The 230686-nt window shown below is 46.3% G+C and carries 176 protein-coding genes, 5 tRNA genes and 1 pseudogene (2 of these 182 running past the window's edge); 124 read left to right on the top strand and 58 right to left on the bottom strand.

What is annotated here, in order from left to right; translation table 11 throughout:
• The 11 genes from B5Z18_RS09740 to B5Z18_RS09690 all read left to right on the top strand — a co-directional run.
• On the top strand, window positions 1-233 hold the end of the coding sequence (locus B5Z18_RS09740) for a RagB/SusD family nutrient uptake outer membrane protein (protein ID WP_079469164.1). Its footprint begins 1360 nt before the window's first position; 233 of the gene's 1593 nt are visible here — the last part of the coding sequence; the start codon falls outside the window, past its left edge; it ends in the stop codon at window positions 231-233.
• 557 nt (window positions 234-790) lie between these two features.
• Complete coding sequence (locus B5Z18_RS09735; RefSeq protein WP_200817224.1) at window positions 791-3946, top strand: SusC/RagA family TonB-linked outer membrane protein; 3156 nt, start codon at window positions 791-793, stop codon at window positions 3944-3946.
• A 27-nt stretch (window positions 3947-3973) separates the two neighbouring features.
• Window positions 3974-5551, top strand: a complete 1578-nt coding sequence (locus B5Z18_RS09730; RefSeq protein ID WP_079469162.1) for a RagB/SusD family nutrient uptake outer membrane protein — start codon at window positions 3974-3976, stop codon at window positions 5549-5551.
• 22 nt (window positions 5552-5573) lie between these two features.
• On the top strand, window positions 5574-6788 hold the full coding sequence (locus B5Z18_RS09725; RefSeq protein ID WP_143313536.1) for a glycan-binding surface protein: 1215 nt from the start codon (window positions 5574-5576) through the stop codon (window positions 6786-6788).
• 31 nt (window positions 6789-6819) lie between these two features.
• A complete protein-coding gene (locus B5Z18_RS09720; RefSeq protein WP_079470027.1) occupies window positions 6820-8271 on the top strand; it encodes a cellulase family glycosylhydrolase in 1452 nt (483 codons plus the stop codon).
• A 125-nt stretch (window positions 8272-8396) separates the two neighbouring features.
• On the top strand, window positions 8397-10580 hold the full coding sequence (locus B5Z18_RS09715; protein ID WP_079469160.1) for a glycoside hydrolase family 3 C-terminal domain-containing protein: 2184 nt from the start codon (window positions 8397-8399) through the stop codon (window positions 10578-10580).
• A gap of 90 nt (window positions 10581-10670) precedes the next feature.
• A complete protein-coding gene (locus B5Z18_RS09710) occupies window positions 10671-12710 on the top strand; it encodes a beta-galactosidase (RefSeq protein ID WP_200817223.1) in 2040 nt (679 codons plus the stop codon).
• 10 nt (window positions 12711-12720) lie between these two features.
• Window positions 12721-13629, top strand: coding sequence for an alpha/beta hydrolase (locus B5Z18_RS09705; RefSeq protein ID WP_200817222.1), 909 nt, complete (start codon window positions 12721-12723; stop codon window positions 13627-13629).
• A gap of 30 nt (window positions 13630-13659) precedes the next feature.
• Window positions 13660-15252, top strand: coding sequence for a GH39 family glycosyl hydrolase (locus tag B5Z18_RS09700; protein ID WP_079469158.1), 1593 nt, complete (start codon window positions 13660-13662; stop codon window positions 15250-15252).
• 31 nt (window positions 15253-15283) lie between these two features.
• Window positions 15284-17605, top strand: a complete 2322-nt coding sequence (locus tag B5Z18_RS09695) for an RICIN domain-containing protein (protein ID WP_079469157.1) — start codon at window positions 15284-15286, stop codon at window positions 17603-17605.
• A 33-nt stretch (window positions 17606-17638) separates the two neighbouring features.
• Window positions 17639-19729 (top strand): alpha-L-fucosidase, encoded by a 2091-nt coding sequence (locus B5Z18_RS09690; protein WP_079469156.1) that lies wholly within the window; start codon window positions 17639-17641, stop codon window positions 19727-19729.
• A 195-nt stretch (window positions 19730-19924) separates the two neighbouring features.
• Here the strand turns inward: B5Z18_RS09690 and B5Z18_RS09685 are convergent, their stop codons facing one another.
• The 4 genes from B5Z18_RS09685 to B5Z18_RS09670 form a co-directional block, all read right to left on the bottom strand.
• Window positions 19925-21109 carry an epoxide hydrolase family protein gene (locus tag B5Z18_RS09685; protein ID WP_235015891.1) on the bottom strand — a complete coding sequence of 395 codons (1185 nt, stop codon included), beginning with the start codon at window positions 21107-21109 and terminating at the stop codon, window positions 19925-19927.
• A gap of 212 nt (window positions 21110-21321) precedes the next feature.
• On the bottom strand, window positions 21322-23247 hold the full coding sequence (locus B5Z18_RS09680) for a glycoside hydrolase family 97 protein (RefSeq protein ID WP_079469155.1): 1926 nt from the start codon (window positions 23245-23247) through the stop codon (window positions 21322-21324).
• Between the two features lie 227 nt (window positions 23248-23474).
• Window positions 23475-24197, bottom strand: a complete 723-nt coding sequence (locus B5Z18_RS09675) for a LytR/AlgR family response regulator transcription factor (RefSeq protein ID WP_079469154.1) — start codon at window positions 24195-24197, stop codon at window positions 23475-23477.
• A gap of 3 nt (window positions 24198-24200) precedes the next feature.
• Complete coding sequence (locus B5Z18_RS09670) at window positions 24201-25229, bottom strand: sensor histidine kinase (RefSeq protein WP_159454246.1); 1029 nt, start codon at window positions 25227-25229, stop codon at window positions 24201-24203.
• 183 nt (window positions 25230-25412) lie between these two features.
• Here B5Z18_RS09670 and B5Z18_RS09665 point away from each other — a divergent pair, with 183 nt between their 5' ends.
• The 4 genes from B5Z18_RS09665 to B5Z18_RS09650 all read left to right on the top strand — a co-directional run bounded on the left by B5Z18_RS09665 (window position 25413) and on the right by B5Z18_RS09650 (window position 30097).
• Entirely contained in the window at window positions 25413-27857 is a 2445-nt protein-coding gene (locus B5Z18_RS09665; RefSeq protein WP_079469152.1) for a TonB-dependent receptor, read from the top strand.
• Between the two features lie 183 nt (window positions 27858-28040).
• Complete coding sequence (locus tag B5Z18_RS09660; RefSeq protein WP_079469151.1) at window positions 28041-28832, top strand: SDR family oxidoreductase; 792 nt, start codon at window positions 28041-28043, stop codon at window positions 28830-28832.
• A gap of 43 nt (window positions 28833-28875) precedes the next feature.
• Entirely contained in the window at window positions 28876-29277 is a 402-nt protein-coding gene (locus B5Z18_RS09655) for a GlcG/HbpS family heme-binding protein (protein WP_079469150.1), read from the top strand.
• Window positions 29278-29296: 19 nt separating this feature from the next.
• Complete coding sequence (locus tag B5Z18_RS09650) at window positions 29297-30097, top strand: helix-turn-helix domain-containing protein (protein WP_079469149.1); 801 nt, start codon at window positions 29297-29299, stop codon at window positions 30095-30097.
• A 193-nt stretch (window positions 30098-30290) separates the two neighbouring features.
• On the opposite strand, the gene B5Z18_RS09645 is transcribed toward B5Z18_RS09650, so the two are convergent.
• Window positions 30291-33575 (bottom strand): T9SS type A sorting domain-containing protein, encoded by a 3285-nt coding sequence (locus B5Z18_RS09645; protein WP_079469148.1) that lies wholly within the window; start codon window positions 33573-33575, stop codon window positions 30291-30293.
• 848 nt (window positions 33576-34423) lie between these two features.
• On the opposite strand from B5Z18_RS09645, the gene B5Z18_RS09640 reads away from it, so the two are divergent.
• The 9 genes from B5Z18_RS09640 (at window position 34424) to B5Z18_RS09600 (ending at window position 47649) form a co-directional block, all read left to right on the top strand.
• Window positions 34424-35014, top strand: a complete 591-nt coding sequence (locus tag B5Z18_RS09640; RefSeq protein WP_079469147.1) for an RNA polymerase sigma factor — start codon at window positions 34424-34426, stop codon at window positions 35012-35014.
• Window positions 35015-35091: 77 nt separating this feature from the next.
• On the top strand, window positions 35092-36252 hold the full coding sequence (locus B5Z18_RS09635; protein ID WP_079469146.1) for a FecR family protein: 1161 nt from the start codon (window positions 35092-35094) through the stop codon (window positions 36250-36252).
• A gap of 108 nt (window positions 36253-36360) precedes the next feature.
• Window positions 36361-40035 (top strand): SusC/RagA family TonB-linked outer membrane protein, encoded by a 3675-nt coding sequence (locus B5Z18_RS09630; protein WP_079469145.1) that lies wholly within the window; start codon window positions 36361-36363, stop codon window positions 40033-40035.
• Window positions 40036-40047: 12 nt separating this feature from the next.
• Entirely contained in the window at window positions 40048-41631 is a 1584-nt protein-coding gene (locus B5Z18_RS09625; protein WP_079469144.1) for a RagB/SusD family nutrient uptake outer membrane protein, read from the top strand.
• Window positions 41632-41641: 10 nt separating this feature from the next.
• Window positions 41642-42565 carry a hypothetical protein gene (locus B5Z18_RS09620; protein WP_079469143.1) on the top strand — a complete coding sequence of 308 codons (924 nt, stop codon included), beginning with the start codon at window positions 41642-41644 and terminating at the stop codon, window positions 42563-42565.
• Window positions 42566-42622: 57 nt separating this feature from the next.
• Window positions 42623-43969 (top strand): TlpA family protein disulfide reductase, encoded by a 1347-nt coding sequence (locus B5Z18_RS09615; RefSeq protein WP_079469142.1) that lies wholly within the window; start codon window positions 42623-42625, stop codon window positions 43967-43969.
• Window positions 43970-43982: 13 nt separating this feature from the next.
• A complete protein-coding gene (locus B5Z18_RS09610; RefSeq protein ID WP_079469141.1) occupies window positions 43983-45077 on the top strand; it encodes a thioredoxin family protein in 1095 nt (364 codons plus the stop codon).
• 41 nt (window positions 45078-45118) lie between these two features.
• A complete protein-coding gene (locus B5Z18_RS09605; protein WP_079469140.1) occupies window positions 45119-46018 on the top strand; it encodes a S1 family peptidase in 900 nt (299 codons plus the stop codon).
• A gap of 236 nt (window positions 46019-46254) precedes the next feature.
• Window positions 46255-47649, top strand: coding sequence for a sialate O-acetylesterase (locus B5Z18_RS09600; protein WP_079469139.1), 1395 nt, complete (start codon window positions 46255-46257; stop codon window positions 47647-47649).
• A gap of 345 nt (window positions 47650-47994) precedes the next feature.
• Here the strand turns inward: B5Z18_RS09600 and B5Z18_RS09590 are convergent, their stop codons facing one another.
• On the bottom strand, window positions 47995-48861 hold the full coding sequence (locus tag B5Z18_RS09590) for an SDR family oxidoreductase (protein ID WP_079469137.1): 867 nt from the start codon (window positions 48859-48861) through the stop codon (window positions 47995-47997).
• A gap of 31 nt (window positions 48862-48892) precedes the next feature.
• Here B5Z18_RS09590 and B5Z18_RS09585 point away from each other — a divergent pair, with 31 nt between their 5' ends.
• Window positions 48893-49324, top strand: a complete 432-nt coding sequence (locus tag B5Z18_RS09585; protein ID WP_235015890.1) for a winged helix-turn-helix transcriptional regulator — start codon at window positions 48893-48895, stop codon at window positions 49322-49324.
• Window positions 49325-49831: 507 nt separating this feature from the next.
• Here the strand turns inward: B5Z18_RS09585 and B5Z18_RS09580 are convergent.
• A tRNA-Asp gene (locus tag B5Z18_RS09580) sits at window positions 49832-49905 on the bottom strand.
• A gap of 279 nt (window positions 49906-50184) precedes the next feature.
• Between B5Z18_RS09580 and B5Z18_RS09575 the strand changes: the two genes are divergently transcribed.
• The 6 genes from B5Z18_RS09575 to B5Z18_RS09550 all read left to right on the top strand — a co-directional run bounded on the left by B5Z18_RS09575 (window position 50185) and on the right by B5Z18_RS09550 (window position 59535).
• Entirely contained in the window at window positions 50185-51027 is an 843-nt protein-coding gene (locus B5Z18_RS09575) for a rhomboid family protein (protein WP_079469136.1), read from the top strand.
• 150 nt (window positions 51028-51177) lie between these two features.
• The gene (locus B5Z18_RS09570) at window positions 51178-51765 is read left to right on the top strand and encodes an RNA polymerase sigma factor (RefSeq protein ID WP_079469135.1); all 588 of its coding nucleotides are present in this window, start codon (window positions 51178-51180) and stop codon (window positions 51763-51765) included.
• Between the two features lie 89 nt (window positions 51766-51854).
• On the top strand, window positions 51855-53042 hold the full coding sequence (locus B5Z18_RS09565) for a FecR family protein (protein ID WP_079469134.1): 1188 nt from the start codon (window positions 51855-51857) through the stop codon (window positions 53040-53042).
• Between the two features lie 341 nt (window positions 53043-53383).
• Window positions 53384-56845, top strand: coding sequence for a SusC/RagA family TonB-linked outer membrane protein (locus B5Z18_RS09560; protein ID WP_159454245.1), 3462 nt, complete (start codon window positions 53384-53386; stop codon window positions 56843-56845).
• Window positions 56846-56863: 18 nt separating this feature from the next.
• Entirely contained in the window at window positions 56864-58378 is a 1515-nt protein-coding gene (locus tag B5Z18_RS09555; RefSeq protein WP_079469132.1) for a RagB/SusD family nutrient uptake outer membrane protein, read from the top strand.
• A 20-nt stretch (window positions 58379-58398) separates the two neighbouring features.
• Entirely contained in the window at window positions 58399-59535 is a 1137-nt protein-coding gene (locus B5Z18_RS09550; protein WP_079470023.1) for a TlpA disulfide reductase family protein, read from the top strand.
• 31 nt (window positions 59536-59566) lie between these two features.
• On the opposite strand, the gene B5Z18_RS09545 is transcribed toward B5Z18_RS09550, so the two are convergent.
• Window positions 59567-60535 (bottom strand): NADP-dependent oxidoreductase, encoded by a 969-nt coding sequence (locus B5Z18_RS09545; RefSeq protein WP_079469131.1) that lies wholly within the window; start codon window positions 60533-60535, stop codon window positions 59567-59569.
• 130 nt (window positions 60536-60665) lie between these two features.
• Here B5Z18_RS09545 and B5Z18_RS09540 point away from each other — a divergent pair, with 130 nt between their 5' ends.
• Complete coding sequence (locus B5Z18_RS09540) at window positions 60666-61517, top strand: AraC family transcriptional regulator (protein WP_079469130.1); 852 nt, start codon at window positions 60666-60668, stop codon at window positions 61515-61517.
• A gap of 3 nt (window positions 61518-61520) precedes the next feature.
• On the opposite strand, the gene B5Z18_RS09535 is transcribed toward B5Z18_RS09540, so the two are convergent.
• The gene (locus B5Z18_RS09535; protein ID WP_079469129.1) at window positions 61521-61718 is read right to left on the bottom strand and encodes a KTSC domain-containing protein; all 198 of its coding nucleotides are present in this window, start codon (window positions 61716-61718) and stop codon (window positions 61521-61523) included.
• 315 nt (window positions 61719-62033) lie between these two features.
• Between B5Z18_RS09535 and B5Z18_RS09530 the strand changes: the two genes are divergently transcribed.
• The 4 genes from B5Z18_RS09530 (at window position 62034) to B5Z18_RS09515 (ending at window position 68730) form a co-directional block, all read left to right on the top strand.
• Complete coding sequence (locus tag B5Z18_RS09530; protein ID WP_079469128.1) at window positions 62034-63218, top strand: ROK family protein; 1185 nt, start codon at window positions 62034-62036, stop codon at window positions 63216-63218.
• A 123-nt stretch (window positions 63219-63341) separates the two neighbouring features.
• Window positions 63342-66458 carry a SusC/RagA family TonB-linked outer membrane protein gene (locus B5Z18_RS09525; protein ID WP_079469127.1) on the top strand — a complete coding sequence of 1039 codons (3117 nt, stop codon included), beginning with the start codon at window positions 63342-63344 and terminating at the stop codon, window positions 66456-66458.
• An 18-nt stretch (window positions 66459-66476) separates the two neighbouring features.
• Window positions 66477-68393, top strand: coding sequence for a SusD/RagB family nutrient-binding outer membrane lipoprotein (locus tag B5Z18_RS09520; RefSeq protein ID WP_079469126.1), 1917 nt, complete (start codon window positions 66477-66479; stop codon window positions 68391-68393).
• A 145-nt stretch (window positions 68394-68538) separates the two neighbouring features.
• The gene (locus B5Z18_RS09515; protein ID WP_079469125.1) at window positions 68539-68730 is read left to right on the top strand and encodes a cold-shock protein; all 192 of its coding nucleotides are present in this window, start codon (window positions 68539-68541) and stop codon (window positions 68728-68730) included.
• A gap of 63 nt (window positions 68731-68793) precedes the next feature.
• On the opposite strand, the gene B5Z18_RS09510 is transcribed toward B5Z18_RS09515, so the two are convergent.
• Window positions 68794-71559 carry a hybrid sensor histidine kinase/response regulator transcription factor gene (locus B5Z18_RS09510; protein WP_143313534.1) on the bottom strand — a complete coding sequence of 922 codons (2766 nt, stop codon included), beginning with the start codon at window positions 71557-71559 and terminating at the stop codon, window positions 68794-68796.
• A gap of 220 nt (window positions 71560-71779) precedes the next feature.
• On the opposite strand from B5Z18_RS09510, the gene B5Z18_RS09505 reads away from it, so the two are divergent.
• The 25 genes from B5Z18_RS09505 to B5Z18_RS09385 all read left to right on the top strand — a co-directional run bounded on the left by B5Z18_RS09505 (window position 71780) and on the right by B5Z18_RS09385 (window position 103865).
• Entirely contained in the window at window positions 71780-73108 is a 1329-nt protein-coding gene (locus tag B5Z18_RS09505; protein ID WP_079469123.1) for a sugar porter family MFS transporter, read from the top strand.
• 11 nt (window positions 73109-73119) lie between these two features.
• The gene (locus B5Z18_RS09500; protein WP_079469122.1) at window positions 73120-74022 is read left to right on the top strand and encodes a carbohydrate kinase family protein; all 903 of its coding nucleotides are present in this window, start codon (window positions 73120-73122) and stop codon (window positions 74020-74022) included.
• Window positions 74023-74064: 42 nt separating this feature from the next.
• Complete coding sequence (locus tag B5Z18_RS09495; protein WP_079469121.1) at window positions 74065-77139, top strand: SusC/RagA family TonB-linked outer membrane protein; 3075 nt, start codon at window positions 74065-74067, stop codon at window positions 77137-77139.
• Between the two features lie 18 nt (window positions 77140-77157).
• Complete coding sequence (locus tag B5Z18_RS09490; protein ID WP_079469120.1) at window positions 77158-78876, top strand: RagB/SusD family nutrient uptake outer membrane protein; 1719 nt, start codon at window positions 77158-77160, stop codon at window positions 78874-78876.
• Window positions 78877-78893: 17 nt separating this feature from the next.
• Entirely contained in the window at window positions 78894-80369 is a 1476-nt protein-coding gene (locus B5Z18_RS09485; protein WP_079469119.1) for a glycoside hydrolase family 32 protein, read from the top strand.
• Window positions 80370-80453: 84 nt separating this feature from the next.
• Window positions 80454-80834, top strand: a complete 381-nt coding sequence (locus B5Z18_RS09480) for a DoxX-like family protein (protein ID WP_079469118.1) — start codon at window positions 80454-80456, stop codon at window positions 80832-80834.
• A complete protein-coding gene (locus B5Z18_RS09475; RefSeq protein ID WP_079469117.1) occupies window positions 80818-81558 on the top strand; it encodes a DUF2071 domain-containing protein in 741 nt (246 codons plus the stop codon). Before B5Z18_RS09480 ends, B5Z18_RS09475 begins: the two co-directional genes overlap by 17 nt.
• Complete coding sequence (locus tag B5Z18_RS09470) at window positions 81546-82295, top strand: class I SAM-dependent methyltransferase (protein ID WP_079469116.1); 750 nt, start codon at window positions 81546-81548, stop codon at window positions 82293-82295. Before B5Z18_RS09475 ends, B5Z18_RS09470 begins: the two co-directional genes overlap by 13 nt.
• Window positions 82279-82683 carry a hypothetical protein gene (locus B5Z18_RS09465; protein ID WP_079469115.1) on the top strand — a complete coding sequence of 135 codons (405 nt, stop codon included), beginning with the start codon at window positions 82279-82281 and terminating at the stop codon, window positions 82681-82683. Before B5Z18_RS09470 ends, B5Z18_RS09465 begins: the two co-directional genes overlap by 17 nt.
• A gap of 464 nt (window positions 82684-83147) precedes the next feature.
• Window positions 83148-83753 (top strand): hypothetical protein, encoded by a 606-nt coding sequence (locus tag B5Z18_RS09460; protein ID WP_079469114.1) that lies wholly within the window; start codon window positions 83148-83150, stop codon window positions 83751-83753.
• Between the two features lie 111 nt (window positions 83754-83864).
• A complete protein-coding gene (locus B5Z18_RS09455) occupies window positions 83865-84332 on the top strand; it encodes a hypothetical protein (RefSeq protein WP_079469113.1) in 468 nt (155 codons plus the stop codon).
• A gap of 58 nt (window positions 84333-84390) precedes the next feature.
• A complete protein-coding gene (locus B5Z18_RS09450) occupies window positions 84391-84858 on the top strand; it encodes a hypothetical protein (RefSeq protein WP_143313533.1) in 468 nt (155 codons plus the stop codon).
• A 224-nt stretch (window positions 84859-85082) separates the two neighbouring features.
• A complete protein-coding gene (locus B5Z18_RS09445; protein WP_079469111.1) occupies window positions 85083-85652 on the top strand; it encodes an RNA polymerase sigma-70 factor in 570 nt (189 codons plus the stop codon).
• Between the two features lie 50 nt (window positions 85653-85702).
• Window positions 85703-86818: a FecR family protein gene (locus B5Z18_RS09440; RefSeq protein WP_079469110.1), complete on the top strand. Its 1116-nt coding sequence runs from the start codon at window positions 85703-85705 to the stop codon at window positions 86816-86818.
• Between the two features lie 223 nt (window positions 86819-87041).
• Window positions 87042-90308, top strand: coding sequence for a TonB-dependent receptor (locus B5Z18_RS09435; protein WP_200817221.1), 3267 nt, complete (start codon window positions 87042-87044; stop codon window positions 90306-90308).
• 18 nt (window positions 90309-90326) lie between these two features.
• Entirely contained in the window at window positions 90327-91811 is a 1485-nt protein-coding gene (locus tag B5Z18_RS09430; RefSeq protein WP_079469109.1) for a RagB/SusD family nutrient uptake outer membrane protein, read from the top strand.
• Window positions 91812-91828: 17 nt separating this feature from the next.
• Entirely contained in the window at window positions 91829-92656 is an 828-nt protein-coding gene (locus tag B5Z18_RS09425; protein ID WP_079469108.1) for a LamG-like jellyroll fold domain-containing protein, read from the top strand.
• 6 nt (window positions 92657-92662) lie between these two features.
• Window positions 92663-94321 carry a glucoamylase family protein gene (locus tag B5Z18_RS09420; protein ID WP_079469107.1) on the top strand — a complete coding sequence of 553 codons (1659 nt, stop codon included), beginning with the start codon at window positions 92663-92665 and terminating at the stop codon, window positions 94319-94321.
• 13 nt (window positions 94322-94334) lie between these two features.
• Window positions 94335-95651: a glucoamylase family protein gene (locus B5Z18_RS09415; protein WP_079469106.1), complete on the top strand. Its 1317-nt coding sequence runs from the start codon at window positions 94335-94337 to the stop codon at window positions 95649-95651.
• Window positions 95652-95656: 5 nt separating this feature from the next.
• Window positions 95657-97396, top strand: coding sequence for a family 43 glycosylhydrolase (locus B5Z18_RS09410; protein WP_079470021.1), 1740 nt, complete (start codon window positions 95657-95659; stop codon window positions 97394-97396).
• A 10-nt stretch (window positions 97397-97406) separates the two neighbouring features.
• Entirely contained in the window at window positions 97407-99704 is a 2298-nt protein-coding gene (gene bglX, locus B5Z18_RS09405; RefSeq protein WP_079469105.1) for a beta-glucosidase BglX, read from the top strand.
• 113 nt (window positions 99705-99817) lie between these two features.
• Window positions 99818-101218: an ATP-binding protein gene (locus B5Z18_RS09400; RefSeq protein WP_079469104.1), complete on the top strand. Its 1401-nt coding sequence runs from the start codon at window positions 99818-99820 to the stop codon at window positions 101216-101218.
• Between the two features lie 10 nt (window positions 101219-101228).
• On the top strand, window positions 101229-102887 hold the full coding sequence (locus B5Z18_RS09395) for an NAD(P)/FAD-dependent oxidoreductase (RefSeq protein ID WP_079469103.1): 1659 nt from the start codon (window positions 101229-101231) through the stop codon (window positions 102885-102887).
• A 10-nt stretch (window positions 102888-102897) separates the two neighbouring features.
• The gene (locus tag B5Z18_RS09390; RefSeq protein WP_079469102.1) at window positions 102898-103161 is read left to right on the top strand and encodes a UBP-type zinc finger domain-containing protein; all 264 of its coding nucleotides are present in this window, start codon (window positions 102898-102900) and stop codon (window positions 103159-103161) included.
• A gap of 20 nt (window positions 103162-103181) precedes the next feature.
• On the top strand, window positions 103182-103865 hold the full coding sequence (locus tag B5Z18_RS09385; RefSeq protein WP_079469101.1) for a hypothetical protein: 684 nt from the start codon (window positions 103182-103184) through the stop codon (window positions 103863-103865).
• A gap of 13 nt (window positions 103866-103878) precedes the next feature.
• Here B5Z18_RS09385 and B5Z18_RS09380 read toward each other — a convergent pair whose 3' ends face one another.
• Window positions 103879-104649, bottom strand: coding sequence for a DeoR/GlpR family DNA-binding transcription regulator (locus B5Z18_RS09380; protein ID WP_310009836.1), 771 nt, complete (start codon window positions 104647-104649; stop codon window positions 103879-103881).
• A gap of 368 nt (window positions 104650-105017) precedes the next feature.
• Here B5Z18_RS09380 and B5Z18_RS09375 point away from each other — a divergent pair, with 368 nt between their 5' ends.
• The 6 genes from B5Z18_RS09375 to B5Z18_RS09350 are packed head-to-tail and all read left to right on the top strand — an operon-like array spanning window position 105018 to window position 114610.
• The gene (locus B5Z18_RS09375; RefSeq protein ID WP_079469099.1) at window positions 105018-106622 is read left to right on the top strand and encodes a glycerol-3-phosphate dehydrogenase/oxidase; all 1605 of its coding nucleotides are present in this window, start codon (window positions 105018-105020) and stop codon (window positions 106620-106622) included.
• A 53-nt stretch (window positions 106623-106675) separates the two neighbouring features.
• On the top strand, window positions 106676-108169 hold the full coding sequence (gene glpK, locus B5Z18_RS09370; RefSeq protein ID WP_079469098.1) for a glycerol kinase GlpK: 1494 nt from the start codon (window positions 106676-106678) through the stop codon (window positions 108167-108169).
• Window positions 108170-108180: 11 nt separating this feature from the next.
• On the top strand, window positions 108181-108909 hold the full coding sequence (locus B5Z18_RS09365) for an MIP/aquaporin family protein (protein ID WP_079469097.1): 729 nt from the start codon (window positions 108181-108183) through the stop codon (window positions 108907-108909).
• A gap of 49 nt (window positions 108910-108958) precedes the next feature.
• Window positions 108959-109897 carry a glycerophosphodiester phosphodiesterase family protein gene (locus tag B5Z18_RS09360; protein ID WP_079469096.1) on the top strand — a complete coding sequence of 313 codons (939 nt, stop codon included), beginning with the start codon at window positions 108959-108961 and terminating at the stop codon, window positions 109895-109897.
• A gap of 46 nt (window positions 109898-109943) precedes the next feature.
• Window positions 109944-113012 carry a SusC/RagA family TonB-linked outer membrane protein gene (locus tag B5Z18_RS09355; RefSeq protein WP_079469095.1) on the top strand — a complete coding sequence of 1023 codons (3069 nt, stop codon included), beginning with the start codon at window positions 109944-109946 and terminating at the stop codon, window positions 113010-113012.
• A 20-nt stretch (window positions 113013-113032) separates the two neighbouring features.
• Entirely contained in the window at window positions 113033-114610 is a 1578-nt protein-coding gene (locus B5Z18_RS09350; RefSeq protein ID WP_159454244.1) for a RagB/SusD family nutrient uptake outer membrane protein, read from the top strand.
• 59 nt (window positions 114611-114669) lie between these two features.
• On the opposite strand, the gene B5Z18_RS09345 is transcribed toward B5Z18_RS09350, so the two are convergent.
• Window positions 114670-115116 (bottom strand): hypothetical protein, encoded by a 447-nt coding sequence (locus tag B5Z18_RS09345; RefSeq protein ID WP_079469093.1) that lies wholly within the window; start codon window positions 115114-115116, stop codon window positions 114670-114672.
• A gap of 174 nt (window positions 115117-115290) precedes the next feature.
• Here B5Z18_RS09345 and B5Z18_RS09340 point away from each other — a divergent pair, with 174 nt between their 5' ends.
• The 8 genes from B5Z18_RS09340 to B5Z18_RS09305 all read left to right on the top strand — a co-directional run bounded on the left by B5Z18_RS09340 (window position 115291) and on the right by B5Z18_RS09305 (window position 127170).
• On the top strand, window positions 115291-116307 hold the full coding sequence (locus B5Z18_RS09340) for a GntR family transcriptional regulator (RefSeq protein ID WP_079469092.1): 1017 nt from the start codon (window positions 115291-115293) through the stop codon (window positions 116305-116307).
• A gap of 449 nt (window positions 116308-116756) precedes the next feature.
• Window positions 116757-119981 (top strand): SusC/RagA family TonB-linked outer membrane protein, encoded by a 3225-nt coding sequence (locus B5Z18_RS09335; RefSeq protein WP_079469091.1) that lies wholly within the window; start codon window positions 116757-116759, stop codon window positions 119979-119981.
• 19 nt (window positions 119982-120000) lie between these two features.
• On the top strand, window positions 120001-121911 hold the full coding sequence (locus B5Z18_RS09330) for a RagB/SusD family nutrient uptake outer membrane protein (RefSeq protein ID WP_079469090.1): 1911 nt from the start codon (window positions 120001-120003) through the stop codon (window positions 121909-121911).
• Window positions 121912-121961: 50 nt separating this feature from the next.
• A complete protein-coding gene (locus tag B5Z18_RS09325; RefSeq protein WP_133256242.1) occupies window positions 121962-123215 on the top strand; it encodes a DUF4959 domain-containing protein in 1254 nt (417 codons plus the stop codon).
• Window positions 123216-123280: 65 nt separating this feature from the next.
• Window positions 123281-124510, top strand: a complete 1230-nt coding sequence (locus B5Z18_RS09320; RefSeq protein ID WP_079469088.1) for a DUF4998 domain-containing protein — start codon at window positions 123281-123283, stop codon at window positions 124508-124510.
• A gap of 137 nt (window positions 124511-124647) precedes the next feature.
• On the top strand, window positions 124648-125103 hold the full coding sequence (locus tag B5Z18_RS09315) for a hypothetical protein (protein WP_079469087.1): 456 nt from the start codon (window positions 124648-124650) through the stop codon (window positions 125101-125103).
• 44 nt (window positions 125104-125147) lie between these two features.
• On the top strand, window positions 125148-125990 hold the full coding sequence (locus tag B5Z18_RS09310) for a helix-turn-helix domain-containing protein (protein ID WP_079469086.1): 843 nt from the start codon (window positions 125148-125150) through the stop codon (window positions 125988-125990).
• A gap of 91 nt (window positions 125991-126081) precedes the next feature.
• Window positions 126082-127170, top strand: coding sequence for a quinone oxidoreductase family protein (locus B5Z18_RS09305; RefSeq protein ID WP_079469085.1), 1089 nt, complete (start codon window positions 126082-126084; stop codon window positions 127168-127170).
• Window positions 127171-127226: 56 nt separating this feature from the next.
• On the opposite strand, the gene B5Z18_RS09300 is transcribed toward B5Z18_RS09305, so the two are convergent.
• Window positions 127227-127709, bottom strand: a complete 483-nt coding sequence (locus tag B5Z18_RS09300) for a nuclear transport factor 2 family protein (protein WP_079469084.1) — start codon at window positions 127707-127709, stop codon at window positions 127227-127229.
• A gap of 83 nt (window positions 127710-127792) precedes the next feature.
• Between B5Z18_RS09300 and B5Z18_RS09295 the strand changes: the two genes are divergently transcribed.
• Entirely contained in the window at window positions 127793-128161 is a 369-nt protein-coding gene (locus tag B5Z18_RS09295) for a winged helix-turn-helix transcriptional regulator (protein WP_079469083.1), read from the top strand.
• A 168-nt stretch (window positions 128162-128329) separates the two neighbouring features.
• Here B5Z18_RS09295 and B5Z18_RS09290 read toward each other — a convergent pair whose 3' ends face one another.
• The 6 genes from B5Z18_RS09290 to B5Z18_RS09260 all read right to left on the bottom strand — a co-directional run bounded on the left by B5Z18_RS09290 (window position 128330) and on the right by B5Z18_RS09260 (window position 133473).
• Window positions 128330-129064, bottom strand: a complete 735-nt coding sequence (locus B5Z18_RS09290) for a DJ-1/PfpI/YhbO family deglycase/protease (protein ID WP_200817220.1) — start codon at window positions 129062-129064, stop codon at window positions 128330-128332.
• 115 nt (window positions 129065-129179) lie between these two features.
• Window positions 129180-130334, bottom strand: coding sequence for an antibiotic biosynthesis monooxygenase (locus B5Z18_RS09285; protein ID WP_143313532.1), 1155 nt, complete (start codon window positions 130332-130334; stop codon window positions 129180-129182).
• 540 nt (window positions 130335-130874) lie between these two features.
• The gene (locus B5Z18_RS09275) at window positions 130875-131210 is read right to left on the bottom strand and encodes a ubiquitination-like system serine protease family protein (RefSeq protein ID WP_079469079.1); all 336 of its coding nucleotides are present in this window, start codon (window positions 131208-131210) and stop codon (window positions 130875-130877) included.
• Window positions 131211-131214: 4 nt separating this feature from the next.
• A complete protein-coding gene (locus tag B5Z18_RS09270; protein WP_159454243.1) occupies window positions 131215-132624 on the bottom strand; it encodes a HesA/MoeB/ThiF family protein in 1410 nt (469 codons plus the stop codon).
• Window positions 132624-133016, bottom strand: coding sequence for an E2/UBC family protein (locus B5Z18_RS09265; RefSeq protein ID WP_079470020.1), 393 nt, complete (start codon window positions 133014-133016; stop codon window positions 132624-132626). The genes B5Z18_RS09270 and B5Z18_RS09265 overlap by 1 nt, the downstream gene beginning before the upstream one ends.
• Window positions 133009-133473: a multiubiquitin domain-containing protein gene (locus tag B5Z18_RS09260; RefSeq protein WP_079469077.1), complete on the bottom strand. Its 465-nt coding sequence runs from the start codon at window positions 133471-133473 to the stop codon at window positions 133009-133011. The genes B5Z18_RS09265 and B5Z18_RS09260 overlap by 8 nt, the downstream gene beginning before the upstream one ends.
• Window positions 133474-133836: 363 nt before the next feature.
• Here B5Z18_RS09260 and B5Z18_RS09255 point away from each other — a divergent pair, with 363 nt between their 5' ends.
• The 4 genes from B5Z18_RS09255 (at window position 133837) to B5Z18_RS09240 (ending at window position 136856) form a co-directional block, all read left to right on the top strand.
• Window positions 133837-134196, top strand: a complete 360-nt coding sequence (locus B5Z18_RS09255; protein ID WP_079469076.1) for a helix-turn-helix domain-containing protein — start codon at window positions 133837-133839, stop codon at window positions 134194-134196.
• A complete protein-coding gene (locus B5Z18_RS09250) occupies window positions 134189-135067 on the top strand; it encodes an ImmA/IrrE family metallo-endopeptidase (protein WP_079469075.1) in 879 nt (292 codons plus the stop codon). Before B5Z18_RS09255 ends, B5Z18_RS09250 begins: the two co-directional genes overlap by 8 nt.
• 170 nt (window positions 135068-135237) lie before the next feature.
• Window positions 135238-136170: a hypothetical protein gene (locus tag B5Z18_RS09245; RefSeq protein ID WP_079469074.1), complete on the top strand. Its 933-nt coding sequence runs from the start codon at window positions 135238-135240 to the stop codon at window positions 136168-136170.
• 8 nt (window positions 136171-136178) lie between these two features.
• The gene (locus B5Z18_RS09240; RefSeq protein WP_079469073.1) at window positions 136179-136856 is read left to right on the top strand and encodes a hypothetical protein; all 678 of its coding nucleotides are present in this window, start codon (window positions 136179-136181) and stop codon (window positions 136854-136856) included.
• Between the two features lie 292 nt (window positions 136857-137148).
• Here B5Z18_RS09240 and B5Z18_RS09235 read toward each other — a convergent pair.
• A tRNA-Asp gene (locus tag B5Z18_RS09235) sits at window positions 137149-137222 on the bottom strand.
• 158 nt (window positions 137223-137380) lie between these two features.
• Between B5Z18_RS09235 and B5Z18_RS09230 the strand changes: the two genes are divergently transcribed.
• Both B5Z18_RS09230 and dapA read left to right on the top strand, forming a co-directional pair.
• Window positions 137381-138334: an acetyl-CoA carboxylase carboxyltransferase subunit alpha gene (locus tag B5Z18_RS09230; protein WP_079469072.1), complete on the top strand. Its 954-nt coding sequence runs from the start codon at window positions 137381-137383 to the stop codon at window positions 138332-138334.
• Window positions 138335-138413: 79 nt separating this feature from the next.
• Window positions 138414-139289: a 4-hydroxy-tetrahydrodipicolinate synthase gene (gene dapA / locus B5Z18_RS09225; RefSeq protein WP_111579419.1), complete on the top strand. Its 876-nt coding sequence runs from the start codon at window positions 138414-138416 to the stop codon at window positions 139287-139289.
• A gap of 66 nt (window positions 139290-139355) precedes the next feature.
• Here the strand turns inward: dapA and B5Z18_RS09220 are convergent, their stop codons facing one another.
• Window positions 139356-140264, bottom strand: coding sequence for a ribonuclease Z (locus tag B5Z18_RS09220; RefSeq protein ID WP_079469071.1), 909 nt, complete (start codon window positions 140262-140264; stop codon window positions 139356-139358).
• A gap of 78 nt (window positions 140265-140342) precedes the next feature.
• Window positions 140343-140717: an STAS domain-containing protein gene (locus B5Z18_RS09215; RefSeq protein ID WP_079469070.1), complete on the bottom strand. Its 375-nt coding sequence runs from the start codon at window positions 140715-140717 to the stop codon at window positions 140343-140345.
• 297 nt (window positions 140718-141014) lie between these two features.
• Here B5Z18_RS09215 and B5Z18_RS09210 point away from each other — a divergent pair, with 297 nt between their 5' ends.
• The 7 genes from B5Z18_RS09210 to B5Z18_RS09180 all read left to right on the top strand — a co-directional run bounded on the left by B5Z18_RS09210 (window position 141015) and on the right by B5Z18_RS09180 (window position 153821).
• The gene (locus B5Z18_RS09210) at window positions 141015-143549 is read left to right on the top strand and encodes an ATP-dependent Clp protease ATP-binding subunit (protein WP_079469069.1); all 2535 of its coding nucleotides are present in this window, start codon (window positions 141015-141017) and stop codon (window positions 143547-143549) included.
• A gap of 482 nt (window positions 143550-144031) precedes the next feature.
• Entirely contained in the window at window positions 144032-145897 is a 1866-nt protein-coding gene (locus B5Z18_RS09205; protein WP_079469068.1) for a hypothetical protein, read from the top strand.
• Between the two features lie 79 nt (window positions 145898-145976).
• The gene (locus B5Z18_RS09200) at window positions 145977-148028 is read left to right on the top strand and encodes a hypothetical protein (RefSeq protein ID WP_079469067.1); all 2052 of its coding nucleotides are present in this window, start codon (window positions 145977-145979) and stop codon (window positions 148026-148028) included.
• Window positions 148029-148037: 9 nt separating this feature from the next.
• On the top strand, window positions 148038-149603 hold the full coding sequence (locus B5Z18_RS09195) for a T9SS type A sorting domain-containing protein (protein WP_143313530.1): 1566 nt from the start codon (window positions 148038-148040) through the stop codon (window positions 149601-149603).
• A 113-nt stretch (window positions 149604-149716) separates the two neighbouring features.
• A complete protein-coding gene (gene cmk, locus B5Z18_RS09190; protein ID WP_079469065.1) occupies window positions 149717-150406 on the top strand; it encodes a (d)CMP kinase in 690 nt (229 codons plus the stop codon).
• Between the two features lie 668 nt (window positions 150407-151074).
• On the top strand, window positions 151075-152997 hold the full coding sequence (locus B5Z18_RS09185) for a tetratricopeptide repeat-containing sensor histidine kinase (protein WP_159454242.1): 1923 nt from the start codon (window positions 151075-151077) through the stop codon (window positions 152995-152997).
• 59 nt (window positions 152998-153056) lie between these two features.
• Entirely contained in the window at window positions 153057-153821 is a 765-nt protein-coding gene (locus B5Z18_RS09180) for a LytR/AlgR family response regulator transcription factor (protein ID WP_079469063.1), read from the top strand.
• 268 nt (window positions 153822-154089) lie between these two features.
• On the opposite strand, the gene B5Z18_RS09175 is transcribed toward B5Z18_RS09180, so the two are convergent.
• Together B5Z18_RS09175 and B5Z18_RS09170 are read right to left on the bottom strand one after the other, a co-directional pair.
• Window positions 154090-155313, bottom strand: a complete 1224-nt coding sequence (locus tag B5Z18_RS09175; protein ID WP_079469062.1) for a 4-hydroxy-3-methylbut-2-enyl diphosphate reductase — start codon at window positions 155311-155313, stop codon at window positions 154090-154092.
• A gap of 35 nt (window positions 155314-155348) precedes the next feature.
• Window positions 155349-156227, bottom strand: coding sequence for a rhomboid family intramembrane serine protease (locus B5Z18_RS09170; RefSeq protein ID WP_079469061.1), 879 nt, complete (start codon window positions 156225-156227; stop codon window positions 155349-155351).
• Between the two features lie 354 nt (window positions 156228-156581).
• Between B5Z18_RS09170 and rpsA the strand changes: the two genes are divergently transcribed.
• Complete coding sequence (gene rpsA / locus B5Z18_RS09165; protein ID WP_079469060.1) at window positions 156582-158486, top strand: 30S ribosomal protein S1; 1905 nt, start codon at window positions 156582-156584, stop codon at window positions 158484-158486.
• A 77-nt stretch (window positions 158487-158563) separates the two neighbouring features.
• Here the strand turns inward: rpsA and hxpB are convergent, their stop codons facing one another.
• Entirely contained in the window at window positions 158564-159223 is a 660-nt protein-coding gene (hxpB, locus tag B5Z18_RS09160; protein ID WP_079469059.1) for a hexitol phosphatase HxpB, read from the bottom strand.
• A 630-nt stretch (window positions 159224-159853) separates the two neighbouring features.
• Between hxpB and B5Z18_RS09155 the strand changes: the two genes are divergently transcribed.
• Genes B5Z18_RS09155 through B5Z18_RS09145 form a run of 3 tightly spaced genes read left to right on the top strand, consistent with a single transcriptional unit; the run spans window position 159854 to window position 163364 of the window.
• Window positions 159854-161965, top strand: coding sequence for a nitrite/sulfite reductase (locus tag B5Z18_RS09155; protein ID WP_079469058.1), 2112 nt, complete (start codon window positions 159854-159856; stop codon window positions 161963-161965).
• A gap of 29 nt (window positions 161966-161994) precedes the next feature.
• Window positions 161995-162771, top strand: a complete 777-nt coding sequence (gene cobA, locus B5Z18_RS09150; RefSeq protein WP_079469057.1) for a uroporphyrinogen-III C-methyltransferase — start codon at window positions 161995-161997, stop codon at window positions 162769-162771.
• Window positions 162771-163364: a precorrin-2 dehydrogenase/sirohydrochlorin ferrochelatase family protein gene (locus B5Z18_RS09145; protein WP_079469056.1), complete on the top strand. Its 594-nt coding sequence runs from the start codon at window positions 162771-162773 to the stop codon at window positions 163362-163364. The genes cobA and B5Z18_RS09145 overlap by 1 nt, the downstream gene beginning before the upstream one ends.
• On the opposite strand, the gene B5Z18_RS09140 is transcribed toward B5Z18_RS09145, so the two are convergent.
• A complete protein-coding gene (locus tag B5Z18_RS09140; RefSeq protein WP_354032537.1) occupies window positions 163365-163772 on the bottom strand; it encodes a DUF488 domain-containing protein in 408 nt (135 codons plus the stop codon). It abuts the gene before it with no gap.
• A 7-nt stretch (window positions 163773-163779) separates the two neighbouring features.
• Between B5Z18_RS09140 and B5Z18_RS09135 the strand changes: the two genes are divergently transcribed.
• The gene (locus B5Z18_RS09135; protein ID WP_079469055.1) at window positions 163780-164436 is read left to right on the top strand and encodes an HD domain-containing protein; all 657 of its coding nucleotides are present in this window, start codon (window positions 163780-163782) and stop codon (window positions 164434-164436) included.
• A 51-nt stretch (window positions 164437-164487) separates the two neighbouring features.
• Here B5Z18_RS09135 and B5Z18_RS09130 read toward each other — a convergent pair whose 3' ends face one another.
• Window positions 164488-165012 (bottom strand): acyl-CoA thioesterase, encoded by a 525-nt coding sequence (locus B5Z18_RS09130; protein WP_079469054.1) that lies wholly within the window; start codon window positions 165010-165012, stop codon window positions 164488-164490.
• Window positions 165013-165345: 333 nt separating this feature from the next.
• On the opposite strand from B5Z18_RS09130, the gene B5Z18_RS09125 reads away from it, so the two are divergent.
• From B5Z18_RS09125 to B5Z18_RS09115, 3 genes are all read left to right on the top strand, one after another.
• Window positions 165346-166992, top strand: a complete 1647-nt coding sequence (locus B5Z18_RS09125; RefSeq protein WP_079469053.1) for a CTP synthase — start codon at window positions 165346-165348, stop codon at window positions 166990-166992.
• A gap of 385 nt (window positions 166993-167377) precedes the next feature.
• Window positions 167378-169228, top strand: coding sequence for a membrane protein insertase YidC (gene yidC, locus B5Z18_RS09120; protein WP_079469052.1), 1851 nt, complete (start codon window positions 167378-167380; stop codon window positions 169226-169228).
• Window positions 169229-169311: 83 nt separating this feature from the next.
• The gene (locus tag B5Z18_RS09115) at window positions 169312-170244 is read left to right on the top strand and encodes a M20/M25/M40 family metallo-hydrolase (protein ID WP_079469051.1); all 933 of its coding nucleotides are present in this window, start codon (window positions 169312-169314) and stop codon (window positions 170242-170244) included.
• Here the strand turns inward: B5Z18_RS09115 and B5Z18_RS09110 are convergent.
• From B5Z18_RS09110 to B5Z18_RS09090, 5 genes are all read right to left on the bottom strand, one after another.
• Window positions 170241-170861, bottom strand: coding sequence for a SprT-like domain-containing protein (locus B5Z18_RS09110; RefSeq protein ID WP_079469050.1), 621 nt, complete (start codon window positions 170859-170861; stop codon window positions 170241-170243). The genes B5Z18_RS09115 and B5Z18_RS09110 overlap by 4 nt on opposite strands.
• Before the next feature lie 5 nt (window positions 170862-170866).
• Window positions 170867-171253 carry a hypothetical protein gene (locus tag B5Z18_RS09105; protein ID WP_079469049.1) on the bottom strand — a complete coding sequence of 129 codons (387 nt, stop codon included), beginning with the start codon at window positions 171251-171253 and terminating at the stop codon, window positions 170867-170869.
• Entirely contained in the window at window positions 171246-171470 is a 225-nt protein-coding gene (locus tag B5Z18_RS33035) for an AtpZ/AtpI family protein (RefSeq protein WP_079469048.1), read from the bottom strand. Before B5Z18_RS33035 ends, B5Z18_RS09105 begins: the two co-directional genes overlap by 8 nt.
• A complete protein-coding gene (locus B5Z18_RS09095) occupies window positions 171439-171861 on the bottom strand; it encodes a bactofilin family protein (RefSeq protein WP_079469047.1) in 423 nt (140 codons plus the stop codon). Before B5Z18_RS09095 ends, B5Z18_RS33035 begins: the two co-directional genes overlap by 32 nt.
• Before the next feature lie 69 nt (window positions 171862-171930).
• A complete protein-coding gene (locus B5Z18_RS09090; RefSeq protein WP_079469046.1) occupies window positions 171931-172335 on the bottom strand; it encodes a hypothetical protein in 405 nt (134 codons plus the stop codon).
• A gap of 333 nt (window positions 172336-172668) precedes the next feature.
• Here B5Z18_RS09090 and porW point away from each other — a divergent pair, with 333 nt between their 5' ends.
• Both porW and B5Z18_RS09075 read left to right on the top strand, forming a co-directional pair.
• On the top strand, window positions 172669-175695 hold the full coding sequence (porW, locus tag B5Z18_RS09080) for a type IX secretion system periplasmic lipoprotein PorW/SprE (RefSeq protein WP_079469044.1): 3027 nt from the start codon (window positions 172669-172671) through the stop codon (window positions 175693-175695).
• A gap of 172 nt (window positions 175696-175867) precedes the next feature.
• Entirely contained in the window at window positions 175868-178249 is a 2382-nt protein-coding gene (locus tag B5Z18_RS09075; RefSeq protein WP_079469043.1) for a penicillin-binding protein 1A, read from the top strand.
• Between the two features lie 220 nt (window positions 178250-178469).
• On the opposite strand, the gene sucC is transcribed toward B5Z18_RS09075, so the two are convergent.
• Entirely contained in the window at window positions 178470-179681 is a 1212-nt protein-coding gene (sucC, locus tag B5Z18_RS09070; protein ID WP_079469042.1) for an ADP-forming succinate--CoA ligase subunit beta, read from the bottom strand.
• Window positions 179682-179809: 128 nt separating this feature from the next.
• Here sucC and B5Z18_RS09065 point away from each other — a divergent pair, with 128 nt between their 5' ends.
• The 7 genes from B5Z18_RS09065 (at window position 179810) to B5Z18_RS09035 (ending at window position 187603) form a co-directional block, all read left to right on the top strand.
• Complete coding sequence (locus B5Z18_RS09065; RefSeq protein ID WP_079470018.1) at window positions 179810-180631, top strand: purine-nucleoside phosphorylase; 822 nt, start codon at window positions 179810-179812, stop codon at window positions 180629-180631.
• 19 nt (window positions 180632-180650) lie between these two features.
• Entirely contained in the window at window positions 180651-182624 is a 1974-nt protein-coding gene (locus B5Z18_RS09060) for a putative porin (RefSeq protein WP_079469041.1), read from the top strand.
• An 80-nt stretch (window positions 182625-182704) separates the two neighbouring features.
• A complete protein-coding gene (locus tag B5Z18_RS09055; protein WP_079469040.1) occupies window positions 182705-183094 on the top strand; it encodes an HYC_CC_PP family protein in 390 nt (129 codons plus the stop codon).
• 94 nt (window positions 183095-183188) lie between these two features.
• Complete coding sequence (locus tag B5Z18_RS09050; RefSeq protein WP_079469039.1) at window positions 183189-183734, top strand: heavy-metal-associated domain-containing protein; 546 nt, start codon at window positions 183189-183191, stop codon at window positions 183732-183734.
• A 14-nt stretch (window positions 183735-183748) separates the two neighbouring features.
• Window positions 183749-184612 (top strand): hypothetical protein, encoded by an 864-nt coding sequence (locus tag B5Z18_RS09045; RefSeq protein WP_079469038.1) that lies wholly within the window; start codon window positions 183749-183751, stop codon window positions 184610-184612.
• Window positions 184613-184615: 3 nt separating this feature from the next.
• On the top strand, window positions 184616-185188 hold the full coding sequence (locus B5Z18_RS09040; RefSeq protein WP_079469037.1) for a helix-turn-helix domain-containing protein: 573 nt from the start codon (window positions 184616-184618) through the stop codon (window positions 185186-185188).
• Between the two features lie 879 nt (window positions 185189-186067).
• Window positions 186068-187603, top strand: a complete 1536-nt coding sequence (locus tag B5Z18_RS09035; protein ID WP_159454241.1) for a L,D-transpeptidase family protein — start codon at window positions 186068-186070, stop codon at window positions 187601-187603.
• Window positions 187604-187674: 71 nt separating this feature from the next.
• Here the strand turns inward: B5Z18_RS09035 and B5Z18_RS09030 are convergent, their stop codons facing one another.
• On the bottom strand, window positions 187675-188904 hold the full coding sequence (locus tag B5Z18_RS09030) for an NADP-dependent isocitrate dehydrogenase (protein ID WP_079469035.1): 1230 nt from the start codon (window positions 188902-188904) through the stop codon (window positions 187675-187677).
• Between the two features lie 194 nt (window positions 188905-189098).
• A complete protein-coding gene (gene icd / locus B5Z18_RS09025; protein WP_079469034.1) occupies window positions 189099-190370 on the bottom strand; it encodes an NADP-dependent isocitrate dehydrogenase in 1272 nt (423 codons plus the stop codon).
• Window positions 190371-190561: 191 nt separating this feature from the next.
• On the opposite strand from icd, the gene B5Z18_RS09020 reads away from it, so the two are divergent.
• From B5Z18_RS09020 to B5Z18_RS08995, 6 genes are all read left to right on the top strand, one after another.
• Window positions 190562-191167: an SGNH/GDSL hydrolase family protein gene (locus B5Z18_RS09020; RefSeq protein WP_079469033.1), complete on the top strand. Its 606-nt coding sequence runs from the start codon at window positions 190562-190564 to the stop codon at window positions 191165-191167.
• A 43-nt stretch (window positions 191168-191210) separates the two neighbouring features.
• The gene (locus tag B5Z18_RS09015; RefSeq protein ID WP_079469032.1) at window positions 191211-191879 is read left to right on the top strand and encodes an FAD-binding oxidoreductase; all 669 of its coding nucleotides are present in this window, start codon (window positions 191211-191213) and stop codon (window positions 191877-191879) included.
• Between the two features lie 117 nt (window positions 191880-191996).
• The gene (locus B5Z18_RS09010) at window positions 191997-192731 is read left to right on the top strand and encodes a LiaF transmembrane domain-containing protein (RefSeq protein ID WP_079469031.1); all 735 of its coding nucleotides are present in this window, start codon (window positions 191997-191999) and stop codon (window positions 192729-192731) included.
• A gap of 61 nt (window positions 192732-192792) precedes the next feature.
• On the top strand, window positions 192793-193146 hold the full coding sequence (locus B5Z18_RS09005) for a DUF4288 domain-containing protein (protein WP_079469030.1): 354 nt from the start codon (window positions 192793-192795) through the stop codon (window positions 193144-193146).
• Between the two features lie 17 nt (window positions 193147-193163).
• On the top strand, window positions 193164-194228 hold the full coding sequence (locus B5Z18_RS09000) for a sensor histidine kinase (RefSeq protein ID WP_200817219.1): 1065 nt from the start codon (window positions 193164-193166) through the stop codon (window positions 194226-194228).
• Window positions 194206-194946, top strand: a complete 741-nt coding sequence (locus tag B5Z18_RS08995; protein ID WP_079469029.1) for a LytR/AlgR family response regulator transcription factor — start codon at window positions 194206-194208, stop codon at window positions 194944-194946. Before B5Z18_RS09000 ends, B5Z18_RS08995 begins: the two co-directional genes overlap by 23 nt.
• Window positions 194947-195174: 228 nt before the next feature.
• On the opposite strand, the gene B5Z18_RS08990 is transcribed toward B5Z18_RS08995, so the two are convergent.
• Genes B5Z18_RS08990 through B5Z18_RS08980 form a run of 3 tightly spaced genes read right to left on the bottom strand, consistent with a single transcriptional unit; the run spans window position 195175 to window position 198130 of the window.
• The gene (locus B5Z18_RS08990) at window positions 195175-195561 is read right to left on the bottom strand and encodes a thioesterase family protein (protein ID WP_079469028.1); all 387 of its coding nucleotides are present in this window, start codon (window positions 195559-195561) and stop codon (window positions 195175-195177) included.
• 12 nt (window positions 195562-195573) lie between these two features.
• The gene (locus B5Z18_RS08985) at window positions 195574-197454 is read right to left on the bottom strand and encodes an Nramp family divalent metal transporter (RefSeq protein WP_079469027.1); all 1881 of its coding nucleotides are present in this window, start codon (window positions 197452-197454) and stop codon (window positions 195574-195576) included.
• Between the two features lie 16 nt (window positions 197455-197470).
• On the bottom strand, window positions 197471-198130 hold the full coding sequence (locus B5Z18_RS08980; protein WP_079469026.1) for a metal-dependent transcriptional regulator: 660 nt from the start codon (window positions 198128-198130) through the stop codon (window positions 197471-197473).
• Window positions 198131-198261: 131 nt separating this feature from the next.
• Here B5Z18_RS08980 and B5Z18_RS08975 point away from each other — a divergent pair, with 131 nt between their 5' ends.
• The 4 genes from B5Z18_RS08975 (at window position 198262) to B5Z18_RS08960 (ending at window position 199837) form a co-directional block, all read left to right on the top strand.
• Complete coding sequence (locus B5Z18_RS08975) at window positions 198262-199203, top strand: hypothetical protein (RefSeq protein WP_079469025.1); 942 nt, start codon at window positions 198262-198264, stop codon at window positions 199201-199203.
• A 335-nt stretch (window positions 199204-199538) separates the two neighbouring features.
• Window positions 199539-199613: transfer RNA gene (locus B5Z18_RS08970), tRNA-Val, on the top strand.
• A 41-nt stretch (window positions 199614-199654) separates the two neighbouring features.
• A tRNA-Val gene (locus B5Z18_RS08965) sits at window positions 199655-199729 on the top strand.
• Between the two features lie 33 nt (window positions 199730-199762).
• Window positions 199763-199837, top strand: a tRNA-Val gene (locus B5Z18_RS08960).
• 72 nt (window positions 199838-199909) lie between these two features.
• Here the strand turns inward: B5Z18_RS08960 and B5Z18_RS08955 are convergent.
• A complete protein-coding gene (locus tag B5Z18_RS08955; RefSeq protein ID WP_235015889.1) occupies window positions 199910-202054 on the bottom strand; it encodes a cation:proton antiporter in 2145 nt (714 codons plus the stop codon).
• A 105-nt stretch (window positions 202055-202159) separates the two neighbouring features.
• Between B5Z18_RS08955 and B5Z18_RS08950 the strand changes: the two genes are divergently transcribed.
• The 3 genes from B5Z18_RS08950 (at window position 202160) to B5Z18_RS08940 (ending at window position 203793) form a co-directional block, all read left to right on the top strand.
• The gene (locus B5Z18_RS08950; protein ID WP_079469023.1) at window positions 202160-202468 is read left to right on the top strand and encodes an ATP-dependent Clp protease adaptor ClpS; all 309 of its coding nucleotides are present in this window, start codon (window positions 202160-202162) and stop codon (window positions 202466-202468) included.
• Between the two features lie 8 nt (window positions 202469-202476).
• On the top strand, window positions 202477-203115 hold the full coding sequence (gene aat / locus B5Z18_RS08945; protein WP_079469022.1) for a leucyl/phenylalanyl-tRNA--protein transferase: 639 nt from the start codon (window positions 202477-202479) through the stop codon (window positions 203113-203115).
• A 69-nt stretch (window positions 203116-203184) separates the two neighbouring features.
• Window positions 203185-203793, top strand: a complete 609-nt coding sequence (locus tag B5Z18_RS08940; RefSeq protein WP_079469021.1) for a DinB family protein — start codon at window positions 203185-203187, stop codon at window positions 203791-203793.
• Here B5Z18_RS08940 and mtaB read toward each other — a convergent pair whose 3' ends face one another.
• Window positions 203794-205071 carry a tRNA (N(6)-L-threonylcarbamoyladenosine(37)-C(2))-methylthiotransferase MtaB gene (gene mtaB, locus B5Z18_RS08935; RefSeq protein WP_079469020.1) on the bottom strand — a complete coding sequence of 426 codons (1278 nt, stop codon included), beginning with the start codon at window positions 205069-205071 and terminating at the stop codon, window positions 203794-203796.
• Window positions 205072-205163: 92 nt separating this feature from the next.
• Here mtaB and B5Z18_RS08930 point away from each other — a divergent pair, with 92 nt between their 5' ends.
• The 3 genes from B5Z18_RS08930 (at window position 205164) to priA (ending at window position 208874) form a co-directional block, all read left to right on the top strand.
• A complete protein-coding gene (locus B5Z18_RS08930) occupies window positions 205164-205598 on the top strand; it encodes a DUF4258 domain-containing protein (RefSeq protein WP_159454240.1) in 435 nt (144 codons plus the stop codon).
• Between the two features lie 73 nt (window positions 205599-205671).
• Window positions 205672-206439: a lysophospholipid acyltransferase family protein gene (locus B5Z18_RS08925; RefSeq protein ID WP_079469018.1), complete on the top strand. Its 768-nt coding sequence runs from the start codon at window positions 205672-205674 to the stop codon at window positions 206437-206439.
• Entirely contained in the window at window positions 206436-208874 is a 2439-nt protein-coding gene (priA, locus tag B5Z18_RS08920) for a replication restart helicase PriA (RefSeq protein ID WP_079469017.1), read from the top strand. The genes B5Z18_RS08925 and priA overlap by 4 nt, the downstream gene beginning before the upstream one ends.
• Window positions 208875-208877: 3 nt before the next feature.
• On the opposite strand, the gene B5Z18_RS08915 is transcribed toward priA, so the two are convergent.
• Window positions 208878-210848, bottom strand: a complete 1971-nt coding sequence (locus B5Z18_RS08915) for a hypothetical protein (protein ID WP_079469016.1) — start codon at window positions 210846-210848, stop codon at window positions 208878-208880.
• 33 nt (window positions 210849-210881) lie between these two features.
• Window positions 210882-211544, bottom strand: a complete 663-nt coding sequence (locus tag B5Z18_RS08910) for an oxidoreductase (RefSeq protein WP_079469015.1) — start codon at window positions 211542-211544, stop codon at window positions 210882-210884.
• Between the two features lie 73 nt (window positions 211545-211617).
• On the opposite strand from B5Z18_RS08910, the gene murB reads away from it, so the two are divergent.
• Complete coding sequence (murB, locus tag B5Z18_RS08905) at window positions 211618-212634, top strand: UDP-N-acetylmuramate dehydrogenase (protein ID WP_079469014.1); 1017 nt, start codon at window positions 211618-211620, stop codon at window positions 212632-212634.
• 219 nt (window positions 212635-212853) lie between these two features.
• On the opposite strand, the gene B5Z18_RS08900 is transcribed toward murB, so the two are convergent.
• The 16 genes and pseudogenes from B5Z18_RS08900 to B5Z18_RS08825 form a co-directional block, all read right to left on the bottom strand.
• Window positions 212854-213822 (bottom strand): YpdA family putative bacillithiol disulfide reductase, encoded by a 969-nt coding sequence (locus B5Z18_RS08900; protein ID WP_079469013.1) that lies wholly within the window; start codon window positions 213820-213822, stop codon window positions 212854-212856.
• A gap of 15 nt (window positions 213823-213837) precedes the next feature.
• Entirely contained in the window at window positions 213838-214533 is a 696-nt protein-coding gene (locus B5Z18_RS08895) for a type 1 glutamine amidotransferase (protein WP_079469012.1), read from the bottom strand.
• 38 nt (window positions 214534-214571) lie between these two features.
• Window positions 214572-215453, bottom strand: coding sequence for a class I SAM-dependent methyltransferase (locus tag B5Z18_RS08890; RefSeq protein ID WP_079469011.1), 882 nt, complete (start codon window positions 215451-215453; stop codon window positions 214572-214574).
• A gap of 114 nt (window positions 215454-215567) precedes the next feature.
• A complete protein-coding gene (locus B5Z18_RS08885; protein WP_079469010.1) occupies window positions 215568-216524 on the bottom strand; it encodes a YeiH family protein in 957 nt (318 codons plus the stop codon).
• A 95-nt stretch (window positions 216525-216619) separates the two neighbouring features.
• Window positions 216620-217459, bottom strand: a complete 840-nt coding sequence (locus B5Z18_RS08880; RefSeq protein ID WP_079469009.1) for a hypothetical protein — start codon at window positions 217457-217459, stop codon at window positions 216620-216622.
• Between the two features lie 74 nt (window positions 217460-217533).
• Window positions 217534-217911, bottom strand: a complete 378-nt coding sequence (locus tag B5Z18_RS08875) for a hypothetical protein (RefSeq protein WP_079469008.1) — start codon at window positions 217909-217911, stop codon at window positions 217534-217536.
• A 96-nt stretch (window positions 217912-218007) separates the two neighbouring features.
• A complete protein-coding gene (locus B5Z18_RS08870) occupies window positions 218008-218586 on the bottom strand; it encodes a hypothetical protein (RefSeq protein ID WP_079469007.1) in 579 nt (192 codons plus the stop codon).
• Window positions 218587-218649: 63 nt separating this feature from the next.
• Window positions 218650-219081: a phosphohydrolase gene (locus tag B5Z18_RS08865; protein ID WP_079469006.1), complete on the bottom strand. Its 432-nt coding sequence runs from the start codon at window positions 219079-219081 to the stop codon at window positions 218650-218652.
• Window positions 219082-219137: 56 nt separating this feature from the next.
• Window positions 219138-221069, bottom strand: a pseudogene (gene nagB, locus B5Z18_RS08860) (glucosamine-6-phosphate deaminase); the annotation flags it as partial.
• Between the two features lie 235 nt (window positions 221070-221304).
• Complete coding sequence (locus tag B5Z18_RS08855) at window positions 221305-223599, bottom strand: beta-N-acetylhexosaminidase (protein ID WP_200817218.1); 2295 nt, start codon at window positions 223597-223599, stop codon at window positions 221305-221307.
• A 20-nt stretch (window positions 223600-223619) separates the two neighbouring features.
• The gene (locus B5Z18_RS08850) at window positions 223620-224387 is read right to left on the bottom strand and encodes an endonuclease/exonuclease/phosphatase family protein (RefSeq protein ID WP_079469004.1); all 768 of its coding nucleotides are present in this window, start codon (window positions 224385-224387) and stop codon (window positions 223620-223622) included.
• A gap of 7 nt (window positions 224388-224394) precedes the next feature.
• The gene (locus B5Z18_RS08845; RefSeq protein ID WP_079469003.1) at window positions 224395-225279 is read right to left on the bottom strand and encodes an alkaline phosphatase family protein; all 885 of its coding nucleotides are present in this window, start codon (window positions 225277-225279) and stop codon (window positions 224395-224397) included.
• A gap of 85 nt (window positions 225280-225364) precedes the next feature.
• Entirely contained in the window at window positions 225365-226120 is a 756-nt protein-coding gene (locus B5Z18_RS08840) for a copper homeostasis protein CutC (protein WP_079469002.1), read from the bottom strand.
• A gap of 64 nt (window positions 226121-226184) precedes the next feature.
• The gene (locus B5Z18_RS08835; RefSeq protein ID WP_079469001.1) at window positions 226185-227240 is read right to left on the bottom strand and encodes a glycosylasparaginase; all 1056 of its coding nucleotides are present in this window, start codon (window positions 227238-227240) and stop codon (window positions 226185-226187) included.
• Between the two features lie 36 nt (window positions 227241-227276).
• Complete coding sequence (locus B5Z18_RS08830) at window positions 227277-228242, bottom strand: ROK family protein (protein WP_079469000.1); 966 nt, start codon at window positions 228240-228242, stop codon at window positions 227277-227279.
• A complete protein-coding gene (locus B5Z18_RS08825; protein ID WP_200817217.1) occupies window positions 228214-230130 on the bottom strand; it encodes an MFS transporter in 1917 nt (638 codons plus the stop codon). The genes B5Z18_RS08830 and B5Z18_RS08825 overlap by 29 nt, the downstream gene beginning before the upstream one ends.
• Window positions 230131-230327: 197 nt before the next feature.
• On the opposite strand from B5Z18_RS08825, the gene B5Z18_RS08820 reads away from it, so the two are divergent.
• Window positions 230328-230686: the start of a sugar MFS transporter gene (locus B5Z18_RS08820; RefSeq protein ID WP_079468999.1), read on the top strand. 964 nt of this gene lie beyond the right edge of the window; only the first 359 of its 1323 coding nucleotides appear in the window; its start codon is at window positions 230328-230330; the stop codon falls past the right edge of the window.

Genomic DNA, 230686 nt, shown 5'->3' with positions numbered 1-230686 from the left:
AAAGAAGGCTGGAATTTGCGGGAGAAGGGATCCGTTACTGGGATCTTCTTCGCCAGGGGCTGAATGTTGCGGCATCAGCTATTGCCGAGTCGGTGACCCTTCAAAATGGCGGTGTGAATACCACCAAAACCATTTTGGCATCGAAGGTAATAGAAACAAAGGGCTTCGTGCAGATCCCTTATTCACAAATTACATTATCGAATAACGTATTAAAGCAAAATGCAGGATGGTAATAAGCTAAACCATTCTATAATATTATCAGGAAGACCGGGTAGGTAGAAAATGTGGTTGTTGGATGAATGCAAGATGGTGGCCCCGGTTTTCCTGGTTTTAAATTCAAGCGCTGTCAAATCATTGGCAGTGATATTCACCGAATTGTAACATTCGGGTCTTATGGTTGAATCAAATGACCCCCTTGATTCAGGCAACATAGCAATAGCTTTACAATATTCAATCCACGTATATGAAACTACAATTGCTGCTACCTTGCTTGCCGGCCTATGTCTCGTATGGAGACTTATTGGCAAGTCCTTCTGCTCATAGTGCAGATCCTGACCACCTGTTTACTTTTTCAATCCCTCTACTTAGTCATTCACCTCAGGCTGTTAAACCTGAGGTCGTCACCAATTACATTAAAAAAGTGACTAATAGGAACTATAGAAGTTGCTGAAAAAGAATTGGCGCTTAACAATTGCCTGGTTCCTGTTACGAATATTCTGGCCTTATGAAATATCATCCTCGCTGAAAATGCCGCTGAGGATCATCATCCGCACACGTTAAAATGAAAAAAATGAAGTCAACCAAAATGATTCGCTTGCGAATACTACCGCTATTGGGTATCCTTTTGGGATTCCTTTCCAGCACAAACCTCTCCGCACAAACAACAAAAATAAGTGGTAGAATCATCAATAAAAGTAATTCCTCCCCGGTTCCGGGTGCAACTGTTACCTTAAAAAACACCAGCCGCTTCACTATTACCAATGGAGAAGGAAAGTTTACGATCGACGCTCCCACCGGAAGCGTATTGGTAATTACCATGATAGGTTTTCAGAAAAAAGAAGTGGTGGCCAAAACACCTTCCCTTGAAATAGAAATGAGTGAGAATATTTCACAACTGGAAGATGTGGTAGTGATTGGTTATGGTAAAGCAAAACGGAAGGACGTTACCGGCGCCATATCTTCTGTTTCCGGTGATGAGCTCCGTAAAACACAGCCTGTAACCTTTGACCAGGCTTTGCAGGGAAAGGTTCCCGGGTTAGTGGTGCAACAAATATCAGGTCAACCAGGTGGAGCTGTATCGATACAGATCCGTGGCTTGTCTTCTTTTGGGGGAGGTTCGCCTATGTATGTAATAGATGGAATCATTATTGGCGGCACCGCCACATTGGGCTCAGGCGTGAATCCATTGGCAGGTATCAATCCTTCTGAAATTGAAACCATTGATGTATTGAAAGACGCATCAGCCACGGCCATCTATGGTTCGCAGGCAACAAATGGCGTAATAGTAATAACCACCAAGAGGGGGCAGGTCGCTCCGCCAAGCATTTCCTATGATATGTATACAGGCTACCAGCAAATACCTAAAAGGTTGCCTGTAATGAATTTAAGGGAATACGCCACTTTTATAAATGAAAGAAATACCGGATTAGGATGGGGATTTGATACCCGCCCGGAATTTGTAAATCCAAAGTACCTGGGCGAGGGCACCAACTGGCAGAAAGAACTTTTCAGAAATGCCCCGATGACCAACCATACATTATCCATTAATGGAGGAGACACAAGAACACAATACCTCCTGTCAGGCTCCTATTTCAACCAGGAAGGTATTGCGCTCGGTTCCAATTTCCGCAGGCTTTCATTAAGACTCAATCTCGATAATAAAACAACCAACTGGTTAAAGATCGGTACCAGCCTGCAATTGGTTAATATCAAAGAGAACGTAAATTCAACCAGCTCGAATGTAATTAATACCGCATTAAGCCAAACGCCGGATATAGCCGTAAAGAATGAGGATGGCAGCTGGGGAGGAGCCTATAACCCGAATGGATGGGTGAACAGCACCGTGAACCCATATGCGATCGCCCTTATTAATAAAGACGAAGCAAAAAGAAACCAGCTCTTTGGTAACTTATATGCAGAAATTGCTTTTACCAAAGACCTGACCCTCCGGAATGAAGCAACAGGAAGTTTTTCAATGGCAACGCAGGACAGGTTTAATCCTTCCTATACATTTGGCCTTGTAAAAAACAATACCAACAGCGGGTCTTATGAATTTTCGCAAAATTTATTTACAACTTTAAGAAACTTCCTTACCTATTCACATCTGTTTAAAGAGAGATACAATGTAAACGTATTACTGGGGCATGAGGCACAGCTAGGCACCAGTGAAAGTTCCAGCGCGTCCAGGTCAAATTTCCCTTCAAATAGTGTGCAGGTAATCAGCAGTGGTGATCCTACCACCGCCACCAATAGCGGCAGTAAAGGACAAAGTGCCCAGGAATCGTACTTTGGCCGTATTAATTTCGGCATCAACGACAAGTACCTGTTTACCGTTAATCTCAGGGCAGATGGTTCTTCAAAGTTTGCTCCTGAAAACCGCTGGGTGAATACTTACTCAGGTGCATTTGCCTGGAAATTGAATAACGAAGAATTCCTGAAAACGGTAAAGGAGGTTAATGAGTTAAAGCTGCGCCTGGGTTATGGATTAACCAATAATCAGAATATCCGGGATTATGCCTATACCTCCACATTGGCTACTGTGGCTACCGGGTTAACGGGTATCGCACAACTTACCCAGAATGTGGGCAACCCTTACGTACAGTGGGAAAAAACAAAATACGCCAACATCGGACTGGAAGGAACGCTTTTTAACTGGAGATTGAATTTCTCTGTTGATTTTTATAACCGCAAAACTGATGGTCTTGTCCTGCAGATCCCTTTACCTATGTATTCCGGAACGGCGATTGGTTATTCGCCAGGCGCGATGGAAGCCCCATATGTCAATGTTGGTACTGTTAATAACAAGGGCTTTGATTTCAGAATCAGTTCCACCAATATTAAAACCAAAAATTTCAGCTGGAAAACTGATGTGACGGTTTCCCGCAATATTAATGAAGTGCTTAAGCTCAATACCGATGGCGCTTCACTGAACAGGCAGTATAGTAAAACAGTTGTAGGCAGATCTATCGGCGAGTTTTATGGCTATGTCATTGACGGTGGCGTATTTGCAACGAAAAAAGATTTTGAAACCCACGCATTACCCACTAAAAATGGTGTGCCATTGCCAGTAGGAGCTGCAGGTGGAAGTATCTGGTATGGTGATCTGAAGTTTAAAGATTTTAATGGCGACGGCGTTATTAATGAATCCGATCAAACCTTTCTCGGTTCACCCATACCTAAATACCAGATTGGTTTCAATAACACTTTCTCCTATAGAAATTTTGATGTGAATATATTTTTCGCAGCAAACATTGGCAATAAAGTATTTAACCAACTTCGCGTAAATGGGGAATACCCAGGTACCAGCTTTGGTTATTTCAAGTCATTAAATGACTATGCGAAACTAACCCTGATTGATCCGAAAGGAAGTGCCACTGATATTAATAATATACAGGTCACTAACCCGGAAACAAGGATAGTCGGCATTAGGAATGATAACACTAATGATAATAACAGGAATTCTGACAAGTTCGTAGAAGACGGAAGCTTTTTGAGATGTAAGAATATTTCCTTAGGATATACCCTCCCCGAAAAGCTGCTTGCTAAAGCCAGCATTAAATATCTGAGAGTTTATTTCAATGTTTCAAATGCATTCATTATTACAAACTATAAGGGAATGGACCCGGAGATTGGATCATGGGACCCGCTGAGTGCTGGTGTTGACGGCGGTTTTTATCCGCAACCCCGTGTGTTTACCATTGGGGCGAACATTAAACTGACTAAATAAAATATTCATCTGTTAATATAAATAGTTATGAGATTAATATTGGATAAAATAATTGCCTTCCTGCTGGTTACGATAGCTATAACAGGATGCTCCAAAAGTTTTTTGGATCGTCCGCCCCTGTCGCAGATAAGTGCTGATAATTTTTATCAAACTACGGGTGATCTCAGGTTGGCAACAGCTGCATTGTATGCTGGTACACCCTGGGCCGACTGGAACTATACTTGTTATTTACCTGTTGGCGAAGTGCTGAGTGGAAATATGGCGGTTGGTTATTGGGGAGATGCTGTGCAGCTGAATACTTTTACAGTTACCGGTTTAAATGGTATCATGATTTCCAATTGGAAAGGAATGTATAATATCATTGCACACTGTAATGTTACCATCAATGCCATCGCGCAAAAAGCGCCGGCTTCCATCACTGATAAGGACAAAAATGCTGCTATCGCTGAAGCCCGCTTCATACGTGGATTTGCTTATTATAACCTGGCGGTATTATGGGGGGCTGTACCCGTTATTGAAGATAACAGCCAGCTGATTGTATCTCCATTGATTAACCGTATAAAAACGGAGGATGTATATAAATTCGCCATTAACGACCTGGCTTTTGCAGCTGCAAATCTCCCGCCTACTGATGCCGCCGGAAGGGTAACTACCTGGTCGGCACAAGGCATGTTAAGCAAGGTTTATTTGACAGTAGCCGGATTAAATCAGCAGGGAGGTACCAGAAACCAGGCTTACCTGGATAGTGCAAAAAAATACGCCGGGAATGTGTGTAAAAACAGTGGCCGGGCACTGGTAAATAATTATGCCGACCTCTTTAAAACCCAGTTTAACGACAATCCAGAGTCATTGTTTGCATTGCAGTGGGCCCCGGGTGGAGGTTGGTTGGAAGGAAATATGCTGCAGATCTATTCTCCGGGAGGTGTAGAAATATCTGCCAATGGCTCGGCTGGCTGGTTTGCTATTAGCCCAACCATAGATATGTACCAACTTTACAAAGCAAAGGATTCTGTAAGGCGTAAAGCCACTTTTATGATTAACGGGGATTATTACCCGGAGTTGAACGCAGCAGGCGGAGGATTTAAGTATACAGGTAGTTCTGGATTGAAGAAGCATATTATCGGCACGAACAAGGATAATAGTGCCCCAACTATGACGCTGACTTCCTCCACAGAGCATAATGCATTATTAAGACTGGCGGATGTTTACCTCATTTACGCTGAAGCCATACTCGGTAACAGTGGTTCTACTGCGGATGGCGAGGCGCTTCACTACTTTAACGAAGTTCGTACAAGGGCCGGGATGGCTCCTGCTCCCAGAATAGATATTGACTCCGTAATTATTGAGAGAAGAATTGAACTGGCGGGAGAAGGACAATATTGGATAGACCTGGTTAGATTATCTTATTATAATCCAGTCAAGGCAATCAGCAAATTAAATGGAGAAAGGCGTGCACCATTTACCATTTCGAATGGTGTTATAACGCCAGGAGATCCATATGGTATTGTTACGCCTGCAACTATTCAAAGTTTCACTTTTCCAATACCTTCTTCTGAGGTTACGGCCAATCCAAAATTGTTGGAAGCTCCGGTGTCATATTATTAAGAACTACTAAAAACATTATACCGTGAATAAAATACTATTCAACCAACGCTATTGGAGGTTGCCGTTTTTGGCGCTTGCTGCTGTTTTTGCACTGATGCAATCAGCCTGTAAGAAAGATGTAACTGAAGCAGCTCCAGTTATAACCAGCGTTAGAAATTATGCAGCTTCTCCTGCCGATACGCTTGTTAATTCAATCATTACCGGGCAATGGGTGGTGCTCGTCGGGCATAACTTAAAGGATGCGGTACAGATCTCTTTCAACGGCGTACCCGCTACTATCAACAGCATCATGTTTTCAGATACCAGTGCTACCGTATTGGTACCGGCTGTGATACCATTTCCGTCGGTACCTGCAGAAAGTCTGAATACCATCCGTTATGTTACCCGGCATGGGGCTACTACTTTTACATTCGGCATCGTGGCTCCACCACCTACTATTACCAGCATTTCCAATGAAAATGCCAAAGCGGGCGATTCCGTTTATATCTATGGGTTAAATTTATTTTTTATAAACGAATTGACTTTTGCCGGCACGCCAATAACCGATTATGCTGCCGCCGGCGATGGTACGTCCATCGGATTTAAACTGCCAACGCTTACACAAAGCGGCCCCGTAGTGATCAACACAAAATCCGGCACAGTTTCCACCGCCTTTAATGTAAACGATCCTACAACCGGTGTTCTCTGTAATTTTGATGATATCAATACTTTCAGTTGGGGTACCGGCACTGATAACAGCAGCGTCAATTTCCCCGGCAACAAGGGCTATTATGCAGTGTTAAATAATGACGTGCTGCCTGCAGGCGATGGTAACTGGTGGAACTGGCAGCGGAGTATAAATACCAACGACGTGCAGTGGATTCCGGTTGATAGTTTAAACGTTCCTATTGATCAATATGCCATTAAGTTCGAGATCAGTGTTCCCGCTGCATGGACCGGCACTTCTATTTATGTACTAAAAGGCAACTCATTTGATTATATGGCCCGTTATGAGCCGTGGCAAAGCGCCGATGGCGTTATTCCCTTTGTCACAAAGGGTTGGCATACAGTAACCCTTCCGTTATCAGAGTTCAGGGGCAGTGACGGTAAAGGTACGGCAGCGGCAAGTTTGACCACTTTACTGGGTAGCTCAGCTAAAGGATCTGTAAATATTCATACTAAAAACTTTTCTGCCTCTCCCTCGGCTTCCGGTTTAAAAGCCGCTATAGATAATATCAGGGTGGTAAAAATTAAATAGCAGGAAAAATTTTTAACCAAATATCATGATTATGAAAACCAGAAACTTGTATGGACTTATCGGACTTGTGGTGTCCGCCGTAATGTTTGCTTATTGTAGTAAGAAGAGCGTCGTCACGCCTGAATTGTCAGTTTCTTCATCTGAAATTGCTTTTCAGGCAGATGGCGGCGCTTCCGATGTAACCATTGCCAGTAACGTGGAATGGAATATTAATAACCCCGCTTCTTCCTGGTTGCAGGTAAGCCAGTCGACCGGTAGCGGCAGCAAGGCTTCTATCCGGTTGACCACCGTTCCCAATACCACAGGCGCAGCGCGGTCCGTTGTGCTGGAGGTGAATGCCGGCACCAGCCAGCTGCGCAGGGTTAAAGTAACGCAGGCCGCCAGTATATACCCGGGCTACAATACATCGCCGGCACCGGCCAATTCAACCGGCATGGGAAGTAACGCGGTGCAGTTGGCCGCTAAATTTAAACTGGGCTGGAACATTGGCAACACCCTGGAAGCTATTGGCGGAGAAACCGCCTGGGGAAATCCTTTGATCAGTGAAAGTTATATACAGTCTGTAAAACAGCAGGGATTTACTGCCATCCGTCTTCCATGTGCATGGAACCAGTACTCCGACAAAACTACCGCTAAGATCCAGGATACCTGGCTCAACAGGGTAAAACAGGTAGTTCAGTATTGTGTGAATAACGATATGTATGTTTTACTCAATATCCACTGGGATGGTGGTTGGCTGGATGCCAATATCAACAGCGCAAAGAAAGATTCCGTTAATGCCAAACAAAAAGCATTCTGGGAACAAATTGCTACTACCATGCGTGATTTTGATGAGCATGTGATGTTCGCCAGCGCCAATGAACCTCCCGCCGAAAATGCGGAGCAGATGGATATCCTCAACAGTTATCATCAAACTTTTATCAACGCAGTCCGTTCCACCGGCGGACGTAACAGCTACCGTGTACTGGTGGTGCAGGGGCCGTCAACCGATATTGATAAAACCAATAACCTGATGAATACGCTCCCCACAGATGCAGTGAGTGGTCGCATGATGGTAGAAGTACACTATTACACGCCATACCAGTTCTGTTTAATGGATGCTGATGCTTCCTGGGGTAAAATATTTTACTACTGGGGCGCCGGCCATCATTCTACCATTGAACCTGACAGGAACGCCACATGGGGAGAAGAAGGTGATGTAAATACCGCCTTTGGCAAAATGAAAACCAAATTCACAGACAAACAGATTCCTGTTATAATGGGTGAATACGGCGCTTACAGACGTGGCGGCAGCAATTATGTGCCCAAAGATCTGGCCACCCACAACGATGCCGTGGATTATTGGTTGACCTATGTAACCAGGCAGGCAATCGCCAATGGTATTAAACCCTTTTTCTGGGATACAGGTGGCGCTTTGGACAGACGAAATAATACCGTGCGTGATCAACGCACCATTGATGCGCTTGTAGCTGGTGGCAGATAATTCACCGGCAGATAAATTGTTTCCGGAATGTATAAGGGATGAAGTTTAACGAATCCCTTATACATTTCTTTCGTAAAAACAGGTATGGTTGCGATTGAACGTATTGAAACAGGAAATTAACATAAATGAAAAAAATAGTAAGGCAGTTAGCACTCGGTTTTACCGGCATAATGATGACAGGTATAGCCAGTGCGCAGCTGGTGGTAAACGACAAAATGCAGGAGGAGAAGATCCACTCATTAATCAGCCGGATGACCCTGGAGGAGAAAGTTAGTCTCCTGCACGGGAATTCAAAGTTTTATGTATCGGGAGTAAAAAGATTGGGTATCCCTGAATGGGCATTGAGCGACGGGCCTCATGGCGTGCGGGCAGAAATAAACCGGCACGACTGGGCTTATGCAGGATGGACCAATGATTCGGCCACCTGCTTTCCTCCGGGCACAGCGCTGGCTGCCACCTGGAATCCCAGGCTGGCTTATGAGCGGGGAATTGTATTGGGTGAGGAAGCGCGCTTCCGGAAAAAAGATATTTTACTCGGACCGGGTATCAACATTATCCGTTCGCCGCTTTGCGGAAGAAATTTCGAGTATATGAGTGAAGATCCGTTTCTTATCTCAAGAATGTCGGTTGCTTATATCAAAGCGTTACAGTCAAAAGATGTGGCGGTAAGCGTAAAACACTGGCTGGCCAATAACCAGGAGGAGCACAGGGATTCTATCGATGTATACATGAGCGAAAGAGCATTGCGTGAAATTTATTTACCAGGATTTAAGGCATCCGTAACGGAAGGCGGCGCCTACACGGTAATGGCGGCGTATAATAAATTCAGGGGCGACTGGTGTTCTGAAAATAAATACCTGGACAGGGAAATCCTTCGTAAAGAATTTGACTTTAAAGGGGTGTTAATGACGGATTGGGCGGCTGCACATTCCACCATAAAGGCTGCTTTAGCCGGGCTTGACCTGGAAATGGGCACGGATAAAAAAGATTACAACGAATGGTATTTTGCGAATCCGCTGATCAGGGCAGTAGAAGAGGGAAAAGTGCCTGTTGCTGTTGTTGACGAAAAGGTTGCCAATGTGTTGCGGGTAATGATAAAAACAAAAATGTTTGATGAAGGAAACCGGGAGAAAGGGAAAATGAATACGCCGGAACATCAGCAGGCGGCATATAACGATGCAGCGGAAGCAGCTGTATTGTTACAAAACAACGGAAACATACTTCCACTTAATTTCAGTAAAATAAAATCAGTGGCGGTTATTGGCGATAACGCCACCCGCAGGCATTGTAACGGAGGGCTTAGTTCCGAAATAAAATCGTTGTACGAAATTACCCCGCTTGAAGCCATCCGGAAAAAGTTTGGGGCTACCGTGAAAGTGAATTTTGCACAAGGATACGCCAGACAATCCACTTTCAAAGAAGGCAGTAATGCCGGCCAAACAAGCGCAGATAAGATTGATTGGAAATTGATTGAGGAAGCTGTTGAAGTTGCAAAACAGTCGGAAGTAGTGATCGTTTTCGGAGGATTAAATCATGATTTTGATACAGAATCTTTCGACAAGCAGAATATGGATTTACCTTATGGGCAAGATGTTTTGATTCGTGAGGTTGCCAAAGCCAATCCTAATACAGTGGTGGTTATTATTGCCGGATCGCCGGTAAAATTATCGGGCATTGTTCAGCGGGTGCCTGCTATATTGTGGTCGTGGTTCGGCGGCATGGAAGGCGGCAACGCAGTAGCTGATCTGTTGAGTGGTAAAATAAATCCCTCCGGTAAACTCCCTTTCACATTACCGGTATCGCTGGATCAGTCACCTGCACACGCATTGGGTAATTTCCCTGGTAGAAATCTTATTGTAAATTATGAAGAAGATATCCTGGTAGGATATCGTTGGTTTGATACAAAGAAAATCGTTCCCCAGTTCCCATTTGGGTTTGGTCTTTCTTATGCAGGTTTCTCGATCAATAATTTTTCTACAGACAAAAGTAGTTACGGGAAAGGAGAAACTATTCACGCAAAATGCACGGTGAAAAATACGGGTTCCCGCGCGGGAGCAGAAGTAGTACAGCTGTATGTGAGTGATCCGGTTTGTTCTGTTTTGCGTCCTGAAAAAGAATTGAAGGGGTTTGAGAAGATTTTCCTGCAGCCTGGCGAATCAAAAACGGTGGAGCTGACAGTGAAAATTTCAGATCTGGCATTTTATGACGAAACAAAAAAAGCCTGGAATGTAGAAGCGGGCGATTTTGTATTACACATCGGGAATTCATCACGTGATATTTCAAAATCGGTGAAAGTTTCGGTTAAGTAGTTAAATGCAATGGCCCTAAATAAAAAAACAATGAATCTTCCGATGAATAAACGTGCAATACTTGTTATTATAACCATTTTAATCTCAGGATTGAATGCAACCTCGCAGGTGGCCAATCGATTTTTTCCTGAGAAGGATCTCACCACTACCGGCATCTATTATTATCCTGAACACTGGAACGAAAACCAGTGGGAACGGGATATAAAGAGAATTGCAGATATGGGCTATGAGTTTGTACATCTGGCCGAATTTGCCTGGTTTAAAATGGAACCCGAAGAAGGGAAATTTGAATTTGCCTGGCTCGACAAAGTGATAAGCCTCTGCGCTAAATACAATCTGAAAGTGCTGATGTGTACTCCTTCCGCAACTACACCGGCCTGGATGAGAGCGAAGTATCCTGAAACTTTTGTGATGGATGGCCATTACATTCGCGGTGAGCACGGCACACGCGGATTAGGATCTATCGTTAATCCGGCCTATCGAAAATTTGTAGAAATAGTGGTGGCTGAAATGGCCCGCCGTTATGGTCAGAACAAAAATGTAATTGGCTGGCAACTCGATAACGAGCCTGATGCCAAACCCGATTACAGTCCGTCTTCGCAGGAGGCATTCAGGCAGTGGCTGCAAAACAAATACAAAACGGTAGATGCGTTAAATGCTGCCTGGGGAACCGCTTTCTGGAGCCAGTGGTATAATAATTTTAGTGAGGTTATTATTCCCAATACCAACCTGGTAGGCTGGTGGGGCAATAATCCGCATGCCTTGCTTGATTTTAAAAGATACTCGGCAGATGTACAGGCGGAGTTCCTCGATTTTCAGGCAGCCACATTACGGCGCTCCATTTCGAAGGACCAGTTTGTAACGACCAATTATACGGCCGTTTCCACAGGTGCTGATCCGCGGCGGACAAAACAGCTTGACTTTGCAACCTATACGGCCTATCCCAACGGAGGTACCAACAATATCGGTGATCTCGGATTCAGGCTGGGAAACAGCAGGGTTATCCTGTTTGCTGCCGAATATTATAAAGCAGTTGGCGGCGTATCCGGCGTCATGGAAATCCAGCCGGGCCCGGTAAACTGGGGCAATTACAACCCCTTGCTTTTACCAGGTACCGTACGTATGTGGCTGTACCACACATTTGCAGCAGGCGGAAAGCTTGCCAGTTCCTACCGGTTCCGTCAGATCAATTATAGTTCGGAGCAATATCATGCCGGCGTAATGCAAACAGATGGTGTAAGTCCTTCGCAGGGAGGTGTGGAGTATATGCAATACATGAAAGAAATAAAAGAGCTGCGGAAACAATACAAACCCGGCGCTTCAATGCCTGAAAAACTGGCTGCACGGTCAACGGCTATTCTTTGGAACCTGGAAAATTACTGGACCATCGACCGGCAGAAACAGACCTGGCAATGGGATACCTGGAATTACCCGATTAAATTCCTGGAGATAGCAAAGTCATTTGGTGCGCCCGTAGATCTGGTCGCGGAAACGGCTGATTTGTCGAAATACAAATTTGTGATTGTCCCGGCATATGAAATGGTTGATAGTGCTTTGGTGAAGAAGTGGAAGGAATATGCCGCAAACGGAGGACACCTGATTATTACCTGCCGCACAGCCACCAAAAACCGCATGGGACATTTCTGGGAGGCAGAATGTGCCGCTCCCATATCCACGCTGATAGGAGCGCAGGTGAAAGCAACCGATATGCTTTCAGGCAGCGCCAAAGGAGATATCCTTATGGGATCTACCCATTACAGCTGGAACAACTGGGCCGATTTACTGGCGCCGGATAAAAACACGGAAACCCTTGCTGTATTTGATAACCAGTTTTATAAAGGAAAAACAGCAGTGGTAAAACATAAGGTTGGCAAAGGTGCTGTTACCTATATCGGTGTGGATACAGATGATGCCAGACTGGAAGCGGACATACTGAAACAGGTTTATACCGGCGCAGGTGTTACCACTGAAAATTATCCTCCCGGCGTATTTGTTTACTGGCGGGATGGGTTTTATGTGGCTGTAAATTATTCCTCGGATAATTATGAAATGAAAATACCCGCCGGAGCCAAAATACTGATCGGGAGCAAAGTACTGGAACCAGCGGGCGTATTGGTTTGGAAAGAATAAAAGTAACATTATGAAAAATAAAATGAGTAACAGGTATTTATTTATTTTGATTGTATTTATTGTGGCCGGTCATATCTGCCTGGCACAAACAGGTAAGGGTTCTTTTAAAACGGACTCTGTTCCCACGTTTCCTGATCCGCCGGCCGGATTTAATGTGCAGCGTAGTGATGTGCCTCACGGAAAATTAACCATCGTTCAATACGATTCAAAAACGCTTGGGAAACGCCGGGAAATGAATGTATATACGCCTCCGGGATATTCTGCTGACAAGAAATATCCTGTGCTGTACCTGTTGCATGGTTTGGGGGCAGACTATCGTCAATGGACGGAATGGTGCCAGGCAGATAACATTATGGATAACCTGATTGGAGATGGTAAAATTCAGCCTGTAATAATGGTTTTCCCAAACTGCGATTCAAAGCTGACAGTGACAGATACATCAACAGCAAACCGTTCCGGGAGGGCGGATGGTTTTGAAGGGTACAGGAAACCATTTGAAGAGGATTTATTGAAAGATATAATTCCTTACATCGATGCACATTATTCCACTATTAGTGACGCTGAACATCGTGCTATAGCAGGTTTGTCGATGGGTGGAGGACAGTCGTTGAATATAGGTTTGTATCACCTGGGAACTTTTGCCTACATCGGCGGATTTTCTTCTGCACCCAATACGAACATGTTCGGTGGCATGTATACCGATGTCAGATTTGTGCCGGATACTAAAGTGGCCCGGGAAAAGTTGAAACTGCTATGGATAGCATGTGGCAACAAAGATGGTCTTTTTGGGATTAGTGAAAAGGCCCATCAATATCTTAGCGAAATAGGTGTCACCCATGTTTGGAATGTGGATACTAACGGGCATGACAACACGGAGTGGGATCGTAACCTGTATCTATTTTCTCAGCGCATTTTTTAAACGGTTATAGAAAGGTAAATATACTTAAAGATGAAAAGAATTTTATTACTGTTAATGCCGCTGCTTTTATCCATTTCAGGAATACTGGTAGCTCAAACCACAAAACAAAAGAAGCCGGCCACACAGGAAAGGGTTATCAATATTGACTTCAACAAAACATCCGGAAAGCTGAACAGGATGTTTAATGATTGTGTTGGCGCTGGCCGTGCCAATGAAGGGCTCCGGGCAGATTGGCAACAGCAGCTTGCATATGTAAGAAAAGAATGCGGTTTCAGATACATCCGTATGCACGGTCTTTTAACAGATGATATGGCTGTATATACGGAAGATAGTAAAGGCAACCCGGTGTACAGCTATATGTACATTGATGCTTTATTCGACTATTTACAAAGTATAGGCATGAAACCCTTTGTTGAACTAGGCTTTATGCCTTCCGCACTGGCCAGTGGTTCTAAAACAATCTTCTGGTGGCGCGGTAATGTAACTCCACCAAAGGATTACGAAAAGTGGGCAGCATTGGTGCGGGATCTTACCAGGCATTTTACGGAACGTTACGGCGCAGAGGAAGTGAAAACCTGGTATTTCGAAGTTTGGAATGAGCCAAACCTGGGTGGTTTCTGGGCCGGTACGCAGGAAGACTATTTCAAGTTATACTCCTATAGTGCAAAGGCTATTAAAAGCGTTAATTCATCTTATCGCGTTGGAGGTCCAGGAACAGCCGGGGCTGCCTGGGAACCTGAAATGATTGCCTACTGCAATAAAAATAGTGTACCGATAGATTTTATAAGCACGCACGCCTATGGCGTAAAGCAGGGATATCTGGATGAATTTGGCAACTCGGGCACAGTACTCGACAAAAATCCCATGAGCGTTAGCGGTGATGTGCTTCAATCACGTAAGGAAATTGCCGGTTCTGCTATGCCAAACCTGGAATTGCACTATACCGAATGGAGTGCCTCTTATACCCCAGCAGATCCTATCCACGACAGCTATCACGAAGCTGCGTATGTTTTGCAAAAATTAAAACAGGTGGGTAAGGCCGCCAACTCAATGTCGTATTGGGTTTTTACGGATATTTTTGAAGAACCCGGTCCCCGTTTTACACCGTTCCACGGAGGCTTTGGCATGCTGACTACGCAGGGTATTAACAAACCTGTATTCTACGCTTACCAGTTTTTGAACAGGCTGGGAGATATGGAATTGGTAAATAGCGATTCCACTTCATGGGTATGCAGGGATGCTGCAGGAAATATCCAGGCACTCGCCTGGGATTTTACCCATACTCACCCGGGAGATTCCGTACATAATCAGCAATACTATATCCGTGATCTTCCTTCAAAATCAAAAGGAAAGTTGAAGGTCAATATTGCAAATGTACCGGATGGTACCTATACCCTGGAAGTATACAAAGTAGGTTACCATAGCAACGATGCTTATTCCACTTATCTCTCTATAGGAAAACCGGCACAGCTTAACAGGCAGGAAGTTGAACAAATTAAGAAGCTAAATGATGGTTCGCCCGTTACCAGGGAAATTATTACCGTAAAAGCCGGGGTCCCTTTCACAAAGGAGCTGGAGATTCGGGAGAACGATGTTTTCTTCTTGAATATTATCAAACTGTAATGATTGCAAACAACTACTAAAAACAAAACCAATGATCAGGAAAACCCTTTTGTTTTTGTTGTGCCACATCATCCTTTATACAGCCGTTGCACAAAACGTTACTATTTCAGTTAATCCTGCTCAAAACAAACGCCTGATTTCCCCATACATATATGGCCGGAATGAAGGCTTTGATAAGCCTGCACAATTTTACAAGGATGCAGGTTTACGTTTCGCCCGTATGAATGGAGGTAATAACGCAACATGTTATAACTGGCGCAAAAAAATTACGGTCCATCCCGACTGGTACAATAATGTTTATGGCACCGATTGGGATGCTTACGCACAAAATATTGCGACCAATTATCCTGGTATGCAGGGAATGTTTGCCTTTCAATTACTGGGCAGGGCTGCATCCAACACCAGTAACAACTTCGATGATTGGGCTTTCAACCAGGCCCAGTATTGGGCCGGGGTTGGTCAGAATTTAGCTGGTGGCGGCGTACCCAATACTGCCAATCCTTCCGGTAAGGCGTTGGTGGAGGGGAATACTGATTTGTTTACGCAGACATGGCCTGGCGACTCCTCAGTGGGCATTCTTAATCATTGGTTTGGAGCCAATGGTTTAGGGCTAAACAGAAATCAATTTTTATACTGGAATATGGACAATGAAGTAGATATATGGAATGGCACACATGACTATGCTATGCCAACACAAATATCGGCTTCTGTTTTTATGGATCATTACATAGAATTAGCAAAGAAAGCAAAAGCTTTATATCCCGGCATCAAGCTCTGCGGGCCTGTTACAACCTCGGAATGGCAATGGTATAAATGGTCAAATGAGAGTTTATACATTAATGGCCGGTATTATTCCTGGATTGAGTATTTTATAAAACGTCTTGGAGATGAATACAAAGCAACCGGTATCAAGCTGGTAGATGTTGTAGATATTCACAACTACCCCTGGTATAATAATGATGACGCTGCGGCATTACAAGGACACCGGATTTATTATGATACGACGTATGATTACCCGGGTTCAAACGGTATCAAAACAAGTACCGGCGGATGGGATGCGTCACTTACCAAACAATATATTTTCAAACGTATCGAGGGTTGGTTAACTGAACATTTTGGCGCCAACCACGGCATAACATGTGGTATAAGCGAATGGGGTACCATGTCAAGCAGCAACCCTAGCCTTGAATCTGTTATATATGCTTCGCATCTTGGCACATTTGCCAACAATGGGGTTGAATTCTTTTCGCCATGGAACTGGTCTGTTGGCATGTGGGAAACATTGCACCTTTTTAGCAGGAATGCAAAAAAGTATAGTGTTTCAAGTACTTCTTCTCTCGAAAACACGGTATCAGCTTACTCTTCAGTAAATGAAAATGCCGACTCGTTAACGGTGATGCTGGTAAACCGGGATAGAACTGCTTCCCGCACTGTTACCATCAATCTAAGTAATTTTACTGTTGCTGATGGGAATTATCAAACATTGCAGTTGTCGTCGTTACCGGCACAGGAAACTTTTGTGTCGCACACGCAGAATGCGCTGAGTCAAAATACAGTGGCGGTAAATTCAAATTCACTTACTATAACTGTACCGGCTCTTTCTACAACGGCAATTCTGCTGGTGAAAGCCGGAGGTGTTGCCACTTACATTACGCTGACCAACCGTGCTACTGGCTTACTGCTTGATGGTATGTACCGGTACTCCGATGGCGCCAATGCGGGGCAATGGAGTAGCAGTGGCAGTGATGCACAGCAATGGGCGCTGGAAACAAACGAAAGTTATGTAAAGTTGAAAAACCGCGCTTCAGGTTTGTATCTTGATGGTATGGGAAGAACCACCAATGGTGGCCTGGCTGGTCAATGGAGCAATAGCAGCAGTTATAACCAGCAATGGCAACAGGAAACAGCCGGCAGCTATGTGAAACTAAAGAACCGTGCCACCGGGTTGTACCTGGATGGTTTGGGTCAGATTACCAACGGCGCCGATGCCGGTCAGTGGCCGGAAAGCAGTAGTTATAACCAGCAATGGACAACAGGGACTGTTGCACTGGCACGAAGATCAACGGTCATAGATACTTTATCATCATCACTGAAAATGCCTGAGCCTACCAGTAACAATGTGTCAGTATATCCAAATCCTTTCTCATCAACATTCAATATAACGATTGACAAACCTGCTGAGGTAGAACGGATTGTTATATTTGACGTTATGGGCAAGCAGGTTGAAATGGCGAAACGTCTCTCAGTTTCAAGCTTAATGTCAATGGGAGGAGCCCTGAAAGCCGGTACGTATATAGTCCGGGTAGAAGCAGCAACATGGTTGAAGACATTTAAAATTGTTAAGGTAAATTAGCAGGAAATAGGTTCTCAAAATAATATTAACAATATGGTTCTTAGTACGATGAGGTATTTGCTGTGTGGAATCGTTTCTTTCCTGTGTTCAATCAGTATTAGCTATTCCCAGGTGAAGGCTCCCGGTCCATTTGGCCCGGTACCAACGGAAAATCAGATGAGATGGCAGGAAATGGAATACTATGCTTTTGTCCATTTTTCTTTAAATACTTATACAGATCAGTCGTGGGGATTTGGCAATGAAGATGTCAAATTATTTAACCCGCTAAAGCTGGACTGCCGTCAGTGGGCCCGTATATGCAAAGAAGCGGGTATGAAAGGAATAATACTTACGGTAAAACACCACTGCGGTTTTTGCGTCTGGCCGTCTAAATACACGGAGTATTCTGTAAAAAATGCTCCCTGGAAAAATGGGCATGGAGATGTGGTGAGGGAAATGGCGGACGCCTGTAAAGAATACGGCTTAAAACTGGGAATATATTTGTCGCCCTGGGATAGAAACCACCCGGATTATGGAAAGCCTGAGTATATCACCTACTTCAGGAATCAGCTTACAGAACTGCTCACCAACTACGGACCAATTTTCGAAGTGTGGTTTGACGGGGCTAACGGCGGTTCCGGATATTACGGCGGCGCTAATGAAACCCGTACTATTGACCGCACTACTTACTACGACTGGCAAAATACATATAAACTGATCCGCAGGCTGCAACCGGATTGCGTGATATGGAACGATGGCGGCGACAGGGCAGACCTGCGCTGGGTAGGTACCGAAGGTGGTTTAGTGGGTGAAACGAACTGGAGTTTACTAAATGGCAAAGGCGAGGTGGAATGGAATATGTTGCATCATGGCCTGGAGAACGGGGATTCCTGGGTGCCGGCCGAAGTAAATACTTCTATCAGACCGGAATGGTTCTATCATCCACATGAAGATAACCACGTAAAAACAGTGCCGCAATTAATGGAAACGTACTATAATTCTATAGGTCGCAACGGCACCTTGCTGCTAAATTTCCCGATTATGCCAAATGGGCTGATTCATCCAAATGATGAAAAAGCTGCGCTTGGATTGGCCAAAGCCGTAAAGGAAGCATTTGCCGTGAATCTTGCCACCAATAAGAAGGCGGAAGCCTCCAATGTTCGCGGAAATGCGAGGCAGTTTGGAGCAGATATGTCCATTGATAACAATAAGAATACCTACTGGACAACTGATGATGAGGTGACTAATGCGTCGCTAACGATAGATTTGGGTAAACCAACCACGTTCAACCGTTTCCTGGTTCAGGAATACATCCGGTTAGGACAACGTGTGAAAGCCTTCACGGTGGAGGCTTTTGTTGATGGGAACTGGAAACAGCTGGCAACAGCCACCACAATCGGATATAAGCGAATCCTCCGTTTCCCGGCTGTAAAGGCAACGCAGGTTCGTCTTAATATTACCGGTTCGAAAAGTAGCCCTTTAATTTCCAATATCGGCATTTATAATGCACCACAGATTCTCGCCGCTCCTTCCATTATCAGAAATCAGTCCGGTGAAATAACTATCACTCCTGCGGATATGGAGTCGGTGGTTTACTACACGTTAGGTAGCGCGCAGCCTACTTCTAAATCAAAAAAATACACTGGTCCCTTTCAATCAGAAGGGAAACTGGAAGTAAGCGCTATTGCTTACGAACCAGCTACTGGTAAAAGCAGCCCTGTGTCCCGGGAGAAATTTGATATTTCCCGGAAGAACTGGAAAGTTATAGCACAAAATGATGAAAAGGCCAACCTGATCCTGGATGGAAATCCATTTACTGCATGGCATCAAAACAAAAACAAAGAAATGCCTATTGATCTGGTGCTCGATCTGGGAAGCGAGCAAAAGCTATGCGGTTTCAAATATCTGCCAGACCAGGGAAATGCCTCCGGTGCAATTGCAAAGTATCAGTTTTTTGTTTCGCAGGATAATAAGGAGTGGAAGCTCGTAGATGAAGGCGAATTTGCCAATATAAAAAACAATCCATTATGGCAAACGAAGAGCTTTACAGCCGTAAAGGCCCGTTATATAAAGCTTCGCGCGGTGCGTGAAGTGAATGGTAACAATGATGCAGGGTATGCGGAAGTAGATGTGATCACTCAATAGCTGATGTCTGCCCATATACCTTATATGCCGATTTAAATAAAATTTACAAGGATTGTAACGAATGAAAAAGATCAAAGCACGTTAATATTTTTTCTGAGAATCCCTGTTTATATTAAAGAGGATGTATCAAAAGTAATTTAACAGGTTTGAGAAACCGGGTAAATTACTTTTGATACATCCTTTTTATATATTCACTTATTTTGCCTGGATACTTTTAAAAAACGTATCTACTTCTTTCACCCACAATTCCGGCGCTTCCAACGCTGCAAAGTGGCCGCCTTTTTCCATGATGGTGAACCGTTTTAGGTTTGTTTTTCTTTCCGCCCATTCCCGTGGTGTTGGGGCATCACCGGGGAATATTGCAACGCCGGTGGGGGTATTAACCTTTTGGCCTGAGGCCAGTTGCTGAAAAGAGCCTACGGCATAAGTGCGCATGGAGGAGTTAATCGTTTGGCTTACCCAATAGATCATAATGTTGGTGAGTAGTTCGTCTTTTGTGAAATGATCCTCGATAGTGCCACCCGGAGTACCCCAGGTATTGAACTTCTCAACGATCCAGGACGCCAGGCCTACAGGGGAATCATTCAGGCCATAGGCCTGCGTTTGCGGTTTGGTGGCGTGCAGCATGGCATATGCACCTTCCCGGTACCACCATTGCTGTATAACCTGTCCGAATTCCTGCTCAGCTTTGGACATGGTACTCCAGTCTTCCGAACCGTTGGGATATCCCACGTCCGTCAGGTGGATGGCTGTTACGTTTTCAGGATACAGATTGGCGATTGATTTGGCGATGCCGCTGCCTACGTCGCCTCCGGCCACCAGGAAAGTCTGATAGTTGAGTACATCTTTCATCAGCGTAGCAAAAATTTTTGCAGAACCGTCGTCTGTCATGGCTACATGACCGGAGAAACCGAAGCCGGGAATGGAAGGCACTATCAGGTCGTAGTCGTCTGTTAACAGGGGAATGACTTTGTAAAAGCGATAAAAACAGTCAGGCCATCCGTGTAAAAGCAGCAGTGGTCTGGCATTGGGATTTTTACTTTTGATGTGCAGGAAATGAATGGGGAGGCCATCTATTTCCACTGTGAACTGTGGAAATTGGTTAAGGGTGGCTTCCTGCCTGCGCCAGTCGTACCCGTTTTGCCAATAGGCTACGAGGCTTTTGAGAAATTCAGGGTCAGTACCGTATTGCCAGCCAATGTTTTCAGGCGCATCGGGCCAGCGGGTTTGGCGGAGACGGTTTTGGAGGTCGTCCAGTACAGTTTGTTGTACATCGATTTTGAAGGGCTTTACAATGAACATATTGTTATTTTTTTTGGTTTGCGCGTGGGAGGTTACTGTTATCGTTGCGATGACCAGTAAAATAATGAATTGTTTCATATCTGTGTGTTTGTTGAAACAAAATTATATACGGGTTGTGACAACAGTATGTCAGTTGCAAACCGGCAATTTCATTAATTTTTTTTGACTGCTTTTTAATGATTTTAGAAGATTTGACCCGGTTTGCTCCCTTAGCCCTGATAACATTGGTATCGGGCTTAAGGGAGACGTCAAATTCCCGGGATTTTAGGGGTTGAATATCTTATGGTTTATTATTCTGCTGCTATAACAAATCCTCCATTTGCATTTATGGAAACGGAGAGCATGCCGTTATCCGGGATAGTTGTTTTTTCCTGTTTCAACAGGTTTTTATCATCATCAGAGATCAGTATTGCTTTTTTCTTTTTAAGGAAGGATAAATTAAGAGGAAGGGTCTTTGCCGTGGGTTCTCCATTCATTCCGGCAATAAACCATTTCGTGCCTTTCCGTCTGGCAATCACAACCAGTTTACCGGGGTAACCGTCTATAAAGCGGGTTTCGTCCCAGGTATCAGGCAAGGTGCGCAGATAGTTTTTAGCAAAATCAGGTACATGCTCTATTCCTTCGGGAGACTCCGCCAGGTGTTGAATGCCGGATAGGAAAACAATGGTAGTGGCCAGCTCAAAAGCTGCGGTGGTTTTACGGACACTGGTTGATGGGATTTTGTACAGATTCATCGGAGTGAAGTCCATCGGATCAAATACATTCCGGGTAAAAGGCAGCATGGTGGCATGGTTTGCCTCCAGGTCCGCATCCTCCTGGCTGAATGTAATGTACTCAAAACCCCTTACTGCTTCGGCAGTCAGCAAATTCGGATACGTGCGTGCCCATCCTCTTGGCAGTGTTGCTCCATGAAAGTTTACCATCAGGTTATAGCGGGCTGCATCCTGCAGAATATCGTGGTAATACTTTATCATTGACTGGCCATCGCCTCCAAAAAAATCGATCTTAACTCCTTTGATTCCCATGGACTGTATAGTGGAAAATTCCTTTTCCCTTGCTTCTTTGGTAAGGAGTATATTGCGGGGAGTATATTTTACCGTGTTCCAGTCGCCGGCAGAATTGTACCAAAGTATCAACCCAACATTTTTTTGCCTGGCATAATCCGCCAACTCCTTTATCTTTTCATAACCGATTTTCTGGTCCCAGTTTACGTCTATCAGGCAATACTGCCAATGCATATAGGAAGCAAAATCAATATATTTCTTCTGCTCATCGTAAACGATAAAATCATCTTTACTATTAATCCAGCTCCAGCTTGATTTTCCGGGCTTTATAAACGAAGTATTTGTAATAACGGAGGGAGTGGCAACGTCAGTACCCAATGTTGATTCCACGATGGTTTTTAATGAGCCAATGGTAACAATGCGCCAGGGAGAAAAGCCATTCATTTGCTGCTGCGGCAATAAACCATCGTGATACATCACTTCCCGGGGATCGGGGAATTTTACCTGGTAGAGAGGGCTTCCTGCTTCACAATTGAGACGGGTAGCGCACCAGTCGGCTCCTACTGCGGCTTCCGTGATCAGCAGCCAGGTATTGTCCACCTTAAATAGTGCAGGATATACAAAGCCGGCGCCGAGTTTTGATGTTGTACCTACGGGAACATCCTGGTAATAGTGTTCTTCATAAGATGGGTTTGCCTTTTCCCAGCCGGATTGAGCAACGGCTATTGGTTGTATGAAGGCTTTGGCAGAGGAAGGAAATTTAAAAGAAGTGCTTTCGGAGCGGACAATCTTAATTTCCGGACCGTCTGAAAACTGGTACCTGAACGCAAGGCCATCATTTGAGACCTGGAATATAATGGTAAACTTCTTACCATCTTTATTCTGAAAGGTGAAACTGGTTTTTCTTGCCTCATATTGAATGGATGATTTTTTACCACTCAACATGTTGTAATGATCGTGTACTGTACTGGTAGCCGATACAGTAGTTAATTGTAAGCCATTGGAGAAATTGATTCCGTCAAGTTCAATTCCCAACGGAGAGGGCTCCAATACCGTTGTCTTATTATATGTGACGGAGTACCGGGGAACACCGGTGTTGTCTACAAACACGGTCACTGCAATCTTTCCATCGGGACTGGATATTTGATTCGTTGCGAATATCTGCAGGCAAAGCAATATTGGCAATGCCATCAGTATTATGGTTTTTTTCATCAATTGATTAATTTAATATTAATATCTAAAGAAGCAGGATGTTAGTAACAGGTAACGGTTCTTTCATGACGAAGAATCATTTGTATGGAACAATGCATCAAAATTATGCAGTTCCATTGAAAAGAAGGAGTGCAGATGTTTAGAATTAGGGTATGAAATGTTACAATTGTGCGACGAGTGCCAAATAATGGGGCGATACCCGGTTTTATAAAGAATATGGTTTGTTCTTAATTTTTACTCATAAAATGCTCCTGCAATTCCCGCTTGTAGGTTTTACCAACCGGCAATATCAAGCCATTTTCAAGATGCACCTGTGTTCCTTCCAACTGTTGTATTCTTGCCAGCGCAACGATATACGACCGGTGTATCCGTTTAAAGTACCGCTTATCTAACTGTTGTTCTATTTCGATGGTAGTTGATGCACTCAGGTACATTTTCTCATCTGTAAATACCTTGACATAGTTACCATAGCTTTGTATATGTGAAATAGAGCCGGTTATTATCCTGATTATCCCGCCATCAACTTTCAGCATTAAGGAGTTGTTTGCCATCTGTCCTATTGTTGACGCAGTATTGCTGGCAACCGGCGGCTTATAACGGGCAAACACTTTATCTATTGCGGCCATAAATTTGGCAAACTCAAAAGGTTTAACAAGATAGTCTACCACCTGATATTTGTATCCTTCCAGTGCATACTGGGTGTAAGCAGTGGTTAACACAATTAATGGCGGATTGGACATTGCCTCCAGCATTTCCATCCCTGATAAACCTGGCATGTTTATATCCAGGAAAAGCACGTCGACGGGATTTTTAAAGATGAAATCCATAGCGTCAACGGCGTTATAAAAATTCCCCGTTAATGCGAGGCTGCTTGTTCCTTTTATATAATGACCAAGAACCAGGTGCGCTCCTTCTTCGTCATCGACGATAATACAACGTAGTGATTCCATAAACTACCGGTGATTTAATAGTATTTTTAAAACGACCCTGAATTCGCTTTCATGCTGAAAAGTATCGAGTTGATAATTTCCTGCGTATAGCAACTCCAGTCGCTCCCGGATGGTTGCCAGCCCAATTCCTGTAGAATCTCTTTTCAGTGCTTCATCTCCTAAAGAATTTACAATATCAACGATTAATGTCCGTTGTTCCAGTTGTATGTTAATATGTACATACCATTTCCGGGTGATGGTAATACTGTGTTTAAATGCGTTCTCAATTAACGTGATGAGGATTAATGGCGCAATGGAAAGCTTATCCGGTTCCAGATCTCCTTGTTGTACAGCATAAGAAATTTCACAACGTTTTCCAATCCGTTCCTTTTCTATGGCTATATAATTTTCGATGAAAGCTATTTCTGCCTGCAGCGCAACGAGGGGCCTGCGCCCATCTTCAAGCTGATACCGTATCAGGTTGGATAGTTTCAGAATTAAATCAGGCACCCGTTCAGGCTCTGCCAAACTCACACCATAAAGATTATTGAACATATTGAAAAGAAAATGCGGGTTCAGCTGAGCATGCAGCAGCCTTATATTCATTTCAGCGAGCAGCAGCTTGTCTTCGGTTCTCTTTCGGATTTGCGACGCATGTTGCCTGATTAAAAACAGGAACATGATGGTACTTATGCTGGCGATACTGATAACAAAATGATAGAGTAAAACAGACATGACACTCTCTTGCTGTAAAATACCCGGTTCAATCCAGAAACAATCTACCGGAAAAAGTACCAGTGTTCCTATGAGCAAGGCACCGAATGTTACGATGGCATATGTTCCATATTTCCTGTTCCAGAATAATGGCAGGATGAAATGCCAGTGGAACTTTGCCTGTGCATATAGAATTACAAAGAAAACCAACCCCTTTATAATGGCATTGAATGAATCCAACCGGAACCACTGATTCACCATAGTCAAAATGAACATGGCTGCAAAAATTCCGATTTCCTGCAGGTAACGCTTATTAAACCAATTTATCGTATATGCCATCTTCTGTGTTTTTCCGGGATACCCAAAGGTCATTCTTTCACGTAAACAGGAAAAATTCAAATGACGAACGTCGTTCGTCATTTGAATGGCGGTTTTGCTCATTCTCTTTTCCCGCTGAAAAATTAAACTTTTTCCTTTGCCTGTGGTAAGATAAAACTTCATTATTTAAAACTAACAATTCCGATGGCTGGAAAATTTCTTGCTTTATTATTGCTGACACTCGCTTCAGTGGCAGTTAAAGCCCAATCTATACTCTCCGGCGGAAAAGCCATCTTTCAAATCAAAGGTATTGTGATGGACACCGCAGAGAACAAGCCCCTGGACCTGGCCACAATCATCCTGCGATACAAAGATAGTGCTGTAGCTAAAACTGCTGTAACCGGCAATGGTGGCCGGTTTATTTTGACGGCGCCCGTACGCGGGACTTATGTCCTGAGTATTTCACATACCGGTTATGAATCATATTCAGGAATTGTAGAGATAAATGTGCCGGACCTTGACCTCGGTAAATTTATCCTGATGAGGCAAAGCAAACAATTAAATGAGATAGTGGTGCAGAGCCGTAAAGCTTTGCTTCAGAACAAGGGAGATAAGCTGGTGTACAATGCTTCCGCCGATATCGGAAATAAGAGCGGGTCGGCAGCGGATGTTTTGCGCAAGGCGCCGATGGTAACTGTTGGCTCAGATGGCGTTGTAAAACTTCGGGGAGATGCCAATGTCAAAGTTTTGCTCAATGGCATTCCATCCGGGATTCTCGCTAAAAATCTTAAAGAAGCCCTGAAAGTAATCCCGGCCAGTTCCATACAGTCTATTGAGGTGATCACCGCGCCTTCTGCCAGGTATGAAGCAGAGGGTGCAGCCGGCGTCATTAATATCGTTACGCGGAAAAAAGTACAGCACACATCCGGCAGCCTTAACCTGGGTGCCGGCAACCTGGAACAGTCTGCGAACCTCGGTTTGAACATCTCCCGGAATAAATTTGATGTTAGTCTCATGGCGGGTGGCAATGTTGAAAAGGAACGGAGAAAAACTGACTTAAGCAGGGGGTTACTATACAACGGACTAAATACCGGCAACCTTGTTCAGCGTTCCGACGCGACACAGAAAACCAAAGGGGCAAGTATAGAACTGGGAGCGGAGTACCGTCCTGATTCATCACAAAAGATAGGCGCTACACTTTCTTACTGGCGTGAACAATGGCCCGTGAAGAGCAGCTTATATAATTATTATAAGGATGCCAAAGGCATTACCGAGTATAATCAAAACGCTGATCAGCAAGGAAGTTATCACTACTATGATCTTGCACTCAATTATCAGAAGCGTTTTAAACGTAAAAAACAGGAGTTGCAGTTATTGGGAAATCTGAGCCGTTCCACAGATCGCTCTGACTACAGCACAGATCAGTTCAGTCCTGATGGCAGGCATTTCTTTCGTGAGCTGAGTCCTAATAAAGGACGCAGCAGGGATTATAGCTTCCAGTTGGACTATACCCATCCACTCAGCAAAAGCGGCAAGAATTTCCTGGAAACCGGTATGCGTTGGAGTAAAAATAATGCTGCCAGTAACTATACGGTGTTCAATAACCGTAATAACCCCGGTAGCAGTGATCTGCAGCAGGACCTGGAGCGTAGTGATTCGATGACTTATTTCCAGGATATTATGGCGGCTTACCTAAGCACGGCATTTGAAACCCAAAGCGGGTGGCGCTTCCGGCTGGGCGCCCGTTATGAATATACCCGGCTTGGTGCCCGCTTCAGAGGAACAACCCCTTCTTTTGAAACTGGTTTTAGTAACCTGGTGCCCAACATCCTGGTTGCGAAGAAAGTAAGTGAGGAACAGGAATTTAAATTCAATTATACAGAACGCATTCGCCGGCCTTTTATCTGGGACCTTAATCCCTATGTAGATGCAAGTGATCCCCGTAACCTCATGCAGGGGAATCCCCGTTTGCGTCCGGAAATTACGCGTATGCTGGAAGTTTCTCACGCTTACAATATGCCATCTGGTTTTACCCTGATCAGCAGTGTCTACTTCAGTTTTAACTCAAATTCAATAGAGTCTCTTGCAACAGTTGACAGCAACGGTATATCAAGGACCATTCCCCGGAATATTGCCTCCAACAGGCGTTTGGGCGCAAATGTCAATGCCTACACTGTAGTGAACGACAACTGGACCATCAACGGTGGCCTGGAATTTTACCAGGTATGGTTTAAAAGCCAGGCTTTACAGGTTGGTAATAACGGCTTCTTTCACTCTTTTAATATCAACACTTCTTATACCGCTCCCGGTGGTTACATATTCGAACTATCCGGTGATTATAGTAATGGTTTTATCACGCTGCAAGGCAAAAACACTGCTGACTATACCTACCGCCTGGCCATTCAAAAGGAGATCTTGCAAAAGAAGGGAAGTATTACCCTTTCATTCAACAACCCTTTTCAGCATTACGTAAAACAGCGAAGTATGGCTACCGCCCCTTCTTTTCAAAGTGAGGCCACTACGCGGTATTATAACCGCTCCCTGTCGGTAGCCTTTAACTGGCAATTCGGAAGGGTTCATAAAAGTGATGAAGAGAAGACGCCAATTGAGCAGGCAGAGTATCCTGGTCGCCGGAGAAGGAACAGGTAGTGGTTAATCAGAATGGAGGCGGATCCGTTTTTCCGTGCATGAAATCTCAGGGTATATATTCGGGCTAATTTAAATCCGAAATTAATCAGCTGGTCTTTCTAGCAACAAATATTTGAACCTTTCAGCAATAAATAGCAATTGTAATTGGTAGAACTTTGCTCTGTACTTCTAAATGAATATAAAATGAGCAAAACAATTTTGATTACAGGTGCGGCAAGCGGTTTTGGAAAAATCGCAGCATTTGATTTGGCGAAAAAAGGACACAAAGTCATTGCAACAGCAGAAGTTTATCCTCAAATGAGTGATTTGATCCGCGAAGCAAAAGAAGCGGGTATCGAATTAATCGCGGATAAATTAGATGTAACCAATTCCCGTGATATTGAATACATCGTAAACAAATACAACATTGATATCCTTATCAGCAATGCCGGTATCATGGAAGGTGGACCCATCGCGGAGCAGCCTTTGGATTTAATCCGCTATATGTTTGATGTGAATGTTTTCGGTGGATTGCAGTTAGCACAAGGATTTATAAGAAAATGGATAGATCAGAAAAAAGCTGCTAAAATCGTTTTCACTACGTCCATGGGTGGTCTTTGGACGGTTCCCTATGTTGCGGCGTATTGTTCTTCCAAACACGCCATGGAAGCCATTGCAGAAGGTTTGAGAACTGAATTGAAAGAATTTAATATCAAAATCGCTACCTGCAACCCGGGCGTCTTTGGTACAGGATTTAACGACCGTGGTGTGGATTCCATTTTCCGTTGGTACAATCCGGAGAAAAACTTTACACCGCCAGCAGCGTTTGACGGCGCGGCAGCATCACTGAAAGACCAGTTAGACCCCCAATCCATGGCAGAAACGATTGTGAATGTGGCATTGGACGATAACTCTTATTTCAGAAATGTACATCCAAAAGAAACGGAAGATTATGTGAAACAATTGCAAACGGAAGCCTGGACCGCAAAAAGCTAAATGAAACTTGAAGCACTCTACTAAAAATTACAATTCAAACAAGATGAGTATAACTTATAGCGAGGCAATACAAGTGTTGAATGCTTCGATTGAGAAAGCCAAAGAATTGAATATTCCTGTGAGTATCGCGGTGGTAGATACAGGTGGTCATTTGGCGTCTTTTGCACGATTGGACAGTGTTTATGGTGTAATTGATTTCGCCGTAAAAAAAGCAAAAACAGCTGTGATGTTTGGTGTTGACAGTGATATTATGGGCGCTATAATTGCAGGCGCAGAACTTCACAGCTATGGAATGATTAATTCAAACGACGGACTTTTGACTATTGCCGGCGGTATTGTGATAAAAGATAGAAACGGAAATATCATTGGCGCAGTCGGTTCTTCAGGAGGAACCCCCCAGCAGGATAAAGAAATTGCTGAAGCAGGCGCAAAAATGTTTGCTTAATTTTTTAGACATTTGCTTAATGGGAGAAAGTAGCGAAATCATATTTGATAAATTGGTGTATTCCTGTGCATTTGAAAAACACAGAGGGGATGAAGAGTTTATACCGGAACATTTTTTGGGATTCCAGTTGTCGGGAGAAACCCACGCTTTTTATGCGGGCGGCAATACGATTATTTCCGAAAATAAAATTGTCCTGGTTAGGAGAAACCAGCTCATCCGTACTGTGAAGTATCCCGGAAAGTCAGGCAAATATCAATTCCTTTCGATTTCATTGGATAGTGAAACCCTTCGCCAGTATGCATTGGAGTTCAAAATAACAGTGGGAAGCAGTAATAACAAACAAAAACTGTTTTTTGAACCTGATGAGTTTCTAAATGCTTATTTTCTTTCACTCAGTCCGTATATCAACAAAACGAAGGAAGCTACACCCAAGCTGGCAAACTTAAAAATCAGGGAAGCCATTGAGCTGATCCTTCAAAGCAACCCTGATTTGAAAAACATTTTATTTGATTTTTCCGACCCTTATAAAATAGATTTGGAAGAATTTATGAGCCAAAATTATATGTTCAACGTTTCGGTGGAAGCCTTTGCAAAATTGACAGGAAGAAGCATTTCAGGCTTTAAACGTGACTTTGCAAAAGTATTCAACACCACACCTAAGCAATGGTTGAAAGAAAAACGACTGGACGAAGCGATGTATCGCATCAAACAAAAAAGGGAAAAGCCTGCGGATTTTTATCTCGACTTAGGATTTGAAAACTTGTCTCATTTTTATTTTACGTTCAAACAAAAATTTGGACTCACTACCACCGAAGTATAATGGATTTTAGCCTTAATGAGGTAACATAAAAACGGGAGAAATTTAACCGGACCCCGGCTAATACCCGACTTAAAATATAAAACCCGCGACCAGCGCGGGTTTATTCGTGTTTCTGCGGACCGGATGGCCCCCAGTTATGAAAGAAACCGGGAATGCTTCGCTGGAGCATTCCCGGTCATTGGCGAAAAAATTGTCAATTAATGACGAGTTTCTTAGTGGAACTAAATCTTTTCGATTCTATCGTGATAATGTAGAACCCTGGATTGAGCCGTGAATCAATCTCTATCTTTTTATTCCCGTGAGTTTTCTTTTCATAGAGCATTCTGCCCTGGTTATCATAAATTCTTACGAACGCATTTTCCGGAATTTCCGGAAGAAGAATCGTAAACCTTCCTGTACTGGAGGGATTCGGATACAGGCTAACAGCATCGTCATTAATATTTACGTTCGATGATAATTTGGCTGCCAAAGTACCGCCTGTTCCCGGAATGAAGGGGGAAAGGTAGTTTCCGGCGATTACCTGTTGTGAGATACCAGGACCCTGCCAGGCTACAGATATATTATCTCCACCACTACTTTCTTTATGAAGGACCTCAATGTAGTATTTCTGACCGGCAACCAGGTTAATGGAAGTGGATTGCTGTGTGTTGTATTTATTCCATTCTCTGGAATTCGTCCACCCATTCACATAAGCTATCCTTGAGCTATTGGCTGCGTTGTCGCCGGAGCTCAGGTATAAATCGGCGTTGTCATCTCCCGCTACCCAGAAGGTATAGCTGCCGCTTGCAGGAGGATGGATATATCCACGGATCCTGGTTCCATAGTTATCCGACGAGTTTGTGGGGCCTTCCAGGCTGGTGATCTGATCTCTGCCTGTAGGGTTGTTTGGATAATTGGTAGTAGAGGTCAGGCTATTGACAGCAGTTCCGCTAATTCCGGTCCAGGATTCCCTCAGTATGGAGCCGGTCAGGGTAATGCTGAAGGTTTGGGTGCTCTGGCATCCTCCGCTATTGGTATAGGTGGCTACATAGTTCCCTGCCTGGTTAGCCTGGATATTTGAAATGAATACTTCACGGGTAGCAGCACTAAAATTATTTGGCCCGCTCCAACTCCATGATCCTCCCTGCGTAGGCTGAGGACCCAACTGAATGGTGCCGCCTGCAGTTAAAGAGGCACTGGCTGTTTGCTGCCAGGTTCCGCCATTAATCTGTAAGTACGGGGTAATGGCAGTAGGTGTACAGGCGGATGGATCTCCATAAACGATACCTCTGCCTGCTGTACTCATATATACTCTTCCGAAGATGTTCATATCTCCCTGTACGAATTGCCCGTTACCGGGACCTCCGTATTCATGCGTATCATCATTTACACGAACCCATGAAGCACCCTGGTCTGTGGAGCGATAAACGCCTCTGACATTATTGACGGTACCCCAAATGTAAATCGCAGGATAATTTGCCCCGGGTGCAGCCACCCCAAAACCAACGGCTCCGCAATTACTGACACCGCTTATGGTGGAAAATGATTGCCCTGAATTAGTTGAACGTGCCAGTCCTCCATTGTTCAAAGCTATCCAGACATGACCTTCCCTTCCAGGCGCCAGGCGAATGACTTTGGAGCCACCGCCCGCAACTGAACCAGCCTGGGAAAAAGAAGATCCACCGTTGGTACTCACCATTACCGCTCCATTTCCGGGATTATAGGCATAAAATTTATCGGAATTGACCGGATCGCCAACCGGCCGTGCTTCATTAAAACTCAAACCACTTACCGCAGACCAGGAGGATCCATTATTAGTTGACCGGTATGTAGCAGAAGATTCCTTCGGGGAGTGCAGCACAGTATTACCATTAGCTGATAATGCCACCTGTCCGTGAGAGCCATTCATACTATTTTGCGTCCAGGTTAACCCCATATCGTTGGAATAATACATAGCGTTTCCTACCCGGACGATTTTGTTTGTATTTTGAGCTGCTACTGCCAATCCGCTTGTGGTCCCCATTTGCGGATTATGAATTGGTGCATATTGGCTAACATTGGTGGTGTGTCTGAACCCATCATAGTCGCCAATAACAGACATTACAGGACCATTGGGGATACTCTCCAGGCCAAGCGGTACCGTTTCTTCCAGCCCTCTTACTGCAAACCGCCAGGTGCCGCTGGAGCTGATATTATCATTTCTAAAAACACCATTACCTGAAGTGACCCAAACCTTTTCAGTATTGAAGGGGTCGAATTCTATTGAGCCTGCCCAATGGATGGCATGACCGCTAACCCAGGTGATACCATCCGGGTCCATGGTAAAGCCCCTGTCTACCACATCCACCCAGTTTGAACCACCGTTTGTACTCAGTAACATCCTGTCGCCCCAGGCGCCATTTTGGTTCATATAGGTGTTGATGGTACTAGCCACAATCCTGTTGGGATTATTGGGATCAACGCTGATGCCTCCGAATGCCTTGTTGAAACCGGAAGGTGTAATGTTTGTCCATGCGCCTGTGGAAATGCTGTACTTCCAGATCTGTCCGTTATCCATAGGTTCCGGTAGCGACCAATGCCCGCTTGGCCCCGCACCATTGGCATAAGTGAGATACAGGTTTCCGTTACTTGCTAAAACAGCCCGGTGTGGCATATAAGTGGTGGTAGCGCCGGAAATAGCAGAAAAAGATTGTCCGCCATTATCACTTCTGTACAGGTTGGTACTCCCGCTGCGTGAAACTCCGACAATGATCCTTTGGGTAGCTCCTCCTGAAACACTGCTTCCGTCTAAAACCACAAAGCTTATCCCGTTTTCATTAGGGGTTGTGGTTACATCCAGTGAGTTCAGCCTGCTCCATGTAGCACCAGCGTCGGTACTTCTGAATAATCCATTCCAACGGGTACCACAATATAGAATATTGCTGTTGTTAGGGTCTACTACAAGCTTTTCTCCGGTTTGCCGGCCCATACCATTGCCATGTGCCTTGAATTGTGTAGTAACGTTTGTAACGGCAAAGGTATTGCCGTAATCGGTAGACCGGAGTATGGCTGTTTTCCCGCCGTTGAAATAAGAGATACCTACCAGCATATAGACCCTGCCGGGCGATTGGGGATCTATCGCTAAAGACTCGACACCAAGATACCCGACTTCATCGTCCGACACCCAATCTAACAACGGCACCCAACTTGAAGTGGATGCATTCCAGCGGTAGGCTCCTCCCACATCTGTCCTGGCATAAACCAGGTTTTGCTCAGTTTTACTCGGAATTATAGCGGAAACAAATCCGCCACCACCAATAGCTACATTCTTCCAGGTATAGCTGGCTGTGGATTGGGCCTTCAGTTCATAGGCATGAAACATAATAACAACGGGAAGTAAATGGAGGATGGCAAGTGATTTTTGCCTGACCTTCGAAAATGTTCCGATGGATTTAAAAAATCCGAAATCCAAAAGAAGCATAATCGTTTGTTTAAAAGGTGTCTGTGATTTTGTTTTCATAAAGGTTAATGGTTTAAGTAAATTAAGCCCGGAGAAGGCAAAATTGAAAAGATAGTGTTACCCTTTGCCTGCCGCTTTTTATCCTCGTCTAAAGTGCCATTTACCAACCCTGGATTGAGTAAAAGTATCATCGCCAGTGATGAAAAGTAATAAAGTACCGATAACAGCAATAGTCGAAAGCGGGTGGTTTGGTTGACTCATATTTACAGATTAATTGAGTGCATAATGGCTACAGAAACACAGCATCCCATCGGTTTAGAGTGAGGCTGCAATTTGGAATGGAAAAGAGAAATTGACTTTGTGCGGAGAAAAATTGGTAAAACGATTAGCGCTAACCTTTGTTTGGGTGTATGACGATGGTGCTGACAACATGTCAATACACAAGGGCGTGCCCTGAAGGATTAGTCGCAACAGACATATTTTCATAACTGGAATCTTTCTCTTAATCGAATACTATAAAACTACAGAGATTATCTTTGGGGCAGGGTACTCAAATGTCGCAAATTAGGGGTGGAAATGATACAGATGCGGATTACATGCTGATAGTCATACTCTGGGCAGCAACAATCATTTCTCTGACTGTCATACCCATATTCATGTACCATCCAACAATCTTTCCGCTGGCGAGTCCATGATCGTAATCAGATAAAGCCAGTCGCTTTTTATGATTACGGATACTTAAGTGTCAAAGTGACATGTGTTTCGCCTGTTACATGTGAGGCCGATGGGATGCCGGACATCGTAGGGCATTTCCCTGATAGTTATGACATCATTTTATATATTTTTCAGAAATATTGGCTATTCTTTTTTTCTTTTTATAATTTCAGCAGAAATTAATAATAAGGGAAGTGGATATCATACAAACCACCGATGAGAAGGAGCTGTTACGCAGGTTGCAGGAAGGGAATGAGTTTGCTTTTAAAGCCCTTTATGAAATCTATGCCCCCCGCCTGACTATGAAGTTACTTCAATTGCTGCGGTCTGAAGAATTAGCAGAGGATATTCTCCAGGATCTGTTTATTAAGATCTGGGAGGTCCGTCATAGTATCAATCCGGAACTTAGTTTTGGTGCTTTGGTATTTAAAATGGCAGCCAATCTTTCAAAAAACGTATATAGAAGAAGTGTATATGATCAGTTAATGCGCAAGCAAATTAATGCGGATGGTAGTCATAATCCCATAGAAGAATCCCTTAATCAATCTGAAGCCAAAGAGTTACTGTATGCTGCGTTAAATAAACTTACACCAAGGCAGCGGGAGGTATATACCATGCATAAGATAGATGGCCTCAGCTATCAAGAAATAAGCAGCCGGTTAAATATTAGTGCCTCTGCTATCAATCATCACATACAAGAGGCTAATAAGCAGCTAAGAAATATATTAAGATCCAACTACATTTATTTGTTCGCGGTACTGGTTCCGGTTTTTTTTGAAAAATAATTTTTTCCAGGGGTGCTATTTTTTATTTCCCGTGTGTATTTATCTGTAATCATGCATTAACAGGGCTGTTTGCTAAGATGGAAAACATTAATATAGAAGAACTTTTCAAAAAATATATTGAAGAAACAATTACCGATGAGGAATTATCCCACCTGTATGATTTTTTCCAGCGTAAAGAAAATCAGGCAGAACAGGATGCCCTGCTCATATCCCATTTTTTAGGGGAGAACAGCATGTCATCATTACCGGATACAAGAGCCAGGATAGTTAAAGATCAGGCGTGGAATGGTATCCGGGAACAACTAGGTATAACACATGCGCCAAAATATAAGCAAATATCATGGTGGAAGGGGGTAGCCGCCGCCGCAGGCTTACTACTCGTATTGTCGTCCGGATTTTATTTCTATAAAGAGTTTGCAAATAACCGATATGCCACCTCGCAGTTGGCCAGCCGTGATATTCCACCTGGTACAAATCGTGCAACCCTTATCGCATCAGATGGAACGGTATATCCATTGAATGGTGAGAAGCAGGAAATTGTGGTAGACAGGGAAAGTATTCATTACAAAGATGGTGATACCCTGTCTGTAAAAGAATCTATCCAACGGGTCACCTTAAGTACGCCAAGGGGGGGACAATACCGTGTTACCTTAAGTGATGGCACACGGGTTTGGCTGAATGCAGCGTCTTCGCTTTCATATCCAACGGTATTTAATGGAAAAGACCGGCGGGTAATCCTGAATGGGGAGGCATATTTCGAAGTAGCGCATAATGCCTCCCAGCCATTTATCGTGCATACATCTAACCAGGATGTAACAGTATTGGGCACTGGTTTTAATATCAACTGTTATAAAGATGAGAACAATACAGTGACCACACTTGTAAGCGGCAGCGTAAAATTAGACGGCAGAGAAGGAGCAGCGTCGGTACAATTGCATCCGGGGGAGCAGGCTATACTGGATAAAGCAAATTTCGATGTAGCAGTTGTTGATGTATCATTGTACACTGCATGGAAAGATGGTGACTTCCGGTTTAAAGCTACGCCATTGGCTGAGGTGTTGCGCCAGGTAGCACGATGGTATGACCTGAAGGTGGATTACACCGGAGTTCCGGAAGATATTAAAGTTCATGCGTCTATCAGGAGAGATAAAAAATTGTCAACTGTGCTGCACGCACTTGAAAAAATAGGAGATATAAAATTCGAAGTAAAGGAAAGGAATATTAGCGTAGTGCATTAGTAAATTACCAAAATCATTTATTGGCTGTCATTTGGAGTTGCATGTTGATAACATGCCAGCTGGTGGGAATCTTATATTTATAATCAACCAAAAACCAACTATTCACTTATGGGCGCTTCCCTTTTTCGCAAAGGCAAAGGAAGGTATGTACTTTACCGTAAGCATTCGGCAAAGAACAAAGATGGTAGCACATTATCCTTTCCGCACAAATTTTTTTCTATCCTTTTTCCTGTTCTGTTCTTACAACTGTTCACGTCTGTATGGGCGCAAACAGTTACGTTGAATGTGAAGAATGCTCCCTTTGTGAAGGTGGCAGAAGAAATCAGTAAACAAACGAAGTATGATTTTTCTTACAATGACCGCATTCTGAAAAAGGCCAGGCCCGTTACACTGAAGCTGGTAAAAGAGCCGCTTACCGGCGCGTTGCAAAAACTTTTGTCAGAACAACCGTTGAGCTATGAAGTCAGAGACGGTTTGATCATCATTACGGAGAAAAATCAAACCGTTGCAGACCAGAATGCCGGTTTATTATCTGACGTTAACGGCCGTGTTACCAACGACGCCGGAGTACCACTGGAGGCAGCTACCATAAAAGTCAAAAATACCAACTTCGGTACCAGAACGAATAAAAACGGTGAATTTATTATTCCGGGCAAGTATGCCAATGATATCCTTCAGATACATCTGCTCGGATATGCAGATTTGGAGATAGGCGCCCAGAGAGCCCGGATAGTAACCCTTGCACTGACTACCGCAGACCTTAACGAGGTAAACGTAGTGGTTAATACAGGTTATCTGAAAATAGACAGACGTCATCTTACCAGTGCTGTCACTACTATCAGGATGGACGATATCAGAACCCCTGGAGTGAATACTATTGACAAATTGCTGGAGGGTAGGGTACCTGGAATGATATTCATGCAGAACTCCGGCCAGGTAGGCGCAGCTCCCAAACTAAGAATACGAGGAACATCCACCATTCTTGGCAACCGTGAACCTCTCTGGGTGCTCGATGGTATTGTACTGACAGATCCTGTGAATGTAGATCCGCAGCAGATCAATGACCTCGATTTTGTGAACCTGCTGGGTAATGCAATTGCAGGCTTGAATCCTGACGATATTGAGCAGATCGATGTGCTGAAGGATGCTTCTGCAACTGCGCTATACGGGGCAAAAGCCGGCAATGGTGTGATAGTGATCACTACCAAAAAAGGGAAGCCCGGAAAGCCTATGATATCTTACTCCTTGTCATCCGGGTATACACGACGCCCGAGATATGCTGATAGAGGCATGTATATGATGACTTCCAGGGAGCGCATGGACGTATCCAAAGAAATGGTGGAACGTGGCATGCATTATAACAATATAACACAATGGTCAGGATATGAAAGGGCCTTGCAGGATTACTACGAAGGGAAGATTCCCTATGATGAGTTCAAACGCTTAAGTGATTATTATGCGAATGTGAACACAGACTGGCTGGGACTCATTACACGAGACGCTTTTACCCAAAATCATACGCTAAACCTCTCAGGTGGATCAAATGATATCAAGTATTATTCCTCGATCGGTTATCTCAACGAAAATGGCGTGATCAATGGAGAAAATAACAAACGTTACTCCTCCATGCTGAATGTCACCGCTGACTATAAGAAGTTCATGGCCCAGATCGCATTCAACGGTAGCTACCAGGTGAGGAATTATACGCCATCGGATCTGGGTATCATGAACTATGCCTATAATACCAGCCGTACGATCCCGGCTTATAACCCGGATGGAAGTCTCTTTTATTACCCGCAAACCAATGGGTTGCTCAATTATAATTACAATATCCTGAACGAGCGTGATAACAGTAATGATCATACTGACCTCATTTCTGCCAACATCAAGGCCCTGTTAAAATGGCGGATAACAAAGGGATTAGATGTGGAAGGCACTTTCGCCTTTGGCATCAGCAACAACAACAGGGAATTGTACTATACCAAAGATTCCTATTATATATTTAAGCTGCGCGCTGATCAGACAACCAGGTGGGACCTGGCCCCGGTCGGAGGTGAACTGCAGAAGTATGAAACGCGGAATAAAAGTTATACCGGCCGTTTGCAGGTAAATTACATAACAACATTGGATAAATCCGGCAGACACTCTTTAACAGCTACTGGTGGTGTGGAAGTAAAATCTAATGGATACGATGGGTTCAATATTACCAGGAGAGGTTATTTCAGAGAGATGGGTGGGTACTTTGATATTGTACCTACCACCTACACAGGATATTATCAGCAATGGATGTCGACAAAACCTGCCTTGGGCTATTTTAACCGCCAGCTCACCAATGATTTTGCCTGGTTTGGTACAGCGGGTTATTCGTATGATAACCGCTATCTGCTGAATGTCCATATCAGGGGGGAACAATCCAACCTTTTTGGATCCAGGACCAACAATCGCTTTCTGCCTATCTGGGCGGTTTCAGGCCGGTGGAACATGAAGAACGATGTACTTAGTGATGTCGCCTGGATCAATGACCTTGCGCTCAAAGGATCCTGGGGCTGGCAGGGGAATATGTTGCCTGGCCAGTCTGCCAACATGGTGATCCGCCAGAACCTGAATACAAATCCCTACTATAATGAAACATCTTCCAATATTATAAACTACCCTAACCCGGATCTTAAATGGGAAAAGACGTCATCGTTTAATGCCGGCCTGGAATTTTCGATCTTAAAAGGAAAACTCAGCGGATCGCTTGCCTATTTCTATAAGAGAACCAAAGATGCATTTCTTGACAAAACAGTATCTGAGATCAATGGGGTAGAAAAGTATGTTATCAATAGCGGGACCCTTGAAAATAAAGGTATAGAGGTAGCATTGTCGATAAAGGCTATTGATAACGCCTCTTTAAGTAGTTCCCGCCGCGGATTTGTATGGCGTATAGATCCGCAATTGGGACAGGTATTGAACAAAGTTTTGAACAGGGCCATCAATAACAGGAACAATGTGCTGGTAGACAACATTACCTATGATGATTTCCTGAATGGTTCTGTACAATTGTCCGGGAAGCCGATCAATACTTTTTACTCCTATAAATTTAAAGGTCTGAGCCCTGTTGATGGTTCTCCCATTTTTTATGGTGCAGAACCAGGACTGGCAGATGAATACAACAAGAAATACTCCCAGATGAAAAGGGAGGATGTATATCTGTCCGTGATGAGTGAGTCCGGTCGCAGAGAGCCTTTTATACAAGGTGGTATCTCCAACTATTTCGGCTGGCGTAATTTTGGTCTGTCCTGCAATATTACCTATTCTCTTGGCAACAAGATCAGGATGCTGAAAATAGCGTCCGGATATGCTTCTGCTATTACTTATCCACAGCAAAACCTGCGGAAAGAATTTGTAGACAGATGGCGCCGGCCGGGTGACGAGAACTATACCAATATTCCCGGTTTACAGGCCACTAACGCTCTTAACATTCCCTGGTGGAATATTTATCCGGCAAGTGCTTATTCTTTTGCAGGCAGCGTATACGACATGTATGACAACTCGGATGTAAGGCTGGTAAGCGCTGATTATGTGAAACTTCAGTCTGCCTCGTTCAGGTACAACTTCAATGAAAAAATGATGCGGAAGTTAGGATTTGCTTCAGCCTATGTCAGCATTACCGGAACAAACCTGTTCACCATCACCAACAGGCTGTTAAAAGGTCAGGACCCGGAACAGTCAGGCGGCTCTCCCAATATCAACCTTTCGATAAGACCTACCTATACCGGTAGTATTAACGTTTCATTTTAAAATATAAGCACCATGAAAAATGTATTTGTTCTGCTTACGTGCTTACTGTTGTTGTCGTCATGCCGCAAATTCCTGGAGGAATATACTACAGATCAAAAGTATGCCTCCACCACGGCAGATCTCGAGAGTCTGATGATCGGCGAAGCTTTTATAAATAATATACAACTATCTATCTACAGCCAGTCCACCCTGTCGGATATATCATCAGAATTAAGTGTCTTTGCTCCATGGCTGCATGTAATGGATGACGACAGTGAAGCATTTGTGGCGGACGTCGTGGAAACAAGTCAGGCCACCCCACTTTACAAACTGTCCGGTTTTCATAACTGGGGCCAGGTGCCTGCGGTTGATATTCTGAACGCCACGTGGGAAGAAACTGCCTGGCGTAGATTGTACAAACGTATTGGAGCTTTGAATGCAATTCTTTTCCAGGCGGCTAAAATGGCCGACGGTTCAGCCCAAAATCTGCAGTTAAAGCATTTACGCGGCGAAGCTTATTTTCTCAGGGGATATTATTATTTTATGCTGCAAAATATTTATGGAGCTCCCTACCGGAAAAGTACTGCTACAACAGACCAGGGTGTACCTGTAAAAGTTTCTGAAAAGATAGACGACCAATATTTTACCCGTGATAATAATGAGAAGGTCTACAATCAGATCATAGCAGATCTTAATGAAGCGGCCACCTACCTGGAAGGGTATAATCCAGACAACAGGATAAGGGTGGGCATTGCAGCTGTTAAGGCTTTGCAAAGCCGGGTATACCTGTATACAGAGCAATATGATAAAGTTGTTGCAACTGTGAAGGATTTTGAAACAATGGGCTACAACCTTACTGACCTCAATCAGTATGTAGCGGGCAACAGCTTCACCTACCGGGGCGCTGGTGAGTCTATTTTCACCATGGGCTCATATGTTATTCCTGCCGTTTTTATGAACGATTCACTTTCTCAGTGGAGCGGCAATGATAACCGGGTTTCTGCCTTCAAAGCTTCTAATGATTTAGTGAGTATTTATGATACGGCGGATCTGAGACGTGTTGCTTTCTTCAGCAGGGCTGCTAAAAGTAAGTCCTGGTTACCGGCCAAATACCGCGCCTGGAGCACGTATAATGATCCTGACCAGGTATCCTGCATTTTTTCTTTCCGCTACGCAGAAGTAATATTGAATCGCGCAGAAGCATTGGCTATGACGGGGGCGGACGGCGAGGCACGGGCTGAATTACAGCTTCTGCGCATGAAACGCTTCAGGAATGCCGGTACAGACCAGCTCCCTTCATCCAATGAGGCGCTTGTTAATTTTATCCGTGCTGAACGGCGTCGTGAACTGTGTTTTGAGGGACATCGCTGGTTTGATCTCAGACGTTATGCGGTGAATTCAAAATATCCATTACCATCTTCCTTTGTTATCAAACATCCTGTCTACAGTTATGATGCGCCATCTAACACGCATACGCTGGTGGGTAATTATGTACTTAAATCCGTTGCGGAGGACGGGGCTGGCTGGCAGGTGCCGATTCCTAACTATGCCATAGAGTTCAATCGTGGCGCTCTTACTAATCCAATTCGTCCTGTTCGTCAGATTCAACCACTATAATCCAGTGCACATGAAAAATAAAATATCTCTGATCGCCTTTTCTTTATTGACTTTGGCGGCATCATGCAGAAAGGAGGAAGAAACAGTTTTTCCTGACTATGATAAAAACTGGCTTGTGGTGGCGGATGATCCAAATGATGCAACGATTCATGCCAATTACCTTTTCTACAAGGAAACCGGGATACCTATATACATCAATGATACCATTGGTTCCCAGCAGCGGCGGGATGTGTTTGGACATGATTATACTTATTATGAAGTTTTGTCGATGAGCTACTCATTGGGTGGCCTGCAATCCGGAGCGCCACCAATAGTGCAGTCATTTACTTATTGTTCAAAAGCAGATGCGCCTGCTGCATTGGATTTTCTGAGGACAGAGATCATACCGGCACTGCCGAAGGGAGTGCATATACCCAGTATCCTGCTTGTAGATACACTGAACAGCAATGCATTTGGTAAATATGCCTTTAAGGGATTCAATACAATTGTTATAGGCGCTGTGCCACAAATCCCTGGTATGAACGAAGCCACCAGGGCTGCTTATAAAGGAGCTATCCTGCGTGCTTTTCTTACCAATGCAGTACTCAGTGATAAATACAGCGCTACCCTGGAAAAATTTTACAATGCCTCCAGAAAATTTGTGACCTCGCGCGATGTATATGGTGTGTATCAATTCCAGCTTGCCAGCCTGGTAACAGGTCTGCCACCAGGGGTGGCGGCTACACCACAGGCCATTGGATTCCTGGGTACCGATCCAAGAAATACGTATTACACGCCGATTTCAACATGGATGGATGTGTGTATGTACCTGGAGGCCGCGCTGGGCAATTCAGAGGCGCAGTTTAAACAGCTTTATGGAAACCAGGATAATATCATGATTAAATACAGTTATATCAAACAGATACTTACTGATATGGGGGTGCCTCTTAAGTAGCCGGTAAGGAAGCAGATCCCGGCAAAAACATACTATAAATAATAATTAAAATCAAATATGAAAAAGACAGTTTTATCTATCCTGCTGCTGGGTATTTCAGCGGCGGCCTGGGCGCAGCATGCCGTGATCAAAGGTAAGTTTGTGAAAGAAAATACCATTACAATGGGTACCAGCCAGATGTACCTTTTCAAGGCAGCTGATGGTGGTATGGTACCTGTGTCTATGATCCCGGTAGCCAGGCAAGACCATTCCTTTCAGGCGCAGCTGGCAGACAGTGATCTGAATGTGATCCGCTATATCGGATTCGCTGATGAAGTATATCCGGTATATATGCGGAAAGGCGATTCACTGACGATCGATGCAGGCTTAGGGAAGATCACCTACTCCGGCAAAGTAAATGCGGAGAATAAGGTGTTTGCTGATTGGAATAAAATAGTAGCGCCACTTAGAAATTTTAACTATGCCAAAGATGGCTGGAAACGGGCAGCGGACGATTATGCCCCTACACTTGATTCCCTGGTAAAACCGGCAGAAGCATTTGTGAACAATATCAAAACAGGCAACACAAAATTTGACCACTATCTAAAAATGATGCTGCCATACAGTTTCAGATACGATGCCTTAGGTCCGTTTTTACAAGGGTTGGGATATGCCCGGCATGATCAATACCCGGCTTTTATTTCCAACATGTTTAAGACCGAGAATTATTCAGATCAGCAGATATGGACACTCCCTTTTGGTTATAGTTATATTCAGAATTCAGCATTTGTAAAACACTTCGTTTATAATTTAGAGAATGGATACCTGGAGAACGTCATTGTTCCTGAGATCACTAACCCAAAGATGAGAGCTGACTATGTGCTTACAGTATTAGCTCGCAGGGAATATCAGAAAATGGCTGCTTTTGTAAGTAAGAACAAACAATATATGGTCACAGATCAGCAGAAGAGCAGGATGAAAGTTTTTGAGAAAAGAGCCATTTTGAAGGAACCCGGCGGCGAGTCAATTGATTTTGCATATCCTGATAGAAATGGTAAAGTACATCATCTCAAAGATTTCCGGGGCAAGGTAGTATTGGTTGATGTTTGGGCTACCTGGTGTAAACCTTGTCTTGCAGAACAGCCGGCGCTGGAAGCACTCGAGAAATCATTCGAGGGGAAAGAGGTTGTTTTCCTCAGTATTTCAATAGACACCGAGAAGGATAAATGGACGAATATGGTAGAGACAAAGAACTTATCGGGCATCCATTTATACTCTAACAACCAGGGAAGTTTGATCCAGGATTACGAAATAACAGAAGTGCCACGGTTCATCCTGTTTGACAAAAACGGTAAAATGGTGAGTTATGATGCCATCAGGCCCTCTGATCCGAAATTAAAAGAGTTAATCGAGTCAAAAATTTAATACTTAACAGCATATGAAATTTTTTTTCATTTCCATTCTGTTAACAATAGGCGTTTTGGGTAAACAGCATACTATTGCACAGGGAATAATATTCCAGGAGCTGACGCTTCAACAGGCCATGTCGAAAGCTGCTGATCCGGCAACGCCAAAACTGATCTTTGTTGATTGCTATACCAGCTGGTGTGGACCTTGTATTGAAATGGCCAAACAAGAATTTCCTAAAAAAGTATCAGGAGACTTCTTCAATCCTAAGTTTATTCCTGTCAAATTCGATATGGAAAAAGGAGAGGGCATTGATATCGCTAAGAAATATGATGTCAAAATGTTCCCGACATTTCTGATCCTCGATGCAAAAGGGGAGGAAATTAACAGGGTAGTAGGAAAAGCGGGTGCAGAGGAGTTTATTGAAAAGGTGAAGGTGGCTTTAAACCCTGATAATTCAATGGCAAAGTTGAAGGCAGCTTACGAGAAGGATAAGAATTTTCGTACAGGATTGCCTTATGCAAAGGCGCTATACGAAAATGCAAAGGATCCGTCTGTTGTGCTGAGTGAGATTTTTGACAATGCGATGGATTATGAGCGATTCAGTGTTGACTATTTAGAATTGACGCTGGGAGCGGTGGAATTTGGCAGCCCTTTCTTCAGAAAGCTGATGTTAGATAAAAGCAGCATTGACAAGGCATTGGGTACAGAAGTTACCAACAGGATGATATTTGACAAAGTCCGTAAGCATATGTATCTGATCGCAAATGAAAATGGCGCCAGGTATAATGTGTTTTACACGCCCCGGCAGGTGGAGGATATAGCATATACCATTGCATTGCTGAAGCTGGATCCGATGAAGCAGGAGGCCCACCTCTGCAGGGTTGCGTTGTATGTTGTTAACAAGGACCTGGATGGGATGATTGATTACTATAAGCGGTATATAGTGTATTTACCGGATAATGATGTCTTTAAAGGTATACTGGATGGTATCCTGGCGGGTAAAGTATCTAAGGCTACAGATGCCCAGAAAACTGCTATCAGGGAGTATTTTCAGATGGGAAGCAGGAATGCTGAAAGGCAGGCAAAGCATTATAAGTCCCAGTTAGAGAGCATCAGTAAATAAGGGGAAGCATTGAGGTACCCGGAACTTTAAAAAGAAGTCAAATGAGTTTTTTTTCGAAAGGATATGCAATCAAATGGACCGTTTTATTGGTAGTGAATATTTTATTTATAGCTGGTATAGCGGTCGGACAGACGTTTACGGACGATGCAAAGATAGCTGCCGGCTTCCTGAAATCTTTCGATTCCTTATCTGCAAAAGAAAGGAGTATTAGTGCAGAAGACGTACAAAAGGCACTTATTGCAGAACGGAGTGGGGTAACGGTGGACCTGGTGAAGCCGGTTTCAAAAGAGCTGTCAGCCCATACCCTGTATGAAAAGGCAAAAAACGCAACCGTTATTACCGGGGTGGCCTATCTGTGTCCCAGGTGTGAAAACGTGCATCTGAGCGAATCAACGGGATATATCATTGATCGCAAAGGAATCATGGTTACCAATTACCATGTTGCGGCTTCCTATGCCTTTATGAAAGACGGCAATAAACCAAAGGGGTTTGTAGCGCGTATGGCTGATGGACGTACCTATGCAGTAAAGGCCGTCCTTGCATCGTCTAAAAAGAATGATCTTGCCGTCCTTCAATTGGATACCCATGGTGACGTCTTACCCGCTCTTTCGCTGGCTGATTCAGTTGAAGTTGGCGACAAGATCTATATACTTGGTCATCCCAAAGGAATACATTATTTCTTTTCCCAGGGGAATGTGAATAATAGGTATTTGGAAGAAGTTGGTGAGGGCGACCAAAAATTCTTCCGCGAGATGATATCTGTATCAGCTGACTATGCCACCGGTTCCAGCGGCGGACCTGTAATGGATATTTACGGTAATGTGGTTGGCACGGTAGCCAACACACGTATGTTTTTGCATAGTGATATAAATGCAGGTGTACAAATGGTGCTGAAGAATACGGTGCCTGTTGAATCACTGTGGAAGCTGATACGGGAATAGTTTTTACGCGTGGGATTTTTATTGGCCCCTCTGATTTATTGGAGGATCGTTTTTTAAAAACGATCCTCCAATTTTGTTAAGAAGTATCGTTCAATACTCGGAGCAGGACGAGGTGCTTCCTGGGAATTTGAGAAGGCTTTTAATTTTCTGAATGAAATTGAAACAACTTCTGCAGAGCAATTTTCAATTATCAGGTATGGGTGTTATATTTACCCCCCAAAGTATTAAGCGCGATTATGAAAAAACTCCTTCTTTACGGTATTGTGTTGCTGTTGCCTGCGGTACTTCATGCCGCCATCAGGTTACCGGCACTCGTTGGCAGCAATATGGTGCTGCAGCAAAACGACAGCATAACCATCTGGGGATGGGCAAGCCCTTCAGAAAAGATTACGGTATTTACGGGCTGGGATAACAAAACGGCGACTGTTACCACCAGCGGAGATGCGAAGTGGGCTTTAAAAGTACATACTCCGGCAGCAGGAGGACCTTATGAAATAAGACTGAAAGGATCCAATGAGATTGTACTGAAAAATGTCCTGATCGGCGAGGTATGGCTATGTTCAGGGCAATCCAACATGGAATACAGTTACTATAACGGTATCCGGCAGATAGCTGCCGAATTGCCTGTTTGCAGTAACAATAACATCAGGTTCTTTAACATACCCAAAACTACCGCGCCATATCCACAGGACGATTGTCCGGGAAGCTGGGAAGTATGCGACAGCAATAGCCTGAAGCCTTTCAGTGCAGTGGGATACTTTTTCGGAGTACGCCTTCAGAAATCGTTGGGAGTACCTGTTGGCCTGATCAATGCCAGCTGGGGAGGAACACCAGCAGAAGTATGGGCACCGGAGCATCTTGTAGCCGATCAGCAACAACTTTCTGCAGCCGCTGCCAAGCTGGCCCCGGCCGCATGGTGGCCACATAAACCAGGTTATGCTTACAATGCGATGATAGCTCCTCTTATCAATTTTAACATAAAGGGAGTTATCTGGTACCAGGGAGAAGCCAATGTGAACACCGCCGATACTTACATGCCATTGTTCACCGGCATGATACAGGCATGGCGTGAGGCGTGGCATAAGCCACTGCCCTTTTACTATGTTCAGATAGCACCATTTACCTACGAAAAGGAGTATCAGGCTGCATTCCTTCGGGAGGCACAGGCACGCAGCAGCGTCCTTCCCGGAACCGGTATGGTTGTAGTATCTGACGTTACAGAAAATGTGAAAGATATTCACCCACAGGATAAGAGATCAGTTGGTAACAGGCTGGCCGCCTGGGCCCTGGGGGAGAACTATGGCAAAACAGGGTTTACCTGGAAAAGCCCTGTATTCAAAGAAATGAGCATCAGCAAAAACAAAGCAGTACTTCGTTTCACCAACGTTCCCACTTCTCTCCGGATCAATGGCAAAGCACCGGTTGCCCTGTATATAGCAGGAGTGGACCATATTTTCTATGAAGCATCCGCAAAGGTGGAGAAAGATGCACTGATCGTTTGGAGTAAAAAAGTAGAGAAGCCAGCATCGGTGAGATACGCTTTCTCCAATGCTGCTATCGGTAATGTTTTTTCTTCTGAAGGTTTACCTGTTGGTCCTTTCCGTACTGATAGCTGGCCAGTTGCACAGTAGATGAAAATAGGAATTGGGAAAAGCTGAAAGCTTGTTTTTCAAAGCCGGAGTGAAGAAGTCGTTGATGCCGATTATTGATGCCATGAACCAATGGGGTAATGCTAATCGCAGCTTTTGGGAGATTGTTATTAAGAATGATCCTAAGATTGGCGAGACTTCAGAAGCGACGTACCAGAATTATAGGAGCATGAATATAGAGCGTAAGATCGGATGAGGGTTTCTCAAATTCTTCAGAAAAAAAAGTCTCCAAATCTTTCGACTTGAAGGCTTTAAAGCTTGCGGCCCCAGGTATCGTAACCTCGAACAAATTATGCAGGATTCGGTGGATTTGGGAGGTGTTGTAGTTTAGCCATGCTGATATGCTTCCTGCAAAAACGTTGTTATCGGAGTTAGTTTTCTGCCGATAAGTTTTTCCATATCATCACTTACCATCTCTGCATCGCCCTGCGCTTGTGCCAAAATAATACTAATGTATTCTTCAGGAATGCTTACGCCTTGTTGCTGCAATGTTTTCCTGAATTCTTCTTCCGTCGGGGAGATATAATTAATGGTCTTTCCTGTGAACTCAGAAATATATCTTGCAATATCTTCATATCCGTAGGCTTCCGTATTCACAAAATGATAGGACTTATTTTCATGTCCTTCCATAGCAAGAATGGTTGCGGTTGCCTCCGCCATTTCTGAACGTAACGCCACACTTATTTTCCCGTTACCTGCGGGCAGATAAATTATTCCAGTTTCCAGCACATTACCAATAAAGTAAGGTATATACTCCATATACAAACCGTTTTTCAGAATGGTATAGGTTAACCCGCTTTCTTTTAACCACTTTTCAGTTTTAATGTGCGCTTCAACGAAGTTCCATAGTGGAGAATCCTGACCTTCTATCCTAAACTCGCCGCTAGTGTAAATGATATGTTTAACACCTGCATCCATCGCTGCTTTTAGAACCTGTTCATGTTGGGAAGTGCGATTGGGTATGTCAGTTCCAGAAACAAATAGTAACTTATCGATACCTCTGAAGGCTCTCACCAAAGATGAGTAATCATTATAATCTCCCACACGGATGTTTATGCCTTTCTCATTTAGATCTGTCGCTTTTTCTGTATTACGCACTAGTACGGCTATCTGACTGGTTTCAATTCCTTTCTTCAACAAAAAATCAATGGTTAATTTTCCGAAATGTCCTGTTGCTCCTGTTATTAAAATCATCTTTTTGAATTTTTACTTTTAAAAAATACATTTGTTACCTAAAGGAACTATAATAGTTTCAGATGTTAACCTGTTACAAGAAGGTAACAGGCAAAATAGTGGTAACGATATGGTAACTAAAGAACGCAGTTGTAATGACTTTAATAATTGCCCAATAACGACGGCAATGGAGATAATCGGTGGAAAATGGAAACCGGTAATTTTGTATAATCTTCTTTCTGGTACGAGACGGTTTGGTGAAATCGCAATTCGTATTCCGACCATTTCAAGAAAAATACTTACTGAACAATTGAAGGAATTGGAAAGAGACGGATTGGTCATACGCAAACAGTACCAGGAAAACCCACCCCGCGTTGAGTATTCTCTTACTGATAAAAGCAAAAGTCTTATATCCGTGTTTGAGAGGATTGCTGATTGGAGCAATGAACACCTATTGACGAAGTCCCCTCCGGATAGTAAATGATAAACAACCTGAAATCGAACATGGTTTCAATGGCATACTATCTATAATATCCCCCATGCGCTCTGAGCAAACATTTTGAATAAGCAAAAAAATTACGGGTAGTGGTGAGCAGGCTTATGATTTTGAAGAAGTGACTCAGCTCATTTCTGAGGCAAGCGGCATTAAGATCAATTACGTTTCTCCATCGGAGGCCGAATTGAAAAAACACTAAAAGATTACGGCTTTCCTCCAACTTTAATCGAACTGAGTTCATTATCTGCTAAGGTAATAGTTGAAGGTGAATTTGATAAAACTCAGATCCATTTGAACTGATCATTAGCCGCAAGCCGATCAGTTTAGCAAACTTTCCAGGCCAACAATATGGTGATGAAAACAATTAAGTAATATTCTATAATTCAAATCAGCTGCGGGGGGCCCCGCCCCGTCAAACATGGGATCTTTATTTGAAGGCAAACATCCACCAAAGAAAAAAGGACAAACTATCTTTCGATAATTTGTCCTTTCTTGCGGACCGGACGGGACTCGAACCCGCGACCTCCGCCGTGACAGGGCGGCATTCTAACCAACTGAACTACCGATCCTTAATACAGACGGGCCTTTCAGCCGATCTATATCCCCCTTTGGGGAGTGCAAATGTAGCAACATTATTTTCAAACAACCAAATTTTTTTGAAGAAAATCAGAAATTTATTTCCCTGCGGGAGAAATGCAGATCGCTGTTACCCGCTACTGTAGGATATTTTGGACGTAAGCATCTAACGGGAACGGTTATATCACCGGAAAAGAACTATCACCCGGATTTTGATATATTTAAAGTATTTCACATATTGCAGAGGTGTTTGTAAACGACCCGTAAATAAAATGAGTTATACCGGTATCATCACCCTGGCAATTATTCTTACTAATGTGGTTATTTCCTGGAAAGGATTTAAAAGCCGCGCCTTTTTCAATAAGTATGAATTTGAAGTGGAGAGGATCCGGCTATACAGGGAATACCGGCGTTTAATCACCAGCGGATTCCTGCACGTCAGCTGGAAACACCTGATCTTTAACATGATCTCCCTCCTGCTTTTCAGCGGGATGCTGGAAGCGGATATGGGGCCTGCAGCTTACGTTTGTATTTACCTGGGAAGTCTTATCGGGGGGAACCTGCTTTCCCTGTACATTCATCGGCGTGAAAGCGACTATAGCGCAGTAGGCGCATCCGGGGCGATCTGTGGAATCATTTTCGCTTCCATCGTCCTGTATCCGGGTATGATGGTGAGCTTCTTCGGACTGTTTCCCGTGCCGGGATGGGGGTATGGCATCGTGTATATATTGTATTCTATTTACGGCATTAAGTCGCGCCGCGATAATATAGGCCACGACGCCCACCTGGGAGGCGCTATGGCGGGTATGCTCATCGGACTGATGATAGAACCGGCGGTGATCATGCAGCACATCGCTGTTATCATTGCGCTTACGGTACCCTGTGTATTCTTCATGTATGTAATTATCCACAAACCTCATATTATCCTGGTTGATAACTACTATTATAATCAACACCATGTGCTGGCGGATATCGATGATGTATATAATGTGGAAAAAGCCAACCGCCAGAAAGAACTGGATGCTATTCTCGACAAAATTCATCACAAAGGGATCAACAGCTTAACCAAAACAGAAAAGGAAAAGCTGGAACGATACTCCCGCCAGATAAGTTAATAACGGAGCAGCCGACGGCCGGTTTCCTGGATGAAACCTGATCCATCCGGACAGGTAGATAGGTAGGGGGCATGTGTATCCGCCCAATTTTCATTACTTTAGTGGCGATACCACCAACCTTATCAACCATCAGCGTATTCTGCAACGATAATGCACGATAATATCTATATTGACAAATCACTGTTTCAGCGCATTTCTGAGGGCGATGAAGCGGCGTTTGGTATCCTCTTCAATACTTCCCTGACAACGCTGGAGCCATTTATCCGGAAAATGGTGAAGTCGCCCGAAAACGCCAAAGAAGTGATCCAGGCTACTTTCCTGCGGGTATGGCTTAGCCGCGACAAGCTTGCGGACATCGATCATCCGAAAGCGTGGCTTTATAAAGTAGCCGCCAACGAATGCTACACTTACCTGAAGAAAGAAGCTACTGAATACCGGTTGCGCGGAACAGTAGCGGCAACAGCCGACGAAACCGACACCGCTACCAGGCGGCTTACCTTAAAAGAATTGCATACTATTATTGAGGAAGCCGTGATGTTACTGTCGCCGCAACGCCGGCGTATTTACCAGATGAGCCGAAACCGGGGCATGAAGATCCCGGAAATAGCCACTGAGCTGGATTTGTCGCCCAGCTCCGTAAAAAATGCACTGGTATTTTCCCTGAAAGCCATAAGGGAACACCTGCGCCGCAACGGGCATGCCATCCCGCTTGTTTACCTGATCTTTATCTGTAAGTAAAAAAATATTTTTAAACAGATAGGTCCTTTATGTCGTCAGCCTATTCTTAATACCGGGGAGCCGTTTAAATCCCGGTTTTCTTTTTACGCATGCAGGAGCAAAGGGTTATATATTTATTGCAGCAGCGGCTTTCCGGGAACGAAACCGCCGCAGAGCAGGAAGAGTTGTACACATTGCTGGAAGATGACGGCAATATGGAAATACTCATGGCCGCGCTCACGGATCTGATGTGGCAGGCCCCTGCTGATACAGCAACGCCGGATACAGCCGCCCGCACCGCTTTACTGCAAAGTATTACCGGCGCCGATCTTACCACTCCTTTTGTGGAAACCGCACAACCCATGAAAACGGTGTACCGCTTCTGGTGGGCTGCCGCCGTTGTGGCCGGCCTGCTGTTCGCCACCGGTTTATATTTCCTGTTCCGGCCGGTAGCATCTGTAAAACCCACTCCTGCACTCGCACAGCGTTATAAGAACGATATCGCCCCCGGCGGCAATAAAGCCATGCTTACCCTGGCAGATGGCTCCCGCATTGTACTCGACGAAGCCAAAAATGATACGCTCGGCAAACAAGGCAGTACCAGCATCATCAAACTGCAAAACGGACAGGTGCTGTACCATGCCACCGGCGCCACCACCCCGGTTACTTACAATACATTAAGCACGCCCCGCGGCGGACAATACCAGCTTACCCTGCCGGATGGCACACGGGTATGGCTCAATGCGGCCAGCTCCCTGCATTTCCCCACTGCCTTTACAGGTAGCAACAGAACAGTGGAACTCACCGGCGAAGGGTATTTTGAAGTAGCGCCACTATCCGGAAAACCTTTCCTGGTAAAGGCCAACGGCGCCGACATCACGGTGCTGGGCACTCATTTTAATATCATGGCTTACACCAATGAAAGCGCCCTGGCGGTAACTCTGCTGGAAGGCGCCGTAAACGTAGGCCGTAACGGTACTATAAAGAAACTGCTGCCCGGACAACAGGCACGCATCAGCAACAATAACAACATCACGGTAACAGGCGCCGATGTGCAGGAAGCCGTAGCCTGGAAGAACGGCTTTTTTATCTTCGACCGCGCCGACATTACCACCGTGATGCGGCAGCTGGAACGCTGGTATGATATAGAAGTAGTGTATGAGGGCACGCCGCCCCAAATGCGCTTTGGCGGCGGTATGCAGCGCAGCCTCCCGCTGTCGGGTATCCTGAAAATCCTGGAAAAGAATGGAGTACTGTTTAAAATAGAAGGAAGAAAAATAACCGTATTACGATCGTAAACAAGCCATATTTTTTAACACTTAAATCTGACCAGCTATTGTATTAGAAGTAATCATGATCAACTAAAACCAGCGCCATTAAAAAACCAGTGATGGGCAAACATCACTGGTTACAGGCAATAAATTATTCGCGTAAACTCATTTTTATCACCGAAATCAAATGTATGATTTTAACTGCTTTGTTCCAAAACAGAGAAGAGGGATCGTATTCCCTTGTCCGCAGGCCTGATCATCACCACATCAACACTTCCGGAAAGCATCACCACCAATGCAGATCTTACACACCGGTATTTGCCGGTACAATGAAAAAAAATAATCTGCCAACCAAAATTTGGAGGATCATGAGGTTATCTGCTTTATTACTAATGGCAGGCATGCTGCAGGTCAGCGCAAAAAGCACTGCACAACGCGTAACACTGTCTGTCAGAAACACACCGTTATCAACGGTCTTTAACACTATCAACCGGCAAACGGGGTACATCGTTTTTTATAACTACGATGCACTGCAAAGTTCCCGCCCCGTTACGCTGGACATGAAAAACGCTACTATCCAGGAATTACTGCATGCCTCGCTGATGGGGCAGAACCTGGAGTATGCCATCGAAGACAAAACCATTACGGTTACCCGCATCCTGCCGCGCACACCGGAACTGCCTGCTGCTCCGGCGCAGATAGTGATCACTGGCCGCATTACCGATGAAAACGGTGTTCCGCTGCCCGGCGTTTCTGTAGTGGTGAAAGGCACAGCCAAAGGCACACAAACCAATAACAACGGAGAATATACCGTTGTGGTGAGAGATGAAAATGCCGTGCTGTCGTTCTCTTATGTTGGCTATGAAAAACAGGAACTCGTAGTGGGTAAAAGTGGCGTCATCAGCATACAGCTGAAGCCATCCAATAATAAACTCACCGGCATCGATGTGGTGAACACCGGCTACCAGACCATTTCCCGCGAAAGGGCCACTGGCTCGTTTTCCGTGATCGATCCCTATCGCCTCCGTGCCAAACTGAAGCCGGACGTAAAATCGGCCCTCGAAGGACAAGCCACCGGCGTGGTACTCACCAAAGAAGGCAACCTGGAAATCCGTGGCGTGTCTACCCTGCTGGGCACTGCTGCCAGCGCACCACTGCTGGTAATTGATGGGTACCCTTCCAGCGCAGGGCTGGAATCTCTCAATATCGATAATATAGAATCGATCACCGTGTTAAAGGATGCGGTAGCCGCTTCCATTTACGGCGCCCGTTCTTCCAACGGCGTGATCGTAATTGCTACCCGCTCCGGCAGAAAAGGCGCGTTGCAGGTGGAGTACAAAGGATCTACCGGCATTACGCTGAAACCGGATCTGTCGAACCTCAACAGGGCCTCGTCCGCCGATTACGTGGATGCGGAAATAGAACTCTATAACCAGGACCCTAACAGCTACCTCACTACCTATAATAACTATGGCAGCACTTCCCGTGTCAACTACCTGATGATCGCCAAATCACAGGGATGGATGAACGAAAAAGATGTGAACGCCGAGCTGGATGTGCTGAAGAAAAACGACGGACTGGCGCAGATGGAGAAATATTATTTCAGGAACCAGTTCACGCAGCAACACAATATTTCCTTATCCGGCGGCAGCGAAAAAAGTATGCTCAACGCCGCGGTAAGATATATATCCAATCAGAACAACACGGTCCGGAATTCAGACAACCGCCTCATCTTTGATGTGAAAAACGACTGGCAGCCACGCAAAGGTGTGAACATCCGCCTGTTCTCCAATGTGAACTACGCTACCTCCGCTTCGCCGGTACGTGGCTGGCAGGATATGCTGGCGTTTACCAACACATCTTTGGTACAGCCGTACAACCTGCTGGTAGACCCGGCCACAGGGGAAACACTGAATGTGCCTTCTAAAAACCAGAAGAAGGAAGACCGGTATGCAGCCTTAACCGGGTTGAAACCACTGTACTATAATCCGCTCGATGACCTGGGACTGGAAACCTACAACACAAAGGCGTTACAGATCCGGTTGGGCGGCAGCGTGAATGTAAAAATCTTCGACGGGTTAAACGTAGAAGCAGGAGGTACCTGGAGCCGCGGCGATGCACAAACCCGCTCACTGTACGATAAAATGTCTTACCGGGTGCGGCTCTGGTACGATGATAATACCTCCATCTCCAATGGTTCCAAACATTATATTCCCGATGGTGCAGTGGTGAATGAAGCCCGCAACTTCAACCAGAGTTACATGTTCCGCACACAGCTGAACTTCAACCGGGTAATTGCCACCAAACACCGTGTAAGCGCTATTGCCGGTAATGAAATAAGCCGGAACACAGCGGATAACAATAGCCTGCCAACCCGCTTCGGATATAACGATCAGGCAGGTACGTTTTCTACTTTTAACTATGCTGATTATAATGCCGGTTCCTATAATGCTGATATGCTGGGCACCAGCAGGCCCTCTGCCAGCATAGGCAGTTATGCTTTCCAGGATAACCGTTTCGTTTCCTGGTATGCCAACGGTTCCTATGAGTATAATAACCGCTTTATTCTCAGTGGAAGTATCCGGCTGGATCAAACCAATTTCTTTGGCACCGATCCGCGTTACCGCTACAAACCGTTGTGGTCGGCCGGCGGCACCTATAAACTGGCAGAGGAAAAATTCTTCCAGGTACCATTGATCGATCGCCTGGATCTGCGGGCATCTTATGGTATCAACGGAAATATTTCCCTGAACTCAGGACCTTTCCTGATCATTACCCCTGGCAGTTATTCCAATTATACCGGAGATGTATCTTACAGTATCTCTTCACCGCCAAATAACTCGCTCCGTTGGGAAAAAACAAAAAGCACCAACTTTGGTGTGGATATCTCCCTGCTGAACAGGCGGATCAATGTAACCGCAGATTACTACCTGCGTAACAGCAGCGACCTGCTGGCATCTGACGCCATTGATCCTACCCGTGGCTTTAGTTCCCTGGTAAAGAATATCGGGGAAGTAAGAAATACAGGCTATGAAATCTCCCTGAATGCGGATGTATTGCGTAAACGCGATTTCGTTTGGAATACCTTCCTGAATTTCAGCTACAACAAGAACACGGTAGTTACCTACAATGTTACCTACCAGTATCCTTCTACCATCACCAGCGGCGCTATCAAAAAAGCCGGCGATCCGCTGGATGCCTTGTACAGCTACAAGTATGCCGGCCTGGATAACAACGGCGTGTCGCAGTTTTACACGGCCAAGGGAGAAAAAAGCGGTGGTGGCAATGTGGCGGTAGGCGACCTGATTTACAGCGGTACCCTGCGTCCGAAATATGCGATCGGCTTAACCAACTCCTTCCGCGTGCAGCGTTTCGATTTGTCTTTTATGTTTATTGCAAAACTGGGAAATGTGTTAAGGAGAGATGCCTTTAGCGGATCTAATATCCTGAATAAACATGTATCGGAAAGATGGAAGCAACCGGGTGATGAAGCCAAAACCATTTATCCGAAACTCAGCAGCTGGAATATGGATATGTTCTATTTCCCTTATTCAGATATTCTGATAGAGAGCGCCAGCTACATGAAACTCCGGGATATAACATTAACCTACGATCTGAATCCGCAGCTGCTGAAACGTATCGGCTTCACCAGTACCCGGATTTATTTCCAGACAAGGAACCTGTTCATGATTACCGCCAACAGCGATCACCGCGATCCTGAAACATCGGAACTGAACCTGTCCGGCGGCACCGGCGCATTTACGGAACAAGGATTTTCTTCCCTGTCGCTACGGCCGGAATTCTATGTAGGGTTATCATTCAGTCTTTAACAATTAATTACGGCGATCATGAAACAGCGTATACTCATACTGGTTATTATCATGGCAGGAAGTATCAGCTCCTGCACAAAATTCCTGGATGTAAAACCAAAAGGAAAACTGATCCCTTCAGAGGTGGCAGACTTTGATCACCTGCTGGATAACAGCAACATTGCACAATGGGTGTTTATTGACAATAACACTGGTTGTAACCTCGGTTACTTAACAGATAACCTGTCGCTTTCCAATGGTATCGGTAATATTAATTATAAGGCCAACAACCATCCTAACATCGACCGTTACTGGGCGTATGTTTTCAGGCAGCCTTATAAAAATCCGTCTACATCGGATTATTTCTGGGACTGGGGCACTTACCGCTCTATGGCTTATTTTAACAACGTGATTGATGGCGTACGGGCTATTCCCAATCTCAGTACAGAAAATCAGCAGTATGCCAAAACGGTAGTGGCGCAGGCGCTGGTAAACAGGGCATGGTCGTACTTTATTACCACCCTGGTATACGGACCTGTATATAAGCCCGGTGCTCCCAACGATACCAAAACCATTCCTTATGTAACCAGCTCCGATATGGGCGCGCCGTTACCGGATCTGTCCACACAGGAACAAGCCTTTGCACAGGTACAGAACGATGTGCTCACCGCTTTGCCGGACATGCCGGAAGTAACCAACTGGCCTTCCCGTCCGAATAAAACGGCGGCGCATGCATTGCTGGCGTACTATCACCTGTTTACACAGAAGTACGACAGCGTGGTGTATTATGCCAATCTCGCGTGGACGGCAGCCAGCAAAGGCGGCACCGATAAACTGATCTATGACTACAACAGCTTTTCGTGGACGGATCCAACCAATCTTATCAACAGCACTATTAAAGGACCGGATAACTTCCTGAGCGCTGCCAATAGCCGCGAAAACCTGCTGTACCGCAACCTCGATGCCGGCGCCGGCAGGTCTTCTTCCAGCTATCCTTCCGATGAAGTGATTGCGTTGTATGACCAGGCCAATGACCTGCGGTTTAAATATTTCTTCTTAACAGCGCCAGGTTATAAAACTACCTACAATAATGTGGTGTATGACGATGGTAACCGTATCCAGTATTATCGCGGTTCCAAAACCAACATGACTGCCGGCTTCAGTTATCCGGAACTGCTGCTGATGCGTGCAGAAGGATATGCCCGCACCAATCAGCTGGCCGCTGCCATCGACGACCTCAATACCCTGCGCCGCTACCGCTACAAAACCGGTACGCCCACGCTTCCGGTAGGTTCCAAAGATGAAGTGATCCAGCAGGTGCTCGATGAAAGAAGAAGAGAGCTGCCCCTGGGTTCATTCAAACGTTTCCTGGACCTGAAAAGACTTTGCCTCGAAACCGGCAAGCCCTGGTGCAAGCCTAAAATACAACATAAGATAGGCACGGAAACACACGAAGGAACCGTGGATTCGAAAGATTTTATTTTAACCATCTCCAACGTGATATTGAAGTTTAACCCGCAATGGAATATACCGTTGGATGGAAGACCATTTTAAATCATAAAATTAAAAACCACATGAAACACATCTTAGTATCAATGCTGGCTTTATTCCCTGCCGCACTGCTGGCCCAGGACGGCACCTACGTGCTGAAAGGGAAAATAGGGACATTGGATGCTCCTGCCAAACTGTTTCTCACTTACCGGGCCAATGGCACTACCGTGAGGGATTCTGCCGCGTTGCAGCAGGGCGTATTTGAATTTAAAGGCAAAGTGGGCGACCCGGTGAAAGCCTCGCTGGTATTGCGTCATGGCCCGCCTACCAATATCATGTCTTACAAATCAGATCTGTTGCAGGTATATCTTGAAAAAGGCACCATTATCGTTAGCGGTAAAGATTCCGTATACAACGCCACCATCAAAGGTTCCCGTCTCAACGACGATCAGCAGCGCCTGCAGGCAAAGCTGAAAGCCACGGTTGCACAAAGGGATCAGCTTACGGAAGATTACATTGCCGCCAAGGAAGAAACCCGTAAATCGCCGGAATTCCGTAAATCTTACGATGAAAAAAGTAAGGCCATCCGCGAAGAAGAGAAGAAAATATACCAGGCATTTATAAAAGAAAATCCTAAATCACCGGTAAGCCTGGATGCCCTGCAAAGCAGTGCCGGCAGCATTCCTGACAATCCTGCTGAACTGGAAACGGTTTTCAATACTTTATCTGCTGCTGTGAAGGAAAGCAAAAAAGGAAAAGAAGTAGCAGCGCTGATCAATGGCTGGAAACAAACTGCTGTTGGCGCTACTGCACCGGTATTTACACAAAATGATACACTGGGCAAGCCGGTAAACCTCACCGACTTCCGCGGCAAATATGTATTGGTGGATTTCTGGGCCAGCTGGTGTGGTCCCTGCCGTGCAGAAAATCCGCATGTGGTGGCAGCCTTTAATAAATATAAAGATCAGTCCTTTACCATCCTGGGCGTATCGCTGGATCAGGCCAACGGGCACGATGCCTGGCTGAAAGCCATTCACACCGATCAACTCACCTGGACGCATGTATCTGATCTGAAATACTGGGAGAATGAAGTAGCGAAATTGTACGGTGTTCGCGCGGTACCGCAAAATTTCCTGCTGGATCCCACCGGGAAAATAGTGGCTAAGAACCTGCGCGGGGAAGACCTGGATAAAAAACTGGCAGAAATACTGCCGCATTAATAACAGCCGGGTTAATCCCGGCCGTTATTGGTTAAAGGGTTACTACGATCTTTCCTTTCGTAGTACCCTTTTTCATTTCATCGAAGGCGGCGCGCATCTGGTCAAACGGGAATACTTTACCGACGTAGGATTTTATTTTTCCTGATTGCAGCAATCCGGCGATAGCATCAATGGCTTTTTCATCGGAGGTAACGCCGGTGAAGCGCACATCAAAACCTTTTGATTGATAGTATTGGGTGGTGGCTGCCGGCAGGCCATGCGGCAGGAAGAACAGGGCAGCGCCGGGAGCAAAATGTTTTTCATAGAGAGCAGCCGGGAATCTTCCGCCGATATCCAGTACCAGGTTCAGTTGCAGGCTGCCGGCCTCTTCAAAATTGAAGTGGTTATAATCAATGATGTCGTCTGCCCCCAGCTGACGTACCCAGTCGGCGTTAGCGGCGGTAGTTACTGCTATTACATGGGCGCCTGCCGCTTTGGCCATTTGCACAGCATAATGTCCTACGCCGCCTGCGGGTGCGGTGATGAGCACACGGTCGCCTTCTTTTGTCTGGTAATGTGTATGCAGGTTTTGCCATGCCGTAATAGCGGCGAGTGTTGCTGCAGCTGCTTCTGTAAAGGATATGTTGACCGGTTTTTTAGCGAGATGGATAGCCGGCGCCGCAACGTAGTCCGCGAATACGCGGCCATGCCCCGGCATTTTTATCATCCCGAATACTTCATCGCCTGTATTGAATTTGGTGACGGCGCTGCCCACAGCCGTTACCACGCCGGCAATATCTGATCCCAGGATCAGCGGTGAAATGCCATCCAGTGCGGGCGCCCAGCTGGCACGTAACCCGTCGGGAGTGGTATAGTCTTCCAGTGTTTTATAATCTACCGGGTTAATACCAATCGCTTTGGTTTCAATGAGTACTTCGTCTGCAGCAATAGCAGGTATGGCGGTGTGTGAAATGGTGAGGGGGGCGTTTTTATCCAGTCTCTCTAAAATAATTGCTTTCATGTGATCTTCATTTTTTATGAAAGCAAAGCTAGTCAGCCGCCTGCCGTTATACCCGTACCGTAAAAGGAAACAGCAGTAACAGGATGGGATGCCCCTTACGCAGCGGTAGTTTATTACTTACATTTACAGTATGGAAAAGGTACACGACCCATTTAGCATCAGCGTTACCACCCTGGAGCGCTGGGAAAAACGTAACCGCAGGAACAACTTTTTTGAGCTGGTGTATATCCTCGAAGGCAGCGGGGAACAGCAGGTAGAGTATACCCGTTCCCGTTATAGCAAAGGAAGTATTTTCCTGTTACCGTCTTCCGACTGTCATACCTACCGGATAGACCAGCCCACTACTTTCCTGTTTATTCAGTTCAATGCCAGTTTTTTTTCGGGAGAACAGGACTGCGTAATAGATTTCGGGAAATGGTTCTGCCGGCTCAATTTCATTATTGGGAATTATAACCGCAAAGCGGGGGAGCTGATCAGCGGGGAGAATGATAAACAGCATCTTATCCGTTTACTGGAGTTGCTGATGTATGAGCAGCAGCGTTCCGACAATCATTCGCGGCGCATTATGCAGGGGCTGATGGTGGCGGTGCTGGAACTGATAGCCCGCAATGTGGCGATGGTATTGCCCGGGGAGCAGGGAGTGGAAGGCAAACGGTTCGCGGAAGTGCTGCTGCATATCCAGTTCCATCTGCTCGACGAAGAAAAAATTACGTTGTCTTATTTATGCCAGCGTTTCAATATCTCCGCTACTTATTTCAGTGAGTATTTCAAACGGAACGCCGGTGAAACTTACCAGGAGTTTGTACTCCGTTCCAAATTAAAACTGGCCGAGGCAAAGGCATTGTACACCGACCTGTCCTTTAAGGAAATTGCGTGGGATCTTGGTTTCACCGACAGCAGTCACCTGAATAAAATGATGAAACGGTTTTACCAGAAGGGGATGAGTGATATCCGGAGGCAGGCTATGCACGGCGCCGCCTGATGGTTATCTGACTTTTTCAAAATCATAATGTCCTTTGATGTGTTTGTTAAGATAGATGCCCTTTGAGCCGGACGACTTCATAGCTAAGTATACCGCTTCGGGCACGTCTTTATAATCATATACCATTCCTGATACGAATATGATCCGGAGCGTACGCGTGTCTGCATTATATATCATATGGGCTACCACAGATGAAGGCATACCGGGGCCGGTTCAATTATCATACCGGTGCGTTCATCACTGGATGGGTTCCCAGTGGCTCTGGGTAATTAGATGCAAACGTTTGTCATTTTACAGCACCTGGAATTATTTTGCTTTTTTCTGATGGAAAATTAACATTAACTTAATAAGTTCTTGCATAATTTGGATAATTATATCCAACTAATTAAAATTTTCATAAAAGTTCTTGTAAAATTTAAAGAAGTTTGCCTACCTTGAATCAACATTTCGCTGATAATGTTGTTCACTTGTACCAAATTGATGTAGATTTAAAACTGTAAGCAAACAATCATCTAAATGGTGTCTGATCGCCAGGAAATATTCAAGAAAACGTTATTAAAACACCTGTACTTTAACAAGGAATTGTCCTGTGCTGATCTCACGCTGCTAACCGGCAGGAGTCTTCCGCATACCACCAAAGCCTTGAATGAACTCGTGAAAAGTGGTTTGGTGCTGGAATCGGGGTATGCCATTTCCACCGGCGGCCGGCGCCCGCAGATGTACTCTGTGAAGCCGGACTACATGTACATTTTATCGGTAGCGATGGACCAGTTTGTAACCAGTATCAGCATACTGGATATGCAGAACAGGATCGTGGGAGAAGAACTCCAGGTGTCGCTGGACTTATCAGCGCATCCGGATGCCATTGCACAACTGGGCCAGGAACTGAAAACATTTATTGATCATTCAGGAATACCTGTGGAAAAGTTTGCGGGTATTGGCATCGGAATGCCGGGTTTTGTAGATGTAACAAAGGGCATCAACTATTCTTTTTTCGACAGGCAATACGGCAGCATCAATGAATACCTCGAAGCGCTTACCGGCGTACCGGTTATCATTGACAATGACTCCAGTTTAATTGCGCTGGCAGAATGGAAGCTGGGAGCAGCCCGCAACAGGCAAAATGCACTGGTTATTAATATAGGCTGGGGTATTGGTTTGGGGATGGTGCTGAATGGTGATCTTTTCAGGGGAGAAAACGGATTTGCCGGAGAGTTCTCGCACATCCCGCTCTTCACCAACAATAAGATCTGCAGCTGTGGAAAGATGGGATGCCTGGAAACAGAAACGTCATTATCAGTGATTGCGGAAAAAGCAGTGGCAGGCATCAATGAAGGAAGAACTACCGTTATGAAAGATTTGTCGATGGACAACCGCGACAACACGTTTAGAAAAATTATGGATGCAGCGTTGAAAGGAGATAACTACGCAGTGGAATTATTATCACAGGCAGGTTATCACATCGGACGCGGGATCGCTATCCTTATTCACTTGTTGAATCCTAACCTGATCATCTTAAGCGGGAGAGGAACATTGGCCGGAAAATTATGGCTGGCACCTGTACAGCATGCGTTAAATGAACATTGTATACCAAAAATTGCTGAAAATATTGAAATAATAATCTCGCCTCTGGGGTATGCGGCGGAAAGACTTGGCGCTGCAGCACTTGTTATGGAACACCTCGATAAAGGCCAACTGTAGTAAAGCAAAAACGTTCACTTGTATCAATCAAAAATGAGGCAGTAACTACCTGCAGCATGCGGGCTTCCCATGCCATCAGAGAAACTATGCCTTGATTATTCATCTTCATCTAAATTCACACTAATGAAAAGGTGGCTAGGCTTCCTGCTGCTAACATGTTTAGTGGCTACGTGCTATCAAAGCGTTTCCGCACAGGAAAAAAAATGGGTATCCGGTACCCTGAAAGACGCTTCCGGCGCTCCCGTAATCTATGCAACAGTCATTGAAAAAGGTACAACCAATGGCGCAACAACCAATGAAAAAGGAGCCTTTAAGCTCCAGGTAGGCGCTGGCGCAACGTTAGTTGTTTCCAGTGTAGGATTTACTACCAAAGAAGTGCCGGTAGGTACTTCCATTAATTTTGATCTGATTTTGGAAGAAACTTCCAAAGGGTTAAATGAAGTAGTGGTAACCGCATTAGGTATTAACCGCCAGAAAAAATCTGTAGGCTATGCCATGCAGGAAGTAAAAAGCGCTACACTGATCGATGCGCATGAGCCTAACCTTACCAACGCACTTACCGGTGTGGTGGCCGGTTTACAGGTAATCCGCTCCAGCACAGGGCCCGCAGGTTCTTCGAAGATTAATCTGCGCGGAAATAACTCACTCACCGGAAGTAATCAGCCGTTGATTGTAGTGGATGGTATTCCGGTAGACAACTTCGTGGGTGTAACAGATGGCAATAATGATTTCTGGAATCCATCACTGGATATGGGAAATGGCCTTGCTGATCTGAACGCGAACGACATTGCCAGTATCTCTGTTCTGAAAGGTCCTTCTGCTGCCGCCTTGTATGGTAGCCGCGCAGGTAATGGTGTTATCCTTGTTACCACCAAAACCGGGAAGAAGTCAAATGGTATGGGCATTGCCGTATCCTCCACAGTAGGTTTTGAAAGTGTATTCACAAATCCTGAAATGCAGAAAAGTTTCGGACAGGGATCAGTGAATGATTTTGATCCTATCGGAGGAAACAGCTGGGGACCAAAAATTACAGGTCAGGATGTTACTAACTGGAACGGTAAAACGGAGAAACTCCGCTACTTTAATAACATCAACAATTTCTATAAGACAGGAGTAAACCACAACGAAAACATTTCGTTCCAGCAACAGCTGGATAAAACGTCGGTGTATACCTCCCTCAATTACATGAACGATAACAGTATGATTCCGGGTACAAAGCTTTCCAGGGTAAATCTCATGGCCAGAGCTACTACCAAATACGGAACATCTGAACGTTTATCTACCGACTTTAAAGTTCAATACTCTAATACCGATGCCAGGAACAGGCCCACAAGCGGTGTAAACAGCAGGAACTATTCTTCCCTGCTTTACACAATGCCTGTTACGATGGATATCACCCAGTTCAAAGATCCTTTGAACGAACTTGGTAAAATGCGCTGGTATGGTACCGGTAACCAGGTGAATCCATACTGGGTAAGCCGTTACGGTCAGAACGAAGATATCCGTAACCGCTTCATCATGAACGGAAGCATTAAGTACCAGTTCACCGACTGGTTAAATGCAGAAGTGAAAGCAGGTGCTGATATTTATACAACCAACACAGAAGCCAAAACATATTCAGGTAGCCCGCTCTCTACCAATGGTAGTTATAGCGTAGGTAAGTTTACGTTCTCTGAACTGAACTACAGTACCCTGATCACTGCAAAAAAAGACAACTTGTTTAGCCGGTTTGGCGCATCTGCAAGCGTAGGTGGTAACCTGATGCAGCAACATTCCTCCCGACTGAGCAACAATGCTGCTTCATTGCTGGTACCGGATCTGTTCAGTATTAAAAACTCACAGGGTAACCCGGGTATCACGGATGAAGTGACCGAACAACGGATAAATTCCCTGTACGGAACTGTTGGTGTAAACTGGGATGGCTACCTGTTCCTGGATGGAACAATGCGTAACGACTGGTCTTCTACACTCAGTCCTTCTAACCGCTCTTTCTTTTATCCTTCTGTGAGCTTCTCTTATGTATTTACCGAACAGTTTAAGAGTTTGCCCAAATGGATCAGCTATGGTAAGCTCCGTGCTTCTTATGCAGAAGTTGGTAACAGTCTTTCTCCCTACCAGTTGCTGAATACTTATACGATCGACCGGGATCCGAATGGCAACCCGATTGCCTCCAGGAAAACTACCCTCTTTGATCCAAATGTTCGCAGTGAGCTGATCAAATCTTATGAGGTAGGTACTGAACTCCGTTTTGTGGATAACAGGTTTGGTGTTGACTTCAGCTATTATAAGTCAAATGCCACCCGTCAGTTGATCGATTTGCCAATGGATCCTGCCAGCGGTTACGAAAAGAGAAAGATCAATGCCGGTAATATCCAGAACAGCGGATTTGAAATTATGGCAGATGCAAAGATTCTCGATAAAGGACTGATCTGGAATATCTCCGGTAACCTGTCTATGAACAGGAATAAAGTTATCGAAATATCTGATGCTGATAAAGTGAACAGATACCAGCTGGGTGGCTTCGATGATGTATCTATCGTTGCAGTTGCCGGTCAGTTGTACGGTGAAATTTACGGCAGTAAATTCCTGCGCGTAACAGACGAAAAAAGTGAACACTATGGTCAACTGCTGCTCACTGCAGAAGGCCGGCCACAACGTGGTGAACAGAATGTTCGTTTGGGTAACCAGCAATCCAAAGCATTACTCGGTATTACCAACAGTTTTGGTTACAAGAACTTCACCTTTGCTTTCCTGATTGATGCCCGTTTTGGCGGAGACATGTTCTCTGTAACCCAGGCAATGATGCAGAGGGCGGGAACAGCGGATATCACAGCCCCTGGTGGTAACAGGGATGATATGACGCTTGCTGGTGTGGTATCAAACGGCGCCGGTGGTTACACTGCCAATACCAAATCAATTACCACGCAACAATATTGGGAAGCCGTGAATACCAACGTAGGTAATCTCGGTGTTTCTGAACTGAATATCTATGACGCTTCCAATATCCGTCTCAGAAACGTTCAGCTGAGCTATAACTTCTCAAAAAAATTACTGGGCAGAACACCTATCCAGTCTGCTAAGGTGGGCGTATCCTGCAACAACGTATGGATGATTTCCAGCCATATGCGTGGCCTGGATCCGGAATCAGTATTTGCAGTAGGTACAAATGCCACTGGCTTTGAAAACGGTGCTCCTCCAACCACCCGTACCTTCCTGGTGAACCTGAGCCTTAGTTTTTAACTTTTAATTGTAACTGAAATGAAAAAGATACTCATAAAATCAGGTTGGGCGTTGGCTGCTTTTGCGATGGTGATGTCTGCCTGTAATAAGTTTGAAGAGATCAATCAAAATCCGAAAGACGCCAGCCTTAACCAGGTACAGGTGGAATACTTTATCAATAATTCCATCATCGGCGCCCAGATGGATCCCAATATTGCGGAACGGTCTTTTGTATTATACTGGAAAACTGCCAGCCGTCAACACCTCAGTGGTGGCCTGTCTTCCGGCGCCGTAGATGACGGATGGTCTTCTGAATATTACCGCTATAGCTCCGGCTGGTTAAACAGCATTAATACCGCTATCCAGATTGCAGATGAAAAAGCACAGGCCGGTGATACCAAACCATATACTGATAACCTGAAACAGGTGGCCCGTATCTGGCGTGCTTATTTGCTGAGCGAATTGTCTGATAACTTTGGTCCAATTCCTATCAACGCATTTCAGGGTACCAACCCGGAATTCGTAAGCGTGAAGGACGTGTACTACTTTGCATTGGCTGAACTGAAGGATGCCAGCTCAAAGCTCAACACGACGATTGTTCCGTCTGATGAACTGAAGAAAACAGATCCAGCTTTCGGATATGATTTTATGAAGTGGAAACGTTATGCCAACTCCATGCGTTTACGCCTGGCTATGCGTTTGTCTGAAGTAGATCCCGGCAAGGCGAAAGCAGAATTTGAAGCAGCTGCAGCGGGCGACTTAATGACTAACATGCTCGACATTTTCCAGGTACAGGAAAAACCAGGATGGGATGCGCTTACCGGCGTAATGAGCCGCGAATGGAATTCCCAGATCCTTTCTACTACCCTGGAAAACATTTATACCGGTTTGGGAGATATAAAAACTGCCGACCAGGTAGATGCTTCCCTGCAATCATATATCAGACCAGCCAACTGGGCCGGTTTGCAGTTAACAGACCATTTCTCTACCATGACGAATGATCCGTTTGCAGGTTTCTGGTTTGATGGATTACCACAGACGGTTGACCCCCGTGCCTATAAAGCATTCATCCCGGCAGGGGATTTTACTAATCCAAACTTTAGTAAATATCCTTCTTACGATCAGGCTACATGGGAAACAACCGCCCGTAACCTGCTGGATGGTACAGGCGCTGTGGTGAAAACGCTGGACGGTAAATTTGCCTGGAATGGTTCCAATGCAGGTGCATGGGGCGTAAAAGGAACCAGGAACCAGTGGAGAGCCTACCCTGGTGCGGCTCCGCGTCTTGGTCAGCAATTCAGGAACAGCTCCAACAAACGTGTTTTCTTTGCTCCGTGGGAAACACACTTCCTGCTGGCAGAAGCGGCGGTAAGAGGATGGGCTGTACCACTGGGAGGTAAAGCTGCCTATGAAAAGGGCATCGCCCAGAGTTTTGAATACTGGCAAGTGGAGGGCTTCCTGGGTACCTATCTGGCATCTACCAGCTATAACATGACCGGTACCTCTGTAAGCTGGGACCACACCGCAGAACCACCCGCTACCCATACAATGGATTTTAAAAATGGTTACACCGGTACTGCAGGTACAGTAGCAATAAAGTACCCGGTAAATAATCTGTATAAGAATGGTACCGTTAAAAACGACCTCTTAACAAAGATTATTACCCAGAAATATATAGCACAGGTTCCCTGGCTGCCACTGGAAGGATGGAATGATAAACGCAGACTCGGCCTGCCTTTCTTCGAAAATCCAAACGTGGAAGAGCCATTGGGCACCTTACCAACCCTCAATGCTTCCAATTACATGACCAGCAATGTGAAGTTTTTCCCTCAGCGCCTGAAGTATCCTTCTTCCCTGAAGAATACCAATGCTGCCGGGTATAACCAGGCCATCAGCTTCCTGGGAGCAGGCGGCGATGAAGTTTTAACACCATTATGGTGGGCTATTAAGCAATAGTTTGCTGTTCACTTATATTAAAAAGAGCTGACCGGCTGTAAAACCGGTCAGCTCTTGCCTTTAAAGCAAGCCGGACCACGGTCCGGAAAAAAACTCTTTAGGTGATACGGATATATAAGTCTACCTTGTGAGCAAATACAATATAATGCAACAAGGTACAGTTAAATTTTTCAATGAATCCAAAGGATTTGGTTTCATTACCCCATCAAATGGTGGACAGGATATTTTCGTTCATATTTCCGGTACTACTGGCGAACTTCGTGAGAATGACACCGTAACGTATGAAGTTGAAAATGGTAAAAAAGGTCTGAATGCAGTTAACGTAAAAGTTATCTAAGTTTACATATCTTATTTCTGGAGGGGCTGATCAGCAGATCAGCCCTTTTTTTATGCATATAGGTCAACCTTCGCTTTTCTTGTCACGGAAGGCTTTGGGCGTTTGCTGGGTACGCGCCTTAAACACTGTGGAAAAGTAAGCAGGGGAGGAAAAGCCACACTCATAGGCTATTTCCGCTACCGATAGCGTTGAGTTTACCAACAGGTACCTGCCCTTTTTCACCCGCGCATCCAGGATATAGTCGTTTACATTACAGTTCAGCAATTGCTTCACCTTGCGGTACAGCTGCATCTTTGAAATAGCCAGCTGCTGGCAGATATCCTCTACTCCAAACTGGTCGTTGCCGAGGTTGGCCTCCACAATGGCGGTAAAGTCATTCACAAATTTACGGTCTGGTTTGCTGGACTGGGTGCTGTGTACCCGTGTTTCGGGTTCCGCGATATAGTGATCTTTCAGTAAAGCCCGGTTATTGAGCATGCTGCTGATGCTTTCCGCCAGGTATTTCAGGTGGAAAGGTTTACTGATATAGGCGTCTGCATTGTGTTGCATACCTTTTATGCGTTGTTCCTCGCTGCTGTTGGCACTCAGCAGGATTACCGGGATATGGGAGGTACGGATATCCTTTTTTAGTGTTTCCAACACCTGGATCCCATCCATGCCCGGCATCATAATATCACAAAGGATGAGGTCCGGAACATGCTCAAAGGCCAGTTTCAGCCCATCGGCGCCGTTGCCGGCATGAAACACTTCATACTGCCCGCTGAGGAAATCGGCCAGGAAATGATTCAGATCGGGGTGGTCTTCAATCAGCAGCACGGAATGCGGATGTGCCTGTACCGTTAGTGGCAATTCTTCCGCGGGCGTGTCGTTGAGGTCATCGGTATAGCTATGCAGGGAGTGATTGATCACATTCATGTGTTCATCTTCCTGCTGAATTTCTTCCGGTGCAAAGGGGACGGAGGTACCCGGCAGGGTAATACTGAAAGTGGTGCCGGCGCCTTTGCTGCTTTTTACAGTGATGCTGCCGTGGTGCAGGGAAATAATTTCACGGGTGAGCGCCAGCCCGATACCGGTGCCTTTATGCTCATTGTTCCGGCTCTGGTAAAACAATTCAAAAGCATGCGCCAGGGTATTTTCATCCATGCCGCTGCCATCGTCTTCAATACGTATTACTGCTTCCTGCTCGGTTGTGGCCTGTTCCAGGTATATATGCACCTTGCCGTAGTCGCTGGTAAATTTGAAAGCGTTGGACAGCAGGTTATACAGTACCCGGTCAAACAGGTGCTGATCAAACCAGGCCTTAATGCCAGGTTGCCGGCTGATAAGCCGGAAATCGATATGTTTTTTAACCGCGATGCCTTTATATGCTTCCATAATATCCAGCATAAAGGCGGGCAGGTCATTTTCAGATACTTTCAGTTGCAGCTTGCCGCTTTCAATCCGGCGGAACTCCAGTAATTGGTTCACCAGCCGCATCAGGTGGATCACATTTCTGCGCATCAGCTCCAGCTGTTGCTTTTGCGGGGAGGAAAGCTGCCTGCTGCCCATCAGGTTTTCCAATGGCGCCTGTATGAGGGTTAAGGGGGTACGGAATTCGTGCGACAAGTTAGTGAAGAACGTAAACTTGGCCTCTGTGGCTTCCTGCGCACGGGCGGTCATTTCTACCAGCTGATCCCGTTGCTGGAGGATTTCATCCCGTTGCTGTTTCAGTTGCTGGTTGATACGGCGGTTGGTGCGCAAAATAAAGATCAACACAATACCGAGCAGGAAAGCGATGCCCAGCGTGGTAACCACTATCCGCAGGAGGTGTTGCTGATCCTGGTACAGTGATAGCTGCTCCTGCAGCAACGATTGCTGTTTTTCTATTTCCTGGTGCTGGGCCTGTATCTTATCTATCTGTAACCGCATCAGCTTTACATTGCTGCTGTCGATCAGTACGGTTTGAAGCAGTGTATTACGGGGCACCTTTTTCCCCGCTAGGATGTCCGCGGCCATGCTGATGGCTTCTTTGCCGCCGCTGGGATACAGCAGCGAGGCGCTCAGTACGTGGCGAGATACCAGGTCGATACCGGCGTCGGGGTAGGGAGAGGCATCCACGCCAATAAACCGGGTATGTGTGAGGCCCTTTTCCCGGCAATAGCGGTACATGCTATATGCCATTACGTCGTTCTGTGCAAAGATCACATCTGCCTGTTGCACGGCGGAGTCGTTGCGGGCGGCGGCTTCCCGAGTTTTTTCGGCCACCCAGCTGCCTTCGAGGGTGGCTATCACTTTCAGGCCGGGGTAGTGCGCAAGGGCATCCCGGAACCCCTGGTGTCTCTCCACCGTGGGAGAAGAGCCTCGAAGCCCTGTTACCTCTATAATACGCCCGTGGCCATTCAGCCGGGCGGCAATATATTCCGCTGCCAGTTTGCCGATGTTGTAGTTGTCGCCCCCGATGTAAGCGGTGAATGAGTCGGTGGCTGCTTTACGGTCCAGGATGATCACCGGGATGCCTTTGCCATAGGCAGCTGCAATTACCGGCGCCAGTGGCGCTGCCTCATTAGGCGATACCACCAGGATGTCTATTTTCCCCGCCAGCAGTTCCTGGATTTGCTGTACCTGCCGTTTGCTGTCACTTTCTGCATCGCGGTACAGCAGCTGCATCTCCGGATGATAGAAAAGTTCCCGCTTCATTTCTGTGAGCATGTTCCGGCGCCAGTCGTCGTTGCCGGTACACTGCGAAAACCCGATCCGGTATTTCGGTCCTGTTTCCGGCCGGCATCCTGCGGCATACATCAACAGTGGAAGAACTATTAAACAGAGATATCGTTTTAATACTGCTGGCAAGTGGGAATGTTTTTGGTTTTATTTCTAAAAACAATGATACAAAATTGAAAGACATCTCCCTGAAATATATCCATCTTAATGTATAAAATATTATTTATCAATATATTATTCTGTTTTACACCCTTTGTTATAATTTCGAAAGAAAGCGGTGCTATACGATAACAGCAGCCTTTTTCAAAGGAGTAGGTTTGACCTATCGATCAAAACTTATTTCTACGTTATGAACAACAAGATTGTTTTCTTCTGGGCTTTTGTGGTAGCACTTGGCGGTTTTCTTTTCGGTTTTGATACCGCTGTCATCTCTGGTGCGGAGCAACATATTCAGCAATACTGGCATTTAACGGAAGTACAACATGGATTCACCGTATCCATTGCATTAATAGGAACCGTGTTTGGCGCATTGGGAGGTAGTACGCCTTCGGATAAACTGGGGCGCCGTGCTACCCTGCTGCTGGTAGCGCTGGTATACCTGGTGTCGGCAGTAGGTACGGCGATGGCAACCAACTGGTACTTTTTCCTCGTATGCCGTTTTATAGGTGGCCTCGGTGTAGGCGCTTCATCTGTAACGGCCCCGGTATATATTTCAGAGGTGTCACCAGCTTCCTATCGTGGCCGAATGGTCGCTTTATTCCAGTTTAACGTGGTTTTTGGCATCCTGGTGTCTTATTTATCCAACTATTTCATTGGCGGATATGGCGGTGAAAACTCCTGGCGCCTGATGCTGGGTATCCAGGCATTCCCTGCGGCCCTGTTCCTGTTGCTGCTCCGCTGGGTACCGGAAAGTCCGCGCTGGTTGCTGCTGCACGGCAAAAAGGAAGCCGCCGCCATTAAAACCCTGCAAATCATCAACCCCGCCGGTTATGCGGACGATATCGCTACCATCCGGCAGTCGAGGCACCAAAGCATTGGCGCGCCAAAGGAACGGTTGTTCTCCGGGAAGTACCGTACCCCGGTAGTGCTGGCGGTATTGTTTGCTATTTTCAACCAGGTATCCGGTATCAACGCTATCATTTATTATGCGCCGCGTATTTTTGAAATGTCCGGCTTAGGTACAGCGTCTTCTTTGCTCTCTACAGTCGGACTGGGCATCGTGAACTTCATTTTTACGTTAACGGCTATACGGTTTATCGACCGCATCGGCCGCCGGCAGCTGATGCTGATAGGCACCGTTGGCCTTATCGCTACACTCGGCCTCACCGCCATTTCCTTTTATATGCATACCGGCGGTATTGCCGTGATCTCTTATCTGCTGGTATACATGGCCTTCTTTGCCTTCTCGCAGGGCGCGGTGATATGGGTATTTATCTCAGAGATATTTCCAAACGCCGTACGCGCCAAAGGTCAAACGTTGGGCAGTTTCACTCATTGGATCATGGCCGCTCTTATCGCTTTTACCTTTCCCTGGCTGGCCAGCCACATCGGCGGTGGTCACATTTTCGCCTTCTTCTGTGTGATGATGGTATTGCAACTGCTTTTTGTATGGCGCTGGATGCCGGAAACAAAAGGACAAACCCTGGAAGAAATTGAAATGACAATGGTCATGCATTAAACAAACATTTTATGACAAAGTATAACATCGCCTGCCTCGGGGAAATATTGTGGGACATCTTACCGGATCAGGAATTGCCGGGCGGCGCACCCATGAACGTAGCGTATCACTTGCAGAAACTGTCGCAGTCCGTTGCGATGGTGTCGGCCACAGGTACAGATGATCATGGCACGAGGCTGCTGCAACTCATGAACAACATGCAGCTCTCTACCGCTTACGTACAAACGAATACTAACTACGCCACCGGCAAAGTAAATGCCTGGATGGACGCGCATAACGATATGCAGTATGATATCCTGTACCCCGTGGCCTGGGATCATATTGCCTGGAATGCTTCCCTGGAGGCTTTACTAACGGGAGATGACCTGCAGTATATTGTTTTTGGCAGTTTGATGGCAAGGCATGAGATCTCCCGGAATACGCTCCGTAAAGCATTGCAGTCAACCGCCATAAAAGTGCTGGACATCAACCTGCGTGCGCCCTGGTACTCCCGCGAAACACTGGAATGGCTTATGGGTAGCTGCAACCTGCTGAAGCTAAACATCGCAGAACTGGAGCTGATCAGCGCCTGGTACGGTACCTGGCCAACGCACGAAGAACAGGTACGGGCATTGTCTTCCCGATTTAACATCTCTACTATAGTTGTCACCCTGGGCAGTAAAGGCTGCATGGGGTACATCGACGGGGCTTTTTATTACCAGGAAGGACAGTCCGTGATAGTAGCAGATACCATTGGCAGCGGCGATGCTTTCCTGGCCGGCTTCCTCGTATGCCGGCTGCAACAACGTTCCCCTGCCTGGAGCCTGGCGTATGCCAATGCACTGGGCGCACTGGTGGCATCGCGCCCCGGTGGCTGTCCGCAATATGATCCATCCGAGATATACAGCCTGATGAAAATACCACAGCACACTTAGCCAATTATTACATTTCCACACCACCATTTCACAAATTCCATTATGAAAAAGTTGTTTTACTTATTACCGATGTTGCTGTTCGGCCTCTTCGCCATTGCACAGCAACGGAACATCACCGGTACCGTTGTCAGTAAACAAAACAGAACACCTTTGCCCGGTGTAACCGTACAGGCGGGCAACAGGAACACCATTACCAATGGCAGCGGGCAATTCACACTGCCGGCTGCCGTGGGGGAAGTGCTCAACTTCTCTTATATAGGCATGAAGCCTATGTCGTTAAAAGCTGCCGAAGGCAATATGTCCGTAGAAATGGAAGATAATGCCACCGACTTAAACCAGGTAATCGTAACCGGTTACCAGACACAGAAAAAGGCCGATCTTACCGGCGCTGTATCCGTAGTGAATGTGAGTGAAATAAAAGACATTCCGCTCGGCAACCCGGTGAAAGCCCTGCAGGGCCGCGTTCCCGGCGTATTCATTACCTCCAACGGCGATCCCAACAGCAATGCCACGGTGCGTATCCGCGGTATCGGTACCCTGGGTAATAACGATCCGCTGTATGTAATTGATGGTATCCCTACCAAAAGAGGATTGCAGGAACTGAACCAGAATGATATTGAATCCATCCAGGTATTAAAAGATGCTTCTGCTGCTACCATCTATGGTTCCCGTGCGGCAAACGGCGTAATCATCGTTACTACCAAAAGAGCGAAGAAAGGCTACAGCCGCATCACCGCAGATGTATCTGCCTCTTTGCAGGATTACAGTACCAAATTAAAAACACTGAATACGGAAGGCCGCGGCCGCGCCTACTGGCAGGCTGCCGTGAATGACCGTACTGATCCCAACAACAACCAGATTTATCAGTACGACTGGAACGGCGATTATAACAACCCGGTGCTTAACAAAATTAACCTGCCGGAATTTATTGATGCCGCCAAAACCATGAAGCCGGCCGATACCTACTGGTACGACCAGATTGCACAAACTTCCCTGCTGCAAACCTACAACGTGTCTATTGCCAACGGCAACGAAAGAGGGAACTCCTATTTTTCGGTTGGCATGTACAATAACAAAGGCATCGTAAAAGAAACACAGCAACGGAAAATAACTGCCCGCTTTAATACGGATTATTCCTTTTTCAAAGGCCGGCTGAAAATAGGAGAGAACCTGTCTGCTACCTATATCAGGGATGCGCTGGTACCTGCCACCGACATTCTTTTTGCAGCATTGGTACAACAACCGGTGGTGCCGGTACATACCGTTGATGGCGGCTGGGGCGGCCCTGCTCCCGGCATGACCGACAGGCAGAATCCCGTTCGGCTTATTGAAGATAACCGGCAGAACAAAAGTAATTTCCTGCGCTTATTCGGTAACGTATATGCCGACATAGAAATTATTCCCAACCTCCACTTCAAAAGCAGCTATGGTATAGATTACAATGGTACTTATCAGCGTACATTGCGTAAATCGTATACTTCGGGATTCCTTTCTGATCCGTCCAACTTCTCCCAAACCTCACAGGATTATAATGGTAACTGGGTATGGCAAAATACGCTCACTTACAACGTAGCACTGCAAAAGCACCGGTTCGATTTCCTGTTGGGAGAAGAACAGATTAAATACATGGCGCAGAATTTTTACGCCAGCAGACAAGGGTACGCGTTGGAGAATATCGACTATGCCTACCTCAATGCAGGATCTTCCAATAAAGATAACGGAGGTACCGGTAGCGGCTATACGTTATTATCTTATTTTGGTAAAGCAAACTATTCTTACGATAATAAATACCTCGCTTCGGTTACCCTGCGCCGCGATGGTTCTTCCCGCTTTGGTAAAGAAAACCGTTTCGGGATGTTCCCCGCGGTATCTCTCGGATGGCGTGTAAGCGAAGAAAATTTCATCAAACAAAACCTGCCTTTCCTGTCGGACCTGAAACTCCGCTATGGCTGGGGCAGATCGGGCAACCAGGAAATTGCCAATAACGCCACCTATACTTTATACTCCGCTATTTATGGTATAGATCCTACCTGGGATTTCGACAGCGGCAGCGCGTATGATCTTGGTGGCGCAGGCTCCGGGCAGTTATCGTCCGGATATACACTGATCCAGCAGGGCAATCCCGCACTGAAATGGGAAAGCACCATGGAATCCAACGCCGGAATAGATTTTGGCTTGTTTAATAATCACCTTAGCGGTTCCGTAGATTATTTTATTAAGAAGACATCCGACATCCTTATCAGCCCGGCTTACCTCGCAGTGATTGGTGAAGGCGGCACCAAATTCGTGAACGGCGCCTCTATGCAAAATAAGGGACTGGAAGTATTGCTGTCGTATAACGGCAACATTGCACCTGGCCTGGCGCTCACCGTTACAGGTAACGTAGCCACCTACCGCAATAAGATCACCAAACTGCCGCCGGAAGTACTTACGTCCTATCCCGGCAACGGACAGGATAAAACCATTCTCGGCCACTCTATTAATTCCACCTTCGGGTACGTGGCAGATGGATTATTCCGCTCGCAAAAAGAAGTAGATGACTATGCCACACAAATTGGGAAAGGCGTGGGCCGTATCCGGTACAAAGACCTGAACAGCGACGGCGTTATCGATGATAAGGACCGCGACTATATCGGCAAAGGAGATCCTGATTTTACCTACGGACTGAATGTAACACTGGAGTATAAACACTTTGATCTGACCTTCTTCCTGCAGGGAATACAAGGTATCCAGGTATATAATACCTATAAAACATACACCGACTTCTCTTCCATCTGGCCGGGAACTAACTGGGGCGCACGTACGCTGGATGCATGGACACCACAAAATCCAAACGCTTCCATTCCTGCGCTCACACTGGTAGACCGTAACAATGAAAACCGGACATCTACCTACTTCCTGGAATCAGGTTCTTATCTCAAACTCAGGAACCTGCAACTGGGATATAGTTTCCAGCACCTGTTCAGCAAGCGTTTGCAAACAGCACGGGTATATCTGCAGGGCAGCAACCTGCTCACGTTAAAGAACAAAGGTTTTACCGCCACCGATCCGGAGAATCCCAACAACGCATATCCTATTCCGGTGATTGGCACGATCGGCTTAAACCTGTCTTTTTAAACACACAACACAGCCACCATGAAGTACACAAAATATATTCTTTTACTCAGCTGCCTGTTGCTCGGCGCTTGCAGCAAATTCCTGGATCAAACGCCACAGGGCGTTATTTCAGGCGACGACCTGAACTCGCCGGCCAATCTCGAAAAAATGGTGACCGCCGCCTATGCATCGCTGGGTAATGATCACTATACGGCTCCTTATTCCAGCATGTGGCCTTACGGCAATATCCGCAGTGGCGATGCGTATAAAGGCGGTGACGGCGCCGGTGATATCAGCGACTACCACTTTTACGAAACCTTTTCCCTGAACAGGGTGGATAATGGCTCCTCCGACCTGGTATGGTTTCGCCTGTATGTATGCATTGGCCGTGTAAACGATGCACTGGCACGCCTGAACAAAGCCACTGAAACCCAATTTCCGGAAAAGGTAGTACGGCAGGCAGAGATGAAGTTCCTGAGAGGACACTATTATTTCCTGTTGAAAACATTATTCAAATATGTTCCTTACATCGATGAAAATGCGCCAAAGGAAACCTATGATACCATTTCCAACCGCACTTATTCCAATGTGGAACTATGGACGAAGATCGCAGATGATTTCACTTTTGCCGCTTCCCATCTTCCCGATATACAACCGCAAATAGGAAGAGCCAATAAATTCGCGGCAAAAGCCTACCTGGCTAAAACCCTGTTGTATGAAGCCTATAAGCAGGATGAAAACAACCATGTGACCGGTATTGACGCTGCCCTGCTGCAACAGGTAAATACCTTGTGCGATGAAGTGATTGCCTCCGGTAAATACCAGCTGGCTATTGATTATGCAAATAACTTCCTGTCGAAAAGTGAAAACGGTCCGGAGTCCCTTTTTGCTATCCAGTATTCAAAAGATGATGGAACGCCCAAAGGCCGCCTTGACTACGGACATGCGCTGGATTACCCGATGAACCAGGAGTATGGCTGCTGCGGTTTTCATTCGCCCAGCAGTAACCTGGTGAATGCTTTTCAGACAGGCGCCAACGGGCTCCCGATGTTTGAAACATTCAATAACGTGAACATTACCACGGAAGCGGATTTTCATACCCATACCTTTGATCCGCGTTTAGACCATACCGTGGCTATTCCCGGGCATCCTTACAAATACGATCCCGCTTTTCTGTACAAGCGCGCCTGGGCCCGTGCGCCGGAAGTATATGGCAGTTACCTGAGTCTCAAAGAAGCGGTGTTACCCGGTGATGCTACTTTTCAGAAGGTGCCGCCTTTTATGTCGAGTTCCAAAAACTGGGAGATTATCCGTTATGCCGACGTACTGTTATTTAAAGCAGAAGCATTGATAGAACTGGGACGCGCTGCCGAAGCATTGCCACTCATCAACCAGGTGAGGGGAAGAGCCGCTGCCAGCACCGGCTTATTAAAACAGGCAAATGGTACCTTTACATCCAGTTATAAAATGAATACCTATCAGCCGGGTGTTAACTGCACCTGGTCCACCGACTTTGCCCGGCAGGCTTTACGCTGGGAGCGCCGGCTGGAATTTGCGATGGAGGGCTCCCGGTTCTTCGACCTGGTACGCTGGGGTATTGCGGCAGATTATCTCAATGCTTATTTTGCCGTGGAAAAAACACGCCGGGCTCACCTGAATGATGCTTCCTTCAAAAAAGGCAGGGACGAATACCTGCCCATACCATTAAACCAGATTAACTACAGCAAAGGGTTATATAAACAAAACACCGGCTGGTAAAATTAAATATCATTGTTATGAAGAAGAGACTTTTTTCCATATTACTGGCAGGATTATTACCCGGATGGCTACACGCCCAGGAGGCTACACCGCAATGGCGCCCCGTGTATCATTTTACGGCGCCCAAAAACTGGCTGAACGATCCCAATGGATTGATCTATATAGATGGGGTGTATCATTTGTATTACCAGCACAATCCATTTGAAAACAAGTGGGGCCACATGAGCTGGGGACATGCTACCAGCAAGGACCTGATTAACTGGAAACACCTGCCCGTTGCTATTCCGGAAATAGAAAAGAAAGATACCACTACCTGGATCTTCTCCGGTTCCGCAGTATTGGACGAACATAACAGCAGCGGTTTTGGTAAAAATGGAAAGGCCCCCATTGTAGCTATTTATACCGCAGATCAGCCAAAGCAGCAAAAGGAATCACAATTTATTGCCTTTAGTAACGATGGCGGTTTAACCTACACCAACTATAGCGGCAACCCGGTAGTAGATATTCAGAAGAAGGATTTCCGCGATCCCAGCGTGATCTGGCTGGAAGACCAGCACAAATGGCTCATGACAGTAGCGGTACCTGCCGAGCATAAAGTACAGTTCTACTCATCAGAAAACCTGAAGAACTGGGAGATGCTGAGTGAATTCGGCAACCAGGGCGATACCCGTAAAATATGGGAGTGCCCGTCTTTAACGCCCCTGTATGTAGATGGTGATCCTGCAAAAAAGAAATGGTTGCTGATGGTATCTTCCGGCAACCAGGACGCGGCTACCGGTATGCAGTATTTTACCGGCGACTTCGACGGCAAAACATTCACCAATGATAATAAACCGGAAAGCCAGCTGTTTGTGGATTACGGCAAAACCTTCTACGCTGCCATACCTTACAATCATCTGCCGGATAACCGGCAAATGATGATCGGCTGGCTCATGCCATTTGAAACGCCTACCTCACCGTGGCGCGGACAGATGTCGATTCCGCGCGATCTGCAACTGAAAACTACGGCATCGGGTATACGTTTATTCCAGCAACCATCTGCAGCGATCAGCACCTATCTTCATAAATTACCTGCCGCTAAAAAACTAACACTGAAAGCGCAAACCATTAATAGCAAAGCGCTGGAGTTGAGCAGCAGCAAAGGTTTTAATACCAATACCAATTGGGTGGATGCTGAGTTTACCATTGGCACCGCCACTGATTTTGGCTTTAAAATAGCAGAGCAGGTAGTTGTGGGGTATAATGTACAACGGAATGAACTGTATATCCGCGATGGAAAAGATGTACAACACGTAGGCATTCCACCGGCTAACAATAAAATCAGGTTACAGGTGCTGGTGGATAAATCATCTGTAGAAGTATTTGTAAACGACGGAGAAAAAGTGCTCACCACTTTAATATTCCCCGATAAAGCGGCTACGGGATTAGCAGTGTTTGCAGAGAACGGAGATGTGCAGTTGAATACATTGAAAGCGTGGGATCTGAGTAAATAAGGGGGAGTTGTTTTATAGACAGGCGCCGGCTCTTTTTTGAGTCCGGCGCTTTTTGTATTAACTTGGGGGAATAAAGTTTGTTTCATGCCCTTTGGTAAGCAAAAAAATGTGGTTAACATTGGAATAGCCCTCGTGTGGATGATAAATGGCGTATTTTGTAAGGTGCTGAACTATGTTCCACGACACCAGTTAATTGTAGCAAGAATACTTGGTGAAACCCATGCAGCTTTACTTACCCGTACCATTGGCATCCTGGAAGCCGGGATGGCGATATGGATACTTTCCAGGATAAAATCCCGCTGGTGTGCTATCGCGCAAATCCTGCTGGTAGCGGCTATGAACGTCATAGAGTTTATAGCAGCTCCCGACCTGTTGTTGTTTGGGAGAATAAATATCATCATCGCTGCCGTTTTTATATTTATTATTTACCGGAACGAATTTAAAACCCATGTTAGCCTTTCTTAAAAATCATCCCTTTGCCGTGGAAGCTTTTTTTGAAAGCTCCCTGGTGCTTACTTACGCCCTCCCAATAGCGGTTTTGGAACCGTTGATACCCCCGCAGCTGGAGTTGGATGTATTCCAGGAACAGTGGGCATTTATTGCTATTGCCATAGTGAAAACAAAGCACCTTCGCCCCAAAGGGTTTCCTGCTTTTATGGGAAGTGATTTTGTGTTAACCGGTTACCGCGTGTTTGTACGTTATTCTAATAGCGAAGGAAAGCGGTTGCGGGGTTTGTATATTTTGAAATCAGAAACAGACAGTAAGAAGATGGAGTTTTTCGGAAATCTGTTTACCCATTATAGTTATACCACTACAGATATCAGCATTACGGAGGAAAACGATATGATGATTGTTAAATCAGCGGCATCGGGATTGGATATCACGGTTGATACCGGCAATGAAACAGCGGCATTGCCGGCGGAATCGCCCTTTAATAACTGGAAGGAGGCGAGGCGGTTTGCGGGCCCGCTGCCTTTTACATTTACCTGTAACAGGCATTCTGATGAAGTGTTGATCATTGAAGGCGTGAGGGAAAACTGGACGCCTGTACCGGTATCGGTATTACATAACGAGGCAGGATTTTTAAACGCTCCCGCATTACAGGGCGCCCGGCTGGCGAATGCATTCATCATCCGGCAAATTCCCTATTACTGGAAAAAAGGAAAAGTAGATATATGGAGAAGATAAACAGAACGCCATTTCAGGGCATTGTAAATATTGTCCGTTTCAACTGGCATTTGTATGTGTTGTTTTTGCTGTTACTGGTAGGAGGTTTGCTATTCACGCAATACACGTTAACCCGGCTGATGTTGTGTGGCGCTGCCATTGCTACCTTATCGTCGTTAGTCGTCTCCTGGTATATTTATGACGGTTCAGATTTATATACCTTACTGTGGCTGGACGATATGGAGCTTCGGCCATACGGGCGAATAGTAAACATTCACGCAGGGTTTGATGAAACCAGCCAGTTGTTGGCGAATAAATACCCGGAAGCCGACTTACAGGTATTTGATTTTTATAACCCGGAGATGCATACCGAGGTATCTATTGAACGTGCCCGGAAAAGATATGCGCCTTATGCTGGTACGAAAACCGTCAGCACGGTCGCTGTTCCGCTGGAGCCTGCATCGGTGGATGTAGTGTTTCTTTTGCTGGCAGCACATGAAATCAGAGATCCTGTGGAAAGGACCATATTTTTCAAAGAGCTGCGTCGTTGCCTGGCTGCTGATGGCAGAATTGTGGTACTGGAGCATTTACGGGATACGCCTAACTTTATAGCATATACGATTGGGTTCCTGCACTTTTTTTCGGGTGCTACCTGGAGGCGGACTTTTGAAGGAGCGCAGCTGACCCTGGAAAAAGAAAAGAAGATCACCCCTTTTTTATCGGCCTTTATATTGCAGAAAAATGGAATTGCATCTTAAAATTACCGGTTATATACTGGTGCTATTATCCCTGGCACATATTTTCTTTCCACGCTATTTTAACTGGAAGAAAGAGTTCACGGCGATTAGTCTTTTGAGCAGGCAGATCATGTATGTGCACACCTTTTTTATTGCATTGATGGTTTTGCTGATGGGGATAGGGTGTATTTATGCTACCGAAGATATCCTGTATACGCGCCTGGGGCATGTGTTGTCGTTCGGATTATTTGTTTTCTGGCTATGCCGGCTGCTTTTCCAGTTCTTTGTTTACTCTCCGTTGTTATGGAAGGGCAAACGGTTTGAAACTATTATGCATGTCCTGTTTTCATTGACATGGGGATATTTCAGTATAGTGTTCCTGCTCGTATTTCGTGCGGATGCGTCATAATAAAGTATTTTGATTTAAAAAGAAGCAATTTCTGTAGCTATGCCTGTTAAGCTTTATACAGGATTGTATTCCGGAATACGATACGAAGGTATGCATTGACGAAGCAGGGGAAAAACAAATCCGCCGTTTTTGCCGTTTTTTGTCGGTTTATGCCGGAATCGGTAGGTCCGCAAAATAGTCATAGTGTATGGGGAGTGTATTGGAAGTGTATTATGAGTGTATAGTGAGAGTATGGGAAGTGTATGGGGAGAGTATAGAGACTGTATGGGGACTGTACAGGGACTACAACGCATAGACGAGTCCTAAGTATCTGAGAAGTATTTGAGAAGTATGCGAGAAGTAATGGACTTATATATTAAAAAATATAAAGCGACGCTTGCAACCATTCGCACCGATTCCTCCAGGGTAAAGCCCATAAATTATAAGATGGATTTGAAATTAAATTTCCGTAATATTTGAAGCCAATGAAAATACTAACGTGTCTTTGTATCGGTTTTTTGGGGATCGTTAATAATGTTGATAATCCCAGTATTTATAATTTACTTCAACATTGGAATAAAATGAGTTTGTCTGTGTTGAAAGAGAATGCAGCATCAGCAATTACTGGACAAGAGAGAGAACTGTATCAGAATAGATTGGAAGCAATGCCGGAAGCATGGGAAGGAGTTGACAGTATTAATTATAAATCAATAAGATTGCTTTTCCTGGAACAAATCAGCGCTGATTTTAATTGGAAAGATAAGAAGTGGGCTGTCATTGAGGTTGTAAAAAACGGCGAAATAAAGCGATTGGTAAATTATCTAATATATTATAATGGAAGTCAGGCAAATATTATTGCATATCGCTACTATCTTGATAAGTGGATCAAAATTCATGAATGGCAGGAGCATTTAAAGATGGTTACACTCTTTAAAAAAAAGGATAAGGTCCCTATGGATAAAGGAAGTAATGTGGGCGATGTTATTGTTACGAGTTTTAAATCGGGGTTTCCTCTACAATCAGCGTATTTTGTCGAAAATACTTTGGACCAGGGAAGCATGATTAAGAGCATTATTTCACACTCATATTGACGAGCAAGTTTTGATTTTTCGGGAAGCAACGGAATAGTCTACATCTACAATAGTACCGGAGTGATTGCAACTGTTCCACAAGATAATCTTGTGACGCATAAGAAGTAATATATGAAAGTAGCCTTTTTTATAACGATCATACTAGTCTGTGTTTTAACGGTTCATGCGCAGCAAAATAAAGACGACTATAAAACAATGGTTGATTCAGCCATCACCATGATGTATACACAATTTTTGGAGACGAGTAAAAAACAGAAGAGTTGGCATTATCTTGAAAACCTGTATTTGTTAAATGAGCATGATCAGCCATTAAGCTATGTGTCATTTAGTAGTAGGTTTAAATTTATTAATATTCATGATGACCGGAATAAGAAAATACTGTCAAAAGGTATTTATGCCTGGAAAGTACTTACTACATTAAATAGAAATAAGTTTATAGTCACTATTATCAACTTTTATATAACTTATAAGAATCGCAATTATGACTTCTCTAATGGAGGAGGGTCAAAAACAGTATTTGAATATTCCTGTGACGAAGATGAATGGAAGTTAATTGCTTTCGATAACCGGGGCATTTAGTCGCAATATGATCTTCTTTTAGTAATAAACGCATCCAGCGTTTTTTAAGATTAAATCAATGATAAAGAAATTAATATTTTACATAGGGTTAATACTATTGGGGATATCATGTAAAATCCCAACGGGCGGCCGTGATAAGAGTTTAATGAGGCAGGTGTATCAAAATCAAAGGTCTTATTATGATGTAAAAATCAGTGATAAGGAAAACTATATAAGTATTATCAATTTTGGCAGTAAAGGCAGGGAAGAACTATATAAGAAAAACAGGATACAGCTATCAGAATTACAGGATTGTATTGTATTGGAAGGATTTAATCCTGGCTGGGGAAATTATTGTGGATTACTTATAAGCAATAAGGGGAGTTATGTTTATGGAAATAAAACAACAGGGAAATGGGATATGGCGTTAATCAATATTGATAGTGATGATATTGAAAAAAAAGCCGGGATTACAAGGGATGTTATAGATAGAGTGAGATTATGGGATACTTTGTATATCAATAAAATAACCAAAGCAAGCAGTTAGGGACTTATGCGACTGATGGATTTGTTTTTATGGCAACACGGGTCCGGTATATTGACAGGCATAGTACGAAAATCGAAACTATAGCGTTCAATGAATTTGGACATTAATTTGTAAAAGTTACAAATAGAAATTGGCGGTTTTAACCTGCAAGTTCCCCCACCTGCCTCACCGCATCATTTTTTTTCTTTACTTTGTCCACAGAAGCAGCTAATCACTTTCACTTTATGTTCCACGCGAATGAAATAAAGGAATGGCAGCGTCGTATCGGCTTATACGACGACGAGGTAGCGTACAGGGAACTGTTCCTGCACTTCTATAAGCCACTGCTGAAATTCGCCACCTCTTTTGTAAAGTCTGCCGAAACGGCCGAAGAAGTAGTGTCCGACGTGTTCATCAGCCTCTGGGAACGCCGCCAGCAGCTGGAAAACGTGAATAACCTGCAGGTATACCTGTATGTAAGCGTAAAAAATACCTCTCTGAAATACCTGCTCAAACAAAAGAAGCAGTCTGCTATTACGATTGATGAATTATCCGTAGAGCTGGCAAGTCCGCACCAGAACCCCGAACAGATGCTGCTGACGGCAGAAATGCTCTCGCGCATTGAGGCTGCTATCGAAGGATTGCCGCCCCGTTGCAAGATCATTTTTAAGCTGATCCGTGAAGACGGCCTGAAATATAAAGAGATAGCCGAAATCCTGAATGTGTCCGTTAAAACCATTGACAACCAGCTCGCTGTTGCCCTCGCTAAAATAGCCAGGGTACTGAATGTGCAGCTGAAGAAATCCTCCCGCTGATACCCCGTCCCAAAAATATTTTTGTTTCCTTTAGTAGATATTGATTCCAAATGGTACCTATATACAGAGTAGCTATCGAAATCGTTATGAATAATAAGCGCGTATGGGAACTGATAGGCAGGAAACTGGCCGGAGAAGCATCTGCAGAAGAACTGCAGGAGCTGGAAGGTTTATTGCGTGCCCATCCTGATCTTCACTTTCCCGTGGAAGCCATTACAGATATCTGGAAAACAACGCCGGATCCGGCCGACAGGGCGGAAGGAGAGGACGCGCATACCCGTCTTATCAGCCGCATGCAGGAGAAGGGGATAGCTATAGGTTTACCAACGGAAGAACAACAGGCTGCTATTTTCCAGCTGGAAACCCGGACAAGAAGCCCCTGGCTGCGTTACCTTGCAGCCGCTGCACTTGCCGGTATCCTCATCACAGCAGCTGCCTGGTGGTGGCGGCCCGCAGGAAAAGCCGCTCATTCACCCGCTATCAGCGAAGTAACTACCCGTAATGGTTCCCGCACTTCCATACAACTGCCCGACGGCTCCCACGTATGGCTCAATGCCGGCAGTAAACTAACTTACAACAAAGATTTTGGCAATAACAACCGCGAGGTAAACCTCAGCGGCGAAGCCTTTTTTGATATCGCTAAAAACGCGGATTACCCCTTTATTATCCACACCGCCCGCATGGATGTGAGAGTATTGGGAACCCGGTTTAACCTGAAAGCTTATCCGGGCGATAAAATGACCGAAGCCACGCTGCTGCAGGGCAGTATTGAGGCTTCTCTCGCCAGCCGCCCCGGCGAACGGATCATTCTGAAACCCACGGAAAAAATCCTGGTATCGGACGACTCTTTACATGAGGTGAAAACCAATGATCCGGTAATGGCCGTAAAACATCTTACTTACTATGCAGAACAAGAAGATGCGATTGTAGAAACTTCCTGGATGGAAAATAAACTCGTATTCCGCGATGAGTCATTCGCATCGCTGGCCGCCCGTATGGAGCGCTGGTACGGGGTAACTATTCAGTTTGCTGATAAAAAGAAAGAAGAGCTGCGGTTCACCGGTGTGTTTGCACAGGAAAACATTCAACAGGCATTGCAGGCATTACAAATGACTGCTGCATTTAATTATACCATCCACGGTACAGAAATTATTATTAACCAGTAATATTTCCGTTATGAAAAAAGGACACAGATTTAATTCGTCTTGAGCTACTGGTAACTAAAAAGGGAAATGCGCCAACATTTCCCTCCTGAAGCATAACAGGAAGCTTCGCCAATCCTTAAAAACAGCTGGCTTCCATTTTATTACCTCTAGATCTAAAAGTATGAAAAAATCGCTAACAACTGCGAAGCGACCCTCCCATGCCTTCAAAAAAGTCTTATTAATTATGAATTGGACCGCCGTACTGCTGCTGGCAGGTGTGCTCCAGGTATCTGCCAATGCGAAGGGGCAGGGAACGATAACTCTCCGGCTCAAAGAAACGGAGATTGCCAAAGTGCTCAGTAGTATTGAGAAACAAGGCGAATACCGGTTCCTGTATAACAACGCATTGAAAGACATCAGGAAGAAAGTGGATGTGGATGTAACCAACACACGTCTGGCTGACCTCATGAGCGAAATACTCAACAATACCGGCCTGAAATATAAAGTAATTGAGAATAACCTGGTGGTCATCATGGCCAACACCGGGGAATTGCAGGACATCAAAATTACCGGTAAGGTAACCAGTAAAGATGGAAATACACCGGTACCCGGTGCTACCATCAGCGTCAAGGGAACCTCCCGCGGAACCGTTACCGGGCCGGATGGCACGTATACACTGACGGTACCGGAAAATGCCACGCTGCTGGTATCCTTTATTGGCTTCACCAGCCAGGAAGTACCGGTTAACAGCCGCTCTGTGATCAACATATCCCTGGTAGAATCAGTGAGCATGGTGGAACAGGTAGTGGTAGTGGGTTATGGCGTTCAACGCAAGGTGGATGTTACCGGCGCTATCAGCCAGGTTAAAGGAGAAGAGATCAATAAACAGCCTATCAATAACGCGGTAAGCGCCCTCCAGGGAAAAGTGCCCGGCGTAACCATTACCAATATGGGAAAGCCCGGTGCAGCGCCTGAAATCAAGATCCGCGGTACAGGTACCATCTATGGCAGCGCCAACCCGTTGTATGTGGTAGACGGTGTGTGGTATGATGATATCAACTTCCTCAACCCTGCCGATATCGAAAACATGAGTATCCTGAAAGATGCTTCCAGCGAAGCTATTTATGGTATACGTGCGGCAAACGGTGTAGTGCTCATCACCACAAAAAAAGGAAAATCCGGAAAGCCGGTCGTGAATTATAACGGCTATGTAGGCTATCAGAAAGTAACCAACGAGGTGAAAATGGCCGATGCCAGTCAGTATGCCACCCTGGTTAATGAACTGCAGGAACGCAACGAGAATAAACCCCCACTGTTCGATGATCCTTCCCAGTTTGGAAGAGGCACCGACTGGTACCACCAAACCCTCCGGAATGCACTGGTAACCAATCACCAGCTGTCTGTAAGTGGTGGATCAGAAAAATCTACCTATAATTTCTCTATAGGTTATCTGCACCAGCAAGGTTTAGTGAATACCAACGACTTTACCCGCTATACCGCCCGGTTACAAAACGATTTCCAGGTATTTGAACCACTGAAGATTGGTTACACGGTTACTGCGTCTGCCAATAAATCAAATGACGTTCCCGACTTTATCTGGCGCCAGTTGTATAGTGCCGGCCCCGTAGTACCGGTGCATTATGCCGATGGTACTTATGGTGATCCGAACGATTATAACCTCGGTGAAGGTGCAAACTTCAACCCACAGGCAACCCTCGACTTTTTCAACCAGTTCACTAAAAAACAAACCGTTACAGGTAGTTTATACGCTGACCTGCGGTTTGCCAAACACTTTACTTTTCACACCAGCATTGGTGGTGAATACGGCGAAAACCTGATGCGCAACTATGTGCCCGTGTTTGCGGCTACCATTGCACAACGCGCTACCAACAGTAAACTCACCCGCGAAAATACCGATACCCGCAACTGGATCGTGGAAAATACACTGACCTATCAGAATAAATTCAAAGACCACGACCTGAGAGTATTGCTGGGCCAGGGCGCACAGCGTTATCAAACTTATAAGCTCACTGCTACCGCACCTAATGTGCCGAATAACAGTGAAGGAGATATGTACCTGAAACTTGGCAGCACCGCCGGCAGGGAAATAACAGATGAAGGAGATATCTACACCGTATCTTCTTATTTCGGAAGAATCAATTATTCCTTTAAAAACAGGTATCTCCTCAATGCTTCGCTGCGTGCCGACGGCGCGTCCCGGTTCTATGGCAATCAACGCTGGGGTTATTTCCCTTCAGTAGGGGTGGGCTGGATCATCAGCGAGGAGAGCTTTATGAAGCAACAACATTTCTTCGATAACCTGAAACTGCGTGGCAGCTGGGGCCAGATAGGCAATGCCTCTGTTACTTCCAATATCTCCATATTGAGAGTAGCCCAGGATCCTTACCTCACTGCTGTCTTTGGTGGTAATGTATACACCGGCGCCAGCATCAACTCCGTAGTACCGCCTACTACCTACTGGGAAAAAGGCGTAGGTACGGATGTGGGATTGGAAGCCAGTATGCTTAATAACCGCTTGTACCTGGAAGCAGGTTTCTATAACCGGAAAACAGTGCAGGCCATTTTTGATGTAAACATTCCAGGTTCTGTGGGTACTAATTCCGGTACTATCATCGCCAACCAGGCCGATCTTCAGAACCGCGGCCTTGAATTTGCAGTAACCTGGAAAAGCCAGATAAAGAAAGACTTTACTTACTCCGTTGGAGGTAACCTCGGTTATAACGAAAACAAAGTATTAAGTGTGGTATCCGGTAAAAATCCTATCTATGGCGGCGGTGGTGGCCTCACCAGTGGCGCACTGAGTACCCGTACTATGGTCGACAGGCCCATAGGTGAGTTTATAGGCTATATGGTAGATGGAATTTTCCAGACAGATGCGGAAGCATTAAACTCCGCACAGCCCAAAGCAAGAGCGGGAGACTTTAAATACAGGGATGTAAGCGGACCAAAAGGCGTGCCTGATGGCGTTATTGATGCAAACGACCGCGTGCCATTGGGTAACCCGAACCCCCGCTTCAGCTACGGTATTAATACCTTTTTTTCGTGGAAACAATTTGATCTTACCCTCGATTTCCAGGGCGTGGCAGGTGTAGATGTATACAATGTAAATCTCGGTGCGCGTTTTGGTAATGAAAATTTCACCAAAGATTTTTACGATAAACGCTGGCATGGACAAGGTACTTCCAATACCTATCCTTCTGCTTTCATCGGCGGCCGCGATAACTACCTGCCTAACTCTTTCTTCGTGGAAAACGGCAGCTACTTCAGGATCAGGAACATCCAGCTGGGATATAACTTCCCCGCTACTATGACGGAAAGATGGGGCATGAAAAACCTGCGCGTATTTGCAAACGCACAGAATGCTTTCAACTTCTTCCAATACCGGGGATTCACACCGGAAATTGGCGGTAAGCCCAGGGAAGCCGGTATCGATAACAACGTATACCCACTCTACGCAACCTACAATTTTGGTGTAAATGTTACTTTCTGATAATAAAGCAGACTTGTTATGAAACGAAATACTCAACTTAATATACAACGTTTAGCCGGTGGCGTTATATTGCCGGCATTATTGGCCATCGCTGGTTGCGGGAAATCATTTCTCGATGTACCCCCACAGGGACAGCAACCCAGCGAACAGTTCTGGAAAAATGAAGCAGATGCCACCAAAGCAGTAAATGCTATTTATGCTAACCTCCGCGAATGGAAACAGGTAGCATTTGCCGCCATCGCTATAGAAAGCCTGGGCTCCGACGACGCCGAAAAAGGAAGTAACGCATCCGATGCCAGCTTCCTCAATAAGTACGACGATTTTTCGGTAACTGCTACAGAAGGACAAATCCTTGATTTCTGGAAAGGACAATACCAGGAAATTAATTTCTGTAACCAGGTACTGGATAATATTCCTGCCATCAGTATGGACGATGCACTGAAAAACCGCTACCTCGCTGAAGCAAAATTCGTACGTGCGTATGCGTACTTCCGGCTGGTACGCGCCTTCGGTGATGTGCCCCTGCGCCTGAAAATAGCAGTGGACGCCAGCGAATATAATTTACCAAGAACGCCAAAGGCAGAAGTATGGGCAGCTATTGAAAAAGACCTCACGGAAGCAGCAGCGGTATTGCCGCCGGCATATCCCGCCTCCGACGCAGGACGTGCTACCAAAGGCGCCGCACTGGCCCTGCATGCAAAGGTGGCCATGTACCTCAAAAAATGGCCGGATGTGCTCAATTATACCAACCAGGTAATGGGACTGGGATATACCCTGTATCCTAACTATGAGCAACTGTTCCGCATTGCGAATGAAAATTCCAAAGAATCCGTTTTTGAAATCCAGTGCCAGCTGATCCTGAACAGTAAAGATGCCTCTAACTCCCAGTACTCGCAAATACAGGGCGTAAAAGGTGTTGTAGGCGGTGGATGGGGCTTCAACGTTCCCACACAAAGCCTCGTAAGTGAGTATGAACCCGGCGATCCGCGAAGGGATGCTACCATCATTTTCAGGGGAGAAACCACACCGGAAGGCGATCTTATCCCCCCTACCGGCGATAACCCGATGTTCAACCAGAAATCGTATGTGCCTTTCCGTTTGTTCGTAACCGGCTATACAGAAGGTGCCGATCAGAATGTGCGTGTAATCCGTTATTCGGAAGTGCTGCTCATGAACGCAGAAGCCGCTAACGAACAAGGTAATACAGCCCTGGCACTCACCTCGCTGAACGCTGTAAGGGCCCGCGCACGTGGCAACAATGCCGCCATACTTCCTGATGTAACCACTACCAATAAAGAAGCATTACGCAATGCAATATGGCATGAAAGAAGAGTAGAGCTGGCCATGGAAAACGACCGCTACTTTGATGTGATCCGCCAGGGAAGAGGCGCTGCCTTATTTGGTACTAAAGGCTTCGTGGCCGGAAAAAATGAGGTATGGCCTGTTCCGCAGAATGAAATTGATATCAGCGCAGGAACACTGACACAAAATCCGGGTTACTAATCTCTAATAAAACTATTATGAACTTCAGATATCAATCATACGTACTGCTGGCAGCCATCACGCTGTTCGCGTCGTCTTGCTATAAAAAGTTTGATGCCGACAGCTATAAACCGGCATTATCTATCGGTGGTTATACCAGCGCATCCGAAATTGCTCCGGGCAACCTGGTGGCCTACTGGGGATTCAACGATAACCTCACCGACAGCATCTCTAAAACAAACTGCGACAATAGCGGTACCTCTTTCACTACAGGTATCAAAGGCCGCGCCCTTAAAGGCGCAGACAAAGCATATGCGCTGTTCACACCAGGAACTGCTATCACCGGTCTCAAAGCATTTACTATCACGCTGTGGGTAAACAACCCGCAAAATACCAACGGTATCGTAGGACTGCTCAGTCTCAGCAATACAAAAAGCTTCTGGGGCAACATCGATATCTTTTTTGAAAATGGCAGTACCGACACAAAGGCGATACTGAAAATGCACGTAGCCAGCGCACAGGGAGAAGCATGGCTGGGTAACTATGAGTTACAGAATGTTTGGGACAGGTGGACTAACCTCGCATTGTCCTACAACGGTGTGGATTCTTTTAAGGTATATGTAAATGGATTAAAGATCGCCACACACGTGATGAGCGGAGCCGGTCCGATCCAGTTCCTGAACCCGGGCAAAATGGTGTTTGGTACTTCCCAGTTCCAGACCGTTCCCAGTCTTACTTCTGAAGCTACGGCACAGGACTGGGCCAGCTATCTCACCGGTGGTCTGGATGAAGTAAGAATTTATAATAAAGCATTGGAAGAAGCAGATGTCAGCGCCCTGGTTAAACTGGAAGGGCGGGGTAAATAGTTTGATATGAAATGGATAGCTTGTTTATTATTGATAATAACAGCAGGCTGCGGTAAGAGCGGGGGCGACAATACGTCGCCTCCGCCCGTTACGCCGGCCTCCTTCAGCTTTCAGGCGCAGCGTGTGGATAGCGTGTCTGCCGGTTTTTCTTACTACGGTACCGGTACACAACCCGCTGTCAGGATTTCTTTTTCCGATGCAGTGTTGCGTAGTTCTGTTGCTGCTGCCTGTTCTTTTACCGCTAAAAGCGGTGATAACGTGCCTTATAACGTAACGTGGGAGCACGGCGACAGTACCCTTGTACTGAAACCCGTTGCGCCACTGTCTAACCTCACCGCCTATACGGTTACTGCGGGTACTACTTTGCTGTCGGTGAAGAACGCCAAACTTCAAACAGCTGTTTCATTGTCGCTGGTAACCGCCATAGATACCACCGATAAATTCCCGCGGATCTCTGATGATGCACTACTCACGCTGGTGCAACAGCAAACATTCAAATACTTCTGGGACTTTGGTCACCCGGTAAGCGGCCTCGCACGCGAAAGAAACACCAGCGGCGAAACCGTTACTTCCGGTGGCTCCGGCTTTGGCATCATGGCTATCATCACCGGGATAGAACGCCATTTTATTACCCGCAGCGAAGGACTGGCACGCATACAAAAAATAACCACTTTCCTCGGCACAAAGGCGGCGCGCTTTCACGGCGCCTTCCCGCACTGGCTCAATGGCAGCACCGGCGCAGCTATTCCTTTCAGCACAAAAGATAACGGCGCCGACCTCGTGGAAACATCCTATCTCATCCAGGGACTTTTAACCGCACGCCAATACTTTAAAAATGCAGATATAACGGAAACGCAGCTACGAAATGATATCAACGCGATCTGTAATGCAGTGGAATGGAACTGGTTCAGGAAAGATAATGCAAACGTGCTGTACTGGCACTGGAGCAACGAGTATAAGTGGGACATGAACCTGCCGGTGAAAGGATGGAATGAATGTTTGATTACCTACATCCTCGCGGCCTCCGCACAAACGCCGGTACCCAAAGCTACTTACGACAGCGGTTGGGCAAATAACGGCGCCATACGCAACAACAATTTATATTACGATATCAAACTGCCGCTGGGACCCGCTTTGGGCGGACCGCTGTTTTTCTCGCATTACTCTTTCCTCGGCATCAATCCCAAAGGATTAAAAGATACGTACGCAGATTATGAAGAACAGGTGGTAAATCATACACGCATCAACTACGCCTATTGCGTTGCCAACCCGGGAAAGAACTATGGCTATGGCGCCGATTGCTGGGGCCTTACTGCCAGTGATATCCCCAACGGCTATACGGCAAGTTCGCCTGTCAATGATGTAGGCGTTATTGCGCCCACTGCCGCCTTATCGTCGTTTCCTTACACCCCGCAGGAATCCATGCGGGCGCTGAAATTCTTCTATTACAAACTGGGCGATAAAATCTGGAAGGAATACGGCTTTACAGACGCCTTTTCCCTTCAGCACATCTGGTTTGCCAATTCATTCCTGGCCATCGACCAGGGGCCGGTGATAGTGATGATAGAAAACCATCGCAGCGGGTTATTGTGGAACCTGTTAATGAGCTGCCCGGAAATAAAAACCGGTATGCATAACCTGGGCTTTACCAGCCCCCATCTCTGAAAAAAGAAAAGTAATGAAGTATATCCTGTTTATCGGCTGTTTGTTTTTCCTGCTGCAGCCGGCTATGGCACAAAAGAAAATAGCGGTGAACCGGCAAAAAATGTCGGACGAACAATTATTGGAGCTGGTACAGAAACAAACCTTCCGTTACTTCTGGGATTTTGGTCACCCGGTATCCGGTATGGCGCGCGAACGCAGCAACAAAACCTTTGATTACGGCGATGAAGTAGTGACCACCGGCGGCACCGGCTTTGGCGTAATGGCGATCATTGTGGCTGCAGAACGTAAGTGGATCACGAGGGAAGCCGCCGCACAACGGCTCCTGAAAATTGTGGACTTCCTCCGGAAAGCAGATAGTTATCATGGCGTTTTTCCACACTGGCTGAATGGCAACACAGGTAAAACAATTCCCTTCAGCCGTAAAGATGATGGCGGCGACCTGGTGGAAACATCTTTCCTGTTTCAGGGTCTCCTTTGCGCGCGTCAGTATTTCAACAATGACTCACCAACGGAAACGGAGCTACGAAATAAGATCAACTGGACCTGGAACGAAACAGAATGGAACTGGTACACACAGGGCGGACGCAATGTATTGTACTGGCACTGGAGCCCTAACAATGGCTGGAGTATGAATCATGAAATCAAAGGATGGAACGAATGTCTTATTACTTATGTACTGGCCGCTTCCTCCCCCCGTTACGCCATCAGCCCGGAAGTATATCACCAGGGCTGGGTGAACAATATTTATTTCAGGAACGACCGTACCTTTTATGACATCAAACTCCCGCTGGGATTTGATTACGGAGGACCGCTCTTTTTCTCACATTACTCTTTCCTCGGGTTAAATCCGCACGGATTAAAAGACCGGTACGCTGATTACTGGGAACAAAACCTGCATCATACGCTTATCAACCGCGAACACTGCGTTCGCAATCCAAAAGGATTTAAAGGATACGGCGCCAACTGCTGGGGGCTCACCGCCAGCGACACTTATGACGGGTATAATGCACATTCGCCAGAAAACGACTGGGGCACTATCACGCCCACCGCAGCACTATCCGCGTTCCCCTACACGCCTGAATATTCCATGCAGGCGCTCAAACATTTTTACTACGATCTGGGCGATAAGATCTGGACGGAGTATGGCTTTACCGATGCATTTAATGAAACAAAGCAATGGTACGCATCTTCACACCTGGCTATTGATCAGGGCCCTATTGTGGTGATGATAGAAAACTACCGCACCGGTTTGTTGTGGAAGTTATTTATGAGTTGCCCGGAAATTAAAGAGGGGTTGAAGAAACTTGATTTTGAAACTACGGTAAAATAGTTATGATGAGAAGATGGATATATGCGCTGGTGGTCATGTTCATATGCATGGATACCACTGCGCAAACTACCTATTGTAACCCGGTGAATATTGATTACGGCTATTGTCCTATTCCCAACTTTACTACCTGGGGGAAACACCGCGCCACCGCGGATCCGGTGATTGTAAATTATAAAGGCGACTACTACCTGTTTTCCACCAATCAATGGGGATACTGGTGGAGCCCGGACCTGCTCAACTGGCATTTTGTAGAGCGGAAATTCCTGAAGCCGTATCATCATGTATATGATGAACTATGTGCTCCTGCAGCGTGGGTAATGGGCGATACCTTGCTCGTATTCGGCTCTACCTATACCAGCGATTTCCCCATCTGGATGAGTACCAATCCCAAAGGAAATGAATGGAAAGAAGCGATCGACTCCCTGCAGATAGGTGGCTGGGACCCTGCTTTTTTTGCAGATGACGATGGCCGTTTGTATATGTACAACGGCAGCAGCAACCGCTATCCGTTGTATGGCGTGGAAATGAATCGCAGTACCCTGCAACCAAAAGGCACGAGAAAGGAAATGTACCTGCTGGAGCCGGATCGCTATGGCTGGCAACGGTTTGGGGAAAACCTGGATAATACTTTCCTGGACCCCTTCATTGAAGGTGCCTGGATGACAAAGCACCACGGAAAATATTACCTGCAATACGGTGCGCCCGGAACAGAGTTCAGTGGCTATGCCGATGGAGTAGTGGTAGGCGATCATCCGCTGGGGCCCTTTACACCGCAATCAGACCCTGTTTCGTATAAGCCTGGGGGTTATGCCCGTGGCGCAGGTCATGGCGCTACATTCCAGGATAATAAAGGGTTTTGGTGGCATGTATCTACAATGGTAATTGCTGTGAAAAACAGCTTTGAACGCCGTATCGGTTACTGGCCCGCCGGTTTTGATAAGGAAGATGTGATGTTTTGTAACACCTCTTTCGGCGACTACCCGCATTATATTTCAAGAAGCGCCGATACCACCGCTTTTGATAACGCCGGGTTTACCGGCTGGATGCTGCTGAATTATAACAAACCAGTTACCGTATCTTCCGTGTATGGCAGTTATCTCCCCAATAACGCCGTAGATGAAAGCATAAAAACATACTGGAGCGCGGCCACCGGCAACAGGGGCGAATGGATACAAACAGACCTCGGAAGAGTTAGCCGCGTAAATGCAGTGCAGGTAAATTATGCCGATCAGGATGCGCCATTTTTGGGTAAGCAAACGGATATTTATCACCAGTATATACTTTGGTTTTCGGAAGATGGAAAACATTGGAAGATGCTGGCCGATAAAAGCAAACAACGGAAAGATGTGCCGCACGATTATATCGAATTAACAAAACCGGTACAGGCGCGTTATATCAAAATGGAAAACATCCATATGTCCGGCGGAAAATTCGCACTCAGCGGGTTAAGGGTATTTGGCAACGGCAACGGCGCTGCACCGGATACGGTGAAAGACCTGCTGGTGCTTCGCACTGAGAAAGATAAACGAAGCGCCTGGATCAAATGGTCGCCGGTAGATAATGCGTACGCATACAACATTTATACCGGTACCTCACCGGATAAATTGTACAGCTGTATCATGGTGCATAACAACAACGATTATTACTTCAAAGGCATGGACAAAGACCGCCCCTATTATTTCTGTATAGAGGCCATCAATGAAAACGGCGTATCTGCCAGAACAAAAGTGATAAAAGCAGAATAAAACAAACAGTATGAAACATACACATACCCTTTTGAAAAGCGCGCTGGTGGCGCTGGCCCTGTCGGTTGCCGGCCAGGTACAGGCGCAAACAACAGACGCGAAAATGAATACGTTTGTGAGCGCGCTGATGGGAAAAATGACATTGGAAGAAAAGATCGGGCAGCTGAACTTACTCACACCAGGTGGTGGTGTGCTTACCGGGTCAGTGGTAAGCAGTGATGTGGAAGCGAAGATCAGCAAAGGCAATGTAGGCGGTTTGTTTGGCGTGATCGGTGTGGAAAAGATCCGGCAGGCACAGGAACTGGCGGTTACCAAAAGCAGGCTTAAAATTCCGCTGATTTTTGGATCGGATGTGATCCACGGATACAAAACCACTTTCCCTATTCCGCTGGGATTATCCTGCAGCTGGGATTTGCCGCTGATTGAACACAGCGCCCGGCTGGCGGCTACGGAAGCCAGTGCCGATGGTCTTTGCTGGGTGTATTCCCCGATGGTGGATATCGCCCGCGATCCGCGCTGGGGCCGTGTTGCGGAAGGCTCCGGGGAAGATACTTATCTCGGTTCAAAAATAGCTGCCGCTATGGTACATGGCTACCAGGGCAACCGGCTGGGTGATAAGAACAGCGTGATGGCGTGTGTAAAACACTTTGCCCTGTATGGCGCCGCAGAAGCCGGAAGGGACTATAACACTACCGATATGAGCCGCATCAAAATGTATGAATACTACCTGCCGCCGTATAAAGCGGCCATAGATGCCGGCGCCGGTAGCGTCATGACTTCCTTCAACGAAATTGATGGCATCCCCGCTACGGCCAATAAATGGCTGCTGACAGACCTGCTCCGCAAACAATGGGGCTTTAAAGGCTTTGTGGTAACGGATTACACTGCTATCAATGAAATGATGGCGCATGGCCTCGGCAACCTGCAAACGGTATCGGCGCTGGCATTAAAAGCCGGCGTGGATATGGACATGGTAGGCGAAGGTTTTGTTACCACCTTGCAACAATCCCTGAAGGAACATAAAGTAACGCTCACCGAAATCAATGATGCCTGCCGCCGGGTACTGGAAGCAAAATACAAACTCGGCCTGTTTGAAGATCCATACCGCTACTGCAACACTGCTACCGCCACCAAAGAAGTGCTGAGCGCAGATAAAAGACAGGCAGCAAGGGAACTGGGCGCCCGCTCCTGCGTGTTACTGAAAAATGACCGGCAAACATTGCCGTTGAAAAAATCAGGCACCATCGCACTGGTTGGGCCACTGGCCAATAACAAAAGCAATATGCTGGGTACCTGGGCGGTAAGTGGCGATGCGCAGTTATCGGTACCCGTACTGGATGGCATGAAACAGGTAGCCGGCAGCGGTGTGAATATCCTCTACGCCAAAGGCGCTAACATCAGCGATGATACCAGCTTTGCCAAAAAAGTAAATGTATTTGGCGAAAGAATAGACATCGATACCCGCACGCCGGAGCAACTGCTCACAGAAGCACTCACCACCGCCGCCAAAGCAGATGTAGTGGTAGCCGTAGTGGGTGAAGCATCAGAAATGAGCGGAGAGGCGGCCAGCAGATCAGATATCGGTATCCCTGAAAGTCAGCGTAAACTGTTAGCCGCACTGGCGCAAACCGGCAAACCGCTGGTAGTGGTACTCATGAGCGGCCGTCCGCTCACCCTCACCACCGAAAATGAACAGGCTACTTCCCTGCTGGAAGTATGGTTCCAGGGTCATGAAGCTGGCAACGCCATTGCAGATGTCCTCTTCGGAAATTACAATCCTTCCGGTAAACTCACCATGAGCTTCCCCCGGAATGTAGGACAGATTCCCATCTACTATAATTATAAAAATACGGGCCGTCCGCAGCCGGAAGGGCCTACGCAGAAATTCCGCTCCAACTACCTCGATGTAGCCAACGACCCGCTGTTTCCTTTTGGATACGGACTTAGCTACACCACCTTTAAATATGAAGGTCTTACACTGAGCGCCAATAAAATAAGCGGTGGCAAAACCATCGATGTAGCCTTTAAACTCACCAACACCGGCGCTTATGCCGGCGAGGAAATAGTACAGCTGTACCTGAGAGACCAGGAAGCATCCGTTACCAGGCCGGTGAAAGAACTGAAAGATTTTCAGAAGATAAAGCTGCAGCCGGGAGAAAGCAAAACTGTTCACTTCACGATCGATAAGGAAAAGCTGTCGTTTTTTAACAGCCAGCTGCAATGGGTAGCTGAACCGGGTACATTCGACCTGATGATCGGCGCGTCATCGGCTGATATCAGGCTGAAAGAGACCTTTGAATTATTGTAGGGCGCATATGGTTTTTTACTGGTTAAAATAAGCAGGGTCGCCCGGAAGGGCGGCCTTTTGCTTTTGGGGTGCTGAAAGCTTATATTTGAGCACTGACCATTAGCACTTATTTTATGGAACCTATCACTGCAATACAACTAAAAAGTATTCCTGCTCTCAAAGAGGTGCCGCTGGAACAGCTGCAGTGGCTGATCTCCCAGTCGGAAGAAAAGCTGGTGCCGGAAGGCGAACTGATGTTTAAAGCCGGTGATCCGGTGATCGCCACCATCATTGTGATTTCAGGAAAGGTACGTATCTCCGCCACCATCAACGGGCATTACCGGGAAATTGTAGAGCTGAACGACGATAACATTACCGGCTGGCTGCCGTTCTCCCGTGTGAAAACCGCAATGGGAAATGGCCTGTGCCTGAAAGATACCAGGATCCTGATTTGCCCCGCGGAAAAGATCAAAGCGCATATTGAGCAGCATTACGAACTAACGGAAGCGCTGGTGCATATCATGACAAGCCGCGTGCGGGAAACCACTTCCTCACAGCAGCAGAATGAAAAAATGATGGCGCTGGGAAAATTATCCGCGGGGCTGGCCCATGAACTGAATAACCCGGTAGCCGCCATTTGCAGAAGCTCGGATAAACTCTTTGAAAATATCAGCCATATCCCCGCGATATTTAAAGAGATGGCAGCGCTGTGTTTATCACAGGAACAGGCCACCGCCATTGTTGATAACCTGCAGCAGTGGTGGAGCAACAAGCCGTCAAAAGCGCCATCCCTGCTGGAACTATCTGATAAAACAACTGCTATCGAAGACTGGCTGGAGAGCAAAAACATCTCCCGGATAGAAATAGCAGAAATACTGGCGGAATATGGTGTGGAAACTACCACCCTGGATGATTTCAGCCGGCTGTTTGATCCCGCACACCTGGATGTGATTTTCAGCTGGATACATGGTGCACTGGAAGCCAACAGGATGGTAGGCGACCTGCAGATCTCTTCAAAAAGAATATCCGACCTGGTAAGCGCCGTGAAAAGATATACCTACATGGACCAGGAGCCGGATAAACAATTCATTGATATCCACAGCGGTATCAGCAACACACTCATTATGCTGGATTACCGCCTCAAAAAAGGCAATGTGGAACTGGTGGAAAATTTTGATACCTCACTGCCAAAAATAAAAGCGCTGCCCGGAGAACTGAACCAGGTATGGACCAATCTCGTGGATAATGCACTGGATGCAATGGAGCCCGCAAAAAAAGGACGGCTGGAAATAGCCACCACAAAGGACCGCCAGTGTGTGCATGTAACCATCACCGATAACGGACCAGGTATCCCGGAGGAAATACAATCGCGTATATTTGAACCTTTTTTTACCACCAAAGACCTGGGAAAAGGAACGGGGCTGGGACTGGATGTAGTAGCGCAGATCGTACAGCGCCATCGCGGATCGGTGAAACAAACTTCCGTACCCGGTAAAACTATTTTTACCATTTCATTTCCCATAGAGAATAATTAATGTAGAAGATATGAGTCTGCCTATAATATTTGTTATTGATGATGATAGACAGGTGCTGAACGCCATCACGCAGGACCTGAAATCGTATTACCGGAAGTCGTACCGCATATTAAGCACGCTGTCTGCCAACGAAGCGCTGCAAAGCCTGGTGGAACTGAAAAACAGGAACGACACCGTAGCTATATTTATTTCCGATCAGCGGATGCCGGAAATGGAGGGCGTTGATTTTCTGCAGCAGGCAATGGAAATATTCCCCGCCGCCAAAAGGGTATTACTCACCGCTTACTCCGATACCAACGCTGCCATCAAAGCCATCAATGAGCTACGGCTGGATTACTATCTTCAGAAACCCTGGGACCCGCCGGAAGAAAAGCTGTATCCCATTATCAATGATCTGCTGGACGATTGGCAAACCGACTACCGGCCCGAATTTCAGGGGATTAAAGTAGTAGGTTATCCTTTTTCGTCAGATGCCTACCGCATTAAGGAATTTTTGGCGAGCAACCTGATTCCCTATCATTCCATTGATGCTAATGGCGACGAAGGAAAATTGCTGTTGCAGCTGAATAACCTCGATACATCTGCTTTACCCGTAGTCATACTGGAACAGGGAGAAGTAATGAAGGCGCCCGCCATCATTGATATTGCGGCGAAAATAGGATTGAATCCAACGCTTAAAAATGAGATCTACGATGTAGTGATCATTGGCGCCGGCCCTGCAGGATTGGCTGCCTCTGTATACGGCGCCTCCGAGGGATTAAAAACCCTGCTGATAGAACGCCATGCACCCGGCGGACAGGCAGGCACCAGCTCCCGTATTGAAAACTACCTGGGGTTCCCTTCGGGATTGAGCGGCGCAGAACTCACCCGCCGCGCCATTACACAGGCCACCAGGTTTGGTACGGAATTTTTATCGCCACAGTCGGTGAAAGAAATTAAACTCAAAGCAGATTACAAAATTGTTTGCCTGGAAAACGGCACAGAAATAAATGCACGCGCCGTTGTAATCACCACCGGCGTGGATTACCGTAAGCTGGATACCGTTGGTATAGAAAAGTTCACCGGCGCAGGAATCTATTACGGCGCCGCTACTACGGAAGCGGCCTCCTGCCGCGACCGCAGCGTGTACATCCTGGGTGGTGGTAACTCCGCCGGCCAGGCAGCAGTGTACCTGTCTAAGTTCGCAAAGGAAGTATTCATCCTTATCAGGAAAGAAAACCTCAACGCTACCATGTCGTCGTACCTGATAGATCAGATCCGCGACATCCCCAATATCAGTATTCTGAACAACAGCGAAATAGTGGAGGCTTCGGGCACCGACCGGCTGGGAAAGCTGAAGATAGAAAACCTGCAGACACATGAAGTAAAAGAAGTGCCTGCGGATGCGTTATATATTTTTATCGGCGCAAGACCTTATACCGATTGGCTGGGAGATCTCATCATCAAAGATGAAAAAGGCTATGTGCAAACCGGCAGGGAAATGAAATCATTTGATTATTTTGGTAAACTCTGGAAGCTCGACCGCGAACCTTATCTGCTGGAAACCAGCTGTCCCGGCATCTTTGCAGCCGGTGATGTACGGTCCGGCGCTATGAGCCGCGTGGCCTCCGCCGTAGGAGAGGGCTCCATGAGTATTAGCCTGGTGCATAAGTACCTGGCAGAAGTTTAAAATCTTTTTTATGGCTTTATGTTCACATCTTGAAGCAATTACCGAGGTAAAAGTTAGCGCCAACCATGTTTGCGAAGAATGCGTAAAGCATCATGGTAAATGGCTGCACCTGCGTACCTGTCAAACCTGCGGCGTTACGCTTTGTTGCGACGACTCGCCCGCAAAGCACATGACGCAGCATTATCATCAAACGGATCATCCGGTGATATCTTCTGCGGAGCCGGGAGAACAGTGGTTGTGGTGTTATAAAGACGGGGCGTTTGCGGAGTATTAACAGGATAAAATCTATACCTGATGGGATATAAGATATCTATGATTACTATTAAGAATCCGATGACACAAATATCAGAAGAAGATTTGTTGGTACATCTTGGATTCGGGAATCTCATATTGTCTGAAAATACTACACTAGATGTTTGCATGTGTCCGCGTGATAAGTCGGTGAATATAGGAACGTACAATAATTGTATTATTATTTGTGATGATTATCAGTTGACTAGCGTACTGGAAACGCAGGCACGCCCGGAAGCCTTGAGCGACTATGAAGATATATTGTCTGCTTTATACCCGGGTTCCGAAATATTAACAGTAGCCTGTCACAGTGTGGTGGACTATCATATGTATTCTTTGGTTAAAGGAGGAGAAAAATTTCGCTTTAAAATCGTAAGCAGTGGAACGCCTGTTCGAATGTATGGTGAGGAAATGGAAGAAGAAAAAGAGATCTATGCACAATCGGTGGTAATTGATGGGGAAAGACTTTTCCGTGACAGGCCTGATAAAGAAGAGTTTGAATATTATGAAGATGCGATGATGGAAGAGTTTACCTTCAATATAGCAGCCCGGCACCTGGGAGTTAATATTATTAAGGAAAATGGAGATGAATTGTTGACTGAAATACCTTTCAGAAAATACAAATGGCCAATCATTAAGGAACAACCAAAAAACTCCTGGTTTTCGCGATTGTTTGGAAAAAAATAAACGATGATTTTATTTACACTACCGTTACTTTTACGCCCATATCTTCCATTTTCTTCACAATATGTTCGGAGATACCGCTGTCGGTAATAACTTCATCTATTTCTTCCAGGGAGCAAATGCGCCCGAAGCCACGTTTTCCGAATTTGCTGGAATCCGCGAGTACAATGGTTTTCTGCGCGGTGGCCATCATTTTCTGGTTCAGGTGCGCTTCCATAATATTGGTGGTGGTGAGTCCAAACTCCAGGTCGATACCATCCACACCGAGGAATAATTTACTACACGAGAAATCTTCCAGAATTTTTTCTGCATAAGATCCGGTAACAGAAGTAGAGCTGTTACGGAGATGTCCGCCGAGTTGGATCACTTCAATCTCCGGCCGGCGCAGCAATTCCAGCGCTACGTTCAGTGCGCCGGTTATTACGGTAAGATGCCCTTTGGGTTGGATATTTTTTGCCAGCGCCTGCACAGAAGTACCGGAGGCTATAATGATAGCATCATTGGGTACGATGAGCGCGGCGGCGGCCTGCCCTATAATTTGTTTTTCCTCCCGGCGTATATTTTCCTTTTCATTCACCGGTTTGTCCATTGTATATGGATTGTGAATCGTAGCGCCTCCGTGTGAACGGAATAACAGCGACTTGTCCTCCAGCAGCTTGAGATCTTTTCGTATAGTCACGCCCGATACATCCAGCTCCTTACATAGCTCCAGTACATTAACATATCCTTTCTCGTGCAGTTTGCCGAGAATAAACTTATGACGTTCCGCAATATTGATCATAGACATATCAGATAAAAATAACGTATTAAAGTGTGTTGACACGGGATAATCTGAAAAAAATGCTCCTTACAAATATCCGGTAATTTTGTTTCAATTAGTTAATTATGGTTACATATTAGCTGGTTAGTATCCTTCGTTTTTATCTCATAAAATAAGATATGAAATAAAATGAAGTTATAGAGACGTTATAATTATATGTAATAATATTGATTTATAGTAATTTATATTTTTCTTTTTGTTTCTTTTCCGCTCATCAATAACTTTTTCACCTTTTTCATTTTATTTTATACTTTGGTTTCGAATTATTTCTTTTTGTTTTTATTACTATTGTAAAGAAAACAAATGAAACTAATTAAAAGTTATAGGGAGATAAAATGAAAAGAACTGAATCAATCAGGCAATTAAAGGAAGCAGGTGAACAACCGTGGGATCTTATCATTATAGGCGGCGGCGCTACCGGTCTTGGTATCGCTATGGATGCCGCCACCAGGAATTACCGGACCCTGTTGCTGGAACAGGCCGACTTCGCCAAAGGAACTTCCAGTCGCAGTACCAAACTGGTACATGGCGGCGTAAGATACCTGGCGCAGGGCGATATCGCCCTCGTACGGGAAGCCCTGTACGAAAGAGGACTGCTGCTTAACAACGCCCCGCACCTGGCCCATAACCAGCAATTTATCATCCCGCAGTATAACTGGTGGCAAGGCCCCTTTTATACCATCGGCCTCAAAATCTATGATCTCCTGTCCGGGAAACTGAGCCTCGGACGCTCCCGGCATATCGGCAGGGCAGAAGTGATCAACAGGCTGCCCACCATCCGGAAAGAAGGACTGAAAGGAGGGATCGTTTATCACGACGGACAGTTTGATGATGCCCGCCTGGCAGTAGACATCGCACAAACCGCCGTTGAAAACGGCGCCGTACTGCTCAACTACTTCAAAGTAAATGGCCTCGTTAAAAACAGCGCCGGCAAAATAAGCGGCGTACGCACACAGGACCTGGAAACCAATGAAACCTTCACCCTCCGGGCCAAAACAGTGATCAACGCCACCGGCGTATTTGTAGATGAAGTACTGCAACTGGACAACCCCGCAGCGCCTAATATGGTGAAACCCAGTCAGGGTGTACACCTGGTGCTGGACCCTTCTTTCCTCAACAGCAAAAGCGCTATCATGATCCCGAAAACGGACGATGGCCGCGTACTGTTTGCCGTGCCCTGGAATAATAAAGTACTGCTGGGAACCACCGACACGCCGCTCGATGAACACAGCATGGAACCCATTGCACTGGAAGAAGAGATCAGCTTTATTTTAAATACCGCAGGTAAATATCTTGATCGTCCGCCTGCCCGTGAAGATGTACTCAGCGTATTCGCCGGGTTACGTCCGCTGGCAGCGCCACAAAAAGAAACCGGTAGCACAAAGGAAATTTCCCGCAGTCATAAAATACTGGTAGCCCCCTCCGGACTGATTACCATCACCGGCGGTAAATGGACCACCTTCCGCAGGATGGCGGAAGATACAGTGGATCAGGCCATCAAAACCGGCGGACTGGTACCGGTTGGATGCAAAACAAAATCGCTGCATATCCACGGGTACCAGCAACAACCTTCCGCGCCTGCACCGCTGGACGTATACGGCAGCGACGCCGCCAGGATACAGGCATTTATGGCACTGTACCCCGGCATGAAAGAACAGCTGCACCCACGCCTGCCCTACATCAAAGCACAGGTGATCTGGGCAGTAAAACATGAAATGGCCCAAACCGTGGAAGATGTGCTGGCCAGGCGTTTGCGCGCACTTTTCCTGGATGCGCAGGCCGCTATAGACATGGCGCCCGCAGTAGCTGCGATCATGGCTGCAGAAATGAACAAAGACATCACCTGGCAACAAAAACAGGTGAAGGATTTTATGCAGGTGGCACAACACTACCTCCTGAAAAACGGTACTACCTATAAACAACTGAAGGTTACGGCATAGACTAAACGAAAAAGAATACATCCACGTAAACATCCACGTAGAAAAAGAAAAACATGATCAGATACATTATGGCAATGGATCAGGGCACAACCAGCTCACGGGCCATTATCTTCGACAAAGCCGGCGCAATTATCTCCACGGCGCAGAAAGAATTCACACAACTGTTCCCGCAACCCGGATGGGTGGAACACGATCCCGCTGAAATATGGAGCAGCCAGATCGGCGTAGCCACAGAAGCAATGGCGAAAGTAGGGCTGGAAGGCGGCAACATCGCTGCCATTGGCATCACCAACCAACGGGAAACCACCCTGGTATGGGACCGCGAAACCGGTAAGCCGGTGTACAATGCCATCGTATGGCAGGACAGGCGCACTGCCGCTTTCTGCGACGATCTTAAAGCTGCAGGCAAAGAAACGCTGGTACGCGAAAAAACGGGTCTTGTTATTGACGCCTACTTCTCCGGAACAAAAATCAGGTGGATCCTGGACAATGTGTCCGGGGCACGGGAACGCGCCAACGAAGGCAAGCTGGCTTTCGGAACAGTAGACTCCTGGCTGATCTGGAACCTCACTCACGGCGCCGTGCATGCAACCGATATCACCAACGCTTCCCGCACCATGCTGTTTAATATCCACACACAGGCGTGGGACGATGAACTGCTGGCCATGCTGGATATCCCGGCATCTATGCTGCCGGAAGTAAAACAATCCAGCGAAGTATGCGGCGAAACCGCGCCCGGCATCTTTGCCGTACAAATCCCCATTGCCGGCGTTGCCGGCGATCAGCATGCGGCCCTCTTCGGACAAATGTGTACGGCTCCCGGCATGGTGAAAAACACCTATGGCACCGGTTGTTTTATGCTGATGAACATCGGCGACACACCCATCATCAGCAAAAATAATCTCCTCACTACAGTAGCCTGGAAAGTAAACGGACAGGTACAATACGCACTGGAAGGCAGCATCTTTATCGCCGGCGCTATTGTACAGTGGCTGCGCGACGGTCTTGGTATCATCCGGGCCTCTTCTGAAGTGGAAGCGCTGGCCGCCAGCGTGGAGCAAAACGACGGCGTATACCTGGTGCCCGCCTTCGCAGGGCTTGGCGCCCCGCACTGGGACCAGCACGCGCGCGGTACCCTCGTAGGCATGACACGTGGCACCAACGCCGCGCATATTGCACGCGCCGCACTGGAAAGTATCGCCTATCAAACCATGGAAGTGCTGAAAGCAATGGAAGCAGATGCCAACATCAGCATAAAGGAATTAAGAGTAGATGGCGGCGCTACCGGCAACAACCTGCTGATGCAGTTCCAGGCAGATATCCTGCAAACAAAAGTAGTGCGCCCGGGCATTACAGAAACAACCGCCCTGGGAGCAGCCTATCTCGCCGGACTGGCTACCGGCTACTGGCAGAACCTGGAAGAAATTGCCAGCCAGTGGAAAATGGAAAAATGCTTCTCTCCAAAATTAGAACAGGAACAACGGCAGCAATGGATCAACGGATGGAACCGCGCAGTAAATGCCGCAAAAGCATGGGCTCACCAATAAAATTATAAACTATGTATCCTTATTTAGCTGAATTCATAGGTACCGCCTTATTGCTGCTGCTGGGAAACGGCGTGGTAGCCAACGTGGTACTGCATCAAACAAAAGGTAACAGCAGCGGCTGGATCGTGATCACCACCGGCTGGGCGCTGGCCGTATTTGTTGGAGTAGTGTTTGCCGGCCCTTACAGCGGCGCGCATCTTAATCCCGCTGTTACCATCGCACTGGCCACAGCCGGCAAATTCAACTGGACTGATGTGCCTTTGTTTATTGCCATGCAGATGCTGGGCGCTATGCTGGGCACTACGCTGGTATGGCTCAATTACAAAGATCATCTCAATAACACACCGGACAAAGGATTGCAGCGCGCCGTGTTTTGCACGGAGCCGGCTATACGAAATATCTGGCGCAACTTCATCTGCGAAGCTACCGGCACCTTTGTATTGCTTTTTACCATCTTCTATTTTACCAATGCAGAAGTAGGACCGGAGAAAACGCCGATGGGCCTGGGCTCTCTCGGCGCACTGCCGGTAATGTTGCTGGTATGGTCTATCGGGTTGTCGCTCGGCGGCACTACCGGCTACGCCATCAATCCGGCCAGGGACCTGGGGCCGCGTATCATGTATGCGCTGCTGCCAATAAAAGGAAAAGGACACAGCGACTGGAACTATTCCTGGGTACCCGTTTTCGGACCAGTGGCCGGTGCTGTACTCGCCGCTTCATTATACCTGTTACTGAAGTAAATAACGTTTACCGATATACGCAATTAATAACACGTTAGAACCACGCACAATGAAAAAAAAGATCAATATCAGCCTTATAGGCAGCGCAATGGCAGTTGCCGCGATATGCACCTTTAATGCCTGTAAAACAGCCAAAACAACTACGACCGCAAAAAATGGATACCCTTCTTTCTATACAGTAGGACATCGCGGCACAAGGGGCCTGATGCCGGAGAATACCATTCCCGCTATGTACCGCGGCTTAACCGAAGGTGCCAATACCATTGAGTTTGATGTACATATCACCAAAGACGGGCAGGTAATGGTATACCACGATGCCTCTTTTACACCATCGTATACCACCATGCCGGATGGAAAAGATATCCCTGCGGAGAAACACACGGACTATGTTTTTTACCAGATGAACTATGCTGATATCCGCCCGTTTATCATCGGTGAAAAACCATACCCGGCCTACCCGGAGCAACAGCGCATGCGCTCCTACGCACCACTGCTGTCTGAAATGATAGACTCCGTGGAAGCCTATACGAAAGCGCATCACCTGCCCGCGCCTTATTATCTGCTGGAAATAAAATCTTCCGAAAAAACGGATGGTAAGGAACAGCCGGCGCCGGAAGAGTATATGGACAAACTGATGGCCGTAAAACAATTACAACCGCTTGGGAAACGGTTGCTGGTGCAGTCTTTCGACATGCGCCCACTACAGGTACTGCACCGCAGGTATCCTGATATGGCACTTGGATTTCTGACAGATGATAAAAAGAACGGGTTCGATCAGCACCTGGCGCAACTGGGCTTTACGCCGTTTTTCTATAATCCAAACTATAAGCTGGTAACACCGGAGCTGGTGAGCAAATGCCACGCTAAGCATATTAAAATTGTTCCGTGGACAGTGGACGATGTTAACGAAATGAAAAAACTGAAAGCACTGGACGTTGATGGTATTATAACCGACTATCCAAACAGGTTACGCGAAGCAGGGCTCTGACCATTATTTATCTACCAGAATACTAACAAAAAAAACAAACACACTTATGAAATTCTTTTCACGATTCCGCCTGTTAAAGCCGGCGACTTTCCTGTTGCTGTGTATCGGGATCATTGGCGCCGGCAGCCTATCCCTGCATGCGCAGGATATTCCCGTTACCGGTAAGGTAACTGCCGCCAACGGCACTCCGCTGATAGGAGTGAACGTTCAGGTAGCGGGTACCAGCCGCGGCGCCGCCACCGACGTAAACGGTGCTTTTAAACTAACTGCACCTAAAGACGCTACACTGAAATTCACCTTTATAGGCTACCTGCCCAAAGAGGTGAAAGTAAAATCTGCTACTGTACTGGTAGTGCTGCAGGAAGACATTCAAAAATTAAACGACGTAGTGGTAGTAGGTTATGGCACGCAGAAAAAAGCCACCCTCACCGGCGCCATTACTACGGTAAATATGGTGGACAAAGAAGGCCAGCCGCTTACCAACGTGAGTAACGCACTGCACGGCGTACCCGGCGTATTCGCTAACCTCAGCAACAGTCAGCCGGGTGTGGATCGCAGCACCATCCGCATCAGGGGATTGAACACCTTCGGCAGCAGCGATCCCAGGGCCAACGACCCGCTGGTATTGGTAGATGGTATTGAATACTCTATGGATGAACTCAATCCAAACGATATTGAAACCGTTACTGTACTGAAAGATGCCGCTGCAGCCATTTACGGCTCCCGCGGTTCCAACGGCGTTATCCTTGTTACCACTAAAAAAGGAAGAGGTACCTCCCGCGTAAACTACAGCTACTACTACGGTCAGCAGAAAGCTACTTACCTGCCGGATGTGATCACCGATCCCATCGCGTACATGAAACTGAAAAACCAGGCGCTCATCAATGAAGGAAAAGCAATTGAATATGCAGAAGCGGATATAGACGAATACCAGAAAGGAATGGCTACAGATCCTTTCACCTATCCTGCAAACGATTGGTATAAGATTGCCCTGAAAAACGGCGTGATCCAGAAACATGACCTGAGCATTTCCGGTAGCTCCGATAAATACCAATACCGCCTGTCACTCGGCTATCTCGATAGAAACGGTATCCTCTTCGGACCTGGCAACCATGAAAAGAAATATTCTGTGGGGCTGAATGCTTCAATGGATGTAACCAAACGTTTGCGCGCCGGTATCACCATGGATGGTTACTACAGAACCTACACCACACCATTTTATACGGACACCTGGAACTACCTGGCCCGTACATTGCCTATTCTCACGGATACGCTGCGGGACGGCCGCTACGGCAACTCCTGGCTCAGAACCGCCGGTCGTAACAACTGGGAAAACCCACGTATGCTGGCATACAACGGTTTACAGACCAAACAGATCCAACGTTTCCTGACTACCGTTTTTGCAGAGTATAAACTGCCTTTTGATATCAATTATAATATCAAATTTGGTGTGGATAAGTATGATGGTTTGCTCAGCGGCTTTACGCCACGTATGCAAACCTTTAATCCGAAAACAGGCGCGCCTATCAACTGGAACAGTCCCGCTACTGCACCACGGTCAGCTAAAACGGATTTTAACGATATGAACATCCATTTCTATAACACGCTCGACTGGAAACACCAGTTTAAAGAGAAACATAACCTCTCTGCCATGCTGGGCGCCAGTTATGATAACTTCGATTCTGACTCATGGGCAGCCAGTATGTATGGCTACCTGGATGGGCGACTGGATGCTTTAAGCGTAGGTACCACCTGGAACGCTACCTCAGGAAATCTTACCCGTGATGTACTGGAATCTTATTTTGGTCGTGTTAACTACGATTACGATGGCAAATACCTGCTGGAAGCTACCTTCCGTTATGATGGTTCCAGCCGCCTCGGAAAACATAGCCGCTGGGCATTTTTCCCTTCTGTATCCGCCGGTTGGCGTATCGATAAAGAAGCCTTCTTTCATTCAGATTTCATCAATGTGCTGAAGCTGCGCGCTTCCGCCGGTAAATTGGGTAACCAGGCCATTGCACTCTACACTACAGAGCCAATGGTAAATCTTGGTGAAGACTATAGTTTCGGCGGCGTATTAAATTCCGGAGCCGCAAAAATTGCAGATGCAGATTCTACCCTCAGATGGGAAATTACCAATGCATACAATGTCGGTGTTGATGTTAACCTGTGGAATAATCGTATAGGCCTTACCGTTGATGCGTATAAGAAACGCACAAACGGTATCCTTCGTGAAGTGGGCATGCCTTCCCAGGTGGGTAACCTTGCCGGCGCCAAACAAAACGTAGGTACGGTAGATAATACAGGTTTTGAAGTAACGGCGCAATACCGCGATCATATCGGCGAAGTGGATTTGAATGTGTATGGAAGTGTGGCTTACAATAAGAATGAAGTAGTAGACCTGCATGGTGAAATTATTTATGGTACAGGTACCATCACACAGGCGGGATCTCCTATTGAATCTTTTTATATACTGCAGGCAGAGGGTATTTTCCAGAACCAGGCAGAAATAGCTGCCAGTGCAAAACAATCTGCCAATACAAAACCAGGTTACATCAAATTCAGGGATGTTAATAACGATGGTATTATTAATGGCGATGATCGCGTAATTGTGAACAGCTCTTCCTCTGTACCAAAGTATACTTATGGTTTCGGGTTTAATGTAGGCTACAAAGGGATCACGCTCAGTGCTGCATTTCAGGGTATTGGCGGTGTAAAGGTATTGCCTACTGCCAACCTTGCCTATCCGTTCAACAATGGCGCCAATGCTACCTGGGAATGGACAAGGGATGCCTGGACGCCTGAAAAACCCAATGCACGTTTACCAATCGTAACCACCAGCACCGGCAGCATCGATAATTTCCAGCGCTCTACTTTCTGGTTAAGAGATAACTCATACCTGAGAATGAAAAACATCCAGTTGGGCTACGCACTGCCGCAGCTATGGTTGTCGAAAGCAAAGATCCAGAAAGTGAGTGTGTTTATCAACGCAGAAAACCTGCTGACTTTCTCCCGGTATAAAGATTTCGATCCGGAATCCATACTGGATCAAACCACGTTGTATACTTATCCAATGTTGAAAACCTTTAACGGTGGTATTAACGTTACCTTCTAAACATCCAAATCATGAATAGTATGAAAAAGATATATCTCTTACTTTCCTGCACAGGTCTACTTGCTGCAGGTTGCAACAAAAGCCTGCTGGATACTTCTCCTCACGACCGCTACCCGGAATCAACGTTCTGGCAAACACCGGAAGCGGCCAATGCCGGCCTGGTAGGCTGCTACTCCGTGTTGCGTAACCAGGGCGTCTTTGGTGGTAAAACTTCCAACAATGCCACCGCGCTTTGGGAAGAAACCCTTTCTCCCAACGCTTACAACCAAACGGATGCGATGAGCTTTAACTCTATTGCGCGTGGTACACAGATGTCGAGTACCGGTGGTATCGTTACCGCCCGTTACTCTGATTGTTACAGCGGTATTGGCCGTTGCAATACCTTTTTGAAGAAAGTAGATGAAGTAACAGCCATTGATGAGGCTACCCGGAGAAGAATGAAAGGAGAGGCCTATTTCCTGCGTGGACTGTACTACTTTATCCTGGAAAATTATTACGGTGCGGTGCCGTTAATCCTGGACCCGCCGGATAAAAGCACCCAGGCCAAGCTGCCGCGCACACCACGTGCAGAAGTAGTGACCAGTGTGTTGAAAGACCTGGACAGCGCCGCTGCTATATTACCGGTAAAATTCACCGGGGCAGATCTGGGTCGTGCCACCAAAGGCGCAGCTATGGCGCTGAAAGCAAGGATCCTGTTATACGAAGCCAGCCCGCTGCTGAATACTTCCAACGATCTGGCGAAATGGAAAGCAGCTGTTGATGCCGCCAAAGCAGTGATGGATTTGCCGGGTACAGGCTACGGACTCTTTGCTGATTACCGTGGATTGTTTTTACAACCCAATGAAAATAACAAGGAAGTTATTTTTGATGTACAGTATGTTTTCCCGCAGCAGGGTAGCTCATTTGACCTGATCTGTACGCAATACAACACCAATGCGCCTTTGCTGGATCTGGCCAAAACCTACTACATGAATAATGGACTGCCTGTTACTGATCCGGCTTCAGGATACAAGGCCGACAGTCCGTATCTCCGTCGTGATCCGCGTTTATACGGTACCTTCACTTACCCGACCGATATGTACCGCGGTGCTGTTATTTCTGCCACCCGTTTTGCTATTACCGGTTATGGTATGAAGAAGTATAGCCTCTATGATAGTATTGCTCCGCCAAAAGATAAGGCAGATCTGAAAGACGGCCAGTCTGATATCAACTTTATTGTACTGAGATATGCCGACATCCTGATGATGTACGCAGAAGCACAGAATGAAGTAAGCGGCCCGGATGCTACCATCTTTGCGGCACTCGACAAGATCCGCGACAGGGTGAAGATGCCGCATATTTCCAATACTTTATCCAAAGACGCGCTGCGTGCGGAAATCCGTCATGAGAGAAGAGTGGAATTTGCCGGTGAAGGATTGTATTACAACGACATCCGCCGCTGGAAAACCGCTGAAACCGTGATGAATGCGTCTATTGAGAATTACAACGGGAAGAAGATTGAAACCCGTACGTTCGATAAACTACGCGATTACTGGTGGCCGATCCCGGTAGGGGAAAAAGATCTGAACCCTAACCTGGAACAGAATCAGGGATATTAATTGTCAGGTATATTATGCAGATATGCAGTTACACAGTAGCTGCATATCTGCATTTTTTATTAGTCATAGATGGATACGTCGTCAATGGAGAAGTCTTCCTCCAGCTGTACTTTGATCTCCGAACCCGGAAAGATTTTTTCAGAGATAAAATTAAGCATGAAACCCTCCGGAAATACTTCAATGCCTGCTAAGGTAAGGTCATTTATGAGGGCCGTCAGTTCATCAGAAGAGGGCGGCACATCCTGCTGCCCATAGGCGCTTTCGTTGATCTCCTTTGCGACGGCGTCAACAATTTCCTGGTACTTCCCACTATCCAGGTAGGCCACCAGCTTTTTTGCTTCTTCCACCAGGGGCGCAAAGTCGTCCGGTTCAGTACTCACCGTTTCCGGGTCTATCATCAGGGAAACGGGCTCCTGTATGGCGGCCAGCTTTACTTTGGCGGTAAGCATATTTTCTTCGATATGGCCATCTATAATTTCAGGGCCAAAACTATGTTTCTTTGCCATCTTGTTGAAATTGACCGAATATAACAAATCGACGGGAATATAGGGCCGGACTTTTACCGGATTTTTTCTTCAGGAGATATAAAAAGGGAATGTTATTTTTGTTGGTATAGAATAGGACAGCAGCTTTGCTTTCCTGAAAACGCAATTTAACAGTGACAATTTAATTAACCCGGTATGAACCACGTATTTGAACAGGTTTACGAGATGGAGGCGGTGAGCGGATTATCCAAACATGAACAATTGGTGAATGGTATTTTAAACGCCATACAAAATAAAGGTTTGGCACAGGGGGATATGTTGCCTTCTGTAAATGAACTGATCAATGAGTTTGGTTTTGCGCGGGAAACAATTGCAAAAGCCTATAAAGAGCTGGTAAGCAGGGGGATTGTAGAGCCCAGGAACCGGGTTGGCTTTTTCGTGGCCAATGTGAATATCAAGCAGCACCTACGCATCGCCCTCGTACTGTTTGCATTCGATGCCTTCCAGGAAATGTTCTATAAAACTTTTCGCGCCGGCTTAGGCAAGGATGTGCATATCGATATTTTCTTCCATCATAATAATATAGAGGTACTGCAAAGTATCGTGAACAGCATAAAAGGGAAGTATGGCATGTACGTGGTGGCGCCCATTCCGCACAACAAAACCGCCGGTATCCTTGGTGCATTACCTATGGATAAGTTCCTGATGATTGACCGCTACGAACCTATTCCCGGAGAATACTCCTATGTGGCACAGGAGTTTAAGCAGTCTTCCTACAAAGCCTTTTCTGCCCTGGCAGGCGTGATCAAGCAATATAAAGGAATGGTGTACTATCACCGGCCCGTAGCCGATACCCCCATAGAGATCCTCCAGGCGTTTAAGAAGTTTGTAAAAGATTTTAATATCAAAAGTGAGATAAAGCCAGAATACCTGCCTGGCACCCTCGAGAAAGGAAAGGTGTATTTCACTATCAACAACGCTGAGCTGTGGACCATGCTCAAGGATTGCAAGCAAATGAAACTCAAGCCCGGTAAGGATATCGGTATCCTGTCGCACAACGATGATATTGTAAAAGAACTGATTTTCGACGGGATCACCACCTATACCACCGATTTCAAGCTCATGGCGGAAAAGGCCGCTGCTTTTGTACTGACCCGCGAAAAGATCCAGGAAATAATCCCCACTGTACTCATCAGGAGGAAGTCGTTATAAACCGTTTTATGCAATTTTCCATGTGTAAGGGATACGTCTTAAACGTATCTCTTACGCTTCTTATGATATTGTTTTAGCCTAACCTGATTGCCATTTAACCCTTCCTTCCTTTTTTTGCAGCGCTGTAAAAAATAATCCCGCATTTCTTTTGGCGGTTATGAAAAAAATATATATTTGCTATAGGATAGTATAGGATAGTACAGTATAGAATCAAATTCCTATTTCACGTGATACCAGAATCAATCATTAATTACGATAGAACTATAGTTTCCAGGTTATGACGGAATGAATGAAGCAAACGTTATGAAATAAACTTTTTCTCCCTTTTACATTAATTACTGAATGCCACGTACACTTATGATGGCCGTTTATCCTGCTGGGTATCCGGAAGCGTCATGATGCTTTAATACACGTTATGGTTTTTTATTCTTCCAATAATTGCTCTTAATATGTTCAGGAAATTTACTTGCTACAAGAAGAGATTTACTGCCGCTTTGCCAACGGCATTATCCACTCCCCGCTACCTTTTGATCCTGCTGCTGTTGATGCTGGCAGGCAACGTTCATGCGCAAACACCGGCCCGGGTAACTATTACCGGATCGGTGTCCGATACCACCGGCAGATCCCTGGAAGGCGCTACCATCTCGGTAAACGGCAGAAGTTCCAGCGGAACAGCCACCGACCGGAATGGTAAATTTATCCTTGATGTACCGGTAGGCGCTACCATCCAGGTAACCTTCGTAGGCTTTATCGAACAGCGGTTTGTGGTAAACGCCACGCAAAAAGATTATCATCTCCGGATGAAAAGTGTGATCGCCTCTGTAGATGAAGTAGTAGTAACAGCCTTCGGCCGAAAGCAAAGAAAAGAAGCGGTAGTTGGCTCGGTTACCAGTATTAATCCCGAGGACCTGAAAATTCCTACCAGTAACTTAACCAACGCCCTGGCCGGTCAGATGGCCGGCGTAATCGCCTTCCAGCGCGGTGGTCAGCCCGGGGCAGATAACTCGCAGTTCTTTATCCGCGGGGTTACCACCCTCGGGTACAGCGCCAGTCCGCTTATCCTTGTGGACAACGTGGAACTGAGCGCCAACGATCTGGCCCGTTTACAGGTAGATGATATCGCCAGCTTTTCTATTTTGAAAGATGCGAGTGCTGCAGCCCTGTACGGCGCCAGGGGCGCCAACGGCGTGATCCTCGTTACTACAAAAGAAGGTAAACCGGGAAAAGCCAGGGTAAGCGTACGCCTGGAAGATGCCATCTCAACACCCACACAAAACCTCAAACTGGCAGACCCGATTACTTTCATGAATCAATACAATGAAGCCGTAACTACCAGGAACCCATTGGCTACACCGTATTTCACGCCTAACACCATACTCGCTACCAAAGCTACTATCGATAAAGCACCGGGCAGCAATCCGTATGTATACCCGGCGGTAGACTGGATGAAGACATTGTTCAAAGATCAAACTACCACTAAACGCGCTAACTTCAGCGTACAGGGCGGATCAGATGTTACCAAATATTATATCGCCGGATCTTATGCCCGCGACAACGGCATCTTACAGGTAAACCCGGTGAATAACTTTAACTCCGGGATGAAGTTTGAAAACTACCAGCTGCGCTCTAACGTGAACGTAAAAATCACCAAAACAACAGAAGCAGTGGTGCGCCTCTGGGGTAACTTTAACGACTATACGGGACCTATTACAAGCGATGCCTCCGGCTTGGCCACCGACCTGTATTCCAGGGCGCTGCATACCAGTCCGGTGGCATTTCCAGCCTATTATGAACCGGATGCGGCAAATGCCAACACCAATCATATCCTGTTTGGCAGCGCCTACGGTAACGATGGCTCCCTGTTAAATAACCCCTACGCCAACCTGATGTACGGGTATAAGAACTTTTCTGAATCCAGGATGTCGGCGCAGTTTGAGCTGAACCAGGACTTCAACTTCATCACAGAAGGGCTTACCTTCAGAGGTATTTTCAGTACCAACCGCTATTCCTATTTTGACCTCAGCCGCTCCTACAAACCGTTCTATTACGGTGTGGGCAGCTACGATCCCGATGCCAATTCGTATGTACTCAACTGGCTGAACAGCTCACCCGGCCAGGCACAGGAATTCCTCGGTTATTCTGAAGGCGCCAAAAACATTTACAGCTACATCTATTTACAGGGTGCTATAGATTATAACCGCGACTTCGGGAAAAGTAACCTGAGCGGAACGCTGATAGGTACCCGTCAGCAAACGCTTTACGGCAATGCCGGAAGTTTGTTAGGATCACTACCTTATCGCAACCTCGGTTTTTCCGGAAGGGCAACTTATTCATTCGATAAAAAGTATTTCGTTGAGTTTAACTTTGGTTACAACGGATCGGAAAGATTTGCACCGCAACATCGCTGGGGCTTCTTTCCCACCATCGGCGGCGCCTGGGTGGTATCCAATGAATCATTCTGGGAAGGCGGCATCGCAAAAATTATTTCCCGCCTGAAGATCCGCGGCAGTTATGGACTGGTAGGGAATGATAATATCGGTAACCAACGCTTCTTCTATCTCTCCAGCGTAACCCCGGATGATGCCAATGGTCCCGGTGCTACCTTTGGCACCAACAACAGCTTCACGCTGAAAGGTACTACCATACAGGCTTATCCTAACCCGGACGTAACCTGGGAAACCTCTAAGAAAGGCAACCTGGCAGTAGAAATGACCATCGCCAACAAACTCAATGTAACCGCAGAAGTATATAACGAAAACCGCTACAACATCCTGATCAGACGCGGCTATATCCCTGTTACCGCCGGTATTGAAGGTTCTGCCTCCGATAACCTCCAGGCAAACCTCGGAAAAGTGGATTCAAAAGGTTTCGATCTTCATCTCGATTACAAACAAAATTTTTCAAAAGATATATGGTTGACGGTGATGGCCAACCTCACAGTAACAGATAATAAAGTTCGCTACTTTGAAGAGCCGGAATATAAATATGCTTACCGCTTCTCTACCGGTAACCCGGTTAACCAGCAGTTTGGATATGTGGCCGAACGCCTTTTTGTAGATGACAAAGAAGCCGCCAACTCGCCTGTGCAAAACTTTGGCAGCGAGTTTCCTAAAGGTGGTGATATCAAGTATAGAGATATTAATGGCGATGGGGTAATTAACCAGGACGACCAGGTGCCCATCGGTTTACCTACCACACCACAGATCATTTATGGTTTCGGTTTTTCCTTCGGGTATAAGAGTTTCGATGTGAGCGCTTTTTTCCAGGGACTGGCAAGAGAATCCTTCTTCATTAATCCCAAAACTACCGCGCCATTCGTAGACAACGCCCAGTTGTTACAGGCATACGCCGACAATCACTGGTCGGAGGAAAACCAGAACCTCTACGCCCTGTGGCCGCGGTTGTCTACCTCACACATTGCCAACAACGAACAAAGCAGCACCTGGTGGTTGCGTGATGGAAGTTTCATGCGGTTGAAGTCTGTTGAAATGGGTTATTCACTCCCGAAAAGATGGATCGCGCCATTACGGTTAACCAACTTCCGCGTATACTTCAGTGGTCTGAATCTGCTCACCTTCAGCAAATTCAAACTGTGGGATCCGGAGCAGGCGGGTAACGGCTTTGCCTACCCAATCCAGAAAGTATTCAACCTGGGTGTAAATCTTAATTTCTAAGTATAAAAAATATAAAACAATGAGATTTTTTAAAAGAACATTGTTGGTAGTATTGCCGGTCATCTTATCAGTATCCTGTAAAAAATACTTAGATGTAACACCGGACAATGTGGCTACGCTGAACAGCTCATTTGTGAACGCAAATGAAACGCAGGCTTACCTGTTTGGTTGTTATTCCAACATGCAGGGCCTGGCTGATGTAAGGCGTAACGCGGGTTTCACCAGCTCGGGCGAAGTGATTTTCCCCATTGACCTGCTGGATAAAAACACACTCGGCGGTGCCGGCGGCGACAACGGTTTTAACGTTATGCGCGGTTTGCAGAACAGCCCCAATCCTATATTAAACTACTGGGATGGTTATAACATGGGTTTAAACCTGTGGCAGTCTATCCGCATGTGCAACACCTTCCTCGATAACGTAGATAAGCCGCTGGATCTCCCGGAATACCAGCGCAACAGGTGGGTGGCGGAAGCGAAGTTCCTGAAAGCATACTATCACTACTGGCTCATCCGGATGTACGGCCCCATTCCTATTTCTGATGTGGCCCTGCCAGTGAATACGCCTACAGAAGAAACCAGGTTGAAACAACAATCCGTGGACTCCTGCTTTGGTTATGTAGTGAGCCTGCTGGATCAGGCTATTCCCAACCTGCCGGATGTGATCCAGAATGCCGGCGCAGAAGCGGGCCGTATTACTGCTGTAATTGCAAAAGCCGTGAAGGCGGAAGTGCTGGCTACACAGGCAAGCCCGTTGTTTAACGGCAACCCTGATTATGCATCTATCAAAGGAAAAGAAGGACAGAGTCTTTTCCCTGTGGCATATGATGCCACAAAATGGCAACGTGCCGCCACAGCCTGCAAAGCGGCGATTGATGCTGCAGTAACCACCGGTGCAGCGATCTACCAGTTCAGGGCCAGCGGTGGTATTGTGCATATGTCCGACAGCACCAGGCAACTGGTAACAATACAGGGCGCACTCACCGATCAGTGGAACACCGAACAGATCTGGACCCTTAATCCGCAATTCGGCTGGCAGTATATGGCTTCCCCAAGAGTAACGGCGGATGCGGCTTCAAACGGTTTTGCCGTGTACTCTAATTTCTCGGTTCCAATGGCGCAGTCGGAATTGTTCTATACACAAAACGGCGTGCCTATCAACGAAGACAGAACCTGGGATTACGCCAACCGTTATAAGCTACAGGCCGGCGACGACGCACACCGCTATTATATCCGCAAAGGCTACACTACCGCCCGCGGTAACTTCTACCGCGAAGCACGCTATTATGCCGATGTAGCCTTTGATGGCAGCACCTGGTTTGGCTCCGCCAACACCGACGATAACAACGCCAACTATGTAAACGCCGTAAATGGTTTCGCTGCGTATACCCCTACCCGTTATAACGTTACCGGCTATTGGCCAAAGAAGCTGGTGCCGTGGCAAACTGCGTTCGGACAAACATCCGTGCAAACCAATTACTCCTGGCCCTTCATGCGCTTACCCGCACTGTGGCTGCTGTACGCAGAATGCCTGAATGAAGTAAATGGTCCGGGTGCAGAAGTATACAGCTATATCGATAAGGTAAGGGAAAGAGCCGGCTTGCCGGGGGTAGTCCAGGCATGGTCCAACTTCTCCCGTAATCCCGCCAAATACGGTTCTAAAGAAGGATTAAGAGCGATCATCCACCAGGAAAGAAGAATAGAACTGGCCTTTGAAGGACAGGCAGGATGGGACCTGAGAAGATGGAAAGAATTACAGGCAGTACTCAACGGACCTTTCCAGGGATGGAACATAAGACAACGTACCACGCAGGGGTTCTACCAGGTGACAAACGTTTATCAACCGGTATTCGGACTAAGAGATTACCTGTTTCCTATCCAGGACTACGACATGCTGACCAATCCCAACCTGGTGCAAACACCTTATTGGTGATAACAGCCAGGCAGGACAAAATCATTTCAAACCAGTTTTCAATTTTTTATATGGATGCTATATATAAAATATTCCGCGTGTTGATACCGGTAGTTACATTACTGATGCTCCAGTTTTCCTGTAAGAAAAACGATGGATACAATGATGTAATTTCTGACGATAAAACAAAACCACAGCCGGTTTCCAATATCCAGGTGATCAATAAAAACGGCGGCGCCTATATCACCTATACATTACCGGATTCCAAAAATGTACTCTATGTACAGGCAGAGTACATGATCAATGATACCAAAAGCAGGCAAACCAAATCGTCCTTTTATTCCGATACCATCGCAGTAGGCGGCTTTGCGAAAAGCCAGGATTATACAGTAACGCTGTACACCGTTACCCGCGCGGATGTAAAGTCCGATCCCGTAAAAGTAACCGTGCATCCCGGCACGCCCACTTATCTCCAGGCATTGCCTACCGTGGTAATGCGTGCAGATTTTGGTGGTATCAACATCAGTGTAACCAACACCGCTAAAGATAATATCGGGGTAGTTACCATCACGGAAGATGCGACTACAAAGAAGATGGAAATCAAAAATCAGAACTATACCAACCAGGAAAATATCAACTACAGCATCAGGGGCTATGATACCATCCCCAGGAAATTCGGCATCTACCTGGCAGATGAATTCGGGAATATATCGGATACGGTGTATGCTACTATTAAACCTATCTATGAAACGATCATGGATAAATCAAAGTTCAATGTGTACAAACTCAATTCTGACGACGGCTCCAGCTTTGGATGGGAGCTGCGTTATATGTGGGACAATAATCTCGGCAGACCAGGCTATCACTCTACTTATCCTACCACCGCACCATTGCCCAAATGGGTAACATTCGACATGGGGCAGGTAGCAAAGCTGAGCAGGTTTACCATGTGGGGCAGGGGCCTGGATGATGGCAATTATCTCTGGGGATACGGTAATCCCGATACCTGGGTAATGTGGGGCCGTGCAGATGAGCCGGTAGACGAAATACTGCCGGATACCACCAACCTCCCGGCATTAGGACAGGCAACACCCGGCGGATGGATCAATATGGGCGTTTATCATTTGCCCGCGCAACCATCCGGACTGGTATCACCGGCCTATAACAATGCTGATCTGGCTTTTTGGAACGCAGGCTTTGGATATAACTTTTCGCTGAATCTGCCCAAAGTAAGATACATGCGGTTTGAATGTGTTACTAATGCAGCGCATAGTAATGAATTCTTTCACATCATGGAGCTCAGTATTTGGGGCGATAACAGGTAGCGTATTATTTACCTGATCTCCCTTACCGGTATTGTTTAAAGTTATTTTATTAAAAATATAAAGAGATGAGAAAGTATCATATAGCTGCAAAACTCCTCTTACCACTTTGCGGTTTATTTTTCTTCATAGCCTGTACGCGGAAGGCAACTGACTTCCGGGATTTCCTCGGCAATACGGAGGTGCAGTATCCCGGCACCGTATCGGGTATTACGCTGTTTCCCGGCAACGGCCGCCTGATGATAGGATGGAAGCCCAGCCCGGACCCCAGCATCAGCAAGTACGTATTGTTCTGGAACAACCGGCAGGACTCCATAACCATTAACGCCACCTCGCATAATCCTACCGATACCGTGCGCTGCCTGATCACCGGGTTAAACGAATACGCCTATACGTTTTTTCTGTATTCCTACGATGCGGCCGGCAACCGCTCTATTGTAACGGAAATAGATAATGCACATGTATACGGCAACATTTATAAAAGCACGCTCCACAACCGCCTGCCCGACGCTGCCACGCCTTATAAAGTACGTGACGATGGCTCTGTAACATTGTTCTTTACAACGCCCGATACTATTAATATCAGCACCAGCATCAGGTATACCAACGCCGCAGGTGTGGCTGCCGTAGCAACAATTGCCGGCAACCAGGATTCTGTTAATTTACCCGGCTATAAAGCTGGCCAGGCGGTAACTTATCAGTCGTCCTATATCCCTTCAAAAGGCGCATTGGATACTTTTTATACCAACAGCTACGATACTTTTCCTGATATCTACAAACTGGTGGCCTGTGATAAAAGCTTATTCCAGGAACACGACCTGCCAAATGATATGGGCATCTACCAGTCGGATACCCGCGTCAGCAAATTATGGGATGGCAGCGTAGGGCCGCAGGGCTACCCTAACATCTTCCATAGTGATGATAATGGTTCCAACGATCCATTACCGCGCACCCTTACTTTCGATATGGGCAAATTATACAACCTGGGTCAAATCGAAGAAACAGGCAGGAACTGTTGTAATAATCCTTCCGAATTTGAAGTATGGGGCATTGCGGATATCACCAATGCAGCTACTTCACTGAAGGCCACCGATCCGGGATGGGCCGCTGAAATGAGCAGCAAGGGATGGACGCTGTTAACTACTGCCATCAGGGGCGACGACGGGAATGAAGCGATGAAATTTAACTTCATTCCACAGGCGCCGCCGGCACGTTATATCCGCATCAGGGTGTTGCATACGGTGAATAATTCCAATTCGATAAACATGAGCGAAGTTACCATGTACAGCAAGCAGTAAAGCAGTTGGCTGTCAGCATAAAAAGCAGCAGGCGGAAAGTAATATACTTCTGCCTGCTGCTTTTTAAATGATGATACCCGCATCAATTCAGAAAAATTTCTAATTTCGCTGGCGGCCTAAATGTCCGAAGCCTGAGTATGCAGCATAATAAATGTCCCAATTGCGGCGCCACTGTGTTTTCGCAACCTATCACCGATGATAACCAACCGCAGGTAATTATTCACTGTGAGTATTGCGGCTCACAGTTTAATGTACAGAACCCGTTTTACAGGCCGGAGCCGGTGGTGCATACCACTACCTTTAGCAGTTATTCCACCACCTACACTTACAGTAATATTTCTCCCCGGAAATCCGGTGGATGGAGAAATGCAAAAGACCGGGAGCATAAGGTAGCGCGCTTCCTGGGCTATGCTATTGGTGGTCTTATGGCGCCCTTTGTGCTGGGAATGTGGTTTGTGTCTTTCTCTAAGCCGAAGGATCTGCCGGTAGAAGTAACAGCTATATTAACCGGTTTAATGTTATTCTTTTTCTTTCTTGCCCGCGCCAGTGGAAAGGAATTGAAGAGAAGGAGAATGGAAGGGGAGATAATGTAATAAAAAACTTCCTTTGTTTTTTGTAGTTTTGGGAAAAAGGACTGATGCCGGATTCCCATAACGCCAGTGCCGCCTCTTTTAAAGCAGCCCATTATCAGCTCAATAATAAGCCGGTGGATTTAACACCTGCCCGGAGGGACTTTTATAAAATCTGGCTGATACAACAGGAAGGTTTTCTTACGCTTGAACGGGATACTATTCACATCGGAGAGTCCGCACTTGTTTTCCTGCATCCGCTTGCCAGGTATTCTTTCCGTCCGGTTGTAAGGAAGCGCAGCGGCTACTGGTGCATCTTTACCGGCGAATTTTTGGATGATGCTTCCAGAACCTCACTTGCCCAGGATGCCACTTTGTTTCAAACGGCCGGGCAGGTTTTTTTCCCTGATGAGCAAACACTGGGCATCGTCCGTTTTTATTTTGAACAAATTGTCCGTGAGTACGGCTCAAGCTATCCTTTTCGCTTCAGCAGCGCCAGGAACCTTGTTGAGTTGCTGATACATGAGGGCAGGAAACTGCAGCCTGTTGTTGCGCATAAACAGCAGCAGAATGCTGCCGCAAGGCTTACCACCCGTTTCTTAAACCTGCTGGAGGAGCAATACCCGGTTGCCACCCCGCAGGATTCACTGAAGTTGAAAAAGCCCGGGGATTTTGCCAATGAACTCGCCGTGCATGTTAATCATCTCAATGCAGTGGTGCAACAGGTAACGGGCAGGTCTACGCGGCAAATCATTGCCGCCCGCATGCTGAGCGAAAGCAAGGCACTGCTTTATTATTCTGATTGGTCCGTGGCCGACATTGCCTATAGTCTTGGTTTTGAATATCCCAATCACTTCACCACCTTCTTCCGGAAAAATACAGGTCATCCTCCATTGGCGCTCCGGAAATAAAATTCTTTGTTTTGCGTACTTATTCCTTTGATCGGGGCTAGCCGGGCATATCATCCGTTACGACCTTTGTGCTGTCATAAAACGGATATTTATGGAAAAGCAAATGAAGGCATGGCGCCTGGAAAAGATGGGGGGCAAGCTCGAACTCAGGGAAATACCTGTGCCGGAGGTACGTGCGGGCAGCGTATTGATAAAGGTGGCCGTGTCGGCCCTGGTATCTTACCTGAAAAATTACACAGCGGGCAAGCTGGCAGTGTATAATCCGCCCCCGCAGGAATTTACGATGGGCAGTAACGCCATCGGTTATGTGGAAGCAGTTGGTAAAGATGTATGGCATTTGAAACCCGGCCAGCGTGTAGCGTTATCTTCTCACATCACTGCACGGGATAATGTGAAGAACCCGGTGATGATCCTGTTGGGGATCACCAAAAACGGGGATGCGGCATTACCAGCGCAACTCGACTGGCCCGATGGCACCCTCGCGCAGTATGTACTGGCGCCGGTAGAAAGCATTACTGCATTGGATGGTCTGGATGCCTACAGTGATGCGCAACTGTCTGCCATTACCCGTTTTGTAGTTCCTTACGGCGGGCTGCTCAAAGGTCAGCTTACGGCAGGTGAAACCCTTGTTGTTAATGGCGCCACCGGATCTTTCGGCGCTTCTGCTGTTTTCCTGGGAGTGGCTATGGGCGCTTCCCGGATCATTATTACCGGCCGCAATAAAGCCGCGCTGGAAGCAGTAGCCAGGAAGGCCGGTCCGCGCATTATTCCCGTCACGCTGCAGGGCGATGTCCGGGCAGATGCCAAAGCCATCCGCGAAGCCTGCGACGGAGGCGCGGATATCGCTTTCGATATGGTTGGCAATGCCGGCGATCCTAATTCTACACTGGCGGCCTTATTCAGTTTGGTCCCCGGTGGGCGCCTGGTCATCATGGGTAGTATGGGGGTGGATCTGCCGCTTCCTTATACCTATGTGATGCTCAATAGCTGGTCTGTTATAGGCAACTTCATGTATCCGAAAGATGCCATCCGCAAAATGCTGGAACTGGTGAAAAGCGGTCAGTTACCTATCGATGTAATCGAACCAAAAGTGTTCCCGATGTCAGCACTGGATAAAGCAATGGATGCTGCCGCTGCTGCAGGCAATCTCGAAAATGTAATGATTGATTGTCAATCTTAATCTTACTAACTATGAAATCAATAGGGCAAAAAGAATTGGAACTGATCCATCTGCATTTATAAACTATTGATAAGGTCCATGAAATGCAGTTCCAGTTTGCGGTAACTGATACGCCAGCCGTTGGCGGTGCGCACCAGTTCATCGGTAAAGGCGCCGGCCACATAAAGCGATGGTGCGGATTTTCCTTCGATGGGTTTTCCTTTATGGGTTGCCCAAAGATCGGTTCTGGCAGCGGCTTTGTCGCCATTGATGGTTACTACGGGATTACCCATCAGATGCTGCCAGTTGGAGAATCCACTCATATTGCCTGGAGTGGCGCCATTGCCACGCATAATTTCGGCCATGTTTTCATAAGAAGTGGGTTCGCTGCCTGCCGCACGGTAATCGAGTACTGCATCTGTTGTAAATACATCTCTCCAGGTTTCCAGGATATTCCTGTCATCACCCTGGTGCATATCCTGACCAAAAGAATACCGGGTGATAACATCCTGTATTTCGAAGCGGTCCAGTACGTACTGCACTTTTTGTTCTATGTCCATAATCGGTTTGTTTTGTTGGCAAAAAAACTCAAAAATGACATGCCTTTGGGGCGCACTTTACTTTTGTATACTAACTTCACAGTATGGGACCAATATGCAAAAAAGGATATTCAGCAGGAGACCTCCGCTTTGTACAGGACGCGCTGTACGTGCTCGGTGGCAAATGGAAACTGGAGGTTATCCGTTCCATCGCCCAGGGCAATAGCCGCTTTGGTGAGATCAGGAAAAGTCTGCCAAAAATTACCACCAGGACATTGAGTAGAGAGCTTAAGGAACTGGAGGCCAATCATATTATTGAACGAACAATCCAGGACGATTTTCCACCTGTTGTTAATTATACTTTCACCAGTTACAGCAAAGCGCTGGCGCCGGTGATCGATTACCTGATTAACTGGGCAGCCGCGCACAGGGAAGAGGTTATTCGGGCTGGCTCATTAAGCGCTTCTTCGTGATCAATGCCTGGTTGTAAAACAAGAAAAACCGCGACTGGCGCAGGTTTTTCAAGTGCTGGAATATCAGCGGATCTGAGTTTGTTTTTAATGTTGCCAGGTATAGCTGAAGTTTTCTCCTGCACATCCTGCAATTAAAATAATAGTAAACGGTGGGAGAGAACTAATCAATCATTTTTTGATCAGCCAATCTTCAACAGCCCGTGAAAAATCGGCTACATCGATCGGGTGCCTGCTGGTGATGATATTACCATCAGTAACCACGGGTTCATCGGTTACAGTTCCCCCTGCATTTTTCAGATCAACCTGGATATTCCAGTAACCGGTCAGTTTTTTCCCTTTCAGGACATCCGCAGATGCTAATACAACCGGTGCGTGACAAATGGCTGCGATCAGTTTTCCTGACTTGTTGAAATCCTGAATGAATTTGATCACATCTTTATCATAGCGAAGATTATCTGGGTTCCAGGCGCCACCAGGAATAAACACCGCATCATAATCGCTTACTTTCACCTGATCAGCCGTGTGATCGAATTTGATCCATCCTACAGGTTGCAGATATTGGATAGCCATGATATGTGTTTTTGACATCTCCGGGTAGCTCAGGCCATATCTTGCCGGAGCGGGATTAAATTTAGGTGCCACGATGTCGACCTTTGCACCCAGTTGTTTGAAATACCAGACAGGACCAGTTAATTCGATCTCTTCAAAACCGTCTGCTGCTATCACTGCAATCTTCTTTCCCTGTAATGTTTTTTCGTTGACAGGTGTGAAGAAAAAAGCTTTCAACGCCTCATTACCGGGCGCATTCAGTAGTTGAGATACAGGCATATTGACAATGGCTGCAGAAGTAGTCAATTGATTTACTACCTCCAGCTCATGCGACTTTACTTGTTCGGCTTTCATTTTTGTCTGGGCATTTAAGTTAACTAAAGAAGGTATGCTTAAGAAACCTGTCATCAGGATTTGATAAATTGATTTCATTGCTTGAATGTTTTGATTTTAGTGTAATGGAGTTTAATTATTGGCGGATAACCGGTGCAAACTCAATCAACCTGTGGAGGCCCGTTTCGAAAGGCTGTTGTTTGATGCTTGTATTCAGATAATCGATCACGGGTTGTATCGGCGGAAAATTCAGGTGATACTGAAACGCATCTTCGTTCCTGAATTTTTCATACGTAACGAATTGGGTACTGTCTTCTTCCAGCTGCGAGAGCTGGTAACTGATAACTCCCGGTTCGCTACGGAACTGCGGCATGACAGTGTGATAGACCTCTTTAAAATTATTTTCCGTTCCGGGTTTTGCATCCACAAACAACATAATGGTAAGCGGCTGGTCCTGTTTTTGGGCAACACTGCGCCATTGTTGTTTGGACAATGGTTCAAGATCTTTCACATAGATTATCTTAGCCGGTTGTTTCAGCGCACTACGTGATAAAGATTCGATGGCTTTGAATCTTGAACTTTTATTGGCTTTGTCCAACTCGTTTTTGTTGCTCCATCTTTCAATAACCCACAACACGGTGGTATCTGCCTGCTCGTGGTATGCTTCCGATAAAACGTTCGTTTCTGACTTAAGTGAATGGAATACATAATCGCTTACTGCCTGGCGGAATGCGGCCTGGAATTCCGGTTGTACTTCATAACGGATCAGCCGCGCCACAACGCTATTCAATCGATCCGGTTTTTCTTGTTTCCCGATTTTGAGCAGCAGATCGGAAAGTTCATGGGGCCGCGACAAAAACGGGGAATGACTGGTATTGACAGAATAGATCGTTTTGATACCTGCTCCGGCGATCATACGGTCCTGAAGTCCGGGTGAAATCACCATATCCTGGAGTGTCTTGATGTACACTTTCTCCACCGCACCGAAATTTTCCCTGGTCAGCGTAACCTTGCCGGTAAAGGGAATGGCAGGCTCAGCACGATAGTGGTTAAGTACTTGTTGCTTAGCGGCATCCGAACCATCATTTATAAAAAGATAAGTCAGGCTGTCCCGTTTCACATCGAGTGTTAACTGATCGGCTGAAGGAATTAGCAAAGGTCCCAGTTTGGAATCAGGATCCGAATACGAAAGATCAGTGAGGGCCTGTCCGGATGAAGGCAGAAAAGCTCCGATGTATACCAGCTTCCTGATCTTTGAGGGAATCTTCTCGGCTACATCTGTTATCACCATTCCACCCATGCTCTGTCTTTGCCTTCATATTCTGCAGTAGCTGCTTCCAACAGTGGTAAGAATTCATTAATAAATATATAACGGTAAATAATAAAATATAAAGGTATATAAATCAATATTGCATTGACAATAAGGCTAACCAAATGCAACGCATTTAGCGAATTGAATGCGGAGAAAGGCATAGTAAATAATATGCCTGCGATTGCAATTAGAAAATAATGTAATTGAGTGGAAGTCCAATAATTGGCAATTAATTTCCTACGAGTAGATGTCACTGGCCAAACTGATATCGAGTTGGAATACTCTTTATGTGTATCACGAAAACTCAAATGAATGTAAAGGTAATTAACTGGTAGGTCGAACGTCACAAAGGACTTAATCTTCTTGAATTTTAAATTTCTCATATCTCTTCACATTTTCAGAATTTAAAAGTAAGTACTATGAATATACAATAACGCCTTAAAAATTCAAAAGAATATGTTGCTTAATATTAATAGTTAAAAGGACTGATACATATATCAGTCCTTTTAACTATTAATATTAAGCCCAGATCACCTTGCCATTTCGGAGAAAAAAATGGCTCTTACAGCCATCTGTTTTCCAAACAGATGGAGATAACGTAGCTTTCTGATTTTTAATATTACATTCCCAGTTTGGCTTTTTATGTTTCATTAAGGAAAGCGTCAAGGGCACTTTGCAACCGCATGGGCACTGCATTACTGCCCATTTTGGAAAACCGGGATGGCCTATAATATAAATAGTTTTATCAAAAATCTCGAAGTCTGTTGGGAACCTAGTAACGTGAATCGGTTTATAATCGATTTTCCGAAATAATACCATCAGTTTTCCCCAAATATAAAGAAAAGCCTTTTTCATTACTTCAATTTACCTGATCAAGAAATGGTGTGATATCCCCCCTTCCCCAGTATTCTGCGCTTTTGCAGATCGGGCAATCTGCATTACCGTGAGCAGATGGTGTTCTATCTGTCCCTTGATCGAAAAAGCGTACCAAATGGTGTTGTGGGCCTTGTTTCTTGAAGCCGGTGAGCCTGTTTATTAACTCATTGACGCTCATAGTTGCTACTTCTGAGGTGAATGTGATTACTGCAGGACTAGGGTTGCCCATTCCAATTACGTAAGCTTCTTGTTTCAATCTTTCAAACCCATCAGGGTCAGTTCTTTTCAATTCCTCTTCACGAGCCAGTTGATGATTAACCACGTGTCTGCAAATTAAGCATGCGTTGTGTGGTTGCAATACTGTAAATCTGCCTTGTGCAGCACGTATTCCGATATCGGGTGTTAAGAGAGGGTCTATGGAAATTCCCATATCGAAAACCGGTAAAAGGTAAAAGTAGGCTAACCGGTTCAAAAATATTCTGCCGCTATTGTCATCAGTGCAACTGAAAACAATGTCGCATGATTTTATAGGGTTTCTACAAGCTTCATCCCCAACCCATGATGTGTAATGTCGCACCCGGCATCCCATTCCAATATTTGCAAGGTAAGATGCCAGCACCTGGGACTTAAATGCACCTAGATCGGCGTCAGCGGTTCGAGCTCCGTATAGCCTACTAAGATTACTTCGCTCAACAAGGTCATTATCTATGAGTAGTAGATGTCCAACACCTAATCTTGCAAGCAAATGTGCAGTAGCCGACCCCGTTGCACCGCATCCGATGACCGCAATACGCAGACGAGAGAGATCAGCATTTAATGCCGGACCTAACGCAAGAGCCTGACGACTGAACTCTTCTCGTGTTTGGAAGGTATATTTCCCCTTATAAAAGAACGAAAACCGATCGCCCAAGACGCGAATTAGTTCGATCTCAGAATATTTTAATTGTACGGAGCATGCTCGTGCTGATAAATGTCCGTCAGCTGTTATTAATAGACTTAGATTAGAAATGGAATTTCCGTTTCTCTTATGGATAGACTCAAAAAGAGAACGTTCGTTTATGTCATCTAGATCTGAAAAATTAATGCATCCCTCAGGGTGAGAGTGTACTAGGCAAATGGCAAGTCCCTCGTCTTTTGCCCGTTTCATCGCCTTTCGAAAGCAGGTAGTATCCCACGTTACCTGAATTTCATTATGTTTCAGTATCTCGGTATCAGGAATCTCTATTACCTCTTTTGATAAAAAGCGAACCTCCAGCCCTCCATCCCATGGATCATTTGCATTATTGGATACGCCGCATAATAAGATGGCCGGCCTTTCATTTCGATCCGGATGAAGAATTAGCTTTTTAAGCTCTTTCAGGTGATCTTCTAATAATGTCAGAGTGTATCTCATTATGCAGCATTTAATGCGTTGAATACTCGCTGTAGATAGGACTGTAGTCCGTCTGTGCCCGGACGCCATGCGTCAGGCGGACCATGCCTAGACCAGCGTTGCCAGGTAGCCCCATGGAAAGTAAGTATTTGGTCCGCTTGAGCCGGTAGACTGCCAGTATTAATTAGCCGAAGCGCAGGTATAAAGTAAAACATATCCGGCGCGACATCTGGATAGCCATTAGGTAGCAAGATTAGTAATGAGGCACTGTTAGAGGAGAATTTTCCTTCCGGGTGAATTGAAAAATTATCAATGATGATGCCCTTTTGGACACCATCATTGATTTCACGGTATGTAAACCCTTTACTTTTAAGGAAACTTCTGTCTTTAAGTGGTAAGAATGAGTTATCCATTAGTAGTATTAGGTTTACATGAATAAAAGTTTTCAATTCCAGGCCGAGCCAAGTTCACCCTGACATCATCGCTGATCAATTCATCTTCATAAGGACCTGAGATTGAAAGATAAATCTCGTAGTCCGCCGGTATTTTACCCAACTTACGAAGTTCGGTACCTGTGATATACTGACGATCAGTTTCATAATCCTTACAGTCTAATGTAAACTTCAGCTTTTTCTTAATGTAAAAACCTTCTATGCCTGGTCGTGCAAGATCCACCTGTTCATCATCTGAAATTGGGTCATCTTTCCACGGCGCAGAAATAGTAAGAAAGAGTTCGGTATCTTTGGAAAGACCTGCTTTCTGCTTGATCTCAGCACCAGTTAGGTACTGTTTTTCCGTTGAATAAGGCTTGTCTTCAACATTAAAAGACAGCACCCGGCCGCATGTTTCGGCTTTAGTAAGTGGGTTCATTGAAAAATAGTTTAAAGTAATTTCCCCTGTTTTTCACCGGTTTAATCTTTGGGGAAAGAATGACCGATAGCGGGTGATTCCTGGCATTTTTGCTGGATTCGTGAAAATCACTTTAATTTGTACCAAGAATTTTAAGAGGGCCGTATAGGTGGTAAGCCTTACGGATGAGTCGCCAAACTTTTCCTCTCAGAACTCAACTCTCCCCGCTGGGAAAGTTGAGTTTTTTTATTAATACCAATTACTGAGTTTATTCTGCAGCAAAGATATAAAATTAAATCTATCAAACAAAAAAATTTGATAAAATTTATTTTTAATTAATAAATCTGTTTGCTATATTTAATTTAATGGTGTTAACTTTGCAATATGAAATCATTAGGTATCACCTTGAAAGAGGCACGAGACAGAAATGATCTGACACTGCGACAAGTTGATGAAGCAACTGGCATATCGAGTGCTTATTTGAGTCAGTTAGAAAACGATAAAATTAAAAAGCCTTCAGCTAATGTCCTGTATAAATTAGCTACGCTATACGGTGAGCAGCTTAATAATCTACTGAAGGCTGCTGGGATTATTCAAACTTCGAATATAATTAACGAAGATGAGTCAGAGGAAATGAAATGGGCTAATAGGCTTGCTTATTATGCAAAAGGCCTCACACCAGATGAGCAGGAGGAGATCGTGAACTGGATAAAATTTAAAGTTCAGAATAAAAAGCATGATTGATTTAGTCGCTCAAAATGACATCGAACGCTTATCAAATGATCTCCTTAAACAATCTAAAGCGCTTGATGTCTACCCTACACCAGTTGAAAAGATTGTTCAGTGTGCTGATTTGGTTATCAGCGGTTCTGTCGATCTTGTTCATGTAAACGAATCATTTCTTTCAAAAATTCCTTCTTGGTTACGTAGTATAAAGGAAACTGTTCGTGGTATCCTTGATCGAAAGGAGAGGACAATCTATTTGGATTTGAGCCAAATGCCATCTCGGAAGAACTTTGTTACTCTCCATGAAACCGGACACGACATTCTTCCATGGCAACGAGAAATCATGGCCTATCTTGAAAATGATCAGACACTTGATCCAAGTACGAACGAAGAGTTTGAAGCTCAGGCTAATTATTTTGCTTCCGGAACTCTTTTTCAACAGGATAGGTTTAATGATGCGGTGAAAATGATAGGTACAGGCATCGATGAAGCAAGGGTTATCGGTAAAAAATTTGGCGGCTCAGTTCATGCCACATTACGAAGGATGGTCGAAAAGACTAATAGGAGATTTGCCTTGATCGTTTTGAAGCCCATGCCGAAATCAGTTGTAAAATGTCAATTAAGGGATTTGTTTGTGTCACCAGCATTTGAAAAGGCATTTGGGAAAATTCTTATTCCACATGAATTTACTCGGGATTATAAGTTTGCGGCAGATTATCTAAATGGTCGAAAGATGTTAAAGGATCAAATCTCGACAATACCCACAACTTCCGGATTACATGAATTTCAATACCAATACTTTAATAACAAGTACAATGCTTTTGTATTAATTTTTCCTAAGGGTGAACAACCAAAAACGAACACACAAATTATCATTACCAGAGGTTGATATGGTTGAATAATTCATCTAGGGTTACTCGCAATTAAGTTTAGCATTATTTTGCTAAACTTAATATTTATTTTGTTTATATTTATTGTCTCGATTATGAAACTTTCTAGCTGAATTCTTTACGGAGTTCTTGTATTAAATTTCAAAGTGCAACCTCAATTAGCTAAGCTATGTCTCCCAATCAAATTGAATTTAAAATTACTAAAGATTCTTCAGCACAAAATGTTGACCTTGACAATATGTCAATTGAGGCCAGTGCTGCTTTTGTAGTTTTGTTAAATTCTATGAATAATATATTGAAGTATTATAATAGCAATAACGAGATTAAGGTAAAATTGGTTAAAGGATCTGCAGCAATTAATGTTGTTTCAACTGAAAATATTATCTCTACAATTGAAAGCGATTTTGAAGATGTATTGGGAAATAAATCAGGTAATCAAATACTAGTTGAGAATTGGAGGGAGATCCAGAAAGTTCTTTCCAGCGACGGATTAGAATACGAAGCTAAATTTGCCTATACCAATAAGCCCCCTTCTTCTTCTCTTGTAACAAGATTAAGAACGAGTAATCAAATAAGACTTAGAAAGACTGAATATATCTTTACTGGAATAGAATTTCTGACAGGTAAACTGATTGAAGTGGGTGGTAAAACGCCCAATATTCATATTCTGGACCAATTTGATAATAAAATTAAAATTGGCTGTACTGAAGGCAATGCAAAAGTTGCAAGAAGATATTTATATGAGCCTCTTTATGTAAGCGCTTTTTGTAGGACTAAAGATAACTTTCCAAATCTTTATTGGTTTTGTGATGTATATAATGACGGAGTGATGATGAATGAACTTAATGCGCTTTATAACAGGATATTTACAACCGACTCTGTAGTAGGTCAGCTTATAAATATACATGATATTGGTAAAGAAGTGTTAGAGAAGGATCCATCCTATATAATGATGAGAAGATTCATGAAAATGTTTGACTATGAGTATGTGGATTACCGTTATATGAAGAGTTTAATGGTACTCACAAAAGGAATCAAAAATCATGGCGAACTGGGTGGTATCCGTGAGAAAATTGTAGAAAAATATAATAAGCGAAATTAAATAGCTCCATGAATTTAATGTTAATCGATGAGTCCGAGATCGTTCCTATTAACAGCACAACCTTACCAAGCAAATTCGTTGCAGCAGCTGTAGAACTTGATCCCAATACAAGAAAAGCTAAGCATTCAGGAATTGTGATGAAGCATGATTCCACTTATAAATTATTTCATTTTGATGGCAGGCTATGGTTTGACGATGCTCCTGTCAATAATTGGTATTTTCATAAAAGGCTTGATTTTATAAAAGAAGAGGAGATTGAGAATTTTATTGCGCACTGTGAAATTATTAAGAAGGAGTCTAATCCTCGTTACGGATTTTACTACCCCGGTTCACATTATGACTCAACAGGACAATATTTTTCGAAAATACCTAATACGGAGTTTATGACATGTGTGGGATTATGTTTAAACACAATTAAAGGGTTTATTGAGGATGATGAATATTTTCGATATACTGATTGGACAATTGCTGATAATCATATGACTATGAGTTTTATAACTGACACTATTATAGGAATTAGAGCAGCTAATCCTACTTTGAGTAATGTTCAAATTATGGAGGATATAAGAAGAATATTACCTGATGAGTATTTTGCATCTACCTATTTAAAAACAATGCCAATTAGAAAACATGAAATAGATGTGATCATTGATGCTGTTAGAATTGCTCTTATTAATAAAACATGATTCATAGAGATCAATAATCTATAACCGCGGAAGATTCGCCTTTAAATATGTTAGATGTTATAGTTGATGACTCTATTATGAAATTACTCCTTTTAAGTAGCAATAGCTATTGGGTTATTTATCGCTTACAGATTACAAAGGGCATTTTATGTGCTTTAATTATAACTTAGTAAACGAACGTTAACCTGAGTAAAGTAATATAAACTGACCGGGGAAAATTAAACTGAAATCGACTAACTAATCGACCATAAAAGAAAAACCCGCGACCAGCGCGGGTTCCTTCGAGATTTTGCGGACCGGACGGGACTCGAACCCGCGACCTCCGCCGTGACAGGGCGGCATTCTAACCAACTGAACTACCGATCCATTCCATTTTGATCCTAAGAACTTGTGTCCCAATTCGTTGTGTTGTTCCGTTTTGGGATTGCAAAGATAGCAACAAAGTTCCCAATTAAGCAAATCTTTTTTAAAAAATATTTTCAGCATTATCTTTACACCCGATCTTTAACCAATTTAATCAAATTATGCAATTCCTGGATTTCGAGAAACCTATCGCTGACTTATACGATCAGCTGGAGAAGCTGAAGGAAAATGGTGAAAAATCAGGTGTGGATGTTTCTGCTACTGTTAGCGAGTATGAGCAAAAAATTGCTGATACCCGCCAGAATATCTACGACCACCTCACCGCCTTCCAGCGCGTACAGCTGAGCCGTCATCCGGATAGGCCCTATACGCTGGCGTACATCGAAAAAATGTCCACCAATTTTACGGAACTGCATGGCGACCGGAATGTAAAAGACGATAAAGCTATGGTAGGCGGCTTCGCCGACCTGGATGGCGAAACGGTCATGTTTATTGGTCAGCAGAAAGGCGTAAACACCAAAATGCGCCAGCTCAGAAACTTTGGTATGGCCAACCCGGAAGGGTACCGCAAGGCCCTGCGCCTGATGAAACTGGCCGAAAGATTTAATAAGCCCATTGTTACCCTCATCGATACTCCCGGTGCTTATCCCGGTCTGGAAGCGGAAGAAAGGGGCCAGGCGGAAGCCATTGCCCGCAACCTTTTTGAAATGGTAAAACTCCGCGTGCCTGTAATCTGTATCGTAATCGGGGAAGGCGCTTCCGGTGGCGCATTAGGCATCGGCATCGGCGACCGCGTATTTATGCTCGAAAACAGCTGGTATACGGTGATCTCTCCCGAAAACTGCTCCACAATTCTCTGGCGTAGCTGGAATTTCAAGGAAAAAGCCGCAGAAGAGCTGAAACTGACCTCCGATTATATGAGCCAGTTTGGCCTGGTAGACGGCATCGTGCGCGAACCACTCGGCGGCGCACACGTAAATCCTGATGAAATGGCCCACCTGCTGAAGGTCCGCATCAAGGAAACACTCGCAGAATTAAAGAAAATTGATCCGGATACGCGCATAGAACAACGGATCGATAAGTTCTCCCGCATGGGTTTCTACGAAGAGAAATAAAAAATATTTAGAGATAACAATAAAAATTTCGAATTTCGGCCTTCGAAGTTCGAAATTTTTATTTTCCCGTAAACGCAATATGGAACAACTAAAAGGCACCGGGGTGGCATTGGTAACACCCTTTAAAGCAGATGAAAGCATCGATTGGAATGCTTTGGAAAAGTTGATCAACTACGTGATCGATGGCGGCGTGAACTATGTTGTGTCTTTAGGCACAACTGGCGAAACACCTACTCTTTCTGCAGATGAAAAGCTGGATTTGATAAAATTCACTTTCGAAAAGGTGTCGAAGCGGGTGCCGGTAGTGATTGGCGTTGGCGATTATAATACAAGAGATGTGGTGAAACGGCTGGAGAAATGCCCGCTCGATGAAGCGGCTGCCATCCTCAGCGTAGCGCCTTACTACAGCAAACCTACACAGGAAGGCATTTATCAGCACTATAAAACCATTGCTGCCGCTTCCCCAAAACCGGTGATCCTGTACAATGTTCCCGGCCGTACCGGCAGGAATATGACTGCAGAAACCACCCTGCGCCTGGCGCATGAGGTGGAAAACATCGTGGCCATGAAGGAAGCTTCCGGCGATATAATGCAGTGCATGCAGATTATCCGCGATAAACCAAAGGATTTCCTCGTTATCAGCGGCGACGACGCACTGGCGTTGGGACAGCTGGCCTGCGGCATGGACGGCGTTATTTCGGTGGCGGCCAACTATTTTGCGACCGATTTTTCCAGCATGGTACACGCTGCCCTGTTAAACGATTATCCCGCGGCTCGGACGCTCAATTACAAAATGCTGGAAGGATTTGAACTGATGTTCTCCGAAAACAATCCCGCCGGCATCAAGGCATTCCTGCATTATGCAGGGATTATGGAAAATACTTTCCGCCTGCCTGTAATGCCTGTTAGCGACGGACTGTATAGCAAGATAGCTGCCTATCTGAAGAACTACTAACAGTAAAATGTAAATAAAAAAGCAGCAGCGGTCCACCCGGATCGCTGCTGCTTTTATTTTATAACCCTAAATAATATACGTTACGCCCTCTTCCGCAATTTCCGTATTCCCGAAAACCGGCCTGGATTCATCCAGGAAAGGTTGTAATTCGGTGTACTTGGAAGAAAAATGACCGATCAGCAGCCGTTTTACTGCCGCTGCTGCCGCCAGGGAGGCCGCCTGTACAGAAGTGCTGTGAAACCGCTCTGCTGCCCGTTGCTGTAAGTCGTGCAGGTAAGTGGTTTCATGATACATCAGGTCCGCATCCTTCAACACCGGCAACAGATTCACGTCATACAGGGTATCGGCACAGTACACATACCGTTTGCCGGGAGGCGGCGGCAAAGTTACCCAGTCGTTTTTCACCAGGGTGCCGTCTTTCCGCTGATAATCGGCGCCATCCTGCAACCGGCTGAAGTAGGCAGCGGGGATTTCGTAAGCCCTGGCCTGTTCCGGGATCAGCTTACGCTTGCGTTTCTGCATCTCAAAAGAAAAACCAAAACAGGTGATCCGGTGCTGGGTGGGAAAACAGCTTACCGTCAGGTCCTTATCTTCCAGGATGATACCGCTGTATCCCGGTTGCAGGGGCACAAAGCTCAGTTCAAATTTCAGTACCGTACCCGAACAATCCAGCTGGAGCTGGATAATTTGTTCCAGCTCCGGTGGCGCATACACGCTGATAGGATCGGTACGGCCCATCAAACTGAGCGTATTCAACAGGCCAATCAGCCCGAAATAATGATCTCCGTGAAGATGGCTGATAAAAATATATCTCAGCTTACTGCGCCTGATCCGGTACTGCGCGATCTGTAATTGTGTGCCTTCTCCGCAATCTACCAGCAGGAGCTGCTCATTGCAGGTAACTACCTGGGCGGTGGGGTGCCTGTCCAGGGTGGGGATAGCAGAATTGTTACCTAATATCGTGACTGCGAACATGTAAATAGCTTTAATCGTTCAATTGCCTTTTTTTAAAATCACCCTTACGTGGGAGTAAAAAAGAGCGGCAATCCATCCTTATTCCAATCCATTCAGTAATTCTCTTTCCAGCTCTTCCATCATTACAAGGTCTATTGCCTCTGCCATCGTAGGAGCCAGATTGAGCATATCATCCCCTGCAGATTTCAACTCAGCTGTTAAAGTGTTGTTAAGGCCGGTGATTGCACAGGATAAATTATTGTCATACATACGCTGATAAACTGTTAAAATGGCTTCAACGCCCTTTGCATCAATTTTTTGTACCAATGTCATATCCAGTATGAGATTGCGTCCCTCCAGCTCCGGCAGCGCGGTTGCAGTGGCCACAAAGTCGTCTGACAAATTAGCATCCAGAACTGTTTCTTCCGGACAAAAAACGACTATTTTTTCTTTGGTATCAATTTTGAATTTCATGCGTTGGACGTTGTTTTATACTTTTAGTAAATAAATTTTGAACAGAGGGAACCCGCCTATAAAATATAACCGCAAGAGATCGAAAACAAAAACCTCTTTTTCTTCGTAGATATTTTTAAACGAACGTACCCGCATCACCGCAAAAATAATCTTATACTATTAAAGTGTAAGTTGTTTAAGTTTAAAAAGGAATAACTTCATTTCCGTACAAAGCGTGATAATCTTAAGTCAGAATTATTCGTTATTATTGTATAAGCAAGCCCCCGTAAGGGTTTTTGATAATTTAATAATCTCACAATGGACCAGAATTTTTCACCGCAAGTTAAGGAGATCATTTCGTTCAGCAGAGAGGAAGCTTTACGCCTGGGAAATGACTTCATAGGTACTGAACACCTGCTGTTAGGTATTATTCGAGAAGGCGAGGGCACGGCCGTAAAGATTCTGCAGGCTTTGAACGTAGATCTGTATGAGTTACGCAAGGAAGTAGAACTGGCTGTTAAAGATAAGACAGGAAAGAATATCGCTAACATCAATAGTCTCCCGCTTACCAGACAGGCAGAGAAAGTTATACGGGTTACCGTACTGGAAGCCAAAGCACTGAAAAGCGCTACGGTGGAAACGGAACACCTCATGCTTTCCATACTCAAGAATAAGGAAAACGTTTGTACACAAATCTTACAACAATTTGACGTGGACTACGATACTTTTAAAAACGAACTGGGCTTTGTAAAATCTGCGGACCCTAAATCTGAATTCGACGATCCGGGCGAAGAAGAGTTTGAGGACGAAAGAAAGAGTTACGCAAGCAAAGCCAAACAGACAAATACCAAATCCAAGACGCCCGTACTGGATAACTTTGGTAGAGATATTACCAAGCTGGCCGAGAGTGGCAGCTTAGACCCGATTGTTGGCCGCGAGCAGGAAATTGAAAGGGTATCCCAGATACTTTCCCGCCGTAAAAAGAACAATCCGATTCTTATTGGTGAACCCGGTGTGGGTAAAACCGCCATCGTGGAGGGTTTGGCGCTGCGTATCGTGCAGCGTAAAGTTTCCCGCGTGCTTTTCGATAAGCGCGTGGTAAGCCTCGACCTCGCCGCCCTGGTGGCCGGTACCAAATACCGTGGCCAGTTTGAAGAAAGGATGAAGGCCATCATGAATGAACTCGAGAAAAACAGGGACGTTATCCTGTTTATCGATGAAATTCATACAATCGTGGGCGCTGGTGGCGCTTCCGGTTCGCTGGACGCTTCCAACATCTTTAAACCTGCACTCGCAAGGGGCGAACTCCAATGCATTGGCGCTTCTACCCTCGATGAGTACCGCATGTACATCGAAAAAGATGGCGCACTCGACCGCAGGTTCCAGAAAGTAATGGTAGAACCACCAAGCGTGGATGAAACCATCATGATCCTCAATAACATCAAGCCCCGTTATGAAGAATACCATAACGTAAGCTACACAGATGCAGCCATTGATGCCTGCGTGAAACTGAGCGACCGCTACATGACCGACCGTCTCCTGCCCGACAAGGCAATTGACGTACTCGATGAAGTAGGCGCCCGCGTTCACCTGAAAAACATCAATGTTCCTCAGAATATCCTCGACCTGGAAAAACAGATAGAAGATATCAAACAGGAAAAGAATAAAGTAGTGAAAAGCCAACGCTTCGAAGAAGCAGCTGCTTTACGCGATACTGAAAAGAAACTGGGTGAAGACCTGGAACGCGCAAAAGCAATGTGGGAAGAAGAAGTGAAGCACAAACGCTACCCGATCGATGAAGAAGCTATCGCGGAAGTGGTAAGCATGATGACCGGTATCCCCGTTAAAAGGATGGTACAGGCCGAAACTGAAAAACTCCGCCGCATGGGTGAAGACCTTAAAGGCGCCGTCGTTGGACAGGACGAAGCCATCAGCAAAGTCACCAAAGCCATTCAGCGTAACCGCGTAGGTCTGAAAGATCCGAAAAAACCAATCGGTACCTTCATATTCCTCGGCCCTACCGGGGTAGGTAAAACAGAGTTGGCCAAATCACTGGCCCGCTATATGTTCGACTCCGACGAAGCGCTTATCCGCATCGATATGAGTGAATACATGGAGAAATTCTCTGTTAGCCGCCTCATTGGTGCCCCTCCGGGATATGTTGGATACGAAGAAGGTGGTCAGCTGACTGAAAAAGTTCGCCGCAAACCTTACTCCGTAATCCTCCTGGATGAAATTGAAAAAGCACATCCGGATATTTATAACCTCCTGTTGCAGGTACTGGATGACGGTATCCTCACCGATGGCCTCGGCCGTAAAGTGGATTTCAAAAATACCCTCATCATCATGACCTCCAACATCGGAGCCCGTCAGCTGAAAGATTTCGGCGCCGGCGTAGGTTTTACCACCAGCGCAAGAGCCGTAAATGAAGAAGAGAATACCAAATCAGTGATCGAAAAAGCACTGAAACGTACCTTCTCTCCGGAATTCCTGAACAGGATCGATGACGTGATCATCTTTAACTCCCTGGCAAAAGAGCATATCTACACCATCATTGACATTACAATGAAAAGTGTACTGAAACGCCTGAACAACCTCGGATTCAGCCTGGAACTGACAGATGAAGCCAAAGGCTTCCTGGCAGATAAGGGTTACGACCAGCAGTTTGGCGCCAGACCGCTCCACAGGGCCATCCAGAAATACCTGGAAGATCCGCTGGCAGAAGAAATCCTCAACATGAACATTCATGATGGAGATGTACTCGTAGCGGACCTGGACAAGGAAAATCAGAAGCTGATCTTCACCCTGAAAAACAACTCTTCCAAGAGTAAATCAGAGAAATCAGAAGCGTAAGTAACACGCAAAAAATACAACAGCAGCAGCCCGTCAGAAATGATGGGCTGCTTTTTTTATAACATGAACATGTTAACCTCCCCATCCCCACTAGATTATTTTAAGCAAACCCATCCTGTTACAGCATATATTTCCTTCTCAATACTTTATCTGCAATCGATCTCCCCACATTTTAATACCCATATATGGTTAGGTGGTACACCGCCAGTGAATAATTATCTGAACTAAAATGGTATGATCATGTCATTTTTTAAAAAGATTTAATATGTCACATTTGCACCATGTTGTTTATATAGATTATGTAATGATAATTATATCAAACTATAATAGTTTATATTTTTTATTATTATTTAGATGATATGAAAAGCATGACTAATGAATTCCCTGAGACACGATAATTGAATCTATTTATCCTATTACTATCACGCCGGCAACACCAATGCCGGAAGTGGGCTTGACATTAAATATTTATCCCTATTTCTATGAGAAAATCTTTACGCATTGTAGTACGGGTGATGCTGGTTGGCGGTGTGGGCATGATCGCCTCAAAGGCAAATGCACAGCTGAAAGTCGGTAAAAATCCCACTACGATAGAAAAATCCGCTATCCTCGATCTGGATGCAGACAAACAAGGCTTATTACTGCCACGTTTAACCGATACAGTAGGTATCACAGGCTTAACACCTCCCGATGGGATGGTCATCTACCTGAAAAAAGCCGGTGAAGAAGGCTTCTACGTAAGAAATCACGGCTACTGGCAAAAAATGGCCAACACAGGCGATGTAGCCAACACCTGGGGCCTCAGAGGTAATCCCGGTACCGCCGGCGACTTTATCGGAACTACTACCAATGTACCGTTTTCCCTCAAGGCAAACAATGTGGAAGGTTTCGTGATCGACAACGGTTACGCGTTCCTGAAAAAACTGGACCTGGTAACCACCGGTGTGGACGTGTTACTGATAGATCCCGTTACAGGTAAAATCAACAAGCGCACCATTTCTGAAACGGCTTTTACAACCGCGATCAATAAGATCAACGGTTTAACCGCCGCCGATCAGAAACTGACCACCGCCGCGCCGGTAGCAACACCAAACGACTACGTGTTTTCTACCACCGGAACAGATACCCACGTACTCACTATCGCCACACAGAAAGGTGTAACCGGCGCCGGCGAAGTAACAGCGGGTTTACTGAGCCTCACAGATTACAAACGCTTTGATAAAGCCACACTGGCAATGATCATCGGCGCATTCGATGCCACACCGGTGAACGATGGTTTGACTATAGACAATACCAATCCGGCTGTTGCTCCGAAACTGATCCTGCACGCCGCGGATGCTACCCATCCCGGTGCTGTTTCTACCGGTGCCCAGTCATTCGACGGTTTAAAAACCTTCCTGCAATCTGTTACAGGTAACGAAGACCTGACCATCCTGAAGAAAGGTCAGTTCGGAACCGGGTTAACAGTACTGGCGAATGGCGCTACCATCACCGGTAACTCAACTATCACCGGCAACCTGACTTTACCAGGTGCTACCAGCAATCTCGCTGTAGGCGGTAACTCCGTTCTTACCGGTACCCTGAACGTAACCGGTGCCACTACACTGGCCAGCACCCTCGGTGTTACCGGCAAAGCTACCCTGGATAACGATCTCCAGGTAAAAGGAAATACACAGCTCGACAATAACGTGGTGCTCACTAACATCGCAGACGGAACCACGCAGGACATAGTATTACTCCGCGATGCTACTTCAGGTAATGTGGTGAAAAGAAAACTCTCCGCCACCGCATTTAAAGACCTGACCTTCAAGTCAGATCATGCTGGCCTTGATCTGGCTGTGACACAGGCTGCAGATGAAGTAACTGTAAGCATCCCCGTAGCTTCACCTGCCACTACCGGTGGTTTGGTAAGCAACGCCGCACAGAGCTTCGCCGGCGCAAAGAAATTTGGCAACGAAGTCTCTATAAAGAAAAATGTACACATCGGCGATACCAATAACATCGGCAATTCTACCTTACAGGTAACCGGTTCCGTATCCATGTCCATCACTACCGTTACGGCCGGCGGCACCTACACCGTGGCAGCAACAGATAATACTATCCTCGTAAGCGCCAACGCTGTTTGCAGCGTGGTATTACCGGATGCTACCACTTGTACAGGACGTATCTACACGGTGAAAAAAATACCTGCTGCTTCCGCACCGGACGATACACAAATCAACAACGATGTGCAGATTACCTCCGCCGGCGGCACGCTGGAAGGTGGCGCTAAACTGACCATCTACAACGACTGGACCTTCTACACCGTTCAGTCTAACGGAACAAACTGGTACGTGATCAAGAAATAGGCTGAGAAAATAATTGGAACGGCTATGTGGAAATCATAGCCGTTCTATTCCTTTGGGTACATTCCTTAAATGTTGATGTATGAAGCTGCAAGGGCTTATAAAAGTATGCGCTGCAATGTTGTTTTGCTTAGGCACTCAGCAGTTGACGGCACAACAATTAAAGCTGGGAACTAATCCTTCTCTGATAAAACAATCTGCTTTACTTGAGCTGGAAAGCAAGAAGCAGGCACTCCTCCTTACCCGTATTGCAGATACCAACCAGATCGTCACCCCGGTAAATGGGATGATCATCTACCTGGAATCCGATAACACTTTCCGTGTCCGGGCCAATAACTACTGGACAAAACTGATAGCTGATGGCGCCGCCATCAAATCAATCAACAACGATTTTTCTCCCTCACAGGAAATTAAAGCCACGTATACGCCTGGCGGCACTTTTGGCTTTGCTACTGCCGGCGGTATTCATAACCTCACTATCCCGGATGCTTCTCTTACTGCGCCCGGATTTGTTAACTACAGCGCCCAGTCGTTTAAGGGATTAAAAAACTTTACAGAAGGACTGCAAACCTACTCGCTGCGTGTAACCAACGACGTTAGTACACCCATAAAAATATTAGGAAAGGATGCCAGTGGTGATGTGGCCTCCATGACCATTGATAATAACTTATCCATCACCAGCGGGCAACTGGCCGTGAAGAACACAATTAAACTATGGAACGCTAATAAGATAGCAGACTACGATGTATTGTTTGGTACCGCTCCCGTTAACAATGACGTACTCACTTTTAACGGTACACAATGGATTGCCAAAGCTGCGGCCGCCAGCGGCGTTACTTCGGTTGGCTTGTCGCTGCCATCTTTGTTTAATGTAACCACGCCAACGGTAACTACTTCAGGAACGTTAACGGCTACACTGAATACGCAAAATGCCAACCTCGTTTTTGCCGGCCCCGCCACAGGAGGCGCAGCTGTACCTGCTTTCAGGGCATTAACAATAGCTGATCTGCCGGTGAATGCTTTTATTCAGAACACTACTACCACACAGGCATCTTCAAATTTTGATATATCCGGAAGCGGTGTAATTGGCACAACGCTTACTGTGAAAGGGTTAACACCGGGTTCTATCCCGTATGTGGGAACCGGAGATGTAATTTCCGAGAATAACGGACAGTTATTCTGGGATGCAACCAAGTCATTGCTGGGAGTGGGCACCGGCGCGCCTGTGAATAAAGTGGAAATATCAGGCCCTCCAACTACAGCCGCTCCTTTCTCCGCGAATACTTCGGGTCTTCGTTTAACAAACCTGGCCACTGCTACTCCGGCAGCCGCTACTTCTAAAGTACTTTCCATTAACAGCACCGGGGACGTTATCTTAACAGATAACCCGGCCACCACCAACTGGCTTACGGGTGGTAACGTGGCTACGGCAACGCAGTTCCTGGGAACTACCAATGCGGTGGATATGGTAGTGAAGTACAACAATAAAGAGCTTTTCAAAGGAACCAGAGGACAAACGGCCGCGGAAAGCGGAGGGGGGGACTTTTCAGCGTATACATTAACCTTGTTTAATGGCGCGCAGAAATTTAATGGACACCCTGTTATTATTCGCGCCAATGGAAATGATGTACTGGCATTTGAAGACGCGGCAGGTGTGCCCAGATGGCACTGGAATATGCTGGGTAACGGATTAAATTTTGTGGAAACCAACGTACAGGATTACCGTTTGTTTCTGCAGAATGGAGGGAATGTAGGTGTGGGAACCAATACGCCTGCTGCCTTACTGGATGTAAATGGTACTGCGAAACTTGGCGCTACCGGTACTGTTTTAAACGGTGTATATAGAGCCTCAAATATTAATTGCTTTAGCATAAATGGTTCTACCGCAACAACCAGTGTGCCCAGTAGTGCCACGGCAACTGCAACGGTAATATTCAACATTACGGGGCCTACTGTTGCATTGGGTGGAAATGTTATCATAAACCCCCGATTTGATTTTCCTTTCAATTTGCGCTTAATTTCTTCAAGGGTATCCGCTGATAATACCGTGACGGCTATTTTCGTCAACACCACCGGTAGTGCATTCTCTTTGTCAGGAACAGGCAAACGCTTCGATATTACTGTAATCCAATAAAAAACATTGGTGAAGAAATTATTGCTGATATTATCCCTTTTATTTTTGGTGGGCTTCACCTCCGCCCAGCAGGGTGTTTACATCCCTGCCGGCGCCACCGTATGGCTCGCCGGTAATACCAACGTAGGCATCTTCGCTGATATGACGAACAACGGTATCCTCGGCTCTAATCCCAATACCACCTTTTATTTCCTCAGCAAATTATGGACTAACGGAAACGGTGCTACGCTGCCCGATGAAAGTGCAGATGGTACCTCCGGCACCGGCGGCACCTTCCTCTTTTCCGGCGCCGGTCAGCAAAGGGTTTTTGGCGCTTACAGCTTTATTGCCGGAACAGGCGCCAGCTTTCCCAACCTGCAGCTCAATAATCCCGCCGGCTTACTGCTGGAGGATTTCACCGATCTGAAGATCAGGAATAACCTTCATTTTGCCAGCGGACGTATTTATCTTAATGGCTGGAACCTCCAGGTAGGCGATAAAACACCCGGTACCATTACCGGCTACAGCGACTACCGCTATGTGGTTACCGGCAAAGGGATCGCAGGTGGATTATTGTACCGCGCCGCTATCACAAATGCAGCCGGAAAAGTAGTGTTCCCGGTAGGAACAGATGACTATAGTTATTCACCCGCCGCGGTGCTCATTACCGGCGCAAAAGACATGATAGGCGCCCGTGTATACGACAGCGTATATACCGTGGCCGCCGGTGGCAGGGCTTACCCCGACAGCTTTGTGAACAAATCCTGGAATATCCGCCGGGCAGATAACAGCGGGGGAGAAGTAGATGTAATCCTGCAACACATGGATGTCAGCGAATTACCGGCCTATGCCACCTCGCGCGATAGCAGCTTCATTACCCGCTTCGTTGGCGGAGTATGGGACGCTGTACCCGTAATCACCACCAGGCCACTACCCGGTACATTAACCACTGCTGCCATGACTCAGCCGGCGACCATGCACCTCCGGCACTTCGACGGGCTAGGCGCCAGTGAATATTTCACAAAAACGGCTTTGATCGGTTCTGCCAAACCAGCCATGTTCCTCAGCTTTGAAGCCTACAGAATTGCCCCGGTACTGGTGCAGCTGGACTGGACCACCAGCCGTGAAATTTATAATGCCACCTTTGAAGTGGAACGCCGCTATGAAAGACAGGAAGCCTTCGTTAAAATCGGCGTACTGCCAACAAAAGCCGTCAACGGCAATAGCAATGTACCGCTGAGCTATACCTTCCCGGATGTGAATGATTATGACGACTGGACCTATTACCGCATCAAGGCAGTAGGCCGGAACGGCAAAATTACCTATTCCGAAATACGCGCAGTACCACCGTTTGTACAGATCAAGGTATTCCCGAACCCGAATAACGGTAACTTCAAAGTCACTATTCGCGGTATCCGCGGCGATATGCTGATGCAGCTGCACGACACCTGGAGCCAGGTAATGCGCCAGTACGAGGTAAGAAGGGATGCCGAGGTGAATATCTCAAACCTGCCGTCAGGCGTTTATTTCCTCGTAATTTATCATAAAGACACCATGAAAGTGGCCTACACCTGTAAGGTGGTAGTAGCCCAATAAAAGGCCGGAATTTCCTTCAACCGGAAATTCCAGCCTTTTGTTTTGATTTCTCGGAGATTTGCCCCAATTTTGTAGAGTTCTTCCCTATAGGCGATTCATTTAAACAGATAGTTTTGAAAAAAATAATCATCACGATAGATGGCTACTCTTCATGTGGCAAAAGCACTTTGGCCAAGCAACTGGCTAAAAAGCTGAACTATACCTATATAGACAGCGGTGCTATGTATCGTGCGATTACCCTTTACTTTATTCAAAACAGGATCGACTGGATGTCTCATGAAGCAGTAACCACCGCACTGGAAGATGTACACCTGGATTTTGTTCCCAACTCCCTCACAGGGCTCAGCGAAATGTACCTCAACAATGAAAATGTGGAACACCTGATCCGCGAAATGATCGTAGCTGAAAAGGTGAGCGAAGTAGCCGCTGTAAAAGAAGTACGCGATCTGGCCGTAGCACAGCAAAAGAAGATGGGCGCCCGTAAAGGCATCGTGATGGATGGCCGTGATATCGGCACGGTGGTATTTCCCCATGCAGAACTCAAGATCTTTATGACCGCCGACATCACTATCCGCGTTGAACGCCGGTTTAAAGAACTCTATGAAAAAAATAAGAACATTACCCTCGAAGAAGTAAAACAAAATCTCGAACTGAGAGATTATATCGATGCCAACCGCGAAATAAGCCCGCTCCGCAAAGCAGAAGACGCTATCATACTGGATAACAGCCACTTGAACCTCGATGACCAGCTTCAACTGGTGATGCAATGGGTGGAAGATGCTATTATGGCGCACTCCTCATAAAATATTATTTCCTTTTATTAAAACTCTTTTATACATTTGCTATGTGACTTGTAGTCACCAACCCAATAATTTTTCCACATCCTCCCGAATTTCCAGTAGAATTTTATTTTCATGCCCGAATGATGTCAACTTTTATTGACCATTTCTGCATAGCCAACCTGATCCTCCCTGAAAAATACTGCTTAGGCATTTTTTGTATGGAAAAGTCACTGTGCCATTGATTTAGTGTAGTCGACCTGTATAAGACATTAAGAACAAGTGCGTAAGACGCGTTATCATATATCGTGCTTTCGGAAACGTCTTATCCTAGCTATATCCACAAAGGACCCTTTGCTATTAACCGATTATAATGTTGCTATAATATAAAATTCAGTCTGCGTGAGCATAACCGCTGCCAGCAGACATTTAAAGGTAATGTGGGATGGCGTGGTACGCCACGGCCGTTCCATGTTTTCAGTAGGTGTATTCGGTTAATAGGAAGAAGGGGCGAATTCTTTCGCCCTTTCGCTTTTTAAACTTTTTGATTGTCAGTGAAGCAGGTTTGCCCATAGCGTTATCCCGTTTAACCGGATATCTTTAAATCGCTACGCGTTATTCGTAATTCTTTTTTTAAATTGTGTAGTCACACAGACCAGCCAATGTCTATAAAAGGTGTATGTTTTTTATGCTTGCTCCTGTCAGGGGCCTGTTTTGAGGCGATAGCCCAGGACTCCCTGCGGATATACAACCTGTTCGATTCCGTTCGCCGGCTCCCTTCCGATACCGGGAAAGTGTCTTTACTGCTGAAAAAAGGCGGATTGAATAACCGTTTCTTTGAATCACATAAAATAGAAAATCCTTTCTGGCAGGAAGCACTCACCTTATCGCTCCAACTCAAATATCCCAAAGGAATATCACAGGCATACAATGAACTGGGAACCGCAAAAAGGAATAAGTCGCTGTACATCGTTGCGGAAGACTACCACGAAAAAGCACTCAAAGCCGCAGAAGACGCGAAAGATACTTCCCTTATCGTATTTTCCCTGAATAACGCCGGGGTAGATTGCCGGCGGCAGGATAAACTGCAGAAGGGATTTGACTATCACGTGAAAGCACTGATACTGGCGGAAAGGATCAACGACATCCGCAACGTTTGCGTGGCTACCAACAGTATCGGGAATATCCAGCTCACCACGGAAAAATATGCAGATGCCATCACCCATTTTAACCGCGCCCTCGAACTGGAAGAGAAAAGCAATAACCAACTGGGCGTAGCCATTAATCTCGGTAACCTCGGATACGCATACCAGGGGCAAAATAAACTGGACCTGGCTATTCATTACTATAAACGCTCTCTCGCCATCAACCAGAAAATGGACCGCCCCATCGGTATGGCAATATGTTATAACGCCCTCGGCGCCGCCTATAAAGAAAAGAAAGATTATCCGGCGGCAATGGAATACCTGAAAAAAGCGCTGGAAGTAAATGATAAGGTAGATGATAAGGTACATGTGGCAGAAAGCTACCTCAGTATCGGTAAACTGCTGGGGGCACAGGGAAAACACGACGAAGCCAGGAAATACATGATGCAATCTATCGACATCAGTACTTTCTGGGGCTTCAAAGCCATGCTGATGGATGCTTATAAAGCACTCGCAACAGACTTTAAAGAAAGCGGGGAGTTTAAAAAATCACTGGAAGCCACCGATAAATCATTGCTGTACAAAGACAGTATCCTTGACGAAAAATCAGCAATGGCGCTTGCCCAGATGCAAACCATTTATGAAGTAGACCGGAAAGATAACCAGATCCGTAATCTCGAACATGATAAAATGGTGAGCACCCTGCGTACCAAACGTAATGTGGTGATCACTTTTTTCCTGGCCGCCTTCCTGTTAATGGCTATCGTGGGCGGCTTTTTCTATATCCGTCACCGTAACCTGAAGGCCAACAAACAAACCTTACAGCTGGAGTTGCGGTCGCTCCGCTCCCAGATGAATCCACACTTCATCTTTAACTCCCTCAGCTCTATCCACCGGTACATCTGGAGCAACAACCAGGAGGAAGCGTCGGACTACCTGACCAAGTTTTCCCGGCTCATGCGCCTTATCCTCGATAACACCCAGCACACTTTTGTTACATTAAATAAAGAACTGGAATCATTAAGGTTGTATCTTGACCTGGAATCATTGCGCTGTAACGGTATCTTTGAATACCGGTTTCTCATAGATGCAGATATTAACGATGATGAAGTACTGATACCCCCGATGATATTACAACCATATGTGGAAAACGCCATCTGGCACGGACTCGTGCATAAGCACCCGGATGAAAAAGGGATTCTTGATATTGAAATCTTACTAAAAAAAAGAAGCCTGGTATGTACTATTACAGATAATGGCATAGGCAGAAAAAAAGCAATGGAGATAAAGGAAAAGAAAGGCCGGCTGCATAATTCTGTAGGCATGAAAGTAACGGAAGGCAGGATAGACCTTATCCGTAAGATTAATAACAAAGAAGCAAAAGTAACGGTAACAGACCTGGAAGATGAAGCCGGAAACGCCACCGGAACAAAGGTGACTATTATTTTACCCGCAGAATTTATATTTTAGTTTACTCACTGATAAACCATAAAACAGCTGATAGCTAACAGCTAACAAAAGCTACTTGTATGAGCGAAATAAAAGCTATCATCGTTGATGATGAGCAACACTGCATTGATGCACTACAAACGATGTTACAAAAAAAATGTCCCGGTGTACAGGTGATTGGTTGGGCTAAAAGTGTGAGGGAAGCAAAGGAAATGATTGATGAACTACAGCCGGACCTGGTATTTCTGGATGTGGAAATGCCATATCAGAACGGGTTTGAGCTGTTGAAGCTATTTGAAAAGGTATACTTCGACGTTATCTTTACAACAGCCTATGAACAGTATGCTTTAAAAGCCATTAAGTTCAATGCGCTGGATTACCTGCTGAAACCCTTTAGTGTAAAGGAGTTGCAGGATGCGTTGGAAAAATGCAGGGAGAAGAAAGTGAACCGGCCAAAGGACCAGGGCATCTCTCCGATGGAAGTGTTTTTGCAGAACATGAAAACAATACAGCAAACACACAAGAAAATTGCATTACCTACTATCAACGGCCTGGTATTTATGCCCGTGCAGAACATTGTCCGTTGTGAATCTACCGGTAACTATACCCGCATCTTTTTTACAGACAAGAAAAATCTCATGGTATCCCGCCCCCTGAAAGAGTTTGAGGAGTTGCTGTCTGATGTGGATTTCTTCCGGGTACACAATTCACACCTGATAAATATGCAGCAGATGCAGTCTTATATCCAGGGCGAAGGAGGCTTTGCGCTCATGAGTGATGGTACGCAGGTGGAAGTGTCCAGAAGACGCAAAGCAGAGTTCCTGAAAAAGGCAATGCAGTTCTAAGTAGTGATTTACAGCGTATTCGTAGATGTGTGTATTCCGATTTTATTCGTTTTTATGCCAGTTATAATTAATTACCTACCATATAATAAATGGCTATTGCGGGCATATTAGAGATAAGCTACTTTTGAATTACGATTTCAATATAAACGCAATATAAAGATTTTATACTCTGCATTACTAGCGTGATTAGCCCCAAAGAAAAAAGACACCACGTGGTGTCTTTTTTGTTTTTATGATTTTTTAGCCAGTTTTATACAGATAGATATTTTTAGTCAATTATGGCCATTTCATCTGCTTTGTGCTCCAGCTGGTAAAACGAGAGCAGCCGGCGTATCACTCCTTCAACGAGGGCGTCCGGACAGGATGCGCCGCTGGTCAGCAGGATCGTCACCTTTTCCTTTTCCGGTAAAAAGCTACCGGCATTGATCTCTTCTTTATGATGAAAGTCCCAGTGATTAATAGCCTTTGCGGAGAGCATTTTTTCGGGAGATGATATAAAATAAGTAGGCAGCTTTTCTTCACACAGTTCCACGAGGTGCGAAGTATTAGAGCTGTTGTAACCGCCCACTACAATGGCCAGGTCGGCAGATTCCTGCAACATACCGGTAACGGCCGTCTGGTTATCATTGGTGGCGTAACAGAGCGTATCGCGGGTATCTGCAAACCTTTCCCCGGCGGTGGCTTCTGTGAGCTGGAAATGCGTCATCATCACCTGCCGGATATAATCGGCAATGGCCTGTGTTTCGGTAGCCAGCATAGTGGTTTGATTCACCACGCCTACCCGCTGCAGATCTGTAGCCGGGTTAAAGCCGGGTGAATATTGTCCTTTGAACAAAGCATTAAACTCATCGGGTTTACGCTGCCCGGTGATAAACTCCGCCAGCAGCGCTGCTTCTTTTATATCCTTCACTACTATGGTAGGCGTGCCGGAAGCGCTGTGGGAAAATGTAGCCCTGGTTTCTTCGTGCTTTGGTTTGCCGTGTACAATTACGGTATAGTTTTTCTTACCGATCTGGTCGGCCTTGTTCCATACACGTTCCACAAAAGGGCAGGTGGTGTTGTATTTCAGGGGCTCAATACCCAGCGAGGCCAGTTGCTGTTCGGTTTCCAGGGTGGTGCCAAATGCAGGGATGATCACAATATCATCTGGCTGCAGGCTCTCCCAGGGAACCAGCTGATTGCCGGAGGTATCCATAATAAACTGAACGCCCCTGTCCAGCAGGTCGTTGTTTACATGGGGGTTGTGGATCATTTCACTGAGCAGGAAGATCCGTTTGTCCGGATTTTCATCCACTGTTTTAAAGGCAATTTCAATGGCGTTTTCCACACCATAGCAGAATCCGAAGTGCCGGGCCAGTAAAATCCTGAGCGGACCAAAATCCAGCTCGGTGGGCGTGAAGTCCTTTTTCATGCGGTCCTGCTGTTTGCGCTGGTTTTTGATGGCGCTGATCAGCGGACTGCGATATATAACCGGAACGTTAAATGTTTTCATGTGTTAAATGACAGAAAATTGAAGGACAAAGTTAATCAGTTTTCTTTGCTCACTTTGTCCAGCCATGCTTTTTCTTCGGCGCTGAGGCTATTATAGCCTTTTTCATTGATTTTGTCCAGCAGTTGGTCTAATCTGGAAGGGTCTCTGTCTTCAGCTTTTTTTACCACTTTCAGGGGTGATTTCTTAGGTTTGAATTTACGGGTAACAGCCTGTTGCTGGCGGCGGTTTTTGAAATCAAACAGCCATATCAGGGGCTGGCAGAGGTCAGTACCTGCCTGCAGGGTGCGTATATAGAGGAAGCCCAGCAGGGAACCTCCCATGTGGGAAATCAGTCCGCCGATGTTGCCGTTGGGGATGGAAATCAATCCCAGCACCACCAGGGCCATCGCCAGCCATTTCAGTTTCACGCTGCCCAGGAACATCAGGCCGATTTCAAAGTTGGGCATCAGGGTAGCTGCTGCCACCAGGATACACATAATGGCTGCTGAAGCGCCCACCATAGTAGTGCCTACGTAGCCCGGAAAAAGACTGGCACTCAGCAGGTACAGTAAACCGCCGGCCATACCACCCAGTAAATAAAGGGGGAGTACCCGTTTATTCCCGAGAAAATCCCGGAACAGGTTACCAAACCAGTAAAGGTTGATCATATTAAAAAGGGCGTGGAATATTTCCACATGCGTAAACATGTAGGTGATCAGCCCCCAGGGCTTTAAGATAAATGCGCCGAGCGGCACATTCATAGCCAGCTGTTGATATGTCCATTCAAAAGGGGTAGGCTGCTTGGTCAGGAACGCAATAAGACGCAGAATATTTAACCCCAGGAAGATGACGATATTCCAGAAAAGCAAATAATTGACCGTGTTTCCCTGCCTGAGCCAGTAGCGAATATCCGATTGAAATGAGGTCCCGTTCATATACACAAATTAAAATAAAATCCGGGATTAAATAATAGTAATTAACATTTTAAACGCAGGAAAAGTAAGCCTGTTCACTGCTAATGAATATCATCTTTCCTGTATCTGTTAACAACAATTAATCCGGATGCTGGTTCTTCCTGCGGCAAAAAAAATGCCCGTTTACGCAGTTTAATTTTTTGTCGTAGTAAAATTATTAATAATGCAATTTAAAAATATCTGAAAAGACCACCCCATACCGCAGCGGAAGGTGATTTTCTTCAATAAAAATACGTATAAACGGGTATTTTTTCGTATTTTTGCCGTCCCATAAAACAGGGTATCCGGGTATTCCGGGTAAAATTTTAATTTTTTATGAGCGAAAACAACATTTCTAACGAACAAAACGCTGAACAACAGGCTCCGCAAGCAGCTGCTGCGGTTGAAACAGCGACACCAAAGGCACCTGTAGCAAAAGTTGAAACTGCACACGACGATTTCGACTGGAGCGTTGACAAACGTAACGTTTCTTCTTACAGCAAAGAAGAAAAAGAAAAGTACGACGTGACTTACGACAGCACTTTCAAGGTGTTTGAAGAAAACAGCCTGCTGACTGGTACTGTTGTGGGTTTAACCAACACAGATGTAGTGATCAACATCGGATTCAAATCTGATGGTTTGATTTCTCTGAACGAATTCCGTGATTTACCAGGTCTGAAGATCGGTGATGAAGTGGAAGTGCTGGTAGTAGAAAAAGAAGACCGCGATGGTAACCTGCACCTGAGCCGTAAACAGGCTCGCCAGAAACGTGCATGGGAAAAAATCGTGGAAGTTTACAAAACAGGCGAAGTGGTTACTGGTACCGTTACCAGCAAAACCAAAGGCGGCCTGATCGTAGATGTATATGGTATGGAAACATTCCTGCCGGGTTCTCAGATCGATGTGAAACCAGTTACAGATTACGACCAGTTTGTAGGCAAAACTATGGAGTTCAAGGTGGTGAAAGTAAACGAAACCATCCGTAACGCCGTTGTTTCACACAAAGCGCTCATCGAAAGCGATATCGAACAACAGAGAGTGGATATCATCAGCAAACTGGAAAAAGGCCAGGTGCTGGAAGGTACTATCAAAAATATCACCGACTTCGGTGCATTCATCGACCTGGGTGGTCTGGACGGCTTACTGTATATCACAGATATCAGCTGGGGCCGTATCTCCCATCCGAGCGAAGTACTGCAGATGGATCAGAAAATCAACGTTGTTGTGCTTGACTTCGATGACGAAAAACGTCGCATAAGCCTGGGCTACAAACAACTGACCCCGCATCCGTGGGATACTTTACCAGCTACTATCACCGAAGGTGCTAAAGTAAAAGGTAAAGTAGTGAACATCGAAGATTATGGTGCATTCCTGGAAATCATGCCAGGTGTTGAAGGTCTGGTTCACGTATCTGAAATCTCATGGGCTTCTACGCCAATCAACGCTAAAGAATTCTTCAAATTAGGAGAAGAATACGAAGCCGTTGTAGTTACCCTGAGCAAGGAAGAACGCAAAATGAGCCTGTCTATCAAGCAACTGACAGAAGATCCATGGTCTACTATCGAAACTAAATTCCCGGTTGAAAGCCGTCACAAAGGTATCGTGAAAAACATCACTCCTTATGGCGTATTCGTTGAACTGGAAACTGGTATCGGTGGCATGATCCACATCTCTGACCTGAGCTGGATCAAACGTTTCAACCACCCATCTGAATACACTAAAGTAGGTAACGAAATAGATGTAGTAATCCTGGGTATTGATAAAGACAACCGTAAACTGAGCCTCGGTCACAAACAGATCGAAGAAGATCCATGGAACACTTTTGAAACTATCTTCCCGATCAACTCCGTACACGAAGGTACCGTTGTGAAGAAAGATGATAAAGGTGCTACGGTTCAACTGCAGTACGGTCTGGAAGCTTACGCTCCTGCACGTCACCTCAGAACTGAAGATGAAAAACCAATCAACGTTGAAGACGTGAAAGAATTCATGATCATCGAATTCGATCGCAGCGAAAAACGTATCCTGGTTTCTCATACCAGAGTTTGGGAAAAAGCACAGGCTGAAGAAAAACAGGCTGTAGTGAAAGAGAAGAGAGAAGAAGCTGACAAAACCCGTAAGGCTGTGAAAAACATCCAGGGTAAAGTGGAAAAAGCTACTTTAGGTGATCTCGGCGCTTTAGCTGAACTGAGAGAAAAACTGAAACAATCTGAAGGCGGCGAAGAAAAAAGCGCGCAGTAAGATCCGGTTTCATTAAATAATAAATCCCGCTTCGAGTAACATCGGAGCGGGATTTTTTTATAGGAAGATTTTATACTTTACTTTATCAGCAACGACAGCTTCGCATCGTTAAATTCCAGCAAACTGTCCAGCTTCATATTAGCCAGTGCATACCGTGGATCATGCCGGTTATGCGCTTCCGGTACCACCACCGTGGTCATCCGCGCCGCCTTAGCCGCCGTCATACCCGTTACGGAATCCTCAAAAGCTATACAATCCAGCGGATCACTGCCCAACGCCTTGGCGCAGGCCAGGTACACCGCAGGGTGTGGCTTACCATAATCCTCAAACTCAGCAGAATATACCGCCTGAAAAACATCTTTTATCTGTAAATGTTCCAGCGCAGCATTGATCAGGCGCAGTGGGGAAGAAGAAGCCAGTCCCATTTTGAACCCTTTCTCCCGGAAATATTGAAGGATATACGGTAACCCCTCCATAGGATGGCCCTCCGCTTTGATCTTATATATCACACTATCAATAATTTCATTTACAACCTGCTCTGCACTCTTTCCTTCCCATTTATAGTAATTATGCCAGTAACTCACCACTTCCTTCGTGCGCAGGCCGGTGGTTAAATGCGTAAGTTCGGGCGATAGGTTTACGCCCACTGTAGCAAACACTTCCCGCATGGCGATGCCCCACAAAGGTTCTGAATCTATCAACAGGCCATCCATGTCAAATATTACCGTATCTATCATATGTTTTTCCGTTTATGCGCGGCAAAGATAAGAAGTTATAAGGGGAGATCACAGTTAGCCGGTAACTGTTTACCAGCCTGCATTTGCGCTTCAAGTCCACCTTTGCTCCGGGGATGCTTCCGGGATGCTTCGGGTTAAACCCGTATTTGTTCCTTCGGGCGTGCCCCTGGCTCTCCGGTCCCATAACAATAAGTTATACGCCATAAACTTTGGTTATCACGCCACTGCGGTAATCGGCCAGGTAATTCCCCCTGAATCCCTCCCTAATCAGCGTTTACACAGTTATGTCAACTGCAAACCTGCTGCCTCCGCCAATTTCCCCCCTTTTTGGAGCCTTATTGAATGTTGAAAAAAGTTTTGGAAAGATGCCCTGCATTTATATCTTTGTATTACTCTACTAAAATTATAGGGAATATGGGTAATGATAGAAGGAATTGTAACAGAAACAGTTGTTGTTCATCAACACCCATGAGGCGCGTGTAATATGGAAAATCAGTGATCAGCTTACTGTAAATCAACATTATACGAGGCCTCCGCAAACATTCCGGGGGCTTTTTTATATAAAAAAACGACCAACAGCCCCAAACCAGAATTAAATAATTGCTTTACCACCACCTGAAAATACTTTTTATGCAAAGCTTCAGAACAGAACTAGAAAATCCAATTGTTGAACAAGATATTATAGACCTGGAGAAGAAGATCCGCCTGTTCCGCGAAGGCGCTGTGTCAGACGAAAAGTTCCGCAGCCTCCGCCTGGCCAGAGGTATTTACGGTCAGCGTCAGCCCGGTGTGCAAATGATCCGTATCAAACTGCCATACGGTAAAATGACCCTGAAACAATGGCACCGCATTACGGAAATTTCAGATGAATATGCTACCAGTAATCTGCACCTGACCACCCGCCAGGATGTTCAGATCCACTATGTGAGCCTCGACAGAACCCCCGAACTATGGTCAAAACTGGAACAGGATGGCATCACCATCCGCGAAGCCTGCGGTAACACCGTTCGCAACGTCACCGCTTCAGACCGCGCCGGTATTGATCCGGAAGAACCATTCGACGTTACGCCATACGCCGACGCTACCTTCCGCTACTTCCTGCGCAACCCGGTGAGCCAGGAAATGGGCCGTAAAATCAAGATCTCTTTCTCCTCTTCAGAAAAAGATACGGCCTGGTCGTTTATGCACGACTTTGGTATGATCCCCAAAGTAAAGATCATCGACGGTAAAGAAGTACGTGGCTTCAAAGTATTGGTAGGCGGTGGTTTGGGCGCACAACCCTTTCTTGCTAAAGTAGTATACGAGTTCCTCGAAACAGATCAGCTCATTCCATATATCGAAAACGTACTGCGCGTGTTCGACCGCTACGGCGAAAGAACCAGCAGGAACAAAGCCCGCATGAAATTCCTCATCCAGAAAATAGGAATGGAAGAATTTGAGCGCCTCGTTAAAGAAGAATACAAAGCCATAAAAGTAAAAAGCGTACCGGTAGATGCAGACGCATGGCAGGCTACTACACCGCCTCCCGCAGCGCCAACACCGGCTTACAGCATAAAAGATCCAAAAAAATACGAAGCCTGGAAAGCTACCAACACCTTCGAGCAGAAACAGAAAGGATACTTTGCGGCTTATGTTAAAATAACGCTGGGTAACATCGGTTCAGCTATCAGCCGCAAACTCATTGAAGCGCTGCGTCCTGTAATAGCCGACGATGTACGTGTAACCGCCAACCAGGGCCTGTTACTGAAATACATCCTGCCGGCAAATCTCCCATACGTTTTCAGTGTACTGGAAGAAGCAGGCTTTGCAGAACCCGGATTCGACAGCATCGCGGACATCACCGCATGCCCCGGTACAGATACCTGCAACCTCGGCATCTCCAGCAGCACGGGCATCGCCAAAGTGCTGGAAGATGTGATCACCGATGAATTCCCGGATCTGGTTTATAATAAAGACATCAAAATAAAGATCAGCGGTTGTATGAACTCCTGCGGTCAGCACGGTATTGCCAGCATCGGTTTCCACGGCAGTTCCATGAAGAGCGCCGGTAAAGTACTGCCAGCCCTGCAGGTACTCCTCGGTGGGGGCATCGTAGGCGACGGCCTGGGCCGCGTTGCAGATAAAGTTATTAAAGTGCCAAGCCGCCGCGGTCCGGATGTATTGCGCAGCCTCCTGCACGACTATGAAATCAATGGCCGGGAAAATGAACTGTTCAACGAATACTACGACCGTAAAGGTGAAAAGTATTTCTATGAATTGCTGAAACCACTGGCGGATCTCAGCTCCCTCACTGCCGGCGACTTTGTTGACTGGGGACAGGCACAGGACTACGCTACCGCTATCGGTGTAGGCGAATGCGCCGGTGTAATCATCGACCTGGTGGCTACCCTGTTGCTGGAAGCAGAAGAAAAACTGGAACTGAGCAGCGCCGCTATTATTAAAGGCGCCTACTCAGATGGTATCTATCACGCCTACTCTTCCTTTGTACAGGGCGCAAAAGCACTGTTACTCGGCGAAGCAGTAAGTGGTAACACACAGATCGGTATCATGAACGATTTCGATAAATACTTTGTGGCTACCGGTAAATTCAGCTTTGAGCCTGATTTTAAAACAGTAGTGCTGCAGATTAACGGTAACGAGCCTACGGAAAGTTTTGCAAAAACTTATTTCCAGCAGGCGCAGTCATTCTATAATGCTGCACAGGTATACCGTCAGAAAGCCAGCGAACTGGTTCAGGCTTAATTATTTATTTATCAAAAACACAACCACTCATGCAAAAGATACAACCCAAACTCACATTGATAGGTGCAGGCCCAGGTGATCCGGAACTGATCACTGTTAAGGGGTTAAAGGCTATTCAGAATGCCAGGGTAATCCTTTATGACGCATTGTCCAGCAACGAACTGCTGGACCATGCGCCGGCTAACTGCCTCCGTCGTTTTGTGGGCAAACGTGCAGGTATGCATGTATACTCACAGGACGAAATAAACAGGATGATTGTAAAATATGCATTAACTTATGGCAGCGTTGTCCGCTTAAAAGGAGGCGACTCCTTTGTTTTCGGCCGCGGTCAGGAAGAAATTGCCTTTGCTCAGCAGTTCGGAATTACCGCAGAAGTGATTCCCGGTATTTCCAGCGCGATCTCTGTACCTGGTGTCAACAAAATTCCCGTTACCGCAAGAAATGTAAGTGAGGGGTTTTGGGTGATCACCGGTAACACACAGAACGGGAATTTATCCCGCGACCTGGATCACGCCATCAGGGCTAATACTACGGTGATAGTACTGATGGGGATGAGCAAACTGGCGGAAATTGCAGGGATCTACAGCGCAGCAGGAAAAGGGGAAACTCCCGCCGCTATTATCCAGAATGGTACCTTGCCAACACAGAAAATGGGTGTGGGCAATGTGGCCGATCTGCTGGAAATAGCCGCTACGCACGATCTGCATAATCCTGCTGTTCTGGTGATAGGCGAGGTGGTAAGCTTCCATGAAGCTTTCCAGGCCTTGAAGAACAAGGTGTCAGAGGAACTAAAAATTGCCGTATAATGGAAGAAAATCATTTATTCCCGGTGTTTTTCAAATTGCACCGTCTGCATGTACTTGTTGTGGGCGGTGGTAATATCGGACTGGAAAAAGCCAATGCCATGCTGGAAAATTGCGCAGATGCAACCATTACAGTAGTGTCATTGGATTTTTTGCCTGAACTGGAAGCGTTAACACACCAGTATCCTAATATTACCCTGATTAAGAAATCATTTTCGTGTGGCGATCTGCTGGGGAAAGACCTGGTAATAGCCGCCACCAACGACAAGGATTTTAATTATCACGTATGGGAAAAAGCGAAGGGCAGCAAAGTGCTGATCAATGTAGCCGATACCCCGGAACTCTGTGATTTTTATTTGGGTTCTATCGTGAAAAAGGGAAATCTCAAGATCGCTATTTCCACCAATGGTAAATCGCCTACCATTGCCAAACGCCTGAAACAGGTGCTGCAGGAAGCCATTCCCGATACCCTCGATGAAGTATTGAACAAATTGTCGCTGATCCGTGAAAAACTGACCGGTGACTTTGCCAGTAAAGTTAAAAAGCTCAACAGCATCACCGAAGTATTGGTGAAGCCTGAAAGTGAAGGTGTGTAATTATTTTTTCAACAACTCCAGCAGCACCTGTGCCTGGTTGTTCGTTTCGTCTTTAGCCCCGTATAGTAATGTTACCCGCTGATGTTGCGCCCTCTTTTTAATACCGGCCAGCAAATCACTTTTCTCCTGTAATTCATGTTTATATTTTGTTTTGAACTCAGCAAACCGCGTGGGGTCATGGTGAAACCATTCGCGCAGTTCGTTGCTGGGAGCTATTTCCTTTGCCCATTCATCAATGTGGGCGCGCTCCTTTGAAATACCCCGTGGCCAGAGCCGGTCTACCAGGATGCGGTAGCCATCGGTTTCTGCATAATCTTCATATATACGTTTAACCTGTAACATACTTACATAACGTCTCGGGGAATCGTATTGTTTTTCATCTTCCTTCTTCACAAAAATTAATATCATTGCATCTATGATAAATCATGCTCAGATCATCACCGCAACGGTGGATTTTGTAAAAAAGGAATTAGAGGGGGCAGAAGGGGGCCACGACTGGTGGCATATTTACAGGGTATGGCAGCAGGCAAAACATATTGCCGCAGCTGAACCTGCCGATCTGTTGATAGTGGAACTGGGCGCCCTGTTACACGATATTGCAGATTCAAAATTTCATAACGGTGACGAAAATATCGGTCCTGCAAAAGCAGTAGCTTTTCTGCAAACGCTGGATGTGCCGGCGGCCATCATCACACAGGTGGAGAATATTATCCGTCACATTTCTTTTAAAGGAGGCAACCAGGAAAAAACATTTTTCTCTGCAGAGTTAGCCGTGGTACAGGATGCCGACAGGCTCGATGCCATTGGCGCAATAGGTATTGCAAGGGCTTTTAATTACGGCGGTTTCAAAAACAGGTCGCTGTATGACCCTGCGGTAAAGCCCAATATGCAAATGACAAAAGAAGCGTATAAAAACAGTACTGCTCCTACCATCACACATTTCTATGAGAAATTACTGTTGCTGAAAGACCGGATGAATACCGCTACTGGTAAAAAGCTGGCAGAAGAAAGACACGCATTTATGGAAGTATTCCTGGAGCGGTTTTATAAAGAGTGGGAGGGGGAGATATAATTTTTTTAAGGGAGATGTTGTTCCGCTCCGGAAACAACATCTCCACCTGCATTAAATCTTTTCGAAGAACAGCGCTTTTAATTCATCCGCATCTTCAGGTTTCATTTTACCACCCAGGATCAAACGAAGCTGCCGGCGGCGCAGGGCGCCCTCATATAATCTTTTTTCTTCTTCTGTGTCAGTAATGATGCCGGGTACCGGCCGGGAATTGCCATTGGGATCCAGGGCTACAAAGGTCATGAAAGCTTCATTGGATTTATAGCGGTACTGTTGTACCGGATCTTCTCCCCAAACCCTCATGTGTACTTCCATAGAAGTATTGAAGGCCCGGCTTACTTTAGATTCAATATGTACCACGTTTCCCAGTTTAATGGGATTTTCGAAAGATATATTATCTACAGAAGCAGTTACCACGGGTGCGCTGCAGTGTTTCATGCAGGCCAGTGCCGCGGCAATGTCCATCCAGTACATCAAACGGCCTCCCATGAGGTTGCCGAATGTGTTGGTATCATTCGGTAAAACCAGTTCGGTCATCTGTATAAGCGAGTCTTGGGCTCTCTTTGGCGTTAAAGTCATCTTTTATGTATTTCGGACGCAAATTTACTGTTTATATATTTATAGTCGCGTACGCATTTACAGAACATCACTGCCGGATAAAGGTTTTTAACAAATAATTTCCGGTACTTGAAAATTCTTTAAAACGCCCTGTAGATAAGTGATGAGAGCTGAATATAATCTCCAAAAAATTAACAAACAAATAAAGCGCTGCCGTAAAAAACTTGGGAGCGACGCAAATTTGTGTAACTTTGCATGACCTTCGGAAGTAGTTTACTTGATCGGTTTTACACCAAACGCAGTCCGGCACTTCCCCGTTTATAGGTCAAGTATTCTTAGCAGAATTTTAGTTTTATGGCAAAATATATCTTCGTTACAGGAGGTGTTACATCTTCTTTGGGTAAAGGAATTATAGCTGCTTCCCTTGCAAAATTATTGCAGGCACGCGGCTTTAGAGTGACTATTCAGAAATTTGATCCATATATCAATGTGGATCCGGGTACGTTAAACCCTTATGAACATGGTGAATGTTATGTAACGGAAGATGGCGCAGAAACCGATCTGGATCTCGGACACTACGAACGTTTTTTGAATACGCCCACGTCTCAGGCCAATAATGTTACCACCGGCCGTATCTACCAAACTGTGATCAACAAGGAAAGAGAAGGAGCCTACCTCGGTAAAACCGTTCAGGTAATCCCTCACATTACGGATGAAATCAAACGCCGTATCCTCCTGTTGGGTAAAGATGGCAAATACGATATCGTTATTACAGAACTTGGTGGCACTGTGGGTGATATTGAATCACTCCCTTACATTGAGGCGGTTCGTCAGCTGCAATGGGAACTGGGCGAAGAAGATTGCCTGGTAGTACACCTTACACTGATCCCGTACCTGCGTGCAGCTAAAGAGCTGAAAACCAAACCTACGCAACACTCCGTACGCCTGCTGAGCGAATATGGCGTACACCCGGATATCATCGTTTGCCGTACAGAAGAACCACTGTACCGCGATCTTAAAAAGAAAATCGCCCTGTTCTGTAACGTACAGGTAGATGCCGTGATCGAAGCAAACGACGTTCCCACCATCTATGAAGTACCCCTGGAAATGATGCGTGAGAAACTCGACGTTTCTGTACTGAAAAGACTGGGATTACCCGTGGAAAAAGAACCCGAACTGGTTAAATGGCGCGAATTCCTGGATAAACTGAAATATCCGAAATCCAAAGTAACCATCGGTTTGATCGGTAAATACGTGGAATTACAGGATGCCTACAAATCTATCCTGGAATCATTTATACATGCCGGTTCCCTGAACGAATGCAAAGTAGTGGTACAAAATATCCACTCAGAACATATTACACCTGAAAATGTATGTGAAAAACTGAAGAACCTCGACGGGCTCCTGGTAGCTCCCGGCTTCGGTCACCGCGGCATTGAAGGAAAAATCACCGCTATTCAGTATGCCCGTGAAAATCAGCTGCCGTTCTTCGGTATCTGCCTCGGTATGCAGATGAGCGTAGTGGAATATGCCCGTAACGTACTCGGCTGGAAAGATGCGCATTCCGTGGAAATGAACCCTGACACCGCTCACCCGGTGATCAACCTCATGGAAGAGCAGAAAAAAGTAACCGCCAAAGGTGGTACCATGCGCCTGGGTGCTTATGCCTGCGAACTCACGCCAGGCACCAAAGCGGCCGAAATATACGGTGGTACCAGCATCAGCGAAAGACACCGCCACCGCTACGAGTTCAATAACGACTTCCTCCAGCAGTTTGAAGATGCCGGCCTCGTTCTTTCCGGTAAAAACCCGGAAAGCGGTCTTGTTGAAATCATTGAACTGCCTGCCCATCCGTTCTTTGTGGGCGTACAGTTCCACCCTGAACTGAAAAGCACCGTGGAAAGCCCGGCGCCTGTTTTCGTATCCTTTATCAAGGCCGCCAAGCAGTACGCAGAAGCTAAAAACGGGAAAGCCAAAATGGAAGAAACAATTGTAAAGTAAGCGCGGATAGGATCGCCTTCGGCGATAGAAATTGTCTTGGTGCAGGATTAGACTGATTGAGCTGATTTCACTGATTTGATTACGTTTGATTTTAAAAGATAATGGGAGATATATGCGGATAAATATTCGCTTATATCTCCCTCTTTCATTTTAACTAAAATCTCCGGGAATATAATCAGTGAAATCAGCTCAATCAGTCTAATCCTGAAAAAGACAATCGCCGAAGGCGATCCCCTCCGCCCAAACCGCTCTGATCCTCAATAGGATACGCATTTTCTTTACTTATTTATTATTTTAGCCGCATTTAACAGGGGTTTCACCTAAAAAGCATGGTCAATTCATAAAATCCTGCTTACCTTTGCTGCCTAAATTTTAATTGCATTTCATGGATAGAAATTCGGTCATTGGGTTTTTACTGTTGGGCGTTTTGTTGGTAGGATATATATTCTTCAACCAGAAACAACAGGCAGGAGCCGCAAGGGAAAAAGCCAGGCAAGATTCCATCGCAGAGCTTAACAAGCCTAAAACACCTTTAGCAGATACTGTCAGCCTTGCTGCAGCCGCCGCAGGAGGCCAGCTGGATTCAGCCCACCAGGCGCTGTTAAACGGCGAATTTGGCGCGTTTGCCGCTGCTGCTACCGGCAACGTGCAGAACACAGTACTGGAAAACGATGTGGTAAAGATCACTTTTTCCAATAAAGGTGGCCAACCGGCAAGTGTACAACTGAAACAATACAAAACTTATGATGGCGGCCCGCTGATGCTCGTTGAAGGCTCTTTTAACCGCCTCTCGGTAGAAGTGCCTGCCAGCTTAACAAAAATGCTGAACAGTGCGGATCTGTTTTTCACCGCCGGCCAACCCCAGGAAGGCGCAGGTGGCGTAAAAACAATCGCTTACCGTCTTAATACCAATAACCCGGCTTCTTACCTGGAATTTATCTATTCCCTGAAACCAGGCAGCTACGTGGTAGACTATACCATTCACGCCGTTGGTATGCAGGGCTTACTGCCAGGCAACCAGAACTACCTGAGCCTCCAGTGGAACAGCCAGGAAGATAAACAGGAACACGACCTCGAAAACGAGCGCCTGAACAACCAGGTGCACTATATGCTGGAAAATGATAAGCATGATTACTTTACCCTCAGCCGTACCAGTCATGAAAAACTGGAAAACAAACTGAAATGGGTGAGCGTAAAACAGCAGTTCTTCAACACCACCCTGATTGCTAAAAAGGAACTGTTCACTAACGTGGATGTAAACACGAAAGTGCCGGTAAGCCCCAATATCGTAGGACAAACATTCAGCACTATACAGATTCCGTATAGCCGTACCAATGATTTCTCCTTCCCGATTGAAATCTATTATGGTCCTAACCACTATAAAACACTGAAATCTTTCGATATCGGTTTGCAGAAGATCATCCCGCTGGGCACCGGTATCTTTGCTTTTGTGAAGTATGTGAACATCTTTATCATTATCCCGGTGTTTAACTTCCTGAGCGGATTTATCAGTAACTATGGTATCATCATTATCCTGCTCACCCTCTTCATCCGCCTGCTGATAGCTCCTTTCACTTACCAGAGCTATGTTTCCCAGGCTAAAATGAAAGTGCTGAAACCTGAAATTGATGAGCTGAAAGCAAAGTATGGCGACGACCAGCAGGCATTCGGTGTGGAACAAATGAAACTGTTCAAGAGTGCAGGTGTAAACCCGCTGGGCGGATGTTTACCCGCATTGCTGCAGCTGCCTATCCTGGTAGCGATGTACAGCTTCTTCCCGTCTTCCATTGAGCTGCGCCAGGAAAGCTTTATGTGGGCAAAGGATTTGTCTACTTACGACTCTATCCTGAACCTCGGCTTCAACATACCATTCTATGGTAACCACGTGAGCTTGTTCACCATCCTCATGACCATCACCAGTTTGATCCTGGCGTTCTACAACCGTGGAATGACCGATCAGAGCAACCCGGTGATGAAGTACATGCCTTACGTAATGCCGGTAATGTTGCTGGGTATCTTCAACCGCCTCGCTGCGGCGCTTACCTTCTACTACTTCCTGTCTAACGTGATCAGTATCCTGTTACAGTTCGTGATCCAGAAATTTATCATCAACCATGATAAAATTCACGCACAGATCCAGGAAAATAAGAAGAAACCAAAGAGCAAATCCAAGTGGCAGGAGAAACTGGAAGAAGTCCAGAAACGCCAGCAGGAAATTCAACAGAAGAAAAAGTAGGATTAATACAATCTGAACATTTCAATAATATTTTTTCGCAGAAGGCTTCCCGTTAAGGAAGCCTTCTCTATTTTTGACCGGATATGATAAAGAGATGGTTTTTATTGATGTGCGCTGCTGGTACAATCACCGCCGCACAGGCACAGGATACGATTCCGGATGCTGCACGTATTCAGGGAATAGTGAACTACCTGGCCTCAGATAAACTGAAAGGCAGGGGCACCGCAGAAAAGGGTGGGAAAACAGCCAGCAATTACGTGGCAAAACAGTTTAAAAAACTGGGACTGAAGCCGGTAAACGGCAATAGTTTCTTCCAGGATTTTACCTTCACCCGGAAAGAACATAAAGATATCCCCAGCAGAAATGTGATCGGGTACCTGGATAACGGTGCCGCACGTACGATTATCATTGGCGCCCACTATGATCACCTCGGAACGGCCGCTTTATTCGATGGAAAATATCCCATCGGTGAAATCCACAACGGCGCAGATGATAACGCTTCCGGCGTGGCCGGCCTGCTGGAACTGGCGCGGTACTATGTAAAAAACCAGGGCCGCGAACCCTTTAACTTTCTCTTCATTGCTTTCGGCGGCGAAGAGCTGGGATTACAGGGCTCAAAATATTACACCGCACATCCGCTGATGCCGCTGGATAAAGTACATTTCATGCTCAATATGGATATGATTGGCCGTTATAACCCGGAGCGGGGAATCGGTATTGGCGGCTATGGCAGCGCGGAAGAATGGCCTGCTGTGTTCAAAGAAGTGCAGCAACCCGGCATTAAATACTTTACCGATGCAGCAGGGAAGGGCGCTTCCGATCATCATAATTTCTATATAAGCGGGGTACCGGTGATGTTTTTTCATACCGGTGGTCACGACGACTATCACAAGCCTACCGATGATGCGCCTAAGTTACAGGCCAAAGCAGAAGCCGGTATCCTGCAGCTGGAAATCCAGCTGATCAACCGTGCAATGGCATACCCGGTATTGCATTATGTAGGGGAGAAGAGTTAGGAAACAAGTTCCACTTCATATACAGGGCTGAAAAGAAACCATTTATTAGACGCTACCTCTTCACAGCGGTAGCGTTTTCTTATTTTATCCCCTCTGCGGAATACGCGTCCGTCTTTGGTTTTAAACAGTCCGTGTAACGGTACCTGCTCTACGAAAAAATGGTTTTCTTTCTGGAGGTCATAATTTTTCAGCACGCGCATGAGGTTTTCATCTGCGCAGGAACTGGCTGCGGGGTTGGCCATGCTCTGGCGCACGGCGGTTTCCACATCAGGCGGCAGCAGGCTTTTACCTACAAAGTCACGCAAAATAAAAGAGAACTCCTGTTTCCACTCCTTGCCATGCGACGCTACGCGGTTGGCGTATTTATTAAAGGTGGTGAGGTGTGCAATTTCATGCAGCAGGGTAAGCAGAAAAGCGTATTTATTCAGGGAGCCATTCACACTGATCCGGTGCCCTTTGCCCTGCCCGTCGGGGTGACGGTAGTCGCCGAGTATGCTGGACCGCTCACGTGTAACAGTCAGGTGTACCTTATAGGTAGTCAGAAAATCCATTACCTGTCCGAAAGTCCCTTCCGGTAAGTAGGACGCTAGTGCATTTAAGGGCGCCTCTTTTTTCAAATAGATTATTTTTTTAGCCTGGTCAGCCGGAAAAGGCTGATTGTTTCAAATACAGTATACACCAAGTACAGGAACAACAGCATGAAAATGGTCAGCTTGCTCACATTGGGCTTATAAATAAGCACGTAAGCAGCGATGCCTATTACGCAAAGAAAAAGTTTGCTGAGAGTAGAGCCATAAACAGCCCTGATAAATGCATTATGATTAGAAGAAGCGAGTCCCCGGCGACTCATAATATAAGACACCAGGGATATAATAGCCATGATCAGGTTACCGGCCATCAGCACATTCACATGTGTGCCGAGGTCCAGCAACCTGGGTTTGAATATGATAACAAGTCCATTTAAGATTCCAAAAACTGCGAATAACCGTATAAAAAATCTATCACTCATGCCGTCGGGTGTCTTTTATAATTTGCCACAAAAGTATGGCTAATGCAATTAAAGAAAAAATGATCAGGAATACCGGGAACCGCCAGCCAATCCATTGGTCTAGTTTATAACCCGCAAATACTCCCAAACCCAGTGTAGCCATCATCTGGAAGGCTAATCCGGCATATCGTAAGAGCAGATTTCGGTTATTCGGCTTCCTGGAGGACGGTTTTTCCATGTTTCTGGTTATCAGCCGGCTGCTGATCGTCCATGTAGCAACGGCCATTGAACTTAGCAGAAGGCTCCATTTCAAAATGAGCGGTGTATACATCGCCCTTTACCAGTGCATTCCCTTTCAGGAACAATAATTCTTCTACCTTGATAATTCCTGTTACCCGGCCCAGGATGTCAGCGCTCTGGCATACCAGGTCGCCGGTGATTTCACCCTCCGGACCTACCACTATCTTAGCTTTGGTAGATACCAGCCCGTTTACCTGTCCGTCAATTCTGATGTCGCCTTCACATACAATATCACCCTGTATTGAAGTGCCATTGCCTATAATGTTAATAGTTGATGTTGGCAACATGGCTTTGTTGTCACCTTTCGATTTGTTGTTGTTATTGAACATAGGGAGTTAGGTTTTTCAAGTTTAGTGTGTAATATAAATAAATATATATTAAATTTTTGTATTTATATACTAATAGGTACTGTTATCTACTGCAGGTACTTTTAACATCGTGGTATCCACTTTTCCGGTAAAGTCGCCGTTAATCACCTTTTTAATATTATCCAGGTACTGGTCGCGCGCATTGATAGCTGTTTCCAGCGAATCAGCCCTCATTTTCAGATGGATAAACTCTTTCCGTTGTTTCAGATCTCCATAACCCGGTATATAATAACGCAGCGGCGTAAACACCACCGTAGCTACCGTAATGGCCACCAGTAATACAAAAAGGGTGCTGAAGGCAATGTATACGCTCATCCGGGATAGTTTGAACGAGGTCACTTCTTCATAGGTATCTTCATTCATAATTACCAGACGGTATTTATGACTTAGTTTTTCCAGGTTTCGTCTGCTGTTTTTATTCCCCTTCTTGGCCATGTTTTGCGGTACTTCTTAAAGAATGCTATTTCTTTTAAGGCGGGCTAAAGTTAATCATTATTGCAAAATAGGAAACAGTGTTTTGAGGATTGTAGGCAGAAAGAAGTCTTTTTATCTGAAAACCAACCTATTAAAATATATCTGCTGCCGGAAAAAAGTCAGCATCACTTCTGCCACACAGATATTCAATCAACTATTTTATCCTATCTTTAAAATATTTTTTCAAACTGTAAGTTATATATATTTAGCCTATACACCCTGGCATCCATGAATTGCATCATCAAACTGCTACCAAAATATCTGGGAATAATAATTTTGTCATGTTGCCTGGTTTTGCAGGCTGCCCGGGCCCAAAATAAGCCTCAAAACCGGCCCCCGCAAACAAATTCCCAGGGCCAGGCACCCGATAAACAGCAACAGCAACAAAAGCCTGCTGTAAAGCCCCTTTTTAAACCCCGCGAACAACGGGTGCAGGATCGCCGTCCCCCTTCAGAAGTAATGCTGGAGAAAAAGAAATGGACCTGGAAAAGACAATTCTTCCAGAACATGGCTACCCGGTTCAACTATTACTTTCACGCCAGGGTTAAACTCGACAGGGTAGTGAAAACCGCTAACCGCGATGGCCAGGATAACTATAACATCCTCCTGCCGTTTTATCCGTTCAGTTTACAAAGCCAGGGCTTCAGCAAAGGAGAACTGGATTCTGTTATTGATAAAACAAACATGGCCATCCAGCTCCATGACCCCCGCGGTAAATGGATCGACGACTGCTTCCTCCTCATGGGACGCGCCTACTTCTACGAAGGAGATCTCGAAAATGCCAATAAAACATTCCAGTACATCAATATCGCCTTCGCGCCGAAAATGAAGTCGGAGTACAAAACAGTAGTGGGTGCGCATGAAAATGACCAGATCTCCATCGCCACAAAAGAAAAAAGAAAAGGCTTCTTCGGCCGCCTTAAACATACCAAAGCACGTAACGACGCCTTCCTCTGGAGAGCCCGTACCCTGCTGGAACAAAAGGAATATGATGAAGTACAGGCGCTGCTCAATATCCTGAATAATGATCCCAACTTCCCGCACCGCCTCGATGGCGACCTTGCGGAAGTACGCGCCTACAGCCACTACATCCAGAAAAGATACCCGGAAACAATAGAACCGCTGAAACTGGCCATCGATAAAAGCCACGACAAAGTAGCCAAAGCCAGGATGTCGTACATCCTCGGCCAGCTTTACCTCCAGCAGCAACACCCGGATTCCGCCCTCGATCAGTTCCGCAATGTAATCAGCATGAAACCCGATCCCATGATGGATTTCCAGGCCCGGTTACAGATTGCCAGAACCAACGCGGAAACCACCGGTAATGTAGCCGGCAGTATCGCAGGGCTTCGCCGCATGCTCAAAAAACAACGCTTCGAACGGTTCCGCGACGGGATCTATTATACAATGGGCGTGCTCGAATACCCCGATCATCCGGAAGCCGCCCTCAACTATATGAAACAATCACTGAAAATACCCAGTGATAACCTCATGCAACGCACCATCACCTACAAAGGGATGGCGGATATTTATTACGATCAGCGTAACTATACCGATGCAAAAAAATATTACGACAGCACCGCCGGCGTGATGACGAAAGACTTTGCAGACGCGCCTACCGTGGAAACCCGCAAAGAAGTGCTCACCGAAGTGGTGGCACGGCTGGAAACCATCCACCGGGAAGATAGCCTGCAGAAATTAGCCGCCTTATCCCCGTCGGACCGGAATATTGTGTTGTCGAAAATGGTGGCCGTTATGGCAAATGAAGCTGCTGAAAAGAAAAAGAAAGATAAACTGGCCGCCGCCAATCCACAGGAAAGTTCCTCGTCCTTCAGCATGAACGGGGGAGGCACCGCTTATTCACCAAAAGAAGAAAAAGGCGACTGGTATTTTTATAATGCAGGCAGTAAATCAGCCGGCTACTCCGAGTTTAAACGCCGGTGGGGCAGCCGTCAGCCTGTCGACAATTGGCGCCGCAGCCAGAACGGCGTGGTAAATGCCACCAACAGCGCCGGCCCGATAGAAATTACAGAAGAAACAAAATCTGTTGCCCTGGGTGAAGTGCCGGCAGACAGCATCAGCACGGAATCATTGGCGGCAGGACTGCCACTGACACCGGAAAAGCTGGCCGCTTCACAAAAAGCGGTACACGAAGCCTGGTTCGACCTCGGCAAATTATATCACGATAAACTGGAAAACTATTCCCTGGGAATAGAAACATACGACTCCCTGCTGATCCTCTACCCGGATCATCCGCGCAAGCCGGAAGTATTGTATTCCCTGTATGTATGGCATAGTAAACTCAATCATGCTGCCCAGGCCAATCATTATAAATCAATGGTGCTGAACCAGTACGGCAATACCAATTTTGCAGACATCATCCGCTCAGGCGGTTTAAGGGATATCGACAGCCAGAAAAAGAAAGAGATCAGTGCCGCTTACGATGCCGCCTATGAAGCCTTCCGTAAGGGCAACTATACGGAATCGATGGCGATGAAGAAACAGGCCGACAGTACCTATGGCGTCAACTTCCTCCAGTCAAAATTCGATTTGCTGGAAGCAATGCTGATCGTTAAAACAGATACACTGTTTGCCACCGATACCCTGCAGCTGTCGCGCAATGCGGTACAGGCCGTACTTACCAAGTATGCTGCTGATGAACCGGTACGCGCCCAGGCCCAGGCCCTCATGGATGCCCTGAACCACCGCGCAGAACTCTCCGATTACCTCTCCAGGCTGGAAGTAAGAAAGAAAGACGCTAACGGCGTATTGCTGGATGAGGATATTTCCATGCGATACCCCTGGCAAAATCCGCAGCCGGTACTGGCCGACAGGATCAACGGTGCCAAAACACCGGTGGACTCGGCTAAAATAGCCGCTGGTATGGCAGGTACCTTGCCCGCGCCAATAGTGCCCATTGCACCGCCGAAACCGGTAACGCCCTATAAAATATCGGCCGATAACCCGTTTTTTGTAGTGCTCTCCTTCCAGCGCGTGTCAAAAGAATTGATGGATGAAGGTCTCAACCAGTTCACCCGTTATAACGCAGCCAAACACGCCAATGATAAAATTGAAGTCGGCAGTTTTGTGCTCACCCCTAACGATGTGATGCTGATTTTCCGGCTTTTCCCCAACGAAGACAAAGCCCTGGCCTATTTCGACGAAATACGCGAGGAGGCCGCAGCGAATATCATTCCCCGGATAAGACCTTCGGAATACAATTTCTTTGTGATTTCCAGGGATAATTTCATCTTGTTAAACAGCACTAAAGACCTGACCGGCTACCGTAAGTTTTTTACAGATAATTACGTGACCCAGTAAGTATTTTTGGAATTTTAAATAGCTTTGTCGGTCAGGCTGCCATAAACAGGCGTGTTTATTGCATATAAACTTTATTGAAAAAATTATATATATAGCCAACAGATAGTAATAAATTGCTTCTCATATAAAGGAATCGGGCAAAATCCGGCTATAAAACAAATTAAATAAGCGCATGAAAAAATCGGTGAAAATATTGTGGCGGGTGGCTTTTGGTATCTTAGCATTACTTGTTCTCTTAGTTTTACTCATTAACTTCCGGATCATCGGCAGTATGCCGTCTCTGGAAGAACTGGAAAATCCGCGGGCAGCACTGGCCGCAGAAGTAATTGCCGACGACGGCACCATTCTCGGTAAATACTACCAGGTGGACCGTTCCAGCAGCGACTATAATGAGATCTCCAAAAACGTGATCAATGCGCTGATAGCAACTGAGGAAACCCGTTTTTATGATAACTCCGGTATTGACCCCAAAGGCACACTGGCTATTCCTTTTTACCTGCTCATCGGTAAAAAACGCGGTTCCAGTACCATTACCCAGCAGCTGGCCCTGAACCTGCAAACGGATAACCTGGGGAAACAGCGCTCCGGTAACCCTATCGGCAGGGCGTTTCAGAAAGTACAGGAGTGGATCATTGCCGTAAAACTGGAAAGAAACTTCACCAAACAGGAAATTCTTACCCTCTACCTGAACACCGTGGCTTTCGGGGATAACGTATATGGTATTGAAAACGGCGCCAGAACATTTTTCAGTAAAGATGCCGGTCATTTATCCATCGAAGAAGCCGCTATCCTGGTGGGCATGCTCAAAGGTAACACCCTGTATAACCCGCGCAGGAATCCGCAAAACGCCCTCCAGCGCCGCAACACCGTTATCAGCAATATGCAGGAAGCCGGCTTTATCACCCCAGCCGAAGCCGCATCTGCGAAAAGCAAACCGATTGTACTGCACTATAATAAAATTGATCACAACAAAGGACTGGCTCCTTATTTCAGGGAAGTATTGCGCGATGAGCTGAAAGGCTGGTGTAAAGTGCATAAGAAAGCCGACGGATCAGAATATAACCTTTACCGCGACGGGCTCAAAATATATACTACCATTAACCCGAGAATGCAGTTATATGCAGAAGAAGCCGTGGCTAAACACCTGGCTGTACTGCAAAAATCACTCTCTGCTCAGAACGATGTCAAAACCGGCAGCGTTTGGAAGAAATGGCCGAAATTCCTGGATCAGTACATGAAAGAATCTGACCGCTATAAATCCATGAAAGAGGATGAAGCAGACGATTCTACCATTGCGCGGGTGTTCAATACCCCCGTACGCATGAAGGTGTTTGGCTGGAGAAGCTCTACTGAACCAGACCTGAATGAAATAGACACCACTATGACTCCGCTGGATTCCATCAAATATATGCGCGCCATTTTACAGGCGGGCTTTATGGCAATGGACCCTGAAAGTGGTGAAGTAAAAGCCTGGGTAGGCGGACCGGACTTCCGCTACTTCAAAAATGATCACGTGGCGAAAACACGCCGTCAGGTGGGTTCTACATTTAAACCCTTCCTGTACTGCTTTGCCATCATGAATGGCATGTCGCCAAATACCGTTCTGCCAAACGAACCCATTTCCATCAACGGCTGGACTCCGCATAACTCGGAAGGCAGTACCGGCGGTAGCATTACGATGGCCGGCGCACTGGCAAAATCACTGAACCTTGTGGCCGCCTACCTGATCAAACAGATTGGCGCCAAGCCGTTTGCTGATTTCGCCAAAAATAAAGTGGGCTTCACCAGCGATATCCCTGCCTACCCGGCCATTGCGCTGGGCGCCGTGGAGCTGTCGCTGTACGAACTGCTGCAGGGATACACGATGTTCCCTGCCAGGGGCATCAATACCAAACCTATTTATATTACCCGTATTGAAGACAGAAACGGTAATATCCTGGAAACTTTTGCACCGGTAAAACGTGAAGTGATCAGCGAAAGGGAATCCTATACAATGGTGAAAATGATGGAAGGCGTGGTAGCACCGGGTGGTACCGGCGCCCGTGTCCGTTCCCGCTTTAATATACAAGGTGAAATAGCCGGTAAAACCGGTACCACCAACGATAACACCGATGGATGGTTTATGGGCTATACACCCAAAATACTGGCTGGCGCATGGGTAGGTTGCGAAAACAACTTTATCCACTTCAGCACAACGGCCATCGGTCAGGGTGCCAATACCGGCTTACCCATCTGGGCGTATTTCATGCAGAAAGTGTATGCTGATCCAACCCTGAAGATAAGTTCCAACGATCATTTCCCGGTACCGCCCAATATGAGCGAAGACGATATTTACATGAATTACGATTCCAATGTAAAACCGGGTGCTGAATCAGAAAACGTGGGTAACGGATCGGCAGATGATTATGGCTCCGGTGATGCCAGCGATTATGCCACTCCGGGCGCCGACAGCCAGGAACCTGCGCCGGCAAAGCCAAAGGAGGAACACAAAGACAATAAAGAAAACAAGCCGAAAGCTACTATGCCGCCGGCAGTTCCGAAAAAAGGAGAGTAGTGGATCGCCTTCGGCGATAGAAATTGTCTTGGAGCAGGATTACGCTGATTATATTGATTTATCGGATTTTTTTAGATTTCTATAAAAATGATTAAGGGAGATAAAAGTGGATACCCACTTCCATCTCCCTTAATTTATTAAAATCAAAATTGATCAAATCCTTGAAATCAGTATAATCAGCGTAATCCTGCTCCAAGACAATTTCTATCGCCGAAGGCGATTAGCTAACTGCTTTATTTACCAGTGCAGCTGCTTCGCTAAGCAGGATGGCTGATTGTACTTTCAGACCGCTTTCTTCGATCAGTACTTTTGCTTCAGCAGCATTGGTACCCTGTAAACGTACAATGATAGGTACGGTGATGTTACCAATAGATTTGTAGGCATCAATTACACCCTGGGCAACCCTGTCGCAACGAACAATACCACCGAAGATATTGATCAGGATAGCCTTTACCTTAGGATCTTTCAGGATGATACGGAAACCTGCTTCTACGGTTTGCGCGTTGGCGGTACCGCCTACGTCCAGGAAGTTAGCCGGTTCACCGCCGCTCAGTTTGATCATGTCCATAGTGGCCATTGCCAAACCAGCGCCGTTTACCATACAGCCTACGTTACCATCCAGTTTCACGAAGTTCAGGTTGTATTTGCTGGCTTCTACTTCTGTAGGATCTTCTTCAGAAATATCACGCAGTGCTTCCAGGTCGGGATGACGCATCAGGGAGTTGTCGTCCAGGTTTACTTTGGCATCTACAGCAATGATCTTCTCATCGCTGGTTTTGAACAGCGGGTTGATTTCCAGCATGCTGCAATCCAGTCCTACGTAAGCGTTATAGAGATTGGTTACAAATTTCACCATGTTTTTGAACGCTTCGCCGCTCAAACCGAAGTTAAAAGCAATGTTACGCGCCTGGAAGGGCTGCAGGGTCATATTGGGTTTTACCCATTCTTTGTATATTTTTTCAGGAGTGCTGTGTGCTACTTCTTCGATATCCATACCACCTTCAGTGGAGTACATGATAACGTTCTGGCTTTTAGCGCGATCCAGCAGGATGGACAGGTAGAATTCCTTTACAGGGTTAGCGCCCGGATAGTAAACATCCTGTGCTACCAGTACTTTGTTTACCAGTTTGCCTGCGTCGCCGGTTTGAATGGTAACCAGGGTACCTCCCAGGATATTTCCTGCTATGTTTTTAATATCTTCTGCATTTTTTCCTACTGCCACACCTCTCTGTTCCGTACCACGGATCTTACCTTTTCCACGTCCGCCCGCATGAATCTGGGCTTTTACAACGGCAAATTCATTACCAAATTGCACTTTCAGCTGCTTGTATGCTTCCGCAGCCGCTTCAGGGGTATCCACCGGAATACCTTCCTGTACCGGTACATTATATTTTTTCAACAGTTCTTTAGCCTGGTACTCGTGTAAGTTCATCGGAATAAAATTTGCCGCTAAAATAGGTCATTATGATTTAAATATAAAACTGCAGTCATTTGTGAATTAAAAAATAACTTTGCGCGGGTTTGTTTTTTAAATCCGGCTTTTAATTAATGTATAAACAGATGAGTGAATTAACAGCAAAGATCACAGCAGCGGGGGAATATATCAGCAAATTCTGGCAAAACAAGCCAGTGGCGGGCATTATCCTGGGTAGCGGCCTGGGTAACCTGACAGGGGAAATTGAAGACAGCATTGAAATTCCGTACAGCGACATACCCCATTTCCCCGAATCTACGGTGGAAGGGCATTCCGGCAAATTGATCCTCGGATTTATGCAGGGAAAGCCAGTAGTGGCTATGGCAGGGCGTTTTCACTTTTATGAAGGATTTTCCATGCAGCAGGTAACTTTTCCTGTTCGGGTTATGAAAGCCCTGGGAATCCATACTTTATTTATTTCCAATGCCGCCGGAGGCATGAACCCATCTTTCCAGGTAGGCGATCTGATGATCATCAGGGACCACATCAACCTGCAGCCGGAGCATCCGCTGCGGGGCAAAAATGAGGACACGCTGGGTCCCCGTTTCCCGGATATGAGTGAACCCTATGCCAAAACGTTAATCGATGCAGCGAATAAAATTGCTGCAGCCAACAATATATCTTTACATAGCGGCGTATATGTAGGCGTTCAGGGGCCTACCTTTGAAACACGGGCAGAGTACAGGTATATGCACATCATTGGCGGCGATGCCGTAGGAATGAGTACCGTACCCGAAGTAATTGTAGCGGCGCATGCCGGTTTGAAAGTATTTGCCATGAGTGTGATCACCGATATCGGTATCCGTGAAGAAGAAAATGTGATCACTCATGAAGAGGTACTGGCAGCTGCAAAAGCAGCAGAACCTAAGCTGACGCTGATATTTAGTGAATTAATCCGGCAACTATAAACGCTTTTGTTACTTTCGGATGAGGCAAATTTTCATTTTCATAGCCCTGCTGTTATTGTGCGGGAATCAATTAGTGGCCCAGTTTAACTCGGGACGCATCAACAATATGGGCGGTGGCGGAGGCGGCACCAGCAAAATGCAGCGGGATACATCCAAACATGAACACGAGCCGGATACGCTGACGTTGACCTACCGCATCCTCGGGGAGCCCACCGATTATAAGCTCGACTCCTCCGTGGCAGATTTTCAGACCAATTATCTGAAAGTACCGTCTTCGTACACCACACTCGGTAACACCGGTAGCGCTGCCTATAACATGATTTATACGCCACGCATGAAACCCGGTTTTGACGCCGGCTTCCATGCCTACGACGTATATTCCAATTCCCATAAAGATGCCCGCTTTTACTATACTACACGCCCTTACACAGAGCTGCAGTACCTGGTAGGCAGCAAACAGGAACAGGTTATCGGGCTGTCGCACACCCAAAACCGGACGGAACGCTTCAACTTTGCATTCGACTACCGCAAAATAAATGCGCCCGGATATTTCCGCTCGCAAAACACGAATCACGATATCTACCGGTTTACAGCCCGGTACCAGAGCAAAAACAAACGCGCCAATACTTACCTGAGCTTCTACTACAATAAAATCAATGGCGGGGAAAACGGGGGGATCAGAAGCGATACCTTCATGTCCAACAGCACTTATAAGCAACGCAAAACCATCCCGGTAAACCTGGGCAATGATGCGTCTACAACGTATGCTTTCTTCGGCGGTAGCATACCGGTGAAATCGAACTACCGCGAAACAGGTTTCCTCATCCAGCAACAATACGACTGGGGCCGGGGCGACAGTATTCACGTAAACGATACCACCGATTATTATAAGTACAACCCGATTTTCCGTGTGCAGTATACGTTCAACTACCAGAATAATAACTACGAATTCCTCGACAGCAGCCCGGATACCACGTTTTATTCCAGCCACTATAACTTTTTACCCGGCGACACGGTAAGCGCCAAACATCAGTGGAAAATGATTTCCAATGATCTGTCGCTCATCCAGTTCCCGGTACTCGGCAACCTCGGACACTTTATAAATATTGGCGCCCGCTTTGAAAGCCTCACCGGTACCTTCCTGGATGCAGATATCAATTTCACTAACCTGGCCGTACATGGGGAATACCGTAATAAAACCCGCAACCAGAAATGGGATTTCTCTGCAAGAGGCGAGTTTTATGTAGTAGGACAGAATATCGGAGATTACGGGTTTTATGGCATGTTAAAAAGACATATCAACGACTTCCTGGGAGATGTCCGCCTGTCGGTCAGCAACGTAAATAAGGAACCCTCTTACGTCTTCAAATATTTTAACAGTACCAATGATGCCTGGTATAATACCAGCCTGTCGAAGGAGAATATTACCCAGCTGCAGTTTGCCACCGAAAACAAAAAGCTGGATTACACCCTGACAGCCAATTATTTCCTGTTTACCAATTACACCTATTTCAAAGACTACTATCACAGCGATCAGTATAACTCCCTGTTTAACCTGTTACAGATAACGTTTAGCAAGAAGTTTACCATTAAGCCGTTTAACTGGTATGTAGATATTGCCTTCCAGCAACTGCATGGCAACGGACCACTGAACGTTCCTACTTTCTGGACCCGTAACCGGTTTGCCTTTGAAAAAAGACTGTATACAAACCTGAACCTCATGACAGGGATTGAACTGCGCTATAACACCGGTTATTATGCAGATGACTATTCCCCGCTCACCGGTCAGTTTATTTATCAGAATGCCGCGAAGATCAGTAACTCCTTGCCGGATATTGCTGCATTCGCCAATTTCAGGATCAAATCCTTCTCCGCCTATGTGCGTGCAGAGAACCTGAACACCTTCTTTGGCGATAACAATTATGCAGGACCGTTATATCCGTATAATAACTTCGCCTTCAGGGTGGGCCTCAGATGGTGGTTTATTAACTAGGAATTACATATAACTATATGATGACCGGTATGGTGGCAACACTATCCCGGTCATTTTTTTTCTTATCTTTGTGATTCATCATGAAGCGATTTTCTGCCATATTATTTGCTGTATTGTATATCACGCTCACCAGCGGGTTTGCAGTAAACGTGCACTACTGCATGGGCAAACTGGCATCTGTAGACCTGCAGGAAGCTCCGGCTGATCACTGCGGTAAATGCGGAAAGTCATCGAAAGGCATGGATTGCTGTAAAGATGAATTTAAGTTCTGTAAGGTCACCGAGTCGCACCAGGCTGCCAAAGCCCTGCAGGCCGGTTCCAACCTCGTTACAGATATGCAGCTGCCGGTAAGGGTTTTACCTGCTTCCGCTTTGCCGGTGCAGGAAACGCTCCTTCTCAGCCGTCCCCACGATCCGCCAGACATCCCGTCGGCGCCCATTTTCCTCCGGAATTGTACTTTCCTGATCTGATGCAGTTTTTAATGTAGTGTTTGTTGCTGTATTACAGCACAGCTATTACTTTAACTGTTATTCATCTTTTTATTCAATTTTATTTCATCAGATCATGAAAATAGTATCCATTATATTGCTCGCACTGGGCATATCTTTCGGCGCAAATGCACAATTTAAAAAAGCCAGCGTACACGCTACCGGCCTTACCTGCGCCATGTGTTCAAAAGCCACTTACGAGGCCCTGGAATCATTGCCTTTTGTTGATAAAATAGATACCGATCTCGATAATACTACCTTCATTCTTACCTTCAAAGCCGGTGCGCCGGTGAGCATCGATGCTATTAAAGATAAAGTGGAAGATGCCGGTTTTTCTGTAGGTAAACTGGTGATGACCGCCAACTTCGATGCCGTGAGCGTACAAAATGATGCGCATGTGGCATTTGCGGGCAGCACCCTCCATTTTATGGATGTAAAAAACCAGGTATTGTCCGGTGATAAAGACATCACGGTAATCGACAAAGATTTTGTTTCTGCCAAACAATTTAAAAAATTCAGTACTGAAACCACTATGCCCTGCTATAAAACAGGTATGATGGGTGACTGCTGCAAATCTGACGGAGCCACTGCTTCGAAAAGAATTTATCACGTCACCATTTAATAGCCGGCCGGTATATGAAAAGAATTTTAATAATAGCCCTGGTCATCATAGCCAGCGGGGGAATAGCAGCCGCACAGGAGTTATACGTGAATACGGAGCCGGCGAGCAATATGCCCGCCAACTCCCTGGGGATCAGGCTCTCCAATAAGTTTTTCAACATGAAGCATTCCGGCGATAACGGGATGCGCTTTGAGCCGGAAGTGATGTGGGGCGCCAATAAAAAGCTTATGCTGCATGTGCTGGGATACGCTTCCAACATGATGCAGTCGTCCGTAAAGCTTGAAGGCGGCGGGGTTTACGCCAAATACCGCTTCCTGTCGCTGGATCAGCAGCACGCGCATTTCCGCATGGCTGCATATGTAAGAGGTTCCGTGATCAACAATCCGTACTACCCGGAAATGCCTGATGGCGCGCATGCCATGCGGCCGTATGATAATAAGGAGCTGGACCTGGAAGGGGCTACGTCGGGCGTAAACGGGGGCATTATTGCTACACAATTGTTACATAAACTGGCATTGTCTACAACGTTAGGTTATTCCCGTTATATGAACAATGTGAAGGATAATATTCCGGACGACTTCTCCCGGAATTCCGTAAATTATAGTCTCTCTGCGGGGTACCTGGTGTTGCCGGTGAAGTATAAAAGCTTTCAGCAAACAAATTTAAACCTCTACGTGGAGCTGTTGGGCAAAACCAATACAGACGCGGTTGGCAGGGGTTCTTACCTGGACATAGCGCCCGCAGTGCAGTTTATTTTTAACAGTACTACAAGGCTGGACTTGTCTTACCGCACGCAGTTAACCGGGGATATGGCAAGGAATACCTCCAACTCTTTTTTAATCAGGGTGGAGCATAACATTTTTAATATCAAAAAGTAACCGATGGCAACAACAGATCTGTTTATAAAGAATATGGTTTGTCCGCGCTGCATCAAAGTAGTTACTACCACTCTTGCCGCGCAGCAACTGGATGTTAAGGATATACAACTGGGTAAGGTAACTGTTGAAGGCGCCGTTTCGGAGAAACAACTGCACCGGTTATCAGAAGCGCTTCAGCAGGAAGGATTTTTACTGATAGATGATAAAAAACAACAGCTGATTGCAGGCATCAAAAGTATTATTGTACAGGCAGTGCATCATTCAGAGCTGGATGAGATGAAAGAAAACTTTTCCACCTTACTGGCAGGGAAGTTGCAGAAGGACTATCATTATCTCAGTAATCTTTTTTCTGAAACAGAAGGCACTACCATTGAACAGTATATTATTCAACAGAAAATAGAGCGGGTAAAAGAGTTGCTGGTGTACAATGAATTAAGCTTAAGTGAAATTAGTTACAAGCTGGGATACAGTAGCGTAGCACATCTTTCAGCGCAATTTAAAAAAGTAACTGGTCTTACGCCAAGTAAGTTTAAACAATTGAAAGCTCCTGAACGTATACCATTAGATAAGATATAGAAGTTAGTTGTTTTAGTTTTAGTTTAAAGAGAAGCTGCTGCACACCGTGGCTTCTCTTTTTAAAAAAATCCGGACATGAAGAAAGTTGTTGTAAGCATATTGAAATTTATTCAGTCGCTTTTTGTGAAAAAGGATTGTTGCAGGTAGTATTAGCAGGGGGGAAATAATTAAAGCCGCAGATGTAATGTCTGCGGCTTTTGTATTATTAAAAAATGTTACGTATTGGAGTTGCTTCTTGGGTACTTCTCGGATACTTCTCAGATACTTAGGACTCGTGTATGTGTTGTAGTTCCTATACAGTTCCTATATAGTCCCTATACTGTTCCCATACACTCCCTATACTGTTCCCATACACTCACCATACACTCATGATACACTTCCCATACACTCCCCATACACTATGGCCCTTTTTGGGTAGCCATAATTTAGTAATAAATGTTATATGATGGCATTTTTCATTTGCCCCGTATTAAATGGAAAACCGGGTATCATGATTTGCTTGCAGCAAACAATTTTTCTGGTCTGTCATTCACCGTAGCATTTATATGGTGTCACATTTCATAATATCACTTCTTCTTTTCATTTTTTGTGATACCGAACATAAAACATCTTTCCTGAAAACAGCACAAAAGTTTCCGGTAGCAATATTGAAGAAACCCGTAAATGCCTTTGCCTCTTTTATCTCCAAAAATTTTCAGCACAGTATTTGTAAATCCCTATCTTTACCATAGCGATTTACTGCAGATGAAGAATAAAATTTTTATTATCAGTTTGTTATGCGGATCTGGAGTGTGCTTGTTGTTAGCCTGTGTAAATAAAAAAAAGCATACCGCCCCCAAACAAAAACAGATTGTAGCAAACATCAGACAATTAGACGAAGTGATTACCGAAAGTATCACTGAAAGACTGTCAGCCCTGAAAGATAACGATGGTGAACTGGAAGACAGTTTACAATCATTCCGTCCTTCAGCTATACAGGAATTTTACGGCGCCGATAAGCCGGCAGGCCAGTGGTCAAAGAACGGGATAACCAATCCTGCGGCTGATTCCATGCTGTATATGATCCAGCATGCGGAAGACGTAGGACTGCTACCCGCGCAATATCACGAGCCCGCATTAACCGCCGCCTGGGAACAAATCACCAACGACGCTACTGCAAAAAAAGATGCCGCCTTATGGGCAAAAGTAGATGTGCTGATGACAGACGCCTTCATGAAAATGGCCTCCGATCTGCGCTACGGCGTTGCTCCGCGTGATAGCATTACCCTTAAAAAGGATTCGGCGTTTACTGATGAACAACTCATCACGCAATTACGGCAGGCACTGGAAGAAAAGAATGTAGCAAATATCCTGCATGCACTGGAGCCTTCACATGAAGGATACATTGCGCTGAAAGAAGGGATTCAGTCTTTCAAAGCCAAATACGAAAACTATCACTGGGATACGTTACCACTCAACTATACCGACACGCTGGGATTCCGGCAACTGGTGATCAACCGGTTGGTGCAAAGCGGTCATCTCGATACCACGGGCCGCGAGCTGGATTCTGCATTGCTGAAAACCGGTGTGAAAGCTTTCCAGAAAGAGTTTAATATTTATCCCGATGGGGTAGCAGGGAAAAGAACAGTGATGGCCATGAACCGCTCTATGCACGACTGGATCATGCAGGCCGCTGTAAACCTCGACCGCTGGCGTAAACTGCCGGATACATTGCCTTCGCGGTATATCCTGGTGAATGTGCCCGGCTATAACCTGAAGGTGGTGGATAGCGGGGAAGTGGTGCTGGAATCGCGCGTAATTGTGGGCACGCCCCGCACCCGTACGCCGCTGCTCAATTCCTACATGACCAACTTCATGATGTTCCCTTACTGGCGGGTACCTTACAGTATTGTGTTTAAGGAAATGCTGCCGGCTATTAAAAAGAATGTCGGTTATCTTGCGTCCAAGAACCTGGAAGTAATAGATAAAGATGGTAATGCAGTGGATCCTTATACCATCGACTGGTCGAAACTCGGCAAGGGCCATTTCCCTTATGTGCTGCGCCAGATGGATGGTATCGACAATTCACTTGGCATCATGAAATTTAACTTCAGAAATAAGTACAGCGTATACCTGCATGATACCAATAACCGCGGACTGTTTAAAAATTCCATGCGTGCTATGAGTCATGGTTGCGTGCGGGTGCAGCAATGGGATAGCCTGGCGCAGTACCTGGTGCGGGCGGACAGCTTACGGCATAGCGGAGATAGTGTTCGTGTATGGCTGGCGCGGCAGGAAAAGAAACAGGTAGATCTGCCCAAACATATTCCTATTTACCTGCGGTATTTTACCGCAGAAGGGCAAAACGGTAATCTTGTTTTCTATGATGATATTTATGGAGAAGATAAAGTATTAAGAAAGAAGATGAAGTTGTAAGAACTCCATCTTGTTAAAATAAAAAAGCAGCGGATACATTATCCGCTGCTTTTTTTATTGTCTTTATCAACTTACGCGAGTTTCGCTTTCAGTGCAGTATCCAGTGCTTCCAGGAACTCTTCAGTATACAGGTAATGTTTACCATGTTCTACTTTGTTTCCGTGGATACAAACGGCCAGATCTTTGGTCATTTTACCACCTTCTACGGTTTCGATACAAACCTGTTCCAGTGCCTGGCAGAATTTGATCAGTTGCTGGTTGTTATCCAGTTTACCACGGAATTCCAGACCGCGGGTCCATGCAAAAATGGAAGCGATAGGGTTGGTGGAAGTAGGTTTACCAGCCTGGTGATCGCGGTAGTGACGGGTTACAGTACCGTGTGCGGCTTCTGCTTCCATTGTTTTACCATCAGGAGTGATGAGGGTGGAAGTCATCAGGCCGAGAGAGCCAAAGCCTTGTGCAACGGTATCAGATTGTACGTCGCCATCGTAGTTTTTACAGGCCCATACAAAGTTACCATGCCATTTCAGTGCGCTGGCTACCATGTCATCGATCAGGCGATGTTCATAAGTTAAGCCATGTGCCTGGAATTCAGCTTTAAATTCCTGTTGATAGATTTCTTCGAAGATATCTTTGAAACGGCCATCATATTTTTTCAGGATGGTGTTCTTGGTGCTCAGGTATAAAGGCCATTTTTTCATCAGTGCCTGGTTGAAACATGCACGGGCAAAGCCTTTGATAGATTCATCGGTATTGTACATTGCTAATGCAACGCCATCGCCTTTGAAGTTGTATACTTCGTGTTCGATCACTTCACCATTTTCGCCTTCAAACTTAATGGTCAGTTTACCCTTTCCTTTTGTAACGAAATCGGTAGCGCGGTACTGATCACCGAAAGCATGACGGCCAATACAGATCGGGGCAGTCCAGTTAGGCACCAGGCGCGGAACATTCTTCATTACAATTGGCTCACGGAATACGGTACCATCCAGGATATTACGGATAGTGCCGTTGGGAGATTTCCACATCTGCTTCAGGTTGAATTCCTTTACGCGGTCTTCATCCGGCGTAATGGTAGCGCATTTGATACCTACGCCTACTTCCCTGATAGCATTGGCTGCATCAATAGTTACCTGGTCGTTGGTAGCATCGCGGTGTTCCATGCCCAGGTCATAATATTTAATTTCAACATCCAGGTATGGAAGTATCAGTTTATCCTTGATGAATTTCCAGATGATTCGTGTCATTTCATCACCATCCAGTTCAACTACCGGATTAGCAACTTTAATTTTTTCTGCCATTTCGGGTTTTTTAAAATTAGATTAAAAAGCTTTTCACAACAATTATTCAAGCGAGTCCCAATCGGGATAATCACGAAAAATACGAATAGCTGTGAAAAAAACAAAATTAACCGGATTTTATCTTGGTTAAAAAAAGGGAGATGAAAACGGGTTTATCCGTTTCCATCTCCCTTTATATTAAAAAGATAGAATGCTTAGTGTTGCATCTGCTTGATCACTTCATCCGCAAATTCGCTGGTCTTCACCAGGGTGGCATCATCCATCAGGTTGTAGAAGTCGATGGTAACGCGTTTGCGCATGATAGCGGTGCTGAGGCCATGAACAATGATTTCAGCTGCTTCTTTCCAGCCCATGTATTCCAGCATCATTACGCCGCTCAGGATCACTGAGGAAGGGTTCATGGTGTTGGTGTTGGCAAAGCGGGGTGCAGTGCCGTGTGTGGCTTCAAACACAGCGTAGCCGGTCAGATAGTTGATGTTGGCGCCGGGGGCAATACCAATACCGCCTACTGCAGCAGCCAGTGCATCGGAAATATAATCGCCGTTCAGGTTCAGCGTAGCTACTACAGAATAGTCCTGTGGCGCCAGCAGGATCTGTTGCAGGAAGTTATCCGCAATTACATCCTTAATCAGCAGCTTGCCTTTTGCCAGGGCTACTTTCAGTTCTTTGTTGGCTTCTTCTTCACCGAGATCTTTCTTGGTTTTTTCCCAATGTTCCCAGGTGTATACTTTATCACCGAATTCTCTTTCTGCCAGTGCATAGCCCCAGTTTTTGAAACCACCTTCGGTGAATTTCATGATGTTGCCTTTGTGCACGAGGGTGAGTGACGGACGTTTGTGCTCCAGCGCATAGCTGATAGCAGCGCGTACCAGTCGCTCTGTACCTTCAATAGATACCGGTTTAATACCCAGGGAAGATGTTTCCGGGAACCTGATCTTTTTAACACCCATTTCATTTTGCAGGAAATCGAGCAGTTTCTTTGCTTCAGGCGTACCCGTCATATATTCAATGCCGGCATAGATGTCTTCCGTATTTTCACGGAAAATCACCATGTCCACTTTCTCCGGGTGTTTCACCGGGGAAGGTACTTTATTGAACCAGCGTACGGGCCTTACACAGGCGTAGAGATCCAGCTCCTGGCGCATAGCAACGTTCAGGGAGCGGATACCACCGCCAACGGGAGTAGACAGGGGACCTTTGATAGACACCAGGTATTCTTTCAGTGCATCCAGTGTAGCCTTGGGCAGCCATTCACCTGTTTGCTGGAAGGCTTTCTCACCCGCCAGTACTTCTTTCCATTCAATTTTCCTATCACCGCCATAAGCTTTCTCTACAGCTGCGTCGAATACACGTACACTGGCTCTCCAGATGTCCGGACCTATTCCGTCGCCTTCTATAAATGGGATGATGGGTTGTGCAGGGACCTGTAACAGGCCATTGTTCATCGATATTTTTTCTGCCGGCATAAAACGGTTTCTTTATGCGTTACGTAATTGTTGTAATCGCGTGCAAAGGTAAGGGTTTTCCGTTTACGCAGGGGTAAGATTTACCCTTTATTTCAGCAAATTTAACACCTGCATATAACTTTTTGCTTATGTTAGGATTAATGTTATTTTGCTGCTCATTTTTTTGCAGCAACCAAATCTCAGATACCACCATGATTCCTGTTACATACCTCGCTCTTGGCGATAGTTATACGATAGGTGAACAAGTTTCCGCCTCCGAACGTTTTCCTGTACAGGCAGCCGCTTTGCTCCGGGAACAAGGCTTTGAAGTAACAGATCCGGAGATCATTGCCACTACCGGGTGGACCACCGACGAACTGGAAGCGGGTATTGCCGCTACTCATATAAGTAAAACTTACGATATAGTAACACTGTTGATAGGCGTAAACAACCAATACCGCGGCCGCTCCGTGGAGGAATATGAAACTGAATTTACCGCCCTGCTGCAAAAGGCAATTGTTTTTGCCGGCAACAATCCTTCCCATGTGGTGGTGCTGTCTATTCCCGACTGGGGCGTAACGCCATTTGCGGCGGATCGCGACCGGGAACAGATCCGCCGGGAAATAGATGCGTATAATGCGGCCAATAAAGCCATTGCTGAAGAATGGCTGGTGCCTTACCTGGATATCACGCACTTTACCCGTGAAGCCGCTCACGATCCCGAACTGGTGGCGGGAGACGGATTGCACCCCTCCGGAAAGGATTACAGCCGCTGGGCCAAAGCCCTGCTGCCTTTGTTGCAACAGGCATTGCACTGAGAAAGAAAATATCCTACATTCATATTAAAGAAAACCTGAACCAATGGAAAGCCATATCGTAAAAATCCTGGCTGTTACCCCCGTAACACATAACGTCCGCCAATTCACCGTGGAAAAGCCCGCCGGATATACCTTTGTACCCGGCCAGGCTACAGAAGTAGCGGTTAATAAACCCGGATGGGAAGAAGAAAGACGCCCCTTTACCTTTACGAGCCTTACCGAATGGGATCACCTGGAATTTACTATCAAGATCTACGACGACCATAGCAGCGTTACCCATGAACTCGGCCAACTGAAAGCCGGAGATGAACTGATCCTCCACGATGTATGGGGTACCATTCATTACAACGGGGAAGGCACCTTCATCGCCGGCGGCGCAGGCGTTACCCCTTTCATTGCCATCCTGCGCGACCTGCAGCACAAAGGCCAGCTGGGCAATAACCAACTGATCTGCTCCAATAAAACCCTGGGAGATATTATTTTAAAAGATGAATTTGAAGAAATGCTGGGCAACCGTTTCATTAACACGCTCACCGCACAGGAAGTTCCCGGCTACGACCACCATACCATCGATGAAAACTACCTGAAAGGGAAGATCAGGGATTTCAACCAGCATTTCTATATCTGTGGCCCCGATCCTATGGTACAGCAGCTGAAAGCCATCCTCGTAAAACTGGCCGGAAACGATGCCCTGGTAACGGTAGAAATATAACCCGCCGTTTTCACCGGCGATTTCCTGCTTTTTACCGGTGAGGGTACTTTATTAGCCTAAACCCTGTTTCCAATAACAGCGTGCCGTTCTACATTTGTATCATAAATAGTAAAACAAATGAAAAACGAAGATATCGACGCATCAAGAAGAAAAGGCCGCTTTATAGGCGGTGCGGTTTTCATCATCGTTGGTGCCTGCCTGTTATTACAACGCCTGGATCTCGACCTGCCCCATTGGCTGTTCTCCTGGCAAATGATCCTGATAGCGGTTGGTATTGTTATAGGGGCAAAGCATAACTTCAGATTCGGGGGATGGGTGGTGATGATCCTGGTAGGCGGAATTTTCCTGGCAAGCGAAATACTTCATCTGCCATATAACACCGCCCAGTTTATATGGCCGGTAGCATTGATCCTGGTGGGTATTGTGCTGATCTTTAAAAAGAGTTATCACCATCCGGAATGGCCGTCCAAAAAACACAGCTTCGGCTCCAGTGAGGAATTTGCCACCGGGGAAGATACGCTGAGCGCCAACGCTATTTTTGGCAGCGTGAATAAAGTAGTGATGTCTAAAAACTTTAAGGGAGGCGACGTAAGCGCTGTCTTTGGAGGTGCCGTCATTAACTTCATGAATGCCGATATCAACGGCACCGCTACTATGGACGTTTCAGCCGTTTTCGGTGGTTGCGAAATCATTGTACCGGCCAACTGGAAAGTGCAGGTGGATATCGACGCCATCCTCGGTGGTGTGGAAGATAAACGTAGTAACAGTGTGATACCTGCCGGACCCATTGATAAACTGCTGATCCTTAAAGGAGCCTGCGTATTCGGTGGCGTGGAAATAAAAAGTTACTGATCATTAAACATCCATATCTCAACCTGTATTCTATCTTCTCGAACTTTTAAATTTTAATTTTATGCATTGGTTTGTTGCGAAAGTTGTATATCAGATCATCTGCGGTGAAGGCAATCACACCCCGCAATTTGATGAACAATTAAGATTAATCAGCGCTGTTACCAAGAAAGACGCCTGCGATAAGGCCCGCGAAATTGGTATGCAGGAACAATATGCTTTTAAAAATCAACAACAGGAACTGGTACAATGGAAGTTCATCAACGTACCGGAAGTATATACCCTGGATCAGCTGACAGACGGTATGGAATTGTACTCCCGCATCGAAGAGCCGGGTGACCCCAATTCCTACATCGCCTGGTTGCAGATGAAATCTGCACAGTTACAGGGACAACAGTACTTTGAACTTAACGTATAACTGATAAATCACCTTCTTTGGTAAAGCAACTGATTAAAGGTAATGCCTGGTGGGCTTTTCTCGCCTCCTTCGCCATCTGGATGTTCCTGTATGGCGGGTTGCTGTGGTACTGGTTCGACCTTCCCCTCTGGCAATCGGTCACAGACAGTGCAGTGCACGTTATACTACTGGGAGCCGCCGGTATTGTAATAAGCCATAACGTGGCTTATTACCGCCCGGCAGATGGCACCATGAAGTTTGGCTATGTAGCTGTTCTGAGTTTTGCATTGTCTGTATTGTGGGTGTGCCTGAGCCGCTGGATACTGGTATCCGCCTTCCCGGAAGATGTACCGTATCTCAACTGGCTGAACAATGCCATCCCCGTTCATGCTATTGTTGGATGCATGCTGATTGCAGGGATCGGATTCAGGAGCCAGATGTGGTACGATGAGGAAGAACAACAGGAATACCGCCAACGCAAAGAAGCTACTGAGAGGATTGTAAGAGAAGCAGAACTCTTTAAACTGCGGCAGCAACTGCAGCCGCATTTCCTGTTTAACAGCCTCAACTCCATCAATGCGCTCATCATGCTACGGCCAAAAGAAGCCCGCGAAATGGTACTGAAGCTCTCCGACTTTTTAAGAGGATCATTGAAACGTGAAGATGACCAGTGGATCACACTCGCGGAAGAACTGAACTACCTGCAGCTTTACCTGGATATAGAGAAAGTACGTTTCGGGCATCGTTTAACCACCAACGTTGTGCCTTATGAGGAAGCAGATAAAATGATGATGCCGCCGATGCTGCTGCAGCCGGTAGTAGAAAATGCGATCAAGTTCGGACTATACGATACCACCGGTGATATCACCATCAGCATAAAATCATGGCTGCAGGATAACATGTTGTATATCGCCATACAAAATCCGTTCGACAACGAACTGCAGCAACCCAATAAAGGAACCGGTTTCGGCTTAACTTCCATACAACGCAGGCTGTACCTGCTGTTTGCACGGCAGGACCTGCTGGAAACCACGGCCATTGATAATATATTTACTACCATTATTAAAGTACCACAATCGCATGATAAAAGCAGTATTAATTGATGATGAACCATTGGCCCGTGAAGTGGTGAAGGAATACCTGTTAAGCTTCCCGCAAATAGAAGTGGTACAGGAATGCAATGATGGATTTGAAGGATTAAAGGCCATACAACAGCATCAGCCGGATATCATTTTCCTGGATATACAAATGCCAAAGATCACCGGTTTTGAAATGCTGGAACTCGTGGAAAATATGCCTGCCGTGATCTTTACCACAGCCTTTGAAGAGCATGCTATCAGGGCCTTTGAAGTGCATGCGGTCGATTACCTGCTGAAACCTTTTTCCAGCGATCGCTTTGATAAGGCCGTACAAAAATGGCTGGATCATTTTCAAACACCTGCAGCCACCAATACGGAAGCGTTGCTGGAAACTGCTGCTGCCACACCTTTGCAAAGCAACCGCGTGGTAATAAAGATCAATGGTAAAATCAAAATCATCCCGGTACAGGATATCCATTACCTGGAAGCAGCAGACGACTACGTGAAAATAGTAACCCAGGAAGGTAGCTTCCTGAAAAATAAAACAATGTCGTTCTTCGAAAAAATGCTGGACCCGCAACAGTTTACGCGGGTGCATCGCTCTTATATACTCAACGTAAACCAGGTAACACGTATAGACCCCTACGAAAAAGAAAACCACCTGGCTATACTGCGCAGCGGCGCCAGGGTGCTGGTGAGCAAAACCGGTTACCCGCGCCTGAAGGCGGCGCTTGGGTTATAGCGGATCGAAGCGGATTTTGTCTTTTCCGGGATTAAACTGATTATACTGATTCCGGGATTTGACTTTTTGAATTTTAAATGATCAGGGGAGATATAAGCGGATACTTTCGCTTATATCTCCCCTGATCGTTTAAAATCTTTTATAAAATCCTAAAAAATAAAATCAGCGAAATCAGTATAATCAGTTTAATCCTGGGAAAGACAAAACTCGCAATCGCCGAAGGCGATCTTACTGCGTAAACAACTTCTCCAATTTTTCTTTAGAAAGAATTTTCTGCACCTGTATACCTGTAGCAACGATACGGCCATTGCAAACGGCCTCGTAACTACAGGTGATTTCATGATGTTGTATTTGTGTGATCACGGCTGTAAAGTCCACCCGGCTGCCGGTTAAAGCGGGGGAGAGATGCTCCACGGTTAGCCGGGTGCCAATGCCTTCCTCCGATGTTTCCTTCATATCAAGTACAAACAAACGGCAGCACCATTCTGCATCCCGCGCCAGTGCAAAGGTGGCGTATACGGGATGCACATGCCCGCTGTCAAATGAGGCACAGTCTTCCGGCCGCACGATGCGGCTGAAATATTTGGTATCACCGGGTTTGAATAACGGAAGCATACATTTAAAATTTTATTGCACTACCAGCACCGGGATCTTTACCTGGTGACGCACCTGGTTAGCTGTTTCGCCATACAGCCAGTCTTTAAAGCCCCTGTGGCCGTGGCCTCCCAGTACCAGGAAGTCCGCTTTTTCTTCGTGTACAATGCGGGCAATTTCACGGGCGCGCCGGCGGAAGCCGAGCACGCCTCTGGCGCTGATGTTGCGGCTTTTCAGCAGGGCAATATAGGTATCCAGCTGTTCCTGGTCGCGGCGTGTTTCCAGGTCGTCCGAATCTTTACCAAAGTATTTGGCGGAAGCGCTTTCCACAATGTGAATAAGGATATACTGCGTGTGTTCGTTCCCGTGAGCAATGGCGTTGGTCACAATATCCTTGTCGCGCTCCGAGAAATCCAGGGCCATCGCAATACATTGATAGGTAGGCTTCTCCATATCGCCCAGCGATACCTGTGTGGTATGGATCCCGGCGGCGGCATCTTCGCGGTAGCGGCGGCGCAGCGGATACACGATGGTGATGAAAAGCAGCACCACAAAGCCGAGGCAGCCGGCTATAATTAATCCGTCTACAAAAATATTCCCGGTACCAGACATATAATCAAAGGCTTCTGATAATACCATCCGCATATTAAGGTACACCAATAAACTGGTGACCAGCCAGCTGAAAATTTTAGTAATGGGCTTGATGGCAAAGGTACCCATCGTTTTTTTATCGCTTACAAAATGGATGAGCGGGATGATGGCAAAGCCAAGTTGTAAGCTGAGCAATACCTGGCTGAACACCAGCAGCGCACCTACTTCTTCATCGCCGAAAATAAGGATCACCAGCAGTGCGGGGATGATGGCCAGCAGCCGGGTGATAAGCCGCCGCAGCCACGGGTTAATACGCAGGCGGAGATAGCCTTCCATTACAATTTGCCCGGCCAGGGTGCCGGTTACCGTAGAACTCTGACCCGCTGCAATCAACGCCACCGCAAACAGGATAGGCGCCAGTTTGCTTCCCAGCAGCTGATCCAGCAGCCGGTGCGCATCCTGGATTTCGGCCACATCTGTTCGGCCGCTTTTGAAAAATACGGCAGCAGCAAGTATTAAGATCGCAGCATTCACCAGGAACGCGAGGTTCAGGGCAATGGTGCTGTCGATAAAGTTCATTTTAATGGCCTGCTTGATACCGGCGTCGTCCCGTTTTATTTTCCGCGTTTGTACCAGTGCTGAGTGCAGGTACAGGTTGTGCGGCATCACGGTGGCGCCGATAATGCCAATGGCAATATACAACGCGGTGTTGTCCGGGATGGTGGGAATAAAACCCCGCACTACTTCGTGCATCTGGGGTTTCACGAGGATCAGTTCTACCAGGAAGGAGGCGCCTACAATGGCAACAAGACTGATAATAAACCCTTCCATTTTACGGATGCCGTAGCGTTGCAGGATCAGGAGCAGGAAGGTGTCCAGCACGGTCAGGCTTACGCCCCATACCAGCGGCAGCCCTGTGAGCAGCTGGATACCGATCGCCATTCCCAGTACTTCTGCCAGGTCGGTGGCTGCTATGGCGATTTCCGCCAATACATATAAGATGAAATTCACTACCGGCGGATAGGTTTCCCGGTTAGCCTGTGCGAGGTCGCGGCCGCGCACAATGCCCAGCCGGGCGCTCAGGCTTTGCAGCAGCAATGCCATGAGGTTACTCATGAGCAATACCCATAATAGTTTATAACCGTACTGGCTGCCGCCGGCCAGGTCGGTGGCCCAGTTGCCGGGGTCCATATAACCCACGCTTACGAGATAGGCGGGGCCAAAGAAGGCGAAGATTTTTTTCCACCTGGATTTTCCACTCGTTTCTACACTCTGATGTACCTCACTTAACGATGCTGATGAATGTGTATGCTCGATGCTCATAGTATATTGCTGATAATTAAACGGGTCTGACCATTATATTTTTTGCAACCTGCTCACTGATGGTAATGGCGGGTTGCCCTTTTACTTTTATTTCTATAGAATTGTCGTATTCGTAATGCGCTACTATTTCCAGCTGGGTGCCCAGTTTAATTCCTTTGGCGTTGAGAAAGGCCAGCAGCGCGGTGGATTGGTCTGATACGGCTGTAACTACCAGTCGTTTGGCGTTGGCCTGATCCAGTGAGGTTTGCGGGCGTGGTTTGGCCAGTTTTCCGTTGGCATCAGGGATAGGGTCGCCATGAGGGTCTATCACCGGGTTTCCGAGGAATTCGCTGAGCCGGTTGGTGAGCTTTTCACTGCGTACATGTTCCAGTTCTTCCGCCAGCTCATGCACTTCTTCCCAGCTGAAGGAGAGTTTATCTACCAGGAAACACTCCCACAGGCGATGGCGCCGTACAATTTGCAGGGCGGCTTTTCTGCCGTCTGCCGAAAGGGTGATGCCTTTGTATTTTTCGTATTCAATCAGCTTCTTCTCTTTCAGCTTCTTGGCCATGTCTGTTACCGATGCAGGCTTTGTATCCAGTTCATAGGCCAATGCGTTGGTGGTTACTACAGCGTCGCCTTCCTGCAGCTTATAAATTGATTTGATATGGTTTTCCTCTGCGATCGATAAATTCATGTTATCTAAAATATTATTTAGACAAATCTAAATAATAAATCTGAACATTTCTCTATCCGGTATGTTTTTTGATTTTTAACGCGCACATATAAAAATTATATCTAACTTTTCGCCCAGAATTAAATTTTCTAATGAAGCGTTTCCTTTTATTATTACTGGCAATCGGCGTGTTGGCAGCCTGCAAATCGAAGAAGAAATCAGGCAGCGGCGACGAGCCCATGACATTTGAAGACTTCCAGGCATTGTTTACGCCTGGCACCCTGCCCTACAGGCTTACACCGGATACGCTCCAGTTGAAACAACCGGATTCGCTGCGGCTGGATACCGCTGCCATGCGGTTTCTCACAGATACGCTGACAAAAGGTGATTTCGGCAAGAATGAACCGGTGAAATATTTCCCGCTGCAGCGGATTCCCGGCAGCGTAGTAAACTATATGACTGTGAAAGCAGCCGGCAGGTCACAATCTGTAGGCTATCTCTGCTTCCTGGATAAAAAAGGGAAATACCTCAACAGGATACGTGTAGCCAACACCGGTAGTGCGGATGGTACGGTTACCTCCCTGGTAATAGACAGTAAAAATGTAGTGAAGATCAGCAGCGAAACAAAATTGTCGGGCAGCCGGAGCGCATTGAGAGAAGATTTTTACATGGTGAATCCCGATGGTTCGGTAACGCTTATCATGACTAACTCCAACGGACCTACGAACGCCGGGCAGATCTTCAACCCGATTGATACACTGCCCCGTAAACATAAATTCTCCGGCGATTATACGGCCGGCGACATGAGTATCGTATCCATCCGTGATGGCGAGGATACGAAGTCTTTCCAGTTCTTCATCACCTTCTCAAAAGATAATGGCAACTGTAAAGGAGAACTGAGCGGCCGGGGACATTACATTGGCGGCAACCGGGGCGAATACAAGGACAAGGAATCTTCCTGTGGTATTGCTTTCCAGTTTACCGGCAACCGGGTGAATATCCGCGAAATAGGCGGCTGCGGCGCTTATCGTGGTATCAAATGCTTCTTTGAAGGCGGCTTTGTGAAGAAGGCGGAAAAGAAGAAAAAGAAATAAGAGATTTGATTTAATATTAAGGGAGATAAAAGCAGGTATACCGGCTTCTGTCTCCCTTTATCTTTCTAAAAAATAAAAAATATCCGGACAGATAATCATGCACATTATTGATGAGAAATATATATAAGTGCAAAAAAATGCAGGCATCTTTATAAAATTGAATCCGGTTTTTATTTTTCCTGTAATGATGTGTGGTAAAGGGTTTGGGAGGAGTGTGATAATGTGCCCCGGTTTCGTTTTTCCTGCTTTTTTCAAAAAATATTTGGTAGAATAAAAATAGTTTATACCTTTGCGATCCAATCGAACGAAAGGGACGATAGGTAAGAAACAAAAGAGGGAGCTTAGCTCAGCTGGTTCAGAGCATCTGCCTTACAAGCAGAGGGTCACTGGTTCGAATCCAGTAGCTCCCACACTACAGTAATTTGACATATTTTTCCAAAGATCTTTAAGAGGGAGCTTAGCTCAGCTGGTTCAGAGCATCTGCCTTACAAGCAGAGGGTCACTGGTTCGAATCCAGTAGCTCCCACACTACAATACAACACCTCCAAAAGATCTTTACGGGAGCTTAGCTCAGCTGGTTCAGAGCATCTGCCTTACAAGCAGAGGGTCACTGGTTCGAATCCAGTAGCTCCCACACTACACACAAATAAAAAAGGTCCTGCAGCAATGCGGGACCTTTTTGCGTTTAGCCGTTACGGGCTATCCATTATTTCTTGAATATCCGTTTCACCGCTTTACCCAGTTTATTCAGATTCGCAATTTGCTCCTGTATAGGCGCCAGCGTCAGATCTTCGGATTGAAGGCCCGCTTCCAGTGAATCAAACTCCCTTTGTTCAGGATACAGCAGGATTACATTATTGTCTTTAAAATGACGTTCCAGTTTAGCGGGAATGCCATCCATATAGGCATGATAGGAAAGCGTGCTTTTACGGGCAGTGACCACCACCACAAGGTCGTCCCTGGTTATTTCCCTGGAAAGGATCAGGAAATCCTCGATGGTGTCAAACTGGCGGAAACTAAGGTCCACGCTCATTTTCGTTTGCTCCGCAAAAGCAGTGGTGATGGTTTGCGTTTTCTCATTACAGAAAACCAGTAACCTGGCGCCGGCCTGTTTGGCCAGCATAAACATTTTCTGCATGTAATGCAGGAAGCCCAGCTCGTATTCCGCATTGGGCGGCATTACCAGCACCATTTTTTTAGTGGTATTGAGTGGCGAGTGGAAGTTGCACACGTACACGGTTTCCCATACCCGTTGTAATACGTTATCAAGTGTGGTACCGAAGATGTTGCCCAGCCAGCGGTCGGTGGTGCTTGTTTTATCGGTCCAGCCCAATATCACATCGCTGATCAGCAGTTCCTTTGTGGCGCGCGTAATACCGTCGGAAACGTTGAGGTCTATGCGGGTCACCACCTGCACCGCGCTTTCCGTGGCAGCAGCATGTATCACCGCTTTTTCCAGCATTTTATTGGTGAGATGGATCTTTTCTTTTGCTTCTTCATTATCCTGTACCACGGCCAGCGGATAAATAGGAGTAGGGGCGTTGCTGTCTTTAATCATTACTGCAAAGTCCAGCAGGGCCTCAATACGGTCGGGGTTGGAAACCGGCACCAGTATGCGTTCGGGCTGATCGTCCGCTTCGGGTTTGCCTTCTGCTTCCTGTATGGCCAGCCGGCGGCCGGCATTTTCTGTTACAAAAGAGCCCACCAGGCAGGTAATGAGGATCAGGATCACCGTGCCATTCAGCACATGTTCATCTACAATATGCATATTATACCCGATGAGTATTACCGCAATGGTAGCGGCAGCGTGGGCGCTGCTGAGTCCGAAGATCACCTTGCGCTGGTTGGCGCTGTATTTAAACACCAGTTGTGTGAACAGGGCCGCCAGCCATTTGCTGCTAAGCGCCATCAGGGTAAGCGCGCCGGCAATGATGAGGGCTTCAGGGCCCTTCAGTAATACCCGCAGGTCTACCAGCATGCCTACGCTGATCAGGAAAAACGGGATGAAAATAGCGTTGCCCACAAATTCAATCCGGTTCATCAGCGGTGAGGTATGCGGGATCAGCTGGTTCAGCGCCAGCCCGGCCAGGAATGCCCCGATAATACCTTCTACCCCTGCCAGTTCGGCCAGGAAGGCGGAAGCAAATACCAGCGCCAGCACAAATATGAAATGCGAAGTTTTATCGTCCTTAATCTTCTTAAAAAACCAGCGGCCAAGCATGGGCATCAGCCAGAGGATGATAGCGGCAAAAATGGCCAGTGAAATGCCCAGCCGTACCCAGAAGTAAGTATTGAGGTTGCCCGCCTGCGCACCGGTGATCACGGCCAGTATCAGCAGTACGGCCGTGTCGGTAATAATGGTACCGCCCACCGCTACGGTAACGGCCTCATTTTTTGTAATGCCCAGCCGGCTTGCCAGCGGATAAGCCACCAGCGTATGGGTGGCAAACATACTGGACACCAGCAGCGTGGCCATGAAATTAAACTGCAGTACATAGGTGCATACCACAAACCCCATTGTAAGGGGGATAAAGAAGGTAAAGGCGCCGAAAATCATGCTCCGGTAGCGGTTCTTACGGAATTCCGTCATGTCCAGTTCCAACCCAGCGAGGAACATAATATACAATAGCCCGGCTTTGGCAAAGAGATCGATACTATCTTTCTGTATAATTTTAAAACCATGATCGCCGATCAGCATCCCGGCAATGATCAGCCCTATGATACTCGGTATCCGCAGTTTACGTAACAGGATAGGCGCCAGCAGTATTATAAACAACACCAGCGAAAAGATCGGCACCGGATCTTTTAACGGCAAATTCGTATTCATCAATAAAACCAGTCCGTTCATCATAACCATTTTTTAAATTCGGAAGTATCCTGAAATCAACAGATCTCTGCTAAATATGGATAAATTAACGAATAATCCATGTAATTTTGCATAAAGCTTTTATTAAAGATGAGCGATCGTACAAGTACAAAAGGATTACCAGAGGAAGAGGTAGATGTGCTGGTGGCGGAAGATGAACAGTTTCCGTTCAGCCTGGTAGTCTGGAATGATGAAGTGAATACATTCGACTGGGTCATTGCTTCACTGATGGAGGTATGCGGTCATACGCATGAACAGGCAGAGCAGTGTGCGCTGATCATTCATTTTAATGGAAAGTATGCCGTAAAACAGGGCGAATACCTGAAACTGCGCCCCCTGTGTGAAGCCCTGCAGGAGAGAGGATTAAGCGTTACTATTGAAGAAATGGCAGGCAGCTGATTCCTGATATGTCCGTTTTCCGTCTTAACAAGCAACTGATTTTTCCACCCGTTCAGCTTTCCGAGCCGGACGGATTACTCGCCGTGGGTGGTGACCTGTCTGTAGAAAGATTGCTGCTTGCTTACCGCTCCGGTATCTTCCCCTGGTACGATGAGCCCCCTATCCAGTGGTGGAGCCCCGATCCCCGCTTCGTATTATTTCCGGATGAACTGAAAGTATCCGCCAGCATGAAACAGGTGCTGCGCAAAAAAGAGTTCCGGATTACGTTCAATGAAGATTTTGCAGGCGTAATTGCCCGCTGCAGCAGTATTCCCAGGGCAGGGCAAACCGGTACCTGGATTACCCGCGAAATGCAGGAGGCCTATATCCGGCTGCACGAGGCAGGCTACGCTATGTCGGTGGAATGCTGGCAGAATGAAGCGCTGGTGGGTGGCCTCTACGGTGTTAAAACAGGCCCTTTCTTTTTTGGGGAGTCGATGTTCGCTACTGTCAGCAACGCTTCCAAAGCGGCTTTTATCACTTTTGTACAAACCTATGCACACGAGCTGGAAATGATCGACTGCCAGGTACATACCGACCACCTGGCCTCACTGGGCGCAGGATTTATTACCCGGGAGGAATTTCTGGAGATCATCGGTTTTTCGTAACTTACTTGCTTATCTTTCTTCTTACTTACTATTACCCCCCATTTACTGGCACTTAAAATATTATCCACGATGAAAAAACTAGCGCTGTTACTCGCTATTGCTGTCTTTTCTGCGGTCACTGCTTTCCGGCCTGGTACCAGCGTCAGGGAAGACAGAACCCTCCTGATCACCCAGCTGCAACAAACAAAAGATCAGCTCCTGAAGGATGTACAGGGACTCACCGATGCACAACTGGAATATAAGCCTGCGCCGGATCGCTGGTCAGTGATCGAGTGCGTGGAGCACATCATGCAGATTGAAAAAGCTATCATGGAAGGGGAGCAGCAAATGGTACAGCAACCCGCCAATCCTGAAAGAAGAAAGGATATCAAAATTACCGATGAACAACTCATTAAGAATGTGGAAGACCGCAGCCACAAAGTAAAGGCGTCTGAAGCCGGTATTCCCAAACACAGCTATTCCTCCAATGCAGAAGCTATAAAAGCTTTCACAGACCAGCGGGATAAACTGATTGAATATGTAACCAGCACAAAAGACGTCATGCGTGATCACATCATGGATCATCCGGCGCTGGGGCCTATCGATGCTTACCAGTTATTGTTGCTGGATGCAGCGCATACCAACCGGCATACACAGCAGTTGCAGGAAGTAAAAGCAGATCCCGGCTTCCCGAAATAATTACCGGAGATCCCAGTCGATCAGCTGGTTGTGCCATTCCTGGCGGAAAGGAGTGGTTACTTTGATGTAGTTATCGGTGTAACCTTCCATCATACCATCTTTACCCAGCGATTCAAACAGCACCTTCCTCGTTTGATGGAGGTGTTGTTCATTAAAGTATTGCTGTTTTTTGTGGCTGAGGTTACGCAGCATTTTGTTGCGTTCGTTCCTGATATGAACAGGTACTACCGGTTTAATATCCAGTGCACTGGTGTTGGAGCGTTCTGAGTAGGTGAATACGTGCAGATAAGATACATCCAGTTCATGCAGGAAGTCGTAGGTTTCGCGGAAATGCGCATCGCTTTCAGACGGGAAGCCTACGATCACATCCACGCCGATGGCGCAGTGTGGCATAAATTGTTTAATCAGGGCTACTTTTTCTGCATACAGTTCACGGCGGTAACGGCGGCGCATCAGCCCCAGGATTTCGTTACTGCCGCTTTGCAGCGGAATATGAAAATGAGGCATAAACCTGCGGCTGTTGGCCACAAATTCAATGATCTCATTAGTGAGCAGGTTAGGTTCTATAGAAGAAATGCGATAGCGGGAAATACCTTCCACTTTATCCAGTTCCTGCGCCAGTTCAAAAAAGGTTTCTTCTCTTTTCTTACCCCCTTCAAAGCCTTTACCAAAATCACCCAGGTTTACACCGGTGAGTACAATTTCCTTTACACCGGTAGCGGCCAGGTCCTGCGCATGCTTTACCACATTGGCAACACTGTCGCTGCGGCTTTTGCCACGGGCCATTGGAATGGTACAGAAGGCACAGGTATAATCACAGCCGTCCTGTACTTTCAGGAAAGTGCGGGTACGGTCGTTAAGAGAATAGGAAGCATGGAAACTATTTACCTCGTCGATATCGCAGGAGCAGATTTTAGCGCTGTCTCCTTTGGTGAGTGTTTTGAGGTGTTCGGCGATATTGAATTTTTCGGCGGCGCCCAGAACCAGGTCCACCCCTTCAATAGCCGCAATTTCGGCGGGTTTCAGCTGGGCATAGCAACCGGTAATTACTACCATGCTGCCCGGTGCGCGGCGCTGTATGCGGCGTACCAGCATACGGCACTCCTTATCGGCATTGTCTGTTACAGAACAGGTGTTGATCACGTATACATCCGCTGTTCCATCGAAATCCGTTTTTACAAACCCATCCTGTTCCAGCAACCTGCTTATTGAGGAGGTCTCTGAAAAATTCAGCTTACAGCCGAGGGTATGAAATGCTACTGTTTTTACCTGTTCCATAAAGGGAAGCAAAGGTAGGAACTTTTTATGTCATAGTCAGGTAAGGAATTTTTGACTATTTTGCGCGGCGTTCTATTGTTTTTATGAAATCAATGCAAAAGTACCTTCCCGTTCTCCTGTTATCCATCTTATTGCTTGCCGGCTGGCAGCAGAAGTGGTGGAAAAGTGCGCCCACAACCCCTACCACAGGCAGCCGCCCCGTGGTAGCCCGTAGCAACTCTAACAGTCCCGCTATTGCCGGCGAAGTTATTAACCGGCACGCCCATCTTGAATATACCAAACATGCCATTTGTCGGATGGATTGCCGTCAGGTGACAACCGCCGAAGTGGAGGAAATCCTGGCAGAAGGTAAGATTAACCCGGAAAAGTCCAACCCGGAAGACCATCCCTGCCCAACCTATGCCCTGGAAGGCTATTCCAGCGAAGGCCAGCACCTGCGGATCGTTTTTGCGCCCTGCGATTCACAGAACGCCAAAGTAATTACCTGCATCGACCTGGATAAGGACTGGGTTTGTCACTGCGATTAAATCGGCGCCCGGTTCCACGTAATTAGTAATTTTCTTCGTAGTTTTCCGCCATATTAAACCTTCCGAGGCGTTTATGAATTTTTTACTGAAACCGTTGCGTGTTATTTATGTGATATACGCCGCCGCCACTTTCCTGGGCATCATGTTTTTAATATTGCCGCCCATTTTCCTGGCCTCTTTACTGGGCCGGCAGAAAGGAGGTAACATTATATTTTATTTCCTGCGCTTCTGGGCCCATACCTGGTTCCCGCTGGTTGGCATGTGGGTAACCCGTAAATATTTATGTGAGCGCGACAACGAGCCCTGCATCTATGTGGTAAATCACCGCTCTTACCTCGATGCTGCCATCGCCGTAAAAGTAATGCGCCTCCCTTTCCGCCCGCTGGGAAAAGTAGAAATGTCTAAAATTCCTTTCTTCGGTTTTATCTATAAAAATTCTGTGGTACCGGTGGACCGCTCCAGCGCAGCCGCCAGGGCCCGCAGCGTACGGGAAATGATGACCGCCCTCAAAGCCGGCATCTCCATCCTCGTATTCCCGGAAGGCACCACCAACGACACCGATCAGCCGTTACGCCCCTTTCACAACGGCGCGTTCCGGATGGCCATCGAATTGCAAAAACCAATTAAGCCGGTACTGTACCTCGATGCAGGCCACCGCTTACCACATAAAGGACCTATGCACATCTCCCCCGGCAAATGCCGCGTGGTATTCCTGCCGCCAATACCCGTAACAGGAATGACACTCGATGATATCAATACCCTTAAACAACAGGTGTTTGATGCAATGGACACCGAATTACGCAAGTATCACAAATATCCAACCCTGCAGCCAATAGGATGAAGTACGCAGATGTAATATTGCCATTGGCGTTACCAAAAAATTATACTTACGCGGTTCCTGAAAATATGTCCACCCTGAAGGTAGGAAGCCGGGTAGCTGTACAGCTGGGAAAACAAAAGAAATACGCCGGTATCGTGAAAGCCATTCACGAACAGGCCCCCCTGTATAAAACCAAGCCACTGCTGGATATGCTGGATGCCGAGCCTATCGTATATCCTACCCAGTTAGCCTTCTGGACCTGGGTAGCCGCTTATTATATGTGCACGGAAGGAGAAGTGCTGAATGCCGCACTGCCCGCCCATCTCAAGCTTTCCAGCGAAACGCTGCTGCTCTTCAACGATGCCTTCGGCGACGACTTTACTTCCCTCAGCGATGATGAATATCTCATTGCGGAAGCACTGCTCATCCGTAAAGAACTGCGGATTGAAGAAGTACAGATGATTCTCGATAAATCTGAAGTATACTCTGTTATCAAAACACTGATAGAGAAAAAAGTACTGCTGGTTTATGAAGAATTGAAAGAAGTATACCGGGAGAAACAGGAGAATTATGTGCAATTACATGCAGATTACCAGGAAGAAGAACAACTGGCCGCATTGTTCAATGATATGGGCCGCGCACCCAAGCAGATGGAACTGCTGCTCGCTTATCTTCACCTGCTGAAAACACAGGGCGTTGTACTGCAAAAAGAACTGCTGAAAAAATCCGGCGCTACTACCGCCCAGCTAAAAGGACTGGTAGATAAAAACATCCTCTGGGTGGAGAAACGTACGGTAGACCGTATTCCTACCGGTAAGGTAGATACGCAGATCGATTTTGACCTGAGCCCCGCACAGGAAACGGCCCTCGCAGAAGTACAAACACACTTTAAAGATAAACAGGTAACCCTGCTTCACGGCGTTACCTCCAGTGGTAAAACACAGGTATATGTGAAGATGATGGAAGCGTGCCTGGCCACCGGCAAACAGGTGCTGTACCTGCTGCCCGAAATAGGACTCACCACGCAGATCATCCGCCGCCTGCAGAAACATTTTGGCGCCAGCATCGGCATCTACCACTCCCGGTTCAATAACAACGAACGCGTGGAAATATGGAACAAGGTAAAAACCGGGGAGCTGCAAATTATACTGGGCGCCCGTTCCAGCCTGTTGCTGCCTTTCCGCGACCTGGGCCTCATCATCCTTGATGAAGAGCACGATGCCTCCTATAAACAGCAGGACCCTGCCCCGCGCTACCACGCAAGGGATGCGGCTATTTATTATGCCGGCCTCTTTAAAGCTAAAGTGCTGCTCGGCTCTGCCACGCCGTCCCTGGAATCGTATTTTAACGCCCAACAGGGAAAATATGGACTTGTTGAACTGAATGAACGCTATGGCGGCGTGGAAATGCCCGCCATAGAAATAGTGGATATCAAAAAAGAAATGGCGGAGAAAACAATGGACGGCCATTTTACCTCCGCCCTGAAAGTTGCCATCACACAAAGTATGGCAGAGGGCAAACAGGTAATCCTGTTCCAGAACCGCCGCGGTTACGCGCCTTTCCTGTTATGCACCACCTGCGGATGGATCCCGCATTGCAAACAATGTGATGTATCTCTCACCTATCACAAAAACCAGGATAAGCTGCACTGCCACTATTGCGGCACAAGATATCCATATGTACATACCTGCGCCGCCTGCGGCTCGCAAACTATTGAACCAAAAAGTTTTGGTACCGAGAAAATAGAAGACGACCTCCAGGTAGCCTTCCCGGAAGCCCGCATAGCCCGTATGGATGTGGATACCGTGAGGAACAAAGACAGCCACAACAAACTTATTCAACTGCTGGAAGACCGCAGTATAGATATTCTCGTGGGCACACAGATGGTGGTAAAGGGGCTGGACTTTGAAAACGTAAACCTGGTAGGGATCCTGAGTGCCGATAATCTCCTGGGCTTCCCCGACTTCAGGGTGAACGAAAGAGCCTTCCAGATGATGGAACAGGTTAGTGGCCGCGCCGGCCGTAAAAACGGCCTGGGAAAAGTACTGATCCAGGCCAGCAACACCCGGCACCCGGTATTGCATTATGTAATGGCGCACGATTATAAAGCCATGTTTGAAGCAGAAATTGCTGAACGGCAGGTATTTGGGTACCCGCCCTTTTTCCGTTTACTGAAACTCACCATCCGGCATAAAAACCAGCAAACAGCAGAACAGGCCGCACAGATCCTGGCCAGCTGGCTGCAGCCGCATATCGGCGCACAACTGGTAGGACCGGCAGCTCCGCTGGTAGCAAGAGTGCGCAATAACTATTTGCAGGAAATGCTGATCAAACTGCCGCGTGAAGCCAGGCTGATCACCCATATCAAAAGGGTATTGCAGGAGTTCATTATTCAACTGAAAACGGAAAAAAGATTCCGTTCCGTAGTGATCATTCCGGATGTAGACGGGGTGTAGAATTTATTCTTTCACCAGTACCAGGTCCTGCTGCTGAAGCGTATGGATCCTTTCCAGCAACTGCCCGAATACGGCTTTACTGCTTCCGGAGAAATCTGTTTTTTTATACCACTCCAGTACAAAAATGCGCAGTTGATTGCCGTCCTGCTCACACCGCATTTTAAAACCCAACGCAGGATCAGCTCCTTTATCATTTATTTCTGCCGAAAAATCTTCCTTGTTCGCTACTTTATAACCCGCCGGCAGAGGAATGATCACGCGCCTTTCCTGGTAATAAGGAAAAGTAATCTGGACCGGCAGATCGCCCGGCGGAAGCGGGATATCCACTGGTATATTACCACCCAGTAAAGGACCAACGTGGATAACAATGCTGTTATTTTTATTTTCTACGGAAGATGTGGTAAGTAACGTACTGCTCAGCAACACAGGTTTATCCAGGGTGCGGTTATTAAACACTTCGTTTTCTGCTTTCACTTCCGTGGGTTTCCTGATACCCGGTTCAAACGGAAGGATGGCATTATATACCTGCAGCCGGCCTTCCGGTGTGCTGCCGGTACCGCCAAAGGCTGTTTTCAGGTTAGATGCAGGGTAGCCGCCAAAAGATTGCTTTACATCCCAGGTAGGATCTGTTACCGACCGGAGCGTAGCCTCGGTGGTAATGTTACTCAGGGTATACGGCGGCGCCGGCGTTTGAATAAAATCGGTCAGCACTTTGCTTTCTCCCGCCACCAGCGTATCACGGCAGCGCAATGCAGGAATACCGGTCCACAATGAGGGGTAACACGGAAAACGTGTATTCGTTTCCGTTGGCGCCAATGCCTGTTGCAATCCGGGGAAGTACAGCAATACATTGGTGGGCAGCTGCCGGTACACCAGCTGGCTGTCCATCAGTAAACTGTCGCGGGAAGTGGTGAACAATATCTGCGTGGGAATATTCAGCATATAATACACGGCATTCATCAAACGGGTAAACCCTGCTTTCTCTGCCTGCTTATTACGGATAATGGAAATGATATCCACCGTTTCGCCGGTTTCAGAAGGCTCTACCAGCCGGTAATTGGATTTGATAAATTGTTCTACCAGGTAGATCATCTGCGGAACTGGAATCCGTTGTTTCAGGAAAGGCCACTTCTGCAATTCTTTTTCCAGTTGCTTATATTCTGCTTTTGATACCGCCACAAAGGGGATATAACTATCTTCCCCAAACTTTTGCCAGGTCATACGTACGGTATCTTTTCCTTCTATTGCCTGCTTCAATCCGAAATCAATCCGTTTCAGTTGCGGCAGGTAAAAATACAGGTCGCTGTTGGGTAGCGCCGGCATATTCTGCATGCTTAACTGGTAGTAGTGGTTGTTACCGGCAATACTGTCCTGCAACGCGGGTAAACCGGCGCCGGGCTTCACCATAAAATCAAGCGTTTTTGGCGCTATCAGCACAAAGCTAAGCTGGTTGCAGGGAATGCCGGACTGGAGGTAGTCGGTGCCGGCGTAATCGTACTGTACTTTCAGGCTCAGCTCATACTCAATTTCACAGCCGGCTTCCAGCACGAGGTTGTTAGCCACTATTGCTTTCCGTTCGCGGTCCATTTCAATCATCCTTACCTGCTCGTTCAGGCTGGTCACGGTGCCACCGGGATGTATCACCCGGATACGTAAGCCACGCAAGGCTTCGCTGGGTTCCATCGACATTACCAGGCGGGTGAGGCTATCCGCCGCACGCTGTGTGTTTACCTTTATATTTTTGTACAGTGTTTTATAGTGCGAAGTGGCTTGTGCTTTATCACGCGGACTTACATTAAAATCCCTGACCATTCTGTAATCCACGATCGTGTAAGGAGCATCGGTAGATGGAGTGGTATGCAGCTGTGGATTATCTTTCCATATCTCAGGAAAGTAGCTGTTTACCTGCGCCTGCATAGATAGCGGCAGTATTGCAATACCTGCAACAGCCAGAAGAAGGACCCATTTTTTCATACGGGTTAAAGATAAGACTCAAATTCCGGATTTTCACGACTCGCCCATGCTCTGAATAGCATCCGATTCATAGATGCTCACGCCTTCATCATTCTCCTTTGCTGCTATGATCATGGCATTGGCAACGGTTGCCGCTTTGATGCCCCGGTATTTTTTCCATCTTCCCTGTAATAAAAAATAAAAAAGCTGGATAAGATATCTGCCGATCCATTCGCCGAATCTGAATTCTTTACGCTGACCTATCAGCACCGAAGGCCGGAAGATATTCACGCTGTGGAAACCCACTTTCTGAATGGCTTCTTCTGTTGCTCCTTTTGTACGCAAATAAAAGTTGCGGGAGTTAGGATTGGCGCTGACAGAAGACATCAGCAGGAATTGGGTGACGCCCTGTTCCTTTGCAATCCGGGCACATTTCACAGGAATATCATAATCCACTGCCCTGAAACGTTCCTGGCTGCCGGCCTTTTTGATAGTGGTACCGATACAGCAAAAGAGAATGTCCCCATGCAGCGCCGCCGCCAGGCTCTCTTCATCTTCAAAGTCCACAATGATGCTTTCCAGTTTTGGCCTGGCATGCGCCCAGGGCCGCCGCACCAGTACCTTCACTTTACTGAAGGCCGGGTCGTGCAGCAGGGCTGCCACCAGGTGGGTGCCGGTGAGTCCTGTTGCGCCTATTACAATCGCCGTTTTATTCATGAAACTGGATTATAGGATTTATGATTTCTAAATGATTTGCGGCTATCTTTGCTGACCATAAATTTAAGTTATTATGCAGGTATCAGAAAATGTTCTGCTCAAATCATATAATACTTTCGGTATCAACGCCACTGCACGTTATTTCGCGTCCTTTTCCTCCGCGGAAGAGCTGAAGTCGTTCACAGAACATCAACAGCAGGATGGCCTGCCCCAGATGATCCTGGGCGGCGGCAGCAATATCCTGTTCACACAGGATTTTAACGGCTGGCTGCTGAAAAATGAAATCAAAGGCATCACCGTTACCGGGGAAGATAACGACTACGTATATGTGAAAGCAGGCGCAGGAGAGAACTGGCACGGGTTTGTGCAACACTGCATCGCGCAAAACCTCGCCGGCCTTGAAAACCTCTCCCTGATACCAGGTAACGTAGGCGCCAGCCCCATGCAGAATATCGGCGCCTATGGCGTGGAAATAAAAGATGTATTTTATGAACTGGAAGCCCTGCACCTGAAAGATCACAGCATCGTTACTTTCAATAATGCCGATTGTCATTTCGGTTACCGCGAAAGCATCTTCAAAAAAGAATATAAAAACCAGTTTGCTATTTTATCCGTTACTTACCGGTTAAGCAAACAACCGCATTTTAATACCAGCTACGGCGCTATCAATGAAGAACTCCAGCGTATGAATGTGCAGGAGCTTTCTATCCAGGCCATCAGCCAGGCAGTGATAAACATCCGTTCTTCCAAATTGCCCAACCCCGCAGAAATAGGGAATGCAGGTAGTTTCTTTAAAAACCCTACCGTTACCAAAGCCGTGTATGAACAACTGCACGCAGCGTTCCCCGCTATGGTAGCCTACCCCGTGGCAGATGAACATTTCAAGCTGGCCGCCGGCTGGCTCATTGAACAATGCGGCTGGAAAGGATACCGTAACGGCGATGCCGGCGTACACGCCAGGCAGGCGCTGGTACTGGTGAATTACGGTCATGCAAAGGGAAGCGAAATTTACCACCTGTCCCAGCAGGTAATGGATAGTGTAAAAGAGAAGTTTGGGGTGGAGCTGGAGCGCGAGGTGAATATTGTTTAGGATCGCCGCGGATTTTGTCTTTCTCAGGATTAAACTGATTCAACTGATTTCGTTGATTTTATTTTTGGGATTTTATAAATGATTTTGGGAGATATAAACGAATATTTTCGCTTATATCTCCCAAAATCAGTTTAAATCAAAAGTGATCAAATCAACGAAATCAGTTGAATCAGTTTAATCCTGAGAAAGACAAAATCCGCCAGCGCCGAAGGCGCTGCTCTACGCATTCGTTTTTATATGCTTCATAATCTTCTCCGCATGATCCCGCGAGTTTTCAATAAACCACACATGCGTGTTCATCCCGCCGCAAACCACGCCGGCTAAATAAATCCGCGGCATATTGGTTTCCATCGTTACCGGATTATACGCAGGTAGTTTGAGCTTATCATCCGATAAAGCAATACCGGACTTTTGCAGCAGGCTGAAATTAGGCTGGTAGCCGGTCATGGCGATAACGAAATCATTGGCAATGGTAACAGGACCATCGGGGGTGGCAATATCCACTTCTTTATCACGGATGGCGGTAAGCGATGAATTAAACCATGCTTTGACAGAGCCCTCTTTGATACGGTTTTCAATATCCGGGCGTACCCAGTATTTTACACGGGAGCCAATGTCTTCCTGGCGGATCACCATTGTTACGCGGGCGCCTTTACGGTAAGTTTCCAGTGCGGCATCTACGGCGGAGTTATGGGCGCCTATCACTACTACGTCCTGTGTGGCGTAGAAGTGAGGATCTTTGTAATAGTGCGTTACTTTGGGAAGCTCTTCGCCGGGTATGTTCAGCAGGTTGGGGATATCGTAAAAGCCGGTGGCAATTACTACATGCCGCGCATGATAAACACTTTTTCTGGTAGTAATCGTATATTCGCCGGCGTTAGGCGTTACCTGCTCCACTTCTTCAAACAGTTTTATATTCAGTTCATGCGAAGTGGCCACCCTTCTGTAATATTCCAGCGCCTCCGGCCGGGTAGGTTTCGGGTTGATGGACACAAAGGGAACATTACCAATTTCCAGCCGCTCAGAGGTAGAGAAAAAAGTCATGTACAACGGGTAGTTGTACAGGGAATTCACCACACAACCTTTTTCAAGGATAATATAGCTTAACCCCGCTCTTTTGGCTTCCAGCCCACAAGCGAGACCAATAGGTCCTCCGCCGATAATCAAAACATCAAACGCAGCAGTCATACAATCATATTTTATTTACAGCGCTGCCATATAATCCAGCAGGCGGTACATGGTTTCAGTGTTTTGCGTCAGCAGGTTCATATGCTGGCGGATCTTTTCTTCATTTTGCACAAACGGCCCGCCGGCTGCAATGGCGCCGGCGCCGTGCAGGATCATTTCCTGCAAACTTTCTGCCGTTAATTCCATATGGAACTGGAGGCCAATTACGCGGTCGCCGTAAATGAATGCCTGGTGGCTGCAGGCTGCGGAGGCTGCAAAGCGGGTAGCGCCTGCGGGCACATCAAAGGTATCGCCGTGAAAATGAAAGGTATTAAAATGATGGGGCAGCACTGTTTCCAGTGGAGCTGCCTGACCCTGGAAGGTGAGGTCCAGCGGGAACCAGCCGATTTCCGGCTGCGTATGCGGGTATACGTTAGCGCCGAGAGCCGCCGCAATCAGTTGTGATCCCAGGCAGATGCCCAATACTTTTTTATTTTGTTGGATAGCTTCCCGGATAAGGGCTATTTCGGTGGTCATCCACGGATGATGATCCTGTTCATACACGCCCATGGGTCCACCCATGATGATGAGCCAGTCCGCCGTTGCAAGCGCGGTAGTGTCGGTGCTTTCATACCAGCGGGTATAGGTTACCTGGTGCTGATGACTGCTGGCCCAGCCGGCAATGCAGCTGAGTCCTTCAAAAGGCACATGTTGAAAGTAGTGAATATGCATATGCAGAACGCTAAAATGATGCACCGAAGATACGGCTGCTATTTCACTTCTGCTCTTACTACTCTTAAATATTCATAGCCTTTCATCTGCTTGCTCTTTTCTCCGAAATATTTTGCGCGGTAATCCCCGCCGCCGCCATCATAGTGCAGTTTCATATGATGTAATTCCAGGAAGGCATACAATTCTGCCGGACGGATACCGAAATCCCAGTTCTCACCGGCACGGCTTAGCAGCTTATTTATACGCACAAATCCATAAAATGCGGTTGGATTTTCCAGCACTGCTTTTTCTACATAGGTAAAGATGATCTGTGTACCCGGACTAAAATTTTTGACATGATGGAAAATTGTTTCCGCCTGTTTGGCTTCCTGTTGGGTGGTGATTCCTTCCCAGAGGAACAATGTTTTTAAATGTGCGCCGTAGAAGAGTTCCGGGAATACTTCAGAGATCTGTTGCGTGTTCAGATCCAGCTGCACATAATCCACATGAATGGTTGGTAATCCTACCAGTTCCGAGAGTATTTTCTTCTTGGTATACTGAAGTGTTGGGTGATCCATTTCCACATAATGCAGTGGTACACCAACATTCAGGCGATGCGCCCTCGTATCAAAAGTAGCGTTGAGAATAATTACCTGGTTAATACCCTGCGATCTTACCGCATGAATGATCATGTCGTCAATCAGCCTTGTTCTGGCAACAGCGGCGGTGAAGCTGCCGGGCCAGCGGAACTGTATACAGGCAGTAACTATTTTCCTGATGAAAGCAATCGTGCAACCCGCCAGTAAGATCTGATAGAATCTTGACAGAAACGCGCTGGCAAACGGATCATACAACAGGCGCTCTTTCTCAGGTTTCGTACTTTCTATTGCCCGGAATGCAGCCATATAAGTGCCGGATTTGGTAGCAGGAGACCGGCTCATAAATTACGTGTAGTCATCTTGGTTATTGAGATAAATGATGCGAGTATCACAAATGATCGATGATCAAATATATGTAAAAATGAGAATAGGATTATCACGGGATTTTCCCCGGTATCAGGCCAGGCAGCAGATGGCCAGCAAGGTTCCGGCACTGATCAATACCCATAGTATTACCCCGTGGATCAAGGGTTTGCGGCCGATTCCACGCAGCGCCTCGCGGCTGAGATTGGTGCCTATCAGGAACAGGGTGAGCGACAAACCAGTTTTGGCGCTTTTTACCAGAAAGGGGCCGGCCTGCTGAAACAACGGTACCCAGGTATTAAGCAGCATGGCAGCGATGAACACGGCAATAAACCACGGGATCCTGATGTTGCCCGCATCTGTTTTAAACAACAGGGTGGTAATGAACGCCACGGGAACAATCCACAGGGCGCGCGACAGTTTCACGGTGGTAGCTATTTGCAACGCCTCTTCACCATATTTGTTGGCGGCGCCTATTACAGAGCTGGTATCATGAATAGCGATGGCGCTCCACAGACCAAACTGTTGCTGGGATAAATGCAGCCCGTGGCCTACTGCCGGGAAAATAAAAAGGGCCAGTGCATTCAGCAGGAAGATGATGCCCAATGCCACGGAAACCTGTTTCTCACCGGCTTTCATCACTGGTGCAATGGCGGCTATGGCACTGCCGCCGCAGATGGCGGTACCGCAGGAAATAAGATGAGCGGTTTTTTTATCAATCCCCAGCAGCTTGCCCAGCACGGCTCCTGTTAGTAAGGTACCGGCAATGGCAGCAATTGTAAAAAGAAATCCTTCGCTGCCGGCTTTCAGCGCGCTGTGCACATTCATGCCAAAGCCCATTCCTATAATTGACAGCTGCAGCAGCCAGTGGGTAATGCGTGGTGTTACTGTGGTGAAAGGATTACCGCTGGTTTGCGCCAGGGCGAATCCCAGCAGCAGCGCCACTGGCGGGGTTACTATCGGCAGCAGCGTAATAGCTGCTGCGGTGAGGAATATAATTTTCTGCGTGTTCTCCGGTAGCCAGGTGGCCGCTGTCTTCTCTTGTTGCATACACGAAACGTTTGTAATTGGATTACAAAGGTCCGTATCACAGGCCCGGAAGTCAAATGTCTATAAGTGATAGGTGATAACCAAAAGTTATGGACTTAATCAACAGAGAGAATGAACTTGTTGAACTTCACGGCGAAATCTTCTTTCAGGCTTTTATCGATGCCGTTGAGATAGTTGACAGTAAAGCCGCGTTGCAACCTGCGCGGAGTGCCGCCATCGAGTTGAATGGGCCGGGAGTGCAGCACGCCTATGAGTTGTTTTCCCTGGAAAACAAGGGCCAGGCGATACAACGGGCTGGGATCATCAATACCGCTTTCATAATTGAAATACAGTACATAGGGCTTGAGGGTGGTTTCTTCTTCCAGTTTGAAATTGTGGATAAAGGGTTCCATATCAGCGGCGCTTCGACCAGTATGTTGTTTCAGGTAGCTGCTTAAAGCAGATTCAATGATGGTGCCGTTACGGATACTTTTCTTTTGCGTATAGCCGTTAATGGTAGCCCACATCTTTTCCCCGTTGGTGGCTACGGGCAGTTTGATGTCGCGTTGCAGTACGCCTGCATCCACGCCATTTACTTTTATTTTGCGGCCCTTGTGAAAAAGGGGTTTGCTGAATTCATCTTTCGTAATATCAAAATCCACGCTTACCGGATACCAATCCTTTTTCACCGGCGCACAACGCAGGGGGATATAATCTACCAGGGTAACCAGTGGTTCTCCGCCGGGATTATTCAGTATGGTGGCAGCGCCGTTAATTCTTTCGCCAACAATAGGAGCCTTGCTACGGGCAGGTTTGGTAGCAGTTTCGGTAGCATTTTTTTTATTGTTTTTTGCAACGTTTTCTTCGTTATCGTATTTGCCTGGCTTGTTATCCAGGTTGCACGATACCAGTAATACTGCCAGTGTGAGGCAGGATAAATATTTATTGAGATACATATGAAAGTTACTGTTTTACGGGAATGGAAGGACTCCGGCTTCCATCCGCTGCTGCACCTGCACAAAGATTAGGCCTAGAATTCCGTGAATATAACGGTGTCGCCTATCTGCAGGCGGCGAACCTGTTTCATGGTGGAAAACGGGTCCAGCGGCGACCAGTCCTGCGCCGTATAAAGCTGTATGTTTTTACCCGTCAGTTCGTGTTCCAGTGTTTTTAAAGAGAGGCTGGTATTGGTTTTACGGGAGATGTAATAGATCCTGGGATCTTCCTTCAAATGGATAATAATGCCGGGAGGACCCGCTTTAATTTCCTTTACCACTCCGGTGATAGCAGTGCAGTGCTTCTTATCTGCCTTATGGGCAGAGGGAATACCGGAAATAAGCAATACCAGTATTAAAGTGGCTACCAGCAATAATGCGGTAGCGCCTTTTTTGTTGGCTTGTTTTTTCATGATCCGTTGGCGTAAGTCAGGTTAGATACAGCGGACTCAATTTACAAAATATATGCATTAAAAAAGCAGGCCGTAAGCCTGCTTATATTCAAGGTGTTATTTTTCTTTTTTATCACTGGCTTCCTCATCCCATTCATCATCTTCCTCCCAGTCTTCATCCTCTTCCCAGTCATCGTCTGCCTCGTCATCATCAATCAGCAAACTTTGTTCTGAGCCGGGTTCTATGTGGTTTTCCCGCCAGTGGGCCACAATTTCATCTGCTTTCTTTTGCACAGGGGCAAAGTCGCTGATTACTGAACCTTCAAATTCAACTTCCACATCGGGTAGAGCCTGAAGGGCATTGAAGCAGTCCTGGAGGAGACTGATAGTTACGGGAGCGTTGCGTAAAGCGCTGTAAGATAGCCGGATAGCGTCGAAAGGGCCGCTGTTATGAAATACTTCCTCCCCGTTGATCATGGGGAAAAGCCATATCAGCACGTCGTCGCCTGATTCTTCGCTGTTAAGGATACCAAAAAAATCATCGAGTTGTTCAAAACCCAATGGGGCCAGCTGTGCGAATGCTTTGTTCCTGGCCGGAAATTTAGGATGCTCTTCTCCTGTAATTAAGAATAATTCACCGAACCTGGGCTTCTCTTTTGCAGCAAACCTAAAGTCAATGAGGATATCGTTTTCCATTGATGGCTATTCTGTTTTCTACTGTAATTTAATAGTTTAATCGGAAGGCGTTGAAAAAATATTCTACTGGATAACGGCGGCCGCTATCCGGCGGTAAGCGTGCAGGTATTTGTTCAGGCGGGCAATATCTTTTTCCTTTACGTCGGTCATACGTCTGATATCCATGTTGTCTGTAAGGTCGTTGAGTTTAACCATACAGGCCAAACGGTTCTGAAGGGTACGGTCCACAAAGTGGTCGTAGTCTTCGTCCTCATCCAGTTTGGTCACACAGTAAAGAGCGGCCAGCAGGTGAGGGGCCAGTCCTTCCTGTTCAAGGGCTTCAAAGGTCCAGCTGGTGTCTTCTACCACATCGTGCAGCACCCCTACAATCTTTTCGTCTTCAGTGCGGCCCATTTGCATTACACGGAACACATGCCCTATATAAGGCTGCCCGTATTTGTCTACCTGGTCTTTATGGGCGGTGGTAGCTATTTCTATGGCTCTGCTCAGATTCATATAAAAAAATAAAGGGACTGCGATGGTTATCACAGTCCCCTAAAATTATGATTTATTTACATAAAATGGTAACGTACAAATGCTTCCATAGCGGCATACTTCTGTAAACCTAAACGGTCGTACAGGTCGGCGGTGTTGGCGTTACGGTCTTCAGCACGCTGCCAGAATTCGCGGAGATCGGTTCCCTGGAAAGGCACCACATCCTTCTGACTCTGGTGAATGAAGATACCAAGACGCTTCTGCATCACCTGGTCAGGGCTCATGGGAACAGCCATTTCAATTTCATGTATTTCCCACTCCTGCCATGCGCCTTTATACAGCCATACCCAGCAATCTTTGGCCCAGTCTTCTGTTTTCACAATTTCCAGTGCAGCAAAGATGATGTCCAGGCACACCTTATGCGTTCCATGCGGATCGGCAAGGTCACCGGCGCAGAAGATCTGTTGCGGCTTCAGCTTACGCAGCAGCTCTACAGTCAGCGCCACATCTTCTGGTCCCATTGGTTTCTTTTCCACCAAACCGGTTTCATAGAAAGGCAGGTTCATGAAATGGGCGTTTTCTTCCGCAATACCTACATAACGACAGGTAGCTTTTGCTTCGCAACGACGGATCAAACCTTTGATAGCGCGGATTTCAGCAGTATCTTTCTGGCTTGGCTTCTTGGTGCGGATAAATGCTTTTGCTTCATCCAGGATCAGGGAGCTTTTGCTTTTATCGATGTCGAACATACCTTCAAAACCTACGGCAAAGTCGATGAAACGCAGCAGGAACTCATCTGTTACGGCGATGTTGCCGGAAGTCTGGTAAGCTACGTGTACATCATGTCCCTGTTCGTGCAGGCGGATGAAAGTACCACCCATAGAAATGATATCATCATCAGGATGCGGGGAGAAGATCAGCGCACGCTTTTTAGCGGGTTCTGAACGCTCCGGGTGGTTTGGTAACTGTGGACCAGGCTTGCCACCAGGCCAGCCGGTAATGGTATCGCGGATGGCGTTAAACTCTTCGATATTGAGCTCATAGGCAGAACCATACTGTACGATCAGGTCGTTCAAACCGTTTTCGTTATAGTCCTTGTCAGTGAGCATCAGGATAGGCTTGTTCAGTTTCAGCGCCAGGCTGGTTACTGCTTTGCGGATCAGGCCCGGAGTCCATTCGCAGTCGCCGGTGAGCCACGGTTCATTGAAACGGGTCAGTTCAGCTGCTGCCTGTTCATCAATGATAAACTTGCAGTTAGGATGCTGTTGCAGCAGGGAAGCAGGTACCTGGTCGGTGCTGTGTCCTTCTACAGAACGGCGAACGATTTTGGATTTATGCGAACCCCACGCCATCAGTAAGATGCGTTTTGCCTTAAAGATGCTGCTAAGGCCCATTGTAATAGCCAAACGGGGCACCTGGCTCATATTCGGGAACTCATACGCATTGGCCAAACGGGTGCTGTTGTCCAGCGTAACGAGACGGGTGTGTGAATTGATATTAGCGCCTGGTTCGTTGAAGCCAATGTGGCCGTTGTTACCAATACCCAGCACCTGGATATCGATACCGCCTAATTCTTCAATACGTTTGTCGTAAGCCTCACAATATTTCTTGATCTGATCCTTTGGAATGGTACCATCCGGAATGTTGTACTGACCTTCAGGGATATCAACATGATTGAACAGGTGTTCTTTCATAAAGCGGTTGTAGCTCTGTAAAGCATCCGGCTCTATAGGATAATATTCATCCAGGTTAAAGGTGATGACGTTCTTAAAGCTGAGTCCTTCTTCTTTGTGCAGACGTACTAATTCTGCGTACAGATATTTAGGAGTAGAGCCGGTGGCCAATCCTAAAATACATTTTTGGCCGGCAGCCTGCCTTTCGCGGATCAGCGCGGCAATTTCCTGTGCTACTGCTTTGGAACCCTCTTTGGCAGAAGGATGTATTTCCACAGCAATTTGTTCAAAGCTGTCGATCAGTTCGATTTCCTGATGATTAATCGTCATTTGTAAACGTTTTTGATTAGATGCGGTTTAAAAACGAGCCGGAAAATTAAAGAATTTACTGCTAATGCGCATTATTATTTAGCAATATTTAAATTATATTTCTTTAGCTTGTTATAAACCATTTAATATTTGATCTCGTTAATATGTTTAGCACACAGCGGTTGAAGGCCGTATCATATATTTTGGTGTAGGAGTCATAAAATGAAAACCGTTCCGCATTTGCCGGGACGGTTTTCGATTTTTAGTTTATGATAAACTCATCTGCAAACAACCATGCGCCATTGCCTGCTCCTGCTGCACCGGCAGGGATCTTACCAAAGTTCTGCATCTGCACTTTTACAAAACGGCCGCGAACAGCCTGCAAATGGCCTCTTACCTTATTGATGCCCTGCTGTGCAAAAGTGTTCTGTTTGTACACTTCCTTATAGCTTTTACCATCGTCAGATACGGAGAACACTACCTGCTTCGGTGGGTAGATCCAGTCGCCCTTCACATTAATCGTATTAATGCCTACCAGGTGAATATCCTGTACACTGTCCAGTTCCACTATTGCTTCCATATCCGTTCCTTTAAAGCCAAACCATTCGTTATCGTTGTAAGCAGCATTGCCTTCCACGCCATTTACCAGGGTAAAGTCGCTGGCAGGGCGGTGAGCTGCATCCGCTGCAGAAGCCATGCTTACCTTTTTAGCCAGTCCTTTGTGAAACAGGAACGTTTGATCGTACTCGTTGCCAAAAGGTTTGCCATCCAGGAATACCTGCGCACGGAGCGTTCCGCTGCGGGTAATTTGTACAGGCGCTGTATAAGGAGTCGCCTGAGGGGTAGGAGCAGTACTATCGGTAGTGAAAAATATTTTACCGCCATCCAGTTTTGAATTCAGTACTACAGCCACGCCGCCTTTGCCATTATCGGTTACTTTGCCGGTAACTTCAAAAACATGTTTGGCATAATTTACCTTCTTCAGGTCCAGCCTTTTTACATGTACTTTCAAATGGTCTACAAAGCTGTCGTAGTTACGTTTATCCTTTGGCGACCACAGTACTTCTGATAATGCGGCTGCACGCGGGTATACCATGTATTCCAGGTAATTGGTATTGTTGATGTATTCTGTCCATACGTTGGCCTGCGCACCTTTGATGTATTTAGCTTCATCGCTGCTCAGTTCCGCCGGAATGGGCTCGTAGGAATACACCTGGCTCACCGGCAGGAATCCGCCTATAGCCAGTGGTTCATTCGAGCCTTTGGACTGGTAGTGGTCAAAGTAGCAGAATTCGCCCGGCGTCATTATCACATCATGCTTTTGTTTGGCTGCTGCAATACCGCCTTCAATGCCTCTCCAGCTCATTACGGTAGCATTGGGAGCCAGGCCGCCTTCCAGGATCTCATCCCAGCCAATGATCTGCCGTCCTTTGCTGTTCAGGTATTTCTCCATCCGCTGAATGAAATAGCTCTGCAACGCATGTTCATCTTTCAAACCTTCCTGCTTCATACGCGCCTGGCATTTAGGACATTTTTCCCAGCGTACTTTGGGAGATTCGTCTCCGCCGATGTGGATATACTTGCTCGGGAACAACGCCATCACTTCATCCAGCACGTCCTGTAAGAAAAGATAAACGCTGTCGTTGCCGGCGCAGTATACATCATCGTATACGCCCCAGCGGGTGCCTACTTCATACGGGCCACCGGTGCAGCCCAGGTTGGGATACGCGGTAAGCGCTGCAAGTGAATGCCCCGGCATTTCAATTTCAGGAATCACCGTGATGAAGTGATCAGCAGCATACTGCACTACTTCTTTCACCTGCTCCTGTGTATAAAAGCCGCCATAAGGTTTGCCATCGTATTTATTGTCGGCATAACGGCCGGCCATTGTTTCTTTTCTTTTGGAAGCCACTTCCTGCAGGCGCGGGTATTTTTTGATTTCAATACGCCAGCCCTGGTCCTCTGTCAGGTGCCAGTGAAACGTATTCATCTTGTGCATCGCCATCAGGTCGATGTATTTCTTTATAAAATCAACAGAAAAAAAATGGCGGCCCACATCCAGGTGCAGCCCGCGGTAAGCGAAACGTGGCGCATCAGTAATATTAACACCAGGTATAAACATGGCGCGCGCTTTTTCTACCGGCAGTAACTGGATCAGCGTCTGTACGCCATAAAAGGTACCGGCGCCGCTGTTGCCTTTGATGGTAATGTGGTTGTGATCTGCAGTAAGCGTATATCCTTCTGCGTTAGTAGTGTCATTGCCGGTTTGTAACAGGATGGCATTCTTATCTCCCTGTTCTTTTACCGCCAGTTCATACCCGGTTAATTCTTTGAGCCAGGCATTAAATAAAGCGGCTGTTTTTTTGTCGCTTTCATTATTGGCAACAATCACCGTTTGCTTGTCCAGTAAAAAAGAATCAGCTGTTTCGCTGACACTGGCAGGCATAGGAATGATGCTCACACTGCCTTTGGGGGCAACGGGCTGCTGAGTGGTACAACTCCACAGTCCTGCTGCTGCCATCAGTAAGCACAGGTGAATTACTCTTTTCATTGTCATATAATGGATTGTTTTTTCTCTTATTTCATTTCAAGTTCACACAACACCGGGCGATGATCGGACGCTACTGTTTCTTCAATGATACGGGCGCCGGTGATCGTCCACCGGTGTTTGGGAGCAAGCATGATATAGTCCAATTTTATTGTTGGTGAATCAGCAGGAAAGGTTGGTCCCATCTGGCTGGTGGCGTCCGCAAATACCTGTTTGAGCACATTGATTTCCTTTGAAGCAGGCGGGGCGTTGAAGTCGCCCGCAATAATCACAGGAGTGGCCGTTGCCTTGAAATAGTCTGCCAGTGCGTTGGCCTGTGCAATGCGGTCGGTAGCCTTTTTGCCTGCATCCAGGTGAGTGGTTACAAACTGCAGGGAGCTGTCTCCGGGGAGCCGAACGGTAACAATGCCGGCAGCCCTGGGTTCATTGCCTTTTGCAGAAGGTAACATCAGGGTAGTATTGTTGCTGATGGGAAAACGGGAAAGGATGCCGGTGCCATAACCGCCGCCGTCAAAATCCATTGATTTGGCAAAATACGTGTACATGCCGGTGATGGAGGCCAGTTCTTTCAGCTGATCACTTTGACTGGTGCGGCCGGTGGCGCTGTCTACTTCCTGCAGTGCCACCAGGTCGGGATTGGTGGCCAGTATTACATTGGCGATTCCCTGAAGATCCAGTACCTGTTTCATGTTTTCCCCGTGATGAATGTTGTAGGTGAGCACCTTTACTTTTTGCGTTTGCGCAAAAAGGACACTACCTGCAAAACATACCACCGTAAAAAGCAGCATTTTTTTCATATCAATATCATTTGAACGCTTCCGTCACTGGCCTTCCGGTCCACACCTGCGGTGTTTTCAACCCAAAGATCCAGGCAAGAGTTGCAGCAGTATCGTAGGTAACTACGCTGCTTTTAATCTCTTTGTTTTTTGCCACACCAGGGCCACGGATGATCCAGGGAATCTGCATTTCTTCCATCGTTTTGCCGCCATGTCCTTTCTTGATACCGCCATGATCAGCTGTCAGCAGGATAATCGTATTATCCCACATCCCTGCATCTTTCACTGCCTGCAGAATTTTTCCCAGCAACACATCATTCTTTGCTACCTGGTCGAAGTAAGGCTGTATATTATGACCAATATTATGCCCGGTTCCATCGGGTTCATCAAAATGGATGAACAGGAAATCCGGTTTCTTTTCTTTGATATAGGCTACAGATGCCGCAGTAGCCAGGCTGTCGTTGTCGTGTGTACCAAGATCTTTGTTTACCGCTGCTTTGGGAAACAAATAACCGATACCATCCCAGCTATAAATAACGCCTATCTCTGCCTTTGGTTTCTGTTCACGTAAAATGGTGTATATAGAAGGAAACATGCCATACTGATCCAGCTCGCGGGAAGGCAGTTCAGGTTTCCGGCTGTCCCATTCTGTATAACCGTGTACTTCAGGACCGGCGCCCATTACCATGGAGGCCCAGTTAACCGCACTGGAGGAAGGCAATACACTGCGGGCCTGTAAAGTCCACGCACCATCCTGCATCATTTGTTTCATATTGGGGTTGTTCACTTTCGGAAAACAGTAAGCGCCGAAGCCATCCATGCCTATCAGGATAACGTGCTTTACCCCTTTGATCTGTGCCTGCGCGAAGAATCCGCCAAGCAACAAACCTGTTACAATGATCAGTTTTTTCATTTCGTTGTTCACTTTTAAGCTAACATGCGTTAGCCCGTAAAATTAATACTGGGTTTTCAATAAATCTTTAGCTAAACATCGTGGGCTAAGATAGTAATGTTTTCTCGCCTATTTCACGGATTAATGTTACTTCTTTTTTCTGTGTGGCGGAGATGCCATATTCAGGAACGCCGGGAATGCCACCCATACTCACATTGGGATTGCGATAAGTCATCCCGCTTTCTTCATAGCCTTTTGCGGAAGTATGATATTCCGTAATACCGGTAGCGGTAATTAATTGTGCAATATTGTTGGCACGAACGCCGGAACCGGCCATAATGGCGATGCGGTCGTTAGCTCTTTCTACCAGCTCTTTCAGCAGGGAAGCGCCTTCCAGGGCGGTATTGTGTGCGCCGGAAGTAAGGATCCGTTCGCAACCAATGGAAATAATATCTTCCAGGGCTTCAAACGGGTTGTCTGTCATGTCAAAGGCGCGGTGAAAAGTAACGCCCATTGGCCACGCCAGGTCAACGAGTATTTTGCATCTTTGTTTATCCACCCGGCCATCAGGCAGGAGGATACCAATTACCACACCGTTGCAGCCCAGTAGTTTGCTTTGCTCAATATCGCGTTTCATCACTTCAAACTCCAGGTCGGAGTAAAGGAAATCGCCGCCGCGCGGGCGGATAATAGGGTAGAGGTCTATTTTTACTTTTTCCCTGGCCAGCGCAATGGTGCCATAGCTGGGCGTAGTGCCGCCTTCCAGCAGGTTGTCACAGAGTTCTATCCGGTTTGCGCCACCTTCTTCCGCAGCAATGCAGGATGCTACTGATCCTGCGCATATTTCGAGGGTGAAAGGCATAAAAAACAGCTTTTGAAATGAGGTACCAGTACAGGGATCAGTGATAACGGCTGATCCCTGCCTGCTAAAAATGATGTTTCCCGTCAATTAAAATATTGCTGGTATCACTGGTGCACACAGCATAGCTAAAGCCTTTCTGGAGGCAGTAAGCGCCATGTTCTCCTTTTTTATTGAGGGCCAGGAAACCAACCTGGATTTCTTTTGCTTTGGAAGGACTTCTTTTCACAATACGGTCTACCGCTTCTTTACATGCCTTTTCCGGTGGATAACCCTGACGCATCAGTTCCACCACCAGGTGGCTGCCTACTATTTTGATCACTTCTTCTCCAACACCGGTGCTGGTAGCAGCGCCCACTTCATTGTCTACATATAATCCTGCGCCGATGATGGGAGAATCGCCCAGGCGGCCATGCAGCTTAAAGGCCATGCCGCTGGTAGTGCAGGCGCCCGACAGGTTGCCGTCGGCGTCCATTGCTACCATGCCTATTGTATCGTGGTTGTATACATTCCCCGGCAGCATCAGCGGATTAAACGCAGTGGCGCCGTTGGAGGGTGTATACGATTTGTTTTCTATGTTGATGATGGGCTTATATTCTGATGTTTTCAGCCACTCTTTCCATGCTTTTTCTGATTCCGGCGTCAGCAGGTTTTCTTTCTGGAAGCCATTGGCCAGTGCAAACTGCAATGCGCCATCGCCTACCAGCATTACATGCGGCGTTTTTTCCATCACCAGGCGGGCTACTGAAATAGCATGGGTCACGTGTTCCAGCGCACCTACGGAGCCGCAGTTGCCATGTTCATCCATGATGCAGGCGTCGAGTGTAACACGGCCATCACGGTCGGGGTAACCGGAGAAACCAACGGTGTGGTTGTTGGGATCTGCTTCCGGTATCTTTACGCCGGCTTCCACAGCGTCGAGCGCGCGGCCGCCTTTTTTCAGCACCTCCCAGGCAGCAGCATTGGCCGCACGGCCAAAGTCCCAGGTAGATACTACAATCGGCTTTCCTTTTACGGGGCCGCGTTTCCCCTGCGAACGTGCAGGCGTTCCCGTTACTCCATCCAAAGAGAAAACAGCGGCGCTGAGGGCCGCTGTTTTCAGGAATGATCTTCTATTACTCATATAAAGCATTTTATACTTTTCTGCTTCCGCTGAAAGCTAGTCTTTCATTTCCCATGCCAGCGCACTGGCGCCCAGAATAGCTGCATCGCTTTCTTTCAGTTCAGAGAACAGCAATTTAACTTTATTCTGGAAAATAGGAAGCAGGTTCTTCTCCATATGCTCCCGTACCGGTTTCATGATGAGGTCTCCGGCTTTGGTTAAGCCGCCGAACAGCACAATGGCTTCCGGGCTGGAGAACATCACGAAATTGGCGAGGGCTGCACCGAGTATCTTACCGGTGAACTCATATACTTCCATCGCCAGGGGATCACCCTTCATGGCGGCTTCGTAGATGAGCTTGGAATTGATCTCTTCTTTGGTATGCTCCCGCATGATGCTGTGCGTATCCGGGCGGGTAGCCAGGAATTCTATGGCAGTATTGGTAACGCCGGTGGCAGAAGCATAGGCTTCCAGCGAACCATGCGCTCCGGTACCGGCATGCAGCCTCCCGTCGGGGATCACAATACAGTGACCCAGTTCGCCGGCAAAACCATCATGACCATAAATCAGTTGCCCGTTGGCCACAATACCGCTTCCCACACCTGTACCCAGGGTGATTACGATAAAGTCTTTCATACCCCTGGCAGCGCCGTAGATCAGTTCACCCAAAGCTGCCGCGTTGGCGTCGTTGGTGAGTACGGTTGGTAAACCGAATTTCTGTTCCAGCAAACTGGCCAGTGGCACTACGCCTTTCCAGCGCAGGTTTGGCGCATATTCTATATTACCGGTATAGTAGTTCCCGTTGGGAGCGCCTACACCAATGCCTTTCATGTTTTCAATGCCGCCTGCCTCGTTAATGAGGATAGACAGGTGTCCATGTAATTCGTCCAGGAAGCCATTTACATCTTCATGCTGATTGGTCAACATCCGACCATCACCAATAATATTACCCCTGCGATCTACAATACCGAATTTGGTGTTAGTACCCCCGATATCAATGCCCACCGCTAACTGCTGACTCATAATCAATTCCTTGAGATTTTAAAATGGTTTTAACTCTAAATGCGAAGAACGCGAGATAAGCAAAGCACAGCGCCGGAATAACATAAGAGGCGTGGATACCAATGCTTGCAATGTCTGCCAGACCGCCCTGTACAGGAGGAATGAGAGAGCCACCGAGGATCATCATTACCAGGAACGCAGAGCCCTGGCCAGTATACTTGCCCAGACCTGCGATTGATAATGCGAAAATGCTTGGCCACATCACAGAGCAGAATAATCCGCCGCTGATAAATGCAAACGTAGCCAGCTGACCGGTGGTAAATAATCCGATCAGAACAGAACCAACACCCAGCAAACCAAAGATGGTAAGGGTTTTGGCAGGTTTGTCCTGGCCGGCAAAGAAGCCAATGATCTGCACCACTATACAGATAGCATATGGATATAAAACACTGATATCATTGCCCTTGATGCTGTTGGCGCCGAGAATAACACCATAAGCTACAAAAGGAACAACTACACAGAGAATATTACGGGTGGTTTTAGATACGTTGAATACGCTGATGGCGCCGGTCCAGCGGCCAATCATCATACTTCCCCAGAACAGGGATACATACGGATCCAGTTCTGATTCTGCCAAACCTTTTACGGTCAGGAAACCAGGATGCTTCAGCAATGCGCCGAGGTTACTGGCAATGGATACTTCCACGCCCACATAAATAAAGATAGCCAGCATACCCAGGATCAGCTGCGGATATTTCATCGCGCCCCAGCCTTCACTGTTGCTGGCAGATGCCATTTTGGTATAAAAGAGGATACCGATAATACCCACAATACCCGCAATGAACATCGGCAACTCAAATTTCAGTATCAGCCCCATGAGGATCAACACAAACATAAATGTGATAGCCAGTAACGACCTGGTAGCTTTGGGAGAAGATTCAAAACCTTCTGTATCCTGACTTTCCGGCATCTTCACAAAAGCAAAAATAGCAGCAGCAACGAGGAACAGTCCGATGAGAAGGAAATATAAAGTATTGATTTTGCTGATATCCGTACTTACTTCGCCACCTTTAATATTACCAAACAGCAACATGCTCACGATAATAGGTCCGATGGTAGTACCAAAGGAGTTAACACCTCCCGCCAGGTTCAGGCGGTGAGTACCTTTGGCAGGATCTCCCAGTAAAATTGCAAATGGATTGGCAGCGGTTTGCTGCAGTGAAAATCCTAAGGCCACTATAAATAAGGCCATGAGGATAAGGGCAAAATATCCAAACGTAACGGTTTGTTTATAGTCAGTATCCAGTACAGTTACTATTTTTTCCAGGTTAGCTTTCGTAAAGGTGGCAGCATACTGTTTATGCTCCTCATCTTTTGTAAAGCCTCCGGAAACTGCGGAAATTAACTGCGGATTTGTGGTGTACTTTTCAGCGGATTCATTACTGCTGATCAGGAGGGAATAGGTATCCGGATTTTTCTCACGGCGGATCTTCACCTGCCTGTCGGAAGTCTGCAACTGTTGTTCTACCTGGAAACCGCTGATGTCAGCAATCGTTTCTTTGATAGGAACAATCTTCTCCTTATTCACACATGGAATCATAATTACCGAGCCAAGCACGGAAATCAGCAACCCGTAAATAATACCCTTCTTGTACCCGATCTTGTTGAGGATGTCCACTTTTCTTGCGGTGGAAGCCAGGTACAGGATCAGCGAACCTATAAAATAGGCACTGTAAAAAGAGAAGTCGATAAGCTGAGACTCCAGCTGGGTGAGGTTAAAGTGAGATTTGCAAAACGGGATAAAGATACTGTTGGATGCAGCCAGAAATCCCCAGAAAAAGAAAACCAGAATAAGCACAAAGAACGAAGGATGGGTGCTTTGTGCGTTTTGTTTTGATTGCTGAATCATAAACGTGTTAAGTTACGGTGAAATTTTGCCGGTTAAATGTATAATTATTTTTTTAAAATTTTTTAAAAAGTCAAAATATTCTTGCAATTTAGTGATTGGGTAAAACGTTTTAGCAAAAATAATTGCGAAATATACAAGAAATATAGGAGAAGTTTAATTATGTTCGTGCTTATCAAAAAAAATAATTCTGACAGCTTATGTCCAACCAAACAGTAACAATGAATGTCCCTCCCAAACAGGCCGGGTATGCGCAATCAATGGCCATTATCGGCATATTGTTTTTCGTATTCGGGTTTGTTACCTGGCTCAATGGAACACTGATCCAGTTTTTCCAGATCGTATGTGAACTGAACGTATCCCAGGCGCTGCTGGTAACTATGGCCTTTTATATGGCCTATTTCTTCCTCTCCATTCCTTCTTCCTTTATCCTGAACAAAACAGGTTTCAAGAACGGGATGGCCTTAGGACTCCTCATCATAGCCATTGGCTCCCTGGTGTTTATACCTGCCGCCAACGCACGCAGCTTCGCTATGTTCCTCACCGGCCTGTTCATCCA

Origin of the sequence: Chitinophaga ginsengisegetis (assembly GCF_900168065.1) — a bacterium.
In the GTDB taxonomy this organism is placed as follows: Bacteria; Bacteroidota; Bacteroidia; order Chitinophagales; family Chitinophagaceae; genus Chitinophaga; species Chitinophaga ginsengisegetis.
Note: the sequence above shows the minus strand (reverse complement) of the source record. Positions and strands in the feature narration are given on the sequence as shown.

Excerpts from the sequence above, each read along its gene's own strand:
- B5Z18_RS09735 (WP_200817224.1), top strand. The coding sequence starts at position 791 with ATGAAGTCAACCAAAATGATTCGCTTGCGAATACTACCGCTATTGGGT.
- B5Z18_RS09730 (WP_079469162.1), top strand. The coding sequence starts at position 3,974 with ATGAGATTAATATTGGATAAAATAATTGCCTTCCTGCTGGTTACGATA.
- B5Z18_RS09720 (WP_079470027.1), top strand. The coding sequence starts at position 6,820 with ATGAAAACCAGAAACTTGTATGGACTTATCGGACTTGTGGTGTCCGCC.
- B5Z18_RS09715 (WP_079469160.1), top strand. The coding sequence starts at position 8,397 with ATGAAAAAAATAGTAAGGCAGTTAGCACTCGGTTTTACCGGCATAATG.
- B5Z18_RS09705 (WP_200817222.1), top strand. The coding sequence starts at position 12,721 with ATGAAAAATAAAATGAGTAACAGGTATTTATTTATTTTGATTGTATTT.
- B5Z18_RS09700 (WP_079469158.1), top strand. The coding sequence starts at position 13,660 with ATGAAAAGAATTTTATTACTGTTAATGCCGCTGCTTTTATCCATTTCA.
- B5Z18_RS09695 (WP_079469157.1), top strand. The coding sequence starts at position 15,284 with ATGATCAGGAAAACCCTTTTGTTTTTGTTGTGCCACATCATCCTTTAT.
- B5Z18_RS09690 (WP_079469156.1), top strand. The coding sequence starts at position 17,639 with ATGGTTCTTAGTACGATGAGGTATTTGCTGTGTGGAATCGTTTCTTTC.
- B5Z18_RS09685 (WP_235015891.1), bottom strand. The coding sequence starts at position 21,109 with ATGAAACAATTCATTATTTTACTGGTCATCGCAACGATAACAGTAACC.
- B5Z18_RS09680 (WP_079469155.1), bottom strand. The coding sequence starts at position 23,247 with ATGAAAAAAACCATAATACTGATGGCATTGCCAATATTGCTTTGCCTG.
- B5Z18_RS09675 (WP_079469154.1), bottom strand. The coding sequence starts at position 24,197 with ATGGAATCACTACGTTGTATTATCGTCGATGACGAAGAAGGAGCGCAC.
- B5Z18_RS09670 (WP_159454246.1), bottom strand. The coding sequence starts at position 25,229 with ATGGCATATACGATAAATTGGTTTAATAAGCGTTACCTGCAGGAAATC.
- B5Z18_RS09665 (WP_079469152.1), top strand. The coding sequence starts at position 25,413 with ATGGCTGGAAAATTTCTTGCTTTATTATTGCTGACACTCGCTTCAGTG.
- B5Z18_RS09660 (WP_079469151.1), top strand. The coding sequence starts at position 28,041 with ATGAGCAAAACAATTTTGATTACAGGTGCGGCAAGCGGTTTTGGAAAA.
- B5Z18_RS09655 (WP_079469150.1), top strand. The coding sequence starts at position 28,876 with ATGAGTATAACTTATAGCGAGGCAATACAAGTGTTGAATGCTTCGATT.
- B5Z18_RS09650 (WP_079469149.1), top strand. The coding sequence starts at position 29,297 with ATGGGAGAAAGTAGCGAAATCATATTTGATAAATTGGTGTATTCCTGT.
- B5Z18_RS09645 (WP_079469148.1), bottom strand. The coding sequence starts at position 33,575 with ATGAAAACAAAATCACAGACACCTTTTAAACAAACGATTATGCTTCTT.
- B5Z18_RS09635 (WP_079469146.1), top strand. The coding sequence starts at position 35,092 with ATGGAAAACATTAATATAGAAGAACTTTTCAAAAAATATATTGAAGAA.
- B5Z18_RS09630 (WP_079469145.1), top strand. The coding sequence starts at position 36,361 with ATGGGCGCTTCCCTTTTTCGCAAAGGCAAAGGAAGGTATGTACTTTAC.
- B5Z18_RS09625 (WP_079469144.1), top strand. The coding sequence starts at position 40,048 with ATGAAAAATGTATTTGTTCTGCTTACGTGCTTACTGTTGTTGTCGTCA.
- B5Z18_RS09620 (WP_079469143.1), top strand. The coding sequence starts at position 41,642 with ATGAAAAATAAAATATCTCTGATCGCCTTTTCTTTATTGACTTTGGCG.
- B5Z18_RS09615 (WP_079469142.1), top strand. The coding sequence starts at position 42,623 with ATGAAAAAGACAGTTTTATCTATCCTGCTGCTGGGTATTTCAGCGGCG.
- B5Z18_RS09610 (WP_079469141.1), top strand. The coding sequence starts at position 43,983 with ATGAAATTTTTTTTCATTTCCATTCTGTTAACAATAGGCGTTTTGGGT.
- B5Z18_RS09605 (WP_079469140.1), top strand. The coding sequence starts at position 45,119 with ATGAGTTTTTTTTCGAAAGGATATGCAATCAAATGGACCGTTTTATTG.
- B5Z18_RS09600 (WP_079469139.1), top strand. The coding sequence starts at position 46,255 with ATGAAAAAACTCCTTCTTTACGGTATTGTGTTGCTGTTGCCTGCGGTA.
- B5Z18_RS09590 (WP_079469137.1), bottom strand. The coding sequence starts at position 48,861 with ATGATTTTAATAACAGGAGCAACAGGACATTTCGGAAAATTAACCATT.
- B5Z18_RS09575 (WP_079469136.1), top strand. The coding sequence starts at position 50,185 with ATGAGTTATACCGGTATCATCACCCTGGCAATTATTCTTACTAATGTG.
- B5Z18_RS09570 (WP_079469135.1), top strand. The coding sequence starts at position 51,178 with ATGCACGATAATATCTATATTGACAAATCACTGTTTCAGCGCATTTCT.
- B5Z18_RS09565 (WP_079469134.1), top strand. The coding sequence starts at position 51,855 with ATGCAGGAGCAAAGGGTTATATATTTATTGCAGCAGCGGCTTTCCGGG.
- B5Z18_RS09560 (WP_159454245.1), top strand. The coding sequence starts at position 53,384 with ATGAGGTTATCTGCTTTATTACTAATGGCAGGCATGCTGCAGGTCAGC.
- B5Z18_RS09555 (WP_079469132.1), top strand. The coding sequence starts at position 56,864 with ATGAAACAGCGTATACTCATACTGGTTATTATCATGGCAGGAAGTATC.
- B5Z18_RS09550 (WP_079470023.1), top strand. The coding sequence starts at position 58,399 with ATGAAACACATCTTAGTATCAATGCTGGCTTTATTCCCTGCCGCACTG.
- B5Z18_RS09545 (WP_079469131.1), bottom strand. The coding sequence starts at position 60,535 with ATGAAAGCAATTATTTTAGAGAGACTGGATAAAAACGCCCCCCTCACC.
- B5Z18_RS09540 (WP_079469130.1), top strand. The coding sequence starts at position 60,666 with ATGGAAAAGGTACACGACCCATTTAGCATCAGCGTTACCACCCTGGAG.
- B5Z18_RS09535 (WP_079469129.1), bottom strand. The coding sequence starts at position 61,718 with ATGCCTTCATCTGTGGTAGCCCATATGATATATAATGCAGACACGCGT.
- B5Z18_RS09530 (WP_079469128.1), top strand. The coding sequence starts at position 62,034 with ATGGTGTCTGATCGCCAGGAAATATTCAAGAAAACGTTATTAAAACAC.
- B5Z18_RS09525 (WP_079469127.1), top strand. The coding sequence starts at position 63,342 with ATGAAAAGGTGGCTAGGCTTCCTGCTGCTAACATGTTTAGTGGCTACG.
- B5Z18_RS09520 (WP_079469126.1), top strand. The coding sequence starts at position 66,477 with ATGAAAAAGATACTCATAAAATCAGGTTGGGCGTTGGCTGCTTTTGCG.
- B5Z18_RS09515 (WP_079469125.1), top strand. The coding sequence starts at position 68,539 with ATGCAACAAGGTACAGTTAAATTTTTCAATGAATCCAAAGGATTTGGT.
- B5Z18_RS09505 (WP_079469123.1), top strand. The coding sequence starts at position 71,780 with ATGAACAACAAGATTGTTTTCTTCTGGGCTTTTGTGGTAGCACTTGGC.
- B5Z18_RS09500 (WP_079469122.1), top strand. The coding sequence starts at position 73,120 with ATGACAAAGTATAACATCGCCTGCCTCGGGGAAATATTGTGGGACATC.
- B5Z18_RS09495 (WP_079469121.1), top strand. The coding sequence starts at position 74,065 with ATGAAAAAGTTGTTTTACTTATTACCGATGTTGCTGTTCGGCCTCTTC.
- B5Z18_RS09490 (WP_079469120.1), top strand. The coding sequence starts at position 77,158 with ATGAAGTACACAAAATATATTCTTTTACTCAGCTGCCTGTTGCTCGGC.
- B5Z18_RS09485 (WP_079469119.1), top strand. The coding sequence starts at position 78,894 with ATGAAGAAGAGACTTTTTTCCATATTACTGGCAGGATTATTACCCGGA.
- B5Z18_RS09480 (WP_079469118.1), top strand. The coding sequence starts at position 80,454 with ATGCCCTTTGGTAAGCAAAAAAATGTGGTTAACATTGGAATAGCCCTC.
- B5Z18_RS09475 (WP_079469117.1), top strand. The coding sequence starts at position 80,818 with ATGTTAGCCTTTCTTAAAAATCATCCCTTTGCCGTGGAAGCTTTTTTT.
- B5Z18_RS09470 (WP_079469116.1), top strand. The coding sequence starts at position 81,546 with ATGGAGAAGATAAACAGAACGCCATTTCAGGGCATTGTAAATATTGTC.
- B5Z18_RS09465 (WP_079469115.1), top strand. The coding sequence starts at position 82,279 with ATGGAATTGCATCTTAAAATTACCGGTTATATACTGGTGCTATTATCC.
- B5Z18_RS09460 (WP_079469114.1), top strand. The coding sequence starts at position 83,148 with ATGAAAATACTAACGTGTCTTTGTATCGGTTTTTTGGGGATCGTTAAT.
- B5Z18_RS09455 (WP_079469113.1), top strand. The coding sequence starts at position 83,865 with ATGAAAGTAGCCTTTTTTATAACGATCATACTAGTCTGTGTTTTAACG.
- B5Z18_RS09450 (WP_143313533.1), top strand. The coding sequence starts at position 84,391 with ATGATAAAGAAATTAATATTTTACATAGGGTTAATACTATTGGGGATA.
- B5Z18_RS09445 (WP_079469111.1), top strand. The coding sequence starts at position 85,083 with ATGTTCCACGCGAATGAAATAAAGGAATGGCAGCGTCGTATCGGCTTA.
- B5Z18_RS09440 (WP_079469110.1), top strand. The coding sequence starts at position 85,703 with ATGGTACCTATATACAGAGTAGCTATCGAAATCGTTATGAATAATAAG.
- B5Z18_RS09435 (WP_200817221.1), top strand. The coding sequence starts at position 87,042 with ATGAATTGGACCGCCGTACTGCTGCTGGCAGGTGTGCTCCAGGTATCT.
- B5Z18_RS09430 (WP_079469109.1), top strand. The coding sequence starts at position 90,327 with ATGAAACGAAATACTCAACTTAATATACAACGTTTAGCCGGTGGCGTT.
- B5Z18_RS09425 (WP_079469108.1), top strand. The coding sequence starts at position 91,829 with ATGAACTTCAGATATCAATCATACGTACTGCTGGCAGCCATCACGCTG.
- B5Z18_RS09420 (WP_079469107.1), top strand. The coding sequence starts at position 92,663 with ATGAAATGGATAGCTTGTTTATTATTGATAATAACAGCAGGCTGCGGT.
- B5Z18_RS09415 (WP_079469106.1), top strand. The coding sequence starts at position 94,335 with ATGAAGTATATCCTGTTTATCGGCTGTTTGTTTTTCCTGCTGCAGCCG.
- B5Z18_RS09410 (WP_079470021.1), top strand. The coding sequence starts at position 95,657 with ATGAGAAGATGGATATATGCGCTGGTGGTCATGTTCATATGCATGGAT.
- bglX (WP_079469105.1), top strand. The coding sequence starts at position 97,407 with ATGAAACATACACATACCCTTTTGAAAAGCGCGCTGGTGGCGCTGGCC.
- B5Z18_RS09400 (WP_079469104.1), top strand. The coding sequence starts at position 99,818 with ATGGAACCTATCACTGCAATACAACTAAAAAGTATTCCTGCTCTCAAA.
- B5Z18_RS09395 (WP_079469103.1), top strand. The coding sequence starts at position 101,229 with ATGAGTCTGCCTATAATATTTGTTATTGATGATGATAGACAGGTGCTG.
- B5Z18_RS09390 (WP_079469102.1), top strand. The coding sequence starts at position 102,898 with ATGGCTTTATGTTCACATCTTGAAGCAATTACCGAGGTAAAAGTTAGC.
- B5Z18_RS09385 (WP_079469101.1), top strand. The coding sequence starts at position 103,182 with ATGGGATATAAGATATCTATGATTACTATTAAGAATCCGATGACACAA.
- B5Z18_RS09380 (WP_310009836.1), bottom strand. The coding sequence starts at position 104,649 with ATGTCTATGATCAATATTGCGGAACGTCATAAGTTTATTCTCGGCAAA.
- B5Z18_RS09375 (WP_079469099.1), top strand. The coding sequence starts at position 105,018 with ATGAAAAGAACTGAATCAATCAGGCAATTAAAGGAAGCAGGTGAACAA.
- glpK (WP_079469098.1), top strand. The coding sequence starts at position 106,676 with ATGATCAGATACATTATGGCAATGGATCAGGGCACAACCAGCTCACGG.
- B5Z18_RS09365 (WP_079469097.1), top strand. The coding sequence starts at position 108,181 with ATGTATCCTTATTTAGCTGAATTCATAGGTACCGCCTTATTGCTGCTG.
- B5Z18_RS09360 (WP_079469096.1), top strand. The coding sequence starts at position 108,959 with ATGAAAAAAAAGATCAATATCAGCCTTATAGGCAGCGCAATGGCAGTT.
- B5Z18_RS09355 (WP_079469095.1), top strand. The coding sequence starts at position 109,944 with ATGAAATTCTTTTCACGATTCCGCCTGTTAAAGCCGGCGACTTTCCTG.
- B5Z18_RS09350 (WP_159454244.1), top strand. The coding sequence starts at position 113,033 with ATGAAAAAGATATATCTCTTACTTTCCTGCACAGGTCTACTTGCTGCA.
- B5Z18_RS09345 (WP_079469093.1), bottom strand. The coding sequence starts at position 115,116 with ATGGCAAAGAAACATAGTTTTGGCCCTGAAATTATAGATGGCCATATC.
- B5Z18_RS09340 (WP_079469092.1), top strand. The coding sequence starts at position 115,291 with ATGAACCACGTATTTGAACAGGTTTACGAGATGGAGGCGGTGAGCGGA.
- B5Z18_RS09335 (WP_079469091.1), top strand. The coding sequence starts at position 116,757 with ATGTTCAGGAAATTTACTTGCTACAAGAAGAGATTTACTGCCGCTTTG.
- B5Z18_RS09330 (WP_079469090.1), top strand. The coding sequence starts at position 120,001 with ATGAGATTTTTTAAAAGAACATTGTTGGTAGTATTGCCGGTCATCTTA.
- B5Z18_RS09325 (WP_133256242.1), top strand. The coding sequence starts at position 121,962 with ATGGATGCTATATATAAAATATTCCGCGTGTTGATACCGGTAGTTACA.
- B5Z18_RS09320 (WP_079469088.1), top strand. The coding sequence starts at position 123,281 with ATGAGAAAGTATCATATAGCTGCAAAACTCCTCTTACCACTTTGCGGT.
- B5Z18_RS09315 (WP_079469087.1), top strand. The coding sequence starts at position 124,648 with ATGCAGCATAATAAATGTCCCAATTGCGGCGCCACTGTGTTTTCGCAA.
- B5Z18_RS09310 (WP_079469086.1), top strand. The coding sequence starts at position 125,148 with ATGCCGGATTCCCATAACGCCAGTGCCGCCTCTTTTAAAGCAGCCCAT.
- B5Z18_RS09305 (WP_079469085.1), top strand. The coding sequence starts at position 126,082 with ATGGAAAAGCAAATGAAGGCATGGCGCCTGGAAAAGATGGGGGGCAAG.
- B5Z18_RS09300 (WP_079469084.1), bottom strand. The coding sequence starts at position 127,709 with ATGGACATAGAACAAAAAGTGCAGTACGTACTGGACCGCTTCGAAATA.
- B5Z18_RS09295 (WP_079469083.1), top strand. The coding sequence starts at position 127,793 with ATGGGACCAATATGCAAAAAAGGATATTCAGCAGGAGACCTCCGCTTT.
- B5Z18_RS09290 (WP_200817220.1), bottom strand. The coding sequence starts at position 129,064 with ATGAAAGCCGAACAAGTAAAGTCGCATGAGCTGGAGGTAGTAAATCAA.
- B5Z18_RS09285 (WP_143313532.1), bottom strand. The coding sequence starts at position 130,334 with ATGGTGATAACAGATGTAGCCGAGAAGATTCCCTCAAAGATCAGGAAG.
- B5Z18_RS09275 (WP_079469079.1), bottom strand. The coding sequence starts at position 131,210 with ATGAAAAAGGCTTTTCTTTATATTTGGGGAAAACTGATGGTATTATTT.
- B5Z18_RS09270 (WP_159454243.1), bottom strand. The coding sequence starts at position 132,624 with ATGAGATACACTCTGACATTATTAGAAGATCACCTGAAAGAGCTTAAA.
- B5Z18_RS09265 (WP_079470020.1), bottom strand. The coding sequence starts at position 133,016 with ATGGATAACTCATTCTTACCACTTAAAGACAGAAGTTTCCTTAAAAGT.
- B5Z18_RS09260 (WP_079469077.1), bottom strand. The coding sequence starts at position 133,473 with ATGAACCCACTTACTAAAGCCGAAACATGCGGCCGGGTGCTGTCTTTT.
- B5Z18_RS09255 (WP_079469076.1), top strand. The coding sequence starts at position 133,837 with ATGAAATCATTAGGTATCACCTTGAAAGAGGCACGAGACAGAAATGAT.
- B5Z18_RS09250 (WP_079469075.1), top strand. The coding sequence starts at position 134,189 with ATGATTGATTTAGTCGCTCAAAATGACATCGAACGCTTATCAAATGAT.
- B5Z18_RS09245 (WP_079469074.1), top strand. The coding sequence starts at position 135,238 with ATGTCTCCCAATCAAATTGAATTTAAAATTACTAAAGATTCTTCAGCA.
- B5Z18_RS09240 (WP_079469073.1), top strand. The coding sequence starts at position 136,179 with ATGAATTTAATGTTAATCGATGAGTCCGAGATCGTTCCTATTAACAGC.
- B5Z18_RS09230 (WP_079469072.1), top strand. The coding sequence starts at position 137,381 with ATGCAATTCCTGGATTTCGAGAAACCTATCGCTGACTTATACGATCAG.
- dapA (WP_111579419.1), top strand. The coding sequence starts at position 138,414 with ATGGAACAACTAAAAGGCACCGGGGTGGCATTGGTAACACCCTTTAAA.
- B5Z18_RS09220 (WP_079469071.1), bottom strand. The coding sequence starts at position 140,264 with ATGTTCGCAGTCACGATATTAGGTAACAATTCTGCTATCCCCACCCTG.
- B5Z18_RS09215 (WP_079469070.1), bottom strand. The coding sequence starts at position 140,717 with ATGAAATTCAAAATTGATACCAAAGAAAAAATAGTCGTTTTTTGTCCG.
- B5Z18_RS09210 (WP_079469069.1), top strand. The coding sequence starts at position 141,015 with ATGGACCAGAATTTTTCACCGCAAGTTAAGGAGATCATTTCGTTCAGC.
- B5Z18_RS09205 (WP_079469068.1), top strand. The coding sequence starts at position 144,032 with ATGAGAAAATCTTTACGCATTGTAGTACGGGTGATGCTGGTTGGCGGT.
- B5Z18_RS09200 (WP_079469067.1), top strand. The coding sequence starts at position 145,977 with ATGAAGCTGCAAGGGCTTATAAAAGTATGCGCTGCAATGTTGTTTTGC.
- B5Z18_RS09180 (WP_079469063.1), top strand. The coding sequence starts at position 153,057 with ATGAGCGAAATAAAAGCTATCATCGTTGATGATGAGCAACACTGCATT.
- B5Z18_RS09175 (WP_079469062.1), bottom strand. The coding sequence starts at position 155,313 with ATGAAAACATTTAACGTTCCGGTTATATATCGCAGTCCGCTGATCAGC.
- B5Z18_RS09170 (WP_079469061.1), bottom strand. The coding sequence starts at position 156,227 with ATGAACGGGACCTCATTTCAATCGGATATTCGCTACTGGCTCAGGCAG.
- rpsA (WP_079469060.1), top strand. The coding sequence starts at position 156,582 with ATGAGCGAAAACAACATTTCTAACGAACAAAACGCTGAACAACAGGCT.
- hxpB (WP_079469059.1), bottom strand. The coding sequence starts at position 159,223 with ATGATAGATACGGTAATATTTGACATGGATGGCCTGTTGATAGATTCA.
- B5Z18_RS09155 (WP_079469058.1), top strand. The coding sequence starts at position 159,854 with ATGCAAAGCTTCAGAACAGAACTAGAAAATCCAATTGTTGAACAAGAT.
- cobA (WP_079469057.1), top strand. The coding sequence starts at position 161,995 with ATGCAAAAGATACAACCCAAACTCACATTGATAGGTGCAGGCCCAGGT.
- B5Z18_RS09145 (WP_079469056.1), top strand. The coding sequence starts at position 162,771 with ATGGAAGAAAATCATTTATTCCCGGTGTTTTTCAAATTGCACCGTCTG.
- B5Z18_RS09140 (WP_354032537.1), bottom strand. The coding sequence starts at position 163,772 with ATGATATTAATTTTTGTGAAGAAGGAAGATGAAAAACAATACGATTCC.
- B5Z18_RS09135 (WP_079469055.1), top strand. The coding sequence starts at position 163,780 with ATGATAAATCATGCTCAGATCATCACCGCAACGGTGGATTTTGTAAAA.
- B5Z18_RS09130 (WP_079469054.1), bottom strand. The coding sequence starts at position 165,012 with ATGACTTTAACGCCAAAGAGAGCCCAAGACTCGCTTATACAGATGACC.
- B5Z18_RS09125 (WP_079469053.1), top strand. The coding sequence starts at position 165,346 with ATGGCAAAATATATCTTCGTTACAGGAGGTGTTACATCTTCTTTGGGT.
- yidC (WP_079469052.1), top strand. The coding sequence starts at position 167,378 with ATGGATAGAAATTCGGTCATTGGGTTTTTACTGTTGGGCGTTTTGTTG.
- B5Z18_RS09115 (WP_079469051.1), top strand. The coding sequence starts at position 169,312 with ATGATAAAGAGATGGTTTTTATTGATGTGCGCTGCTGGTACAATCACC.
- B5Z18_RS09105 (WP_079469049.1), bottom strand. The coding sequence starts at position 171,253 with ATGAGTGATAGATTTTTTATACGGTTATTCGCAGTTTTTGGAATCTTA.
- B5Z18_RS33035 (WP_079469048.1), bottom strand. The coding sequence starts at position 171,470 with ATGGAAAAACCGTCCTCCAGGAAGCCGAATAACCGAAATCTGCTCTTA.
- B5Z18_RS09095 (WP_079469047.1), bottom strand. The coding sequence starts at position 171,861 with ATGTTCAATAACAACAACAAATCGAAAGGTGACAACAAAGCCATGTTG.
- B5Z18_RS09090 (WP_079469046.1), bottom strand. The coding sequence starts at position 172,335 with ATGGCCAAGAAGGGGAATAAAAACAGCAGACGAAACCTGGAAAAACTA.
- B5Z18_RS09075 (WP_079469043.1), top strand. The coding sequence starts at position 175,868 with ATGAAAAAATCGGTGAAAATATTGTGGCGGGTGGCTTTTGGTATCTTA.
- sucC (WP_079469042.1), bottom strand. The coding sequence starts at position 179,681 with ATGAACTTACACGAGTACCAGGCTAAAGAACTGTTGAAAAAATATAAT.
- B5Z18_RS09065 (WP_079470018.1), top strand. The coding sequence starts at position 179,810 with ATGAGTGAATTAACAGCAAAGATCACAGCAGCGGGGGAATATATCAGC.
- B5Z18_RS09060 (WP_079469041.1), top strand. The coding sequence starts at position 180,651 with ATGAGGCAAATTTTCATTTTCATAGCCCTGCTGTTATTGTGCGGGAAT.
- B5Z18_RS09055 (WP_079469040.1), top strand. The coding sequence starts at position 182,705 with ATGAAGCGATTTTCTGCCATATTATTTGCTGTATTGTATATCACGCTC.
- B5Z18_RS09050 (WP_079469039.1), top strand. The coding sequence starts at position 183,189 with ATGAAAATAGTATCCATTATATTGCTCGCACTGGGCATATCTTTCGGC.
- B5Z18_RS09045 (WP_079469038.1), top strand. The coding sequence starts at position 183,749 with ATGAAAAGAATTTTAATAATAGCCCTGGTCATCATAGCCAGCGGGGGA.
- B5Z18_RS09040 (WP_079469037.1), top strand. The coding sequence starts at position 184,616 with ATGGCAACAACAGATCTGTTTATAAAGAATATGGTTTGTCCGCGCTGC.
- B5Z18_RS09030 (WP_079469035.1), bottom strand. The coding sequence starts at position 188,904 with ATGGCAGAAAAAATTAAAGTTGCTAATCCGGTAGTTGAACTGGATGGT.
- icd (WP_079469034.1), bottom strand. The coding sequence starts at position 190,370 with ATGCCGGCAGAAAAAATATCGATGAACAATGGCCTGTTACAGGTCCCT.
- B5Z18_RS09020 (WP_079469033.1), top strand. The coding sequence starts at position 190,562 with ATGATTCCTGTTACATACCTCGCTCTTGGCGATAGTTATACGATAGGT.
- B5Z18_RS09015 (WP_079469032.1), top strand. The coding sequence starts at position 191,211 with ATGGAAAGCCATATCGTAAAAATCCTGGCTGTTACCCCCGTAACACAT.
- B5Z18_RS09010 (WP_079469031.1), top strand. The coding sequence starts at position 191,997 with ATGAAAAACGAAGATATCGACGCATCAAGAAGAAAAGGCCGCTTTATA.
- B5Z18_RS09005 (WP_079469030.1), top strand. The coding sequence starts at position 192,793 with ATGCATTGGTTTGTTGCGAAAGTTGTATATCAGATCATCTGCGGTGAA.
- B5Z18_RS08995 (WP_079469029.1), top strand. The coding sequence starts at position 194,206 with ATGATAAAAGCAGTATTAATTGATGATGAACCATTGGCCCGTGAAGTG.
- B5Z18_RS08990 (WP_079469028.1), bottom strand. The coding sequence starts at position 195,561 with ATGCTTCCGTTATTCAAACCCGGTGATACCAAATATTTCAGCCGCATC.
- B5Z18_RS08985 (WP_079469027.1), bottom strand. The coding sequence starts at position 197,454 with ATGAGCATCGAGCATACACATTCATCAGCATCGTTAAGTGAGGTACAT.
- B5Z18_RS08980 (WP_079469026.1), bottom strand. The coding sequence starts at position 198,130 with ATGAATTTATCGATCGCAGAGGAAAACCATATCAAATCAATTTATAAG.
- B5Z18_RS08975 (WP_079469025.1), top strand. The coding sequence starts at position 198,262 with ATGAAGCGTTTCCTTTTATTATTACTGGCAATCGGCGTGTTGGCAGCC.
- B5Z18_RS08955 (WP_235015889.1), bottom strand. The coding sequence starts at position 202,054 with ATGATGAACGGACTGGTTTTATTGATGAATACGAATTTGCCGTTAAAA.
- B5Z18_RS08950 (WP_079469023.1), top strand. The coding sequence starts at position 202,160 with ATGAGCGATCGTACAAGTACAAAAGGATTACCAGAGGAAGAGGTAGAT.
- aat (WP_079469022.1), top strand. The coding sequence starts at position 202,477 with ATGTCCGTTTTCCGTCTTAACAAGCAACTGATTTTTCCACCCGTTCAG.
- B5Z18_RS08940 (WP_079469021.1), top strand. The coding sequence starts at position 203,185 with ATGAAAAAACTAGCGCTGTTACTCGCTATTGCTGTCTTTTCTGCGGTC.
- mtaB (WP_079469020.1), bottom strand. The coding sequence starts at position 205,071 with ATGGAACAGGTAAAAACAGTAGCATTTCATACCCTCGGCTGTAAGCTG.
- B5Z18_RS08930 (WP_159454240.1), top strand. The coding sequence starts at position 205,164 with ATGCAAAAGTACCTTCCCGTTCTCCTGTTATCCATCTTATTGCTTGCC.
- B5Z18_RS08925 (WP_079469018.1), top strand. The coding sequence starts at position 205,672 with ATGAATTTTTTACTGAAACCGTTGCGTGTTATTTATGTGATATACGCC.
- priA (WP_079469017.1), top strand. The coding sequence starts at position 206,436 with ATGAAGTACGCAGATGTAATATTGCCATTGGCGTTACCAAAAAATTAT.
- B5Z18_RS08915 (WP_079469016.1), bottom strand. The coding sequence starts at position 210,848 with ATGAAAAAATGGGTCCTTCTTCTGGCTGTTGCAGGTATTGCAATACTG.
- B5Z18_RS08910 (WP_079469015.1), bottom strand. The coding sequence starts at position 211,544 with ATGAATAAAACGGCGATTGTAATAGGCGCAACAGGACTCACCGGCACC.
- murB (WP_079469014.1), top strand. The coding sequence starts at position 211,618 with ATGCAGGTATCAGAAAATGTTCTGCTCAAATCATATAATACTTTCGGT.
- B5Z18_RS08900 (WP_079469013.1), bottom strand. The coding sequence starts at position 213,822 with ATGACTGCTGCGTTTGATGTTTTGATTATCGGCGGAGGACCTATTGGT.
- B5Z18_RS08895 (WP_079469012.1), bottom strand. The coding sequence starts at position 214,533 with ATGCATATTCACTACTTTCAACATGTGCCTTTTGAAGGACTCAGCTGC.
- B5Z18_RS08890 (WP_079469011.1), bottom strand. The coding sequence starts at position 215,453 with ATGAGCCGGTCTCCTGCTACCAAATCCGGCACTTATATGGCTGCATTC.
- B5Z18_RS08885 (WP_079469010.1), bottom strand. The coding sequence starts at position 216,524 with ATGCAACAAGAGAAGACAGCGGCCACCTGGCTACCGGAGAACACGCAG.
- B5Z18_RS08880 (WP_079469009.1), bottom strand. The coding sequence starts at position 217,459 with ATGTATCTCAATAAATATTTATCCTGCCTCACACTGGCAGTATTACTG.
- B5Z18_RS08875 (WP_079469008.1), bottom strand. The coding sequence starts at position 217,911 with ATGAAAAAACAAGCCAACAAAAAAGGCGCTACCGCATTATTGCTGGTA.
- B5Z18_RS08870 (WP_079469007.1), bottom strand. The coding sequence starts at position 218,586 with ATGGAAAACGATATCCTCATTGACTTTAGGTTTGCTGCAAAAGAGAAG.
- B5Z18_RS08865 (WP_079469006.1), bottom strand. The coding sequence starts at position 219,081 with ATGAATCTGAGCAGAGCCATAGAAATAGCTACCACCGCCCATAAAGAC.
- B5Z18_RS08855 (WP_200817218.1), bottom strand. The coding sequence starts at position 223,599 with ATGACAATGAAAAGAGTAATTCACCTGTGCTTACTGATGGCAGCAGCA.
- B5Z18_RS08850 (WP_079469004.1), bottom strand. The coding sequence starts at position 224,387 with ATGAAAAAAATGCTGCTTTTTACGGTGGTATGTTTTGCAGGTAGTGTC.
- B5Z18_RS08845 (WP_079469003.1), bottom strand. The coding sequence starts at position 225,279 with ATGAAAAAACTGATCATTGTAACAGGTTTGTTGCTTGGCGGATTCTTC.
- B5Z18_RS08840 (WP_079469002.1), bottom strand. The coding sequence starts at position 226,120 with ATGCCTTTCACCCTCGAAATATGCGCAGGATCAGTAGCATCCTGCATT.
- B5Z18_RS08835 (WP_079469001.1), bottom strand. The coding sequence starts at position 227,240 with ATGAGTAATAGAAGATCATTCCTGAAAACAGCGGCCCTCAGCGCCGCT.
- B5Z18_RS08830 (WP_079469000.1), bottom strand. The coding sequence starts at position 228,242 with ATGAGTCAGCAGTTAGCGGTGGGCATTGATATCGGGGGTACTAACACC.
- B5Z18_RS08825 (WP_200817217.1), bottom strand. The coding sequence starts at position 230,130 with ATGATTCAGCAATCAAAACAAAACGCACAAAGCACCCATCCTTCGTTC.